Origin of the sequence: Enterobacter sp. DC1 (assembly GCF_000568075.1) — a bacterium.
GTDB classification, from domain to species: Bacteria; Pseudomonadota; Gammaproteobacteria; order Enterobacterales; family Enterobacteriaceae; genus Enterobacter; species Enterobacter asburiae.
In genome coordinates this window covers 1-229679 of sequence record NZ_AZUA01000007.1, presented here as the reverse complement: position 1 = coordinate 229679, position 229679 = coordinate 1, and the positions used below count along the sequence as shown (strand labels likewise).

Annotated in this window: 218 protein-coding genes, 6 tRNA genes and 1 other annotated feature (1 of these 225 running past the window's edge); of the genes, 118 read left to right on the top strand and 106 right to left on the bottom strand. The window is 56.0% G+C overall.

The window, feature by feature from the left end:
- The 18 genes from mnmG to phoU all read left to right on the top strand — a co-directional run.
- Positions 1-1258 carry the 3' portion of a tRNA uridine-5-carboxymethylaminomethyl(34) synthesis enzyme MnmG gene (mnmG, locus tag P346_RS03750; RefSeq protein WP_032662089.1) on the top strand. Its footprint begins 632 nt before the window's first position, so 1258 of the gene's 1890 nt are visible here — the last part of the coding sequence; the start codon falls outside the window, past its left edge; it ends in the stop codon at positions 1256-1258.
- A 107-nt stretch (positions 1259-1365) separates the two neighbouring features.
- Entirely contained in the window at positions 1366-1989 is a 624-nt protein-coding gene (rsmG, locus tag P346_RS03755) for a 16S rRNA (guanine(527)-N(7))-methyltransferase RsmG (RefSeq protein WP_023309787.1), read from the top strand.
- A 616-nt stretch (positions 1990-2605) separates the two neighbouring features.
- Complete coding sequence (atpI, locus tag P346_RS03760) at positions 2606-2986, top strand: F0F1 ATP synthase subunit I (protein WP_008500194.1); 381 nt, start codon at positions 2606-2608, stop codon at positions 2984-2986.
- Between the two features lie 8 nt (positions 2987-2994).
- Positions 2995-3810 (top strand): F0F1 ATP synthase subunit A, encoded by an 816-nt coding sequence (gene atpB / locus P346_RS03765; RefSeq protein ID WP_023309789.1) that lies wholly within the window; start codon positions 2995-2997, stop codon positions 3808-3810.
- Positions 3811-3859: 49 nt separating this feature from the next.
- The gene (gene atpE, locus P346_RS03770; RefSeq protein WP_000429386.1) at positions 3860-4099 is read left to right on the top strand and encodes a F0F1 ATP synthase subunit C; all 240 of its coding nucleotides are present in this window, start codon (positions 3860-3862) and stop codon (positions 4097-4099) included.
- 48 nt (positions 4100-4147) lie between these two features.
- On the top strand, positions 4148-4618 hold the full coding sequence (gene atpF, locus P346_RS03775) for a F0F1 ATP synthase subunit B (protein WP_014072436.1): 471 nt from the start codon (positions 4148-4150) through the stop codon (positions 4616-4618).
- A gap of 14 nt (positions 4619-4632) precedes the next feature.
- On the top strand, positions 4633-5166 hold the full coding sequence (atpH, locus tag P346_RS03780) for a F0F1 ATP synthase subunit delta (protein ID WP_023309790.1): 534 nt from the start codon (positions 4633-4635) through the stop codon (positions 5164-5166).
- A gap of 12 nt (positions 5167-5178) precedes the next feature.
- Positions 5179-6720, top strand: coding sequence for a F0F1 ATP synthase subunit alpha (gene atpA, locus P346_RS03785; RefSeq protein WP_006808751.1), 1542 nt, complete (start codon positions 5179-5181; stop codon positions 6718-6720).
- A 51-nt stretch (positions 6721-6771) separates the two neighbouring features.
- Positions 6772-7635: a F0F1 ATP synthase subunit gamma gene (gene atpG / locus P346_RS03790; RefSeq protein ID WP_032662088.1), complete on the top strand. Its 864-nt coding sequence runs from the start codon at positions 6772-6774 to the stop codon at positions 7633-7635.
- A 31-nt stretch (positions 7636-7666) separates the two neighbouring features.
- A complete protein-coding gene (gene atpD, locus P346_RS03795; RefSeq protein ID WP_006177559.1) occupies positions 7667-9049 on the top strand; it encodes a F0F1 ATP synthase subunit beta in 1383 nt (460 codons plus the stop codon).
- Between the two features lie 20 nt (positions 9050-9069).
- Positions 9070-9489, top strand: a complete 420-nt coding sequence (locus P346_RS03800; protein WP_006177560.1) for a F0F1 ATP synthase subunit epsilon — start codon at positions 9070-9072, stop codon at positions 9487-9489.
- A gap of 138 nt (positions 9490-9627) precedes the next feature.
- A complete protein-coding gene (gene glmU / locus P346_RS03805) occupies positions 9628-10998 on the top strand; it encodes a bifunctional UDP-N-acetylglucosamine diphosphorylase/glucosamine-1-phosphate N-acetyltransferase GlmU (RefSeq protein WP_032662087.1) in 1371 nt (456 codons plus the stop codon).
- A 225-nt stretch (positions 10999-11223) separates the two neighbouring features.
- A complete protein-coding gene (glmS, locus tag P346_RS03810; RefSeq protein WP_032662086.1) occupies positions 11224-13053 on the top strand; it encodes a glutamine--fructose-6-phosphate transaminase (isomerizing) in 1830 nt (609 codons plus the stop codon).
- A 321-nt stretch (positions 13054-13374) separates the two neighbouring features.
- The gene (gene pstS / locus P346_RS03815; protein ID WP_008500186.1) at positions 13375-14415 is read left to right on the top strand and encodes a phosphate ABC transporter substrate-binding protein PstS; all 1041 of its coding nucleotides are present in this window, start codon (positions 13375-13377) and stop codon (positions 14413-14415) included.
- 128 nt (positions 14416-14543) lie between these two features.
- On the top strand, positions 14544-15503 hold the full coding sequence (gene pstC / locus P346_RS03820) for a phosphate ABC transporter permease PstC (RefSeq protein WP_023309793.1): 960 nt from the start codon (positions 14544-14546) through the stop codon (positions 15501-15503).
- The gene (gene pstA / locus P346_RS03825) at positions 15503-16393 is read left to right on the top strand and encodes a phosphate ABC transporter permease PstA (RefSeq protein WP_023309794.1); all 891 of its coding nucleotides are present in this window, start codon (positions 15503-15505) and stop codon (positions 16391-16393) included. The genes pstC and pstA overlap by 1 nt, the downstream gene beginning before the upstream one ends.
- Before the next feature lie 47 nt (positions 16394-16440).
- Positions 16441-17214, top strand: a complete 774-nt coding sequence (gene pstB / locus P346_RS03830; RefSeq protein WP_010426574.1) for a phosphate ABC transporter ATP-binding protein PstB — start codon at positions 16441-16443, stop codon at positions 17212-17214.
- Between the two features lie 26 nt (positions 17215-17240).
- The gene (gene phoU / locus P346_RS03835) at positions 17241-17966 is read left to right on the top strand and encodes a phosphate signaling complex protein PhoU (RefSeq protein ID WP_008500182.1); all 726 of its coding nucleotides are present in this window, start codon (positions 17241-17243) and stop codon (positions 17964-17966) included.
- Positions 17967-18060: 94 nt separating this feature from the next.
- Here phoU and yieH read toward each other — a convergent pair whose 3' ends face one another.
- On the bottom strand, positions 18061-18726 hold the full coding sequence (gene yieH, locus P346_RS03840; RefSeq protein ID WP_032662084.1) for a 6-phosphogluconate phosphatase: 666 nt from the start codon (positions 18724-18726) through the stop codon (positions 18061-18063).
- 165 nt (positions 18727-18891) lie between these two features.
- Between yieH and adeP the strand changes: the two genes are divergently transcribed.
- Positions 18892-20229, top strand: coding sequence for an adenine permease AdeP (gene adeP, locus P346_RS03845; protein WP_147429993.1), 1338 nt, complete (start codon positions 18892-18894; stop codon positions 20227-20229).
- Positions 20230-20320: 91 nt separating this feature from the next.
- Here the strand turns inward: adeP and P346_RS03850 are convergent, their stop codons facing one another.
- The 4 genes from P346_RS03850 to P346_RS03865 all read right to left on the bottom strand — a co-directional run bounded on the left by P346_RS03850 (position 20321) and on the right by P346_RS03865 (position 23908).
- The gene (locus P346_RS03850; RefSeq protein WP_023309798.1) at positions 20321-20887 is read right to left on the bottom strand and encodes an NADPH-dependent FMN reductase; all 567 of its coding nucleotides are present in this window, start codon (positions 20885-20887) and stop codon (positions 20321-20323) included.
- 36 nt (positions 20888-20923) lie between these two features.
- A complete protein-coding gene (locus tag P346_RS03855) occupies positions 20924-21670 on the bottom strand; it encodes a 4'-phosphopantetheinyl transferase family protein (RefSeq protein ID WP_032662080.1) in 747 nt (248 codons plus the stop codon).
- 122 nt (positions 21671-21792) lie between these two features.
- A complete protein-coding gene (gene yidZ, locus P346_RS03860; RefSeq protein ID WP_032662078.1) occupies positions 21793-22764 on the bottom strand; it encodes an HTH-type transcriptional regulator YidZ in 972 nt (323 codons plus the stop codon).
- Complete coding sequence (locus P346_RS03865) at positions 22733-23908, bottom strand: MFS transporter (protein ID WP_032662076.1); 1176 nt, start codon at positions 23906-23908, stop codon at positions 22733-22735. Before P346_RS03865 ends, yidZ begins: the two co-directional genes overlap by 32 nt.
- 210 nt (positions 23909-24118) lie before the next feature.
- Here P346_RS03865 and P346_RS03870 point away from each other — a divergent pair, with 210 nt between their 5' ends.
- Together P346_RS03870 and P346_RS0121945 are read left to right on the top strand one after the other, a co-directional pair.
- Positions 24119-25246, top strand: coding sequence for a type II toxin-antitoxin system RnlA family toxin (locus P346_RS03870; protein ID WP_032662074.1), 1128 nt, complete (start codon positions 24119-24121; stop codon positions 25244-25246).
- Positions 25233-25577, top strand: a complete 345-nt coding sequence (locus P346_RS0121945; protein ID WP_032662072.1) for a type II toxin-antitoxin system RnlB family antitoxin — start codon at positions 25233-25235, stop codon at positions 25575-25577. Before P346_RS03870 ends, P346_RS0121945 begins: the two co-directional genes overlap by 14 nt.
- A gap of 38 nt (positions 25578-25615) precedes the next feature.
- Here the strand turns inward: P346_RS0121945 and mnmE are convergent, their stop codons facing one another.
- The 5 genes from mnmE to rpmH all read right to left on the bottom strand — a co-directional run bounded on the left by mnmE (position 25616) and on the right by rpmH (position 29436).
- Positions 25616-26980, bottom strand: a complete 1365-nt coding sequence (gene mnmE, locus P346_RS03875) for a tRNA uridine-5-carboxymethylaminomethyl(34) synthesis GTPase MnmE (protein WP_032662070.1) — start codon at positions 26978-26980, stop codon at positions 25616-25618.
- 72 nt (positions 26981-27052) lie between these two features.
- The gene (yidC, locus tag P346_RS03880; RefSeq protein WP_032662068.1) at positions 27053-28696 is read right to left on the bottom strand and encodes a membrane protein insertase YidC; all 1644 of its coding nucleotides are present in this window, start codon (positions 28694-28696) and stop codon (positions 27053-27055) included.
- Positions 28697-28698: 2 nt separating this feature from the next.
- The gene (gene yidD / locus P346_RS22760; protein ID WP_001307474.1) at positions 28699-28956 is read right to left on the bottom strand and encodes a membrane protein insertion efficiency factor YidD; all 258 of its coding nucleotides are present in this window, start codon (positions 28954-28956) and stop codon (positions 28699-28701) included.
- Positions 28920-29279: a ribonuclease P protein component gene (gene rnpA / locus P346_RS03885; RefSeq protein WP_032640303.1), complete on the bottom strand. Its 360-nt coding sequence runs from the start codon at positions 29277-29279 to the stop codon at positions 28920-28922. The genes yidD and rnpA overlap by 37 nt, the downstream gene beginning before the upstream one ends.
- Before the next feature lie 16 nt (positions 29280-29295).
- Complete coding sequence (rpmH, locus tag P346_RS0121940) at positions 29296-29436, bottom strand: 50S ribosomal protein L34 (protein ID WP_000831330.1); 141 nt, start codon at positions 29434-29436, stop codon at positions 29296-29298.
- 724 nt (positions 29437-30160) lie between these two features.
- Here rpmH and dnaA point away from each other — a divergent pair.
- Genes dnaA through gyrB form a run of 4 tightly spaced genes read left to right on the top strand, consistent with a single transcriptional unit; the run spans position 30161 to position 36173 of the window.
- The gene (dnaA, locus tag P346_RS03890) at positions 30161-31555 is read left to right on the top strand and encodes a chromosomal replication initiator protein DnaA (protein WP_010426558.1); all 1395 of its coding nucleotides are present in this window, start codon (positions 30161-30163) and stop codon (positions 31553-31555) included.
- A 4-nt stretch (positions 31556-31559) separates the two neighbouring features.
- Positions 31560-32660 carry a DNA polymerase III subunit beta gene (gene dnaN / locus P346_RS03895; protein ID WP_029741444.1) on the top strand — a complete coding sequence of 367 codons (1101 nt, stop codon included), beginning with the start codon at positions 31560-31562 and terminating at the stop codon, positions 32658-32660.
- Positions 32660-33733 carry a DNA replication/repair protein RecF gene (recF, locus tag P346_RS03900; protein WP_023309805.1) on the top strand — a complete coding sequence of 358 codons (1074 nt, stop codon included), beginning with the start codon at positions 32660-32662 and terminating at the stop codon, positions 33731-33733. Before dnaN ends, recF begins: the two co-directional genes overlap by 1 nt.
- A 28-nt stretch (positions 33734-33761) precedes the next feature.
- Positions 33762-36173: a DNA topoisomerase (ATP-hydrolyzing) subunit B gene (gene gyrB / locus P346_RS03905; protein ID WP_032662066.1), complete on the top strand. Its 2412-nt coding sequence runs from the start codon at positions 33762-33764 to the stop codon at positions 36171-36173.
- 34 nt (positions 36174-36207) lie between these two features.
- Here gyrB and P346_RS03910 read toward each other — a convergent pair whose 3' ends face one another.
- Entirely contained in the window at positions 36208-37143 is a 936-nt protein-coding gene (locus P346_RS03910) for a LysR family transcriptional regulator (RefSeq protein ID WP_032662063.1), read from the bottom strand.
- A 110-nt stretch (positions 37144-37253) separates the two neighbouring features.
- Here P346_RS03910 and P346_RS03915 point away from each other — a divergent pair, with 110 nt between their 5' ends.
- The 3 genes from P346_RS03915 (at position 37254) to P346_RS03925 (ending at position 40487) form a co-directional block, all read left to right on the top strand.
- Entirely contained in the window at positions 37254-38279 is a 1026-nt protein-coding gene (locus P346_RS03915) for a zinc-dependent alcohol dehydrogenase family protein (RefSeq protein WP_032662061.1), read from the top strand.
- Between the two features lie 115 nt (positions 38280-38394).
- Positions 38395-39207, top strand: coding sequence for a sugar-phosphatase (yidA, locus tag P346_RS03920; protein ID WP_032662059.1), 813 nt, complete (start codon positions 38395-38397; stop codon positions 39205-39207).
- A gap of 50 nt (positions 39208-39257) precedes the next feature.
- Entirely contained in the window at positions 39258-40487 is a 1230-nt protein-coding gene (locus P346_RS03925) for a DUF3748 domain-containing protein (RefSeq protein WP_032662058.1), read from the top strand.
- Here P346_RS03925 and P346_RS03930 read toward each other — a convergent pair.
- The gene (locus P346_RS03930) at positions 40484-40816 is read right to left on the bottom strand and encodes a YceK/YidQ family lipoprotein (protein WP_032662055.1); all 333 of its coding nucleotides are present in this window, start codon (positions 40814-40816) and stop codon (positions 40484-40486) included. The genes P346_RS03925 and P346_RS03930 overlap by 4 nt on opposite strands.
- A gap of 248 nt (positions 40817-41064) precedes the next feature.
- Positions 41065-41136 (top strand) — a sequence feature (ROSE (Repression Of Heat Shock gene Expression) occurs in the 5'-region of heat shock genes and acts as an RNA thermometer to modulate expression.).
- On the opposite strand from P346_RS03930, the gene ibpA reads away from it, so the two are divergent.
- The 3 genes from ibpA to P346_RS03945 all read left to right on the top strand — a co-directional run bounded on the left by ibpA (position 41130) and on the right by P346_RS03945 (position 43928).
- Positions 41130-41540, top strand: a complete 411-nt coding sequence (ibpA, locus tag P346_RS03935; RefSeq protein ID WP_008500162.1) for a small heat shock chaperone IbpA — start codon at positions 41130-41132, stop codon at positions 41538-41540. It overlaps the preceding feature by 7 nt.
- 132 nt (positions 41541-41672) lie before the next feature.
- Positions 41673-42101, top strand: coding sequence for a small heat shock chaperone IbpB (gene ibpB, locus P346_RS03940; RefSeq protein WP_032662053.1), 429 nt, complete (start codon positions 41673-41675; stop codon positions 42099-42101).
- A gap of 165 nt (positions 42102-42266) precedes the next feature.
- A complete protein-coding gene (locus P346_RS03945) occupies positions 42267-43928 on the top strand; it encodes a putative transporter (protein WP_032662051.1) in 1662 nt (553 codons plus the stop codon).
- Here the strand turns inward: P346_RS03945 and P346_RS03950 are convergent.
- Complete coding sequence (locus P346_RS03950) at positions 43896-44642, bottom strand: GntR family transcriptional regulator (protein ID WP_024907387.1); 747 nt, start codon at positions 44640-44642, stop codon at positions 43896-43898. The two genes, P346_RS03945 and P346_RS03950, sit on opposite strands and share 33 nt — an antisense overlap.
- Positions 44643-44863: 221 nt before the next feature.
- On the opposite strand from P346_RS03950, the gene P346_RS03955 reads away from it, so the two are divergent.
- From P346_RS03955 to P346_RS03970, 4 genes are all read left to right on the top strand, one after another.
- The gene (locus P346_RS03955; RefSeq protein ID WP_032662049.1) at positions 44864-46486 is read left to right on the top strand and encodes an alpha-glucoside-specific PTS transporter subunit IIBC; all 1623 of its coding nucleotides are present in this window, start codon (positions 44864-44866) and stop codon (positions 46484-46486) included.
- Positions 46483-47805, top strand: a complete 1323-nt coding sequence (locus tag P346_RS03960) for a 6-phospho-alpha-glucosidase (protein ID WP_032662047.1) — start codon at positions 46483-46485, stop codon at positions 47803-47805. Before P346_RS03955 ends, P346_RS03960 begins: the two co-directional genes overlap by 4 nt.
- Before the next feature lie 92 nt (positions 47806-47897).
- Positions 47898-48245 (top strand): YidH family protein, encoded by a 348-nt coding sequence (locus tag P346_RS03965; RefSeq protein WP_032662045.1) that lies wholly within the window; start codon positions 47898-47900, stop codon positions 48243-48245.
- Positions 48235-48582 carry a DUF202 domain-containing protein gene (locus P346_RS03970; protein WP_032662043.1) on the top strand — a complete coding sequence of 116 codons (348 nt, stop codon included), beginning with the start codon at positions 48235-48237 and terminating at the stop codon, positions 48580-48582. Before P346_RS03965 ends, P346_RS03970 begins: the two co-directional genes overlap by 11 nt.
- Before the next feature lie 81 nt (positions 48583-48663).
- Here the strand turns inward: P346_RS03970 and dsdA are convergent, their stop codons facing one another.
- Complete coding sequence (gene dsdA / locus P346_RS03975) at positions 48664-49950, bottom strand: D-serine ammonia-lyase (protein ID WP_032662041.1); 1287 nt, start codon at positions 49948-49950, stop codon at positions 48664-48666.
- Positions 49951-49967: 17 nt separating this feature from the next.
- A complete protein-coding gene (gene dsdX, locus P346_RS03980) occupies positions 49968-51305 on the bottom strand; it encodes a D-serine transporter DsdX (protein WP_032662040.1) in 1338 nt (445 codons plus the stop codon).
- A 204-nt stretch (positions 51306-51509) separates the two neighbouring features.
- Between dsdX and dsdC the strand changes: the two genes are divergently transcribed.
- Together dsdC and P346_RS03990 are read left to right on the top strand one after the other, a co-directional pair.
- Positions 51510-52436 carry a DNA-binding transcriptional regulator DsdC gene (gene dsdC / locus P346_RS03985; protein WP_032662038.1) on the top strand — a complete coding sequence of 309 codons (927 nt, stop codon included), beginning with the start codon at positions 51510-51512 and terminating at the stop codon, positions 52434-52436.
- Between the two features lie 84 nt (positions 52437-52520).
- Positions 52521-53609 carry a cellulase family glycosylhydrolase gene (locus tag P346_RS03990; RefSeq protein ID WP_023309826.1) on the top strand — a complete coding sequence of 363 codons (1089 nt, stop codon included), beginning with the start codon at positions 52521-52523 and terminating at the stop codon, positions 53607-53609.
- On the opposite strand, the gene emrD is transcribed toward P346_RS03990, so the two are convergent.
- The 4 genes from emrD to tisB all read right to left on the bottom strand — a co-directional run bounded on the left by emrD (position 53512) and on the right by tisB (position 56368).
- Positions 53512-54696 (bottom strand): multidrug efflux MFS transporter EmrD, encoded by a 1185-nt coding sequence (gene emrD, locus P346_RS03995; RefSeq protein WP_032662106.1) that lies wholly within the window; start codon positions 54694-54696, stop codon positions 53512-53514. The genes P346_RS03990 and emrD overlap by 98 nt on opposite strands.
- Positions 54697-54871: 175 nt before the next feature.
- Positions 54872-55705, bottom strand: coding sequence for an EamA family transporter (locus P346_RS04000; RefSeq protein WP_032662036.1), 834 nt, complete (start codon positions 55703-55705; stop codon positions 54872-54874).
- Positions 55706-55767: 62 nt separating this feature from the next.
- Positions 55768-56214, bottom strand: a complete 447-nt coding sequence (locus P346_RS04005) for a GNAT family N-acetyltransferase (RefSeq protein WP_032662033.1) — start codon at positions 56212-56214, stop codon at positions 55768-55770.
- 64 nt (positions 56215-56278) lie between these two features.
- The gene (gene tisB, locus P346_RS22750) at positions 56279-56368 is read right to left on the bottom strand and encodes a type I toxin-antitoxin system toxin TisB (protein WP_023309830.1); all 90 of its coding nucleotides are present in this window, start codon (positions 56366-56368) and stop codon (positions 56279-56281) included.
- A 486-nt stretch (positions 56369-56854) separates the two neighbouring features.
- On the opposite strand from tisB, the gene P346_RS04010 reads away from it, so the two are divergent.
- The 10 genes from P346_RS04010 (at position 56855) to P346_RS04050 (ending at position 65728) form a co-directional block, all read left to right on the top strand.
- Positions 56855-57169, top strand: coding sequence for a type II toxin-antitoxin system HigB family toxin (locus P346_RS04010; RefSeq protein WP_032662028.1), 315 nt, complete (start codon positions 56855-56857; stop codon positions 57167-57169).
- Positions 57166-57585: a helix-turn-helix domain-containing protein gene (locus P346_RS04015; protein ID WP_152537873.1), complete on the top strand. Its 420-nt coding sequence runs from the start codon at positions 57166-57168 to the stop codon at positions 57583-57585. The genes P346_RS04010 and P346_RS04015 overlap by 4 nt, the downstream gene beginning before the upstream one ends.
- A gap of 147 nt (positions 57586-57732) precedes the next feature.
- Positions 57733-57831, top strand: coding sequence for an ilvB operon leader peptide IvbL (ivbL, locus tag P346_RS23345; RefSeq protein WP_057979964.1), 99 nt, complete (start codon positions 57733-57735; stop codon positions 57829-57831).
- Positions 57832-58060: 229 nt separating this feature from the next.
- Positions 58061-59749 carry an acetolactate synthase large subunit gene (gene ilvB, locus P346_RS04020; protein ID WP_032662026.1) on the top strand — a complete coding sequence of 563 codons (1689 nt, stop codon included), beginning with the start codon at positions 58061-58063 and terminating at the stop codon, positions 59747-59749.
- 3 nt (positions 59750-59752) lie between these two features.
- Complete coding sequence (ilvN, locus tag P346_RS04025) at positions 59753-60040, top strand: acetolactate synthase small subunit (RefSeq protein WP_032662024.1); 288 nt, start codon at positions 59753-59755, stop codon at positions 60038-60040.
- 125 nt (positions 60041-60165) lie between these two features.
- Positions 60166-60759: a transcriptional regulator UhpA gene (gene uhpA, locus P346_RS04030; protein WP_022646555.1), complete on the top strand. Its 594-nt coding sequence runs from the start codon at positions 60166-60168 to the stop codon at positions 60757-60759.
- Positions 60756-62261 (top strand): signal transduction histidine-protein kinase/phosphatase UhpB, encoded by a 1506-nt coding sequence (gene uhpB, locus P346_RS04035; protein WP_032662022.1) that lies wholly within the window; start codon positions 60756-60758, stop codon positions 62259-62261. The genes uhpA and uhpB overlap by 4 nt, the downstream gene beginning before the upstream one ends.
- A complete protein-coding gene (locus P346_RS04040; protein ID WP_032662020.1) occupies positions 62254-63573 on the top strand; it encodes an MFS transporter in 1320 nt (439 codons plus the stop codon). Before uhpB ends, P346_RS04040 begins: the two co-directional genes overlap by 8 nt.
- 132 nt (positions 63574-63705) lie before the next feature.
- The gene (gene uhpT, locus P346_RS04045; RefSeq protein ID WP_023333957.1) at positions 63706-65097 is read left to right on the top strand and encodes a hexose-6-phosphate:phosphate antiporter; all 1392 of its coding nucleotides are present in this window, start codon (positions 63706-63708) and stop codon (positions 65095-65097) included.
- A 178-nt stretch (positions 65098-65275) separates the two neighbouring features.
- The gene (locus P346_RS04050; protein ID WP_032662018.1) at positions 65276-65728 is read left to right on the top strand and encodes a DUF1198 domain-containing protein; all 453 of its coding nucleotides are present in this window, start codon (positions 65276-65278) and stop codon (positions 65726-65728) included.
- Here the strand turns inward: P346_RS04050 and P346_RS04055 are convergent.
- Entirely contained in the window at positions 65725-66645 is a 921-nt protein-coding gene (locus P346_RS04055) for a LysR family transcriptional regulator (protein ID WP_032662016.1), read from the bottom strand. The genes P346_RS04050 and P346_RS04055 overlap by 4 nt on opposite strands.
- Positions 66646-66981: 336 nt before the next feature.
- On the opposite strand from P346_RS04055, the gene P346_RS04060 reads away from it, so the two are divergent.
- On the top strand, positions 66982-68202 hold the full coding sequence (locus tag P346_RS04060; protein ID WP_032662014.1) for an MFS transporter: 1221 nt from the start codon (positions 66982-66984) through the stop codon (positions 68200-68202).
- A gap of 92 nt (positions 68203-68294) precedes the next feature.
- On the opposite strand, the gene P346_RS04065 is transcribed toward P346_RS04060, so the two are convergent.
- Positions 68295-69293 (bottom strand): aldo/keto reductase, encoded by a 999-nt coding sequence (locus P346_RS04065; RefSeq protein WP_032662011.1) that lies wholly within the window; start codon positions 69291-69293, stop codon positions 68295-68297.
- A 207-nt stretch (positions 69294-69500) separates the two neighbouring features.
- Here P346_RS04065 and nepI point away from each other — a divergent pair, with 207 nt between their 5' ends.
- Positions 69501-70691 (top strand): purine ribonucleoside efflux pump NepI, encoded by a 1191-nt coding sequence (gene nepI, locus P346_RS04070; protein ID WP_032662009.1) that lies wholly within the window; start codon positions 69501-69503, stop codon positions 70689-70691.
- Between the two features lie 112 nt (positions 70692-70803).
- Here the strand turns inward: nepI and P346_RS04075 are convergent, their stop codons facing one another.
- The 6 genes from P346_RS04075 to P346_RS04100 form a co-directional block, all read right to left on the bottom strand.
- Positions 70804-71709, bottom strand: coding sequence for a DMT family transporter (locus P346_RS04075; protein WP_029741863.1), 906 nt, complete (start codon positions 71707-71709; stop codon positions 70804-70806).
- A gap of 134 nt (positions 71710-71843) precedes the next feature.
- The gene (locus P346_RS04080) at positions 71844-73223 is read right to left on the bottom strand and encodes a carbohydrate porin (protein ID WP_032662007.1); all 1380 of its coding nucleotides are present in this window, start codon (positions 73221-73223) and stop codon (positions 71844-71846) included.
- 136 nt (positions 73224-73359) lie between these two features.
- Entirely contained in the window at positions 73360-73662 is a 303-nt protein-coding gene (locus P346_RS04085) for a PTS lactose/cellobiose transporter subunit IIA (protein ID WP_029741865.1), read from the bottom strand.
- Between the two features lie 5 nt (positions 73663-73667).
- Complete coding sequence (locus P346_RS04090) at positions 73668-75044, bottom strand: glycoside hydrolase family 1 protein (protein ID WP_032662005.1); 1377 nt, start codon at positions 75042-75044, stop codon at positions 73668-73670.
- 17 nt (positions 75045-75061) lie between these two features.
- Complete coding sequence (locus tag P346_RS04095) at positions 75062-76387, bottom strand: PTS sugar transporter subunit IIC (protein WP_032662003.1); 1326 nt, start codon at positions 76385-76387, stop codon at positions 75062-75064.
- A gap of 11 nt (positions 76388-76398) precedes the next feature.
- Positions 76399-76713 (bottom strand): PTS sugar transporter subunit IIB, encoded by a 315-nt coding sequence (locus P346_RS04100; protein ID WP_010426508.1) that lies wholly within the window; start codon positions 76711-76713, stop codon positions 76399-76401.
- A gap of 293 nt (positions 76714-77006) precedes the next feature.
- On the opposite strand from P346_RS04100, the gene P346_RS04105 reads away from it, so the two are divergent.
- Complete coding sequence (locus P346_RS04105) at positions 77007-77957, top strand: LacI family DNA-binding transcriptional regulator (RefSeq protein ID WP_032662002.1); 951 nt, start codon at positions 77007-77009, stop codon at positions 77955-77957.
- Between the two features lie 49 nt (positions 77958-78006).
- Here P346_RS04105 and P346_RS04110 read toward each other — a convergent pair whose 3' ends face one another.
- From P346_RS04110 to P346_RS04130, 5 genes are all read right to left on the bottom strand, one after another.
- The gene (locus P346_RS04110; RefSeq protein ID WP_332908266.1) at positions 78007-78402 is read right to left on the bottom strand and encodes a YicS family protein; all 396 of its coding nucleotides are present in this window, start codon (positions 78400-78402) and stop codon (positions 78007-78009) included.
- 21 nt (positions 78403-78423) lie between these two features.
- The gene (locus P346_RS04115; RefSeq protein ID WP_032661997.1) at positions 78424-79788 is read right to left on the bottom strand and encodes an efflux transporter outer membrane subunit; all 1365 of its coding nucleotides are present in this window, start codon (positions 79786-79788) and stop codon (positions 78424-78426) included.
- The gene (locus P346_RS04120) at positions 79788-82898 is read right to left on the bottom strand and encodes an efflux RND transporter permease subunit (protein WP_032661995.1); all 3111 of its coding nucleotides are present in this window, start codon (positions 82896-82898) and stop codon (positions 79788-79790) included. Before P346_RS04120 ends, P346_RS04115 begins: the two co-directional genes overlap by 1 nt.
- Entirely contained in the window at positions 82898-84019 is a 1122-nt protein-coding gene (locus P346_RS04125; protein WP_032661993.1) for an efflux RND transporter periplasmic adaptor subunit, read from the bottom strand. The genes P346_RS04120 and P346_RS04125 overlap by 1 nt, the downstream gene beginning before the upstream one ends.
- A 148-nt stretch (positions 84020-84167) precedes the next feature.
- Positions 84168-84737 carry a TetR/AcrR family transcriptional regulator gene (locus tag P346_RS04130; RefSeq protein ID WP_032661991.1) on the bottom strand — a complete coding sequence of 190 codons (570 nt, stop codon included), beginning with the start codon at positions 84735-84737 and terminating at the stop codon, positions 84168-84170.
- 186 nt (positions 84738-84923) lie between these two features.
- Here P346_RS04130 and P346_RS04135 point away from each other — a divergent pair, with 186 nt between their 5' ends.
- The gene (locus tag P346_RS04135) at positions 84924-85343 is read left to right on the top strand and encodes a GNAT family N-acetyltransferase (RefSeq protein WP_032661989.1); all 420 of its coding nucleotides are present in this window, start codon (positions 84924-84926) and stop codon (positions 85341-85343) included.
- Here P346_RS04135 and P346_RS04140 read toward each other — a convergent pair.
- The gene (locus P346_RS04140; protein WP_032661988.1) at positions 85340-85987 is read right to left on the bottom strand and encodes a TetR/AcrR family transcriptional regulator; all 648 of its coding nucleotides are present in this window, start codon (positions 85985-85987) and stop codon (positions 85340-85342) included. The genes P346_RS04135 and P346_RS04140 overlap by 4 nt on opposite strands.
- A gap of 78 nt (positions 85988-86065) precedes the next feature.
- Between P346_RS04140 and P346_RS04145 the strand changes: the two genes are divergently transcribed.
- The 7 genes from P346_RS04145 (at position 86066) to P346_RS04170 (ending at position 91873) form a co-directional block, all read left to right on the top strand.
- Positions 86066-87565: an MDR family MFS transporter gene (locus tag P346_RS04145; RefSeq protein ID WP_032661987.1), complete on the top strand. Its 1500-nt coding sequence runs from the start codon at positions 86066-86068 to the stop codon at positions 87563-87565.
- Between the two features lie 186 nt (positions 87566-87751).
- The gene (gene nlpA / locus P346_RS04150) at positions 87752-88552 is read left to right on the top strand and encodes a lipoprotein NlpA (RefSeq protein ID WP_008500128.1); all 801 of its coding nucleotides are present in this window, start codon (positions 87752-87754) and stop codon (positions 88550-88552) included.
- A gap of 122 nt (positions 88553-88674) precedes the next feature.
- Positions 88675-89454 (top strand): MBL fold metallo-hydrolase, encoded by a 780-nt coding sequence (locus P346_RS04155; protein WP_032661986.1) that lies wholly within the window; start codon positions 88675-88677, stop codon positions 89452-89454.
- Between the two features lie 26 nt (positions 89455-89480).
- Positions 89481-90434: a GlxA family transcriptional regulator gene (locus P346_RS04160; protein WP_032661985.1), complete on the top strand. Its 954-nt coding sequence runs from the start codon at positions 89481-89483 to the stop codon at positions 90432-90434.
- A 113-nt stretch (positions 90435-90547) separates the two neighbouring features.
- A complete protein-coding gene (locus P346_RS04165; RefSeq protein WP_032661984.1) occupies positions 90548-90796 on the top strand; it encodes a hypothetical protein in 249 nt (82 codons plus the stop codon).
- Between the two features lie 300 nt (positions 90797-91096).
- A complete protein-coding gene (locus P346_RS0121930; RefSeq protein ID WP_032661983.1) occupies positions 91097-91552 on the top strand; it encodes a hypothetical protein in 456 nt (151 codons plus the stop codon).
- 75 nt (positions 91553-91627) lie between these two features.
- Entirely contained in the window at positions 91628-91873 is a 246-nt protein-coding gene (locus tag P346_RS04170) for a hypothetical protein (protein WP_032661982.1), read from the top strand.
- Positions 91874-91913: 40 nt separating this feature from the next.
- Here P346_RS04170 and P346_RS04175 read toward each other — a convergent pair whose 3' ends face one another.
- The 4 genes from P346_RS04175 to P346_RS04190 all read right to left on the bottom strand — a co-directional run bounded on the left by P346_RS04175 (position 91914) and on the right by P346_RS04190 (position 95444).
- Positions 91914-93002, bottom strand: a complete 1089-nt coding sequence (locus P346_RS04175; protein ID WP_032661981.1) for an AAA family ATPase — start codon at positions 93000-93002, stop codon at positions 91914-91916.
- 145 nt (positions 93003-93147) lie between these two features.
- On the bottom strand, positions 93148-94107 hold the full coding sequence (locus tag P346_RS04180; protein WP_023333995.1) for a YbgA family protein: 960 nt from the start codon (positions 94105-94107) through the stop codon (positions 93148-93150).
- Between the two features lie 101 nt (positions 94108-94208).
- Entirely contained in the window at positions 94209-94619 is a 411-nt protein-coding gene (uraH, locus tag P346_RS04185; RefSeq protein WP_032661980.1) for a hydroxyisourate hydrolase, read from the bottom strand.
- Between the two features lie 99 nt (positions 94620-94718).
- Positions 94719-95444, bottom strand: coding sequence for a MerR family transcriptional regulator (locus P346_RS04190; RefSeq protein ID WP_032661978.1), 726 nt, complete (start codon positions 95442-95444; stop codon positions 94719-94721).
- A gap of 117 nt (positions 95445-95561) precedes the next feature.
- Here P346_RS04190 and P346_RS04195 point away from each other — a divergent pair, with 117 nt between their 5' ends.
- Positions 95562-96086, top strand: a complete 525-nt coding sequence (locus P346_RS04195) for a lipocalin family protein (protein ID WP_032661976.1) — start codon at positions 95562-95564, stop codon at positions 96084-96086.
- Between the two features lie 3 nt (positions 96087-96089).
- Here the strand turns inward: P346_RS04195 and P346_RS04200 are convergent, their stop codons facing one another.
- From P346_RS04200 to P346_RS04225, 6 genes are read right to left on the bottom strand one after another with little or no spacing between them, the layout of a single operon-like run.
- Entirely contained in the window at positions 96090-97100 is a 1011-nt protein-coding gene (locus tag P346_RS04200) for a fimbrial protein (protein ID WP_032662104.1), read from the bottom strand.
- A complete protein-coding gene (locus P346_RS04205) occupies positions 97100-97618 on the bottom strand; it encodes a fimbrial protein (RefSeq protein WP_032661974.1) in 519 nt (172 codons plus the stop codon). Before P346_RS04205 ends, P346_RS04200 begins: the two co-directional genes overlap by 1 nt.
- Positions 97609-100134, bottom strand: coding sequence for a fimbria/pilus outer membrane usher protein (locus P346_RS04210; RefSeq protein ID WP_032661972.1), 2526 nt, complete (start codon positions 100132-100134; stop codon positions 97609-97611). The genes P346_RS04205 and P346_RS04210 overlap by 10 nt, the downstream gene beginning before the upstream one ends.
- 24 nt (positions 100135-100158) lie before the next feature.
- Positions 100159-100836 (bottom strand): fimbrial biogenesis chaperone, encoded by a 678-nt coding sequence (locus P346_RS04215; protein ID WP_032661971.1) that lies wholly within the window; start codon positions 100834-100836, stop codon positions 100159-100161.
- A 52-nt stretch (positions 100837-100888) separates the two neighbouring features.
- Positions 100889-101473, bottom strand: coding sequence for a fimbrial protein (locus P346_RS04220; protein WP_032661969.1), 585 nt, complete (start codon positions 101471-101473; stop codon positions 100889-100891).
- A 53-nt stretch (positions 101474-101526) separates the two neighbouring features.
- Positions 101527-102129, bottom strand: a complete 603-nt coding sequence (locus tag P346_RS04225; RefSeq protein WP_032661968.1) for a helix-turn-helix transcriptional regulator — start codon at positions 102127-102129, stop codon at positions 101527-101529.
- 706 nt (positions 102130-102835) lie between these two features.
- Here P346_RS04225 and P346_RS0121925 point away from each other — a divergent pair.
- The 5 genes from P346_RS0121925 to P346_RS04245 all read left to right on the top strand — a co-directional run bounded on the left by P346_RS0121925 (position 102836) and on the right by P346_RS04245 (position 106858).
- Positions 102836-103597: a winged helix-turn-helix domain-containing protein gene (locus tag P346_RS0121925; RefSeq protein ID WP_032661966.1), complete on the top strand. Its 762-nt coding sequence runs from the start codon at positions 102836-102838 to the stop codon at positions 103595-103597.
- A 1-nt stretch (position 103598) separates the two neighbouring features.
- Positions 103599-104078, top strand: a complete 480-nt coding sequence (locus P346_RS04230; RefSeq protein WP_032661964.1) for a hypothetical protein — start codon at positions 103599-103601, stop codon at positions 104076-104078.
- Between the two features lie 189 nt (positions 104079-104267).
- Positions 104268-105206: a GlxA family transcriptional regulator gene (locus P346_RS04235; RefSeq protein ID WP_084492170.1), complete on the top strand. Its 939-nt coding sequence runs from the start codon at positions 104268-104270 to the stop codon at positions 105204-105206.
- 85 nt (positions 105207-105291) lie between these two features.
- Positions 105292-106290 carry a class I SAM-dependent methyltransferase gene (locus tag P346_RS04240; RefSeq protein ID WP_032661962.1) on the top strand — a complete coding sequence of 333 codons (999 nt, stop codon included), beginning with the start codon at positions 105292-105294 and terminating at the stop codon, positions 106288-106290.
- A gap of 127 nt (positions 106291-106417) precedes the next feature.
- Positions 106418-106858 (top strand): acetyltransferase, encoded by a 441-nt coding sequence (locus tag P346_RS04245; RefSeq protein WP_032661959.1) that lies wholly within the window; start codon positions 106418-106420, stop codon positions 106856-106858.
- A 22-nt stretch (positions 106859-106880) separates the two neighbouring features.
- On the opposite strand, the gene P346_RS04250 is transcribed toward P346_RS04245, so the two are convergent.
- The gene (locus tag P346_RS04250) at positions 106881-107180 is read right to left on the bottom strand and encodes a helix-turn-helix domain-containing protein (RefSeq protein WP_032661956.1); all 300 of its coding nucleotides are present in this window, start codon (positions 107178-107180) and stop codon (positions 106881-106883) included.
- Positions 107177-107527: a type II toxin-antitoxin system RelE/ParE family toxin gene (locus P346_RS04255; RefSeq protein ID WP_032662102.1), complete on the bottom strand. Its 351-nt coding sequence runs from the start codon at positions 107525-107527 to the stop codon at positions 107177-107179. The genes P346_RS04250 and P346_RS04255 overlap by 4 nt, the downstream gene beginning before the upstream one ends.
- Before the next feature lie 296 nt (positions 107528-107823).
- Between P346_RS04255 and P346_RS0121920 the strand changes: the two genes are divergently transcribed.
- Positions 107824-108006, top strand: a complete 183-nt coding sequence (locus P346_RS0121920) for a YlcI/YnfO family protein (RefSeq protein WP_032662101.1) — start codon at positions 107824-107826, stop codon at positions 108004-108006.
- 472 nt (positions 108007-108478) lie between these two features.
- On the opposite strand, the gene P346_RS04260 is transcribed toward P346_RS0121920, so the two are convergent.
- Positions 108479-108573, bottom strand: a tRNA-Sec gene (locus tag P346_RS04260).
- 287 nt (positions 108574-108860) lie between these two features.
- On the opposite strand from P346_RS04260, the gene P346_RS04265 reads away from it, so the two are divergent.
- Positions 108861-110252, top strand: coding sequence for a glycoside-pentoside-hexuronide family transporter (locus P346_RS04265; protein ID WP_032661953.1), 1392 nt, complete (start codon positions 108861-108863; stop codon positions 110250-110252).
- A gap of 12 nt (positions 110253-110264) precedes the next feature.
- On the top strand, positions 110265-112583 hold the full coding sequence (yicI, locus tag P346_RS04270) for an alpha-xylosidase (protein WP_032661951.1): 2319 nt from the start codon (positions 110265-110267) through the stop codon (positions 112581-112583).
- 157 nt (positions 112584-112740) lie between these two features.
- Here yicI and P346_RS04275 read toward each other — a convergent pair whose 3' ends face one another.
- Together P346_RS04275 and xanP are read right to left on the bottom strand one after the other, a co-directional pair.
- Positions 112741-114429, bottom strand: coding sequence for an AsmA family protein (locus P346_RS04275; protein WP_032661949.1), 1689 nt, complete (start codon positions 114427-114429; stop codon positions 112741-112743).
- A 119-nt stretch (positions 114430-114548) separates the two neighbouring features.
- Positions 114549-115940, bottom strand: coding sequence for a xanthine/proton symporter XanP (xanP, locus tag P346_RS04280; protein ID WP_014881972.1), 1392 nt, complete (start codon positions 115938-115940; stop codon positions 114549-114551).
- Between the two features lie 226 nt (positions 115941-116166).
- Here xanP and gltS point away from each other — a divergent pair, with 226 nt between their 5' ends.
- Entirely contained in the window at positions 116167-117369 is a 1203-nt protein-coding gene (gene gltS / locus P346_RS04285; protein ID WP_032661946.1) for a sodium/glutamate symporter, read from the top strand.
- Positions 117370-117371: 2 nt separating this feature from the next.
- Here the strand turns inward: gltS and recG are convergent, their stop codons facing one another.
- From recG to gmk, 5 genes are read right to left on the bottom strand one after another with little or no spacing between them, the layout of a single operon-like run.
- Positions 117372-119453, bottom strand: a complete 2082-nt coding sequence (recG, locus tag P346_RS04290; RefSeq protein WP_032661943.1) for an ATP-dependent DNA helicase RecG — start codon at positions 119451-119453, stop codon at positions 117372-117374.
- A 3-nt stretch (positions 119454-119456) separates the two neighbouring features.
- The gene (gene trmH / locus P346_RS04295; RefSeq protein ID WP_032661941.1) at positions 119457-120146 is read right to left on the bottom strand and encodes a tRNA (guanosine(18)-2'-O)-methyltransferase TrmH; all 690 of its coding nucleotides are present in this window, start codon (positions 120144-120146) and stop codon (positions 119457-119459) included.
- A gap of 4 nt (positions 120147-120150) precedes the next feature.
- Positions 120151-122265: a bifunctional GTP diphosphokinase/guanosine-3',5'-bis pyrophosphate 3'-pyrophosphohydrolase gene (gene spoT, locus P346_RS04300; protein WP_023309883.1), complete on the bottom strand. Its 2115-nt coding sequence runs from the start codon at positions 122263-122265 to the stop codon at positions 120151-120153.
- Between the two features lie 19 nt (positions 122266-122284).
- A complete protein-coding gene (gene rpoZ, locus P346_RS04305; RefSeq protein ID WP_000135058.1) occupies positions 122285-122560 on the bottom strand; it encodes a DNA-directed RNA polymerase subunit omega in 276 nt (91 codons plus the stop codon).
- A gap of 54 nt (positions 122561-122614) precedes the next feature.
- Positions 122615-123238 (bottom strand): guanylate kinase, encoded by a 624-nt coding sequence (gene gmk / locus P346_RS04310; RefSeq protein ID WP_008502674.1) that lies wholly within the window; start codon positions 123236-123238, stop codon positions 122615-122617.
- A gap of 251 nt (positions 123239-123489) precedes the next feature.
- Between gmk and ligB the strand changes: the two genes are divergently transcribed.
- Positions 123490-125160: an NAD-dependent DNA ligase LigB gene (gene ligB / locus P346_RS04315; protein ID WP_032661938.1), complete on the top strand. Its 1671-nt coding sequence runs from the start codon at positions 123490-123492 to the stop codon at positions 125158-125160.
- Positions 125161-125162: 2 nt separating this feature from the next.
- Here the strand turns inward: ligB and P346_RS04320 are convergent, their stop codons facing one another.
- On the bottom strand, positions 125163-125780 hold the full coding sequence (locus P346_RS04320; protein ID WP_023334014.1) for a trimeric intracellular cation channel family protein: 618 nt from the start codon (positions 125778-125780) through the stop codon (positions 125163-125165).
- A gap of 204 nt (positions 125781-125984) precedes the next feature.
- Positions 125985-126848 (bottom strand): YicC/YloC family endoribonuclease, encoded by an 864-nt coding sequence (locus P346_RS04325; protein ID WP_023309886.1) that lies wholly within the window; start codon positions 126846-126848, stop codon positions 125985-125987.
- A 125-nt stretch (positions 126849-126973) separates the two neighbouring features.
- On the opposite strand from P346_RS04325, the gene rph reads away from it, so the two are divergent.
- On the top strand, positions 126974-127690 hold the full coding sequence (gene rph, locus P346_RS04330) for a ribonuclease PH (RefSeq protein WP_010426431.1): 717 nt from the start codon (positions 126974-126976) through the stop codon (positions 127688-127690).
- A 67-nt stretch (positions 127691-127757) separates the two neighbouring features.
- Positions 127758-128399, top strand: a complete 642-nt coding sequence (pyrE, locus tag P346_RS04335) for an orotate phosphoribosyltransferase (protein ID WP_010426430.1) — start codon at positions 127758-127760, stop codon at positions 128397-128399.
- Between the two features lie 40 nt (positions 128400-128439).
- On the opposite strand, the gene slmA is transcribed toward pyrE, so the two are convergent.
- From slmA to coaBC, 3 genes are all read right to left on the bottom strand, one after another.
- Positions 128440-129036 carry a nucleoid occlusion factor SlmA gene (gene slmA, locus P346_RS04340; RefSeq protein ID WP_024906630.1) on the bottom strand — a complete coding sequence of 199 codons (597 nt, stop codon included), beginning with the start codon at positions 129034-129036 and terminating at the stop codon, positions 128440-128442.
- A gap of 120 nt (positions 129037-129156) precedes the next feature.
- Positions 129157-129615 carry a dUTP diphosphatase gene (dut, locus tag P346_RS04345; RefSeq protein WP_008502691.1) on the bottom strand — a complete coding sequence of 153 codons (459 nt, stop codon included), beginning with the start codon at positions 129613-129615 and terminating at the stop codon, positions 129157-129159.
- Positions 129593-130804: a bifunctional phosphopantothenoylcysteine decarboxylase/phosphopantothenate--cysteine ligase CoaBC gene (gene coaBC / locus P346_RS04350; protein WP_087823747.1), complete on the bottom strand. Its 1212-nt coding sequence runs from the start codon at positions 130802-130804 to the stop codon at positions 129593-129595. Before coaBC ends, dut begins: the two co-directional genes overlap by 23 nt.
- Before the next feature lie 172 nt (positions 130805-130976).
- Between coaBC and radC the strand changes: the two genes are divergently transcribed.
- The 4 genes from radC (at position 130977) to mutM (ending at position 133172) form a co-directional block, all read left to right on the top strand.
- Positions 130977-131645, top strand: a complete 669-nt coding sequence (gene radC, locus P346_RS04355; protein WP_032661934.1) for a RadC family protein — start codon at positions 130977-130979, stop codon at positions 131643-131645.
- A 218-nt stretch (positions 131646-131863) separates the two neighbouring features.
- The gene (gene rpmB / locus P346_RS04360) at positions 131864-132100 is read left to right on the top strand and encodes a 50S ribosomal protein L28 (RefSeq protein WP_002436699.1); all 237 of its coding nucleotides are present in this window, start codon (positions 131864-131866) and stop codon (positions 132098-132100) included.
- Positions 132101-132122: 22 nt separating this feature from the next.
- Complete coding sequence (gene rpmG / locus P346_RS04365; protein ID WP_003024094.1) at positions 132123-132290, top strand: 50S ribosomal protein L33; 168 nt, start codon at positions 132123-132125, stop codon at positions 132288-132290.
- Between the two features lie 72 nt (positions 132291-132362).
- Complete coding sequence (mutM, locus tag P346_RS04370) at positions 132363-133172, top strand: bifunctional DNA-formamidopyrimidine glycosylase/DNA-(apurinic or apyrimidinic site) lyase (protein ID WP_032661933.1); 810 nt, start codon at positions 132363-132365, stop codon at positions 133170-133172.
- A gap of 2 nt (positions 133173-133174) precedes the next feature.
- Here the strand turns inward: mutM and coaD are convergent, their stop codons facing one another.
- From coaD to rfaQ, 7 genes are all read right to left on the bottom strand, one after another.
- The gene (gene coaD / locus P346_RS04375; RefSeq protein ID WP_032661930.1) at positions 133175-133654 is read right to left on the bottom strand and encodes a pantetheine-phosphate adenylyltransferase; all 480 of its coding nucleotides are present in this window, start codon (positions 133652-133654) and stop codon (positions 133175-133177) included.
- 3 nt (positions 133655-133657) lie between these two features.
- Entirely contained in the window at positions 133658-134428 is a 771-nt protein-coding gene (locus P346_RS04380) for a glycosyltransferase family 2 protein (RefSeq protein WP_032661926.1), read from the bottom strand.
- Complete coding sequence (gene waaA / locus P346_RS04385; protein ID WP_032661923.1) at positions 134428-135702, bottom strand: lipid IV(A) 3-deoxy-D-manno-octulosonic acid transferase; 1275 nt, start codon at positions 135700-135702, stop codon at positions 134428-134430. Before waaA ends, P346_RS04380 begins: the two co-directional genes overlap by 1 nt.
- A gap of 66 nt (positions 135703-135768) precedes the next feature.
- On the bottom strand, positions 135769-136758 hold the full coding sequence (locus P346_RS04390) for a glycosyltransferase (RefSeq protein ID WP_032661919.1): 990 nt from the start codon (positions 136756-136758) through the stop codon (positions 135769-135771).
- Positions 136759-136769: 11 nt separating this feature from the next.
- The gene (locus P346_RS04395) at positions 136770-137870 is read right to left on the bottom strand and encodes a glycosyltransferase (protein WP_032661916.1); all 1101 of its coding nucleotides are present in this window, start codon (positions 137868-137870) and stop codon (positions 136770-136772) included.
- Positions 137871-137872: 2 nt separating this feature from the next.
- Positions 137873-139000 (bottom strand): glycosyltransferase family 4 protein, encoded by a 1128-nt coding sequence (locus P346_RS04400; protein WP_032661913.1) that lies wholly within the window; start codon positions 138998-139000, stop codon positions 137873-137875.
- Positions 138997-140067: a putative lipopolysaccharide heptosyltransferase III gene (gene rfaQ, locus P346_RS04405; protein ID WP_084492169.1), complete on the bottom strand. Its 1071-nt coding sequence runs from the start codon at positions 140065-140067 to the stop codon at positions 138997-138999. Before rfaQ ends, P346_RS04400 begins: the two co-directional genes overlap by 4 nt.
- Positions 140068-140217: 150 nt before the next feature.
- On the opposite strand from rfaQ, the gene P346_RS04410 reads away from it, so the two are divergent.
- Positions 140218-141174 (top strand): polysaccharide deacetylase family protein, encoded by a 957-nt coding sequence (locus tag P346_RS04410; protein WP_032661911.1) that lies wholly within the window; start codon positions 140218-140220, stop codon positions 141172-141174.
- Positions 141175-141198: 24 nt separating this feature from the next.
- On the opposite strand, the gene P346_RS04415 is transcribed toward P346_RS04410, so the two are convergent.
- Genes P346_RS04415 through rfaD form a run of 6 tightly spaced genes read right to left on the bottom strand, consistent with a single transcriptional unit; the run spans position 141199 to position 147387 of the window.
- Positions 141199-142413: an O-antigen ligase family protein gene (locus P346_RS04415; RefSeq protein ID WP_032661908.1), complete on the bottom strand. Its 1215-nt coding sequence runs from the start codon at positions 142411-142413 to the stop codon at positions 141199-141201.
- Complete coding sequence (locus P346_RS04420; RefSeq protein ID WP_032661905.1) at positions 142401-143309, bottom strand: glycosyltransferase family 2 protein; 909 nt, start codon at positions 143307-143309, stop codon at positions 142401-142403. Before P346_RS04420 ends, P346_RS04415 begins: the two co-directional genes overlap by 13 nt.
- Positions 143310-143314: 5 nt before the next feature.
- Entirely contained in the window at positions 143315-144415 is a 1101-nt protein-coding gene (locus P346_RS04425) for a glycosyltransferase family 9 protein (protein WP_032661902.1), read from the bottom strand.
- 3 nt (positions 144416-144418) lie between these two features.
- The gene (gene rfaC / locus P346_RS04430; RefSeq protein WP_032661899.1) at positions 144419-145402 is read right to left on the bottom strand and encodes a lipopolysaccharide heptosyltransferase RfaC; all 984 of its coding nucleotides are present in this window, start codon (positions 145400-145402) and stop codon (positions 144419-144421) included.
- A gap of 3 nt (positions 145403-145405) precedes the next feature.
- Complete coding sequence (gene rfaF / locus P346_RS04435; protein WP_032661897.1) at positions 145406-146452, bottom strand: ADP-heptose--LPS heptosyltransferase RfaF; 1047 nt, start codon at positions 146450-146452, stop codon at positions 145406-145408.
- Between the two features lie 2 nt (positions 146453-146454).
- The gene (gene rfaD, locus P346_RS04440; RefSeq protein ID WP_032661895.1) at positions 146455-147387 is read right to left on the bottom strand and encodes an ADP-glyceromanno-heptose 6-epimerase; all 933 of its coding nucleotides are present in this window, start codon (positions 147385-147387) and stop codon (positions 146455-146457) included.
- 215 nt (positions 147388-147602) lie between these two features.
- On the opposite strand from rfaD, the gene kbl reads away from it, so the two are divergent.
- A complete protein-coding gene (gene kbl, locus P346_RS04445) occupies positions 147603-148799 on the top strand; it encodes a glycine C-acetyltransferase (protein ID WP_032661893.1) in 1197 nt (398 codons plus the stop codon).
- A gap of 9 nt (positions 148800-148808) precedes the next feature.
- Positions 148809-149837, top strand: coding sequence for an L-threonine 3-dehydrogenase (gene tdh, locus P346_RS04450; RefSeq protein WP_023309906.1), 1029 nt, complete (start codon positions 148809-148811; stop codon positions 149835-149837).
- A gap of 27 nt (positions 149838-149864) precedes the next feature.
- Here tdh and P346_RS04455 read toward each other — a convergent pair whose 3' ends face one another.
- Positions 149865-150779 carry a hypothetical protein gene (locus tag P346_RS04455; protein WP_032661890.1) on the bottom strand — a complete coding sequence of 305 codons (915 nt, stop codon included), beginning with the start codon at positions 150777-150779 and terminating at the stop codon, positions 149865-149867.
- Positions 150780-150794: 15 nt separating this feature from the next.
- Positions 150795-152000 (bottom strand): glycosyltransferase, encoded by a 1206-nt coding sequence (locus P346_RS04460; protein ID WP_032661887.1) that lies wholly within the window; start codon positions 151998-152000, stop codon positions 150795-150797.
- A gap of 205 nt (positions 152001-152205) precedes the next feature.
- Between P346_RS04460 and P346_RS04465 the strand changes: the two genes are divergently transcribed.
- Complete coding sequence (locus P346_RS04465; RefSeq protein ID WP_032661885.1) at positions 152206-153006, top strand: glycosyltransferase family 2 protein; 801 nt, start codon at positions 152206-152208, stop codon at positions 153004-153006.
- A 3-nt stretch (positions 153007-153009) separates the two neighbouring features.
- On the opposite strand, the gene P346_RS04470 is transcribed toward P346_RS04465, so the two are convergent.
- Genes P346_RS04470 through gpmM form a run of 3 tightly spaced genes read right to left on the bottom strand, consistent with a single transcriptional unit; the run spans position 153010 to position 156783 of the window.
- Positions 153010-153942 (bottom strand): divergent polysaccharide deacetylase family protein, encoded by a 933-nt coding sequence (locus P346_RS04470; protein WP_032661881.1) that lies wholly within the window; start codon positions 153940-153942, stop codon positions 153010-153012.
- Positions 153943-153945: 3 nt separating this feature from the next.
- A complete protein-coding gene (envC, locus tag P346_RS04475) occupies positions 153946-155205 on the bottom strand; it encodes a murein hydrolase activator EnvC (RefSeq protein ID WP_229231479.1) in 1260 nt (419 codons plus the stop codon).
- Between the two features lie 33 nt (positions 155206-155238).
- Positions 155239-156783 carry a 2,3-bisphosphoglycerate-independent phosphoglycerate mutase gene (gpmM, locus tag P346_RS04480; protein ID WP_032661879.1) on the bottom strand — a complete coding sequence of 515 codons (1545 nt, stop codon included), beginning with the start codon at positions 156781-156783 and terminating at the stop codon, positions 155239-155241.
- A gap of 247 nt (positions 156784-157030) precedes the next feature.
- Here gpmM and P346_RS04485 point away from each other — a divergent pair, with 247 nt between their 5' ends.
- From P346_RS04485 to cysE, 5 genes are all read left to right on the top strand, one after another.
- Entirely contained in the window at positions 157031-157462 is a 432-nt protein-coding gene (locus P346_RS04485) for a rhodanese-like domain-containing protein (RefSeq protein ID WP_023309913.1), read from the top strand.
- Between the two features lie 11 nt (positions 157463-157473).
- Positions 157474-157725 (top strand): glutaredoxin 3, encoded by a 252-nt coding sequence (gene grxC / locus P346_RS04490; protein WP_023309914.1) that lies wholly within the window; start codon positions 157474-157476, stop codon positions 157723-157725.
- 32 nt (positions 157726-157757) lie between these two features.
- Positions 157758-158225: a protein-export chaperone SecB gene (gene secB, locus P346_RS04495; protein WP_003860835.1), complete on the top strand. Its 468-nt coding sequence runs from the start codon at positions 157758-157760 to the stop codon at positions 158223-158225.
- Positions 158225-159244 (top strand): NAD(P)H-dependent glycerol-3-phosphate dehydrogenase, encoded by a 1020-nt coding sequence (gpsA, locus tag P346_RS04500; protein WP_032661876.1) that lies wholly within the window; start codon positions 158225-158227, stop codon positions 159242-159244. The genes secB and gpsA overlap by 1 nt, the downstream gene beginning before the upstream one ends.
- 74 nt (positions 159245-159318) lie before the next feature.
- The gene (cysE, locus tag P346_RS04505) at positions 159319-160140 is read left to right on the top strand and encodes a serine O-acetyltransferase (protein WP_008502718.1); all 822 of its coding nucleotides are present in this window, start codon (positions 159319-159321) and stop codon (positions 160138-160140) included.
- Between the two features lie 32 nt (positions 160141-160172).
- Here cysE and trmL read toward each other — a convergent pair whose 3' ends face one another.
- The 9 genes from trmL to P346_RS04550 form a co-directional block, all read right to left on the bottom strand.
- Positions 160173-160643 carry a tRNA (uridine(34)/cytosine(34)/5-carboxymethylaminomethyluridine(34)-2'-O)-methyltransferase TrmL gene (gene trmL / locus P346_RS04510; protein WP_023334040.1) on the bottom strand — a complete coding sequence of 157 codons (471 nt, stop codon included), beginning with the start codon at positions 160641-160643 and terminating at the stop codon, positions 160173-160175.
- 45 nt (positions 160644-160688) lie between these two features.
- A complete protein-coding gene (locus P346_RS04515; protein ID WP_032661874.1) occupies positions 160689-162029 on the bottom strand; it encodes an MFS transporter in 1341 nt (446 codons plus the stop codon).
- A 181-nt stretch (positions 162030-162210) separates the two neighbouring features.
- Complete coding sequence (lldD, locus tag P346_RS04520; protein ID WP_029740822.1) at positions 162211-163398, bottom strand: quinone-dependent L-lactate dehydrogenase; 1188 nt, start codon at positions 163396-163398, stop codon at positions 162211-162213.
- On the bottom strand, positions 163395-164168 hold the full coding sequence (lldR, locus tag P346_RS04525) for a transcriptional regulator LldR (RefSeq protein ID WP_032661871.1): 774 nt from the start codon (positions 164166-164168) through the stop codon (positions 163395-163397). Before lldR ends, lldD begins: the two co-directional genes overlap by 4 nt.
- A complete protein-coding gene (gene lldP, locus P346_RS04530; RefSeq protein WP_032650757.1) occupies positions 164165-165820 on the bottom strand; it encodes an L-lactate permease in 1656 nt (551 codons plus the stop codon). Before lldP ends, lldR begins: the two co-directional genes overlap by 4 nt.
- Before the next feature lie 336 nt (positions 165821-166156).
- Entirely contained in the window at positions 166157-166519 is a 363-nt protein-coding gene (locus P346_RS04535) for a YibL family ribosome-associated protein (protein ID WP_010436679.1), read from the bottom strand.
- Between the two features lie 58 nt (positions 166520-166577).
- On the bottom strand, positions 166578-167168 hold the full coding sequence (gene mtlR, locus P346_RS04540; protein ID WP_032661869.1) for a mannitol operon repressor MtlR: 591 nt from the start codon (positions 167166-167168) through the stop codon (positions 166578-166580).
- Complete coding sequence (gene mtlD, locus P346_RS04545) at positions 167165-168313, bottom strand: mannitol-1-phosphate 5-dehydrogenase (protein ID WP_023309921.1); 1149 nt, start codon at positions 168311-168313, stop codon at positions 167165-167167. The genes mtlR and mtlD overlap by 4 nt, the downstream gene beginning before the upstream one ends.
- A gap of 98 nt (positions 168314-168411) precedes the next feature.
- Positions 168412-170319 carry a PTS mannitol transporter subunit IICBA gene (locus P346_RS04550; RefSeq protein ID WP_032661868.1) on the bottom strand — a complete coding sequence of 636 codons (1908 nt, stop codon included), beginning with the start codon at positions 170317-170319 and terminating at the stop codon, positions 168412-168414.
- A 657-nt stretch (positions 170320-170976) separates the two neighbouring features.
- Here P346_RS04550 and P346_RS04555 point away from each other — a divergent pair.
- From P346_RS04555 to aldB, 6 genes are all read left to right on the top strand, one after another.
- Complete coding sequence (locus P346_RS04555; RefSeq protein WP_024906600.1) at positions 170977-171333, top strand: DUF3302 domain-containing protein; 357 nt, start codon at positions 170977-170979, stop codon at positions 171331-171333.
- Between the two features lie 2 nt (positions 171334-171335).
- Positions 171336-172472, top strand: a complete 1137-nt coding sequence (locus P346_RS04560) for an HlyD family secretion protein (protein ID WP_032661866.1) — start codon at positions 171336-171338, stop codon at positions 172470-172472.
- Positions 172473-172562: 90 nt separating this feature from the next.
- The gene (locus tag P346_RS04565) at positions 172563-173171 is read left to right on the top strand and encodes a glutathione S-transferase (protein WP_032661863.1); all 609 of its coding nucleotides are present in this window, start codon (positions 172563-172565) and stop codon (positions 173169-173171) included.
- Positions 173172-173274: 103 nt separating this feature from the next.
- Positions 173275-174660, top strand: coding sequence for an L-seryl-tRNA(Sec) selenium transferase (selA, locus tag P346_RS04570; RefSeq protein ID WP_032661861.1), 1386 nt, complete (start codon positions 173275-173277; stop codon positions 174658-174660).
- Positions 174657-176504, top strand: coding sequence for a selenocysteine-specific translation elongation factor (selB, locus tag P346_RS04575; RefSeq protein ID WP_032661858.1), 1848 nt, complete (start codon positions 174657-174659; stop codon positions 176502-176504). Before selA ends, selB begins: the two co-directional genes overlap by 4 nt.
- Positions 176505-176590: 86 nt before the next feature.
- On the top strand, positions 176591-178129 hold the full coding sequence (gene aldB, locus P346_RS04580; protein ID WP_023309928.1) for an aldehyde dehydrogenase AldB: 1539 nt from the start codon (positions 176591-176593) through the stop codon (positions 178127-178129).
- On the opposite strand, the gene P346_RS04585 is transcribed toward aldB, so the two are convergent.
- Positions 178126-179091, bottom strand: a complete 966-nt coding sequence (locus P346_RS04585; RefSeq protein WP_071789378.1) for a LysR family transcriptional regulator — start codon at positions 179089-179091, stop codon at positions 178126-178128. The genes aldB and P346_RS04585 overlap by 4 nt on opposite strands.
- A 117-nt stretch (positions 179092-179208) precedes the next feature.
- Between P346_RS04585 and P346_RS04590 the strand changes: the two genes are divergently transcribed.
- Positions 179209-179949, top strand: coding sequence for a MipA/OmpV family protein (locus P346_RS04590; protein ID WP_032661854.1), 741 nt, complete (start codon positions 179209-179211; stop codon positions 179947-179949).
- A 383-nt stretch (positions 179950-180332) separates the two neighbouring features.
- Complete coding sequence (locus tag P346_RS04595) at positions 180333-180788, top strand: 4Fe-4S dicluster domain-containing protein (protein WP_032661851.1); 456 nt, start codon at positions 180333-180335, stop codon at positions 180786-180788.
- On the opposite strand, the gene P346_RS04600 is transcribed toward P346_RS04595, so the two are convergent.
- The 5 genes from P346_RS04600 to P346_RS04610 all read right to left on the bottom strand — a co-directional run bounded on the left by P346_RS04600 (position 180772) and on the right by P346_RS04610 (position 187661).
- Positions 180772-182490: a ShlB/FhaC/HecB family hemolysin secretion/activation protein gene (locus P346_RS04600; RefSeq protein ID WP_032661849.1), complete on the bottom strand. Its 1719-nt coding sequence runs from the start codon at positions 182488-182490 to the stop codon at positions 180772-180774. The two genes, P346_RS04595 and P346_RS04600, sit on opposite strands and share 17 nt — an antisense overlap.
- A 90-nt stretch (positions 182491-182580) precedes the next feature.
- The gene (locus tag P346_RS0121915) at positions 182581-183456 is read right to left on the bottom strand and encodes a collagen-like triple helix repeat-containing protein (protein ID WP_238555297.1); all 876 of its coding nucleotides are present in this window, start codon (positions 183454-183456) and stop codon (positions 182581-182583) included.
- On the bottom strand, positions 183453-183731 hold the full coding sequence (locus P346_RS23010; RefSeq protein WP_050597647.1) for a hypothetical protein: 279 nt from the start codon (positions 183729-183731) through the stop codon (positions 183453-183455). The genes P346_RS0121915 and P346_RS23010 overlap by 4 nt, the downstream gene beginning before the upstream one ends.
- Before the next feature lie 403 nt (positions 183732-184134).
- Positions 184135-185391, bottom strand: a complete 1257-nt coding sequence (gene avtA / locus P346_RS04605; protein ID WP_032661844.1) for a valine--pyruvate transaminase — start codon at positions 185389-185391, stop codon at positions 184135-184137.
- 239 nt (positions 185392-185630) lie between these two features.
- The gene (locus P346_RS04610) at positions 185631-187661 is read right to left on the bottom strand and encodes an alpha-amylase (protein WP_032661841.1); all 2031 of its coding nucleotides are present in this window, start codon (positions 187659-187661) and stop codon (positions 185631-185633) included.
- Between the two features lie 314 nt (positions 187662-187975).
- On the opposite strand from P346_RS04610, the gene P346_RS0121910 reads away from it, so the two are divergent.
- The gene (locus tag P346_RS0121910) at positions 187976-188800 is read left to right on the top strand and encodes a protein bax (RefSeq protein WP_032661838.1); all 825 of its coding nucleotides are present in this window, start codon (positions 187976-187978) and stop codon (positions 188798-188800) included.
- Between the two features lie 39 nt (positions 188801-188839).
- Here the strand turns inward: P346_RS0121910 and xylR are convergent, their stop codons facing one another.
- From xylR to xylF, 4 genes are all read right to left on the bottom strand, one after another.
- On the bottom strand, positions 188840-190018 hold the full coding sequence (xylR, locus tag P346_RS04615; RefSeq protein ID WP_032661836.1) for a D-xylose utilization transcriptional activator XylR: 1179 nt from the start codon (positions 190016-190018) through the stop codon (positions 188840-188842).
- Between the two features lie 33 nt (positions 190019-190051).
- A complete protein-coding gene (gene xylH / locus P346_RS04620; protein WP_032661833.1) occupies positions 190052-191233 on the bottom strand; it encodes a xylose ABC transporter permease XylH in 1182 nt (393 codons plus the stop codon).
- Entirely contained in the window at positions 191211-192752 is a 1542-nt protein-coding gene (locus P346_RS04625) for a xylose ABC transporter ATP-binding protein (RefSeq protein ID WP_032661830.1), read from the bottom strand. Before P346_RS04625 ends, xylH begins: the two co-directional genes overlap by 23 nt.
- Positions 192753-192824: 72 nt before the next feature.
- Positions 192825-193817 carry a D-xylose ABC transporter substrate-binding protein gene (gene xylF, locus P346_RS04630; RefSeq protein ID WP_032661828.1) on the bottom strand — a complete coding sequence of 331 codons (993 nt, stop codon included), beginning with the start codon at positions 193815-193817 and terminating at the stop codon, positions 192825-192827.
- A gap of 371 nt (positions 193818-194188) precedes the next feature.
- On the opposite strand from xylF, the gene xylA reads away from it, so the two are divergent.
- The 4 genes from xylA to P346_RS04650 all read left to right on the top strand — a co-directional run bounded on the left by xylA (position 194189) and on the right by P346_RS04650 (position 198601).
- Positions 194189-195511, top strand: a complete 1323-nt coding sequence (xylA, locus tag P346_RS04635) for a xylose isomerase (RefSeq protein WP_109845864.1) — start codon at positions 194189-194191, stop codon at positions 195509-195511.
- Positions 195512-195583: 72 nt separating this feature from the next.
- Positions 195584-197038 carry a xylulokinase gene (gene xylB / locus P346_RS04640; protein ID WP_032661825.1) on the top strand — a complete coding sequence of 485 codons (1455 nt, stop codon included), beginning with the start codon at positions 195584-195586 and terminating at the stop codon, positions 197036-197038.
- A gap of 103 nt (positions 197039-197141) precedes the next feature.
- On the top strand, positions 197142-197681 hold the full coding sequence (locus tag P346_RS04645) for an isochorismatase family protein (RefSeq protein ID WP_032661824.1): 540 nt from the start codon (positions 197142-197144) through the stop codon (positions 197679-197681).
- On the top strand, positions 197681-198601 hold the full coding sequence (locus P346_RS04650) for a GlxA family transcriptional regulator (protein ID WP_032661821.1): 921 nt from the start codon (positions 197681-197683) through the stop codon (positions 198599-198601). Before P346_RS04645 ends, P346_RS04650 begins: the two co-directional genes overlap by 1 nt.
- Here the strand turns inward: P346_RS04650 and P346_RS04655 are convergent.
- Positions 198594-199589, bottom strand: coding sequence for an acyltransferase (locus tag P346_RS04655; protein WP_032661819.1), 996 nt, complete (start codon positions 199587-199589; stop codon positions 198594-198596). The two genes, P346_RS04650 and P346_RS04655, sit on opposite strands and share 8 nt — an antisense overlap.
- A gap of 183 nt (positions 199590-199772) precedes the next feature.
- On the opposite strand from P346_RS04655, the gene P346_RS04660 reads away from it, so the two are divergent.
- The 4 genes from P346_RS04660 to P346_RS04675 all read left to right on the top strand — a co-directional run bounded on the left by P346_RS04660 (position 199773) and on the right by P346_RS04675 (position 205424).
- On the top strand, positions 199773-200078 hold the full coding sequence (locus tag P346_RS04660; RefSeq protein WP_032661816.1) for a YsaB family lipoprotein: 306 nt from the start codon (positions 199773-199775) through the stop codon (positions 200076-200078).
- A 160-nt stretch (positions 200079-200238) separates the two neighbouring features.
- Complete coding sequence (glyQ, locus tag P346_RS04665; protein ID WP_003860141.1) at positions 200239-201150, top strand: glycine--tRNA ligase subunit alpha; 912 nt, start codon at positions 200239-200241, stop codon at positions 201148-201150.
- A 9-nt stretch (positions 201151-201159) separates the two neighbouring features.
- A complete protein-coding gene (glyS, locus tag P346_RS04670) occupies positions 201160-203229 on the top strand; it encodes a glycine--tRNA ligase subunit beta (RefSeq protein ID WP_032661814.1) in 2070 nt (689 codons plus the stop codon).
- Between the two features lie 575 nt (positions 203230-203804).
- On the top strand, positions 203805-205424 hold the full coding sequence (locus tag P346_RS04675) for an ABC-F family ATP-binding cassette domain-containing protein (protein ID WP_032661811.1): 1620 nt from the start codon (positions 203805-203807) through the stop codon (positions 205422-205424).
- 38 nt (positions 205425-205462) lie between these two features.
- Here the strand turns inward: P346_RS04675 and P346_RS04680 are convergent, their stop codons facing one another.
- Positions 205463-205750, bottom strand: coding sequence for an HTH-type transcriptional regulator (locus P346_RS04680; RefSeq protein ID WP_023309948.1), 288 nt, complete (start codon positions 205748-205750; stop codon positions 205463-205465).
- Between the two features lie 331 nt (positions 205751-206081).
- Between P346_RS04680 and P346_RS04685 the strand changes: the two genes are divergently transcribed.
- Positions 206082-206792: a DUF3053 domain-containing protein gene (locus P346_RS04685; protein WP_023309949.1), complete on the top strand. Its 711-nt coding sequence runs from the start codon at positions 206082-206084 to the stop codon at positions 206790-206792.
- Positions 206793-207039: 247 nt separating this feature from the next.
- Entirely contained in the window at positions 207040-207252 is a 213-nt protein-coding gene (gene cspE / locus P346_RS04690) for a transcription antiterminator/RNA stability regulator CspE (protein ID WP_003860775.1), read from the top strand.
- A gap of 58 nt (positions 207253-207310) precedes the next feature.
- On the opposite strand, the gene ghrB is transcribed toward cspE, so the two are convergent.
- From ghrB to P346_RS04720, 6 genes are all read right to left on the bottom strand, one after another.
- Complete coding sequence (gene ghrB, locus P346_RS04695) at positions 207311-208285, bottom strand: glyoxylate/hydroxypyruvate reductase GhrB (protein ID WP_032661806.1); 975 nt, start codon at positions 208283-208285, stop codon at positions 207311-207313.
- A 26-nt stretch (positions 208286-208311) separates the two neighbouring features.
- The gene (locus P346_RS04700; RefSeq protein ID WP_032661804.1) at positions 208312-209592 is read right to left on the bottom strand and encodes an MFS transporter; all 1281 of its coding nucleotides are present in this window, start codon (positions 209590-209592) and stop codon (positions 208312-208314) included.
- A gap of 94 nt (positions 209593-209686) precedes the next feature.
- Positions 209687-210625, bottom strand: coding sequence for a sugar kinase (locus tag P346_RS04705; protein ID WP_032661801.1), 939 nt, complete (start codon positions 210623-210625; stop codon positions 209687-209689).
- Between the two features lie 3 nt (positions 210626-210628).
- Entirely contained in the window at positions 210629-211378 is a 750-nt protein-coding gene (locus P346_RS04710) for a sugar phosphate isomerase/epimerase family protein (protein ID WP_032661798.1), read from the bottom strand.
- Positions 211379-211481: 103 nt separating this feature from the next.
- Positions 211482-212498: a LacI family DNA-binding transcriptional regulator gene (locus P346_RS04715; RefSeq protein ID WP_023309954.1), complete on the bottom strand. Its 1017-nt coding sequence runs from the start codon at positions 212496-212498 to the stop codon at positions 211482-211484.
- A 129-nt stretch (positions 212499-212627) separates the two neighbouring features.
- Positions 212628-213290 carry an OmpA family lipoprotein gene (locus P346_RS04720; RefSeq protein WP_032661795.1) on the bottom strand — a complete coding sequence of 221 codons (663 nt, stop codon included), beginning with the start codon at positions 213288-213290 and terminating at the stop codon, positions 212628-212630.
- A 211-nt stretch (positions 213291-213501) separates the two neighbouring features.
- On the opposite strand from P346_RS04720, the gene P346_RS04725 reads away from it, so the two are divergent.
- Positions 213502-215781 (top strand): molybdopterin guanine dinucleotide-containing S/N-oxide reductase, encoded by a 2280-nt coding sequence (locus P346_RS04725; protein ID WP_050597648.1) that lies wholly within the window; start codon positions 213502-213504, stop codon positions 215779-215781.
- Here P346_RS04725 and P346_RS04730 read toward each other — a convergent pair.
- Positions 215744-216190 carry an N-acetyltransferase gene (locus tag P346_RS04730; protein WP_032661790.1) on the bottom strand — a complete coding sequence of 149 codons (447 nt, stop codon included), beginning with the start codon at positions 216188-216190 and terminating at the stop codon, positions 215744-215746. The genes P346_RS04725 and P346_RS04730 overlap by 38 nt on opposite strands.
- The gene (tag, locus tag P346_RS04735) at positions 216168-216749 is read right to left on the bottom strand and encodes a DNA-3-methyladenine glycosylase I (RefSeq protein WP_029741572.1); all 582 of its coding nucleotides are present in this window, start codon (positions 216747-216749) and stop codon (positions 216168-216170) included. The genes P346_RS04730 and tag overlap by 23 nt, the downstream gene beginning before the upstream one ends.
- 153 nt (positions 216750-216902) lie before the next feature.
- On the opposite strand from tag, the gene P346_RS0121900 reads away from it, so the two are divergent.
- The 9 genes from P346_RS0121900 (at position 216903) to dppF (ending at position 227469) form a co-directional block, all read left to right on the top strand.
- Entirely contained in the window at positions 216903-217601 is a 699-nt protein-coding gene (locus tag P346_RS0121900; RefSeq protein ID WP_032661787.1) for an autotransporter domain-containing protein, read from the top strand.
- A 238-nt stretch (positions 217602-217839) separates the two neighbouring features.
- Complete coding sequence (locus tag P346_RS04740) at positions 217840-219042, top strand: L-lactate MFS transporter (protein WP_032661784.1); 1203 nt, start codon at positions 217840-217842, stop codon at positions 219040-219042.
- A 239-nt stretch (positions 219043-219281) separates the two neighbouring features.
- Complete coding sequence (gene eptB, locus P346_RS04745; protein ID WP_032661783.1) at positions 219282-220976, top strand: kdo(2)-lipid A phosphoethanolamine 7''-transferase; 1695 nt, start codon at positions 219282-219284, stop codon at positions 220974-220976.
- 91 nt (positions 220977-221067) lie between these two features.
- Positions 221068-221144: transfer RNA gene (locus P346_RS04750), tRNA-Pro, on the top strand.
- Positions 221145-221764: 620 nt separating this feature from the next.
- On the top strand, positions 221765-223372 hold the full coding sequence (gene dppA, locus P346_RS04755; protein ID WP_032661780.1) for a dipeptide ABC transporter periplasmic-binding protein DppA: 1608 nt from the start codon (positions 221765-221767) through the stop codon (positions 223370-223372).
- A gap of 161 nt (positions 223373-223533) precedes the next feature.
- Positions 223534-224553 carry a dipeptide ABC transporter permease DppB gene (gene dppB / locus P346_RS04760; RefSeq protein ID WP_023334097.1) on the top strand — a complete coding sequence of 340 codons (1020 nt, stop codon included), beginning with the start codon at positions 223534-223536 and terminating at the stop codon, positions 224551-224553.
- A gap of 9 nt (positions 224554-224562) precedes the next feature.
- On the top strand, positions 224563-225465 hold the full coding sequence (dppC, locus tag P346_RS04765) for a dipeptide ABC transporter permease DppC (protein ID WP_029742039.1): 903 nt from the start codon (positions 224563-224565) through the stop codon (positions 225463-225465).
- A gap of 10 nt (positions 225466-225475) precedes the next feature.
- Complete coding sequence (gene dppD, locus P346_RS04770; RefSeq protein WP_008502772.1) at positions 225476-226459, top strand: dipeptide ABC transporter ATP-binding protein; 984 nt, start codon at positions 225476-225478, stop codon at positions 226457-226459.
- The gene (gene dppF, locus P346_RS04775; RefSeq protein ID WP_023309965.1) at positions 226456-227469 is read left to right on the top strand and encodes a dipeptide ABC transporter ATP-binding subunit DppF; all 1014 of its coding nucleotides are present in this window, start codon (positions 226456-226458) and stop codon (positions 227467-227469) included. The genes dppD and dppF overlap by 4 nt, the downstream gene beginning before the upstream one ends.
- 44 nt (positions 227470-227513) lie before the next feature.
- Here the strand turns inward: dppF and coaA are convergent, their stop codons facing one another.
- Positions 227514-228464 (bottom strand): type I pantothenate kinase, encoded by a 951-nt coding sequence (gene coaA / locus P346_RS04780; RefSeq protein WP_032661777.1) that lies wholly within the window; start codon positions 228462-228464, stop codon positions 227514-227516.
- Between the two features lie 317 nt (positions 228465-228781).
- Here coaA and P346_RS04785 point away from each other — a divergent pair.
- From P346_RS04785 to P346_RS0121895, 5 genes are all read left to right on the top strand, one after another.
- Positions 228782-228857, top strand: a tRNA-Thr gene (locus P346_RS04785).
- 8 nt (positions 228858-228865) lie between these two features.
- Positions 228866-228950: transfer RNA gene (locus P346_RS04790), tRNA-Tyr, on the top strand.
- Between the two features lie 117 nt (positions 228951-229067).
- A tRNA-Gly gene (locus tag P346_RS04795) sits at positions 229068-229142 on the top strand.
- Between the two features lie 6 nt (positions 229143-229148).
- Positions 229149-229224 (top strand) — tRNA-Thr (locus tag P346_RS04800).
- Positions 229225-229342: 118 nt separating this feature from the next.
- Positions 229343-229679, top strand: a 337-nt coding sequence (locus P346_RS0121895; RefSeq protein WP_019725119.1) for a GTP-binding protein, incomplete at its 3' end; no start/stop codon positions are given.

The following is a 229679-nucleotide window of genomic DNA, read 5'->3' as shown; positions in this document are numbered from 1 at the left end:
TTTCAGCGTGCTGGCGCAACAGCACGGTGATAATCCGATGCCGGTATTCTCGTTCATGGGCAATGCGGCTCAGCATCCGCAGCAGGTACCGTGCTACATCACGCATACCAACGAGAAAACCCATGACGTGATCCGCAATAACCTCGATCGCAGCCCCATGTATGCCGGCGTGATCGAAGGGATCGGCCCACGCTACTGCCCGTCGATCGAAGACAAAGTGATGCGCTTCGCCGATCGTAACCAGCACCAGATCTTCCTGGAGCCGGAAGGGCTGACCTCAAACGAAATTTACCCGAACGGCATCTCCACCAGCCTGCCGTTCGATGTGCAGATGCAAATTGTTCGCTCAATGCAGGGGATGGAGAATGCGAAAATCGTTCGCCCTGGCTACGCTATTGAGTACGATTTCTTCGATCCGCGCGACCTGAAGCCAACCCTGGAAAGCAAATTCATCCACGGTCTGTTCTTCGCGGGTCAGATTAACGGCACCACCGGCTACGAAGAAGCGGCTGCACAGGGCCTGCTTGCCGGTCTGAACGCCGCGCGCTTCTCTGCTGAGAAAGAGGGCTGGGCGCCAGGCCGTTCTCAGGCGTATCTGGGCGTGCTGGTTGACGATCTCTGCACGCTGGGTACCAAAGAGCCGTACCGTATGTTTACCTCTCGCGCGGAATATCGCCTGATGCTGCGTGAAGATAACGCCGACCTGCGTCTGACCGAAATGGGCCGCGAGCTGGGTCTGGTGGATGACGAACGCTGGGCGCGCTTTAACGAGAAGCTGGAGCACATTGAACAGGAACGCCAGCGCCTGAAAACCACCTGGGTCAATCCGCAGGCGGAAACCGCTGCCGAAGTAAACGCTCACTTAACAGCGCCGCTGTCGCGTGAAGCCAGCGGGGAAGATCTGCTGCGCCGTCCTGAAGTCACCTACGAGAACCTGGTCAAACTGACCGCGTTCGCGCCGGGCCTGGAAGACGCTGAAGCGGCAGAGCAGGTTGAGATCCAGGTGAAGTACGAAGGTTACATCGCGCGTCAGCAGGATGAGATCGAAAAACAGCAGCGTAACGAAAACACGCTGCTGCCGGAAATGCTGGACTACCGCCAGGTGACGGGCCTTTCCAACGAAGTGATCGCTAAGCTGAACGATCACAAACCGGTATCGATCGGCCAGGCATCCCGTATCTCGGGTGTTACCCCAGCGGCGATTTCAATCCTGCTGGTCTGGCTGAAAAAGCAGGGCATGCTGCGCCGCAGCGCGTAATTGACATTGCTTTTGGCGGGTGGCGCTTCGCTTACCCGCCCTACTTATTCGTAGGCCCGGTAAGCGGCAGCGCCACCGGGCGAAAAATCTCTAAACAGGTATTCACCGTGCTCAACAAACTCTCTCGTCTGCTGGATCAGGCAGGTATTTCGCTCACCGATCACCAGAAAAATCAGCTGGTGGCCTATGTCGATATGCTGAACAAATGGAACAAAGCGTACAACCTGACCTCAGTACGTGACCCCAACGAGATGCTGGTACGCCATATTCTCGATAGCATCGTGGTTGCCCCGTGGCTGAAAGGTGAGCGTTTTATCGACGTGGGGACGGGACCTGGTTTACCGGGCGTTCCGCTGTCGATAGTTCGCCCTGAGAGCCACTTCACGCTGCTGGACAGCCTTGGCAAGCGCGTGCGCTTTTTACGTCAGGTACAGCATGAGCTGAAGCTTGAAAACATCACGCCTGTGCAGAGCAGGGTAGAGGAGTTCCCGGCAGAGCCGCCGTTTGACGGTGTTATCAGCCGCGCGTTTGCTTCGCTCAATGACATGGTGAGCTGGTGTAAGCACTTGCCTGCAGAGAATGGCCGCTTTTATGCGCTGAAAGGGCAGTTGCCAGGCGATGAGATTGAACAGCTCCCGGACGGTTTTGCTGTTGAATCCATCGAGAAATTACACATTCCTCAGCTCGATGGGGAGCGTCATCTGGTGATAATTAAGCCAAACAATTTTTAAAAAATTAATAAAAAATGTGGAATTCGTGCTGTTCTTATCATGTTAAAAAACAGCACAACTACCGGGGTTTTATCGGGGAGCTTTTAACCTCTGCTTCACTAAGGTTTTTCTTCTGGTTAACCTGGCCACTTTTATTCACCCAGAAGATAGTCATCTGTGAAAATATAAGTCTGCTAAAAGTGGAAGGCAGTAACCAGAACGCAATGTTAATTGTTTATTAAGAATGTCAATAAAACGTTTTTATTGTGTACTGGGCTGTTTTGAAAATAGTTACGACGTTTTGCTTTTAATTTCATAAAGATAAATTTATGCGATTTGCGCCTTTGATAAATACAACCTTATCGCAAATGTGTGTTTTGTGATCTCGTGCACGCTTTATCGCCAACGTTTTCGCGCTGTTTGCAGTTTTGGTCGAAGGTTGACGCTTTCAGCGAAAGTTAAAAAATAGCGGTGGGGAAAAATATTTAAACATTTATTCACCTTTTCGCTACTTAATGTTTGAAATCACGGGTGCGCACCGTATAATTTGACCGCTTTTTGATGCTTGACTCTGAGCCTTAAAGGACGTTTTATACGACACGCGGCATACCTCGAAGGGAGCAGGAGTAAAAACGTGATGTCTGTGTCGCTCTTGAGTAGAAACGTTGCTCGTAAGCTTCTGTTCATTCAGTTTCTGGCTGTGATAGCAAGTGGACTGCTGTTTAGCCTCAAAGACCCCTTCTGGGGCATCTCCGCCGTGTGCGGGGGTTTGGCGGTTGTGCTGCCAAACGTGTTGTTTATGATTTTTGCCTGGCGTCATCAGGCGCATACACCCGCCAAAGGCCGCGTGGCCTGGTCCTTCGCCCTCGGCGAAGTGTGTAAGGTGTTGCTGACCTTTGCTCTACTGGTGATGGCGCTGGCGGTTTTGAAAGTGGTCTTCATGCCGCTGATAGCAACGTGGGTTTTGGTGCTGGTGGTACAAGTTCTGGCTCCAGCTGTAATCAATAACAAAGGGTAAAAGGCATCATGGCTTCAGAAAATATGACGCCGCAGGATTACATAGGTCACCATCTGAATAACCTTCAGCTGGACCTGCGTACATTCTCGCTGGTGGATCCACATAACCCCCCGGCCACCTTCTGGACGATCAACATCGACTCCATGTTCTTCTCGGTGGTTTTGGGTCTTCTGTTCCTGGCCATGTTCCGCGGTGTTGCTAAACGAGCGACCAGCGGTGTACCAGGGAAATTCCAGACCTTCATCGAAATGATCATCGGCTTCGTCCATGGCAGCGTCAAAGACATGTACCATGGCAAGAGCAAGCTGATTGCTCCGCTGGCCCTGACCGTGTTCGTTTGGGTCTTCCTGATGAACCTGATGGACCTGCTGCCAATCGATCTGCTGCCGTTTATCGGCGAGCACATCTTCGGCCTGCCAGCGCTGCGTGTTGTACCGTCTGCGGACGTGAACATCACCCTGTCGATGGCGCTGGGCGTGTTTATCCTGATTCTTTTCTACAGCATCAAAATGAAAGGCGTAAGCGGCTTTGTGAAAGAGCTTACCTTGCAGCCGTTCAACCACTGGGCGTTTATTCCGGTCAACCTGATCCTGGAAGGCGTTAGCCTGCTGTCCAAACCTGTTTCACTGGGTCTGCGACTGTTCGGCAACATGTATGCGGGTGAGCTGATTTTCATTCTGATCGCGGGTCTTCTGCCGTGGTGGTCACAGTGGATTCTGAATGTGCCATGGGCCATTTTCCACATCCTGATCATTACGCTGCAAGCCTTTATCTTCATGGTTCTGACGATCGTCTATCTGTCGATGGCGTCTGAAGAGCACTGATTTTTTACCAACACTACTACGTTTTAATTGAAACAAACTGGAGACTGTCATGGAAAACCTGAATATGGATCTGCTGTACATGGCTGCCGCTGTGATGATGGGTCTGGCGGCTATCGGTGCTGCGATCGGTATCGGCATCCTCGGGGGCAAATTCCTGGAAGGCGCAGCGCGTCAACCTGATCTGATTCCTCTGCTGCGTACTCAGTTCTTTATCGTTATGGGTCTGGTGGATGCTATCCCAATGATCGCTGTAGGTCTGGGTCTGTACGTGATGTTTGCTGTCGCGTAGTAGTAGTTTTAAAACCCTAAGCCACAGAAATTAAAGAGGTATTGTGCTGTGAACATGAACGCAACAATCCTCGGCCAGGCCATCGCGTTTATTCTCTTTGTCTGGTTCTGCATGAAGTATGTATGGCCGCCTTTAATGGCTGCCATCGAAAAACGTCAGAAAGAAATTGCTGACGGTCTGGCTTCCGCAGAACGCGCTAAGAAAGATTTGGACCTTGCACAGGCCAACGCGACAGACCAGCTGAAAAAAGCGAAAGCTGAAGCTCAGGTAATCATTGAACAGGCTAACAAACGCCGTTCTCAGATCCTGGACGAAGCCAAAGCTGAAGCAGAACAGGAACGTACTAAGATCGTGACACAGGCTCAGGCAGAAATTGATGCTGAGCGTAAACGTGCTCGTGAAGAACTGCGTAAGCAGGTTGCGATTCTGGCTGTTGCTGGCGCCGAGAAGATCATCGAACGTTCCGTGGATGAAGCTGCTAACAGCGACATCGTGGACAAACTTGTCGCTGAACTGTAAGGAGGGAGGGGCTGATGTCTGAATTTGTTACGGTAGCTCGCCCCTACGCCAAAGCAGCTTTTGACTTTGCTGTCGAACACCAAAATGTCGATCGCTGGCAGGATATGCTGGCGTTTGCCGCTGAGGTGACGAAAAACGAACAAATGGCTGAGTTGCTTTCCGGTGCGTTAGCACCTGAAACTCTCGCCGCGTCGTTTATCGCCGTGTGCGGAGAGCAACTGGATGCCAACGGCCAGAACCTGATTAAGGTGATGGCAGAAAATGGTCGTCTCCGTGTGCTCCCGGATGTTCTCGAGCAGTTTGAGCACTTACGTGCCCTTAGTGAAGCAACCGCTGAAGTCGAAGTGACTTCTGCGACTGAACTGAGTAATGAACAGCTTGCGAAAATCACCGCCGCGATGGAAAAACGTCTGTCACGCAAAGTTAAGCTGAATTGCAAAATCGATAAGTCTGTAATGGCAGGCGTAATCATCCGTTCGGGTGATATGGTCATTGATGGCAGCGTACGCGGCCGTCTTGAACGCCTTGCAGACGTCTTGCAGTCTTAAGGGGACTGGAGCATGCAACTGAATTCCACCGAAATCAGCGAACTGATCAAGCAGCGCATTGCTCAGTTCAGTGTTGTGAGTGAAGCTCACAACGAAGGTACTATTGTTTCTGTAAGTGACGGTGTTATCCGCATCCACGGCCTGGCCGATTGTATGCAGGGTGAGATGATTTCCCTGCCGGGTAACCGTTACGCTATCGCACTGAACCTGGAGCGCGACTCCGTAGGTGCAGTTGTGATGGGTCCATACGCTGACCTCGCCGAAGGCATGAAGGTTAAGTGTACTGGCCGTATTCTGGAAGTGCCGGTTGGCCGTGGCCTGCTGGGTCGCGTTGTTAACACCCTGGGTGCGCCAATCGACGGTAAAGGTCCGGTTGAGCACGATGGCTTCTCTCCAATCGAAGTTATCGCACCAGGCGTTATCGATCGTCAGTCCGTAGATCAGCCTGTTCAGACAGGTTATAAGTCCGTTGATGCCATGATCCCAATCGGTCGTGGTCAGCGTGAACTGATCATCGGTGACCGTCAGACCGGTAAAACCGCGATGGCTATCGACGCCATCATCAACCAGCGTGACTCCGGTATCAAATGTGTGTACGTGGCCATCGGCCAGAAAGCGTCCACCATTTCTAACGTGGTTCGTAAACTGGAAGAGCACGGCGCGCTGTCTAACACCATCGTTGTGGTAGCAACCGCGTCTGAATCCGCTGCACTGCAATACCTGGCGCCATACGCCGGTTGCGCAATGGGCGAATACTTCCGTGACCGCGGTGAAGATGCGCTGATCGTATACGATGACCTGTCTAAACAGGCTGTTGCTTATCGTCAGGTTTCCCTGCTGCTCCGTCGTCCACCTGGACGTGAAGCGTTCCCTGGCGACGTATTCTACCTCCACTCTCGTCTGCTGGAGCGTGCTTCCCGCGTTAACGCGGAATACGTCGAGAACTTCACCAAAGGTGAAGTGAAGGGTAAAACGGGCTCTCTGACCGCTCTGCCGATCATTGAAACCCAGGCGGGTGACGTTTCTGCGTTCGTTCCGACCAACGTAATCTCCATTACCGATGGTCAGATCTTCCTGGAAACCAACCTGTTTAACTCCGGTATTCGTCCGGCGGTTAACCCGGGTATCTCCGTATCCCGTGTTGGTGGTGCTGCTCAGACCAAGATCATCAAGAAACTGTCCGGTGGTATCCGTACCGCGCTGGCACAGTATCGTGAACTGGCTGCGTTCTCTCAGTTCGCATCCGATCTGGACGAAGCAACTCGTAAACAGCTGAGCCACGGTCAGAAAGTGACCGAGCTGCTGAAGCAGAAACAGTACGCACCAATGTCTGTTGCTCAGCAGGGCCTGGTACTGTTCGCGGCTGAACGCGGTTACCTCGAAGATGTGGAACTGGCGAAAATCGGTAGCTTCGAAGCCGCTCTGCTGGCTTACGTCGACCGTGATCACGCTCCGCTGATGCAAGAGATCAACCAGACCGGTGGCTATAACGACGAAATCGAAGGCAAGCTGAAAGCTATCCTCGATTCCTTCAAAGCAACCCAATCCTGGTAATCGTCCGGCGGCTTGTCTCAGGACAAGCCGCCTGGCATTGAGGAGAAGCTCATGGCCGGCGCAAAAGAGATACGTAGTAAGATCGCAAGCGTCCAGAACACGCAAAAGATCACTAAAGCGATGGAGATGGTCGCCGCTTCCAAAATGCGTAAATCGCAGGATCGCATGGCGGCCAGCCGTCCTTATGCAGAAACCATGCGCAAAGTGATTGGTCACCTTGCAAACGGTAATCTGGAATATAAGCACCCTTACCTGGAAGAACGCGACGTTAAGCGCGTGGGCTACCTGGTGGTGTCGACCGACCGTGGTCTGTGTGGCGGCTTGAACATTAACCTGTTCAAAAAACTGCTGGCGGATATGAAAGCATGGTCTGAAAAAGGCGTTCAGTGCGATATCGCAATGATCGGCTCTAAAGGCGTCTCTTTCTTTAACTCCGTTGGTGCCAACATTGTCGCTCAGGTGACCGGTATGGGTGATAACCCGTCCCTGTCCGAACTGATCGGCCCGGTTAAAGTGATGTTGCAGGCCTATGATGAAGGCCGTCTGGACAGACTGTACGTTGTCAGCAACAAATTCATTAACACCATGTCTCAGGTTCCAACGCTCACTCAGATGCTGCCGTTACCGGCATCAGAAGATGACGAGCTGAAGCAAAAAGCCTGGGATTACCTGTATGAACCCGATCCGAAACCGCTGCTGGATACCCTGCTGCGTCGTTACGTTGAATCTCAGGTTTATCAGGGCGTTGTAGAAAACCTGGCCAGCGAGCAGGCCGCACGAATGGTGGCGATGAAAGCCGCGACCGATAATGGCGGCAGCCTGATTAAAGAGCTGCAGTTGGTTTACAACAAAGCTCGTCAGGCCAGCATTACTCAGGAACTCACCGAGATCGTCTCGGGGGCCGCCGCGGTTTAACCAGGTTTACGAATTACGTAGAGGATTCAAGATGGCTACTGGAAAGATTGTCCAGGTAATCGGCGCCGTGGTGGACGTCGAGTTCCCTCAGGACGCCGTACCACGCGTGTACGACGCGCTTGAGGTACAGAATGGTAACGAGAGCCTGGTGCTGGAAGTTCAGCAGCAGCTCGGCGGCGGTATCGTGCGTACCATCGCGATGGGTTCTTCCGACGGTCTGCGTCGTGGTCTGGAAGTCAAAGACCTTGAGCACCCGATCGAAGTCCCGGTAGGTAAAGCAACACTGGGTCGTATCATGAACGTATTGGGTCAGCCAATCGACATGAAAGGCGACATCGGTGAAGAAGAGCGTTGGGCTATCCACCGCGCGGCACCTTCCTACGAAGAGCTGTCCAGCTCTCAGGAACTGCTGGAAACCGGTATCAAAGTTATCGACCTGATGTGTCCGTTCGCGAAGGGCGGTAAAGTCGGTCTGTTCGGTGGTGCGGGTGTTGGTAAAACTGTAAACATGATGGAGCTGATCCGTAACATCGCGATCGAGCACTCCGGTTACTCCGTGTTTGCGGGCGTAGGTGAACGTACTCGTGAGGGTAACGACTTCTACCACGAAATGACCGACTCCAACGTTCTGGACAAAGTTTCCCTGGTTTACGGCCAGATGAACGAGCCACCAGGAAACCGTCTGCGCGTTGCGCTGACCGGTCTGACTATGGCTGAGAAGTTCCGTGACGAAGGCCGTGACGTTCTGCTGTTCGTTGATAACATCTATCGTTACACCCTGGCCGGTACGGAAGTATCTGCACTGCTGGGTCGTATGCCTTCAGCGGTAGGTTATCAGCCTACGCTGGCGGAAGAGATGGGTGTTCTTCAGGAACGTATCACCTCTACCAAAACCGGTTCTATCACCTCCGTTCAGGCGGTATACGTACCTGCGGATGACTTGACTGACCCATCTCCAGCAACCACCTTTGCGCACTTAGATGCAACCGTGGTACTGAGCCGTCAGATCGCGTCTCTGGGTATCTACCCGGCCGTTGACCCGCTGGACTCCACCAGCCGTCAGCTGGATCCACTGGTTGTGGGTCAGGAACACTACGACACCGCGCGTGGCGTACAGTCCCTGCTGCAGCGTTACCAGGAACTGAAAGACATCATCGCCATCCTGGGTATGGATGAACTGTCTGAAGAAGACAAACTGGTGGTAGCACGTGCGCGTAAGATCCAGCGCTTCCTGTCCCAGCCGTTCTTCGTTGCGGAAGTATTCACCGGTTCTCCGGGTAAATACGTTTCCCTGAAAGACACCATCCGTGGCTTTAAAGGCATCATGGAAGGCGAATACGATCACCTGCCGGAGCAGGCGTTCTACATGGTTGGTTCCATCGACGAAGCCGTGGAAAAAGCCAAAAAACTTTAACGCCTTAATCGGAGGGTGATATGGCAATGACTTACCACCTGGACGTCGTCAGCGCAGAGCAACAAATGTTCTCTGGTCTGGTCGAGAAAATCCAGGTAACGGGTAGTGAAGGTGAACTGGGTATTTTCCCGGGTCACGCACCGCTGCTCACCGCCATTAAGCCTGGTATGATCCGCATCGTTAAACAGTTCGGTCACGAAGAGTTTATCTATCTGTCCGGCGGCATTCTTGAAGTGCAGCCTGGCAGTGTGACCGTTCTGGCCGATACCGCTATCCGTGGACAGGATCTCGACGAAGCGCGAGCCCTGGAATCGAAGCGTAAGGCTGAAGAGCACATTAGCAGCTCTCATGGTGACGTGGATTACGCTCAGGCGTCTGCGGAGCTGGCCAAAGCGATCGCGAAACTGCGCGTTATCGAGTTGACCAAAAAAGCGATGTAACACCGGCTTGAAAAGCACAAAAGCCAGTCTGGATACCAGGCTGGCTTTTTTTTTCGGCCTTAATTCATGATGAAAAAGATGTAGAATTTTAAGCATCAAACGTTTTTACTTCACACTCAAACTACCGTCAGGATGCGTATGTCAAACAGTGCGATGAGCGTGGTGATCCTTGCCGCTGGCAAAGGGACCCGCATGTATTCCGATCTGCCTAAGGTGCTCCACACGCTTGCAGGAAAGCCAATGGTGCAGCATGTCATTGATGCAGCGAACGAGCTGGGTGCCGGTCAGGTCCACCTGGTCTACGGCCACGGCGGCGATCTGCTTAAAAAGAAGCTGAGCGATGACAAGCTCAACTGGGTGCTTCAGGCCGAACAGCTGGGCACAGGCCATGCGATGCAGCAGGCAGCGCCTTTCTTTGCAGATGACGAAGACATTTTGATGCTCTACGGCGATGTCCCGCTGATCTCCGTTGAAACCCTGACTCGCCTGCGTGAAGCCAAACCGCAGGGCGGCATCGGTTTGTTGACCGTCGTGCTGGACGATCCAACCGGTTATGGCCGCATCACCCGTGAAAACGGCAACGTCACGGGTATTGTTGAGCATAAAGATGCCAGCGACGAACAGCGCCAGATTCAGGAGATCAACACCGGTATCCTGATTGCCAACGGCGCGGATATGAAGCGCTGGCTGTCCAGACTCGACAACAACAACGCGCAGGGTGAATACTACATCACCGACATCATTGCGATGGCGTACCACGAAGGGCGTGAAATTGCCGCCGTTCATCCGGCGCGCATCAGCGAAACGGACGGCGTGAACAACCGCCTGCAGCTTTCCCGTCTTGAGCGTATTTATCAGTCCGAGCAGGCCGAAAAACTGCTGCTGGCGGGCGTTATGCTGCGTGATCCGGCGCGTTTCGATCTGCGTGGTTCGTTATCTCACGGTCGTGACGTTGAAATTGATACAAACGTTATCATCGAAGGTCACGTCACGCTGGGCAATCGCGTCAAAATTGGCGCCGGCTGCGTGATTAAAAACAGCGTCATCGGTGACGACTGCGAAATCAGCCCGTACAGCGTGGTGGAAGATGCCCGTCTGGATGCCGCCTGTACCATCGGCCCGTTTGCGCGTCTGCGCCCGGGCGCTGAGCTGCTGGAAGGCGCTCACGTGGGTAACTTCGTGGAAATGAAAAAAGCGCGTCTGGGTAAAGGCTCGAAAGCCGGTCATCTGACCTACCTGGGCGACGCGGAAATTGGCAATAACGTGAATATTGGTGCAGGGACTATTACCTGTAACTATGACGGCGCGAATAAGTTTAAAACCATCATCGGTGACGACGTGTTCGTTGGCTCCGATACGCAGCTGGTGGCGCCTGTTACCGTGGGTAACGGGGTGACCATTGCCGCCGGAACAACCGTTACGCGCGATGTGGCCGAGAACGAGCTGGTGTTAAGCCGCGTTCCGCAGGTCAGCAAGCAGGGCTGGAAACGCCCGGTGAAGAAAAAGTAACAACAAGGCGGGTGGCGCTACGCTTACCCGCCCTACGATTGAGTAGGCCTGATAAGGCGTAGCCGTCATCAGGCAAACCCGGGAGAGGAGATAAATATATATCTCCCCCCACAAGCAGTACCCATAAAAATAACCCCACTCTCTACAAGGCTCGGGGTGCCCGGAAAGGGCAAATACAGGTCAGCGACAACGCAGGCATAATGCCTAAATTCGGAATCTAAAATTATGTGTGGAATTGTTGGCGCAGTTGCGCAGCGTGATATTGCTGAAATCCTTCTCGAAGGTTTACGTCGTCTGGAATACCGTGGTTACGACTCTGCCGGTCTGGCTGTTGTCGATGCAGAAGGTCATATGACCCGTCTGCGTCGTCTCGGTAAAGTGCAGATGCTGGCCCAGGCCGCGGAAGAACATCCGCTGCACGGTGGGACCGGTATTGCGCACACCCGCTGGGCGACGCACGGCGAACCGTCTGAAGGTAACGCGCACCCGCATGTGTCTGAACACATCGTGGTCGTGCACAACGGCATTATCGAAAACCACGAACCGCTGCGCGAAGAACTGAAAGCGCGCGGCTACACCTTCGTCTCTGAAACTGACACCGAAGTGATTGCTCACCTGGTGCACTGGGAGCTGGAGCAGGGCGGCACGCTGCGTGATGCGGTGCTGCGTGCTATCCCTCAGCTGCGCGGTGCGTACGGTACGGTAATCATGGATTCCCGCGACCCGTCCACGCTGCTGGCCGCGCGTTCCGGCAGCCCGATGGTTATCGGTCTGGGCATGGGCGAAAACTTCATCGCTTCTGACCAGCTGGCGCTCCTGCCGGTTACCCGTCGCTTTATCTTCCTCGAAGAGGGTGATATCGCGGAAGTGACCCGTCGCAGCGTGACCGTCTTCGATACCAAAGGCGAGCAGGTGAAACGTCAGGAAATTGAATCGAATCTGCAGTACGACGCGGGCGACAAAGGCGCTTACCGTCACTACATGCAGAAAGAGATTTACGAGCAGCCAAACGCCATCAAAAACACGCTGACCGGGCGCATCAGCCACGGTGAAGTGGATCTGAGCGAGCTGGGCGCAAACGCGAACGAACTGCTCGGCAAGGTCGAGCATATTCAGATCGTGGCCTGCGGCACCTCCTACAACTCCGGTATGGTCTCTCGCTACTGGTTTGAATCCCTGGCGGGCGTGCCGTGCGATGTGGAAATCGCGTCTGAATTCCGCTATCGCAAATCCGCGGTGCGTCGTAACAGCCTGATGATCACCCTTTCCCAGTCTGGTGAAACGGCGGATACGCTGGCAGCGCTGCGTCTCTCTAAAGAGCTGGGTTACCTGGGCTCGCTGGCCATCTGTAACGTTCCTGGCTCATCGCTGGTGCGTGAGTCCGATCTGGCGCTGATGACCAAAGCGGGCACCGAAATCGGTGTGGCCTCCACCAAAGCGTTTACCACTCAGCTGACCGTTCTGCTGATGCTGGTGGCGAAGCTGGCGCGTCTGAAAGGCGACGATGCTTCCGTTGAGCACGACATCGTTCACGGCCTGCAGGCGCTGCCTAGCCGTATTGAGCAGATGCTGTCTCAGGACAAACGCATTGAAGCGCTGGCGGAAGATTTCTCTGACAAACATCACGCCCTGTTCCTGGGTCGTGGCGATCAGTATCCGATTGCGCTGGAAGGCGCGCTGAAGCTGAAAGAGATCTCCTACATTCACGCTGAAGCCTATGCGGCAGGCGAGCTGAAACACGGCCCGCTGGCGCTGATTGACGCGGATATGCCGGTCATCGTTGTGGCACCAAACAACGAACTGCTGGAAAAACTGAAGTCTAACATCGAAGAAGTGCGCGCCCGCGGTGGTGTTCTGTACGTCTTCGCCGACAAAGATGCCGGTTTTGTCAGCAACGACAACATGCACATCATTGAGATGCCGCATGTGGAAGAGGTTATCGCACCAATCTTCTACACCGTTCCGCTGCAGCTGCTGGCCTATCACGTGGCGCTGATCAAAGGCACCGACGTTGACCAGCCGCGTAACCTGGCGAAATCGGTTACCGTAGAATAATCCCTTCAGGCTCCACCTTCGGGTGGAGCTTTTTTATCCTGCCCGGCTTGTTTTTAATCAATCCTTTCTCGTTTTTAATAATGACAATTTGTCATCTTCAGCTACTTTTTTCAGTGTCACATAAAGAAAATATTTCTGAAAACGTCTTGTCATAAAAACGGCTAACTCGATGAAAATTAAACTTTCTTTTGCTGGTTTTTAAGTGAAATTTACGTTGTCATAAAACTGTCATAATTCGTACATTTATCTGTCACCTGTTTGTCCTATTTTGCTCATCGTAGCCACTAAACAACGATTTACGAAAATCTTGCAGGAGACATTATGAAAGTTATGCGTACCACTGTCGCAACTGTTGTCGCCGCGACCTTATCTCTGAGCGCGTTCTCTGTATTTGCAGAAGCAAGCCTGACTGGCGCTGGTGCAACCTTCCCTGCGCCGGTGTATGCCAAATGGGCAGATACCTACCAGAAAGAAACCGGTAATAAGGTTAACTATCAGGGTATCGGCTCCTCCGGTGGCGTTAAACAAATTACCGCGAACACTGTTGATTTCGGCGCATCAGACGCTCCGCTGTCTGATGACAAACTGGCTCAGGAAGGCCTGTTCCAGTTCCCTACCGTGATCGGTGGTGTGGTTCTGGCCATCAACCTGCCGGGCGTGAAGTCGGGTGAGCTGGTGCTGGACGGCAAAACGCTGGGTGACATCTACCTGGGCAAAATCAAAAAATGGGATGACGAAGCGATCGCTAAACTCAACCCAGGGCTGAAGCTGCCTTCTCAGAACATCGCCGTGGTTCGCCGCGCGGATGGTTCCGGTACCTCTTTCGTGTTCACCAGCTACCTGGCAAAAGTGAACGAAGAGTGGAAATCTAAAGTCGGCTCCGGCTCTACCGTTAACTGGCCAACCGGTCTGGGCGGTAAAGGTAACGACGGTATTGCCGCGTTCGTACAGCGTCTGCCTGGCTCAATTGGTTACGTAGAGTATGCGTACGCCAAGCAGAACAACCTGTCCTACACCAAACTGGTTTCAGCCGACGGCAAACCGGTTAGCCCGACCGAAGAGAACTTTGCTAACGCGGCGAAAGGCGCTGACTGGAGCAAATCCTTCGCGCAGGATCTGACTAACCAGAAAGGCGAAGGTGCGTGGCCAATCACCTCTACCACCTTCATCCTGGTTCACAAAGAGCAGAAAAAACCTGAGCAGGGCGCCGAAGTGCTGAAGTTCTTCGACTGGGCGTACAAAAACGGCGGCAAACAGGCTAACGCCCTGGATTACGCTACCCTGCCGGACAACGTGGTTGAGCAGATTCGCGCTGCATGGAAAACCAACGTGAAAGACAGCAGCGGTAAAGCGCTGTACTAACAGGATATATTTAACGAAGATGGCGGGTGGCGCTGCGCTTACCCGCCCTACGGTTTAAGCTGTAGGCCCGGTAAGCGTCAGCGCCACCGGGCATATTCGTAAAAACGTCTCAAACAGAAGAGTAATTTATGGCTGCAACCAAGCCTGCATTTAACCCTCCGGGTAAAAAAGGTGACATGATTTTCAGCGCGCTGGTTAAACTGGCTGCGCTGATTGTGCTATTGCTGCTGGGCGGCATTATCGTGTCTCTGATTTTCTCCTCATGGCCGAGCATCCAGAAATTCGGTTTTTCCTTCCTGTGGACCAAAGAGTGGGACGCGCCGAACGACATCTACGGTGCCCTGGTGCCGATTTACGGCACGCTGGTGACCTCGTTCATCGCCCTGCTGATTGCGGTTCCGGTGAGCTTTGGTATTGCCCTGTTCCTGACGGAGCTGGCGCCGGGCTGGCTGCGACGTCCGCTGGGTATTGCCATCGAACTGCTGGCGGCCATTCCGAGTATCGTTTACGGCATGTGGGGCCTGTTCATCTTTGCTCCGCTGTTCGCCACATACTTCCAGGAACCGGTCGGTAACGTTCTTTCTGCCATTCCGTTTGTGGGTGCCCTGTTCTCTGGCCCGGCTTTCGGTATCGGCATTCTGGCGGCAGGTGTGATCCTCGCCATCATGATTATTCCGTACATTGCGGCGGTTATGCGCGATGTCTTCGAACAAACACCGGTGATGATGAAAGAGTCGGCCTACGGCATCGGCTGTACTACCTGGGAAGTTATCTGGCGCATTGTCCTTCCGTTCACCAAAAATGGGGTGATCGGGGGCGTAATGCTGGGCTTAGGTCGTGCGCTGGGTGAAACCATGGCGGTCACCTTTATCATCGGTAACACCTACCAGCTCGACAGCGCGTCGCTCTACATGCCGGGTAACAGTATTACCTCGGCGCTGGCGAATGAATTTGCGGAAGCGGAATCGGGGCTGCACGTGGCGGCGCTAATGGAGCTGGGTCTGATTCTGTTCGTTATCACCTTCATTGTTCTGGCGATTTCCAAGCTGATGATTATGCGCCTCGCTAAAAATGAGGGAGCACGCTAATGGCCACTCTCGAAATGCAAGCTACCGCTGAACTGGCGGAATCCCGCCGTAAAATGCAGGCCAGACGCCGCATGAAAAACCGTATTGCCCTGTCGCTCTCTATGGCGACGATGGCATTCGGCCTGTTCTGGCTGGTCTGGATCCTCTTCTCGACGGTCGTTCGCGGGATTGACGGGATGTCACTGTCGCTGTTCACCGAAATGACGCCGCCGCCGAACACGGCGGGTGGTGGCCTGGCGAACGCCCTGGCGGGCAGCGGCCTGCTAATCCTCTGGGCGACGGTCTTCGGCACGCCGCTGGGCATCATGGCGGGCATCTACCTGGCAGAATACGGTCGTAAATCCTGGCTGGCGGAAGTGATTCGGTTCATCAACGACATTCTGCTGTCTGCACCTTCTATCGTCGTGGGTCTGTTTGTTTACACCGTGGTGGTGGCGCAGATGGAACACTTCTCCGGCTGGGCGGGTGTGATTGCACTGGCGCTGCTGCAGGTGCCGATTGTTATTCGTACTACCGAGAACATGCTGAAACTGGTGCCGGACAGCCTGCGCGAAGCGGCTTATGCACTGGGTACGCCGAAATGGAAGATGATCTCTGCGATTACGCTGAAGGCGTCCGTCTCCGGGATTATGACCGGTATCCTGCTGGCAGTTGCGCGTATCGCGGGTGAAACGGCGCCGCTGCTGTTTACGTCCCTCTCCAACCAGTTCTGGAGCACGGACATGATGCAGCCGATCGCCAACCTGCCGGTGACGATCTTTAAATTTGCGATGAGCCCATTCGCGGAATGGCAGCAGCTGGCCTGGGCCGGAGTGCTGATCATTACCCTTTGCGTACTGTTGCTGAACATTCTGGCGCGCGTCATTTTCGCGAAGAAGAAACACGGTTAATTTTTTACGGCGCGGCAGCTCGCGGCGCCGAATGAGGAAATGAGTCAATGAGTATGGTTGATACTGCCCCGGGTAAGATTCAGGTTCGTGATTTGAACTTCTACTACGGCAAATTCCATGCCCTGAAGAACATCAACCTGGATATCGCAAAGAACCAGGTCACGGCATTTATCGGTCCGTCCGGCTGTGGAAAATCCACGCTGCTGCGTACCTTTAACAAAATGTATTCGCTCTATCCGGAGCAGCGCGCTGAAGGTGAAATCATCCTGGACGGCGAAAACATTCTGACCCAGGCTCAGGATATCGCCCTGCTGCGCGCCAAAGTGGGGATGGTGTTCCAGAAACCAACGCCGTTCCCGATGTCCATTTATGACAACATCGCCTTTGGCGTTCGTCTGTTCGAAAAGCTCTCCCGTGCCGATATGGACGAGCGCGTGCAGTGGGCTTTGACCAAGGCCGCATTATGGAACGAAACCAAAGATAAGTTGCACCAGAGCGGTTACTCTCTCTCCGGTGGCCAGCAGCAGCGTCTGTGCATTGCGCGCGGTATTGCTATTCGCCCGGAAGTGTTGCTGCTGGATGAGCCGTGTTCAGCGCTGGACCCGATCTCAACCGGCCGTATTGAAGAGCTGATCACCGAGCTGAAGCAGGATTACACCGTGGTTATCGTGACCCATAACATGCAGCAGGCTGCACGTTGTTCCGATCACACGGCGTTTATGTACTTGGGCGAGTTGATTGAGTTCAGCGATACGGACGCGCTGTTCACCAGGCCCGCGAAGAAACAAACCGAAGATTATATTACTGGCCGCTACGGTTGATTTGCCTTAGTGCATGTGGAGAAACCATGGACAACCTCAATCTTAATAAACACATTTCAGGCCAGTTCAACGCAGAGCTGGAAAGCATCCGCACGCAGGTGATGACCATGGGTGGCATGGTTGAGCAGCAGCTTTCTGATGCGATTACGGCAATGCACAACCAGGACAGCGAGCTGGCGAAGCGCGTCATTGAAGGCGACAAAAACGTCAACATGATGGAAGTCGCTATCGACGAAGCCTGCGTGCGCATTATCGCGAAACGTCAGCCGACGGCGAGCGACCTGCGTCTGGTAATGGCGATCATCAAGACCATCGCCGAGCTGGAGCGTATTGGTGACGTTGCGGATAAAATCTGCCGCACCGCGCTGGAGAAGTTCTCTCAGCAGCACCAGCCGCTGCTGGTGAGCCTGGAGTCGCTGGGCCGCCACACCGTGCAGATGCTGCACGACGTGCTGGATGCATTTGCGCGTATGGATCTGGACGAAGCGGTGCGTATCTACCGTGAAGACAAGAAGGTCGACCAGGAGTATGAAGGCATCGTGCGTCAGCTGATGACCTATATGATGGAAGATTCACGTACGATCCCAAGCGTACTGACTGCCCTGTTCTGCGCGCGCTCCATCGAGCGTATCGGCGACCGCTGCCAGAACATTTGCGAATATATTTTCTATTTCGTGAAAGGTCAGGACTTCCGTCACGTGGGCGGCGACGAGCTGGACAAGCTGCTGGCGGGTAAAGATCCGAAAGAATGATTTTTACCCTCACCCTAACCCTCTCCCACAGGGAGAGGGGACAATTCGGTTTTCTCCCTCTCCCCTGGGGAGAGGGGCGGGGTGAGGGGAAAACTCAGCGAGTAATATTCCACCCGCGTGCCTTCCACAATTCAGGCAACTGCGCCAGATCGGTAAAGGTCGTCACGTTCGGATGATCGATCGGCTTGTTGTGCGGATCGGCGCAGAAGTAAAATACCTCCATCCCCGCATCAATCCCCGACTGCGCGCCCGCAGACGAGTCATCCACCAGAATGCAGTTCTCTACGTTAACGTTCATCGCTTTTGCCGCATGGAACATCAGCGCCGGGTCTGGCTTCCAGCGCTGGATATCGTAGCCGCTGAACAGTTTTTCCGGGAAATGGTGCAACATCTCAAGCTTGCCCAGCGAGTGCTGCATTTTGCTGACCGGGCCGTTAGAGACGACGCAGACCGGCACCGTCATCGCATCCAGCAACGCGTTAGCCCCGGAGATAACCTCCAGCTCGGAGTCGAACAGGCGTGCGACCTCGGCGCGGTACACCGGTTCCAGATCTGCTTTCGCCAGATCCACACCGTGTTCCTGGTTAATGATGTCGATGATCTCGTAGAGCTTCACGCCCTTAAAGCGTTTAAACACCTCTTCGAGTTCCAGCGTAATGCCAAATTTCTGGAACATAGTGACATACGCGCGGGAACAAATGACCTCACTGTCGACCAGCGTACCGTCGCAGTCGAAAAATACCGCTTCAATTCCGGACATGCCTTTCCCTTTTAACAAGTTTAACGTTTACGTACGGCAGTTTAACGAGACGCAATCGTTGCCGTATAAGCAAAATCAATGAAAAAAGTATCTCATAACCGCCACTATTGTCGCATTTTGGTATAGGATAGCGACGAATTTTCCCTCCTTGTTCGGAAATTGATGATGAGTCAACAACACACTACCCAGACATCTGGTCAGGGTCTGCTTGAGCGCGTTTTCAAACTGCGCGAGCACGGCACAACGGCACGCACCGAAGTGATCGCTGGTTTCACCACCTTCCTGACGATGGTCTATATCGTTTTTGTGAACCCTCAAATTCTGGGCGTTGCTGGCATGGATACCAGCGCCGTCTTTGTAACTACCTGCCTGATTGCGGCCCTTGGCAGCATTCTGATGGGTGTGTTCGCTAACCTGCCTGTTGCGCTGGCACCGGCGATGGGCCTGAATGCGTTCTTCGCGTTCGTGGTCGTTCAGGCGATGGGGCTGCCGTGGCAGGTTGGCATGGGCGCCATCTTCTGGGGCGCGGTTGGCCTGCTGCTGCTGACCATTTTCCGCGTGCGTTACTGGATGATTGCAAACATTCCCGTGAGCCTGCGCGTGGGCATCACCAGCGGTATTGGTCTGTTCATCGGTATGATGGGGCTGAAAAACGCCGGCGTTATCGTCGCTAACCCGGATACGCTGGTGAGCATCGGTCACCTGACCTCTCATAACGTTTTGTTGGGCGTGCTGGGCTTCTTTATCATCGCGATCCTGGCTTCCCGCAATATTCACGCGGCGGTGCTGGTGTCTATCGTTGTCACCACCCTGCTGGGCTGGATGCTGGGCGACGTTCACTATAACGGTATCGTCTCCGCGCCGCCGAGCGTCTCTACCGTGATTGGTCACGTCGATCTGGCGGGCTCCCTGAACCTGGGCCTGGCGGGCGTGATTTTCTCCTTCATGCTGGTCAACCTGTTTGACTCCTCCGGCACGCTGATTGGCGTGACCGACAAAGCGGGTCTGGCGGATGAAAAAGGCAAATTCCCGCGCATGAAGCAGGCGCTGTTTGTGGACAGCGTCTCCTCTGTGACCGGTGCTTTTATCGGAACCTCGTCCGTTACCGCGTACATTGAATCTTCTTCCGGCGTGTCCGTGGGCGGCCGTACCGGCCTGACGGCGGTGGTCGTGGGTATTCTGTTCCTGCTGGTGATCTTCCTCTCTCCGCTGGCGGGTATGGTTCCACCGTATGCGGCAGCCGGCGCGCTGATCTATGTGGGTGTGCTGATGACCTCCAGCCTGTCACGCGTGAAGTGGGATGATTTAACCGAAGCGGTGCCGGCGTTTATTACCGCCGTGATGATGCCTTTCAGCTTCTCGATTACCGAAGGTATCGCGCTGGGCTTTATCTCTTACTGCGTAATGAAGATCGGTACCGGACGCTTCCGCGACCTCAGCCCATGCGTGATTGTTGTGGCGCTGCTGTTTGTGCTGAAGATTGTGTTTATTGACGCGCACTAAGGTGCGGTTTGTGGTGTCAGGTGGCGCTTCGCTTACCTGACCTACTGACGAGTGTAGGCCCGGTAAGCGCTAGCGCCACCGGGCTTTTTTATCAGGCTTTAACCCGCTTAATATAATCCCCAAACGCCGTCAGCTGGCCAGACAGATGATCGCGCGTGCTCTGATCCACCACTTCACCCGTTTGCGGGTCGACTTTGTTCTGAATCACACCGCCCATAAATTCCGGCTTGTTCATGACCATCGCATCCAGGAACACCAGGATCTGGCGCAGATGATACTGGCAGCGCGCGCCGCCAATGGCGCCCATTGAGCTGGTCTGGATCAGCACCGGTTTGCCTGCCAGCGGCTGCTCAGGTAAGCGGGACAGCCAGTCGATGGCATTCTTCAGACCACCCGGAACCGAATAGTTATACTCCGGCGTGACGATGACCACGCCGTCGGCCTGGCGGATCTGCTCTGCCAGCGCCTCAACGCTCTGCGGGAACCCCTCTTCCTGCTGGACATCCGCATCATACAGCGGAATATCGCCAATAGACGGCAGGGCGCTAATTTCCATTCCTGCCGGTGCCAGCTGTGGCAGCGTGCGGGCAACCATCCCGTTAAATGAACCTTTGCGCAGGCTTCCCAGTAACGTAACTACTTTCAACGTATCAGACATGATTACTCCTGTTTCATCATGATGACCCTGATTGGATCAGCTAAGGGTGAATGCTTTTTCTGCCGGTAAACTGGTTAAACGCATCAGGCGTGCGGCGGGCTCGTTGGCGCGCTCGGGCACATCAGGAAGGCTACGCCATCCCTGTTGACTGTCAAATTCCCAGATTTTCATGCGTTCGATGGCGGGGGTAACCGCAATGGACCAAATGAGCACATCCTCTGCGTCGCTGAGCGCCTCTACCAGCGTGGCCTGAGTGGCACGAAGACGTCCGGAGCCTGGCAGCAGCTGCAGCAGGCTGGCGTCGTCTGAGGCGCATCCACAGAGCTTGCGGATGCTCTGGCGCAAGGTAATGAGCTGGGCTCTGGCTTCGACAGGATCGTTCTGGTTGCGTACCCACAGCTTCTCATTGCTGGAGAGCGGATAGTCTTCATGCGCATTACCGCCATGGAAGCTGCGCGTCGCGCGCTGTAGTTCCATGTCGAGCCCACAATCCCCTTCGGTGGTCAGCGCGACGCCAATGATATTGCCCGCGTAGGCAATCGAAAAACGAGGGAGATCCGGGTCGGCAAAGACCGGGCGGCCTTCGGGTTGGGTAATGATGTCCGGCAGCTCGCTGGTGCCGTACAGCATAAACATCAGTTCTGCGAGAAGCGCCCTGGACGCTAAAAACCGCGTTCTGCGGTGCTCCGGGAGAGTGAGTGCTTCACTGTGACAGGATGAAGAAATTCTTGCCGATACGAGACGTCCTTCCGTAAGTATCCCTCTTGCAAAGTGCGTAGCCATTTTTCGCTCCTTGATAATGGTCGTAATCGGTTAAACGGTTACATGATTATCGCTTAACTTGACTCCTGTTTTAATCAGTAAATGGGAGTAAGAGAAGCCTTAGGACCGAACTTTACATTTTCTTAGGCAAAAATTGGATCGCTGGCACCGTAGAGCGCCTTGATGGTCTCCCGCAGCCAGAGGATTTTCGGATTATGGCTGTTCCGTTTATGCCAGATCAGCGTGAAGGGAACGGTAAGCTTTTCAGCCTGCGCTTCGTCGATGGGAATGGGCAGCGCGATCAGCTTCCGCTGGTGGAGTTCATTGTAGTGATGACAATAGTACGGAGCCGTGGCGATATAGTTGTGACCGGGCTGCGCCGCCATAAACATCGACTGCTCAAAGCCCGGCACGCACATGGCAATGTTTCTTTCCCGACCCATCTCCTTTAGCACTTCGTCCAGTGCCCAGGTGTCGCTGCGTTCCCAGAAGATGCTGATGTGCGGATAGCGCAGGAAGGTTTCGAGGTTCCATTCATCCTGAAGCGCGGGGTGATCCTCACGCAGATACACGCACGGACGGTCGCTGAACAGGATCTCGTAGTCGATAAACCACGGCAACAGCTTCAGCAGCTCGCGGGAGCGCGGATGCGTTTCTCGGCCGGTAAAGCCAAGGTCTACCTCTCCACGCGTTATGGCATCCAGCGAATCGTAATCCCAGTGACGCATCTTCACCGTCGCCTGCGGATAGCGCTGGTTCACCTGCTCCAGCAGGGCGTTAAAGCGGATCAGCATCAGCGGCGTTTCGGCGGCCAGCACGAACGTTAGCCCGCCCGGCGAATCATGGTGAAATTTATCAAGGATCTGGTTGCCGATTTGCATCCAGTCAGCCAAATCCTGCTCGAGGCTTACCGTCAGCGGGGTCGGCAGCAACCCCAACGGCGTTTTGACAAACAGCGGGTCGTCAAACCAGTCGCGCAGCTTGGCCAGCGATTTACTCACCGCCGACGGCGTCACGTTCATCCGCTTCGCCGCTTTGGTGACGCTGCGCTCCTGCAGCAAAAGCTGCAGGCACAGCAACAGGTTAAGATCGAGACTGCTGATGGGCTTCTTCATAATGCGCCGCGGGCTGGATGACCATAAGTAAGGTGATGCACAGTATGCTACAGCCAATCAGAACCCCGATCAGCATATTCAGCGCGTTAAGCCCGATGACCGCTGCCAGCCAAATCCAAAGCGACGAGCCGCAGACCTGCGCAATTCCCAGCACCGAGCTTGCCACGCCTGCCCGCAGCGAGAAGGGGCCAAGTGCCTGACTCATCGCCACGCCAAAGCCAACCGAGAACCCGGCGCAAATGAGGGTAATACCCGCCAGCATTACCGCATGTGAGCTGGCGGTTGCCAGGATCGCGCCAGCCGTGAGGAATAAAACCTGTGAGGTCAGCATCAACGCACGCTGGCTGAAAACATTTAGCGCAAACGGGGTAGAGAACGAGACCGCCATACTGACCATGGCGGTTAATGCCATCACCGTTGAATACTCACCCCGATCGAAGCCCATGGTCTCCATCAGTAAAACCGGGGAAACGTTTACATAGGTCAGGATCACCGCCACGCTTAACGTGGTCACGGCCAGACGACTGAGGAAAAAGCGGTTAAGCAGCTTCTCGGCTGGGTGAATCGTTGGGGTATGACCGGTATTCTGCGAGCCCGGGTGGGTCTCTTTCAGCACGGCGATGGACAGGATAAACACCAGCGCACCCATCGCCGCCATGGTCCAGAACAGGCTCTGCCACGGGAATTTCAGCATGATCAGATATCCCACGACCGGGGCCAGCACCGGGATGATGCAGGTAATACCGTTCAGCATCGACAGCACCTTAGCGCGGCGCTGGGCGCTGAGAGTATCGCGTAAAATGGCAAAAGCGACGACGTAGCAGCCACCGGCTCCAATGCCCTGGATAAATCGTCCGGACAGGAACACGGTGCTGCTTTGCGCCTGTGAACAGAGCAGAGAGGCCAGGGCAAAAATGATGGCGCCTGTTATCGCGACGGGCTGACGGCCTGCTTTATCCGCGATCTTACCGGCAAAGACCATCGACGACGCCATCCCCGCGAGATAGGCCGAAAACGCGATGTGCAGCTGCGCCTCGCTGGCGCCCAGATCGCGGGCGATGTGCGGCAATCCCACCAGATACATATCAATACCAGACGGATAAAGCAGAACTAATGCGAAACTACAAAACAGAAAACGCGCCATAAACCCCCCATAGATGCAGGCATGCAGGATAGGGGGTGAAAAGGGATTAGGCGAGTTGCCATTTGGACAATGGTGATTTCCTGGGAGGAAACATTATAAGTGATACATTTTTTAGAAAAGTTGCGATCTTGATTCCGACAAAGAATCAGTCTTTTTAATTATCCTTATCAACTTGTTGAATTTACGCTGTACTTAAAAGGAATCACTCAGATGCCGTATAAATCTTTACCCTTAGCTCAGGAAATGATTGGTGGGTATGTCGCTGAATTTATTGATGCTAATGATCTTAGACTGGATGAACATATAGAATTTGAAAGTGGAAACGGATGTACTATCCAACGCTATACATTCGGTAGAGCATCTGTTCCAAGTGCTTTAATTGATTTTATCTGTAATGGTGATGGAACAACTACTATCCATTATAAAACTGGTAAAAACCACGAACTAGGATTGTTATTAGCTGAATTTGTCAAAAGTAAAATTAATCCTAACGAGTTCGAATCAATAGAAATGACACTTCAAGACTTGCGCGAAACGGATGTTGAGCCTCTGTTTGTTGCTTTGCGTGGTGATAGCTACCCTGACGGGGAAAAAATGTTTAGCTGTGGCATTGAACAAGATAATTCCACACTAATCCAATTAAGAATTAGTAGCTTACGCCATAAAGACAATCTAGTTTTAAAATTTTACAGAACAACTCATAAACTGCAAATTCAGGGGAAGCCTCTTTTTACCTATAAGCGTCTTAGCTTCCATCTAATTGATATTCTTGATTTATGGGGGATAGAGAAAATATTAAACCGAAGAGATGAAACAAAGCAAGAGATGGTATCGGTTCCTGTAGCTGGGCATTTTTTGAAGGAACATTATCCCCATACGTTTCAAAAAGCGCCAGAACCTATTAAAAAACTAATGCTTAGTGGCCTATGTGTTTCTTTGGCCTCTCCTAAAATGGTTGATTATTCGATGCTTTTGTATCCAGATCTGCGAGCATTGGAAGGTGCGCTACATGATTGTCTCAGCGCATTTGGACTCTATTCTTCAAATTTTACTGATGCTGGTGATTCGAGGTTGGGGGTAATGTATAAACGAAAAGCAGATGAAACGTTCTCTCTTGCAAGCCAGCATGTGGCTATAATTCAATCAAAAGAGTTGGTCGAGGCACTTGAAGAAGGTTATAATCATTACTCAGGTAAGCGCCACCCTCTGTTTCATATGAATGAACAACTCATCTTCAGCTACTGCATTTCAGATCTCGGTACTGCACTAACTTTAATCACTGATACTAAGAAATGCATTGAAAAACTCTATCAGTTTAGGCCCCATGACTCACATTGAAGTACTCAGTTATGATTTGGCAATAGTTACAGAATTGCCACATAAACCCATTACAAATCAGTTCAATAACGTGGCTGAGGAGTTGGTACGTCTGAACTTCTCTGGTAAGGTGCTCTTTGATTTAGCAATATCAAAAGGTCTTCGGAACAGATTTTTTGAAGCTTTTTTTGATGGTCGGACACTTGTGAGAACCAGTATTCATCCTAAGGAAAATGAAGAGATTCCTTTCGATGTGATTTCCCATCAAAAGGTTTTTTTTAGAAAAAACAATGGACTGCTTAAAGTGTCTGTTTTAAGCAGTCTTGAGATCCATGATTTACTTGATTATTAAGTTACACACAAGCGGCGTAAAGCTACTTGTGTGTACTTTTACTTCCCGATACAGAAGCTCGAGAAGATCCTTCCCAGCAGATCGTCCGACGTAAACTCCCCGGTGATCTCGCTCAGATTCTGCTGCGCCAGACGCAGCTCTTCCGCCAGCAGCTCGCCCGCCCACGCGCCGATCAGCTGCGCTTTACCCTGAACAAGGTGGTTTGCCGCCTCTTCCAGCGCCTGAAGGTGACGACGACGCGCAAGGAAGCCGCCTTCCATGCTGGTGTCAAAGCCCATGCTCTGCTTGAGATGGTTGCGCAGGTCGTCAACGCCTTCACCGGTACGCGCCGACAGGCGAATTAGTGAGTGACCGTTCACATCGCTGATGCCCAGCGTTTCGCCGGTGACGTCCGCTTTGTTGCGTACCACGGTGATGGGCAGTTTCGCCGGCAGACGGGCGATAAAGTCTGGCCAGATGTCCGCCGGGTCAACGGCGTCGGTCGTGGTGCCGTCCACCATAAACAGCACGCGGTCGGCCTGCTCAATCTCCTGCCAGGCGCGTTCGATACCGATGCGCTCTACTTCGTCGCTGGCATCGCGCAGGCCCGCTGTGTCGATAATATGCAGCGGCATCCCGTCGATGTGGATATGCTCGCGCAGCACGTCGCGGGTGGTGCCGGCAATGTCGGTGACGATCGCCGCTTCACGGCCCGCCAGGGCGTTCAGCAGGCTCGATTTCCCGGCGTTAGGACGTCCGGCAATCACCACCTTCATTCCTTCACGCAGCAGGCTGCCCTGACGCGCTTCGGCGCGAACGGCGTCGAGATCGTTCATCACCTGGTTGAGCTGCGCTTCGATTTTACCGTCAGAGAGGAAGTCGATTTCTTCGTCCGGGAAGTCGATAGCCGCTTCGACGTAGATACGCAGGTGAGTAAGTGCTTCCACAAGGTGATTTACGCGGGCGGAGAATGCCCCCTGCAGCGAGTTCAGGGCGGAGCGGGCCGCCTGTTCAGAACTGGCGTCGATCAGGTCTGCAATCGCTTCTGCCTGCGCCAGGTCGAGCTTGTCGTTGAGGAAAGCACGCTCGGAGAACTCGCCCGGCTTCGCAATTCGCAGGCCAGGCAGGGTCAGAATACGTTTTAACAGCAGGTCGAGGATAACCGGGCCGCCGTGGCCCTGCAGCTCCAGCACGTCTTCGCCGGTGAAGGAGTTCGGGCCGGGGAACCACAGCGCAATGCCCTGGTCCAGCGGCGTGCCGTCGGTATCTTTAAACGGCAGGTAATCAGCGTAGCGCGGCTTTGGCAGTTTACCCAGCACCGCTTCGGCCACCTCGCGCGCCTTCAGGCCGGAGATGCGCAGAATGCCTACACCACCGCGTCCCGGTGGGGTTGCCTGGGCGACGATAGTGTCGTTATGGCTCATGGTTGGTCTCGTTCAATACAAATAAAAAAGGCGGTCAATCGACCGCCCTTATTTTAGCGTTAACTTACCGAATCAGGACTTTTTCTTTTCGCGGCTATGCAGGCCACGTTTTTCCAGACCACGGTAAATCAGCTGCTGCTGGATGATGGTCACCAGGTTGCTGACGATATAGTACAGCACCAGACCTGACGGGAACCACAGGAAGAACACGGTGAAGATGACCGGCATAAAGGTCATGATCTTCTGCTGCATCGGGTCGGTCACGGTGGTCGGCGACATCTTCTGGATGAAGAACATCGTCACGCCCATCAGGATCGGCAGGATGTAGTACGGGTCCTGTGCGGACAGGTCATGGATCCACAGGGCGAACGGCGCGTGGCGCAGCTCAACGGAACCCATCAGCATGTAGTACAGCGCAAGGAAGATTGGCATCTGAATCAGCAGCGGGAAGCAACCACCCAGTGGGTTTACTTTCTCTGCTTTATACAGGGCCATCATTTCCTGGCTCTGACGCTGTTTGTCATCGCCCAGACGCTCACGCATCGCCGCAATCTTAGGCTGCAGCATACGCATCTTCGCCATGGAGGTGTACTGCGCTTTAGTCAGCGGGTACATGATGCCACGAACGATGAAGGTGATAACGATGATGGAGAAGCCCCAGTTACCCAGGAAGCTGTGAATGAACTTCAGCAGCTTAAACAGCGGCTGAGAGATGAACCACAACCAGCCGTAATCGACGGTCAGATCCAGGTGCGGCGCAACAGCGGCCATTTTGTCCTGAATTTCCGGGCCGACCCACAGGGTGCTTGCCATCTTACCGGTTTGACCCGGCTGAACCAGAACCGGCTGAGATTTGTAGCCGATGGCTGCAAGACCGTTACCCAGGTTCGCGGTATAGAAGTTGTTGGTACCGTCGTTATTTGGCACCCACGCAGTGGCGAAATACTGCTGCAGCATTGCCACCCAACCGCCTTTAGCGCTGACGTTCAGGTTTTCGTTATCGGCAATGGTGTCGAATTTGTATTTCTCATACTTCGCGTCTGGCGTGGAGTACGCCGCGCCACGGAAGGTATGCAGCGCAAAGTTGCTGCTTCCGGTGTCACGGTGAGACGGCAGATTGATGGACTGCTTCAGCTGGCCAAAGGTCGACAGCTCCAGCGGTTTCGCACTGGCGTTCTGTACGCTGTAGCCCACATTCACCGCATATTCACCGCGTTTCAGGGTGAAGGTTTTAGTGAAGGTGTTGCCTGCGGCGTCAGTGTACGTCATCGGGATCGAGAGTTCGTTCTGACCATCAGCCAGTACAAAGGTGTCGCTCTCGACGGTATACAGTGGACGCGCACCGTTAGCCGGGTTATCCGGGCCATCACGACCGGTCAGGCCGCTCTGCGCCTGGTAGATAAACTCAGGCGTGGTTTCCAGTAACTGGAACGGTTCGTTAGACTTCAGCTCTTTCGGGTAGGTCAACAGCAGCGCCTGCTCAACATCACCACCACGGGTGTTGATTGTCAGCTCAAGCACATCGGTCTTAACCGTAATCTGTTTCCCCTGGCCACTGGCCGGTACGCCCTGGTCGGCGGCGCTACCCGCTGCGGTGGTCGTAGTCTGCGTGGTCTGCTGCTGGGGTTGAGGATTTTTATCCTGCTCCCATGCCTGCCAGATCATGAAAGACACGAACAACAAAGCGATGATAAGAAGATTGCGTTGCGAATCCATCGTTAGTGTTCTCTGGTATCAAAGGGTCCTGGAGGGACGGGGTCGTCTCCACCGGGGTGTAAAGGGTGGCATTTTAATACGCGTTTCACCGTCAACCAACTGCCTTTTATCACTCCAAACCTGCGCAATGCCTCAATTCCGTAGCTTGAGCATGTTGGTGTGAAACGGCAGTGCGGCCCGAGTAGAGGACTAATCAGGCGTTGATAGACCCGAATGAGGGCTATCAGGACCCGTGAGCCAGGCGACAGTGGCGGCGCCATAATTTTTCCAACGCTTCCGAGAGAGCACGGTTATCGAGGTCGGCAACCCCTTTTTTAGCCACCACCACGAAATCCATTGAAGGCAGTTCGTGCTGACGTAAACGGAAGCTTTCACGCGTCAGACGTTTAATCCGATTGCGTTCATGCGCACGCTTAACATTTTTCTTGGCGACTGTGAGACCGATGCGGGGATGCCCCAGCGAATTTTGGCGGCCGAGGATGGTGATTTGCGGCGTGCCAGCCCGTAGTGGCTGCTGGAAGACGAAAGTGAAATGAGCGGGAGTTAACAAACGTAACTCCCTGGGAAATGCTAGCTTAACCACTCAGGGGTTAGCTTTATTACTTGGAAACGGTCAGACGAGCGCGGCCTTTAGCACGACGACGTGCCAGAACCTGACGACCATTTTTAGTAGCCATACGAGCACGGAAGCCGTGAGAACGGTTGCGCTTCAGTACAGACGGTTGAAAAGTGCGTTTCATGGCGATTTCTACCTAAACTTGAATAAATTCACTGACTTTTGCGTATACCCGAACGAGTTTCGAACGACTAACGCCTCAGCGTGGGTGATTAAAGAGGCCGGATTGTAATAATTGTACACTCCGGAGTCAATTCTCTTTCCTTATTTCCCGCGTATTTCCGCACGTTTTCGCGTGGAAAATGAGCAACGGACGACGCAGGAAGATGAGCATCACGCGCCGGGTCGAGGATTATACGGCCTCGCCAGCAAAGCGCAAGGATCGTCCCGGATCTTCGTTAGATCATTTAAGCAATAAATTGTCTGTGCTCATTAATTTTTCCAATATGCGGACTAAATCGTGGGGTACTGGCGCCAGGATCGTTTACACTTATCCGGTTCCGGATCTTCCTGTGGATAAATCGGGAAGAATCTGTGAGAAACAGAAGATCTCTGGCTCAGTTTAGGCTATGATCCGCGGTCCCGATCGGGATCCAGCGATCCTGGCCGGGTATGACACAAAATCGTTCACGCTGTATCAAGGCGGCAAAGGAGCGAGTCCCCTGGAGCGTACACAAGTACGTGACTGGGGCGAGCGAGTGCAGCCAACGCAGAGACGGCTTGAACGATGAAGTGTACAACCGCAGATAGCGGTTCGCACATCACCCTTTTGCACAGGGTCATGTCGATGTGCGCCAACAATCATGAATATTCAATAGTTTTCTTTTATTGTTCGAGTGGAGTCCGCCGTGTCACTTTCGCTTTGGCAGCAGTGTCTTGCCCGATTGCAGGATGAGTTACCAGCCACAGAATTCAGTATGTGGATCCGCCCGTTGCAGGCGGAACTGAGCGATAACACGCTGGCTTTGTATGCGCCAAACCGTTTTGTGCTCGATTGGGTAAGGGACAAGTACCTTAATAACATCAATGGACTGCTGAACGATTTCTGCGGGTCAGATGCCCCGCAGCTGCGCTTTGAAGTGGGCACAAAGCCGGTCACCCAAACCGTTCGTGAAACCGTGAACGTAGCAGCGCCTGCTCAGGCCGCTCCTGCTCCGGCCCCTCGCGTCGCACCCGCTCGTCAGGGCTGGGATAACGTCCCTGCGCCCGCTGAGCCAACCTACCGCTCTAACGTTAACGTGAAACACACGTTCGATAACTTCGTTGAAGGTAAATCGAACCAGCTGGCGCGCGCGGCGGCTCGTCAGGTTGCTGATAATCCCGGTGGGGCCTACAACCCGCTGTTCCTTTATGGCGGCACGGGCCTGGGTAAAACGCACCTGCTGCATGCGGTGGGCAACGGCATTATGGCGCGCAAGCCCAATGCCAAAGTGGTGTATATGCACTCCGAGCGCTTCGTTCAGGACATGGTAAAAGCCCTGCAAAACAATGCGATCGAAGAGTTTAAACGCTACTATCGTTCCGTTGACGCGCTGCTCATCGATGACATCCAGTTCTTTGCCAATAAAGAACGATCGCAGGAAGAGTTTTTCCACACCTTCAATGCCCTGCTGGAAGGCAATCAGCAGATCATTTTGACCTCGGATCGTTACCCAAAAGAGATCAACGGCGTTGAAGATCGTCTGAAATCCCGCTTCGGCTGGGGCCTGACCGTGGCGATCGAGCCACCGGAGCTGGAAACCCGCGTCGCGATCCTGATGAAGAAAGCCGATGAAAACGACATTCGCCTGCCGGGCGAAGTGGCGTTCTTCATTGCCAAGCGTCTGCGCTCCAACGTGCGCGAGCTGGAAGGGGCACTGAACCGCGTTATCGCCAATGCCAACTTCACCGGTCGTGCGATCACCATCGATTTTGTGCGTGAAGCGCTGCGCGATTTGCTGGCATTGCAGGAAAAACTGGTCACTATCGACAATATTCAAAAGACGGTGGCTGAGTACTACAAGATCAAAGTGGCAGATTTACTGTCTAAACGTCGTTCCCGCTCGGTGGCGCGTCCGCGTCAGATGGCGATGGCGCTGGCAAAGGAGTTAACCAACCACAGTCTGCCGGAAATCGGGGATGCGTTTGGTGGCCGTGACCATACGACCGTGCTGCACGCTTGTCGCAAGATTGAGCAGTTACGCGAAGAAAGCCACGACATAAAAGAAGATTTTTCCAATCTAATCAGAACATTATCATCGTGACGCTATGAAATTTACCGTTGAACGTGAACATTTATTAAAACCGCTGCAACAGGTGAGTGGCCCATTAGGTGGCCGCCCAACGCTGCCTATTCTCGGAAACCTGCTGCTTCAGGTCGCGGACGGTACGCTGTCGCTGACCGGTACAGATCTGGAAATGGAAATGATCGCGCGCGTTACGCTGACGCAGCCGCACGACGCGGGCGCGACCACGGTTCCGGCACGTAAATTCTTTGATATCTGCCGCGGGCTGCCGGAAGGCGCTGAAATCGCCGTGCAGCTGGAAGGCGACCGTATGCTGGTGCGCTCTGGCCGCAGCCGTTTCTCGCTCTCCACGCTGCCTGCTGCGGACTTCCCGAACCTGGACGACTGGCAGAGCGAAGTTGAATTCACCCTGCCGCAGGCGACGATGAAGCGTCTGATTGAAGCCACGCAGTTCTCCATGGCGCATCAGGACGTCCGTTACTACTTAAACGGCATGCTGTTCGAAACCGAAGGTGAAGAGCTGCGTACCGTGGCTACCGACGGCCACCGTCTGGCGGTTTGTTCTATGCCGATTGGCAACGCGCTGCCAAACCATTCGGTGATCGTGCCGCGTAAAGGGGTGATTGAGCTAATGCGTATGCTCGACGGTGGCGACACGCCGCTGCGCGTGCAGATCGGCAGCAACAACATCCGCGCACACGTGGGTGATTTTGTCTTCACGTCTAAGCTGGTTGATGGTCGTTTCCCGGATTATCGCCGCGTATTGCCGAAGAATCCGGACAAAACGCTGGAAGCGGGCTGCGATAGCCTCAAGCAGGCGTTTGCCCGTGCCGCGATCCTCTCTAACGAGAAATTCCGCGGCGTGCGCCTGTACGTGAGTGAAAACCAGATCAAAATCACCGCTAACAACCCGGAGCAGGAAGAGGCAGAAGAAATTCTGGACGTCACCTACGCCGGAACCGAGATGGAAATCGGCTTTAACGTCAGCTACGTGCTGGATGTGCTGAATGCACTGAAATGCGAGAACGTGCGCATTCTGCTGACCGACTCCGTTTCAAGCGTACAGATTGAAGATGCGGCCAGCCAAAGCGCGGCTTATGTTGTCATGCCAATGAGACTGTAATGTCGCTCACCCGTCTGTTGATCCGCGACTTTCGCAATATCGAAAGCGCGGATCTCGCTTTATCCCCCGGCTTTAACTTCCTGGTTGGCGCAAACGGCAGCGGCAAAACCAGCGTGCTTGAGGCCATCTATACGCTCGGCCACGGTCGGGCGTTTCGCAGTTTGCAGATTGGTCGCGTCATTCGCCACGAGCAGGAATCCTTTGTTCTGCACGGGCGTTTGCAGGGGGCGGAGCGCGAAACCGCCATCGGCCTGACCAAAGACAAGCAGGGCGACAGTAAGGTGCGCATCGACGGCACCGACGGCCATAAAGTGGCGGAGCTGGCGCTGCTGATGCCAATGCAGCTGATTACGCCGGAGGGGTTTACTTTACTCAACGGCGGCCCTAAATACAGAAGAGCATTCCTCGACTGGGGATGCTTTCACAACGAAGCCGGTTTCTTTAACGCCTGGAGCAACCTGAAGCGTCTGCTCAAGCAGCGTAACGCTGCTCTGCGCCAGGTTACCCGTTACGCCCAGCTGCGTCCGTGGGACATGGAGTTAATCCCTCTCGCGGAACAAATCAGCAACTGGCGTGCCGAATACAGCGCAGGTATCGCCGAAGACATGGCCGACACCTGCAAACAGTTTTTACCCGAGTTCTCTCTCACCTTCTCCTTCCAGCGAGGCTGGGAGAAAGAGACGGATTATGCTGAGGTGTTAGAGAGAAGCTTCGAGCGTGACCGCATGTTGACCTACACAGCGCACGGCCCGCACAAGGCGGATTTCCGCATTCGTGCCGACGGTGCGCCGGTGGAAGATACGCTGTCGCGCGGGCAGCTCAAGCTCCTGATGTGTGCGCTGCGCCTGGCACAGGGAGAGTTTCTCACCCGCGAGAGCGGAAGACGCTGCCTGTACCTGATAGATGATTTTGCCTCGGAACTCGACGACGCGCGGCGCGGGCTGCTTGCCAGCCGCTTAAAAGCCACGCAGTCGCAGGTTTTCGTCAGCGCCATTAGCGCTGAACACGTTATAGACATGTCGGACGAAAATTCGAAGATGTTTACCGTGGAAAAGGGTAAAATAACGGATTAACCCAAGTTGAAATGAGCGAGAAACGTTGATGTCGAATTCTTATGACTCCTCCAGTATCAAAGTCCTGAAAGGGCTGGATGCGGTGCGTAAGCGCCCGGGTATGTATATCGGCGACACGGATGACGGCACCGGTCTGCACCACATGGTATTCGAGGTGGTAGATAACGCTATCGACGAAGCGCTCGCGGGTCACTGTAAAGACATCGTGGTCACCATCCATGCGGACAACTCCGTCTCCGTCACCGATGATGGTCGTGGCATCCCAACCGGTATTCACCCGGAAGAGGGGGTCTCTGCCGCGGAAGTGATCATGACCGTGCTGCACGCAGGCGGTAAGTTCGACGATAACTCCTATAAAGTTTCCGGCGGCCTGCACGGCGTAGGCGTCTCCGTGGTTAACGCCCTGTCGCAGAAGCTGGAGCTGGTTATCCAGCGCGAAGGCAAAATCCACCGTCAGCTCTATACGCACGGCGTGCCGCAGGCACCGCTGGCCGTCACTGGCGATACCGACAAAACCGGTACCATGGTGCGTTTCTGGCCGAGCCATGAAACCTTCACCAACGTCACCGAATTCGAGTACGACATCCTGGCGAAACGCCTGCGTGAACTGTCGTTCCTGAACTCCGGCGTCTCTATCCGCCTTAAAGACAAGCGTGACGGTAAAGAAGACCACTTCCATTACGAAGGTGGTATCAAAGCGTTCGTTGAGTATCTGAACAAGAACAAAACGCCAATTCACCAGAATATCTTCTACTTCTCCACCGAAAAAGACGGTATCGGCGTGGAAGTGGCGCTGCAGTGGAACGACGGTTTCCAGGAAAACATCTACTGCTTCACCAACAACATTCCACAGCGTGACGGCGGTACGCACCTTGCAGGCTTCCGTGCGGCAATGACCCGTACCCTGAACGCCTACATGGACAAAGAAGGCTACAGCAAGAAAGCGAAAGTCAGCGCCACCGGTGATGACGCCCGTGAAGGCCTGATTGCCGTTGTCTCCGTGAAGGTGCCGGATCCGAAGTTCTCCTCACAGACCAAAGACAAGCTGGTCTCTTCCGAGGTGAAATCGGCGGTTGAACAGCAGATGAACGAACTGCTGAGCGAATACCTGCTGGAAAACCCGTCCGATGCGAAAATCGTGGTGGGTAAAATTATCGATGCGGCGCGTGCCCGTGAAGCGGCGCGTAAAGCCCGTGAAATGACCCGTCGTAAAGGCGCGCTGGACTTAGCAGGCCTGCCGGGCAAACTGGCTGACTGCCAGGAACGCGACCCGGCGCTGTCTGAACTGTACCTCGTGGAAGGGGACTCCGCGGGCGGTTCTGCGAAGCAGGGCCGTAACCGTAAGAACCAGGCTATCCTGCCGCTGAAGGGTAAAATCCTCAACGTTGAGAAAGCGCGCTTCGACAAGATGCTCTCTTCTCAGGAAGTGGCGACCCTCATCACCGCACTGGGCTGCGGCATCGGCCGTGATGAGTACAACCCGGACAAACTGCGCTATCACAGCATCATCATCATGACCGATGCGGACGTCGACGGCTCGCACATTCGTACGCTGCTGTTGACCTTCTTCTATCGTCAGATGCCTGAAATCGTTGAGCGTGGCCACGTCTACATTGCACAGCCGCCGCTGTACAAAGTGAAGAAAGGCAAGCAGGAACAGTACATTAAAGACGACGAAGCGATGGATCAGTACCAAATCGCGATCGCCCTTGATGGCGCGACCCTGCATGCGAACTCGCACGCCCCTGCACTGGCCGGTGAGCCGCTGGAGCGTCTGGTGTCCGAGTTCAACGCGACTCAGAAAATGATCACGCGTATGGAACGCCGCTATCCGAAAACGCTGCTGAAGGAGCTGGTTTATCAGCCAACCCTGACCGAAGCCGATCTGAGCGACGAGCAGACCGTGACCCGCTGGGTGAACGCCCTGGTGACCGATCTCAACGAGAAAGAGCAGCACGGCAGCATGTGGAAATGCGATATCCAGCAGAACGCCGATAAGCAGTTCGAGCCTATTATTCGCGTGCGTACCCACGGCGTTGACACCGACTATCCGCTTGAGCACGAGTTTGTTACCGGTCCGGAATACCGCCGTATCTGCACGCTCGGCGAGACGCTGCGCGGCCTGATCGAAGACGATGCGTTCATCGAACGTGGCGAACGTCGTCAGCCGGTAGCCAGCTTCGAGCAGGCGCTGGACTGGCTGGTGAAAGAGTCTCGTCGTGGCCTCGCTATCCAGCGTTATAAAGGTCTGGGCGAAATGAACCCGGACCAGCTGTGGGAAACCACCATGGATCCGGAAAGCCGCCGCATGCTGCGCGTCACCGTTAAAGACGCGATTGCTGCGGACCAGCTGTTCACGACCCTGATGGGCGATGCGGTTGAACCACGTCGTGCCTTCATCGAAGAGAACGCCCTGAAAGCGGCAAATATCGATATTTAATCGTCGTTATGCCGCACGATAACTGGCCGCGCTTTTAGCGCGGCTTTTTTATGGGCGCAGGCATATCCAGCGACATCACAGACGGTAAACGGCTCGCCAGCGTATCTATCGCTATTCTTACCCTCAGCGGCAGATGCGGCGTCTGCTGCCACACGGCATGAACGTTGAAATGCACATCCGGTGCCTGCTTCAGGAGCGGGACGAGTTTACCCTGGTGAATATCTTTGACGACCATCCAGCAGGGCAGCCATGCAATGCCGTGTCCGGCCAGCGCAGCGTCGCAGATCGCCTGCAAATCATCCATATTGAGCGACGATCGGGGTGTAAAGGTGTGCGACGTTCCTTCGTTATCCATCAGCTGCCAGGACAACACTCTGCCTGCGCTCAAATAGTTGATGGCCGTATGCTGGGATAAATCATTAACGCTTTGTGGCTGGCCTTTCTTCAGCAGATACTCCGGCGCGGCGCACAGCACCATGCGGTGTTCACCCAGCTTTCTGGCGACCAGCACGCTGCTGTCCTGAAGCGTGCCGTTACGCACCGCCATATCAAACCCTTCCTCGACCAGATCCACCACGCGGTCGCTGAATGACATTTCCAGCTCAAGCCCGGGGTGTTCCTGAGCCAGCGCTATCAGCAGCGGGGCGACGCACTGGCGACCAAACAGCACCGGCATGGCAACGCGCAGGCGGCCACTGACCTGCTGTTTCCCCGTTTCAAGCAGCGATTCCGCACCCCGAATCTCCTCCAGCGCGCGCAGACAGCGTTCATAAAAAAGGGCTCCGTTATCGGTCAGACTCTGGCTGCGGGTGGTGCGCTGAAAAAGACGTACCCCCAGTCGTTGTTCAAGGCGAGCGATGCTTTTTCCGACCGCCGAGCGTGACAAATGCAGACGAATAGCGGCCTGCGCAAAACTTCCCGCCTCAACGGCGGCTACAAAAACAGGAATATCCTTCAGCGTATCGGTCATGGATTGTATCTATTATGGCGTCAATAAAGAGAAAACTTATCGCCACTGGCGACCTTTAGTCAACGGTAGACTGTCAGGACTAAAGCTCATCTGATGGCAGGAGAAATAAAATGACAGAAACAATGCAACGCTGGTCCATGGACGCCCTCGGGCGCGAGAACCTCAAGCTGACTCAGGCGCCCGTCCCACAGCCCGGCCCGGGTGAAGTGCGCGTAAGGGTAAATGCCGTTGCGCTTAACTATCGCGATAAAATGGTTGTTGAAGGCACAATGCCGATCCCGCTTTCCTTCCCGTTTACCCCGGCGTCTGACATGGCGGGCGTGGTGGACAGTATTGGTGAAGGCGTTACGCGCTTCAAACCCGGCGCGCGCGTCATCTCAACCTTCTTCCCCGAGTGGATCGACGGTAAACCGCAGGCGGACGCGCGCAATCTGCCCTATAAAACGTCCGGCGGATACTTCCAGGGCATGCTGGCCGAGTATGTGATTGTGAAGGAAGACGCGCTGGTGGCCTCCCCGGAGACTCTGAATGACGCCGAGGCCAGCACGCTGCCCTGCGCAGGGCTCACCGCCTGGTTTGCGCTGGTGGAGCGCGGTCAGCTGCGCGCCGGGCAATGGGTGCTGGTGCAGGGCACGGGCGGCGTGGCGATATTCGCTCTGCAAATTGCAAAAGCGCACGGCGCTGAGGTGTTTGTCACCTCGGGGAGCGATGAGAAACTGGCGCTGGCCAAAACGCTGGGGGCCAGCCACGGAATCAACCGGCTGAAAGGCGACTGGGCTGAAAATACGCTGGCGCTCACGCAGGATCGCGGTATCGACCATATTATCGAAACCGTCGGTGGAGAGAACCTGAAGCATTCCCTGCGCGCCGTTGCCGTTCACGGACGTATCTCCGTTATTGGCGTGCTGGCCGGGACGGAGATTACCCTCTCTGCTGGCGAACTGCTGCTGAAATCCCCCGTCATTCAGGGGATTGGCGTGGGGCATCGCCGGGCGCTGGAAGATTTTGTCCGCGCAGTTGACGTCACGGGGCTGAAGCCGGTGATCGAGCATCGCTACCGTTTTAACGAGCTTGAACAGGCCTTTGAACATCTGGATCGTGGCGCGTTCGGTAAAATTGTGCTCACCCGCGAGTAAGCCTTTGTTCCCCGGAATAAACGTAAAAGGGGCATTCCTGTTGCGCAATATAGCTCTATTTTTGTGTGCTTAATCGCGTTAGCATGAGGCAGCACTCATTTATTCCGGGGAACTCATGGCTATCAAACTCATTGCAATCGACATGGACGGCACGTTGCTGCTGCCAGATCACACCATCTCTCCAGCCGTTAAAAACGCGATCGCCGCGGCGCGCGCAAAGGGCGTGAATGTGGTCCTGACCACGGGGCGTCCGTATGCGGGCGTACACAGCTACCTGAAAGAGCTGCACATGAATCAGCCTGGCGACTACTGCATCACCTATAACGGCGCGCTGGTGCAGAAAGCCGCGGACGGCAGTACGGTTGCGCAAACCGCGCTGAGCTACGATGACTATCTGTTCCTGGAAAAACTGTCCCGTGAAGTGGGTTCCCACTTCCACGCGCTCGATCGCAATACGCTCTATACCGCCAACCGCGATATCAGCTACTACACGGTACATGAATCCTACGTTGCGACCATTCCGCTGGTGTTCTGTGAAGCGGAGAAAATGGACCCGGCGACGCAGTTCCTGAAAGTGATGATGATCGACGAGCCAGAGATCCTGGATAAAGCGATTGCGCGCATTCCGGCAGAGGTAAAAGAGAAGTACACCGTGCTGAAAAGTGCGCCGTACTTCCTCGAAATCCTCGATAAACGCGTCAATAAAGGCACCGGTGTCAAATCACTGGCCGATGCGCTGGGCATTAAACAGGAAGAGATCATGGCGCTGGGCGACCAGGAAAATGACATCGCGATGATCGAATTCGCCGGTATGGGCGTGGCGATGGATAACGCGATCCCATCGGTGAAAGAAGTGGCTAATTTTGTGACCAAATCCAACCTCGAAGACGGCGTGGCTTATGCCATTGAGAAGTTTGTGCTGAACTAAAAACCCGCTTGCGATACCCTGATGCGATAACTGTGCATCAGGGTATCCTCATGAAACAAATCACCTTCGCCTCCCGTAACCACCAGCTGACCAACATCAATACCTGGACGCCGGACAGCCAGTGGCTGGTCTACGACGTGCGCCCGTCCGGTGCGTCGTTCACCGGTGAAACCATCGAGCGGGTCAATGTCGCTACGGGTGAGGTAGAGGTGGTTTATCGCGCCACTGACGGCGCGCACGTCGGCGTGGTGACCGTTCATCCTGCAGAAGAGAAATATGTCTTTATCCACGGCCCGAAAAACCCGGATGCAGGCTGGCACTACGATTTTCATCATCGTCAGGGAGTGGTTGCGCAAAACGGTCAGGTGAGCAACCTGGACGCGATGGATATCACAGCGCCTTACACCGCAGGCGCGCTGCGCGGTGGCAGCCACGTCCATGTCTTTAGCCCGAACGGGCAGCTCGTCAGCTTTACCTACAACGACCATGTTCTGCACGAACGCGATCCTAAACTTGATTTACGCAACGTCGGCGTGGCTGCGCCTTACGGCCCGGTGAACCCGCAGGGGAACCATCCCCGTGAATATTCGGGAACATTCTGGAGCGTGCTGGTTAGCCGCACGACGCCTGGCCCGCGGCCGTGCAGCGATGAAATCAACCGCGCTTACGAAGAGGGCTGGGTGGGCAACGACAGGCTGGCGTTTATCGGTGACACCCTCTCTGCGCAGGGCCAAAAAGTACCCGAACTGTTTATCGTCGACCTGCCGGAAGACGAGCAGGGCTGGAAGCGTGCGGGCGATGCGCCGCTACAGGGCACGACAGAGACCCTGCCAGCGCCGCCTGCCGGGGTGATGCAGCGTCGTCTGACCTTTACGCATCAGAGGGCATATCCAGGCCTGGTGAACGTGCCGCGCCACTGGGTTCGCTGCAACCCGCAGGGGACACAGATTGCATTTCTGATGCGGGATGATAACGGCATTGTGCAGCTGTGGCTGATCTCTCCTGAGGGCGGCGAGCCGCGCCAGTTGACGCGTACCGGGAGCGATATTCAGTCTGCATTTAACTGGCATCCTTCCGGCGATCGTCTGGGGTTTGTGCTCGAAAATCGGATCGCCTGCTGCGACGCGCAGACCGGAGAGGTGACGTTTTTGACGTCCGATCACGGCAACCCGCCGTCTGCTGATGCGGTCGTGTTTTCCCCGGACGGGCGCGTTATTGCGTGGATGGAAGAGACAGCCGGTTTCCGTCAGCTTTGGGTAACGGAAACCGCGCAGTACTAGCGTGGAGGCATGTCAGCGGGCGGGATGACGGCGTTTGTCGCCAGATTCTCCTGCTCGCTTTTCTCTACCCGCGAGCGTACGGAGTTGTCCTTACGAAACATATCCCACGGCAGCAGAAGCGTATCCGCCACGGCCGTAAACGGCATATCCAGGATAACCAGGGATTTGGTGCCCCAGTTTGTATCGTCATCGGAGATCATCGCCGCGCTGGCGCGCGTCCCCGGATATGTTCCTTCTTTACCGCCGGTGTGAGACATCACGCTCGAACACCCGCAAAGTAAAACTACCCCGCTGAACGTCGTCAGCTTTATCAGAACATTTTTCATCATCACTCAGTCATCGTTAATGGCACTGCATTGACCTGCAACTCAGGGTTATAGCGAGCCTTATCCAAAATGGATAGCCCTATAACCCCGCACTGTGGCAGCCATCGCAATTTAACCCTTTGTGCTGTTGTCCCAGTCTAAGCGAGATGCAGGAAAGTGCAAAAAAAAGTGCAGCTGTCGTTCTTGAAAAGCCCGATAGCAGACCCATTTTAAGAATGTGGCCCGATAACGAACTCGCCTGATGGGTGTTCGGGGGCGCAAAGGCCTGTCCATGGTGGAAGGCTACAATTTCTCGCTGATTTCAGGAGTTTTATTTATGCGTAACTTCGATCTTTCTCCGCTATACCGTTCTGCAATTGGTTTTGACCGCCTGTTTAACCATTTAGAAAATAACCAAAGCCAGAGCAACGGCTACCCTCCATACAATGTTGAGCTGGTTGACGAAAACCACTACCGCATCGCCATTGCCGTCGCTGGTTTTGCAGAAAACGAACTGGAGATCACCGCTCAGGACAACCTGCTGGTGGTGAAAGGTTCCCATACGGCCGAGCAGAAAGAACGTACCTACCTTTATCAGGGCATCGCCGAGCGCAACTTTGAACGCAAGTTCCAGTTAGCCGAGAACATTCACGTTAAAGGCGCGAACCTGGTCAACGGCCTGCTGTTTATCGAACTGGAACGTGTGATTCCGGAAGAGAAAAAACCGCGCCGTATCGAAATTAACTAATTACGCGGGTCGCGTGAGCGGCCCACCCGGACTTGCTTGCCGTAACGGGAGCATATGCGAATCCATCAGGATTTGCAGGAACAACTGCGCACAAAAACTGTGCCGAACTCGCTTCTCAGAAGGAGATTTAGTATGCGTAACTATGATTTATCCCCCCTGCTGCGTCAGTGGATTGGTTTTGACAAACTGGCCAACGCCCTGCAAAGCACCACCGAGCAACAGACGTTTCCGCCGTACAACATCGAAAAAAGCGACGATAACCACTATCGCATCACCCTTGCGCTGGCCGGTTTCCGCCAGGACGATCTGGACATCCAGCTTGAAGGCACGCGCCTGACCGTGAAAGGTACGCCGGAAAAACAAGAGACCGAGACCAAATGGCTGCATCAGGGGCTGGTTAATCAGCCGTTTAGCCTGAGCTTTACCCTGGCAGACCATATGGAGGTGTCCGGCGCAACGTTTACCAACGGGCTGCTGCATATTGACCTGATCCGCAACGTGCCGGAAGCCATCGCGCCGCAGCGTATCGCCATTAGCGAGCGGCCGGCGTTAAATAGTTAATAGTGTGCGGGCTGATGCCCTCACCCCGTCCCTCCCCCACAGGGAGAGGGTGAAAAGATAAAGCCCTGCCCCGGCAGGGCTTTTTTGTGCGCCATCGCCCATACAACTGCCCCCGGCTCTGAGAGAATCCTTAGCATAACTAAGGTTATGATAAGGAAGTGGGTCATGAGTGATATCGCGTTAACCGTCAGCGTGTTGGCCCTGGTCGCTGTTGTTGGCCTGTGGATAGGTAATATCAAAATCCGTGGCGTCGGGTTTGGGATAGGCGGGGTACTGTTTGGCGGCATTTTTGTCGGGCACTTCGCCGACAAGCTCGGGCTGGTCCTCAGCGCCGAAATGCTCCACTTTACTCAGGAGTTCGGCCTGATCCTCTTCGTTTATACCATCGGTATTCAGGTGGGGCCGGGCTTTTTCGCCTCACTTCGGGTTTCCGGATTGCGGCTCAACCTGTTTGCCCTCGGCATTGTGGTAATGGGCGGGCTGGTCACCGCAATTCTGCACAAAATCTTCGATATCCCGCTGCCCGTGGTGCTGGGGATTTTCTCCGGGGCGGTCACCAACACGCCCGCGCTCGGTGCCGGGCAGCAAATCCTGCGCGATTTGGGTATCGAACCCGGCATTGTCGACCAGATGGGGATGAGCTACGCCATGGCCTATCCGTTTGGGATTTGCGGCATTCTGCTCTCCATGTGGCTGGTACGCGTCCTGTTTCGCATTAACGTCGACAAAGAGGCGAAGGACCACGAAACCACGCTCACCAACGGCCATATGCCGATCAAAACCATCAACATTCGGGTCGATAACCCCAACCTGAACAATATGGCGATTCAGGACGTGCCGATCCTGAACAGCGCCAATATCATCTGCTCCCGCCTTAAGCGTGACGATATGCTGATGGTTCCCGCGCCCGGCACCGTCATTCAGCAGGGCGATCTGCTGCACCTGGTCGGCCAGCCCGGAGATTTAAACAACGCGCGGCTGGTGATTGGCCAGGAAGTGGATACCTCGCTCTCAACCCGCGGCACCGATATGCGCGTGGAACGCGTTGTGGTGACTAACGAGCACGTTCTGGGCAAAAAAATACGCGATCTGCAGGTAAAAGAGCGCTATGACGTGGTGATCTCTCGCCTTAACCGTGCAGGCGTCGAGTTGGTCGCCAGCCCGGAAGCCAGCCTGCAGTTCGGGGATATCCTCAACCTGGTCGGGCGCCCGTCGTCCATCGACGCCGTGGCGGATATGGTGGGTAACGCCCAGCAAAAGCTGCAGCAGGTGCAGATGCTGCCAGTGTTTATCGGTATCGGGCTTGGCGTGCTGCTCGGTTCTATTCCTGTGTACGTGCCGGGCTTCCCGGTGGCGCTCAAGCTGGGCCTGGCGGGCGGGCCGCTGATTATGGCGCTGATCCTCGGGCGTATCGGCTGTATCGGGAAGCTCTACTGGTTTATGCCGCCGAGCGCCAACCTGGCGCTGCGCGAGCTGGGTATCGTGCTGTTCCTGGCGGTGGTCGGCCTGAAATCCGGCGGGGATTTTGTCGATACCCTGGTCAAGGGCGAAGGGATGAGTTGGGTCGGTTACGGCATCTTTATCACGGCGATCCCGCTGCTGACGGTGGGAATACTGGCGCGGATGTTCGCCAAAATGAACTACCTGACGCTGTGCGGGATGCTGGCGGGCTCCATGACCGATCCGCCAGCGCTGGCCTTTGCCAACAACCTGCACGCCACCAGCGGGGCGGCCGCGCTCTCCTATGCTACCGTCTATCCGCTGGTGATGTTCCTGCGCATCATCACCCCGCAGCTACTGGCGGTGCTGTTCTGGGGGATGAGCTAGCAGATCGTCCGGGTGGATGCGCCGCAGATGGTAGTCCACCTGGTAATCGCTGGTATTTCGGAACATCACGGAATAATTGAGGAACTCGCCGCTGTCGCTGTAGGAGAGAGACGTAATTCGCAGCAGCGGCGTCTGTTCCGGCAGGTTCATATAACCGGCCAGCGTTTTATCTGCCAGCACCGGCGTCAGGCTCTCGTAGTTGCCGCTGATGGTGATCCCGCACTCCTTCTCGATGTAATCAAACTTAGACCCCTCAAGATGCGCCAGCGACAGATTGCGGAACAGCTTCACCGGCATAAAGCTGTCCTCCAGCATCAGCGGCTTCCCGTCCACGTAGCGCACCCGTCGGGAAAAGTAGATCCGCTCATCCACCTGAATCCGCAGCTGGCTGGCAATGGCGGGCGGGGCGGGCATTACTTCAAACTGTAAGACCTTGCTCTGCACCTCTTTTCCCTGCTGACGCAGCACCTCGACCAGCCCGGTCAGGTTGGTGGTTTCGTGGTGAACGTCTTTGCGTGAGACAAAGGTTCCGCTGCCGTGCCGCCGCTCAACCAGCCCCCAGCTCACCAGCAGATCCAGCGCCTTGCGAATGGTCATTCGCGCCACGCCGAACTCCTGCGCCAGCGCTTTTTCGCCGGGCAGCGGGCTGCCGATGTTGTAGTCCGACGAATTCAGCCGCAGCCGTAACCTGTCGGCGATTGATTTGTAGATCACCAGTAGACCTCTCTGCCCTTACCAGGACGTGGATTGCGTCCTGGCATGTCCATATTTACCGCAAAAAGTAGACCTGATTGGTCAAAATAAAACCATGAATGCGATCACGAATCGCAGCGGCACGCCATGTTCGCGCATCAGTAAGTTCTTATGCTCACCTCAGGCCAGCAAAAAACCATAAAGGCCTCTACCCCTACAGGTTGTTTCATGAGGATTTAAAAATGCTCAGTCAAATACAACGTTTTGGCGGTGCCATGTTTACCCCGGTGTTGCTGTTTCCGTTCGCCGGGATTGTGGTGGGAATCGCCATCATGCTTCGCAACCCGCTGTTTGTCGGCGAAGCCTTAACGGCCCCCGATCATCTTTTCGCGCAGATCGTTCACATCATTGAAGAGGGCGGCTGGGCGGTGTTTCGCAATATGCCGCTGATTTTTGCCGTCGGTCTGCCGATTGGCCTGGCGAAACAGGCGCAGGGCCGCGCCTGTCTGGCGGTGCTGATTAGCTTCCTGACCTGGAACTACTTCATTAACGCGATGGGGATGACCTGGGGCCACTTCTTTGGCGTCGACTTCTCCGCCGAACCGACGGCCGGTAGCGGGCTGGCGATGATTGCCGGGATCAAAACGCTCGATACCAGCATCATCGGGGCCATCGTGATTTCAGGCATCGTCACCGGCATCCACAACCGCTACTTCGACAAGCCGCTGCCGGTCTTTCTGGGGATTTTCCAGGGCAGCTCGTTTGTCGTTATCCTCGCGTTCTTCGTCATGATCCCCTGCGCCTGGCTGACGCTGCTGGGCTGGCCAAAAGTGCAGATGGGCATTGAGTCCCTGCAGGCGTTCCTGCGCTCCGCCGGTGCGCTGGGCGTGTGGGTGTATACCTTCCTGGAACGCATTCTGATCCCAACCGGATTGCACCACTTCGTCTACGGTCCGTTCATCTTCGGCCCGGCGGCGGTGGAGGGCGGGATTCAGGTCTACTGGGCGCAGCACCTGCAGGAATTCAGCCAGAGCACCCTGCCGCTGAAAACCCTCTTCCCGGAAGGCGGATTCGCGCTGCACGGCAACTCAAAAGTGTTTGGCTCGGTCGGGATTGCGTTCGCTATCTGGTACACCGCGTCGCCGGAAAACCGCGTCAAGGTTGCGGGCCTGCTGGTCCCGGCCACGCTCACCGCCGTGCTGGTGGGCATTACTGAACCCCTCGAATTCACCTTCCTGTTTATCTCGCCGCTGCTGTTTGCCGTGCACGCGGTGCTGGCGGCGACTATGGCAACGGTGATGTACGCCTTCGGCGTGGTCGGGAACATGGGCGGCGGGCTGCTGGACCAGTTCCTGCCGCAAAACTGGATCCCGATGTTCCATAACCACGCCTCGACGGTATTCACCCAGATTGGCATCGGCATCTGCTTCACCGGGATTTACTTCGTGGTCTTCAAAACGCTGATCGAACGTCTGAACCTGAAAACCCCCGGCCGGGAAGAGAGCGAAATCAAGCTCTACAGCAAGGCCGACTATAAAGCGGCGCGGGGGCAAACCACCGCCCCGGCAGCGGCCAGCCAGCAGGTTGGGCAGGCTGCCGGGTTCCTGCAGGCGCTCGGCGGCGCGGCCAACATCGAAAGCATCAACAACTGCGCCACCCGCTTGCGCATTGCGCTGGTGGATATGGCGAAAACCCAAAGCGATGACGTCTTCAAAGCCCTCGGCGCCCACGGCGTGGTGCGACGCGGCAACGGCATTCAGGTGATTGTCGGCCTGCACGTTCCTCAGGTGCGCGACCAGCTGGAATCGCTGATGAAAACTCCTTTAACAAATGAACAAACCACCCTGACAGAGGCTATATCATGAAAAAATTCTCAGTTGTCATTGCAGGCGGCGGCAGCACCTTTACGCCTGGCATCGTCCTGATGCTGTTAGCCAACCGTGACCGTTTCCCGCTGCGCGCCCTGAAGTTCTATGACAACGACGGCGCGCGTCAGGAGACCATCGCCGAAGCGTGCAAAATCATCCTTATGGAACAAGCCCCGGAGATTGAATTCAGCTACACCACCGATCCTAAAGCGGCGTTTACCGATGTGGATTTTGTGATGGCGCATATCCGCGTGGGCAAATACCCGATGCGTGAAAAAGATGAAAAAATCCCGCTGCGCCACGGCGTGCTGGGCCAGGAAACCTGCGGCCCGGGCGGGATTTCCTACGGCATGCGCTCTATCGGCGGCGTGCTGGAGCTGGTGGATTATATGGAGCAGTACTCCCCGAACGCGTGGATGCTGAACTACTCCAACCCGGCGGCGATTGTCGCGGAAGCCACGCGCCGCCTGCGTCCGAACGCCAAAATCCTCAACATCTGCGATATGCCGATCGGCATTGAAGGGCGCATGGCGCAGATTGTCGGCCTGAAGGACCGCAAAGAGATGCGCGTGCGCTACTACGGCCTGAACCACTTCGGCTGGTGGACGTCGATTGAAGATCTGAACGGCAACGATCTGATGCCGAAACTGCGCGAATACGTGGCGAAAAAGGGCTATGTTCCGCCTTCAGAAGATGCGCATACCGAAGCGAGCTGGAACGATACCTTTGCCAAAGCAAAAGACGTGCAGGCGCTGGATCCGGACACCATGCCGAACACCTACCTGAAGTATTACCTGTTCCCGGACTACGTGGTCGCGCACTCCAATCCGGAACGTACCCGCGCCAATGAAGTGATGGATCACCGTGAGAAGCACGTGTTCAGCGCCTGCCGGGCGATTATCGAAGCCGGTCACTCCGCCGCCGGTGAGCTGGAAATCGACGAACATGCGTCGTACATCGTCGATCTGGCTACGGCCATTGCCTTCAACACCCAGGAGCGGATGCTGCTGATTGTGCCAAACAACGGGGCCATCCATAACTTTGATGCCGACGCGATGGTGGAGATCCCGTGCCTGGTGGGCCATAACGGGCCGGAGCCGCTTACGGTGGGCGATATTCCGCACTTCCAGAAAGGGCTGATGAGCCAGCAGGTGGCGGTAGAAAAACTGGTGGTGGATGCCTGGGAGCAGCGCTCGTATCAGAAACTCTGGCAGGCGATCACCCTGTCGAAAACCGTGCCGAGCGCGTCCGTCGCGAAAGCGATTCTGGATGACCTGATCGAGGCCAATAAGGACTACTGGCCAGAGCTGCACTAATCGTCCTGACCGGCATCGCCCGATGCCGGTCTCCTTGTCCTTGTCGATTTACGCTATGCTGAAGCCTGCCCGAAGCACGACAAGGAACCCTCATGAAAATTTCCCGCCTCGGCGAAGCGCCGGACTACCGCTTCTCTCTGGCTAATGAACGCACTTTTTTAGCGTGGATCCGCACCGCGCTGGGCTTTCTTGCCGCAGGGGTGGGTCTCGATCAGCTCGCGCCCGATTTCGCCACTCCGCTGATTCGCGAAGTGCTGGCACTGCTGCTGTGCCTGTTCGCGGGCGTGCTGGCGATTTACGGCTATCTGCGCTGGCTGCGCAATGAGAAGGCGATGCGTCTGAAGCAGGATCTGCCCTACACGCGTGGGTTACTCATCATCAGCACGATTCTGCTGGCGGTGGCGGGCGTGGTGATGGTGCTGGTGTTCTATGGCGGATAGCCGCAAAGCGCGACGCGAAGCGGACCCCGGCCTGCAGCCTGAGCGGACGTCACTCGCCTGGCTGCGCACGCTGCTGGGGTATGGCGCGCTGATTGCCCTGGCGATTAAGCACAACTGGCACCGCACGGGGGTGCCATTCTGGGTTTCGCTGGTTGTGCTGGCGCTGGTGGCCATCATTTTATGGCGCTATACCCGCAGCCGTAACCTGATGGACGTGGCGCAGAATGATTTTGTCCAGCCGAAAGCGGTGCGGGATAAGTTCCTGATCGCGCTGGCTGTGCTGTCTCTGTCTTTACTCTTTGCAGTTACTCACATTCAGCAAATTGTGAGCCTGTAAGCCCGGTGGCGGCTACGCCTTACCGGGCCTACAGCTGCCGCGAACGTAGGCCGGGTAAGGCGTAGCCGCCACCCGGCATAATTACTTCCCTTTCGCCAGATACTTCGCCATCTCGTCTTCCGGCACCATCCCGCCGCCGGTCGCCCACACCAGGTGGGTAACGTTGGCATCTGAAGGCACGCGCAGCGGCCCGGCCATGCCCGCCAGCGCCGACGGTTCCAGGCGGATCCCTTCCTCCTGCGCCAGCCAGCCGAGCATGTCGTACATGCTCTGATCGGAGAGCGTATAGAACCCGTCAAGCAGGCGCTCCATCGCGCGGCCCACGAAGCCGGAGGCGCGTCCTACCGCCAGACCGTCCGCCGCCGTGACGTTATCAATGCCCAGGTCCTGCACCGCGATCTCATCGTGCAGGCCGGTGTAGACGCCCAGCAGCATGCACGGGGAGTGCGTTGGCTCCGCGAAGAAGCAGTGGACGTTATCGCCAAAGGCCAGCTTCAGGCCAAACGCTACGCCGCCGGGGCCGCCGCCGACGCCGCACGGCAGGTAGACGTACAGAGGATGGTCCGCATCCACCACGCGGCCCTGTTCGGCAAACTGCGCCTTCAGGCGCTCGCCTGCAACGGCATAGCCCAGGAATAAGGTGCGGGAATTTTCATCGTCAATGAAGAAACAGTTCGGATCGCTTTCCGCCGCTTTTCGTCCCTGCTCCACCGCCACGCCGTAATCCTGCTCATATTCCACGACGATGACGCCGTGGCTGCGCAGTTTAGCTTTCTTCCACTCGCGGGCGTCGGCGGACATATGTACCGTCACCTTAAAGCCGATGCGTGCGCTCATAATGCCGATGGACATCCCGAGGTTGCCGGTTGAGCCTACCGCAATGCTGTACTGGCTGAAGAAGTCCTTAAAGCGCGGCTCCAGCAGAATGCTGTAGTCGTCTTCAATACTCAGCAACCCGGCTTCCAGCGCCAGTTTTTCCGCATGGGTCAGCACCTCATAGATGCCGCCGCGCGCTTTAATCGAGCCGGAAATCGGCAGATGGCTGTCTTTTTTAAGCAGCAGCGTGCCGGGAATGGCCTTGCCGGACTCTTTCTCCAGCCGCTTTTGCATCGCCGGAATGGCGACCAGTTCGGATTCGATAATCCCGCCCGTTGCCGCCGTTTCCGGGAAGGCTTTCGCCAGATACGGCGCGAAGCGGTTGAGGCGAGCGTGCGCGTCGTCCACGTCGGCTTTGGTCAACCCGACGTACGGCAACCCTTCGGCAAGCGTGGTGGTACGCGGGTTAAGCCAGGTGGTTTCTTTCAGGGCAATCAGATCCTCAACCAGAGGAAACTGTGCGGTTAAAGTAGTGATAGTTGCGTTTTCCATAATACGTCTCTTCGCGCTCAGATAATGAAGGAAAGCAGGAATGTGCCGCCAAGTGCAAGCACCGAGGCGATAAACGTCGCCGTCGTATAGTATTTGAAGGTCTCATTCAGGGTCGCGCCGCAGTATTGCTTCACCAGCCAGAAGAGGGAATCGGTCACGATCGTGCAGCCAATGGCGCCGGAACCGATGGCAATGGTGATGATCTCCGGGCTCACGTTTGGGTAGAGCGGCAGCATCGGCGCGACGATCGCCGTGGCACCCATCATCGCTACCGTTGCCGAGCCCACTGCGGCGTGCAGCACCAGCGCCACCAGCCAGGCCAGCAGAATCGGGTGCATGTGCAGGTTCGAGAGAATATGCGCCAGCGAGTCCGCCAGTCCGCTGGTTTTCAGGATGGCGTTAAACGCGCCGCCCGCGCCGATAATCAGCAAAATGTTGGCGATAGAGCCGAAGCCGTGCTCGGTGTGCGTCAGCATTGTACCCATGCCCATATGCTGGCGGATCCCCAGCAGGTAGTAGGCGACAAACACGGCGATAAACATGGCGGTGATCGGGTTGCCGATAAACTCCAGCAGCGTATACAGCGTGCCTTCTTTTGCCATATTCAGCTCGGCGATGGTTTTCACCAGCATCAGGGCAATCGGCAGCAGCACCGTGAACAGCGTGGCGCCCAGCGACGGCAGGGTGTGCTCTTCCCGCACCTTCAGGTCTGAAAATTCCGCCGGAACCGGTTTAAACGGCAGACGGTTGCCGAGCAGTTTCAGGAACAGCGGGCCGCCGACCAGCGAGGCCATCAGGCCCACCATCAAACCGTAGACAATGACCGTTCCGACGTCCGCGCCTAATTTATTGGTCACAAACAGCGCGGCCGGATGCGGAGGCACCACGCAGTGCACCGCCATCAGCGCGGTACAGAGCGGAATGGCCAGCTTGAGCAGCGACGTGTGGGTCTTTTTGGCGATGGAAAACGCCAGCGGGATGAGCAGTACCACGCCCACTTCCACGAACAGCGTGATCCCGCAGATAAGGCCCACCAGCACCATAATCACGTCCGCCGACAGCCAGCGGCAGCGCTGCAACGCGATTCCGATGCGCTCTGCCGCGCCGGAGACTTCCATCATCTTGCCGAGAATGGTGCCCAGACCAATCACCGCCGCCAGGAAGCCCAGCGTACCGCCAATTCCGCTCTCGATGGCGTTCACCATATCCAGCGGGCTCATCCCCATCATCGCGCCGACGAAAAAGCTCGCCAGCAGCAGCGCGAGGAACGGGTGAAACTTCAGCTTAACGATGGTTAAAACAATCAACACAATGCTGACCAGCAGCGTTGCCACAACCCAGACCTGAGATCCCATATCTCACCTCACCCTTATGTCATCTGTGGGTATTGGACGAAAAAACGGCGTGGGCTGACAAACGATATAAATTAGCGTTCAGGTGAGCCAGATTGGATCAACTGAGTGACTATGCTCTAAAAAGCGCACTTAATTCTTATTAGGTTCACATAAATTCACCCTTGAGCGGTATGCTGAGCGCATAAACCCCGCGTGAGAATTGTGATGACCGATGCAAATGAAGCCAGAAACCGGCTGTTAAACGGCTGGCAGCTGTCGAAAATGTACACCTTTGAAGTGGCCGCCCGGCATGAGTCCTTCGCCCTGGCGGCGGAGGAGCTGTCGCTCAGCCCCAGCGCGGTGAGCCACCGCATCAATCTGCTGGAAGAGGAGCTGGGTATTCAGCTGTTTGTCCGCTCGCACCGTAAAGTTGAGCTGACGCAGGAGGGAAAGCGCGTTTACTGGACGCTGAAATCGTCCCTCGATACCCTCAATCAGGAGATCCTGGATATCAAAAACCAGGCGCTCACCGGCACGCTGACGGTCTACTCCCGGCCGTCGATCGCCCAGTGCTGGCTGGTGCCCATGTTGGGGGACTTTACCCGCCGCTATCCGTCGATTTCACTCACCATTCTGACCGGCAATGATTATGTCAATATGCAGCGAACGGGCGTCGATCTGGCGCTCTATTTCGACGATACGCCGCCAAACCACCTTTCTCATCACTTCCTGATGGACGAAGAGATTTTGCCCGTCTGCTCGCCGCAGTATGCCCGCGAGCATGAACTGCTGAAAAATCCCGATAACCTCAGCCACTGCACGCTGCTGCACGACCGTCAGGCCTGGAGCAACGATTCCGGTACGGATGAGTGGCTGAGCTGGGCGCAACACTTTGCGGTGAATATGCCGCCATCGTCGGGCATTGGTTTCGATCGTTCCGATTTAGCGATTATTGCGGCCATCAACCACGTCGGCGTCGCGATGGGCAGAAAGCGGCTGGTGCAGAAACGGCTTGAGCGGGGCGATCTTATCGCCCCGTTTGGTGAAAAGACCCTGAAATGCCATCAGCACTACTATATCTCGACGCTTTCTGGCCGGCAGTGGCCGAAAATAGACGCCTTTATCGGCTGGCTGAGAGAGCTGGCAGGTTGAAGAATTATTACGCTTTCGCTCTACACCAAATGTGAAAAAGCGTGCTAAATACAGGTAATGCTTTCGATTTATCCAGGGTAAACCGTGTTAAAGCCTTTTATTGCCTGTGCATTACTGATCTCTTCCGGCTGGGCGATTGCCGCTGAGCCGCCGCTGACGGCTGCCCGTTATGCGCAGCAGCTCGGCGTCGGGATGGATGTGGACTGGGCGCGCACCGAGCGCGGCATACGCGAATTCGACCCGCTGGTGGTACGCGATTTTCGTGCAAAAGGCATTACCCACGTGCGCATTCGCGTCGCCGATGAGCCGACGGAAGCGCGGCTTATCCATCTGCGCAAGCTGGTAGAAGCCTGCGAACAGTATGGCGTGATCCCGATAATCGCTTATCAGGCTGATGAGTATAAAAACGACCCGAAAGCCGATAACGAGAAAGAGACGATTAACTGGTGGATTGCCGTGGCGCACTATTTCGGTCAGAGCTACCCTCTGCTGGGCTTTGATCTTATTTATGAGCCCGCCGACAAGCTTAACCACAACCTCGCGTCGCTAAACCGCGTGTATGAAAAAACCATTAAAGCGATCCACGACATGGACCCGCAGCGCATGATCTTTGTTGCGCCACGCCTGCGCGCCGCGCCGGAGGATTTATCCAGCCTGAAGCTGCCTGCGCACAGCCAAAACTACCTGCTGGCGGAGTGGCATATTTTCCCGTGGGGGCCGCTGAAAAATAGCGGTAAATACCCGTGGACATCCGGCACGGCGGCGGAGAAAGCGGCTATCCATAATCGCATCAATACCGCGCTGCGCTGGCAGCAAAAAACCGGGCACGTTAGCTGGGTCGGGGGCTGGGGCGTGGGAGAGTCAAACCACCTCACGCCAACCGCTTCGCAAATGGCGTTCTCCACCTTTATGGCCTGCGAGCTGCAAAAGGCGAAAATCCCGTATGCGCTGAATGCGGATTTCCAGTTTTACGACGGGGAAGAGGGGGCCTGGCGGCCCGCGCCGGAGCCGTTGTTGCAGGCGATGATTGCGCCCGTCTGTGAAAAGCCCGGCGAGAAGCCGGGCCATCATGCGGTTAAACCGGCTGCTCGTGATGCGGAACACGCGACGCCAGCGGCAGCCAGCACAGTAAAATCAGCAGCCCCATCAGCGTCATCAGCAGGCCCAAACTAGCCTGCCCGGTCTGCGGCATCATCGCCGAGAGCCAGGCCAGCGCGCCGGAGCCGATATTCTGCAAACCGCCCACCAGCGCGCCAGCCGTGCCAGCGAGGAACGGGAACGGCTCCATCGCGCCGCTGGTCGCCAGCGGGAACAGCATCCCCGCGCCGAAGAAGAACAGCGCTGCCGGGATGAGCAGCGTCCAGACCGACATCACGTCAAACAGTCCCGGGATCCACATCATCAGACCCGCCAGCAGACAGCTGATCACCGACTGCCACATCAGGGTGGAGAAGCGTTTGTTCGGGCGTCCGGCAAACCACGCGCCGAAGAACGCCGCCGGGATCGGCAGAATAAACAGAATACTCACCACCATGCTGCTCAGACCCAGCCCCGCGCCCAGCAGCACGCCGGAGCAGGCTTCAAACACCGCAATGCCCGCCAGGCCGCCGATCAGCATCAGCAGATAGCAGGTAAACGAGCCGTTACCGAACAGCGTTTTATAGCTGGTAATGAGCTTCGTGCGCGGCGCGTCCTGCGGGCGCGTTTCCGGCATCCAGCGCGCCATGCTAAAGGTGACGATGATGCACAGCACCAGCAGGAAGGCGTAGCAGGCGCGCCAGGACCACATCGTGTCCAGCAGGCCGCCAATCAGCGGGGCGAGAAGCGGGCTGACCAGAATACCCATGTTCAACAGGCTGTTGGCATGACGGAGCTGGGTGCCCTGATACATATCGCGCGGTAAGGTACGCGCCATCACCCCGCCGACGCCGGTCCCGACGCCCTGCAGGGCGCTGGCGGCAATCAGTACGGTCAGGCTGTGCGTGGTAATAGCAATCACCGTCGCCACCATGAAAATGCTCATGCCCACCAGGATCACCGGGCGACGCCCGACGCGGTCGGACAGCGGGCCGTAGAAGAGCTGCGAAACGCCATAGGTCAGCAGGTAGGCTGCCATTACGCTCTGCACTGCGCCCTCGCGGACGTTCAATTCCTTTGCCATGTCGGCAATCGCCGGAATGTAGATGGTTTGCGCCATCTGACCGACGGCCACCAGTAACACCAGCATCAACAATAAGTTAACGTTCCTTTGTTTTTTCATGTCGCTGAATACTTTTGCCAAAAGAGAAAAATGAAGAATAAGTGACTGCGCATTCCCATAAATGCGCGAGGAATCTACCACAGAGAGATGACAATTTAAGCATTGTCGTAGTGAATGAAAAAACCGGGAAAGGCAGGATTTGTAAACAAGATCGGCAACTAATGTTGCCAGTGATTTACGCCATGCGCAGCAGAATGGCGCCGCCGGCAATACCCAGCGCCGCCGCGATGCGCAGGCCCGCAACCTTCTCTTTTAAAAGGACAAACGCGATCAGCGCCCCAAAGAGTATGGAGGTTTCACGCAGCGCCGCGACCACCGCCAGCGGTGCCTGCGTCATTGCCCAAAGCGCCAGACCGTAAGAGCCCATGGTGCCAACGCCGCCGAGTAACCCCTTTTTCCAGTGCAGGCGCAGATAGCCGGACGCCTCGCGCCGACGCACCACCATCGCCCAACTCAACAGGCAGAAGCCGTTCATAAGGAAGGTCCACAGCGTATAGCCCAGCGCGGTGTCCGACAGACGCACGCCGGTGCCGTCCACCAGCGTATACCCGGCAATAAAGCAGGCGTTCAGCAGCGCCAGCCCGATCCCTTTGCGTGACTGTATGCGGCCATGCATCGCCATAGCCAGAATCGACAGGCAAATTACTCCGATACCGGACCATGCGAGCCAGGAGAGACGATCGCCGAGCGCCAGCACGCCGATCAGCGCCACCAGCAGCGGGGCGGTGCCGCGCATCAGCGGATAGGTCTGGCTCATATCGGAAACCTGATAGGTCTTCGCTACCAGCACGGTGTACACCACCTGTAAGGCGCAGGAGACGATCAAAAACGGCCAGCTTGCAGCAGAAGGCTGTGGGGAAAACGGCAGTAAGACCAGAGCGATAACCGTGGCGGATCCGCTGACGCTTATGGCGGAATAGAGCTTGTCCGTTCCGGCCTTAACGATGGCGTTCCAGCTGGCATGCAGCAGCGCGGCGAAGAGCAAAATGCAAAAAACGGTGATGGTCATAGCGTATCGGGTGGTGAATTGTCACTCAACTGTAACATTCACACCCTGATGCTGCCAGCAGGCTACACGGCACAAAAAAGGCGGTGCGTCACCCGCGGTTCGTCCGAGACCAGCGTAAAACCCGCCTGGCGATAGAAGCCGTACGCGCTCTCCGGCGCGTGGGTATTCAGGAAATCAAACCAGATGCTGGCATCGGCCATCACCACGGTTAAAAGCTGTTTGCCAATCCCCAGCCCGCGGCACTTATCGCTGACGTAAAGATGGCGAATGCGTCCGGCGCGCGGCTGCTGGCTGAACGGATCGCGGTTGAGGCCGCACACGCCGACCAGCCTGCCGTTGAGAAACGCACCCAGCAGCTTTTCACCCGGCGCGTTAAATCGGTTCTCACCACGCTGCCAGTTCTCTTCCAGCCTGCGCAGCATGTTGAAATTCAGTGCGATACTTTCAGCCTTCAGGGCGATATACCCCGGTTCATCCGGTGTGACAGGCTCAATTAACAGACGCGACATAGCATTCCCTCGTTATTAAAGAGGGGCGGTTGCCCGCCCCTCTCAGGTGCGACTTGAACCTGAATTACCGAAGGAATTTCAGGACAGCATCAAGCAGTTGCAGTACTGCAACAATGAGTTTGAGGATAAGTATCACCATATCCACTACGCTCATACGCGTCTCCTTTTGGTTAAAAGGAGCACGATGCTGGCGTACCTTTCCGCCGCCTGTTGCCAGCACCTGGATTGACGTAACACAGTGTGCTCACTTCAGGGGTTAAGGCACTGACGGCACCACCCGTTTCAGCCAGGACTTCGTTGCGCCGGTAAAACTGCGGCCCCCTCGCTCACTGCGAACACCCTCAGTATAGATAAATACTGTATGCATGAACAGTATTTTTTGGACAAAATCAGGAAGGCGATCCATACTCAAAAACGTCAAAATCCGTGCCGGAATTGCGCGTTCGTCTTCGATCGCGTATACTTTTTGCGTTGACGTAACACAGTGTGTTCTGCGGCGACCAACCGCAAAACCCTGATAAAAACCTCGCTTAGGCGGGGTTTTTTGTTTTCTGATCTGCCCATAAAAACAGGCCTGTTGACTTATTGGCAATGGATGTCATCATTGCCATAATGGCAACGGACGCGGCAGGCATGCAGTATGCACTTAATTTCTATGAAAGCTATTTTGGATGCGGTAACCCAGTTTCCGCAGCATAAGGAAGAACTCCTTTTTTTGGGTCGTACCATCGAAAAGAGCCATTGCCCGACACCTGCTGCGCTGAAAAAACTGTTTCCGACGCTGGATAACTTTAAGTATCTGGATAAGCATTATGTTATTGATATTGCAAACAACAATCTTAGAGTAGTGGCTCTCATATTCTTTGAAAGCCAAAAGTTTTATGTGCGCCATGTTTTTACTCATAAGGAATATGACCGTTTTACGGAGAAACATCGCACTAAGGGGAAGAAATGATGATCGTCGCTGATGCAATGAAAGCTACGCATGCCCTTGTTGCGGCCGTTCCTTTACTGGGTGAACAGCCGAGCGAGAAAGATTATAAGGATGCGCTTGAGCTGGTTGAGTATCTCCTTATGAACGAGCCCGATAGCCCCTTGCTGGATATTGTGTGCGCCAGGATTAGCCGTTACGAAGCCAGTCGGCCAGAGATAGTCGCATTACGCAAGGAGATGGAGTCCGTTCCCGTCGGTATTGCGGTTTTAAGAACCTTGATGGATCAGTACAACCTGACGATATCGGATTTTCAGGATGAAATTGGGAGTAAATCAATGGTTTCACGGGTTCTGAATGGTCAGAGACAGCTTACTCTGAACCATATTAAAAAGCTGGCTGCGAGGTTTGGGGTTTCACCTGCGCTGTTTATTGAGTGAGTAAAAACTGACTTTTTGAGTGTCATTACTCAACAAACGAAACGTGATCCCTGACGCATTTTTGCGCAGATGAAAATATTTCCATTGTCACGCCCGAAAACCTGTGTTTGTATAAATTCCATCAATGATTCCAAACACAGGTCCCCAATGACTTCATCCATCTTCACTTCGACCCTACTAAAAACTGCGCAACCAGCCGCAGTGGTCGTCGTGCGTGTGGTGGTGGTCGTCGGCAATGCGCCGTAGGGACTGGATCAACACACGAATCCAAAACCCCGCCGGCGCAAACCGGGCGGGGTTTTTCGTTTAGGACCCCTCCCGGATACGCTAAGTAGTTCGGGTTGCAGGAAGGCGGCAAGTGAGCGAATCCCCGGGAGCGTACACAGGTACGTGACTGGGGTGAGTGAACGCAGCCAACGCATCTGCAACCTGAAATACGACGCGTAACGTCGGCCCAGAAGAAAAGGACTGGAGCATGGCAATTTCGGGCACAACATCCACCAGAACGCGTTTTACCGGCGCGCAGCTGATCGTTCATTTGCTGGAACGGCAGGGCATCACCACAGTTGCAGGTATCCCGGGCGGCACGGTGCTGCCGCTGTACGATGCGTTAAGCCAAAGCACGCAGATCCGCCACGTGCTGGCGCGCCACGAGCAGGGGGCAGGCTTTATTGCTCAGGGCATGGCGCGTACGCAGGGCAAACCGGCGGTCTGTATGGCCTGCAGCGGTCCGGGCGCAACCAACCTGGTGACCGCCATCGCCGACGCGCGTCTCGACTCCATTCCGCTGATCTGCATTACCGGCCAGGTACCGTCCTCGATGATCGGCACCGATGCGTTCCAGGAAGTGGACACCTACGGCATCTCTATCCCCATCACCAAACATAACTATTTAGTTCGCGATATCAGCGAGCTGCCTCAGGTTATCAGCGATGCGTTCCGCATTGCACAGTCCGGCCGCCCGGGCCCGGTGTGGATAGACATTCCTAAGGATGTCCAGACCGCAGAGATCGAGATAGACGTTCTGCCGGAGCCGGGCGAGCGAGCCCCAGCGCCGGAATTCAGCGCTGAGAGCGTGCGCGATGCCGCCGCCATGATTAACGCCGCCAAACGCCCGGTGCTCTATCTGGGCGGCGGAGCGATTAACGCCGCGGATGAAATCCGTCAGTTTGCGGAAAAAGCCAACCTGCCGACCACCATGACCCTGATGGCGTTGGGCATGCTGCCTAAAGCGCACCCATTGTCATTAGGTATGCTGGGCATGCACGGCGCGCGCAGCACCAACTACATCCTGCAAGAGGCGGATTTGCTGATTGTTATGGGCGCGCGTTTTGATGACCGGGCGATTGGCAAAACCGAGCAGTTCTGCCCGAACGCCAAAATCATTCACGTGGATATCGACCGCGCCGAGCTGGGTAAAATCAAGCAGCCGCACGTGGCGATTCAGGGCGACGTGGCCGAGGTGCTGGCGCAGCTGATCCCGCAGACGGACGCAGCCGAGCGCGCCGACTGGCGCCAGCTGGTGGCCGATCTGCAGCGCGAGTTCCCGGGCGCCATCCCAACCGAAGGCGACCCGCTGAGCCACTACGGGCTGATCAACGCCGTGGCCGCCTGCGTGGACGACAGCGCGATTATCACCACCGACGTCGGCCAGCATCAGATGTGGACCGCCCAGGCTTATCCGCTGAACCGACCGCGCCAGTGGCTGACCTCCGGCGGTCTGGGAACCATGGGCTTTGGCCTGCCCGCAGCCGTGGGTGCGGCACTCGCCAACCCGGACCGCAAGGTCATCTGCTTCTCCGGCGACGGCAGCCTGATGATGAACATTCAGGAAATGGCGACCGCGGCCGAAAACCAGTTAGACGTGAAAATCATCCTGATGAACAACGAGGCGCTGGGTCTGGTGCACCAGCAGCAGAGCCTGTTCTACAAGCAGGGCGTGTTTGCGGCGACCTATCCGGGGATGATTAACTTTATGCAGATCGCCGCCGGTTTTGGCCTGCACACCTGCGATCTGAACGCCGAAGAGGATGCCCACGCGGCGCTGCAGGCGGCGATTTCTCGCCCCGGCCCGGCGCTGATCCACGTGCGTATCGACCCTGAACAAAAAGTGTATCCGATGGTGCCGCCGGGAGCGGCAAATACTGAGATGGTGGGAGAATAAGCCATGCAGAAACAACATGATAACGTCCTTCTGGAACTCACCGTCCGCAACCACCCTGGCGTCATGACCCACGTCTGCGGGCTCTTTGCCCGCCGGGCGTTCAACGTGGAAGGCATTCTTTGTCTGCCGATTCAGGGCAGCGAGCACAGCCGCATCTGGCTGCTGGTCAACGACGATCAGCGTCTGGAGCAGATGATGGCGCAGATCGACAAGCTGGAAGACGTGACTAAAGTGGCGCGCAACCAGTCCGATCCCACCATGTTTAACAAAATTGCGGTGTTTTTCGAGTAAATCACTTAAGGTAAGAGGCTTTTGCCGGATGGCGCTGTGCTTATCCGGCCTACAAGGACTTTACACGTAGGCCGTATAAGGCGTTCACGCCGCCATCCGGCGTGTTCACGCATCAGGATCAACCCATGACCACCATCGCTCTCATCGACGACCACCTTATCGTCCGCTCCGGCTTTGCCCAGCTTCTGAACCTCGAACCGGATTTCCAGGTCGTGGCCGAGTTTGGCTCCGGTCGCGAGGCGCTGGCGGGCCTGCCGGGGCGCGGAGTACAGGTCTGTATCTGCGACATCTCGATGCCGGATCTCTCCGGGCTGGAGCTGTTAAGCCAGCTGCCGAAAGGGATGGCGACGATTATGCTGTCGGTCCACGACAGCCCGGCGCTGGTCGAGCAGGCGCTCAATGCGGGCGCGCGCGGCTTCCTCTCCAAGCGCTGTAGCCCCGACGAACTGATCGCCGCGGTGCGCACCGTCTCCACCGGCGGCTGCTATTTAACGCCGGATATCGCCATCAAGCTGGCGGCCGGACGTCAGGATCCGCTCACCAGACGCGAGCGCCAGGTTGCGGAAAAACTCGCGCAGGGAATGTCGGTAAAAGAGATTGCCGCCGAGCTGGATCTTTCCCCGAAAACCGTACACGTTCACCGCGCCAATCTGATGGAAAAACTTAACGTCAGCAACGACGTCGAGCTGGCGCGCCGCATGTTCGACAGCTGGCAATGAGTCCCGTCTTTTCGCGGCTGATCGCCGTTGTCGCCAGCTTTTTTATCTTCTCCGCCGCCTGGTTTTGCCTGTGGAGCATCAGCCTGCACCTGGTGGAACGCCCCGAGCTGGCGGTGCTGCTGTTCCCCTTCGGGCTGCGTCTGGGGTTAATGCTCCAGTGTCCGCGCGGCTACTGGCCGGTTTTACTCGGCGCAGAGTGGCTGATGCTGGTCTGGCTGGCGCAGGAAGTTGCCCTCGCGCACCTGCCTTTATTGATGACCGGAAGCCTGCTCACGCTTCTCCCGGTTGCGCTGATTTCCCGCTACCGCCACCAGCGCGACTGGCGCACGCTGCTGCGTCAGGGGGCGGCGCTGATTGCCGCCGCGCTGCTGCAGTCGCTTCCGTGGATTGGCGAGAAGGAGATGCTCAACGCCCTGCTGCTGACCCTGACCGGCGGTCTGACGCTGGCCCCAACCTGCCTCGTGATCTGGCACTACCTCACCAGCACCGTCTGGCAGCCGCTCGGCCCGGCGCTGGTTTCCCAACCGGTGAACTGGCGCGCCCGGCACCTCATCTGGTATTTGCTGCTGTTTGTGGTGAGCCTGTGGCTCCAGCTTGGCCTTCCCGCCGAGCTTTCACGCTTCACGCCGTTTTGCCTGGCGCTTCCAATCATCGCCCTGGCCTGGCACTACGGCTGGCAGGGGGCGCTGATAGCGACGCTGATGAACGCCATCGCGCTGATTGCCAGCCAGACCTGGCACGATCATCCGGTGGATCTGCTGCTTTCCCTGCTGGCCCAGAGCCTGACCGGGCTGCTGCTCGGCGCGGGTATTCAGCGCCTGCGCGAGCTGAACCAGTCCCTGCAAACCGAGCTGGCGCGCAACCGCCGTCTGGCGGAGCGTCTGCTGGAGACGGAAGAGAGCGTGCGGCAGGAGGTTGCCCGCGAGCTGCACGACGATATCGGCCAGACCATTACCGCCATCCGCACCCAGGCAGGCATTGTCCAGCGCCTGGCGGCGGAAAACGCGAGCGTGAAGCAGGGCGGGGCGCATATCGAACAGCTTTCGCTGGGTGTCTATGACTCCGTTCGCCGCCTGTTAGGACGGCTGCGCCCGCGCCAGCTTGACGACCTGTCGCTTGAGCAGGCGGTGCGTTCCCTGATGCGCGAGATGGAGCTGGAAAGTCGCGGCATTGTCAGCCATCTCGACTGGCGTATTAATGAAGCCACCCTGAGCGAAGGCCAGCGCGTGACGCTGTTCCGCGTCTGTCAGGAAGGGCTGAACAACATCGTCAAGCACGCCAGCGCCAGCGCGGTTACCATCCAGGGCTGGCAGCAGGACGACAGCCTGAAGCTGATAATTGAAGACGACGGCTGCGGCCTGCCGCCGGGCTCCGGCCAGCAGGGCTTTGGCCTGGCGGGCATGCGCGAACGCGTGAAGGCGCTGGGCGGCACGCTGAACCTCTCCTGCACCCACGGGACGCGCGTCAGCGTCAGCCTGCCGCTACGGAGTTACCATGTTTAAAACCCCTGCCAGCGCCGCGCCGATTGGCGATAAAGCGGAAATTGACGCCCGCTACCGCTACTGGCGTCGCCATATCCTGATTACCATCTGGCTCGGCTACGCGCTATTCTACTTCACCCGCAAAAGCTTCAACGCCGCCGCGCCGGAAATCCTCGCCAGCGGCGTGATGACGCGCACCGATATCGGCCTGCTGGCGACGCTGTTTTACATCACCTACGGCCTGTCGAAGTTCTTCTCCGGCATCGTCAGCGACCGCTCCAACGCGCGCTATTTCATGGGCGTTGGGCTGATTGCGACCGGGGTAGTGAATATCCTGTTTGGCTTCTCGACGTCGCTGTGGGCCTTTGCCCTGCTGTGGGCGCTGAACGCCTTTTTCCAGGGCTGGGGCGCGCCGGTCTGCGCTCGTCTGCTGACCGCCTGGTACTCGCGCAACGAGCGCGGCGGCTGGTGGGCAATCTGGAACACCGCGCATAACGTCGGCGGGGCGCTGATCCCGATGGTGGTGGGCGCGGCGGCGCTGCACTACGGCTGGCGCGCGGGGATGATGATTGCCGGTGGCCTCGCGATTGTCGCCGGGCTTTTCCTCTGCTGGCGCCTGCGCGACAGGCCGCAAACCGTCGGCCTGCCGCCGGTGGGCGACTGGCGGCACGACGAGATGGAGATTGCCCAGCAGCAGGAGGGCGCGGGGCTAACCCGAAGGGAGATCCTCACCAAATACGTGCTGAAAAACCCGTACATCTGGTTGCTGTCGCTCTGCTACGTGCTGGTCTATGTGGTGCGCGCGGCCATCAACGACTGGGGCAACCTGTACATGTCCGAGACGCTCGGCGTGGATCTGGTGACCGCCAACTCGGCGGTGACCATGTTCGAGCTGGGCGGGTTTATCGGCGCGCTGGTGGCGGGCTGGGGATCGGACAAGCTGTTCAACGGCAACCGCGGGCCGATGAACCTGATTTTTGCCGCCGGAATTTTGCTCTCCGTCGGCTCGCTGTGGCTGATGCCGTTCGCCAGCTACGTAATGCAGGCGGCGTGCTTCTTTACCATCGGCTTCTTCGTGTTTGGCCCGCAGATGCTGATCGGCATGGCGGCGGCGGAGTGTTCCCACAAAGAGGCGGCGGGCGCGGCGACGGGCTTTGTCGGGCTGTTTGCCTACCTCGGCGCATCGCTCTCCGGCTGGCCGCTGGCGCGGGTGATCGACGTCTGGCACTGGAGCGGTTTCTTCGCGGTGATCGCTATCGCGGCGGGGATTTCCGCCCTGCTGCTGCTGCCGTTTTTGAAAGCGCAGGCGCCGCGCGAGGTGAGCGAAGCGTGATGCGCCTCACCTTTTCGCCCCGAGTGGCGCAAAACTAGGAAATTTTCCCGGTTTTACCTGGACGCTGTCTCAGGCATCTCTCCCGGCTGATTTTTACAATGCTGCAAAAATCAGCTCAGGAGTAACTCAGTCATGCTGGCCTTCTTAAATCAGGTGCGCAAGCCGACCCTGGATCTGCCGCTCGACGTGCGGCGCAAGATGTGGTTCAAACCGTTCATGCAGTCCTATCTGGTGGTCTTCATCGGCTACCTGACCATGTACCTGATCCGCAAAAACTTTAACATCGCGCAGAACGACATGATCTCAACCTACGGGCTGAGCATGACGCAGCTGGGGATGATTGGCCTGGGCTTCTCCATCACCTACGGCGTGGGTAAAACCGTCGTTTCCTACTACGCGGACGGCAAAAATACCAAGCAGTTCCTGCCGTTTATGCTGATCCTCTCCGCCATCTGTATGCTCGGCTTCAGCGCCAGCATGGGCGCGGGCTCCGTCAGCCTGTTCATGATGATCGCCTTCTACGCCCTGAGCGGCTTCTTCCAGAGTACCGGCGGGTCGTGCAGCTACTCCACCATCACCAAATGGACCCCGCGCCGCAAGCGTGGTTCGTACCTCGGCATGTGGAACATCTCCCACAACCTCGGCGGGGCGGGTGCGGCAGGCGTGGCGCTGTTTGGCGCAAACTACCTGTTCGACGGCCACGTAATCGGGATGTTTATCTTCCCGTCGATTATCGCCCTGATTGTCGGCTTTATCGGCCTGCGCTACGGCAGCGACTCCCCGGAATCTTACGGCCTCGGCAAAGCCGAAGAGCTGTTCGGCGAGGAGATCAGCGAAGAGGACAAAGAGACCGAAGAAAACGAGATGTCCAAATGGCAGATCTTTGTTGAGTACGTGCTGAAAAACAAAGTGATCTGGCTGCTGTGCTTCTCAAACATCTTCCTCTACGTGGTGCGTATCGGCATCGACCAGTGGTCGACCGTTTATGCTTTCCAGGAGCTGAAGCTCTCTAAAGAAGTGGCGATTCAGGGCTTCACCCTGTTCGAAGTGGGCGCGCTGGTCGGCACGCTGCTGTGGGGCTGGCTCTCGGATCTCGCCAACGGCCGTCGCGCGCTGGTGGCCTGCGTCGCGCTGGCGCTGATTATCGCCACGCTCGGCGTCTACCAGCACGCCAGCAACCAGTACGTTTACCTGGCGTCCCTGTTCGCGCTCGGCTTCCTGGTATTTGGTCCGCAACTGCTGATCGGCGTGGCGGCAGTCGGCTTCGTACCGAAAAAAGCGATCGGCGCCGCCGATGGCATTAAAGGCACCTTCGCGTACCTGATCGGCGACAGCTTCGCCAAGCTGGGTCTGGGAATGATCGCCGACGGCACGCCAATTTTCGGCCTCACCGGCTGGGCGGGCACCTTCGCGGCGCTGGATGCGGCAGCAATCGGCTGTATCGTCCTGATGGCGATGGTAGCGGTGCTGGAAGAACGTAAGATTCGCCGTGAGAATCGTGCGCAGAAATTAAAAACAGCCTGAGTGTGCAGGTAACTTCTTTGCCCGGTGTGTGATGCCGGGCTTTTTTATATTGATCCCGACGGCGTTAACGCCTCCTCTCCCAATTCATCAACATCTTTTCAGTACACTATTATGGTGCCGCCTGCTGTCGAGGCGCTGCGTTTCCCGCTATGATGAGCGGCTAGTCTAAGGAGAACGCATGGTCTGGATAATGCTGGCAACGCTTGCCGTGGTGTTTGTGGTGGGATTTCGCGTCCTGACCTCAGATTCCCGCCGCGCCATCAAACGATTAAGCGAACGGCTGGGGATCACCCCGATGCCGGTTGAGTCGATGATCGACCAGTTCGGAAAGACGCCCGGGAATGAGTTTATCCACTACCTTGAGCGGCCGGACGAGGCGCATCTGCAAAACGCCGCGCAGGTGCTGCTCATCTGGCAGGTCTGCATCGTCGACGGCAGCGAAGAGAACCTGCACGTCTGGCACCGCATGCTGCGTAAAGCCCGCCTTGCCGCACCGATTACCGATGCGCAAATTCGTCTGGCGCTCGGCTTCATGCGCGAGATGGAGCCCGATCCGCAGGAGCTTAACGCTTTCCAGCTGCGCTACAACCAGCTCTTCCTGCCGGAAGAGGGTGTGTTTTACCTGCATTAAGCCGTTTTTCCGCACAGGATATTTTGAGCGTTAAGAATCTCTTCTCTGTTTTCATTGAGGCGGGTGGCGGCATAGATATCTATGTTTAACCTTTTTGCCTCCGCGTCCGTGAGTTCACGGTAGCAAAGACCTTCCTGATTAAAGGTGCATTTCGACTGAGGCAGCAGCGCAAATCCTTTCCCTCTTGCGATACGGCTTAGCATCACAAGGGTATCATCCGGCTCTTTTATCCGCTTCAGCGGCGTTTTCAGCGTCTCAAAGTAGCTTTCGCTTTTGTCGTAAAATGACGGGTTGGCACTTCTGGAAAACCAGAAAATGGGAAGATCGCTAATGTCCTCCAGCGCGACTTTCTCTTTCAGACTGGCAGGATGTAAAGAGGGCATTGCGATGAGCAACGGTTCCTGGCAGACCCAGCGGTATTGAACAATGTCTTCATGACCCGTTCCTTTTTCACCGGTCAGCACCAGATCCAGCATATTTTTAGACAGGCTTTGCAGCAGTTGGGCTGACGTCAGGTCCGGCGTTTCGACATCATCTTCCGCGTTCATTTTTTGAAGCTGGGTGTTCACGGGGTCTATGTATTCAAAATTAAGCGTCCGCGTGAGTCCGATACGCAGGTTCGTTTCAGAAGAGTGCGGGTCTTCTTTTAAATCGCTGATGTCTTTGAGTATTTTTTCAGCCTGAACCACCAGCGCACGGCCTGCTTCAGTGAGGCTAACGTCATGCGTGCTGCGGCTGAACAACTGACGTTTCAGAACCGCTTCAAGGCATTTTATCTGACGCGTCAATGGCGGTTGAGTCATGCGTAGACGTTCGGCAGCCTTTCGGAAATTCAGTTCATGTGCGACAGCGAGAAAGCATTGTAATTGTTTGATACTGGGCAGGTTATTGCTGATTAAATGTTCTGCTGTGGCCATACGTCAGTCCTGAATGCGAAAAGGTATTTAGTCTTTTTTCATTTTCGATATTACACGCTAACGCTATGAAGAAAAACCTAATTTAATAGTAATACAAAAAGTATATTACAAATTTAATAATTCCACTTATGCGCTGAGTTGATAAATTAATTTCTGTTTTTCTTATTTTTATTAAAAGGATATCTCTGTTCTAAAGTATTCCGAGGAAACTATATACGGTTCTCAGAAATATCATCGTTGGCCCGAAGATATTGAGTATCCCGTTTGCGGGTAACAACATTCAACATTTATGCAATTCGTAAAAAATCTACTGATTATTATATTGAGGTGGCGATTATGGCTGTAGAACGTTTTCCGCAAAAAATGACCTTAAAGTCATGGCTTGCTTTATTTATTCTGGCTATTTCAACGTTTACGATTGTTACCACTGAACTGGCGCCAGTAGGATTATTAACGCCCATTGCTGATGGGCTACAGTCATCGGAGTCCGCGGTGGGCATGACCGTGTCTCTTTATGCCTGGGTGGGGGCGTTAAGTGCACTGTTTGCTTCAGTTTTTTTAGGGAATGTGTCCAGGAAGCGGCTTTTACTCGTGCTCACCATGGTGCTTCTGATCTCCAATGTTATGGCCGCAACGGTAACGAGCTACAATATGCTGCTTAGCGCTCGCGTCCTGGGTGCACTTGCGCATGGAGCATTCTGGGCGATGATCGGCACGACGGCGGTAGCCATCGTACCTGTCAGATATATTGGGGCGGCGACGTCAATCGTATTTGGAGGCGTTTCCGCAGCAAGCGTTTTTGGCGTGCCGGTATCTAACTATATTGGTATTCACTTCGGCTGGCGGCAGGCATTTTGGATGATGGCCGCGCTGAGCGTAATTGCCTTTGCGGGCATTAGCGTTCTTATTCCCCACATTACCAGTAAAAGTGCGCTTGGACTGGATGCGTTAAAGAGCGTGTTGAAATCGTCTACCTTATGGAAAATATATTTAGCAACCATGCTGGCTGTGACGGCCCATTTTTCCGCCTTTACCTATATTGAACCCTGGCTACATACGCAGAGTTTACTGCCAAACGCCTTTATTCCTGCTGTGCTTTTTGTTTACGGTATTTCGGGTCTGGCCGGTAATCTCCTGACCGGCGTGTTGATTGATAAGTATCTTAAGTTGATGGTCTCTATATCTGTACTATTGATATGTGCCGTGCTGTTCATCCTGGGCCTGTCAGGATCATCGCTATCTGCTGGGCTGATATTCACCGGCATGATTATCTGGGGTGTGGCCGTGTCAGGAATATTTGTCGGCTTCCAGACGTGGATTTTACGTATGGCAGAGGATAAAACCTTCCCAGCCTCTGCGATCTACGTGTCATTTTTCAATACTGCCATTGGTATCGGCGCATCAGCCGGTGCCTGGATGGTTTCATCATTTTCACTGCCGCTCCTGTATATCGTCGCTGCCACGGCCATCGGCCTTTCCGTTCTGCTTGTCGTGTTTATCCCTGCCACGTTGACCGCAAAACAATCCCGGATGGAGAAATCGTATGAGTCCAGTTAACGCCCGCTTATAGCATGGATGAAAAATAATCATTGCCGACAACGGATAAAAAAACCGGTGAAGCCCGGTTTTTTTATTTTCACGATGAGGTATCAGGCATTCACGCCTTTCATACCCTCTGCAGAATAGCGATCGCCTTTAATCTCTATCCGGCGATGCAGGCTGTTCAATAATTCAATGTCACTCTTCTCAAGCACAATATCGGCAGCGCGCGCGTTCTCGGCCAGATAGCCGGTGTGCTTAGTGCCCGGGATAGGAACCAGTCGTTCGTATTGCGCTAACAGCCAGGCAAGGGCAATCTGACCTGCGGTACAGCCGTATTTCGCCGCCAGCGGGTGGATGACATCGAGCAGCTGGCGATTATGATCGAGGCTGGACTGCACAAAGCGCTCGTTATTTTTACGGAAATCACCCTCTGCAAATTCGCTATTGTTCAGGTATTTTCCCGTCAGGAAGCCTCTGCCAGGAGGCGAGTAGGGCACCAGACCAATGCCTAACTCTTTCACGACCGGCAGAATGCTTTCCTCGATATCGCGTGTCCACAAAGAATATTCCGTTTGCAGCGCGGTGACCGGATGTACTGCATGGGCCCGTTGCAGCGTTGACGCCGACACTTCGCAAAGGCCGATGTGGTTAATTTTGCCCTCTTTAACCAGGGCGCGCAGACAATCCATACTCTCTTCGACCGGGGTGGCGTTACTCAGTCTGTGTAGATAAAAGAGGTCGATTCGCTCCACGCCAAGCCGTTTGAGGGACTCATTACAGCAGCGGATGATATAGTCAGGCGTATTGTTGATGGTGCGGGCATAAGACTCGTCAGGCGAGCGATCGATGCCGCATTTCGTGGCTATTTTGAACTGCTCGCGAGTGCTTTTATCCAGCCCGGCAAGAAAATGACCGATTAGTCTTTCATTATGACCACGGCCATATAAATTTGCGGTATCAATAAACGTCACGTTCAGATCGATGAGGCTATGCAATACCTGCAGCGAGGCGTTGTCATCAGTCTTGCCATAAAATTCACTCAGACCCATGGCACCATAGCCGACGGCACTGACGGTAAGATTTTGAGATAAAAAACGTGTTTTCATAGTTTCTCCTTTTCAGACGCTATGATTGTTTCACCTCAAATGTGGATACTGAATTTTCATTTTCGTTATGCTGAAAAGGTATCAGTCGACGACGCTCTCCCTCCAGGCTCAATAAAAACGACAAAAGTTGTCAAATCGTTAAATCCGTCACACTTTTGATGATAAACTGCGCGACTTTTCCGCACGTTTTTATCTTCAGGTGACGCCATGACAGAACATATCCAGCCCACGACCAGACCGCAGACCAAAGAGGTTTCACGCCCCAACTGGTCGGCCGTTTTCGCCGTGGCGTTCTGCGTCGCCTGCCTGATTACCGTAGAGTTTCTGCCGGTGAGCCTGCTGACGCCGATGGCGCAGGATCTGGGCATTTCCGAAGGCGTGGCGGGGCAGTCCGTTACCGTCACCGCGTTTGTGGCGATGTTCGCCAGCCTGTTTATCACCCAGGTGATTGGCACCATCGACCGCCGCAAGGTGGTCATCCTTTTCAGCGTGCTGCTGACGCTCTCCTGCCTGCTGGTCTCCTTCGCGGAAAGCTTCACCCTGCTGCTGCTCGGTCGCGCCTGTCTTGGGCTGGGACTCGGCGGCTTCTGGGCGATGTCGGCCTCGCTCACCATGCGCCTGGTGCCCGCGCGGACGGTGCCAAAAGCGCTTTCCGTTATCTTCGGTGCGGTCTCTATCGCGCTGGTGATTGCCGCGCCGCTCGGCAGCTTCCTCGGCGGGATTATCGGCTGGCGTAACGTCTTCAACGCGGCGGCGGTGATGGGCCTGCTCTGCATCATTTGGGTGTGGAAAGCGCTGCCGTCGCTGCCGGGCGAAGCGGCGCACCACAAACAGAACATGTTCGCGCTGCTGAAGCGCCCCGGCGTGCTGGCGGGGATGACCGCTATCTTTATGTCCTTTGCCGGGCAGTTTGCCTTCTTTACCTATATCCGCCCGGTGTTTATGACCATGGCAGGCTTTGACGTCGACGGCCTGACGCTGGTGCTGCTGAGCTTCGGTATCGCGAGTTTTGTCGGCACCTCGCTGTCTTCGCAGTTCCTGAAACGCTCCCTGAAGGTGGCGCTGGCGGGTGCGCCGCTGGTGCTTGCGGCGAGCGCGGCGGTGCTGGTGCTGTGGGGCGGCGATAAGTGGGTGGCCTCTGCCATCGCGATTATCTGGGGCTTTGCCTTTGCGCTGGTGCCGGTGGGCTGGTCGACGTGGATCACCCGCTCGCTTGCCGATCAGGCGGAAAAAGCCGGGTCGATTCAGGTGGCGGTGATCCAGCTGGCGAATACCTGCGGCGCGGCCATTGGCGGCGTGGCGCTCGACCATCTGGGGCTGACGTCACCGCTGGTGATCTCCGGTACGCTGATGCTGCTGACGGCGCTGCTGGTGGCGGGGAAGGTGAAGGCGAAGTAGTAAATTTTCCCCCTCACCCTAACCCTCTCCCCATCGGGGAGAGGGGACTGTTCGGTGCTGTCTTTTCACCCTCGCCCCTTTGGGGAGAGGGCCGGGGTGAGGGGACATCAGGCTACGCCGATGTCTGAACCCGTCTTCTCGAATCCATCGAAATCAACACCACCGACGACACAATCAGCAGCGTCCCCAGCCAGTCCGGCAGGGTGAACGCCACGCCCAGCAAAATCACCGACAGCAGCGCACTGCTCAGCGGCTCGGCGCAGCTCAGAATGCTCGCCTTCGGCCCGCCGATCATCTGCGCGCCTTTCAGATACAGGCTGAACGTCAGCGCCGTGCCAATCACCACCAGGTAGAAAAACGCCAGCAGCAGGCTGCCGTCAATCACAAACGTGGTTCCGCGTCCGGCGTAGAACGGCGTCAGCATTAGCCCGGCGATCAACATGCTCCAGCCGACAATCGGCAGCGTGCCGTAGCGGGCGATCAGCGTTGACGGATACGTCGTGTAAAACGCGGCGGCAAACGCCGATGCGATGCCGAAGAACAGCGCGGCAGGCGAGATGGAGAGCGAGGTTGGGTCGCCGTGGGTGACCAGCAGGAAGGTGCCGACAAGCGACGTCATGATGGCCGACAGCACAAACACGCCGGGGCGCTTTTTCCGCGCCAGGGCGAACCACGCCACAATGATGGTCGGCGACAGAAACTGCAGCACGGTAGCGGTCGCCGCGTTGGATTTTTCAATCGTCAGCAGGAAGGTGAGCTGCACGGTGAGCGCGCCGACCAGCGAGAAAATCAGCAGGCTGAGGGCGTCTTTGCGATGCTTGATGACCGAGAAAATCTTGTCGCCGTGAACGAAGGAAAGCGTCAGCAGGATCACGCCGGTAAACAGCAGGCGAACCATGGTCAGGTAAGGCGAAGAAATGTGGCTTTTCTCCATGATGTACTGCGCGCAAACGCCTGAACTGCCCCATAAAACGGCGGCGATCAGGACGTTTAGCATCCCTTTACGTGTGGAACCCATGTTCTCCCCTGCGATGTTGGTTTTTTTGTAGCATAACATGGGATCTTGCCGGGTGGCGCTGCGCTTACCCGGCCTACAAGGTTTTGTAGGCCCGTGCAAGCGCAGCGCCGCCGGGCGAAACAAACGTCGCTGTACTAGAACCACGCCTCCCACATCGCGCCGACGTTGAAGTCGTCGAGGGTTTCGTCTATGGTACCGTTCACGCGCGCGGTGCGCTCGTTATCTACCTTGCCGCCGGTCACGTAGAAGCGCAGCATTGGACGGAACTCCGGCCCCATGGCGATAGACATGTTCTGCGACAGGGTCAGCTTCCAGCCCTTATTGTCGCCGCCGTTGTCATAATCAACGTGCTGCCAGCCCGCTTCCAGCCAGGTGGAGTGAACGTCGTTCCACCAGTGCATCGGGCGCACGATGGCGTTGTAGTTCTTACGGTTGTCGGTCTTATCGCGGCTGTTGTCGTAGTCGTGGAAGGCGAGGATGTACTCCACCTGCGTCGCCTGGGTGAATTTGTACAGTCCTTCGAAGCTGGCGTAGACCGTGGTCAGATCCTCGGTTTTGTTGAACACGCTGTTGTCCGCGTTATCGGAGTAGCGGGCGATCACCTTGTTCACGCCGCTGTCGTTGGTGTGGCTCAGCACCACGCCGCCCTGCCAGGCGTTCAGACGTTCGTCGCTCTCCACCGCCTTGGAGTCAAACCCGTAGTTGGCGTACAGTTCCACGTCGATCGGGCCGAGCTTCATGCCGTGGATTTTTGAGGTCGCGGCGTAGTTGCCTTTGTCGCCCGTGCCGGAACCGCCGGTACAGGTGATGCGCGACGGGTTGGCTTCATCTTCCATCACTTCCGGGCTACAGGATTCCACCGCCGCCACGGCGGCCACGTCGAACTGCACGCCGCTGATGTCGAAGTTCTTCACCCCGGCGCCCTGGCCGTCGTGGTTCATCCAGAAGTAGTCGTTGATGCCCTGCTGCGGACGCTGGTGGAAGTCACGACCGGCCCAGAAATAGGCGTTCGGGTTGGAGGCCATAATGTTGGTCACCCCCGCGTAGGCTTTTTTCAGGTTAACTTCGTCGCCCCAGTGGTCGATCATCACGTTGATGTCCCAGATGGCGCCGTTTTCACCCTTGAAGGCCTTGGATAGCTGGAATTCCCCGCCGTTGCCTTCGTTACCCAGACGACCAATGGCGGACGCGCCGTTGTAGGAGCCGTCCACCGCCACGTATTTCTGATCGGCGGCCTGGAAGTGCGCGCCGTAGCGGGCGTAGCCGGTAAATTTAATCCCGAACGGGATCGCCATATCCGGGGATTGCGCCGCGCTTTGCGGCTCGGTGACCACGTCCGCTTTTTTCGCGACCGCCGCATCCATTTTGGCCTGACGCTCGGCCAGGGCTTTATCCACCGCTTTCGCCACAATGGCGTCGATTTGCTCCTGCGTGAATTCCTGCGCGAGCACGGAAATTGGGCAAAGCGCGGCGATAACCGCCATGGTTAATGGAAGTTTTTTAATCGTATTCATGGTTATCTCAATATAGTTTAATTTTATTCAGACAATAACCATCCCGCTCCGATCTGACAGAGTATGTCGCTATCATCAGAACAAGTGGATCTCTATTTAGGGTACAGAGGTATTACAGGAATTATTTCGCCATAGACTATCTCTGATATAAATGAATAATTTCTTCGGATAGTTCACGCGCTAATAAGGAATTCATTAAATGATCCTGCGCGTGCACCATAATTAACGTCATCGGCTGGCGGCCTTCGCCCGCATCCTGCTCGATCAGTTTGGTCTGCATCTTGTGCGCCTGGCGCGCGTAGCCGTCGGCTTCGCGCAGCAGGCTTTTGGCTTCGTCAATGTTGCCCTGGCGCGCCGCGTGCAGCGCTTCAAAGCACAGGCTGCGGGACTGTCCGGCATTGACGATAATTTCCATTACGGCTTCTTCTAATGCGATCATCATCATTACTCTTTATCAAAACTATTATTTAACGCGGTGGCGGCAAACCACTCTCCGCTTTTCTTAATGGTGCGTTTTTGCGTCTCTAAATCGAGCTGAATAAATCCGTAGCGATTTTTATACGCGTTGCACCACGACCAGTTATCAATAAACGTCCACATATGGTAACCGAGACAATTGCACCCTTCGCTAATACCCTTATGCAGCCAGGCTAAATGTTCGGAAATAAACTCGATGCGGTACCGATCGTTAATCTGGCCGTTTTCAATAAAGCGCTGCTCGTTTTCGACGCCCATGCCGTTTTCAGAAATAAAGCAGCGAGGGTTGCCGTAATTGTCGCGCAGGTTGACCAGAATATCGTAAATACCCGGCTCGTAGATTTCCCAGCCGCGGTACGGGTTCATCTTGCGGCCCGGCATCTCATAGCTATCAAAGAACCACTCCGGCATAAACGGCGCCTGCGGATTCACCGCGCTGTCGCGACACTTCACGCGACGCGGCTGATAGTAGTTCACGCCGAGCAGGTCGATTTTCCCTTCCGCAATCAGGAAACCGTCTTCCGGTTTACAGGCGGGTAATTGATCGCAGGATTTCAGCAGCGCGACCAGGTCCGCCGGGTATTCCCCTCGCAGGACCGGGTCAAGGAAGCTGCGGTTAAACATCAGGTCCGCGATGTGCGCCGCCTTCACGTCCGCCGGGTTCTGCGAGCGCGGGTACGACGGCGTCAGGTTCAGCACGATGCCAATCTCCCCGGCGTAATGCCCGGCGCGGTAAGCCTGCACCGCCTTCGCGTGGGCCAGCACGGTGTGATACGCCACGGTGGCCGCCCGGCGGAAATCCACCACGTTGGGGTAGTGGAAGTCGTACAGATAACCGCCTTCCACCGGCACGATCGGCTCGTTGAAGGTAAACCAGTGCAGCACGCGATCGCCGAACAGCTCGAAGCAAATCTGCGCATAGCGGGCGTAGGCCTCCACCACGTCGCGGTTTTCCCAGCCGCCGATTTCCTGCATGGCCATCGGCATGTCGAAGTGGAACAGGGTGATAAACGGCGTGATGCCCTGTTCATTCAGCTCATCAATGACCTGATTGTAAAAATCGACAGCTTCCGGGTTCACTTCACCGATACCGTCGGGGATCAGGCGCGCCCAGCTAATCGAGGTACGAAAGCTGTTGTGGTTCAGCTGCTTTAACAGCTGAATATCCGTTTTCCAGTGCTGATAGAACGTGGAGGTCTGCTGTGGCCCCACGCCGTTGTGAAAACGGTTTGGCTCGCGGGCAAACCAGTAATCCCACGTGGTTTCCCCCTCCCTTGCCCCTTCCGTCTGGAGAGCGGAGCTTGCGCTGCCCCACCAGAAATTATCGGGAAATGTGTATTTCATGACTCTTCCTCTTTGACTTAATTGCTGGCGGTCTCGGCGGCACCGACGGTTGCCTGAGCCTTCTGCTCTTCGTTTTTGATGAGCGTACGCTCATAGGCGCGCAGGAACGGCAGGTACATCAGCGCGGACATCACCATACAGACCAGGCACATCACCACCGGGCTCAGCGCCCAGTTTGCCGCCCATGAGGCGCCAATCGGTGCAGGGGTGGTCCACGGGGTCAACGACACTACCTGTGCCAGCCAGCCGAGTTTGGTTGCACCGTATGCCAGGCAGGCGTTGACCAGCGGAACGAACACGAACGGGATAAACAGCATCGGGTTCATGATGATCGGCGCGCCGAACAGAATCGGTTCGTTGATGTTAAAGAAGCTTGGCACCACGCCCATTTTGCCGATGGTACGCAGGTGGGTAACGCGGCTGCGCAGCAGCAGGAACGCCAGCGGCAGGGTGGAGCCTACGCCGCCAATCAGCAGGTAGTGATCCCAGAAGCCCTGCAGGTAAACGTGCGGCAGCGCCGCGCCGGCCGCCAGCGCCGCCTGATTTGCCGAGAGGTTCGCCATCCAGAACGGGTTCATGATGCCGGTGACAATCAGCGAGCCGTGAATACCGGCGAACCAGAAGATCTGGCACAACAGCACGGAGAGCAGAATGGCGGGCAGGGAGTCAGAGGCGGACACCAGCGGCTCCAGCAGGTGCATGATCGCCTGCGGGATGATCATTCCGGTCTGCGCTTCGATGAACAGGTTCAGCGGGTGCAGCGTGCCGATCACCACCATCACCGGGATCAGGATCTCGAACGAGCGCGCCACGCCGGTGGGCACTTCCTTCGGCAGGCGAATGGTCACGTTGTTCTGCTTCAGCCACGCATAGACGCGGGTGGAGTAGATGGCGGTAATCAGCGCGGTGAAGATGCCCTGCCCGGAGAGATACTGGGTCGAGATTTTGCCATCGGCATACGGCGCGGCGACCAGCAGGAAGGCCATAAAGGCCAGCAGGCCGGACATCACCGGATCGAGGTTAAACTGACGCCCCAGGCTCGCCCCAATCCCCACCGAGATGAAGAAGGTCATCACGCCCATGCTGAGGTTAAACGGCAGCATCAGCTGTTCGCGGTAGGTCTGTGAGAAATCCAGCCAGCCGCGGGCGAAGCTGTTGGTGGTATCCGCCGAGAACGGCGGGAAGATGAACACCAGCATAAACGAGCCGATGATCATAAACGGCAGCGCGGCGGTAAAGCCGTCGCGGATGGCAATCACATACTTTTGCTGACCCAGCTTCGCGGCCAGCGGGGTAATTGACTGCTCAATTACCGCGACCATGGATTGATATAACGAACTCATGTGAATACCTTTTAGTGTGCCGCTTCGATGAGCGACAGAGCATAGTCCAGTACCTTATCGCCACGCTGCATGCCGTAGTCCATCATGTCGATGGGCTGCACCGGAATGCCTTGCGTCGCCGCCTTGTCTGAGAGCGTCTTTAACATGTATTTCACTTGCGGTCCGAGAAGGACAACCTGGTATTGCGGAAACTGCGTATCAAATTCGGAAACACCGTACGCATCAATCTTCACCGGCAAACCACGTTCTTTCGCGACATCGACCATTTTGCTGACCAGCAGGCTGGTGGACATCCCGGCAGAGCAGCACAGCATAATCTTGAACATCGACAACCATCCTCTAAATGTAAAAAGTTATTGCGAGGATGATTGGACATTATACGGAAACCGGTTTCCATTCATAAAAGACAGAAGTGTGATACCCATCAAGATCCCTTACTTATGAGGCTAATTAACCGGATGCGCATCACATAATTTGGCTGTTTTGACATCATTTTGAGTGGAAACGGAAAATCGGTTTCCATGCAAAACGGAAACGGATATACTCCGTTCTGGCTATAATGTGAGCCGAAGCGGTCATGGAATTTGCAGGCGCGAGGTAAGCCTGTCAGGGGAAAGAGATGTCGACAATCAATGATGTATCACGTCTTGCCGGGGTGTCTAAAGCCACGGTATCGCGAGTGTTGAGCGGGTCGCGTGGCGTAAAGGAAGCCAGCCGTCAGGCCGTACTGAAAGCGGTGGATGAGCTGAACTACCGGCCTAACGTGATTGCCCAGTCGCTGCTGAGCCAGTCGACGGGCTGTATCGGCGTCATTTGCGCGCAGGAAAACATTAACCAGACCACCGGTTATCTGTACGCGCTGGAAAAACAGCTCAGCCAGCATCAAAAACATCTCCTGCTGCGCTTTGCGCACAGCAAAGCGGAAGTGATGCACGCCCTTGAAGAACTCTCCTGCGGCCTGTGTGACGACATCCTGGTGATTGGCGCCCGTTTCCCGCTGGGCGTGGATATGGACAACGTCATTCTGGTGGACTGCATGGAGTCTGATAATTCCAACAGCATCCAGTTCGATCACGCCTTTGCCGCCGAAACCGCCTGTAACTACCTCACCAGCCAGGGGCGTCGCCAGATTGCGCTGATCCACCCGCACGGCAGCGGTTTTGCCGACCAGGTCCTGCTCGGCTACAAGCATGCGCTGGAGAAAAATTTCCTGCCCTTTAACCGCAGCCTGGTCTTTATGGACGCGACCTCCTCGTCCGTTGCGCTGCAGGAGCTGCTTAACAACGCCAGCACCCTGAATTTCAACGCGCTGCTGGTGGCGGACGAACAGGAAGCCCAGCGGGTGATCCCGCAGCTGCAGGCGTTCAATAAATCCGTGCCGGACGACATTATGGTCTTCAGCCTTGCCGGGTCGCTGCATCTGCCGGGCATTCCGGTGATCCCGGCGATTGAATATTCCATGGACGCGATGGCGGCGCGCATTGTGAGCTGGCTGACGGAGAAAACGCAGATGCTGGGGTCGTACGTGCTGCGTGGGGATCTCATCATTCCTGACGTACGCAAGCGTTAAACGTGTGTGTAGGCCGGGTAAGGCGCAGCCGCCACCCGGCAAGCAGCATTCAATAATCTTCCAGACAATCCACCTGACCCACCGCCGCCCAGTAGGCGTCCAGGTTGTCGCGCTTCACGGCGGTAATGGCATTTTTGATCAGCAGCTGATTGGCCTCGGACGACAAAATCATCTCCTGCCAGGCCTTATCGCTCTGCTTTTTCTGTGGCGTACAGGTTTTCTTAATATCTTTCAGGACCTGCTGCTTTATTTGCGCCTCTTTCGCCGGATCCTCCTTTTCCTGAGCATGGACAAACGCGGCGAAGAGCAGACAAACCAGCAGGCAGACCAGGTGCGCAGCTTTCATCGAAACCCCCTTTAAGAGACACATGCTTCCCATGAAATATATCGTTACATTCAGTGTAGCGATTCCAGCCGAAAGTATGATTTTCTCTTTTCTGCGCATGAGAATCGCCCACCGATAAGGTTACTGTATCCCCCCTCCCAGCGACTGCCACAGCGTGATGCGGTTCTCCAGGTCGGTTTGCTGCAGCGCTATCAGCGATTCCTGCGCCGACCACAGCGACCGCTGCGCGGTCAGTACCGTCAGATAATCCCCTGCGCCCGCCTTATAGCTGCGCGTTGCCACGTCCAGCGTTTTTTGCTCCGCCGCCACGTATTCGCGCTGGGCGTCGAGCTGCTCGCTCAGGGTTTCACGTCGCGCCAGCGCGTCGGCCACGTCCTTAAACGCGCTCTGGATGGTTTTCTCATAGGTGGCGATCAGTCCCTTCTTCTCCGCTTCCGCGTAGCGCAGCTGTGCCAGGTTGTTCCCGCCGCTGAACAGCGGCAGGGTGATGGACGGCGCGAACGACCAGACCTTCATCCCGTGGCTGAACAGGGAGGAGAGCGAATCGCTGCCGACGCCCGCGCTGGCGGTGAGCGAAATCGTCGGGAAAAAGTTGGCGCGCGCCGCGCCGATGTTGGCGTTGGCGCTCAGCAGGTTATGCTCGGCCTCCTGAATATCCGGGCGGCGCAGCAGCGCGCTGGAGCTGACGCCCGCCGGGATCAGCGTGATGGCGTTGTCGCTCAGGCTCTCCAGCGTGCCGGGCAGCAGGTTGTCCGGTACCGTATCGCCCGCCAGCAGATTGAGGGCATTTTTATCCTGCATCACCAGCGTCCGGTAGCTCGCCACGCTGGCGCGCGCCTGCTGGTAAACCGCCATTGCCGAGCTGACGTCCGTCGCCGCCGCCACGCCCACTTCCTGCTGGCGCTTCACAATCTTCAGCGAGCTGGCCGCGCTCTCCATCGTGGATTCCGCCAGCGCCAGGTTGCTGTTATCCGCCGCCAGCGTCACCCAGGCCGTGGTCAGCTCGCTAACCATCGTCAGGCGCGTGTTCTGCGCGGTGAACTCGCTGGCAAGCCAGGTTTCACGCGCGGCGCGGGAGAGGCTCTGGTTGCGGCCAAACAGATCCAGCTCGAAGCTGGAGACCGCGCCGTTGGCTTCGTCGCTTGTCGCGACGCCGCTTGCCAGCGTGCGGCTGCGGGTGTGGCTCAGCTCGGCATCCACCGTTGGAAACAGGGACGAGCGCGTTTCACCGTACTGGGCGCGGGCGGCGTCGATATCCGCAATTGCTTTTTTCACGTCGCGGTTGCTGTTAAGCGCCATCGTCACCACGCTTTTCAGCCGCGCGTCGTTCATCACCTGCTGCCACTGGCTCACCACGGCGGTGGCTTCGCCGTGCGCGCCGGGTAAGGTTGCCGGGACGGGGGCGTCCGGGCGTTGATACGTTGGGTCTAACGACACACAGCCTGCGCTCAGCAGAGCTAACGCTAAAACAGATACACGAAACATTATGACCTCCGGTTCGCGTGTTTACCGGAGAACAGTCGTTTCACCAGTACAAAGAATAAGGGGACGAAGAAGATCGCCAGCAGCGTCGCGGCCAGCGTTCCGCCGATAATGCCGGTACCGATCGCCACGCGGCTGTTGGCACCTGCACCGGTTGCCACGGCCAGCGGCGTGACGCCTGCGATAAACGCCAGCGAGGTCATGACGATCGGACGCAGGCGCGTCTGGGCGGCACGCAGCGCGGCGCGCGTCAGGGAGTAACCTTCCGCGACTTTGGCTTCGGCAAACTCGACAATCAGGATGGCGTTCTTCGACGACAGGCCGATGGTGGTGAGCAGCGCCACCTGGAAATAGACGTCGTTGTTCAGGCCGCGCAGGGAGGCGGCGACGGCCGCGCCCAGCACGCCAAGCGGGATCACCAGAATGACCGAAATCGGCACCGACCAGCTCTCATACAGCGCCGCCAGGCACAGGAATACGACGAGGATGGAGAGGGCATACAGGCTCATCGCCTGACCGCTCGCCAGTTTTTCCTGCAGCGACAAACCGCTCCACGCCCAGGTGCTGCCGGACGGCAGATTATTCGCCAGCTGCTCCATTTTGCTCATCGCCGTGCCGGAGCTTGCGCCGCTGGCGTTTTCGCCCTGAATCTCATACGCCGCCGAGCCGTTGTAGCGCACCAGGCTTTCCGGGCCGTACTCCCAGCGTGTTGTGGCGAAGGCGGAGAACGGGGTCATGGTGCTGTCGCTGCCGCGCACATACCATTTGTTGAGATCCGAAGGTACGGCGCGATAGTCGCTGTCGCCCTGGATGTAGACCTTTTTCACGCGGCCGCGATCGATAAAATCGTTCACGTAGGTCCCGCCCCAGGCGCTGGAGAGGGTATCGGTAACGTCGCTCAGGGACAGCCCCAGCGACACGGCCTTGTTGTTATCGATATCCACCTGAAGCTGCGGCATCTGCGGCAGATCGTTGGCGCGCACGGCGTGCAGCGAGCTGTCCTGGTTGGCTTCACCAATCAGCTGGTTACGCAGCTTCAGCAGCGCGTCGCGGTCGGTGCCGCCGCTGGCCATCAGCTCAAAGGTAAAGCCGTTGCTCTGGCCCAGGCCGTCCACCGCAGGCGGCGTCATGGCAAAGATGGTTGCATCGCGGATGGTGCTTAGCTCCTGCGTGGCGCGCAGGGCGATGGCCTGAGCGGTATTCTCATCGCCTTTACGCTCTGACCAGTTTTTCAGGGAGACAAACGCCATCCCGGCGTTTTGGCCGCTGCCGCTGAAGCTGAAGCCTTCAATGGTGAAGATAACGTTGGTGTTGGCTTTCTCTTTCGTGAGGAACCACTCGCGCACCTGGCGGCTGACTTCGGCGGTACGCACCGTCGTCGCGCCGGCTGGCAGGGTGTACTGCACCATGATTTCGCCCTGATCTTCCGTCGGCAGGAAGCTGCCCGGCAGCTTAAGCATGGCGAAGCCCATCGCGCCACAGAGCAGGGCGTAGATGACCAGCATGCCGCCGGAGCGGCGCAGAGCGCGCAGGACCTTGTTCTGATAGCTGCGCTCGGTCCTGCTGTAGAAGCGGTTAAACGCGCCGAAGAAGCCCTTTTTGTGCGGCGTCGTGTGGCTCAGAATCGAGCCGCACAGCGCGGGCGTCAGGGTCAACGCCACCACCACGGAGAGGAACATCGCCGAAATGATGGTGACCGAGAACTGGCGGTAAATCACCCCGGTGGAGCCGCCGAAGAAGGCCATCGGCAGGAATACCGCAGAGAGCACCAGCGCAATGGCGACCAGCGCGCCGGAGATTTCGCCCATCGATTTTTCAGTGGCTTCCCGGGCGGGCAGCCCCTCGTCGCGCATAATACGCTCGACGTTTTCCACCACCACGATGGCGTCATCCACCAGGAGCCCGATCGCCAGCACCATCGCAAACAGCGTCAGGGTGTTGATGGAATAGCCGAACAGCGCCAGCACGCCGAAGGTACCCAGCAGAACGACAGGCACCGCCAGCGCGGGGATCAGCGTCGCGCGGATGTTTTGCAGGAACAGGTACATCACCACCACCACGAGGATAATGGCTTCGAACAGGGTCTGAATCACGTCCTCAACGGAGATCTTGATGAACTCGGTGCTGTCTTTCGGGTAGGCCACGTCGTAGCCTTCCGGCATCGACTTTTTGAACTCGGCGATTTTATCTTTTACCGCCGTCGCAGTGTTGAGCGCGTTTGCGCCCGGTGAGAGCATGACCGCCATACCCGCCGCCGGGTGTCCGTTGAGCTTCGCGGTGGCGGTGTAATCTTCACTGCCCATCTCCACTCGGGCAACGTCGCTGATGCGCACGACCGCGCCATTGGACTGGCTCTTCACGATGATGTTTTTGAACTGATCGACCGTCTGCAGGCGCGACTGGGCGCGGACGGTGGCGGTCAGCTGCTGGGCGTTCGACGAGGGCAGCGCGCCGATTTTACCGGCGGAGACCTGCACGTTCTGGGCTTCAATCGCGCTCTGCACGTCGGACGGCATCAGCGAGTAGGACGCCAGCTTCCCCGGATCGAGCCAGATGCGCATCGCGTATTCCGCACCGAACACCTGCAGGCTGCCAACGCCCTCCACGCGCGCCAGCGGGTCCTGCATATTGCTCACCAGCCAGTCGGCGATATCCGAGCTGCTGGCGGCGTCGGTTTTGTCGTACACGCCCATGATCAGCAGGAAGTTGCTCTGCGATTTCTCGACGGTAATGCCGGACTGCTGCACCTCGGTCGGCAGGCGCGATTCCGCCTGTTGGACCTTGTTCTGCACCTGCACCTGGGCGGTGTCCGGATCGGTTCCCTGCTCGAAGGTGACGTTGATGCTTACCGACCCGTCCGAGCTGCTGGTGGAGGTAAAGTAGAGCAGGTTGTCCAGCCCGGTGAGCTGCTGTTCGATCACCTGCGTTACGCTGTTTTCCAGCGTCTGCGCGGAGGCGCCGGTGTAGGTAGCGGAGATTTTGATCGACGGCGGGGCGACGTCCGGGTACTGCGCCACCGGCAGCGTGCGGATCGCCAGCATCCCGGCGAGCATGATAAGAATGGCGATAACCCAGGCAAAGACCGGGCGACGCACGAAGAAACGGGAAAACATCAGGCGTTTCCTCCACTGGCTTTCATCTCTTCGGCCTTCACTTCCTGCCCGACGGTCACTTTGTCGGTGCCTTCCACAATCAGCTTATCGCCCGCCTTCAGGCCGCTCAGCACCAGCCATTTGTCGCCGTAGGTGTCGCCCGTCTCCAGCTGACGCTGCTCGACTTTGTTGCTGGCATTGACCACCAGCGCGGTGGCGGTGCCTTTGGCGTCGCGGGTGATGCCCTGCTGCGGGGCGAGGATCGCGTCGTTCATGACGCCTTCATCTACCCTGGCGCGAACGAACATGCCCGGCAGGAGCTGATGCTGCGGGTTCGGGAAGACGGCGCGCAGCGTAACCGAGCCGGTTGATTCATCCACCGCCACTTCGGTTAACGCCAGACGGCCTTTCTCGCTGTAGGTGCTGCCGTCTTCGAGGATTAACGACACGCTTAGCGTATCGCTATTGGTGGCGAGGGTTTGCCTGCGTAAACGCAGCAGATCGGCGCTGGAACGCGTGAGATCGACGTACATGCTGTCCAGTCCGCGAACGGTGGCGAGCGCGGTATCCTGCTGGGCGGTCACCAGCGCGCCGGGCGTGACGGAGGAGATGCCGATGCGTCCGGCAATCGGCGCGGTGACGGTGGTCCAGTTGAGGTTAATACGCGCGCTCTCCTGCGCGGCCTTCTTTGACTCAACGCTGGCCTTGTCCTGCGCGCAGGTGGACTTCGCGTCCTCTGCGTCCTGACGCGACACGCCGTCGTCTTTCACCAGCTGCGCATAGCGCTGGGCCTTCTGGCAGTCGGCCGCTACCAGCGCCTGGGCCTGCTTCAGCGCCGCGGCGGCTTCATCGTAGGCGGCGCGGTAGCTGGAAGGGTCAATTTGATACAGCGCCTGCCCGGCTTTAACGGTATCGCCTTCGGTGAACAGCCGCTTCTGAATAATGCCGCCCACCTGCGGGCGTACTTCGGCGCTCATGGCGGCGGTGGTGCGGCCCGTCAGCTCGCTGACGACGGACACCGGCTGGCTCATGAGGGTGACAATCCCCACATCCGGAAGAGGACGCTGGGGAGCAGATGTTTGCGCATTGTCGCACCCCGTCAGGAGGAGTAATGCCGCAATGGAGGTTGTTATGGTTTTCATAATCTTTTTCCAGGGTGAACGATGCCTGCCCTGTTAATCGCTTAACAGGGAGGAGGGCTATTTAAAGGCACAGCGATACCGCATCTCTGGCTGAGCCAGAAATGTAAAAAAGGGGAATTACTTATTCCCGCTAATTATTCATATGCGATTACTTCGCAGAGAAAAGCATATTTAAAATATCCTGATAAAGAGGTTCTAATTGTTCTGACGGCACTTTTAACGGCGTGAGTCGTCGGTAAATCGTCCCTTCGATCATCACGGCGGTAATCTCCACGCAGCAGCGAATATGCTCGTCGCTCAGGTGGGGAAACTGCTTTTTCAGGTGCTCACAGGCGTTGGCGAACATGCGCGATTCGGCTTCGATCAGCATCGCCGCGACCTGCGGATTGCGCGTGGCCTCGGCGGACATTTCCAGCATCAGGGCATCGTCATCTTCGTTGAGGGTCTGTCGCCAGGCGAGCGCCTGCGGCATCCCTTCCACCAGGGTTTTACCCTGCATCTCCTCAATGCGTGAGTCGATGATGCGGCGGATCATCTCTTCGATAATCGCGTCTTTGTTGCTGAAATAACGGTAAATTTGCCCGACGCTGAGCTTCGCCTCGCTGGCAATCTGCGACATGCTGGCGGCGTGGAATCCGCTGGCGCGAAAGCAGCGGCGCGCGGCGATGATGATTTCGTCCTGACGTTGTTTTTGTCGTTCTTCCAGCTTTGCGCTCATCGTCGGCTACCGTGTAAAAGTGAGAATGATCGTTCTCAGTATACGTTTTAGGTGCGTATTGGAAAGGCTTTTTTTATTTACATATTGAATGAATATTTCCAGGGTTAAACAATGGAGGAAATAAGGAGTTTTTATGAAGGTGAAGCTGTGAGATATTCAGATTGCGCTGAAAATAAGGAGAACAATATGCAGTTGAGCATCACTGAAAAAGTTACGCCAGAAGAAAAAGAAGAGTTATTAACGGGGCTCCGATCGTATAACGGGCAGTTTTTAGATCTGGCGACCTTCAGCGGGGATATTGGCGTTTACGTTCGGGACGAAAAAGGCATTATGCTCGGCGGGCTAATTGGGGTGCGTAAAGGCGACTGGCTGAATATTGATTTTCTGTGGGTCAGCGAGACCGTGCGCGGATCCGGCGTCGGCAGCCAGCTCATCAGAACGGCCGAAGAGGAAGCCCGACGCAAAGGCTGCAGGCACGCGCTGGTCGATACCGCCAGCTTCCAGGCGCGCCCGTTCTATGAAAAACAGGGGTTCCAGCTGCAGATGTCTTTACAGGATTATCCGTATGAGGGCATGCAGCGGCACTATCTGGCGAAAGCGCTTTAACCGCCGATCCCGGTGCCGATCACGGCAAGCGCATGACGGACAATGATTTCCGGCGAGAGGGATTTTAGCCTCTCGTCGTTGCGCATGCGTGAGAACGGCACCAGCACCAGGCTCAGCAAGGTCGTAAACAGCAGCTCCGGTGCCAGCGCCTGATTCAGCTTCCCTTCCTGCTGCCAGCCTTTGATGGTGGCAAGCGTCGCCTGATACTTCTCGTCACCAAACCGCGCCTGAAGATGGGTGCGCAGTACCGGCATTTCGCCAATCACCTCCTGCATCCACAGCGGCGCAAACCAGTGATGCTGTTCTGCCAGTTCGGCCAGCACCTTAACCATTTCCGTCAGGGCGTTCACCGGCGAATCCCGGTTATCGGCGAAAATCGTCCCGATCCTCTCGCGTAACGGCAGAAAACGCTCCTCAATCATCGCATCCAGCAGCTGCTCTCTGGAGTTGAAGTAATAGTGCAGCATCGCGGGCGTGACGCCCGCCTCTTTGGCAATGGCGTTGAGTGAGGTGTTGGCGATCCCCTGACGGGAAAAGAGGTTCAGGGCGATATCCAGCAGCTGTTCGCGGCTGGCGGTGACGCGTTTACCTCCGCGAGGGCGGCCGGGGCGGCGCGGTTCAGAATTGTCTTTTAATGCTGGCATGACCACGGTGCCTCTTGATCTTATTCATCACTTCCACAAATATTAATTATGTTATTAATTAATTTCAAGCGATCTCTTATGGAATCCGACGTCATGACCCCAACCGTGCAAAAAGCGCCGTCGATTAAGCTGCTGTTCAGCGCGCTGTTGCTGGTGATGCTGCTTTCGGCGCTGGATCAGACCATTGTCTCTACCGCGCTGCCGACCATCGTCGGCGAACTTGGGGGGCTGGATAAGCTCTCCTGGGTGGTAACGGCCTATATTCTCAGCTCCACCATCGTGGTACCGCTGTACGGCAAGTTCGGCGATCTGTTTGGGCGTAAAATCGTCCTGCAAATCGCGATTGTATTGTTCCTCGTGGGCTCCGCGCTGTGCGGGCTGGCGCAAAACATGACCCAACTGGTGCTGATGCGCGCCCTGCAGGGGCTGGGCGGCGGCGGCCTGATGGTCATCAGCATGGCCGCCGTCGCAGACGTGATCCCGCCAGCCGATCGCGGGCGCTATCAGGGGCTGTTTGGCGGGGTATTCGGGCTGGCGACGGTCATTGGGCCGCTGATCGGCGGGTTTATCGTCCAGCACGTCTCCTGGCGCTGGATTTTCTACATCAACCTGCCGCTGGGGCTGTTTGCCCTGCTGGTGATTGGTGCGGTGTTCCACGGTAGCGCGCGGCGCAGCAAGCATGAGATTGACTATCTGGGGGCGATTTACCTCAGTATGGCGCTGCTGTGCATCATCCTGTTTACCACCGAAGGCGGCACCGTTCGCCAGTGGAGCGACCCGCAGCTGTGGTGCATTTTGGCCTTTGGCCTGACGGGCATTGCCGGGTTTATCTATGAGGAGCGGCTGGCGTGGGAGCCGATCATCCCGCTGTCGCTCTTCCGCGACCGCAGCTTCCTGCTCTGCAGCCTGATTGGCTTTATCATTGGCATGTCGCTGTTCGGCTCGGTGACCTTCCTGCCGCTGTACCTGCAGGTCGTGAAAGACGCCACGCCAACGCAGGCCGGCCTGCAGCTCATCCCGCTGATGGGCGGGCTGCTGCTGACCTCCATTATCAGCGGGCGGATCATTAGCCGCACCGGGAAATACCGTCTGTTCCCGATCCTCGGCACGCTGCTCGGTGTGGTGGGGATGTTTTTACTGACCCGCATTTCTATCTCGTCTCCGACCTGGCAGCTGTACCTGTTCACCAGCGTGCTGGGCATGGGCCTGGGCCTGGTGATGCAGGTGCTGGTGCTGGCGGTGCAAAACAGCGTGTCGGCGGATCAATACGGCGTAGCCACCTCTGGCGTCACGCTCTTCCGTTCTATTGGCGGGGCCATTGGCGTCGCGCTGTTTGGCGCGGTGTTCACGAACGTTCTGCAGTCAGGGCTGGTCGACAGGCTGCCTGAAGGGGCGGAACTGCCGCGCGAGCTGAACCCGACCGCCATTCATCATCTGCCAGACGCCCTGAGGCTGGACTATCTCGATGCGTTTGGCTCGGCCATTCACGCGGTGTTCCTGCTGGCGGCGGGGATTATGGTGCTGGCGTTTGCGCTGTCGTGGTTTTTACGGGAAGCGCCGCTGCGTCGGCAGGCGTGACTCCATCGCCCGGTGGCGCTTTGCTTACCGGGCCTACAACACCTCCGCGCGTAGGTCGGGTAAGCGCGGCGCCACCCGGCAAAACCCGCATATAACTTATCCTTCTTATTGATTCTTTTTCGGTTTTTATTTCACCGCCTCGTTGTCGATATAGTCACTACAACATTTAGCAAAAGGAACTGTCTTGTGAAACGTCGATTGGGTGCTCTGGTACTTGCTGGCCTGCTGCTGGCAGGGTGCGATCAAAGTGGCAGCGATGCCAAACACATTAAAGTGGGCGTCATCAACGGCGCTGAACAGGACGTGGCGGAAGTCGCCAAAAAGGTGGCAAAAGAGAAATATGGCCTGGACGTGGAGCTGGTCGGCTTCAGCGGCTCGCTGTTGCCCAACGATGCCACAAACCAGGGGGAACTGGATGCCAACGTCTTCCAGCATCGCCCGTTCCTCGCTGAGGATAACAAGGCGCATGGCTATAAGCTGGTGGCCGTGGCGAACACCTTTGTTTTTCCGATGGCCGGCTATTCCCGCAAAATCAAATCCGTCTCTGACCTGAAGGACGGGGCGACCATTGCCATTCCAAACGACCCGACCAACCTTGGCCGCGCGCTGTTGCTGCTGCAAAAGGAGAAGCTCATTACCCTGAAGCCGGACACCGGGCTGCTGCCGACGGCGCTGGATATTACCGCCAACCCTAAACAGCTGAAAATTATGGAGCTGGAAGGGGCACAGCTGCCGCGCGTGCTGGACGACCCGAAAGTGGATGTCGCCATCATCAGCACTACCTATATTCAGCAAACCGGGCTGTCGCCCGTGCATGACAGCGTCTTTATTGAAGACAAAAACTCGCCGTACGTGAACATTGTGGTGACGCGCGAAGACAACAAGGACGCGGAGAATGTGAAGGAATTTATCCAGTCGTATCAGTCGCCTGAAGTGGCAAAAGCGGCGGAGACGATCTTTAACGGCGGGGCGGTGCCGGGCTGGTAAACGTTTTGACGGAAAACGGGTTGCTTAAATTGGCCCGATTCCATCGGTAATCGCCCTTTAGCCCACAGCGCCAATAGTGACGGCTGGCTATCCTCCTTATCACACCAACCGGAGGATAGCCCATGAACATTACCCATATTCGCAACGCCACCCAGATGATTTCCTACGCCGGAAAACGTCTTTTAATCGACCCGATGCTGGCCCCGAAGGGGGCTTATCCGGGCTTTCCCGGCACGGCGCATGCCGAACGCCGTAACCCGACGGTCGAACTCCCCGTTGACGTCAACACGCTGCTGGACGCCGACGCGGTGATCGTCACCCATACCCATGACGATCACTGGGATCGCGCCGCGGCGGAGCTGATCGCCAAAGACAAACCGATCTATGTGCAAAACGATCGTGACGCCGCGCTGCTGCGCAGCCAGGGGTTTAGCAACCTGACGGTTATGACCGACGCGACCTTCTTCGGTGATATTCAGATTACGAAAACCCAGGGCGGGCAGCACGGCACCGATCGCGCTTACGCCGTGCCGGAGCTGGCGGAGCGGCTGGGCGAGGCCTGCGGCGTGGTGCTGCGTCATCCCGATGAGAAGACGCTTTATCTTGCCGGGGATACCGTCTGGCGTGACGAAGTGGCGGCCGACCTGCAAAAGCACCAGCCGGACGTGGTGGTGCTGAACGCTGGCTATGCCCACGTTATTGGTTTTGGACCCATTATTATGGGGCAGGAGGATGTGCTCAACGTTCATTTCCTGCTGCCGCAGGCCAGCATTGTGGCGATCCATATGGAGGCGATTAACCACTGCCTGTTGACCCGCAGCGCGCTGCGTGAGTACGTTGAAGCCAATCAGGTGAGTGACGCAGTGAGCATTCCCCAGGATGGCGAAACCGTTATATTCTGAGCGCGTTAAAGGGAAAGGAGAGACAGATGTCGCTAATCAACGTCGCGATTGTCGCGGTTGACGGGTTCAGCCCGTTCCACTACTCCGTTCCATGCATTCTGTTTGGCGATTCTGTCTCCGGCGAAAAGCGCTTTAACGTAACGATCTGCGCCGAAACGCCGGGGTTCCTCACCTCAAAAGACGGATTCGCCCTCAACGCCACGCAGGATTACACCGCCATTGGCCAGGCCGATATTGTCGTCGTTCCCTACTGGCAGCACGTCCTTGAACGACCGCCTCAGACGCTGCTCGACAGCCTGGTGCAGGCGAGAGACAACGGCGCGGAAATCGTCGGGCTGTGTCTGGGGTCGTTTGTGCTGGCCTATGCGGGGCTCCTCGACGGCAAACGTGCGGCCACTCACTGGGAGTTCGAACATCAGTTTCAGTCGCTTTTCCCGCACGTTCAGCTGGATATTAATGCCCTTTACGTGGATGACGGCAATATCATCACCTCTGCCGGAACCGCGGCGGCGCTGGACTGCTGCCTGTATATCATTCGCCAGCGTTTTGGCAGCGTGGTCGCCAACCAGATTGCCCGTCGGATGATTGTTCCGCCCCACCGCGAGGGCGGTCAGGCGCAGTTCATCGCCCAGCCGGTACCTAAAGATACCCGGGACGGACGCATTAACTGCCTGATCGACTATCTTCAGCAGCACATCACCGAACCGCATAGCCTGGACTCGCTGACAGAGGTGGTTTCGATGAGCCGCCGCACCCTGACCCGGCATTTTATTAAAGCCACGGGGATGAGCGTCGCCGACTGGCTTACCGCCGAACGCCTGCGGCGCAGCCAGATCCTGCTTGAGGCCGGAAATATGCCGATTGAACGCGTGGCCGAGCTGGTGGGGTTTAATTCCGCCGTCACCTGGCGACAGCAGTTTAAGGCGCGTTTTGGGGTCAGTCCGGCGGAGTGGCGAAAGACGTTTCGTCTGCAGAACTAGCGTGAAGGTTCTGTAATAACGACAGGTTAAGAAATTTGAGCATTCAGGAACCTACAGTAGCTACTGGTTACAGTTCTTCACCGGTTTGCCGCATACAGACAGAGGAAAAAATAATGATTACTACAAGGGTAAAATTATTCTTGTTACTGGCCGCTGTTTGGATAGCAGGAATATTTGCCACGCTTTTATTTGGACGTTTGTTGATTGCCCTGGTCAGCTTCTTTTTCATCGGACAATTTGATTTTCCAATGAGCGATCTAGTTGAAGCTACTACCCTTGCCATTAGTGGGGGGCTCCTCATTGGAGGACTACAGTGCATTATGGCGAAAGAAAAGAACCGAACCGAAGACCCGCCTCGGTAAGTTGGCTATGAAGAGATTGAGCTACCCCAGCCTCTCCACTCTCGGTTGCAGACAACAACACCGGTGATGCGATGAATGATGCCAACCAGACGATAGCGTGAGCAAGTGCATCTTCGGGCCTGCTGTTCTAATGGTACTAAGCAGAGGCGAGGAGCCTGATACAGAAGAGCACATAGCGGAAGAAGAAAATGTGTGGCGTGCTAAATCTCAACCAAACAAACCTGATGCCGATAATATACTTACTTACCTGTCGAAGAACGGATAGGTATATTGAATGAGGCGGCAAAAAGGGCTCATGAAATGATTTATGTATTATTAGGAATTGCACTTTTCGCTTTTACAGCTGGAACGGCCGTTTTTTTTCGCTTTAGCAAATTGATGGGAAGAAGCGTCCAGTCACCTTTTACCCCGATGTTTTTCTTTGATGCGCTCTTTTTTGGGCTGGGCAGTAAGCGAGACATGAATATCGCAGCTTGTTCATTTATAGTCTTTTTACTAAGCGTATGGGGATTAACTTATTTAAAATTAAGCGCACATTTTTGGGGGAGTCGAGAAAGCTATTTTGGTCTCGTGATCGCCGGGATTTTCTTTCTAATTATGCACTGTCGCTATTGCGCAAAAAATGTCGTTATCAAAAATGATGGGCTTGCACCCATGAGAGAATTGACCAGTATCAGGTTGTCCAGCCTCACTAGCCCCTTTTTATGGTTAAGTCGGGTCGGGTATCTGGGTTTTTTTATCGGAATGATACGTTGAAGCGAAATGTGGAAAAAGAGAGAGCCTCAATCTCGACGTACTGCCAAACGAAATATCAATATCACGAAAGCGATTATGGTAGTTATAGAAATGATGATTAATCCTCGATTAAAACTTTTCCTGTTACTGGTATTACTCTGGATGTCAGGCCTCTTTATCACTATGGCTGCAGGCCGTCTGCTAATTGCAGCGGCCTCGTATCTCTTCCTTAATGATTTTGATTTCAAGTGGAGCGACTTGATTACTGCGCTCAAAATCTCTGTAGGCGCAGGGTTCATCATTGGAGGGGGGCAGTCCCTGCAGGTGAAAGAGAAAAAATGAAAATTACATTTTTTTGGGCTTCAAAGGAAGAGAATGCGGCTTACCCCAGCCTCTCCACCCGCGTCTCCCCCTCAATCATTGACAGCTGATACAGCGAAAACGACCTCTGCTTCTCAATCAACTTCGCCAGCTCCGGCGAGTGGCTGGTGAGCCAGATCTGCGAGTAGCGGCTGGCCTCGGCGATTAAGCTCGCCAGCGCTGGCAGCATCTGTGGGTGCAGGCTGTTTTCCGGTTCGTTCAACGCGATAAACGCCGGTGGGCGCGGGCTTAACAGCGCTACCGCCAGGCACAGAAAGCGCAGGGTGCCGTCGGAGAACTCCGCCGGTTCCAGCGGCCTGCTAAGACCTTCGCGCTGCATCATCATGCGAAAACGTCCGCCGGTGTTGTCGCTGTAAAACACGCAGCCGGGGAAGGCCTGGTCGAGGATGCGCATCAGCAGCAGCTCGTCGCCAATCTCCACGATGGTCTGAAACGCGGCCGCCAGGTTGGCACCATCGCTGGCCAGCACCGGGGAGCGGAAGCCGACCTGCGGAGCCCGCATCGCCGAGCCGGACGCGACGGAAAACTCATGATAAAAGCGCCAGTTACGCAGGGACTCGCGCATCTGCGACACTTCCGGATAAAGATGCGGTTCGCCGAGCTGTCCGAACACCGATTCATTCTCGTACAGCGTGCCGCTGTGGGTCACTTTCTCGTGATGCACGTTGTTCAGAAACACCGCCTGATTCTTACGCTTCATCAGCTGTGACGAAGGCCGACGGTGCTGGCCGCTCAGCCAGATGGACTCCTCTTTGATAACCGGGTCGAGCTGAAACTGCGAGGGATAGGGCAGCTTCTCCACAAACCCGACCTGCAGCTCGTATTCGTAGGTCTCTGTTTCCACCGCCAGATTCATCCGCCGCAGCTGGTCGCTGCGGGTTTTACCTGCCCAGAACACCTTCAAAATGCCGCCCTCGTTTGCCAGCGCCTGGGAAAATTGCCCCTGGGCGGCGCTGTGCATCAGGTGTATCGCCTTGTAGATATTGGATTTCCCGGTGCCGTTCGGCCCGAAGACAATGTTGAGCTGCTCCAGCTCCAGCGACATGTCGCGGATGGATCGGTAGTTTTGAATATGCAGGGTGTTGATCACAGGCAGGCCCCTTTTGCAGAATAAGCCTGTATATAATCACAGTCTTTGAGATGAAATGCAAAAAAGAGACGACAGTGAGGATGTCGTCTAAACGGGGTACTGCTTTGGGCCTCTACGGGTCAATGGGGCCTTCGCATTTTTATGATCACTTGACTGCCAGACGCAGACCCAAATCATCAGGATAGGGATCAAAGTAGTTTTGCGTCATCAGATACCGGTCGGGGTATTCGGCCAGGTAGTGCTTCAGCAGCGTGATCGGGGCGAGAATAGGCAACTGTCCGTTGCGATAGTGCAGGATCACGTCGCGCAGCTCGCCGCGCTGGCGGGTGTTCAGCTGGTTACGGAAATACCCCTGGATATGCATCAGCACGTTGGTGTGGTTCTTCCGCGATGCGGGTTTTTTCAGGATGGTCATCAGTTTTTCCCGGTACGCCACGAAAAAGGCGTCCAGGTCTTCCCACTCGTGCAGCGAGGCAACGAACGGGCCGATTTCACGGTAGCCCGCCTGATGGTGCGCCAGCAGCTGCAATTTATAGCGGCTGTGGAAATCCAGCAGCCCACGGCGCGTCAGACCTTTAGCGCGCAGCGTGTTTAGCTCGTGCAGGGCAAATACCCGCTCGATGAAGTTTTCCCGCAGCACCGGGTCGTGCAGCCGACCGTCTTCCTCGACGGGCAGCCACGGGTAGGTTTCAAGAAGGGCGGCGGTGAACAGCCCGACGCCCTCCTTGCGGCCCCGGTTGCCGTTTTCATCGTACAGCCGCACGCGTTCCAGGCCGCAGCTTGGGGATTTTGCACAGACGATAAATCCCGACAGATCGCCGATTTTTGGCAGATAGTCCGCCGTGAAGTCGGCCATTTTCTGTGTGAGGTCATCGTGAGGCGGCTTGCTGAAACGGAGCTGCGTTTCGCCGCTGTCCGTCAGCGTCAGGCGTATGGCCGGGCGAGGCGTCGGCAGACCGATAGCCATTTCCGGGCAGACGGGCCTGAAATTCACCCACTGGGCCAGCTCATCCATGACGAAGCCCATACGCTTGTGTCCGCCGTCAAAGCGAACGGCGGATCCGGTCAAACATCCGCTAATACCGAGTACAGGTTTCGTTGTCATGGTGTAGTCCTCCCGTTCATATAATTAAAACTTACACAACATGACTAATTTGTCCAAGTATTCGCGGAACTATTTTTTTATTCCTTTAGAATCAAGGCGTATTAACTGCCCTTGTAGGTCGAGTAACCGTACTGGCTCAGCAGAAGTGGGATGTGCAGCTTCTCGTTGGTGCGGGTCACGGTAAACAGCACCGGGATCTCCGGGAAGAAGGAGTCCAGCTTTTTGCCGTGGAAGTACTCTGCGGTTTTGAAGGTCACTTTATACACGCCAGGCTGCATGTCCTGATCCTGCGGATAGAGCGATTTGATACGGCCGTCGTGGTCGGTTTTGCCGCTGGCAATCGGGGACCATTTGTCCTGCTGCTGCTTCTCCAGCGTAACGGTCACGTCTGATGGCGGCATCCCGGTTTGCTGGTCGAGAATGTGGACGCTCAGCGTGCCGGCAGGGGCGCTAAAGGCGGCAGGGGCAAAGGCCATCGAGGCCAGGATCAGCAGAGGGGCAGTTTTTTTCATGGTGTTTTCCTGTTGAGTTATTCGTCACAGGAAAACGTTAGCATCTGCGGCGCGGGAAAATATTCAACTTTTCGTGAAGATTTCCGCAGGAGAAAATTATCAGAGGATAATCACTTCAAGCGATACCTGCTGCTGCCACTGCTCCACCTGTTTTTTCCGCCCGGCGGTGAGTTTGCCGCTGGTGACCAGAAGCCATTTGCGCTCCGGGAAAATTTCCGGTGCCAGCGCGTCAGGCGGAACCGGCAGGATGTCGATTCGGTGGCCCTGCCCGGTGCGCGTTAAGGCTTCGAGCCAGATCTCGCACGGGTCGTTCAGGTGCCAGCCGCTGAGCAAAATATTATCGCCCGGCGCTTTTTTATCGCCTTCGAGGCAAAACGAGGTGTAGGCGATGATGATGCCGTCGAGGATCGCGCGCAGGGTCATGGCGGCGGCGACGTTTGCCGAAACCTGGCTGCGCAGCGGGCGCAGCACGTTCGCGACCAGCTCCGGCCTTGGGTATTCTCGTCCGGCGTCGTAAATCATCTGGCGCAGGGACTCGACCTTGCCGTCCTGCAGGCGTTGCAGCATGTTCTGCTGCAGGGTTTGCCAGTTGTTGGTCCGACCCGGCATCGGGCGTTCCAGCAGCGGTTTGACCTGGCCGATCGGGACGCCTTTTTTGACCCAGTCGAGAATTTTTAGCGCCTGCTGGACGTCCTCGTCGCTGTACTGGCGGTGGCCGCCTTCCGTGCGCTGTGGCTTGAGTAAACCATAGCGACGCTGCCACGCCCGCAGGGTGGTGGCGGTGATGCCGCTGAGTCTGGCGAATTCGCCGATGGAGTAAGCCATGTCCGTGTCCAGAGTGGAGGAATACTCTCAATATACTACGAATTTTCCCGAACGGGATGAAGCGCCGAAACGGTGCACTACACTTAACGTCCAACCGTGCAAATGAAAGGAATTCTCATGAAGCTATGGCCTGTTGTGACCGGTGTTGCCATTGCGCTGACGCTGGTCGCCTGTAAATCCCCCACGCCGCCGAAGGGCGTGCAGCCGATTTCTGGTTTTGACGCCAGCCGCTATCTCGGAAAATGGTACGAGGTCGCCCGTCTGGAAAACCGCTTTGAACGCGGGCTGGAGCAGGTAACCGCCACCTACGGCAAACGCAGCGACGGCGGCATCAGCGTGCTCAACCGGGGCTACGATCCGGTGAAGAACAAGTGGAACGAGAGCGAGGGGAAAGCGTACTTTACCGGCGAGCCAACCACCGCCGCGCTGAAGGTGTCCTTCTTCGGCCCGTTCTACGGCGGCTATAACGTGATCAGGCTGGACGATAAGTACCAGTACGCCCTGGTCAGCGGCCCGAACTGCGATTACCTGTGGATCCTGTCGCGCACGCCAACCATTCCGGATGCGGTGAAGCAGGATTACCTGAACACCGCGCGCAGTCTGGGCTTCCGGGTTGACCAGCTGGTGTGGGTGAAGCAGTAGGCCCTACTGGTAGGAAAACGTAATGCTGGCCAGCGCGTTGGCCGAGCCGGGGACCAGTTCGCCGGTTCGGATGTACTGCGCCTGGAACGGTAACGTGAGCGTCTGCGCCGCCGTGGTGCTCTGGATTAAGAACTGGCCGGTCGCACCCGCGGCCGAGCTGTCCGGCCCCATCGTCAGCGGCCCGCTGCCGTTGTAGAAAAACTGCACCCCAACACCGGACGCCGTGGAGTCTCCGGTCAGGGTTACCACCGACGAGGTGTTCGACGGCGTGGTCTGATCGGTCATCACGGCGTGAACCGCCACGTTCGCGTCGCAGGTCAGGCCGACGGTAAACGTTCCCGATGGCGACGTGCTTCCCACCGAGGGCAGAGTGCGAATATCAATGGTGCCCAGCGCCACGCTGGCGTTTTTGCTGCCGACCGTACATCCGCTGGCGGTCACCGTGATGGTGGTCGGGCTGATGATGACCTGCGCCGTTTTCGTCTCGTTGTTATAGGCGGTTAATACCGCGGCGTTGATGGTCGGGATGTTATAGACGCCGGATTTCAGGGCGGCACCGGTTTTAATAAAGGTGACCTTTGCAGACCATCCCAGATCTTGGGCATACCCACTGGTGCCCTCTGCCGGGTAGCTTTGCGTGATACCGGTTTGCAGGGGAATATATTGCGTACTCTTAAAATCCTTCAGCCCGATGATATACCCCACGCCCGGCACGCCGGTTTCAAAAATGGTGTAGTTTGCGCCGTCGACGGTGACCGTCGCACCGCTTGAGATGGCGCTGCTGCTGGGCTGCAGCGTCCCTTTGGTGCAGGTAAAAATAAGCCCGCACCAGAACACCTGCTGCACGCTGGCGGTGGCGCTCCAGGTCGAGCCAATAATGCTGCCCGGCACCACGGAATCCGCTGGCCCGCTGTAGGTCATTGGCTGAGGGGAGAGCGTAATGTCCGATTTCCAGTCCAGCGCCTGCACGCTGGCGCAGAAAAGTAATCCGCCGAGAAGAAACGCTAAACGCATCATAGATACTCCGTTGTCCAGGTGGCGAGAGCTGACACCTCGCCGGCGCTTACCGGCGTAGAGGTGGCAACCAGCTGCGCGTAGAAGGTCATCTGTACGCTGTCATCCCCCGCGGTTCCGTATGCGGTGGTCTTTGTATTCAGGGGAATGAGTACGCTCTCTTTATCGAGGATCTGCACCGCCACGCCGGTAGCGCCACCGTCGGCAATCTTCAACAGCTGCGGGTTGGCATCATCCGGCGTACCGCTGAAGCGAATTTTTACGCCAGCAAAGGTTGGCCCGCACGCTTCAAGCCTGAGCGTGAAGGGCGTTTTGATATTGCTGACGGCCCCGGCACGGCTGAACTGTTTAATACCAATGGTGCCCAGCGGCACGTTTTGCTCCCCGGAGTCCTGCGCCACCACGCAGGTATTGCCGATCAAATTGCCGGTGACGGAAACCAGCACGTCGTAGCCGCGAACGGGGAGCGTGAAAACCAGCAGCAGCGCAAGGCAGCCGATCCTAATCGTTACTGACATACCACCTCCTGAGAATAGAGACCGGTGCGGGCGCTATAGTGCTGCTTGTTTAAGGCATAGGTAATGGCGCAGCGCTGGCGGCTGCCGCGACCCCACACGGCGTTCAGCGTGCCCTTCTCTGACAAACCGGAGAGATACAGGCTGCCGCCATCGCCGACGATGCCGCTGGTTTTGTCATCATCGAGCGAGACCAGCGTGCCGAAGGGGAGCACGTCGCTGCCGTGACGCACGATAAACATCGCTTTTGCCCCCTGGTGCGTGGTGAAGGTGGCGCGAACCAGGGCCCCGTCGGTAGGCGTTTTGTTGGCGATGGCGTTTTCCAGCTCCACGTCGTTGCCGGCGGTCGTTACGTCCAGCGCGACCTGGTTAACGCGGTACGGCGTGGCGTACGGGATCACCGCATAGCCACGGCTGTCCGTTTTGATGCCCTTATGGTTAAGCACGGCGACGCTGCTGGCCCCCGGGGCTTTTACCAGAATGTTGGTATTTCCGAGCGGCTGGCTCAGCGTCAGGCCATCTTCATGCACTACCGCACCTCCGCTGATGCCGTAGCTGAGGTTGCGGGAGTCGCTGGCGTAGCTGTAGCCCAGGTTGTAGTCTCCCCACGCGCCTTCGTACTGCAGGGTGGCATCGCCGCCGTAGTGCTGCTGGGCGCTGTAGCGCTGGTTGACGCTATAGAACAGGTTTTCCTGGCCCGGCAGGTAGCCGCTCACGCCCGTGCTGGCGGTTGTACCGGTGGAGTCTGCATGGGTCGTGGTAAAGCGCGCGCGGGTCGACAGCGCCGGGTTGCCCAGCGGGACTGAAATCGACATCGACAGGATGTTATCTTTCTTGTCGTCATACAGGCTTGAGCTTCGCTGAACGCTGACGCCAAGCGACACGTTGCGAAACGTGGCGTTCCACGCAAACTGCAGGCTTTGCGTGGTATTTGACGTGTTCCAGTATGTCTGCTGATCCCACGACAGTGACAGCGAGCCGTATTGTCCCATCGGCTGCGACAGCAGCAGCTGGTTTTTTGCCTTGCGCGACATGCGCAGGTTGTACACGGTGTCGTATTGGGTGGTGACGGTGCCATCGTCTTCCACCGTCTGCTTTGGCGATCCGCCCGACATGCCTTTGTACGTGGTGTCGCTGAGGGTATAAAACCCTTTCGTGGAGTAGCGCAGCGAGAAGAAGTTCACCCGCGTGCCAATGTCGTTCAGCAGCTTGCTGTAGCGCAGGCGCACCGAATCACCGCTGTAGTGCCGATCGTCCGCCAGCTGGCTGCGGGCGTGGGTCAGGTCGATGGAGTAGGCGCCAAAGCGGCCGAGGTTCTGCCCAAACCCGAAGGCCAGGCCGTTATAGCGATCGGCAAACTGCGCTCCACCGTAAAACGTCAGGCCGTATCGCCAGCCGTAGAACAGCTCGCCCTGCGCGAAAGAGGGCGCATCCTGATTGCCCGTCGGACGGTATTTCCCGGCGCCCAGGGCATATTTCACCTGTCCGTTACGCACCAGGTTCGGCACGCTGGCAAAGGGGAGCGTGTATTGCGTTTTGCTGCCGTCATTCTCCTGAATGGTGACCGCCAGATCGCCGCCCGAGGAGGTCGGGTAGAGATCTTTCAGCACAAACGCCCCCGGTGGAACGGAGGTTTGATAGATGATGTTGCCGTTCTGGCGAACCGTGACCGTGGCGTTGCTGCGCGCGATGCCGCGAACTTCAGGCGCATAGCCGCTGAGGCTGGCGGGCAGCATGTTGTCATCGGTTTTCAGGGCGATACCGCGCAGGCCCACGGAGTCGAACACCTGCGCCGAGGTATACGTTTCCCCGGCATACACCTGCGCGCGCAGGGCGTGAATATCGCGCTGCAGCCAGGTCTGCACATGGGTGAGCTCATTGCTGTCTTTGGTCCACGTGGTGAAATCACGCAGCCGCCACGCGCCGAGGTTGACGCCGCTGTTGAGGCTTGCAAACAGCTGTTGTTCCCGCGTGCGCGTCTCGCCGCGATACTCATTGTTCGAGCCATTGACCACGTAATTGAGCCACGCGGCAGGAATGCCCGCCTCCCAGCTTTCCGGGCTGACGTACCCGCGCGGCAAATTGCGCATCGCACTTTGCGGTACGGTGAAGCTCAGGGTGAGCGTCTTCTGGTCCAGATCAAACTGCGCATCCGCTAACGCCTTCGTTAAGAAGATGCAGCGCTGCGCCAGCGGCAGGCCGCCGCCCTTCGCCTGATGGCTATCGATGCCCAGCGCGTCGAATTGTTCAGGCGTGAGGCAGGGCAGCGCTTCACCCGTGCTGTCTTCAGCAAGGCGGAACGTGACGTTACCCGTGAACGCATAATTCGTATTGATATACACGTTGAGGTTGTAATCACCCGGCGGCAACGCGCTCCCGGCGTTGACCCAGGCGAGATCGGCGCTGTTTGCGCTCTCGCCGTTGAGGAACGCGGGGTTAAATTGCAGCTCGCTTTCAGCAGCCACGGCTTGCCGAATCACCAGGGAGATCACCGTGGCGCACAGGATTTTTATTTTCACGTGGTCACGCCTTACTGTTTTTTATTATTGGGATAACGACGCGCGGGTGGCGGGGGTCCATGCCCCGTAATCGTTAATGGTCTGATAGCTCATGCTGCCCGCATGGCTGAAGGTTTCCGCCAGCGTCACGCTGCCTTTCGGGGGCACCATCACCGGCTGCACCGGCATACCGTCAATTTTCACGTTGATGGTGGTGAGGTAGTACGGCGTGGGGTTGCTGAGCGTGACTTTTCCGGCGCGGTAGGCTCCGGCCAGTTTTTTCCACGCCTCTCCCGGGCTCTCGCTGAGACCTTCCGGGCGATAAAAGACCTTGATGCGGTTAGCCGACGCAAACTGCAGCGTATTCCCGGAGCCGCTTTTAGCCTGCTGGGGGATGGCTTTGACCGTCATCCAGTAGAGCGTCTCCCGATCCTCTGGCAGGGCTTTGCCGTTAAACATGATTTTCACCGCGCTTTCGCTGGCCGGTTTCATGACGTACAGCGGCGGCGTGATCGCGAAGTCGTTGGTGCGTTCGCCTTTCTCATTCTCCATCCATGACTGGATGAGGAACGTAGCGTCGGGATGGGTGTTTCTCACCTGCATCATGGCCTGGCTGGTGGCGCTGGAGTAGACCATTCGCGTTGCGCCCAGCCCCACGCCGCCGGCATAGACGGCGGAGGAACATAACGCACCCGCCAGGCAAATCCATGTGTTTACGCGCATAGCGTTTCTCCTGAAAGCTAAGACAGGCCCGGCCGCAGACCGGGCCTGAAGATTACGAATAGGTCACGGTGTAGGTTGCGACGGCGCTGGCATCACCCGCGGTGGCGCCGCCCTTCGGCGAGTAATATTTCGCGCTGAAGTTCAGGGTGTTGGCGCCCTTACGCAGAGGGATGGCCGCAGCAGGTTCACCCAGGTTCACCACGTTGCCCTGCTCGTCATAAAGGCGAATAGCCACGTTTTGCGCAGAGTTGGCGCTGCCGTTTGCCCCGACGGACAGGCTATTAACATCGGAAGTATCCGGCGTGCCGGTGAAGGTGACGGCCACGGTTGTGGCGGCAATCGGGTTCTCGTCCGTAGAGGCGGAGGTATCGGCGATTTCGCAATCTTCCAGGGTGATGGCAAACGCTTTTGCCGTGCTGGCAACGCTGCCTGCCGTCTTCAGCGTTGCGGTACGCACTTCACCCATATCCACGTCAATGTTGGCGCTTCCTGCGCTGATGGCGCAGGCGGAGGTCACCACTTTGCCGCTAAAGTTCACCGTGCCGCCGCTGGTGCCGGCAGCCAGGGCCGTGCCCGCTGGCAGTAATGCCGCAATAGCGATCGCGAGCAGCGTTTTATTATTGAATTGAGCTTTCATTGTCCTGATTCCATTATGGTGTTATGTCGAGATTTGCTCTGAAAGCAGCAGGTCTAACTGGTTAAAAAGACCAGCAAATCTGTCTTGTTCCTGAGCCCGAGTTTTCTTATCGCTGAGCTTTTTAACGCGCTGACACGACGGTAAGAAAGCTGCTCTGTTTCGGCGATGTAACGCATATCCAGACCCTTTCGCAGTTCCTTCAATACCCTCCATTCACCCGGCGTCAGCGATAACGCCGTGGGTTTTTTTATTGGGCGATAACGGCTATCGACCATTTTTAATACGCTGGCACGCCAGTGATAAAGTGGGTCCTGCAGCGAGAGATAGGCGTCTATTTCACCGCGTATCCACAGCCAGGAATTTGCCGGTGCGGAATACATGCAAATAAGTACGTCGGGGTAAAGGACTTTCATCTTCCTGATATATTTCAGGCAGTCATATCCCGCGTGATATTTCTCCATGCCGGATAAAAAAATCACGTCCACCGGTGCGGCCGCGAGTATCGTTTCGACCTCCGCATAATTATCGACTGATGCTGTAATCTGCATAGCCGGGACAATATTTTTTAATAACGCGGCGATCCCCTGGCGCGCAAAGTGATCTCCACCCAGTAGCGCGATATTTAAATGACGTGTGTTGTTGAGCTTATTCGCCATGTCATTCCCTCGATTTATAATTGTAATGAGACTCGTCTGTCTGGCAGAACGATGCCTGTATTTTCGAAGCAATTAAGCATTGCACGGTGTGAGCCCACTATACTCAGGGCGTAAAAGAGGTAACCTGAATTAATCTTAATTTGTTTTAAGTACGGTTTAGGTGTAGCGTCAATTTCTCCTCGCTGAACCGGCTTTTGCTTATCTGCCTGTAAATAATCATACCGGTAGTTTTTATTGAAAAGTTAGCTTTAATAAATGTTTTGTAAGGAAATAGTCTGGTGACGTCATGCGACGCGGGTTGTTACTGACGGTGGCTAACAGTTTCGCACCGAAATTGTTAATTAAGACGACGGCTTTCGAATTGGTCGTAATTTCGAAACCCGCTGGCAGAGCGCGTCCTCTCTGCATTTTATTAAAAAAACAAATTAAGCACGCTGAATAATTCAGACAACGGTGGCTAAAGCGTTCAACGGGCGCCTTTGTCGAGTTTTGTCAGTGTCAAGATGGCTCTAAATGGCGGTTAAGAAAACTTCAGGCCGGTCAGATAAAGAGAAAGGAAAAATAAGATTTTTCGCCAGGCGCCAGGATATACAGTTGCGCATTAATCCGTCACATTAATCCTTACACAGGCGAGGGATACGCAGGTTAACCGTGAAGGGAATCTACTGGAGCAACAGGCGTTGACCGGAGGTATTTAGCCCATTCTATGCATAAGCATTACATTATTAATGGCCTGGTAGAGTTTCATCCAGCGGCCAGCACATTACGCGATCTCAACAATCCTGACCGGGTGGTGGTATTAAATTCCCCGGCGGGGCGCTGTTTGTTGTTATTAATTGAGAGAGTCGGAAGTATTGTGACTCAACAGGAGTGCATGGATATTGTCTGGCAGCGCCGGGGGATGCTGGTTTCGCCTAATACCTACTACCAGAATATTTCTATTCTGCGTAAGGGGCTGAAGAAGGTGGGGTTTGAAACCGATCCGATTGTCACTATCCCGCGGATTGGGCTGACGCTCGCAAGCGATACGCAAATCACCGTTAAAGAGACGCAGCCGCAGGCTGAAGAGGAAGAACGTGCTGCTCCGGATGTCTGCGAAGAGACTGTCGCCCCGACGGTATCGACGCGCCGCTTCTGGCTGCCGGGCGCGCTGGTGCTATTGCTGATGCTGGCTGGCGTGAGCGTTATCAGCCATAACCTGCTGCATGACAGCTATTTCGTCGACGGGTACCGCTTCGCGATGAAGATGGGCGAATGCCAGCTCTATTTTTCTCGCGATATTGAAACGCAGCGCGACCGGGATAAAGCCCTGGCCTATGCCGCCCCGTTTAAGGACCAGTGCGCGAACTATCCCTGGGTGTACGTCAGCGGCTACATCCTGCTGCCTCGCGCATCGGTTATTCGCTGTGACAGGCCGATGACGGAACCCAACCGCTGTATGTCCGATTATTTTATAGAGGATCGCTAGTATGGTTCGCTACCGTCAAACGCTTGTTGCGCTCTGCCTGTGCCTGCTGATGGGGGCTGTCGTGGCGGCGTATTACCTCTGGCATCGCCATTACATCCAGCCCTTTTCCTGCCAGGCGAACTTTATTCAGCATCACCGTGATGAAACGCTCTCTCTGTGGCTGAATTACACCGTGGAGGGCAGCAGCGGAATACTCAGCATGAATGGCCGGTTGAAAAGCGATCCTACGAAAACCCTGAATCGCAAAGTTTTCTTTCAGATTGAGCGCAAAGACAGCGTCTATAATCTGACGTCCATACGCAATATGAAATTTCCGGACGACAACATCAGCGACAGCTGGCTGGAGAAGTACGAGCCCTTATTTTTTATCTATCCAAATAAGAATATTTATATGCGTATTAAGAAACAGCAGAATGAGAATTATTTATTTATTCTGGGAACGCTGCCGACCTATGTGTGCCACACGTCAAAAAACGGATAGCGACAGGAAGAAGTGTTTTTAAGTTTTTGCGACCATCATTTATGCTTGATTTAACAGCCAGGACCTATCTTAGGAAAATATAACAGCAACAATAATGTTGCGGTAATGTAATTATTCTTCGGCAAGTTAATGAAAAATATAATTGATGATAGCGTCAGAATGACGCCTGCACGGAATAAATCCCTGCATATGGGTTTAATCCTGTGGCCCCATTTCTCGCTTTTAGCATATTCAGGATTGATAGAGGCGTTACGTATTGCATCCAGCGTCCAGAAGCGCAGCCAGAAAATACGCTTTAAACTCAGCCTGATAAGCACTTATCCCGACTTACCGGTAGTGAGCAGCTCAGGGCTCAGCGTGCGGCCCGAGGCCGCCCATGCGCCGCCCGGCGACTTTGACTACATTGCGGCGATCGGCGGAGGTCTGGAGCATCTTCATCAGGGACACCGTGGCGACAGAGCGTTTCTCACGGATGCTCATCACAACAACGTTCCTCTGATCGGTATTGGTACCGGCAGCTTTATTCTGGCGGAGGAAGGCTTACTGAACGAGCGTCGCGCCTCGATTCATCCTCATCACCATGACGTTTTCACGCAGCGGTTTCCGCAGGTTTATGCTGAGCAAGGCCTCGATTTTATCGACGAAGGCGATGTGCTGACCTGCCCGGGCGGGATCTCAACGCTCACCCTGATAACGGCGCTTATCCGCGCCCACGGGGGAGACGACATTGCGGCCACCACCTCCCGGCGGCTGTCCCTTCCTCCGCATGACGCCGCCACGCCGCGGCCCGCGAATATCGCTATGATCCCTGATTCACGACTGCGCAGGGCGGTGACGATCGTCGAACAGTATCTGACTCACCCGCTGAACGCCGCCAGGCTCGCGCAGGACGTTAAGCTGAGCGAACGCCAGCTTAACCGCCTGTTTCACGCCGAGTTTGGCAAAACGGCGCGGGAATTTATTCGCAGCGCCAGGCTGCGCTATGCCTGCTGGCTGCTGAAAAACTCTCAGCAAAGCGTGACGGATATTGCGCGGCGGATGCGGTTCAGCGACTGCGCCCACTTTATTCGTCATTTTCAGACCGAGTACGGCTGCACGCCGGGGGTATGGCGCACGTCGCAGAACTGATGCACCTATTTCGTGCTTTCTTCGTAGGGTATTACTGGCTCGCCTGGATAGACTTCCGTTAAAAGCCTAACGGAGGGAAGACGACATGAACTGGCAGCCTTTTCGCGGCGATGCACCGGAAAATATGACGATTTTCAGCGCGTCATTTCCCGACGTCAGCGACCAGTGGCCGATGAAAGACGACGCTGCCCGTGAGATCGCCTCCCTTGACCGCGCCCTGAAAGCCGAGCCCGCGCTCCGGCCTCCGAGAGTGGAATACGACGAAGGGGGGCAGGCCGTGCTTGTCCCGCAGAACCGCTATTCCGAACAGGCCTTCCGCAACCGCCCGGCGCTCACCGCCTGGCGCACCCGGCTGGTGCCCTCCGCGCTGGCGCTGTTTGTGGTGCAAAACCCGCTGGAAGATCGCCTGCCCGACGGCACGAAAATGGACAGCGACAGCCGCCAGTGGTTTATCCACGCTAACGATGCGATTGGCGTGCGCTCCCGAGCCAGGGTACTGGCCGCGCTGGTGGATAAGTACATTCATAATGAAAGCGAGAACAACTGGGTCAGCCTCGCGAGCGGTGCCGCCATCCCGGTGCTGGAGGCGCTGCGCGAGGCAAAGCTCGACGGTCAGCGGGTGTATCTCACGCTGGTGGACAAAGACCCGGTGGCGCTCAGCTGGGCCGAAACCATGGCGGCGCAGGAAGGGATTGTGGTGGGCGAACAGCTGACGCTGCTCAAGCGCAACCTGCTCCATACGCTGGTGCGTAACGAGGACCTGCTGCTGGAGCTGGGCGAACATCAGTCCGAACTGGTCGACGCGCTGGGGATCTTCGAATACTTCAACGATACCGATGCGGTGATTTTTCTCCAGCGTGCCCTGCGGCTGGTCAAGCCCGGCGGCGCGGTGATTGTGTCGAACATGCTGACCAGCAGCCCGCAAATTGACTTTGTGCTGCGCGGTATCGGCTGGGAGGATATTTACCCGAGGTCGTTACAGCAGCTGCAGGATATCCACCTCGCGGCCGGCGTGCCGGTGGAAAACGTCACCGTGGTAGTGCCGAAGGATGGAGTGTATGCGGTGATGGAGATTAGGGTTTAGCGCGAGCTGTGTGGGGGGGCAAACCGCACAATCGGTGCCCTCTCCCTGAGGGAGAGGGCTAGGGTGAGGGGGAACAGGGCGCACTGAGTTACTTGAATTAACGTTCTAAACCGCACATGATCCCCCCATGAAAATAGAAACCGCACTCCCCACACATTTCGAGCGTCTGGTCGCGATCTGGGAATCCTCCGTCCGCGCCACCCACCACTTTTTACAAGAAAGCGATATTGCGGCGCTGCGCCCGCTATTGCTCAACGCGTATCTGCCAAACCTCAAGGTCGTAATCGCTCGCGATGACGCAGGCGTTATTCACGGCTTTTTAGGCGTGGATGAAAATCGCATTGAAATGCTGTTTGTTGACGACGCGAGCCGCGGGAAGGGCGTCGGGAAATTGCTGCTGCAACACGCCATCGCAGCGTTCGGCGCGAACGAAGTGGACGTGAATGAGCAAAATCCGCAGGGCGTCGCGTTTTATCGCCATATGGGGTTTGAGCAGGTCGGACGCTCGGAACTGGACGGGCAGGGGAATCCGTTTCCGCTGCTGCATATGCGGTTGGGTGAATGCTAACTTAACGCAAATATCACGCTTGTTAGATATGAAATGCAACGCGTTTTCCTGTGGGAAGTTCAACGTCGATACAGAGTTTCCCACCCATTGCTTCGATGTAGCGCTTAAGCGTGGCAATTTTTAGTTCATTTCCACGTTGCTCAAGCTGCGTTACTGCGGGTTGGCTCACCCCCATCAGATCGGCAACATTTTTTTGCGAAAGCCTCAGCTCTTCACGTAAAAGTTGCAGACCCGTCTCGAGGATCATTTCATCTGCCATCTCTTTAATACGTTGTTGGCTTTCCGGTGAACGTGACGCAATCACTTCATTTAAGGTTTTCACTTGGTTGCCTCCAGGCTTGTCAGATGAAAGGAAAATTCGGCATCTGCGATGCGAATCATTTTTTCATAAAAGGCTTTGTCATTACTCTTATCGCCCGCGCAAAGCACAATGGCTTGACGGATAGGATCAAATGCGAAGAAAGCACGTATCGGACGACCAGCATATTGAATACGTAATTCCTTCATATGGTTATACCGTGAGCCTTTAACCGTATCTGCATAGGGGCGAGGAAGACGTGGCCCATAGTTTTGCAGATTTAACAGGTCTGCCAGTACCTTATCCTGTAATCCTTCTTCCTGCTCAAGCAGCCATTGCTCGAATACCTTTCCGAACAGAACCGTCCACATGCTTTCGTCCATGATAAGCTGTAGCTTATAAATAGAATATAAGCTGTAGTGAATAAATGCAATGGCTGTCATCGACAGCCAGGTTGTTAGTGGCAAGAGTATGACAAAGAAGGGAAATCAAACGGATCGCGCAATTAAAAAATTGCGAGGCGCTTTCCAGCGTATTTTCTATTCATGCTGGCTAGTGAACTATCCGGGATAACCTGTTAGTTGAATGTTAATCAACTTTGCGACCAGAAAATTTTTTCATGAGATACCCATTAATAGTTCGAACATATTTACCTTACAGATCGGCCATGGCTGCCGGAGATTGGATTAAGTCTCAAGAAAAAGAAACCAATTTTGACCGCACAAAGAGCACGATGAAGAACATCCGGTTCGAGGATGAGCTTTTGGAAAAGATTGAGAAGGCTGCGGGTAAGGGAAATTTTAGTAAGTGGGTGAAAGAGGCTTGTAGGCTTAGGCTTTTGAGTGAGTAGTCATCAAAGCTTTATAGGTAGTGTTAACGATAAAATAGATGATAAGTTCGGAATATATGTTCCAAACTTATCATTGATGATGATTTTATAATTATCATTTATATACTTAAAATGTATTAGTCGATTTTAACCGAATCTGCTTTTAAATTTTTGCGAACTGATTCGTCGTTGCATTTTTCCGTTACAATTGGGACATAAATGTTTTTTCTTCCCTTCAGTTTCCCATGTGTAGTATTTCTTCTTAAAGGGATTATGGCAGATATCACACTGTCTGGGCTTCAATATAGCACCAATAATGACCATTAAAATTACAGAACCTATAATCCATTCCATCTTCCCTTGGTGAAAATTTTGAAATGGGGGAGAGAATAACACTCAATATTTAAATGAATAAGTGATCATGTTTACATAAGGTGACTGGAATGGGGGAACTATTTATTAATGTAGTTTTTTATTAAAGCGGATGGCATTTTGGCGGAAGATCACAGGAGTCGAACCTGCCCGGGAACGCTGGCGTCCCCAACTGGATTTGAAGTCCAGCCACCTCACCGGAGATGACGATCTTCCGCGCCTCGATTGCTACATGGAGGCGGGGCGCATTATAGCTACTTTCAGGCATTTACCACATACCCCGACACACTTTTTTCACCTCTCTTTTGACCTGTACACCCCTGTTTCAGTTAATTCCTAAGAAAATCCTCATGTTAGCCCCTCGGGCGTACAACATTTACCGCGATCACAAAAAACAAGAAACGTAATCTGCTAACCAGAAAACGCAATACCCGCTCCTGAAACAATGGTTTAAAACTTTGTAACCGGTCTCAGCGCCCCCTACAGCGTGAAGGATAAAAAAGATGAGCGAAGTATTGTCAGTTAAAGAGAAGATTGGCTACGGCATGGGAGATGCCGCCAGCCACATCATTTTTGATAACGTCATGTTGTACATGATGTTTTTCTACACCGATATTTTCGGCATTCCCGCCGGGTTTGTCGGCACCATGTTCCTGCTGGCGCGCGCGCTGGATGCAATCTCCGACCCGTGCATGGGGCTGATTGCCGACCGCACCCGCAGCCGCTGGGGCAAGTTCCGTCCGTGGATTTTGTTTGGTGCCATCCCGTTCGGCATCGTCTGCGTGCTGGCCTACACCACGCCGGACCTCAGCCTCAACGGCAAAATGGTTTACGCCGCCGTTACCTACACCCTGCTGACCCTGCTCTATACCGTGGTGAACATCCCGTACTGCGCGCTCGGCGGCGTGATAACCAACGACCCGACGCAGCGTATCTCCCTTCAGTCCTGGCGCTTTGTGCTGGCGACCGCAGGCGGCATGCTCTCCACGGTGCTGATGATGCCGCTGGTGAAGCTGATTGGCGGCGACGATAAGGCGTTCGGCTTCCAGGGCGGGATCGCCGTGCTGTCGGTGGTCGCGTTCCTGATGCTGGCATTCTGCTTCTTCACCACCAAAGAGCGCATTCAGGTGCCGCCGAGCACCACCTCCATGCGGGAAGACCTGCGCGACATCTGGCACAACGACCAGTGGCGCATCGTCGGCGTGCTCACCATCCTCAACATCCTCGCCGTCTGCGTGCGCGGCGGGGCGATGATGTACTACTGCACCTGGATCATGGGCTCGCCGGAGGTGTTCGTCGCGTTCCTCACCACCTACTGCGTTGGCAACCTGATCGGCTCCGCGCTGGCGAAACCGCTCACCGACTGGAAGTGCAAGGTCAGCATCTTCTGGTGGACCAACGCCGCGCTGGCGGTGGTCAGCGTGGCGATGTTCTTCGTCCCGATGCACGCCACGGTGCTGATGTTCGCCTTTATCTTCGTCATCGGCGTGCTGCACCAGCTGGTGACGCCGATTCAGTGGGTGATGATGTCCGATACCGTCGACTACGGCGAATGGACCAACGGCAAGCGCCTGACCGGCATCAGCTTTGCGGGAACGCTGTTCGTGCTGAAGCTCGGCCTGGCGCTGGGCGGGGCGATGATCGGCTGGATGCTGGCAGGCGGCGGCTACGACGCGGCAGCCAAAACTCAGAACAGCGCGACCATCAGCATCATTATCGGCCTGTTTACCCTGGCCCCGGCGGTCTGCTACGTGCTGAGCGCCATCATCGCTAAACGCTACTACACGCTGAAAACCCCTTTCCTGACCAAAATCATGGGCGAGCTGGCGCAGGGCGCGCGCCGCAATCAGCAGGAGTTTGAAAACCTGCCGGTCAGCAAAGAATTACAGAACTAAGAGGACGAGAGCATGAAAATCAGTGATGGAAACTGGCTTATTCAACCGGGCCTGAACGTGACGTATCCGGTGCAGGTGTTCGACGTGGAGCAGCAGGGCAACGACCTGGTGGTGTTTGTTGCGCCGCGCGACGTGCGCGAACGCACCTGGCAGCTCGACACGTTGATGTTCACGGTGCGCCTGTTTGCCCCGCAGGAAGGGATTGTCGGGGTGCGCATCGAGCACTTCCAGGGCGCGCTGAATAACGGCCCGCACTATCCGCTGAACGTTCTGAAAGACGTGAAGGTAGAGATTGAAAACAACGCCGAGTTTGCCGAGCTGAAAAGCGGCAGCGTCAGCGTGCGCGTCACCAAAGGCGAGTTCTGGGCGCTGGATTTCCTGCGCAACGGCCTGCGCATTACCGGCAGCCAGCTGAAAAACAACGGCTACGTGCAGGACAGCAATGCCGACCGCAATTACGTGTTCGAACGTCTGGATCTGGGCGTGGGGGAAACGGTCTACGGACTGGGCGAGCGCTTTACCGCGCTGGTGCGCAACGGGCAGACGGTCGAAACCTGGAACCGCGACGGCGGCACCAGCACCGAGCAGTCCTACAAAAACATCCCGTTCTACCTGACCAACCGCGGCTACGGCGTGCTGGTGAATCATCCGGAAAACGTCTCGTTTGAAGTCGGCTCCGAGAAGGTCTCCAAAGTACAGTTCAGCGTGGAAGGGGAATATCTCGAGTACTTCGTGATCGACGGCCCGACGCCGAAAGAGGTGCTGAACCGCTATACGCAGTTCACCGGGCGTCCGGCGCTGCCGCCTGCGTGGTCGTTCGGCCTGTGGCTCACCACCTCGTTCACCACTAACTACGACGAAGCGACGGTAAACAGCTTTATCGACGGCATGGCCGAGCGCGACCTGCCGCTGCACGTGTTCCACTTCGACTGCTTCTGGATGAAGGCCTTCCAGTGGTGCGATTTCGAGTGGGACCCGGTGACCTTCCCGGATCCGGAAGGGATGATCCGCCGCCTGAAAGAGAAAGGGCTGAAGGTCTGCGTGTGGATTAACCCATACATTGGCCAGAAATCCCCGATCTTCCGGGAGCTGAAAGAGAAGGGTTACCTGCTCAGGCGCCCGGACGGCTCCCTGTGGCAGTGGGACAAATGGCAGCCGGGGCTGGCGATCTATGACTTCACCAACCCGGAAGCGTGCCGGTGGTATGCCGACAAGCTGAAAGGCCTGGTGGAGATCGGCGTCGACTGCTTTAAGACCGACTTCGGCGAGCGTATCCCGACCGACGTGCAGTGGTTCGACGGGTCCGATCCGCAGAAGATGCACAACCACTACGCCTACATCTATAACGAGCTGGTGTGGAACGTGCTGAAAGAGACGGTGGGGGAGGAAGAGGCGGTGCTGTTTGCCCGTTCGGCGTCCGTGGGTGCGCAGCAGTTCCCGGTGCACTGGGGCGGCGACTGCTACGCCAACTATGAATCCATGGCCGAAAGCCTGCGCGGCGGGCTGTCGATTGGCCTGTCCGGCTTCGGGTTCTGGAGCCACGATATCGGCGGGTTCGAAAACACCGCTCCGGCGCACGTCTACAAACGCTGGTGTGCGTTCGGGCTGTTCTCCAGCCACAGCCGCCTGCACGGCAGCAAATCCTACCGCGTGCCGTGGGCGTACGATGACGAGTCCTGCGACGTGGTGCGCCACTTCACCCAACTGAAGTGTCAACTGATGCCGTATCTGTATCGCCAGGCGGCGCTGGCGCGCGAGTTCGGCACGCCGATGCTGCGGGCGATGATGCTGGAGTTCCCGGACGATCCGGCGTGCGATTATCTTGACCGCCAGTACATGCTGGGGGATGCGGTGATGGTTGCGCCGGTGTTCTCCGAGGCGGGCGACGTGCAGTTCTACCTGCCGGAAGGACGATGGACGCACCTGTGGCACAACGACGAAATTCAGGGCAGCCGCTGGCATAAGCAGCAGCACGATTTCATGAGCCTGCCGGTCTACGTGCGCGATAACACCCTGCTGGCGCTGGGCAGCAACAACCAGAAGCCGGACTACGCGTGGAATGAGGGGACGGCCTTCCAGCTGTTTAACCTGGACGACGGCGCAACGGCGGTGAGCGAAGTGCCTGCGGCGGACGGCTCCGTGGCGTTTACGCTAAAAGCGTCACGTCGGGGCGACATCATGACCTTTACCGGCGCGGGAGACGCGCAAAACTGGTCGGTGTGCTTGCGCAACGTGCAGAAGGTGAGCGGCGTGAAGGGCGGTTCACACGCGGGCAGCGAGTGGGGTGTGGTGGTGAAAGCGGAGGGGGATGAGGTGGTGGTTCACTTCTGAGCCGTAAAAATGCCCGGTGGCGCTTCGCTTACCGGGCCTACGATAATTATGCGGTCTGATGCCCTCACCCTGACCCTCTCCCACAGGGAGAGGGAACAAACATCAAAAACGGCAACAGGGTTGCCGTTTTGCATTTACTTTGCGCCACCCGGCTTGTTTATTGCACCGGTGTTGAAACCACACCGCCCGTCATCGTCTGCTGCACCTGCTGTTTATCCATATTCACCGCGTTCAGCTTGCCGCTCACCGTCGGCTTAAGCGGGGCATTCGCCTGCACGCTGCCGCTGGCGGTGAGCTGAATATTGCCGTCGCCCGTAATCGGCAGCGCAGGCCAGCCCCACTGCTGCAGCACGTTGAGCGGCACGCCGCGACCGTTCAGGCTCACCGTGGTCTGCCGCTGTGGCAGCTGTGAAACCGTCGCCGTGGCTTCCAGAATGCCTTTCTCGGTAAACGCGCTCAGGTCGGTAATGTTCACCGTGGCGGCGTTCGCATTCAGCGCCAGCGACGGACGGCGCACGTCCACGCGGTTAAAGGTCGCCGCCGCGCCGTTCAGGGTTGCGCTGCCGCCCCAGACGCCCCACTGGCGATCTTTCACCAGCTGCAGGTTTGCGCCATAGCCGTCCAGAGAGGTGATCTGCCACGGGAAGGCGGGATCGATGTCGATCACCAGGTTGCGGCTCAGGCCGAATTTTTGCAGCGTGACGCTGTTCAGCCATTCCGGCAGAGGCTCCATCCAAAGCGTTTTCCAGTTTTCAGGCAGGGTATACTCCAGCCCGGCAATGGCAACATCGTCCAGCACCAGCGCTTTACCGTCGCGCAGCCAGTTACCGGAGGTGCGCACCATGCCGCCTTCCCACCGGGAGGTGAACTGACGCAGCGCCATGCCCTGCGGGGAAAACTCCGCATTCAGGATCGGGTCGAAAAGATGCAGCGAGCCGTAGATAAACTCGCTGGCGTTCATGGACAGGCGGCCTTCCTGGCTCTGCCAGTCGCCTTTGCTTAACGTCAGGTTGCGCAGGCTTAAATCGAGATCGGTTACCGCCCAGTCCGGGCCCTGAAGCCGGGCGTCGGTCACGTCCAGACGACCAATCTGCAGAGAGGGGATGGTGGCCAGCGGCGCGAAGAACGCCATCAGCGTTTTATCGCTCTGCAGGCGGATCTCATTCAGGCGCATCGTGTCGATAATCCAGCTCCCATCGGCGTTGCGCAGGGCGGAGCCGGTGAGTGAGCCGCGGGCCATGTCGGCGCCAATCGTTTTCAGCACCACTTCCTTACCGTTAAGCTGGCCCTCGATCAGCACGTTGGTGGCCGGTACGCCGTTCAGGGTCAACGAGCCTGCGCTCATCTGGATCTGCGCATTGTTCCCCAGCACGTTGCCCGCTTCCGGCTGCCACGGGCTGACGCCGCCAGTAACCTTCTGCGCGCTCAGGTCCCATTCGGTATTCGGGCTGTTAAACGCCATATTGTTCAGCTGCAGGCGATCCGCCTGGAACGGCAGCGGTGCCGTCTGGGGCGAGAGATTCAGCGTGCCGTCGAACAGGGTGATGGTGTCCATATGCAGCGGATCGGTTATCTGGCGGCTGCTCAGGCCTATATCGACTTTTTTGGCTACCAGCGTGGCGGGTTTACCGTCCCGACCGAAGGTGACGTTTTCCAGAATGATGTGGGAAGGCGACGAAAAGCGGTGATTCATCTTGTCGAAACTGAGTTCGTAGTCGGTATTCACCGTCACCCAGCTGCTGACCTGAGACGCACCCCAGCGGGTCTGGAGCAGAATGTAGAACGCCAGCAGCACAATGAGCAGGGCTACCAGAAGATAGATGAGGAGCTTTCCAATAAATTTCATGGTCTTCCATCCCGCAAAACGCACATAAGGGAGTTATGCACGATTTATGCGCAATCCTCAAGGCGGGAATGGTGTAATTAGATGTCACGGCAGGCATTAACTGCCTGCCGTGAGAGAAATCAATTTTTCTCAGGCGGGAAAACGAGGTTCAGAACGATAGCGGTGATACCGCCCGCGGCGATGCCGGAAGAGAGCAGGTTTTTCACCCAGTCAGGCGCAAACTGCAGGATCAGCGGCTGCTGGGATACACCCAGACCGACGGCCAGCGACAGGGCGATAATCATGATCGCGCGGCGGTTCAGAGGCTCGCGGGAAACGATACGCACGCCGGAGGCCGCGATAGTCCCGAACATCACCAGCGTTGCGCCGCCCAGCACCGGCTCAGGGATGTGCTGCACAAAGCCGCTTACCGCCGGGAACAGGCCGAGGACGATCAGCATCAGCGCCACCACAAAACCGACGTAGCGGCTGGCCACGCCGGTCAGCTGGATCACGCCGTTGTTCTGACCGAAGCAGGAGTTCGGGAAGGTGTTGAATACCGCAGAGACAAACGAGTTCAGGCCGTTCGCCAGCACGCCGCCTTTCAGGCGCTTCATGTACAGCGGGCCGGACACCGGCTGCTCGGAGACGTCGGAGGTGGCGGTGATATCACCGATGGTCTCCAGAGAGGTGATCATAAAGACCAGCATCAGCGGCAGGAGCAGGCCCCAGTCAATGCCCAGTCCGTAGTACAGCGGCGTAGGAACGGTGATCAGCGCGCTGTTGGTCGGCGCGGTGTTTTCCGGCAGCATGCCCAGCGCCCACGCCAGCAGGTAACCCGCCGCCATGGCGATCACCAGCGAGGCGACGCGCAGGTAAGGGTTACGCTGACGGTTAAGAAGAATAATGATCGCCAGCACGACACCCGCCAGCAGCAGGTTTTTCGGCGCGCCGAAGGTGTGATCGCTCATTGCGGCATAGCCGCCACCGATGGAGGTGAGGCCCACCTGGATCAGCGACAGGCCGATAATCATCACGACGACGCCGGAGACCAGCGGGGTGATGACGCGGCGAGCCAGATGCAGAACGCGGGAGATCACCATCTCCGTACAGCTGGCCAGCATCAGGGTGCCGAACAGCGCCGCCATCATAGTCGGAACATCCGCACCGCCGGTTTTCAGCGCCGTACCGCCCATTATCAGCGGTGCCACGAAGTTAAAGCTGGTGCCCTGAATCGACAATAATCCCGACCCTACCGGACCCCACGCTTTAATTTGAATAATCGAGGCCACGCCGGAGGCGAAGAGAGACATGCTGATAATGTGCTGCGTGTCCTGCGCCGGTAAGCCGAGCGCCTGGCAAATCAGCAGCGCCGGGGTGATCACCGCAACAAACATCGCCAGAAGATGCTGGCAGGCGGCGAAAAGCGTTTGCGGCAGCGGCGGGCGGTCTTCAAGGCGGTAAATCAGTTCGCTATTTTGCTTCTGCGCAATCGGTTGCGCATCAGGCGACTCTATGGTGTTAACGGACATCGGCGGCAATCCCACGGTGGAAAAGCGGGCATTTTATCTGACCACCTGGTAAAAGCAAACGATTGCCAGCAAAAAAAGGGAAGAAAATCTGCTGCTGTGAGCAGGTTTTCTACAACGCATCGGGAAAAAAAATTACACTTTTTCGCGCCGGGAGCTCATGAAGAGCGCAAACCGGCCCAGGATAACGCCGCGTGTGTATGGAACACGCGCATAACAGGAGCCTTTTATGATTCATCTAGATACGTTGTCGACCCTTGTTGCCGCAACGCTGGTTCTTCTGCTTGGTCGCAAGCTGGTACATAGCGTTTCCCTTCTGAAGAAATACACCATTCCTGAACCCGTCGCCGGTGGCCTGCTGGTGGCGCTGGCCCTGCTGATACTGAAAAAAAGCATGGGCTGGGAAATCGATTTTGATATGTCCCTGAAAGACCCGCTGATGCTGGCCTTCTTTGCCACTATCGGCCTGAACGCCAACCTGGCGAGCCTGCGCTCGGGCGGTAAGGTGCTCGGCGTATTCCTGATTGTGGTGGTGGGACTGCTGCTGATGCAAAACGCCATTGGCATCGGCATGGCAACGCTGCTGGGGCTGGATCCGCTGATGGGTCTGCTGGCGGGGTCGATTACCCTTTCGGGCGGTCACGGAACCGGGGCAGCGTGGAGCAAGCTGTTCATCGAGCGCTACGGGTTTGAAAACGCGACGGAAGTGGCGATGGCCTGTGCGACCTTTGGCCTGGTGCTGGGTGGCCTGATTGGCGGCCCGGTGGCGCGGTATCTGGTGAAGCACTCCACCACGCCGAACGGCAGGCCTGACGATGAGCTGGTGCCGACCGCTTTCGAAAAGCCGGACGTCGGACGCAGCATCACCTCGCTGGTGCTAATTGAAACTATCGCGATGATAGCCATCTGCCTGACCGTGGGCAAAGTGGTTGCGCAATGGCTGGCGGGTTCAGCGTTTGAACTGCCGACGTTTGTCTGCGTACTGTTTATCGGGGTGATCCTGAGCAACGGTCTGGCGCTGATGGGCTTCTACCGCGTGTTTGAACGGGCGGTATCGGTGCTCGGCAACGTCTGCCTGTCGCTGTTCCTGGCGATGGCGCTGATGAGCCTCAAGCTGTGGGAGCTGGCCTCGCTGGCGCTGCCGATGGTGGCGATACTGGCGGTGCAGACGCTGTTTATGGCGCTGTACGCCATGTTCGTGACCTGGCGCATGATGGGCAAAAACTACGATGCGGCGGTGCTGGCGGCGGGTCACTGCGGGTTTGGTCTGGGGGCCACTCCAACGGCTATCGCCAATATGCAGGCGATCACCGAACGGTTCGGGCCATCGCACATGGCGTTTCTGGTGGTCCCGATGGTTGGCGCCTTCTTCATTGATATCGTCAACGCGCTGGTGATCAAGCTGTACCTGATGCTGCCGATGTTTGCCTGAGATCAGGCGTTGGAATACCGCTCGGTTTCCGGCATCCAGCGCTCAATTAACGCTGCCGCCTGTTCGGGGTAGCGTTCATGAATATGGCGGGCGAGGCGCTGAACCTCGGGGATCATGGCCTGATCGCGCAGCAAGTCCGCTACTTTGAATTCTGCGTTACCCGTCTGACGCGTGCCCAGCAGTTCGCCCGGGCCGCGGATCTCCAGGTCTTTTTGCGCAATCACAAAACCGTCGTTGCTGTCGCGCAGCACCTGCAACCGCATCTGGGCGGTTTTTGAGAGCGGGGCTTTGTAGAGCAGTACGCAGTGGGAAGCCACCGCGCCGCGGCCGACGCGACCGCGCAGCTGGTGGAGCTGGGCAAGGCCGAGACGCTCCGGGTTTTCGATGATCATCAGGCTGGAATTAGGGACGTCCACGCCGACTTCGATCACCGTGGTGGCGATCAGCAAATGCAAATCACCCTGTTTGAACGACTGCATCACCGCCTGTTTTTCGGCGGGCTTCATGCGTCCGTGAACCAGACCCACGTTCAGCTCCGGCAGCGCCAGCTTAAGCTCTTCCCACGTTGCTTCGGCAGCCTGCGCTTCCAGCAGTTCCGATTCTTCAATCAGCGTACAAACCCAGTAGGCCTGACGCCCTTCCTGGGTGCAGGCGTTGCGCACGCGGTCGATGATATCGCTGCGGCGCGTGTCGGGAATGGCGACCGTGGTGACCGGCGTACGCCCCGGCGGCAGTTCGTCGATGGTGGAGGTATCCAGATCGGCGTACGCGGTCATCGCCAGGGTGCGCGGGATCGGCGTGGCGGTCATGATCAGCTGATGCGGGTGGAAGCCCTGCTGCAGGCCTTTCTCCCATAACGCCAGACGCTGATGCACGCCGAAGCGGTGCTGCTCGTCGATAATCACCAGCGCAAGACCGTTAAACTGCACCTGCTCCTGGAAGATGGCGTGCGTGCCGACAATCATCTGCACCTGCCCGCTGGCAATAGCCTCCTGTTGCGCAAGGCGAGCTTTGCCTTTTTGCTTCCCGGCAAGCCAGCCCACTTCTATCCCGAGTGGCGCAAACCAGGCGCGGAAATTGTTGGCGTGCTGTTCAGCCAGCAGCTCGGTCGGCGCCATCAGCGCCACCTGTTTACCGTTAGCAATCGCGCGCAGGGCCGCCAGGGCGGCAACCAGCGTTTTACCGGAGCCCACGTCGCCCTGAACCAGGCGCATCATCGGCACGTCGAGCGCCATATCGCGTTCAATCTCGGCGGTGACGCGCGCCTGCGCGCCGGTGGGTTTAAACGGCAGAGAGGCCAGCAGCTTATCTTTGAGCTCATCACGCGGGCTTAAGGGCTGGGCGTGGAAACGCTGCGCGCCCGCGCGAAGCGCCAGCATGCTCAGGTTATGTGCCAGTAATTCCTCAAGGATAAGACGCTGTTGGGCGGGGTGTTTGCCGCTTTCTAAATCGCTGAGCTGCAGCGTTGGCGGCGGGCGGTGCAGGGTGCGCAGCGCCTCGGGCAGGCTCATCATGCCCTGCGCCAGCTCGGGCGGCAGCAGCTCGGTAATGGCGCAGGTATCCAGCAGCTCCAGCGCCTGATCGGTGAGCTTACGCAGCGTCGCCTGCTTGATGCCTTCGGTCGTTGGGTAAACCGGGGTGAGCGTCTCCTGCATTTCCGGCGTGCTGAGATCGCCCTGCACGCGGTACTCCGGGTGGATCATCTCTGCGCCGTACTTCCCGCGTTTGGCCTCGCCATAGGCCAGCACCCTGCGGCCCGTCGCCAGGCTGTTTTTCATCGCCGCGCTGAAGTTGAAAAAACGCATGGTGAGAATGCCGGTACCGTCGCTGATCTGGCAGGTCATCATCCGGCGTCCGCCGAAGGTGATGTTGCAGTTCAGGACTTCGCCTTCAACGGTGGCGTAAATGGCGGGAAGGAGATCGCCAATCTTGTAGAGCTGGGTACGGTCTTCATAACGCAGGGGGAGGTGAAGCAGGAGATCCTGCACGGTGTGCAGGCCAATTTTTGCCAGCTTATTGCTTTGCGCCGCGCCCACGCCCGTCAGGCTGTTAAGCGGGATGGCATCCAGCAGGCGGCCTTTCATCGCTTACCCGGCGTACTGCATGGTGGCCCACCACTCGGCATCGGCTACAATTTCGCCCTGCGCGTTGACGTGGGGGTAAGGCAATTTTTTCTGCTTCGCAACGCGAGCCAGCACAGGATAACCACCTTCAAACAGCAGGCGCTGCTGCTCATCTTCCGGCAGCATGCTGTTGCTGCGCTCGTACATCCCGGCGTTCTGACGCTGACGCTGCGCTTCATACAGAATAAGCGCGGACGCCACGGAGACGTTCAACGACTGCACCATGCCGATCATCGGAATGATGATGTCCCGATCCGCCAGAACCAGCGCTTCCTGGGTGATCCCGGTTTTCTCCTGACCCATCAAAATGCAGGTTGGGCGGGTGTAGTCGATCTCGCGGAAATCTACGGCTTTAGCGGACAGGTTAGTGGCAAGGATCTGCATCCCGCGCCCTTTCAGGTGCGATACGGCTTCGCCAATGGTGTGATGATTTTTGACAGACACCCAGCTGTTGCTGCCTGCCGCCGCCGAGACCGTATTGCGCATACGGCCGTCCGGCCAGACGGCGTGCACTTCATGCACACCGACGGCATCTGCGGTACGAACGATAGCAGAGACGTTATGAGGCTTATGCACCTGCTCCATGCAGACCGTCAGGTCAGGCTGACGCCTGGCGAGCATTTCGCAGATACGTGCATAACGTTGTGAATTCATAAACCTAGTTTCGGTTTCGGGTGACTTTAATCACGTCCGGCATGACGCGGATCTTGCGCATAATATTCGCCAGATGCACGCGGTCGCGGGCGGTCAGACGAATAAAGGCGCTGTACACGCGGCCATCTTTTTCTTCCGTGTTCAGGCTTTGAATATTGGAAGAGGCCGTGTTGATCGCTGCCGTCAGATTAGCCAGGGCACCCTGGTGGTTGAACATATCCACCTTAATTTCGGTGATAAATTCCTGCGCGGTCTCTTTATCCCACTCGACCGCCATAAACTTCTCGGCTTCTTTCTGGTAGCCGCGAATGTTACGACAGGACTCGTGGTGGATAACCAGCCCTTTACCCGGGCTGACGTGCGCAATAATCGGGTCGCCAGGAATTGGACGACAGCATTTTGCGAAGGTGATCAGCACGCCATCCGCGCCTTTAATCGGCAGGTGTCCGTGGCTTTGCGTTGTTGCCGGCACCGCTGTCGTGTCGCCTTGCTGCAGGTTCTTCGCCACCACCACGCTCATGGCGTTGCCGAGGCCAATCTCTGCCAGCAGGTCGTCAAGCGACGCGAGCTTCATGCGCTCCAGCTCACGCTGGACGTTCTCCTGCGGAATTTCAGCCAGCTTACGGCTGCCGCCCAACGCGTGGTTGAGCAGACGACGCCCCAGGCTGACCGAATCATCACGCTTGAGGTTTTTCAGCAGTTGGCGAATTTTGGCGCGCGCCTTGGAGCTCACGACAAAGTTCAGCCAGGCCGCGTTCGGACGTGCGCCCGGCGCGGTAATGATTTCTACCGTCTGGCCGCTGGAGAGCGGCTGAGACAGCGGATAAGGCTGTCTGTCGACGCGCGCGCCGACGCAGGCATGACCGATGTCGGTATGCACGGCGTAGGCGAAGTCGACCGGCGTTGCGCCCGCAGGCAGTTCGACAATGCGACCTTCTGGGGTGAAAACGTAAATCTCATCCGGGAAGAGATCGGATTTAACGCTCTCGATAAATTCAAACGAGCTACCCGCACTCTGCTGAAGCTCCAGCAGGCTCTGCATCCAGCGCTGGGCGCGGATTTGTGCGGTCGTGCTGCTTTCGCCACCGTGCTCTTTATACGCCCAGTGTGCGGCAACACCCATCTCTGCCATCTGGTCCATGTCTTCGGTGCGAATTTGCACCTCAACAGGAACGCCGTGTGGCCCGATCATCGAGGTGTGCAAAGATTGATAGCCGTTCGCTTTTGGAATGGCGATGTAGTCTTTCATACGCCCCGGACGCGGTTTGTAGAGGCTGTGCATCTGCCCCAGCACGCGATAGCAGGTGTCCGAGTCGTGGACAATGACGCGAAAGGCGTAGATATCCATGATCGAGTGAAAACGCTGCTCTTTGAGCACCATTTTGCAGTAGATGGAGTACAAATGTTTCTCGCGACCGCTGACGCGGCACGGGATCCCCGCTTCCTGTAAGCGCCCTTCAATTTCAGAGAGGATCTTTTGAATCATCTCTTTACGGTTACCGCGTGCGGCTTTCACCACCTCTTTAATCACGCGATAGCGGTTCGGGTACAACGCTTCAAAACCCAGCTCTTCCAGCTCGGTTTTAATGTGATGAATACCTAAACGGTGCGCCAGCGGGCTGTAGATTTCGAGAGTTTCACGGGCAATGCGGCGACGTTTATCCGGGCGAAGTGAGCCCAGCGTGCGCATGTTGTGGGTACGGTCAGCGAGTTTGATGAGAATGACGCGGATATCCTGCACCATCGCCATAATCATCTTGCGGAAGTTTTCGGCTTGCGCCTCTTTCTTGTCGCGGAAATTCAGCTTATCAAGCTTAGAGACCCCTTCCACCAGTTCGGCAACGCTTTTGCCAAACAGCTGTTCCATGTCCTGGTAAGTGGCAGGGGTATCTTCGATCACGTCATGCAGCAGAGCGGCCATCAGCGTTTCGTAGTCGAGTTTCATCTCGGCCAGAATACAGGCCACCGCTACCGGGTGCGTGATATAGGGTTCACCGCTTGAACGTGTCTGGCCCTCGTGAGCGTCACGTGCAACGAGATACGCCTGCTGAAGACGCTTAATCTGGTCTTCAGGCAGGTAGGTTTGAATCAGTTGATTCAGGCTTTCAAACAGATACAAGGGCGACCCGCAGGTTTAATTAACGACGACCTTCAGCAATAGCGGTTACGGCCTGCAGTTCTGCGGCTTCCTGCTCTTGCTGCTCCTGGCGCTCACGCACGTCGAGGATCTGGTTGTTGATCAGACCTTCTTCGATTTCGCGAAGTGCAATAACGGTGGTTTTATCGTTTTCTTCCGGTACCAGCGGATCTTTACCGCCTACCTGCATCTGACGAGCGCGACGCGCGGCGACCAGCACCAGGTCAAAACGGTTACCAATTTTCTCTACAGCGTCCTGAACAGTTACGCGTGCCATACTTAAAATGCTCCACAGGTGAAGAAATGACTGGGCATGATACTGAAAGTGGGTTCAGTCTGCCAACAGTTTGGTGATTAATGCGTCATGTCGCTGCTTCTGGCGGCTCATACGCAGACGTTCTGCACGAAGAATGGTTTTGAGATCGCTCAATGCGGCATCAAAATCATCATTCACAATAAGGTAATCATATTCCGCGTAATGGCTCATTTCTGCAACAGCCTGTTCCATACGCTTTGCGATGACTTCTTCGCTGTCCTGACCGCGGCCACGCAGGCGGCGATCCAGCTCATCTTTCGATGGCGGTAAAATAAATATACTGCGCGAGTCAGGCATTTTCTTGCGAATTTGCTGTGCGCCCTGCCAGTCGATATCCAGGAACACATTCACGCCCGTGGCCAGAACCTGCTCAATGGTTTCACGCGAGGTACCGTAGTAATTACCAAATACTTCAGCGTGTTCAAGAAACGCGTCTCTGCCGATCATCGCTCTGAATTCGTCGTGATCCACGAAGAAATAGTGTTCACCGTGCACTTCACCCGGACGCGGCTGGCGCGTGGTGTGAGAAACAGAAACCTGTGTGTCGTACAACGGTTGGGTTTTTAACAGTGCCTGAATAAGGCTGGATTTACCCGCGCCACTAGGGGCAGAAACAATATAAAGCGTGCCTTGAGCCATGAGAGTCTTTTGTATGTGTTAACGAAGAAGTCCTACATACGGGCTTATTATACACGTCACCGCCGTGTGACGTAGCCTTTGTCACACTTTTTCCCCTGGATTATTGAATTTTGCGTGCCGTTTTCAGGTTTTATCTGTGGTTTTCAGCAACCAAAAGAAACACCGGATAGCGTCTCGCATTGTGAAACGTTGCCGTTAGCGTTGTTTCTGGCATCCGGGTATACCTCCTGAAATTCAAAGGAGGGGTAGCGATGTGGCGATGGATAAGCGGGTTAATGCTGTTGTGGTGTGGCTATGGCGCGGCGGTGTGTCCGGTGTGGTCGCAGGCAAAAGCAGAAAAAGAGATGGCGTCGTTAAGCGCGCAAATCAAACGCTGGGATGAAGCCTACTGGAAGCAGGGCGTGAGCGAGATCAACGACGAGGTTTACGACCAGCTTCACGGGCGGTTAACGCAGTGGCAGCGCTGTTTTGGCAGCGAGCCTTCAGAAGAGAAACTCCCCACGCTGACGGGGAGCGTAAAACATCCTGTTGCCCACACGGGTGTGCATAAGGTGGCCAGCAAAGAGGAGCTGAGGCAGTGGATGCGTGTCCGACAGCATCTGTGGCTGCAGCCCAAAGTTGACGGTGTGGCGGTAACGCTGGTCTATCGCAACGGAAAGTTAACTCAGGCTATCAGCCGCGGTGATGGCCTCAAAGGGGAAGACTGGACCGGGAAGGTACGTTTAATCCCGTCTGTTCCGCAAACTCTCACCGGCGCGCTGGCGAATAGCGTCTTGCAGGGCGAGCTTTACTGGTTATGCGACAACCACATTCAGAGCCAGTTGGGCGGAATGAACGCTCGCGCAAAGGTGGCGGGGGCGATGATGCGGCAAAAGGATAACTCGCTATTGAGCAAGATCGGTGTATTCATCTGGGCCTGGCCGGACGGACCGAAAGATATGCATACCTCTTTAGCTGAACTGTCTCAGGCCGGTTTTCCGCTGTCGGCACGGTACACGCTACCCGCCGAGTCTGTCGATGCCGTCGAGAAACAGCGCGCGGCCTGGCACGTGACCGCATTACCCTTTGCCACGGATGGCATTGTGGTGCGTTCGGAGGATGAACCCGCGGGCGAAGAGTGGTTACCGGGAGAAGGCAGCTGGGTCGTCGCTTGGAAATATCCTCCCGCAGCCCAGGTCGCTGAGGTGAGAGATATTCATTTTTCCGTAGGGAGAACGGGTAAAATTTCCGTTGTAGCAGCGCTGGAGCCCGTGCAACTGGATGATAAACAGGTGCAGCGGGTGAGTCTGGGCTCGGTTGAGCGCTGGCAGAATCTGGATATTGCTCCAGGGGATCAGATACAGGTCAGCCTGGCCGGGCAGGGCATCCCCCGGTTTGATAAGGTGCTCTGGCGCGGGACGGACAGACATAAACCAGAGCCACCGGCCTCACGCTATCATGCTCTTAGCTGTTTCTATGCTTCGCCGGAGTGTATGGAGCAGTTCTTTGCCAGGCTGACCTGGCTCAGTTCAAAGCAGGTATTTGATATTGAAGGAGTAGGTGAGTCAGGCTGGCGGACCCTCTGGCAGGCGCATCATTTTGAACATCTCTTTTCATGGCTGTTATTAACGCAGGCGCAGCTGCAGGCTACACCGGGGTTTTCCTCAGCACGCGGGCTGGCGCTCTGGCACCGATTTAATCTGGTGCGCGAGAAACCGTTTATCCGCTGGCTCTTGGCATTGGGTGTGCCAATGACGCAGGCTTCGCTGAAGGCGATGGGAGACATATCGTGGCAGGAGATGAGCGGGCGCAACGCCAAGGACTGGCAGGCTCTGCCGGGAACGGGCGAGGAGAAGGCAAGGCAAATCGTTAACTGGATGCACGCGCCTCAGATTGATGTGCTGGCGAAATGGCTCGCAGAACAGCACATCAACGGGTTCTGAAGCTAGTGGGCGCTGTGTTTGTAATGAAAAACAGGCAGCCCGAGCTTCAGACGCAGCGCCAGCATGCGGGCCGTAAAGCCAAACAGCAGCGTCGAGATGACCACCACGTCATGGTTCGAAACGTAATGCTGCAGGGCGATATAGAGCACCGCTGCCGCAAAGGAGATGCCGGCATACAGCTCTTTTTGAAAGACCAGGGGGATGCGTTTGCAGAACATATCTCGCAGCACACCGCCGAATACGCCCGTGACCACGGCGGCGATGGTGGCGATAACCGGTCCTTCCCCCATATCGAGCGCGATTTGCGCACCGATGATCGAAAAGACGATCAGCCCCAGCGCATCAAGCACCAGGAACAGGCGGCGAAGATGGGGCATAACGGGCGCCACGATGGTGGTTAACACGGCAGCCGTCGCCACGATAATCACGTATTCAGGGTGTTTAACCCAGCCGAGCGGGTAATGACCAAGCAGGATATCGCGCACGGAACCGCCGCCCAGCGCGGTCGCGGTAGCAATAATGATTACGCCGAAGGTGTCCATACGGCGACGTCCGGCGGCAAGTGCGCCGGTCATGGCTTCTGCGGTGATGCCAATGAGATAAAGGATGTGAAGCAGCATATACCCTCCGGTGTGAACGCGGGGAGGTTAGCGATTTGTGCGCAAGATCACGATTGAGATTTTCTAAGGCGAGTTAGTTTGCCCTATAAATTTTTATCAATTTCTATAGAGAAAGCTTGATGAAAGGCGGTAAACCGACAAAACTGGCGTTAAGATGGATTAGAAATAGTAATGGGTGGTGCGGTCGGCACCACCCGAAAGGCATTACTCGATATTCTGAATCTGCTCGCGCATCTGCTCAATCAGCACTTTCAGCTCAATCGCTGAATTCGTCACTTCTGCATTGATCGACTTAGACGCCAGAGTGTTCGACTCGCGGTTGAACTCCTGCATCATAAAGTCCAGACGGCGGCCCACCGCTTCTTTCTTCTTCAGAATGTTATAGGTTTCTTTAACGTGCGCTTCCAGACGGTCCAGCTCTTCAGCGACATCAATACGCTGCGCCATCAGCACCAGCTCTTGTTCCAGACGGGTGTTTTCCAGCTGAACTTCCGCTTCTTCCAGTTTGGCGACAAGGCGCTCGCGCTGCCATTGCAGAACTTCTGGCATATGGGTGCGGACTTTGGCAACTTCGGTGCTCACGCCTTCAAGGCGCTGCTCAATCATCGCTTTCAGCGCCTGACCTTCGGTTTCGCGGGCAACGATAAAGTCGTCCAGCGTGCCGTCGAGGGCTGCCAGGATTTCAGCGGCAATGGCATCCAGATCCTGCTCACCGGCCGCCATGACGCCAGGCCAGCGCAGAATATCAACCGGGTTGATTTCGCCTTCATCGCTCTGCATTTTGACCCAGTTCGCTGCATTCACGAGCTGTTTCGCCAGTTTTTCGTTGAGGATGAGCTCGCCCTGTGCGCTGGCATCGGGCTCAAAGCGCAGGTTACATTCCACTTTCCCGCGCGTCAGACGCGTACGGATACGTTCACGTACGACAGGCTCAAGGCTGCGGAACTGCTCCGGCATACGGAAATACGTTTCCAGGTAACGCTGGTTTACCGAGCGCATTTCCCATGTGGCGCTGCCCCAGCTACCCTTGATTTCACGCCGGGCGTAGGCGGTCATACTGCGGATCATAGACATTCCCGTTTTTAAAGGAGAGATGGGGGGATTATAGCTTTCGGGGGCTTCTCAGGATAGGAATAAGCGTCCTTTATCCGTATAATGCGCAGCCACATTCGTTTCAAGCCGGAGAATCCATCATGCGTCCATCAGGTCGTAGCGCCAACCAGGTGCGTCCCGTCACCCTGACCCGTAACTATACAAAACACGCTGAAGGCTCCGTGCTGGTTGAGTTTGGTGACACTAAAGTGCTGTGCACCGCCTCCATCGAAGAAGGCGTTCCGCGCTTCCTGAAAGGTCAGGGCCAGGGCTGGATCACCGCAGAATACGGCATGCTGCCGCGTGCGACCCATACCCGTAATGCCCGTGAAGCGGCAAAGGGTAAGCAGGGCGGTCGTACCATGGAGATTCAGCGTCTGATCGCGCGTGCGCTGCGCGCCGCCGTTGATCTGAAAATCCTCGGCGAATTCACCATCACTCTCGATTGCGACGTTATTCAGGCAGACGGCGGTACGCGTACCGCGTCCATTACCGGTGCCTGCGTAGCGCTGGCCGATGCCCTGAACAAGCTGGTTGCGGCCGGTAAGCTGAAAACCAACCCAATGAAAGGCATGGTTGCGGCGGTTTCTGTGGGTATCGTTAACGGCGAAGCGCTTTGCGATCTGGAATACGTTGAAGATTCCGCAGCCGAAACCGACATGAACGTGGTGATGACCGAAGACGGTCGCATCATTGAGGTGCAGGGCACGGCGGAAGGTGAGCCGTTCACCCACGAAGAACTTCTCTCCCTGCTGGCGTTGGCCCGAGGGGGAATCGAATCCATTGTAACGACGCAGAAAGCGGCGTTAGAAAATTGATTTTAAAGGCGACCAATGAGTCGCCTTTTTTTTGCCTGTAAGACAGAAAAACCAAAGGAGCAAATCCATGAAATCGTATCAGCGCCAGTTTATTGAGTTTGCGCTTAACAAGCAGGTACTTAAGTTTGGCGAATTTACGCTGAAATCCGGGCGTAAGAGTCCCTATTTCTTCAACGCCGGGCTGTTTAATACCGGGCGCGATCTGGCACTGTTAGGCCGTTTCTATGCCGAAGCGCTGGTGGATTCCGGGATTGATTTTGACCTGCTGTTTGGCCCGGCCTATAAAGGCATTCCGATTGCGACAACTACCGCAGTGGCGCTGGCGGAACACCATGACCGCGACGTGCCGTACTGCTTTAACCGCAAAGAAGCCAAAACCCATGGTGAAGGCGGGAATCTGGTCGGCAGCGCGCTGCAGGGCCGCGTCATGCTGGTCGATGACGTGATCACCGCGGGTACGGCGATCCGTGAATCGATGGAGATTATTCAGGCCAACGGTGCGACGCTTGCTGGTGTGCTGATTTCTCTGGATCGTCAGGAGCGTGGTCGCGGTGAAATTTCCGCTATTCAGGAAGTCGAACGCGATTACAGCTGCAAAGTGACGTCGATTATCACCCTGAAAGACCTGATTGCGTATCTGGAAGAGAAGCCTGAGATGGCGGACCATCTGGCGGCGGTACGTGCGTACCGGGAAGAGTTCGGGGTGTAATTAAATTGCCCGGTGGCGCTACGCTTACCGGGCTTACGGATTACTGCAATTGAGCAGCCACTAACGGCCAGCGGGCGTCAAAATCGTCCGTTGGACAGTATTTGAATTCGCTACGCACAAAGCGGGAGAGCATCCCTTCACAAAACGCCAGGATCTGACTTGCCAGCAGCGTTTCATCAATGCTGTAACCTTCGCCTTCACGCATTTTCTTTTCGCGCAGTACCTGGCGCAGCTGCGCTTCAATACGTTCGAAAAGCTGGTTAATGCGGCCCTGCAGTCTGTCCTGTTCAAACATCAGCGCGTGGCCTGTGAGAATACGGGTTAAGCCCGGATTGCGTTCACCGAAGCCCAGGATTAACAGCACAATCAGACGCAGACGCGCGGTGGTGTCTTTTTCGTCTTTCAGAATCAGGTTGATGCGCGTAATCAGGCTGTCTTCAATAAACTCGATCAGGCTGTCGAACATCCGGGTCTTGCTCGGGAAATGACGGTACAGCGCCGCCTCAGACACGCCTACAGAGGCGGCCAGTTTAGCGGTGGTGATGCGTTGACTGCCATCGCTGGATTCAAGCATCAGAGCCAGAGATTGAAGTATTTCTTCGCGACGATTCCTTTTCGCGGTTTGTTTTTCTGCCATGTTACAAAATACCCCTGAAAATAAGCACTTGCCAGGCTGGCATCCACACAGCGACCGCAAACGGGCGTTTGCGGTTTGTTATTGCATTATAACGCTGTGAGATACGTATCTTTCGGGCCGTTATTTGCGCCCGGAATGGCCGAAGCCGCCTTCGCCACGGTCGGTGGCGTCAAAGTCTGCCACCAGGTTAAATTCTGCCTGTACCACCGGTACAAAGACCATCTGGGCGATACGCTCGCCCGGTTCAATGGTGAAGCTGTCCTGACCGCGGTTCCAGACGGAGACCATCAGCTGACCCTGGTAGTCGGAGTCGATCAGGCCCACCAGGTTACCCAGCACAACGCCGTGCTTATGGCCCAGACCAGAACGCGGCAGGATCACCGCTGCCAGAGACGGGTCAGCAATGTGAATCGCCAGGCCAGTTGGAACCAGGGTAGTGGCACCCGGAGCCAGTTCTACGGCGTCATCGAGACAGGCGCGCAGGTCAAGACCGGCAGAACCGGAGGTGGCATAGGTTGGCAGCGGGAATTGCTCGCCAACACGCGGGTCCAGAATCTTAACGTCGATTTTTTTCATCATAACGGGTAACGATCTCGTCCAGTAATTGTTGGCCCAGGAGTTCCTTGCGCTCAAGCGGTAAGACTTTATCTCCATCCTGCCAGAAAAGGTGCAGTGCGTTGCTGTCGCTGTTAAATCCTTGTGTGGCCAGCGATACGTCGTTCGCGCAAATCAAATCGAGGTTTTTGCGGGTACGTTTTTGCCGGGCATATTCTTCCACATTATTCGTTTCTGCGGCAAACCCAACAACGTATGGACGATGGCTTTTTAGTGCGGCGACGCCGGCAACAATGTCCGGGTTTTTCACCATTTTTAGTGTTAATTCATCGCCTTGCTTTTTAATTTTAGCCTCGGCGATCGTCTCTGCACGATAGTCTGCAACGGCCGCACAGCCGATAAAAATCTGCTGGCTTTGCGCATGTGCCTGCACGGCGGCTTCCATCTCCAGCGCGGTAGTCACGTCAATTCGCTTCACAAACGCAGGGGTAGGTAGCGATACCGGGCCGCTCACCAGCGTGACGTTCGCGCCACGCCTTGCGGCGGCGGCGGCAATCGCGAAGCCCATTTTGCCGGAGCTGTGGTTGGTGATGTAGCGCACCGGATCCAGCGGCTCGCGCGTGGGGCCCGCGGTAATCATGATGTTGAGATGTTGCAGATCGTTGACAGGCGAAAAATGGGCTGCGGCCATATCAACAATCGTCAGCGGATCAAGCATGCGACCCGGGCCAACGTCGCCGCAGGCCTGGCTGCCGCTGTCCGGACCCCAGATAAGCAGGCCGCGTGAGGCCAGCGTCTCCAGATTATGCTGGGTGGCCGCGTTACGGTACATCTGCTGGTTCATGGCAGGAACGACGGCAACTGGAGCTGGCGTGGCCAGACAAATAGTGGAGACCAGATCGTTTGCCATACCGGCCGCCACCCGAGCGATTAAATCAGCCGTGGCGGGGGCGAGGATAACCAGGTCTGCCCATTTACCCAGCTCAATATGGCCCATCGCGGCTTCGGCGGCCGGATCGAGCAGGCTGTCAGATACCGGGTATCCTGAAACGGCCTGCAGGCTCAGGGGAGTGATAAAGGCTTTACCGCCTTCGGTTATCGCGACCCGCACGTCAGCTCCGCGCTCGCGCAGACGACGCACCAGCTCCGGCGCTTTATAAGCAGCAATGCCGCCGCTCACGCCAAGAACGATTTTTTTACCGGCCAGGCTCATCATGATTCTTTCCTGTTGGGGTTCACCAGAGAGCGGGCATTTTATCACAATCCCCAAAGCGGAGTGATTTTGTACTTCGTCCACTTTGCGAGGCGCTACGCAAGAACGCAATGTGGTCGTCGAGCGACGGATTGGCCTGTGGCAGCATGAGGTTAAAAAGGGGAGAAAGAGCATGGAAGAAGAGGATGAGGAGCTGCTGCCGCGCGAAAAACTGCTGCGCTATGGCGTCACTCTGTTAAAAGACGATGAACTGCTGGCGCTCTTTTTACGCACCGGAACGCCCGGAAAAACGGTATTTACGCTGGCAAAAGAGCTAATAGCACATTTCGGTTCGCTGTACGGTTTATTGACCGCCGATCTGTCGCAGTTTAAGCACGTTGAGGGAATTGGCGTGGCGAAATATGCCCAGCTGAGGGGCATTGCTGAACTTGCCCGCCGTTTTTACAATGTCCGTATGGAGAAGGAAGATCCGATCCTGACGCCCGCGATGACGCGCGAATTCCTGCAAAGCCAGTTAACCGATATTGAACGCGAGATCTTTATGGTGATCTTCGTCGATAACAGGAATCGGGTGCTGAAACATAGCTGTCTCTTTGCGGGCACGTTGAGCCACGTTGAGGTGCATCCGCGTGAAATTGTGCGGGAAGCGATAAAAGTGAATGCAGCGGGCGTGATCCTCGCGCATAATCACCCCTCTGGCTGTGCAGAACCGAGCAGAGCGGACAAAGAAATCACCGAACGCATTATCAAATGCTGTCAATTCATGGACATTCGTGTGCTGGACCATCTGATAATTGGCCGCGGTGAGTACATTTCTTTCGCAGAACATGGCTGGATTTAGGCTATTTCTCGCGATCCATCGGGATCTTTGTCTGTTCGGGACTTGAGCACACCGCCGAGTCAGCGTATACTACGCCACCTTTGAGAATCTCGGGTTTGGCATTTGGGCCTGGCAATCGAGAGTTCACTTAGAACTATGCGATGACCGGGCTGTAAAGCCTGACGAGGCGCCGATACCCCATACGAAGCTCGAGCTAATTTGATTTTTGGAGAATAGACATGTCCCGAGTCTGCCAAGTTACTGGCAAGCGTCCGGTGACCGGTAACAACCGTTCCCACGCACTGAACGCGACTAAACGCCGTTTCCTGCCGAACCTGCACTCTCACCGTTTCTGGGTTGAGAGCGAGAAGCGTTTTGTCACCCTGCGCGTATCTGCTAAAGGTATGCGTGTAATCGATAAGAAAGGCATCGATACAGTTCTGTCCGAACTGCGTGCCCGTGGCGAAAAGTACTAAGTACTTAAAGAGGAAATAAATCATGGCTAAAGGTATTCGCGAGAAAATCAAGCTGGTTTCTTCTGCTGGTACAGGTCACTTCTACACCACCACGAAGAACAAACGTACTAAGCCGGAAAAACTGGAACTGAAAAAATTCGATCCAGTTGTACGCCAGCACGTACTGTACAAAGAAGCTAAAATCAAATAATTTTAGTCTCCTTGTATCGAAAAACCCCGCAACTGCGGGGTTTTTTGCATTCTGTATCTCAACGGAGGAACCATGCCTGAATTACCTGAGGTAGAAACCAGCCGTCGCGGCATTGAGCCCCATCTGGTCGGCGCGACGATTCTTCACGCGGTGGTCCGCAATGGACGTCTGCGCTGGCCGGTGTCCGATGAGATCCATGCCCTGAGCGATAAACCCGTCCTTAGCGTACAGCGCCGCGCTAAGTACCTGCTGCTGGAGCTGCCCGACGGCTGGATTATTATCCACCTGGGAATGTCCGGGAGCCTGCGCATTCTTACCGAAGAACTGCCTGCGGAAAAGCACGACCACGTCGATCTGGTGATGAGCAACGGCAAAGTGCTCCGTTACACCGACCCACGGCGCTTTGGCGCGTGGCTGTGGACGAAGGAGCTGGAAGGGCATAACGTGCTGGCGCATCTGGGCCCGGAGCCGCTCTCAGACGCGTTTAACGCGGAATATCTCAAGGCGAAGTGTGCGAAGAAGAAAAGCCCGATTAAGCCCTGGCTGATGGATAATAAGCTGGTGGTCGGCGTGGGGAATATCTACGCCAGCGAATCCCTGTTTGCGGCCGGGATCCATCCCGATCGGCTGGCCTCTTCGCTGTCTGCGCAGGAGTGCGAGCTGCTGGTCAGGGTGATTAAGGCGGTACTGCTGCGCTCTATTGAGCAGGGCGGGACAACGTTGAAGGACTTCCTGCAGAGTGACGGCAAGCCGGGCTATTTTGCCCAGGAGCTGCAGGTATATGGCCGTAAAGGCGAACCGTGCAGAGTCTGCGGCACGCCCGTTATTGCCACGAAGCACGCCCAGCGCGCCACGTTCTACTGCCGTGAGTGCCAGAAATAGGGTTACTTTAGCTTTTCCATCAATGCCTGATGGACGTTAGTCGGCAGGAAATGGGTGACGTCGCCGTGATGACGCGCCACCTCTTTTACCAGCGTGGAAGAGATAAACGACCACTCTTTGGAGGGCATCAGGAACACGCTCTCCAGCTCCGGCATCAGGTGGCGGTTCATGTGCGCCAGCTGCATCTCATACTCGAAGTCTGCCACCGCGCGTAAACCACGGATAAGAATGTTTGCCTGCTGGGCGCGGGCGAAGTTAGCCATCAGGTCGCTAAACCCGACCACCTCAACATTCGGCAGGTGCGAAATGGCATCGGTGGCGAGCTTTACGCGCTCGTTGAGGTCAAACATCGGCTTTTTGCTGGGGCTGGCGGCAATGGCCAGGATCACCTTGTCGAACATGCACGCCGCACGGGTGATGATATCAAGATGACCGTTGGTGATCGGATCGAAGGTACCCGGATAAATCGCTTTTGTGCTCATGGCTCACGTTTTCTCTGAGTAGCCGCGGCAGAGCGCCCACAGCTCGGTGTATTTGTTGAAAGTATACTGGGCATTCACTACCGCGAGTAACCAGCCCTGCTTGCCGTCCAGGACGCCACCACGCAGCAGCAGCGTTTTCAGGAACGCGCCCAGCGTGTGGGTGAAGATACCCGTTAATGAGGCCTTCTTGCCGCGCTGGTGACGCTCCTGCGCCCATGCGGTGGCATAGTTGAGCTGTTTACGCTGGAAGCTCGCGAAATCACGGCAGGTCAGGTGCAGCAAATCGCCCGTCAGGGGGATGACCTGAGCGCTATCGCAGCTCAGGGATTCATGTACCAGATTGTCGTTGTACTGATACCGCTCGCGCTCGTAGAGGCGCATCACGCGGTCAGGATACCAGCCGCTGTGGCGCATAAAACGGCCAAGGAAGTAGTTGCGGCGGGCAATGCTGTAAACGGCGCCAGGCTGGGGCGAGGAAAGCACTGCCTGAATGGCCTGCTGAAGCTCAGGCGTGATGCGTTCGTCGGTGTCGAGCATCAGGACATAATCACCTGTAGCATACCCCTGCGCGCGCTGGCGCTGGATGCCATAGCCTTGCCAGTCAGCGTCGACAAAGACTTTTGCGCCCGCCGCCCGGGCAACGTCCACCGTGTTATCCGTACTTCCGGAGTCAAGAATGACTATCTCGTCAGCCCAGGCAACCGACGCCAGGCAATCCGGAAGCAGATCGGCGGCGTTTTTGGCGATCATCACGACCGACAGACGCGTTGACATCAGTGGCTCCGCTGGGGCAGATAAGGTTGCAGAAGCTGCAGCAGACGGGTCAGTGCGCCCTGGTTCTGGTGCAGCACTTCGACGGCATGACGCCCGTACCACAGGCGATAATCTTCGTCAGTCAGAAGGGTCGATACCTCTTTAACCACCGAATCCGCATCGGTCACGGTAATTAAACCATCGGCCTGCTGTAATTTCGCGCAGATATCTTTGAAGTTAAACGTGTGCGGCCCCATCAGCACCGGAATGGCGTGGGCTGCCGGCTCCAGCGGGTTATGACCGCCGCGCTCGACCAGGCTGCCACCGACAAACGCGAGGTCAGCGATTCCGTACAGCAACATCAGTTCTCCCATCGTATCGCCAATCACCACCTGGGTGCTGCCGGAAGGGATTTCTCCGCTGCTGCGCAGCGTGAAGCTGAAGCCGCCTTTCTGCACCATTTCACGGGCATCTTTAAAACGCTCCGGATGGCGAGGCACGAGGATCAGCAGTAAATCAGGGAATTTTTCCAGCAGCTTGCGGTGAGCCTGCAGGATGATCTCTTCTTCGCCATCATGGGTACTGGTCGCAATCCAGACCTGACGACGCGGGGCCCACTGGCGACGCAGTGTGATCGCACGGGCGGCGAGCTCAGGGGTAACGGAAATATCAAATTTCAGGCTGCCCGTTACCGCAAGCTGGTTGCGTTTCAGGCCCAGCGCGATAAAGCGCGCCGCGTCCTCTTCGTTCTGTGCGGCAATCAGCGTGATTTTGCTGAGCAGGCGGCGCATAAATTTACCCAGCTTGCCGTAGCCTTTCGCCGAGCGCTCTGACAGGCGCGCGTTGGCAATGACCAGCGGGATTTTACGGGCATGCAGAGCGGAAATCATGTTTGGCCACAGTTCTGTTTCCATCACGATCACCAGCTTCGGGCGCACGGTGTTGAGGAAACGATTCATGGCGCAGGGTAAATCGTAAGGCAGATAGACGTGCTGCACGTCTTTACCGAAAGCGGATAACGCGCGCTCCGAGCCGGTTGGCGTCATCGTCGTGACGGTGATTGGCAGCGAAGGGTAGCGGTGACGCAGGGCGCGAACCAGCGGGATCGCCGCCAGCGTTTCACCGACAGAAACGGAATGCAGCAAAATACCGTCCGGTACGACTTTATTGCGGCAGAAGCCATAGCGTTCAGCCCAGCGTTTACGATACGCAGGCGCTTTCCGGCTACGAAGCAACAGTCTCAGCCACACCAGTGGCTGAATGATGTAGAGCAGAGCGGTATACAACAATTCCAAGCGATTATCCGTTTTTTTAGTTTCGGCGGGCAAATTCTAAGCATTTAGGCCAGGTAAAGCTATCTCTTATGCCAGATACCGTTTCAAACGGAAATAACGTCGACCCAGCCGCCAGCGCAGACGCGGACTTTTTGCACTTTTCCAGATGAGTTTCCAGATGCCTGTTTCGAAGAACTCTTTAATAATCATTGATTTCTTCTTCTCATCCTTCATGTTGTCGAAGGTGTGAATAATGCCCAGGCCCTCTTTGGCAATTTGCCAGTGGCAGGCAGGGATCCCTTTCACTTTGTCCGGGTAACGCTGATTGATGGCGTCGAGCATCTGCAGGATTTTCATGTAGTGACGCGCGGAGCGAATCAGCGTGTCGTCATTGTCCGGCATATGGGACACCGATGCAGAGTGAATGTAGTAGTCGTAATAACGTTCACTGGTGTACTGAACCCGCTCTGCCGCAAGCAGCACTTCGGTGGTCCACGGAATATCCTGATGGCGCAGGCCGGGTTCGAAATGGAAACTGTGTTTACGGATAAAGTCGTGGCGATAGATGTTCAACCAGGTGACGTGAAGGAATTTACGAGAGTCCAGCGCCATTTTTAACCACGCAGGGCCAGCCATGACCCCTGTCGAAGCCAGTTTGTCTTCCGGGAAGATCGGGCGTGAGGGTTTCTTGTTATTCTCCCAGACGTAGTTCCCGTTACAGGTGGCGACATCCAGATCCTGCGTGACGGCCATATCCAGCAGGCGCTGGTACATGCCGGGTTTAAAGACATCATCAATATCCGGGAAAGAGAGATATTGACCCGTCGCAACGGCCAGACCGGTGTTACGCGCGATGGATACGCCCTGGTTTTGCTGTTCTATAACCTGCATCTGCGGCAGTTTTTCTCGCCATTTTTCGACGATCTCCATCGAGCGGTCAGTAGAGCCGTCATTGACAATGATGACTTCCATGCTGTCGATGCGTTGATTGACAAGGCAGGTAAAGAACTGATCCAGGAAAGCTTCACCGTTATAAACGGCAACCACCACGCTTAACAATGGGGCTGAATTTTGCATAAGAAACCTGATTATTTTTGATTGTCGACCAAAGCAATATATTGCTGGCAAATGGCATTGATACCGAACGACGCGATGGTCGCATCGCCAACGACCGGCGGGGCGGTATAAATATCCACCAGCGTTTTTGCCAGTGACGCGTCATTTAACTCTGCCAGCCCGCGCGCTAAGGCGCCGGTGAGGATTTCGGCAGGGCCTCCGGGGCAATTTGTACTGACCGGTGGCGTCTGGCAGATAATGGCTTCGACCAGCACATTACCAAAACCTTCGCAGTCAGAACTTAACACTAAAAGGCGTGCCCCTTTAATCCAGGGATAGGGATTGGAATCGAACGGGCGGAAAACCGTTTTGTTTTCAATACCCAGCTCGGCTGCAACGTGCTTGAGTTTTTGAATTTGCGCTTCGGATCCATTGCCCATCATGACCAGCGTGGTGTCAATTTTACTCAGCGCGAACGCACGTAAGAGTCGGTCGTGGCGTTTGTGCTCATGGAAGCGGCCAACATGAATAATGTAATCCTTTCCCTGCATTTCGAAGGGCGCATCCGCCAGACGCTGAATTTCAGGAATATCGAAAGGATTATGGATAACCGCTTTGCGTCGAAGATTGAGTGCCAGCGTCTCGGAAAGATCTTTCAACACGGCGCCTGAGACGGCGACAACGTTGCGGTTTTCGTAGGTATGACGAATTTTAAGATGTTTAAACCAGCGCGAAAGTCCGCTGCGATGGCGAAGATAGGAAAACGAGAACATGCCGTGCACGCAGAACCAGACTTTGTCACGTTCCAGCGCGCGGCAGTGCGCCACAATGCGGTCTGTCTTGTGCAGGTGAGAGAACACCACATCAAATTTGCCGCTGCGCTCAGCGCGTTCAATCGCCTGATCCAGCAGTTGGGCGCGGCGTGGGATCTCCGTCAGCTTTCGCCACGGTTTTTTACATGTGTCCTGAACAACCTGATAATCGATGCCTTCCGGGATGGCGTAGTCGCACACTTTCCGCAGAGAGAATAGAGAGACCTGATGCCCCATTTCTATTAACCCGCGGGAGAGTGTAAGAACCGTTTTTTCGGCTCCTCCACCGGGTAAACCATCAATAATCATTAGGATGCGCATTTTTAATCCAGTAATTTTTGATAAAGCGTAATAAGCTGACTTGATAGTTTTTCTGGAGTGGCGTCTTTTACACGTTCACGTGCCGCCCGTCCCATATTGTTATTTTTTTCCAGTGAAGGGATGGCGGCTACCGCTTCCTTCAATGTACTGATATCAAGTGCGTCACAATAAAATCCATTCTGGCCTTGTTGAATAAACTCTGCACCACCGCAACTCTCTGAAGTAATGACGGGCAAGCCGCAGGCCATTGCTTCAAGAATGACGTTAGGAAAGGGATCATACAGCGTTGGCAACAGTAAACCATCGGATAGCTGATAAAAAGGCAGAGTTTCTTTTTGCATCCCCAGGAAACGGATTTGCCCCTCGCAGCCTAACGAACGGGCGAGGTCGCGATAACGACGTTCTGCTTTATCTTGCCCAACCACAATCAGCCAGGCTGATGTTCCAGCGATAGCGCGTATGGCGCTGGCCAACCCTTTTCGTTCAAACCCTGAGCCTACAAAACAGAACACAACGGCATCGGCTGGCAAACCAAATTGTTGGCGCAAAATCGCACGCTGTGCTTCCTGGGCCGGAACGAAGCGGCTGGAATCAATAGAATTATAAATCACATGGATTTTATTTGCGTCAATATCAAAGTCTTCAACGATTTCGCGTTTGATCATCTCCGCATTGCAGATTACGGCTTTTAACTCAGGCGCCTGATACATTTCCCGTTCCGCACGCATCACGTAGCGGTGATAGCGGTCATACATCAGCATTTGCGCACGCCAGGCAGGTAAAATGCGCGCGCGCTGCAGCAGCCAGCGACGATGCACCCCATCACCCGCGCGATAGATATCACACCCCGGGATGCGCTCATGGCTTTGAACAATATCAAACTGCTGTTGCTGCCACAGCGCGCGCGCGGCCTGTGCAAATCCGAGCTCACGACTGATGCGACCCCATTTTTGAGGGTTGCAAATGTGAATATGCCAGTCGTCTTGCTTCTCTCCCTGCCACTCACGCGTTATGACGTTGAGCTCAAGGTTCTGATTGCTCAGCGCGGTGAGGGCGCGCGAAACGAAGCGTTCCGCTCCGCCATCAGGGCGATATTTTTGGCGAACAATGGCCAGACGATGGTTTTTCATGACAGATATCTCCTTGCGGCGGAGACGACAGCATCAACGGGAATGGCGTCGAGATAACGTTCTTTCGTTTTGGTATCAATGCCATCCGGATCGGGTAGCGGGCCGTAATCGCCGGCCCAGATCACTTCGCCTTTAACCTGCCACGGTGACCAGAAGGTCAGTTTTGATGGACCAAACAATGCCACGCAGGGCGTTTGCAGCGCGGCGGCCATATGCATTGGAACGGAGTCAACGCCAATAAAAAGACACGCATGATCGATGAGTGAGGCCAGCTGGCGCAACGTTAGCTGGCCCGCCAGAGAGACGACTCCCGTCTTCGGCGAGGCAGCGAGAATACGATCGATCATCGCCAGCTCTTTTTTATCCGGCCCCGCGGTGAGCACAACCGTATGACCATCCTGCTGCAGTGCAGTAATGGTTTGCGCCATTTTGTCTTCGCTCCAGCATTTAAAGAACCAGCGGGACGTCGGCTGGATCACGATATAGCGCTCGCCCACACCTGTTTGCGTTAGTCTTTGACGGGCATGATTCCAGTCTTCTGCGGCGTAGGCCATGGTGACGGCAGGCTGCGGCGCGACAGGTAATGGCGTCAAAATGGAGAGATTCTGTTCGACCGTATGCAGGGATTTGTGGCCGTCGACAGAGACCAGATCGGTGTGACAAAAACGCCAGAATGCACTTTTGCGTTTGTTAAACGCGAATCCGAGGCGAACGGGTGCACCGGTGAAGCGGGTGACGATTGCGCTACGCCATTGATCGGCAAGGTTAATGACCAGATGATAATGCTGATTCCTTAATGCACGCAGCAGCTGCCACTCTTTTTGAAGATGCTTCAGCGTGCCCAGCTGCTTCCATTTACGATCGATTCCAAAAATTGTACCGATCGCCGGATGTGCGGCGAGCATATCGCGCGTTTCTTCATACAGCAGGACATCAATCTGCGCCTGCGGCCATTTTTGACGTAACGAATCAATGACTGGAGTGGTCAACAACATGTCGCCATGATGGCGGAGTTTGATAAGTAAAATGCGCAAATCAGGCGTGTCAGGTAAGTTATTCATCATCATCTTATTGGCGTTGTACTGATGGCAATTCTAATAGACCTGATAGCGACTTGCACTCTTTCTCCATAATCTCAGTAATTTCCCATGAAGGGTTTACTCACGCTTTGGAGAGTGCGTAACATAGCGCTAACTTTCCTGTCTTGCGGACTCATTATGAACAAACCAGCGTTTATCATCACAATTGATACTGAGGGCGATAATCTCTGGCAAAATCACCGCGTCATTAAAACGGAAAATGCGCGTTATCTGGCGCGTTTCCAGGCGCTTTGTGAGCGTTTCGGCTTTAAGCCCGTGTGGCTGACCAACTACGAGATGGCGATCGAGCCCGTTTTCATCGAATTCGCCAGGGACGTAATCGCCCGCGGTCAGGGGGAGGTGGGAATGCATCTTCACGCATGGAATAGCCCGCCGGAACACGATCTCACGGGAGATGACTGGCGCTGGCAGCCTTATCTGATTGAATTTTCCGATGAGGTGATGCGCGAGAAAGTGCTGTTTATGACCCGACTGCTGGAAGAGTCTTTCCAGACCAAAATGTTAAGCCACCGTGCCGGACGTTGGGCATTTGACAGTCGCTACGCAAAATTGCTCGTTGAACTGGGCTACCAGGTTGATTGCTCCGTGACGCCACGCGTGAACTGGCGCAACGCGAAGGGCGCTCCGCAGGGTAATGGCGGAACGGATTATCAGCATTTCCCCGACCACGCCTATTTCATGGATTTAGACAATATTTCCCGGGCGGGCAATAGCCCATTACTTGAAGTGCCGATGAGCATTCAGTATAAACACCCGGCCTGGTTGAACACGATCAAACAGGGTTACGACAGGCTTCGCGGTAAATACCGCTCACCCTCCGTCAACTGGCTAAGACCGTCCGGTGGGAATGCGGCGCAAATGATTCAGGTTGCACAGCAATGCCTGTCTCAGGGAAATGAGTACGTGGAGTTTATGCTTCATTCGTCGGAATTTATGCCTGGCGGAAGCCCCACGTTTAAAGATGAGGCGGCGATCGAAGGGCTGTATCAGGATTTAGAAACGCTCTTTAGCTGGTTGTCCGATAAGACGGTGGGGTTGACGCTGGCGGAGTTTTATCAATACAAGAAAAAATAATGCCCGCGACGCGGGCATTATCACTTATTGTCGTTGTCTGGTTTGCGAGAAAGGTGTACTCAGCGCAAACACGGTGACAAAGAAGATTAAGGCTTCTGAACTCAACAGTATGACGTCAGTCAGGCCATAGAGTAATAAAAGGAGCATGGTCGTCAACAGCAGGCCATTTCTGTTTTTAAGCGCGTAAGCGATCATCGATATATAGAAAAAGAATAATATCGCCAGGCCGGGGATCCCCTGCAGAGAGTATTTTTCAATAAACTCATTATGTAGATGTACTTTTAAATAGCCGAGTGCAGTGATTAAACTAGGATGTCCCTCATTAATATAACGCTGTGTCCAGTTATAACGATTTTCCAGTGATTGTCCGAGCGGATGCTTAAGCCCATTCTGAATGCCCACGTTCCACATGGTAAAACGCGAGCCAAGGGAGGTACCGTCAACGCCACTTTGATATTTCTCAACTTCAACTTGTGCTTGCGTTATCTTGGGGGAAATTAACGGCTTGTAGCTTACGATAGCAATACCCGCCACAATACATAAGAATATTAGTGTCGATTTAAGATGAATTCTTCTGAAGTGGTAGAGTGTCAGTACTATCGCCAGAAGCAAATACAAACCCATTGCGGCACGTGTGCCTGTCAGCAGTATGATATACCAGGAGATTAAAATAGTGAGGCCAGCGATAAAATACAGCTTAGTATTTTTCTGAAGAAAAAGACTATATATGAAAGCCAGTGATAAGACTGAGTAAACATATGCCGACACGGTCGCACGATTAATGGCCATCTCAATACGTGTCATACCCTGTGATGCCTGCCATAAACCATAGGCAGTGGCTAGTACGAACCCGACGCCTGCAAAATATAAGAACAGCTTCTGAAATGAATATTTATTGACGTAAAATTTAAAACGGTCAAGGTAGAGGACGAGGGCACTCGCTAAAATTAACTTCTTACTTGCGCCAAGATAATCGCTGTAAGCGTTAAGACCTTCACTATGATACTCATACACCATGTACCAAATAAGGTTAGTAACTCCTATCAGCAAAATCGGGAACGCGATAGAAAATGGGCGTAATGTAATTTTTTTATATTCGCACGCTAAGCCAATAATGCTGGCATAAATTGCAATATAGAAAAACTCTCGCTGCTTACCTGAACTCAGCAGTGCCAGCGCAAGCGAAATAAGGCTCAAAATCAGCGTAAGCTGGTAAAGCCGCAGTTTTACTTTTTCCATAATGCCTCAATGACCCTTTTTTTGTAGCTGAAACGTACATCTCTGGAGAAGAAAAAAGAGAAAGAATAAAGTTCTTTTACCCGCGGCATAACCAGGTTGAGTTGCATCTCGGTCAGATGTTGCCGGTGGTTACTGTAGATATCAAACCAATGACAATTAATAAGATGTTTGAATAATATTGGGAATGCTTTTTCCATTTGTAAAGTACATTCAATAAGCGCTGCGATTTTACTGGCATCGAGTCGGCTCGACAAACTATCGTTACGTTTGATGTAATAATAGTGTCCCTGACGCTGATAGACTATCTTACTCGCTTGCATCAGCATGCCGGGAAATACGGCGAAATCTTCATAGCAAACCATCGAAGGGATCGGGTTATTTACATACAATTCCCGATGAATAAATTGCCCGATGAGATGTGCCTGAAAATCTTTGTGCTGCAGGAATCGCTTTATTGCCTCATATTGCGACAAAGCAACCGGAGAGAACCCTTGCCAGTCGGCTGTAATTTTTTTTGTGTCGCGAATTTCCAGCAGGCGCGTCAGGAGCATATCAGGGCGCTCTGTTTTGAGAAAAGCCACGGCGTCCCTGATGCTGCCCGGTTTCAATTGGTCATCGCTATCCAGCATGGTGATGTATTCACCTGAGGCCAGCGAGAGGGCACTGTTCCGAACATGACCTACGTTACGGTACTCAACGTATCGGGATTGCGCATTTGGAAGCTTTGGTAACCACGTTTCAATAATATCCTGAGTGGCATCATTGGAACTGTCATTAAAGATAATGACTTCTACATCATCACCTGCATTCTCAATCGCGTTTTGCAGACTTTCCAGCGTGGCGCGAAGGGTGTTTTCGGCGTTGTGTGCGGCAATAAGGATGCTGAGAAAAGCCATAGTAATCAGTTTCCCTGAGCATCAAAGGAAGAATTTGCTGTTGGCAGCCCGCAAATGAAATGTTTGAGTTCGTCCAGCGATTCGTCTGTTACCGCGAAGAGTTCTTCCCGGCTCTGTGAGAAGTAATATCGGGTTTCAAAAACATACGAGCATATATTGGCATCGTTGCCAATCAGCAACACGTTGCCAAGCGGACGCTGCTCGTAGTGGCAGCACGGCCCGAACAGTAAGATGACCGGCACGCCCACCGCATCGGCGATGTAGACATTCCCCGAGTCTGACGCGATGTAGCAATCCATTTTAGAAATGGCCCACGGCAGCTCTTCAAGCGAGATTTTGCCAATCAGATTAATGAAATTTGGCAGTTCACCATAAGCGCGGGTGATATCATCCATCCACGATTGTTCATTCGGGGCGCCAAATACATAAAATTCGCAGGGCAGGTCGGCGAGACGATCGGCAATTTGCTTCCAGATGACAGGCGGAACGGTTTTCGCTTTATTACCGGCGGCTACGCTGATGCCAATGCGGATCACGCCGGGTTTATCGAGGATTGCCGGATAGGTCGCCGGTTTGAAAAGTGGCTTTGTGGCGTGCTTTGGCGAGTCTTTCCAGGTTAAGGTGCGATCGGCCAGTTTGAGATAGTTCGTGACCGACAGCGTCTTTCTGCCGTGTTCAACAGTGCCGTCTGCCGTTGCATAGAAAATACCGTGATACCATCTGCGCGTGTAAGTGCTTAAAGACTGTTTGTTTTTAGCGTTACACACGGAGGCGAAAAAGAGGTTCACGCTGTTGGGTTGCAGCAGATAGACATTGTCATAGCGGTTCATGATCCGGCAGGCAAAGACCAGCTTTCGCCACAGGTTACGCTTATGCTGCTCGATAAAAAAAATCTTATCGATCGTCTCATCATGCTTTGCCAGCGCACCCACGCTACGACTGATGAGCACGTCGCTTTTTTGCAGGTATGCCAGAAGGGGCGTTGCATTAACAAAATCGCCGATTTTTGCTGTCTGAATGACCAGGTTTTTACCTGTCTCTTTGCGGAACAGCTTCCGGATAAGCTTCACCGGAAAGAGTAAAATCAGCAGAAATACGTAACTCATGCGTTAGATATCCCTGTTGGAAAGCCAACGGCTGCCCTGTAAAAATGAAAAAATAGCATCTGCGCTGATATCCTTCGTTTGCTGGGTCGGGCTGACCATCTGATGCTGGTTTTTGCCGTAACCCCCGATCAATCCAGGATCGGTCGGACCAAAAATCGTAATATTCGGACGATCCAGCGCCGCGGTTAAATGGCTTAAACCTGTATCAACGGAAACAACAGCATTCGCTCCCGCCAGCTGCGCTGCAACCTGCGCCAGCGTGAGTTTCGGCAATACCTCAACGTGCGAAAAGCCTGCTGCCAGACGCTCTGCACGCTGCCGCTCATGTTCAGCGCCCCAGGGCAGTTTAATATGGATGCCGGTGGGTTGCATTAGTTCAATCAGGCTTCGCCAGTGCGATTCCGGCCAGTGTTTATCGTCGCGCGTTGTGGCATGCAGGAAGACAAGATAAGGCTGAGCACAGGGATCTGTATTGCGCAAAAAGTGCTGCGCAATGGCGTAGTCGCCCTGGGTTTCCGGTTTCGCGTAGCCCAGGCTTTTTGCAAACAGCTCGCGGGTACGTTCGACGGCGTGCTGTTGCTTTGCGATGTGGTGGCGACGATTATAGAACAGGCTTGCCAGCGGTTCGCGGGCGGTGTGCCAGTCCATGCCGTGCTTTACGCCGTGTGCCAGACGCGTGACCAGCGCGGCGCTTTTCACCAGCCCCTGGGCGTCGATAATCGCGTCGTAACGCTGTGCCTGCACTGCCTCGCGGAAGGCTTTGCGTTCGGCTTTAATCGGCGCGGAGAACCACGCTTTGCGCCAGCGGCGAATCGCCACCGGGATCACGCAGTCAACCGCTTCATGCCAGGTGGGGATCTGCGCGAAGCCTTCTTCCACTACCCAGTCAAAACGAATGCCGGGAACGGCCCGCATGGCGTCCGTCAGTGACGGGAGCGTATGCAGAACATCGCCCATCGAAGAAGTTTTAACGATCAGTACCCGCATTCGTTATCCTTCTTCGCTCAACAGCAGTTCGTTAAGCTCTTCGAGAACGCGCTCTGGCGTAATGTCGATCAGGCTCTGATGATAGCCTTCTGCGGCATCGCCCTTGCGAACTTTATGGTAGCCGGTGATCAGGCGGATGACGCGCGCTTTGTGAGAAAGCGGGGGCGTGAAGTCCGGGCTGCTTGGGCCATACAGCGCGACCAGCGGGCGGTTGAGCGCGGCAGCGACGTGCATCAGGCCCGAATCGTTGCTGACCACGGCCTTACAGGCGGCAATCAGAATAACCGCCTGTTCAAGCTGCGTTTCTCCCGCCAGGTTGCGGCACCAGGCCTGCTGTTCATTACTGAGCGTCGCGAGAATTTCGTTGCCTGCCTCGTGGTCCTTTGCCGAACCGAACAGGACAATCTGGTAGCCTTCGTCAATCAGCTGTTTCGCCAGTTCCGCATAGTGATAGTGCGGCCAGCGTTTTGCCGGGCCGAACTCGGCGCCGGGGCAGAAGCCAATCATCGGGCGTTCAGACGAAAGACCAAACGCGTTACAGGTCTGGGATTTTTCACCGTCGTTAACCTGAAGCTGTGGCCAGAGCAGCGGCTGCGGCAGATCTTTCGCACTGCGCATCACGCCTTTGTCGTAGGCCAGCGCCACATAGCGCTCCACCATCAGCGGCCAGGCCTCTTTATCCAGCACCCGCGCATCGTTCAGCAGACCGTAGCGCATTTCACCGCGCCAGCCGGTGCGATGTGGAATACCCGCAAAAAAGGGCACCAGGGCGGATTTAAAGGAGTTTGGCAGGACATACGCCCGATCGTAGCGCTTCTCGCGCAGGCTATGGCCGAGCTTGCGGCGTTCGCCAATTTCCAGCGCCCCGTGGCCAAGCGGCATCGGGATCGCCTCGTTCACTTCCGGCATACGCGACAACAGCGGACGGCACCACGCGGGTGCCATCACGTCGATTATCGCCTGGGGATAACGCGCCTTGAGCGTGCGATAGAGACTTTGCGACATCATCATGTCGCCCACCCATGACGGGCCGATCACCAGAATCTTCATACTTACGCGTCGCGGTTCAGCCAGGCCATATATTCCGTTACGCCTTCGGCAACGGTCTTGAACGGCTTGTCGTAGCCTGCGGCGCGCAGGTTGGTCAGATCGGCCTGGGTGAACGCCTGATAACGGCCTTTCAGCTTGTCAGGGAACGGAATGTACTCGATGCTGCCTTTTTTGTGGTACGCCAGCGTTGCGTCAGCCACCGCCTGGAAGGACTCCGCGCGGCCCGTACCCAGGTTGAAGATGCCAGATACGCCGTTTTCCCAGAACCACAGGTTCACTGCGGCAACGTCGCCCACGTAAACGAAGTCGCGCTTAAAGCCGTCGCTGCCTTCGAACAGTTTCGGGCTTTCGCCGTTGTTCAGCTGGGTGTTCAGGTGGAACGCCACGCTCGCCATGCTGCCTTTGTGGCCTTCGCGCGGTCCGTAGACGTTGAAGTAGCGGAAGCCGACGATCTGCGAGTTTGCTTCTGGCAGAACCTGACGCACGTATTCGTCGAACAGGAATTTTGAATAACCGTAGACGTTCAGCGGCTGCTCGTACTTGCGGGACTCGATAAAGTCAGAGGTGCGGCCGCCGTAGGTTGCCGCGGAGGAGGCGTACAGGAACGGAATTTCACGCTCCAGGCAGTAGTGCAGGATCTCTTTTGAGTACTGATAGTTATTGTCCATCATGTACTTACCGTCCCACTCGGTGGTGGAAGAACACGCACCTTCGTGGAAGATGGCTTCGATCTCGCCGAACTCTTCACCTGCCATAATCTGGATAAGGAAGTCTTCTTTATCCATGTAGTCAGCGATGTTCAGATCCACCAGGTTGACGAACTTGGTGCCGTCTTTCAGGTTGTCAACCACCAGGATGTCGGTGATGCCTTTGTCATTGAGAGCCTTAACAATATTGCTGCCGATAAAGCCCGCGCCGCCGGTAACGATGATCATAACTGTAACCTTTGAAGTGTGGAGCCCGGGGACAATCCCGGACGCTAATGTCTCTATCATATCATTAGTATGGCTGCCCTTCAGCCATTCACCTTCACAGCGCAGGGGTACGCGTGATTTATGCTGCAAAAACGACAAGAGATGACGTGTCATCTCGTCATGAACTATAGGTTTGGGTAATATGTCCCGAAATTTGCCGAGTCTGGAGAATTGCAATGCGTGGTGATTTTTACAAACAGTTAAACAGCGACCTCGACACCGCACGTGCGGAAGGGTTGTTCAAGGAAGAGCGTATTATCACGTCTGCCCAGCAGGCGGACATCACCGTTGCCGACGGCAGCCATGTGATCAACTTTTGTGCGAACAACTACTTAGGTCTTGCGAATCACCCTGAGCTGATTGCCGCTGCAAAAAACGGCATGGACACCCACGGTTTCGGCATGGCCTCCGTACGCTTTATCTGCGGTACGCAGGACAGCCACAAGCAGCTTGAGCAAAAGCTGGCGAGCTTCCTCGGAATGGAAGACGCGATTCTGTACTCCTCCTGCTTTGATGCCAACGGCGGTCTGTTTGAGACCCTGCTTGGCGCAGAAGATGCGATTATCTCCGACGCCCTGAACCACGCCTCCATCATCGACGGCGTACGCCTGTGCAAAGCGAAGCGTTTCCGCTACGCCAACAACGACATGGTTGAGCTGGAAGCGCGCCTGAAAGAGGCTCGTGAAGCGGGCGCTCGCCACGTGCTGATCGCCACCGACGGCGTGTTCTCCATGGACGGCGTGATCGCCAACCTGAAGGGCGTGTGCGACCTGGCGGATAAATACGATGCGCTGGTGATGGTCGATGACTCTCACGCGGTCGGTTTTGTCGGCGAAAACGGCCGCGGTTCCCACGAATACTGTGACGTGATGGGCCGCGTGGACATCATCACCGGTACGCTGGGCAAAGCGCTCGGCGGCGCGTCCGGCGGCTATACCGCCGCGCGTAAAGAGGTGGTTGAGTGGCTGCGCCAGCGCTCCCGTCCGTATCTGTTCTCCAACTCCCTGGCGCCGGCCATTGTTTCTGCGTCTATCAAAGTGCTGGAGATGGTGGAGTCCGGCGCTGAGCTGCGCGACCGCCTGTGGTCCAACGCCCGTCTGTTCCGTGAAAAAATGAGCGCCGCAGGCTTCACCCTGGCAGGTGCTGACCACGCGATCATTCCGGTGATGCTGGGCGATGCGGTCGTTGCGCAGCAATTTGCCCGCGAGCTGCAGAAAGAAGGGATTTACGTCACCGGGTTCTTCTTCCCGGTGGTGCCAAAAGGTCAGGCGCGTATCCGCACCCAGATGTCTGCGGCGCATACGCCTGAACAAATTGAACGTGCGGTGGAAGCCTTCACCCGCATCGGCAAACAGCTGGGCGTAATTGCCTGAGGACGTGTGATGAAAGCGTTATCCAAACTGAAAGCGGAAGAAGGGATTTGGATGACCGACGTGCCGGAGCCGGAAGTCGGTCATAACGATCTGCTGATCAAAATTCGTAAAACCGCCATCTGCGGTACTGACGTTCACATCTACAACTGGGACCAGTGGTCGCAGAAAACCATTCCGGTACCGATGGTTGTCGGTCACGAATATGTCGGCGAAGTGGTGGGTATCGGCCAGGAAGTAAAAGGCTTCCAGATTGGTGACCGCGTCTCCGGTGAAGGCCATATTACCTGCGGTCACTGCCGTAACTGCCGCGGCGGGCGTACGCACCTGTGCCGTAATACCATTGGCGTGGGCGTAAACCGTCCGGGCTGCTTCGCGGAATACCTGGTGATCCCGGCGTTTAACGCGTTCAAAATCCCGGACAATATCTCTGACGATCTGGCCTCCATCTTCGACCCGTTCGGCAACGCGGTGCACACGGCGCTCTCCTTCGACCTGGTCGGTGAAGACGTGCTGGTCTCCGGCGCGGGCCCTATCGGCATTATGGCGGCTGCCGTGGCGAAGCACGTGGGCGCGCGCAACGTTGTGATCACCGACGTGAACGAATACCGTCTGTCGCTGGCGCGCAAAATGGGCGTCACCCGCGCGGTGGATGTCTCGAAAGAGAGCCTGACCGACGTGATGGAAGAGCTGGGCATGACCGAAGGCTTTGACGTGGGTCTGGAGATGTCCGGTGCGCCACCGGCATTCCGCACCATGCTCGACACCATGAACCACGGTGGCCGTATCGCGATGCTGGGGATCCCGCCGTCAGATATGTCTATCGACTGGAACAAGGTCATCTTCAAAGGGCTGTTCATCAAGGGCATCTATGGCCGCGAGATGTTCGAGACCTGGTACAAGATGGCGGCGCTGATCCAGTCCGGTCTGGATCTGTCCCCGATTATTACTCACCGTTTCTCCATCGATGAGTTCCAGCAGGGCTTCGACGCGATGCGTTCCGGCCAGTCAGGGAAAGTGATCCTGAGCTGGGATAAGTAATCAAAAAGGGGCCTGAGGCCCCTTTTTTCATTGATTCTTTTTCTCTTCGTCCGTCAGGTAACGCACCTTGCGGGTGTAGTCCTGACCTTTGAACAGCAGTTTGTTATCCGGCGATTCAAGATACTTCTGCCATTCGGAGAGAGGGAAACCGCCGTGCGCGCCAATCACCTCTTTCGGCACAACGGCTTCCTGACCGCCGATCTTCTTGGAGACCGGCCAGTTCATCCAGTCGCCCAGGTTAACCGTTTTTAGATCCAGCATGTCCAGCAGCGCGGCGAGCGGCAGCTGATCGGTCGGCGGCTGCGTGTCGTCCATCAGCTCCCAGGTATCCTGGAACAGCGTCAGCCACAGCGGGCAGATGCGGCGCCAGGTCTTTTTAGTTGCCGCAAGAAACGCGCCGTTAACGTGATCGACCAGATACGGGCGCACCGTCTCTTTGTAATATGCCGGCACTTTCTCCGCTGGCGCACCGTCCAGCTTGGCAATCATTTTGCCTTGGCGGAAGCTGGAGTAGATGTGCATGTCGGCCATGTTGATCTCTGGCATTTTCAGCAAGTTGAGATCGGAATCGATCATCAATACGCCTTCACCGCGCGCCTGCAGCGGGGCGTTAAGCTTCACCAGACGGCTGAGATAGATTTGCTTATAGCGGTAACCTTCCTCACGAACCGGCAGGTTAAGCGTCACTACGCGTGTTTTCGGCGGCAGCACCCCAAAGGCGGATTCAGGCTGATCGCTGACGATGACGATTTCGCTCACCCCGGTGGCATAGCGTTCCGCGAAGGTGGCAGAGAGTAATGCTTCTTCGACGAAATCCGCGCCGGTACACGGAATCACAATAGAATCCACCGCAGCAAGCGCGCCCGTCACGGGCAGAGAGCTGTAAGGAATATTGTGTCGCCCGGTGATATGACGATAGCGAGCATTAAGAAATTTAAACATAGTTATCTCGTTTGGTTAGTGCGCGCCAAACACGGCTTCAACACCGCTGACATAGTTTTCGATGGCATAGGTATGACAGACGTTCTGGTATGCAGCCGCAGCCAGTCGAGCCCGCAACTCCGCGTCTGCCCAGATATTGTCCAGATGCTGTGCAAGTTGTGAAACATCGCTCCAGGGGAAGAGCAGCCCTGTCGAATCATGGTCAATCAATTCCGCTGTGCCGGTCACCTGAGAGCCAATAACGGGGATATTGAGAAGCATCGCTTCCAGCACCACGCGCGGCAGCCCTTCGCTTTTTGAAGCCAGAATAAAGGCGTCAAACGTAGCGAGGTAATCAAATGGGGTATTCTGAAAACCGGTGAAGATGACGTGGTTTTCAATTCCCAGCGTTCGGGCCTGTTCTGTTAAAGCGCGACGCTCGGCACCTTCGCCGACCAGCACCATTTTCCATTTCGCCTGGGGATGCTTCTGGCTGAACTGTGCCAGCGCCTCCAGCGTGTGGTGGTTGGCTTTGCGAGGGATTAACGACCCGATACTGCCGAACACAAACGTGTCGTCATCAATGTTCAGGCGCTGGCGCATCGCGCGTCGGTCAGGTAAAGGCTGGTGGATGTCGATGGCATTATTGACCGTCGTACACAGTTCGGGCCGGACGCCATGCTGAAGCAACACGCGTTCAACGCCGTGCGAGACCGCGATGATTTTTGTGGCATGGGCATTCACCAGCTTTACCAGCGGCGGGGTCAAAACAGGCTCAATGCGGCAGTGCTGGATCAACCGCGCCTGCAGCTTTGCCGCCGCGAGATAGCCTTCCTCATTTGAGCCCGGCTGGTTATTCATATAGAGCGTATCGAAACCGCCCTGCGTGAAAAGGGTTTCAATTTTGCTGACGTTAGGCCTGATGCGCCACATGATATCCACGTGACGCGTCAATGCCTTGCGGGCGCCGCGTGAGAAAAACAGCAGGCTACGTCCCGCTTCCTTCAGCAATTTGGCCCAGAGCGGCTGCGGACGTTGAGGGATCACGATGAGCGGGATCCCGATACCGTTGAGCACCTGGCCAATCGTCTCACCTTCAGCACGACTATAATCACTGTAAAAACAACAGGTAATATCGAATTTATCGCGATTAATTCGCTTCAGGAGCTCAAGCATACTGTTGGTGCCTCCCCCCCATTCTTTACCCGTATCCAGGAGGAGAATTTTACTTTTGTGCGGCATGTCTGAATCCGTGTGCTACCCTTCATCTGACTGCATTATAAAGAATCTGCTGAAATAAAATAGATTTTTCTATTTTATGGCGCTTCAGGATTAGACAAAATTTCAAGCGTGCTTATTTGGAAAGTGTGATTCTGGACTTTAATCGTCTCTACTCATTTATATAGTATTCATAATATTAATTTAGGCTGCTATTGAGAGTGGGAAAATGTTTAAAATAACGGTCTGCTTATTAACGTTTAATTCTGAAAGATTATTGCACGATGTTATTCCGCCCCTTTTGAAAATAGCGGATGAGGTCGTTGTCGTTGATTCAGGCAGTACGGACAAAACACGATATATTTGTGAAAGTTTTGGACTGCTACCTGTCTATAAAAAATTTGGCTGGCATGGCGAGCAGATGAACTATGCCATATCCTTAGCCAGCCATGACTGGGTCCTGTGCATCGACAGCGACGAAATTCTTGACCAGGAAACGGTTAATGCCGTTTTAACGTTAAAAGCAGGCGATGAGCCAGACCCCGGAATGGCATGGCGAATATGCCGCCACTGGTTTGTTCTGGGTGAAGAGGTCCGGACGATTTATCCTGTTTCATCACCCGATTATCCTGTGCGTCTTTTTAACCGTAAACAGTCCCGATTTAATAACCGACCGGTAGACGATCAGGTCGAAGGCTTTCTCTGTTGTGAACGTATTCCGGGCTATGTAAAACATGATACGTTTCCCACGCTGCATGAGCTTTTTAACAAATTAAATTGTTATACAACCCGTCTGGTTCAACATCAAAAAATACGGCCCTCTATCGGGCGCGGCGTAATCAGCGCCATCGGGGCTTTTTTCAAATGGTATCTGTTTAGCGGCGCCTGGCGTAAGGGCAAAGTAGGGGTGGCGACGGGGCTGTACGCCACAGCCTATAGCTTTTTGAAGTATTTCAAATCCTGGTATCAATTTCAGGAAAAAAAAGAGCCCGTTGCCAACGAGCAGACGGACTCTCAGATTGCGAAATAAGCGTCAGGCTTTCTTACCCCATCCCTGCCACTGCTGCTGGACGTATTTCACCAGCGTGCTGTTGCTGATGCTGTCTCCGATGACGGAGAAGAAGCGGGTCGCATAGACCGGTTCAAGCGGTTGCTTAGGTACACAGCGCTTCACGCCTCGGAACGGATTACGCGGCGCTGTCGGGACGGGCTGCGCAGAATTCGGTGTGGAGGTATCCACCTGCGGCTCGTTCAGCAGATCGCTCGGACGCACCAGCGTGATATCGGCAGGCAAGGTCGGCAGCATCTGCTGCAGGACGCGAACGGTAGACGGGTGCGGGTGACCGATGGCGATGGCTGAGCCATTGCGGCGGGCCAGCTGTACCGCGCGATTAAACTGCATGCGGATATCGGCTTCGTTCTGGGTATCGTCCAGGAACACCTTACGCTTAATCACCTTTACACCCGTTCCCTGAGCGGCACGCATCGCCTGGCTGTTGCCGATGGTCATGCTGTCGAGGAAGTAGAGGTTGTAGCGTTCCAGCGCCTGCATCACTTTGAGCATCCCGTACAGGCTTGATGTCATCGCGCTGCCCATATGGTTGTTCAGCCCTACGGCATACGGCACTTTGTTGTAGGCGTCGCGGATGATGCGCTCGATCTCCTCGCTGCTCATATCCGGGCGCAGGGTATCTTTTTCCAGCGGCTGCTTGCTGAGCGGTGCCATGGGCAGGTGAATCAGCACCTGATGACCGCTGTTATGGGCTTTGGTCGCCATTTCGCGCGCGTGGGGGGCATTCGGAAGGACGGCGACAGAGATGGCCGACGGCATCGTCAGCACCTGATTTTCATAGTGTGGACGATAACCGAAGTCATCAATCACGATAGCGAGTTTACCTGCATATACCGGTGCAGCCAGCGCCAGCGCGCTGACGACGGAGAAAACCATTCGACGAAATTGAAGCAAAACTTATCTTCCCAACCACGGCTGTGGATTGACCGCCTGACCCTGGCGACGAATTTCGAAATAGAGTGACGGGCGGCCCTGACCGCCACTGCTGCCCACAAGGGCGATGGGTTGGCCAGCGCGCACCTGCGTGCCGACGCTGACCAGCGCGCTCTGGTTGTAGCCGTAAAGGCTCATGTCACCTTTACCGTGTTCGACCACCACCACCAGTCCGTAACCCTGCAGCCAGTCGGCCAGAATTACGCGGCCATCGGCGATGGCTTTTACTTCGCTACCTTCAGACGCACCGATAACGATCCCTTTCCAACGTAGCTCACCCTGCAGCTGTTCGCCATAGCGATGCAGAATTGAACCGCGAACGGGCCAGAAAGCCTGACCGCGAGGAGAGCCCAAACCGCCGGTACGCGACATCAGGGAACGTTCGCTCTCGCTTGGCTTGTAGGTAGTGCCTTTGCGGGACGCTTCCTGCTGCTTATCGCGAACGGCCTGCGCCTCGCGAGCCTCTTTTTCGGCGCGCGCTTTCGCCGCCGCTTCCGCACGGGCGATGCTGTTACGCAGTTTTGATTCGTTGGCGCGCATTTCGCTGAGCTGGCTCTGACCTTCCTGAATGGAGGATTCAAGGCCGGAAAGGGTTTTCTTACGCTCGTTGCGCGCCTGCTCAAGCTTCGCCTGCTGGGCCTGCTGATCGTAGAGCAGAGTTTGCTGCTGGCTCTGCTTCTCTTCCAGCTCGGCTTTTTGCGTGGAGACCTCTTCGCGCGTCTGCTTCAGCTGCGCGATCGTCTCCTGACGCGCCTGGTTGAGATAGCCAAAATAGGCCTGCAGGCGCTGGCCGCGCTGGCTCTCTTCGCCGCTGAGGATCAGCTGGAGTCCCGTATGTTCACCCTGGCGGAATGCTGCATCAAGCTGTGCGGCAAGATTGCGCTCCTGCGCATCACGCTGGCGCTCAAGTTTGGCAATCGACGCGTTCATCTCGTCGATCTGTTTATTCAACTGGGCGAGGGTATTTTGCGTTTCTCGGAGTTTACGCGTGGCGGCGGAGATCGCCTCTTCCTGCTGCTTAAGCTGGGCGAGGAGGGCGGAGCGCTGCTGCTGCTGCTGGCGTACCGCACGCTCTTTGGCGGCGATATCGGCCTGAATGGATTTCAGCTGGTCGCGGTCATCCGCGTGGGCGGATGCGGCGCACAGCAATACGCCAGCGCTGAGTGCGCTGGCGTAAAACAGAGGTCTGACTGATAACCTAAGCGGCTTCACGACCCATGTGATTGAAAAAATCGCCTTTCCCCTCATGGGGAGCGATTATTCCACGATGAACAGCGGCTTACCAGTCATCTCTTCAGGGATCGGCATACCCATCAGCGACAGCATGGTTGGCGCGATGTCAGAAAGCTTGCCGCCTTCCACTGCTTTCAGTGATTTATCACCCACATAAATCAGCGGAACAGGCAGGTTGGTATGGGCCGTGTGCGCCTGGCCGGTCGCCGGGTCGCGCATCTGTTCAGCGTTACCGTGGTCAGCGGTGATCAGCAGCTGGCCGCCAACGGATTCAACCGCTTTTGTTACCTGCTCAACACAGTTGTCCAGCGCTTCAACCGCTTTCACTGCCGCTTCCATCACCCCGGTATGCCCCACCATGTCGCCGTTCGGGTAGTTACAGATGATGGTGTCGTACTTACCGCTCTCGATGGCCGCAACCAGTTTTTCAGTCAATTCTGCAGAGCTCATCTCTGGCTGCAGATCGTAGGTGGCCACTTTCGGGGAGTTGATCAGAATGCGGTCTTCGCCTTTGAACGGCTCTTCAACGCCGCCGTTAAAGAAGAAGGTCACGTGTGCATATTTTTCAGTTTCGGAAATACGCAGCTGCGTTTTGTCGTTCTTCGCCATCCACTCGCCGAAGGTGTTTGCCAGCGATGCTGGTGGATACGCGCAAGGCGCTTTGATGTCTGCCGCGTATTCAGTCAGCTGGATGAAATCGAGGTTTACCACTTTCTTGCGGGCAAAACCGTCGAAGTCGCTGTTGACGAACGCGCGGGTGATTTCACGCGCGCGGTCAGCGCGGAAGTTCATGAAGATCAGCGCGTCACCATCTTCCATGGCGGCGTCGGCCTGGCCTTCAGCGCGGATCACGGATGCTTTCACGAATTCGTCATTTTCATCACGTGCATAGGCCGCTTCCAGAGCTTCAACGGCGGTCGCGAACTGGAATTCACCTTTTGCCAGGGTCATCAGGTCATAGGCCTGTTCAACGCGATCCCAGCGGTTGTCGCGGTCCATGGCATAGTAACGACCAATGATGGACGCTACGCGACCTTTACCCAGCGCGGCGAATTTCTCTTCGAAGGCTTGCAGAGAGCCTTTTGCGCTGCGTGGTGGCGTATCGCGACCGTCCAGGAAGGCGTGCAGATAGATTTTTTCCGCACCGCGCTCGGCGGCCAGTTCAACCATCGCCATGATGTGATCTTCGTGGCTGTGAACGCCGCCCGCAGAGAGCAGGCCCATGATGTGTACGGCCTTGCCCGCGGCAACGGCTTTATCGACCGCGCCAGACAGCGTTGGGTTGGAGAAGAAGGTGCGTTCTTTGATTTCAACGTCCAGACGCGTCAGATCCTGATACACAATACGCCCGGCGCCGAGGTTTACATGACCGACTTCGGAGTTGCCCATCTGGCGGTCCGGCAGGCCTACTTCCAGGCCAGACGCGTCAATCAGCGTATGCGGACGTTTCGCCCACAGGGCATCCATGACCGGGGTTTTGGCGTTGAAAATAGCGTTATCCTGGCTATCTTCACGGTAGCCATAGCCATCCAGAATCACCAGTACCATAGGTTTTTTAGAAACCGACATTGCGACAACCTCATGCTCAAGAGTCAAAGTTTGCGTAATTTTACTACAGCTGAATCGATCAAATAGCCGCAGAAGATCAAAGAAAGCGCAGGGGCAAGATGTTCACCAGACCATTTTGAGGCATTTTTTTAGGTGGCATGCCGCAGAAAATGGATTAGGTTATGGTCGCTGGCTGTATTTGCCAGAACGCACAGGTATACTCCTGTCCTGGTTTTTTTTATCACTTAGTCGGGAGTAGTTACCCTCCATGCAAGAAATTATGCAATTCGTTAGCCGCCATCCGGTTCTGAGCATCGCGTGGATTGGCCTGCTGGCTGCTGTGCTGTTCACCACATTTAAGAGCCTGACGTCTAAAATTAAGGTTATCACCCGTGGTGAAGCGACGCGTCTGATCAACAAAGAAGATGCTGTCGTGGTCGATCTGCGTCAGCGTGACGATTTCCGTAAAGGTCACATTGCGGGCGCAATCAACCTGCTGCCAGCTGAAATCAAAGCGAACAACGTCGGTGAGCTTGAGAAACACAAAGCTCAGCCGATTATCGTTGTCGATGCGACCGGCATGCAGGCACAGGAATCTGCCAGCGCGCTTCATAAAGCAGGCTTCGAAAACGTAACGGTGCTGAAAGAAGGTATTTCCGGCTGGAGCGGGGAAAATCTTCCTTTGGTACGCGGCAAATAAGGAGTTCAGTCATGGCCAATATTGAGATCTATACCAAAGCGACGTGCCCGTTCTGTCATCGTGCGAAAGCGCTGCTGAACAGCAAAGGCGTCACGTTCCAGGAACTGCCGATTGACGGTGACGCGATTAAACGCGAAGAGATGATCAAACGTAGTGGTCGTACGACGGTTCCGCAGATTTTTATTGATGCGCAGCACATTGGCGGCTGTGATGACTTGTATGCGCTCGACGCCCGTGGTGGACTCGATCCGCTGCTGAGCTAAGAGACTTTAGGACAATTAAAAAGGGTATTTCCATGTCAGAACAAAACAACACCGAAATGACTTTCCAGATCCAGCGTATCTACACCAAGGACGTCTCTTTCGAAGCGCCAAATGCGCCACATGTTTTCCAGAAAGACTGGCAGCCAGAGGTTAAACTTGATCTGGATACCGCATCTACCCAACTGGCAGATGACGTGTATGAAGTCGTGCTGCGTGTGACCGTTACCGCGTCTCTGGGCGAAGAAACTGCATTCCTGTGTGAAGTACAGCAGGGCGGCATCTTCTCTATCGGCGGTATCGAAGGCAACCAGATGGCGCATTGCCTGGGTGCGTACTGCCCGAACATTCTGTTCCCGTATGCGCGTGAATGCATCACCAGCCTGGTTTCCCGCGGTACATTCCCGCAACTGAACCTTGCGCCAGTTAACTTTGATGCGCTGTTCATGAACTATCTGCAGCAGCAAGCTGGCGAAGGTGCTGAACAACATCAGGATGCCTGATGAGCACTGTTAATGCGTCAATGACTGTGATCGGTGCCGGCTCATACGGCACCGCTCTTGCCATCACGCTGGCAAGAAATGGTCACGAAGTGGTTCTCTGGGGCCACGACCCAAAACATATCGCCACGCTGCAGCGCGACCGTTGCAACGTCGCGTTTCTTCCGGACGTTCCGTTCCCTGACTCCCTGCACCTTGAAAGCGACCTTGCGACCGCGCTGGCGGCCAGCCGCAACATTCTGATTGTGGTTCCGAGCCATGTATTTGGCGACGTGCTCCGTCAGATTAAGCCGCTGATGCGCCCGGATGCGCGCATTGTCTGGGCGACAAAAGGACTGGAAGCCGAAACCGGACGCCTGCTGCAGGACGTTGCCCGCGAAGCGCTGGGTGATGAGATCCCGCTGGCGGTCATCTCCGGCCCGACCTTTGCCAAAGAGCTGGCCGCTGGCCTGCCGACGGCGATTTCGTTGGCCTCCACCGATCAGGCCTTCTCCGACGATCTTCAACAGCTGCTGCACTGCGGCAAGAGCTTCCGCGTCTACAGCAACCCCGATTTTATCGGCGTGCAGCTGGGCGGTGCGGTGAAGAACGTGATTGCGATTGGTGCCGGGATGTCAGACGGCATTGGTTTTGGTGCCAATGCGCGTACGGCGCTGATCACCCGAGGACTGACCGAAATGTCCCGCCTGGGCGAAGCGCTGGGTGCCGATCCGGCCACCTTTATGGGGATGGCTGGCCTGGGCGACCTGGTGCTGACCTGTACCGACAACCAGTCGCGTAACCGCCGCTTTGGCATGATGCTCGGACAGGGCAGCGATGTTAAAGGCGCGCAGGAGAAGATTGGTCAGGTGGTTGAAGGCTACCGCAATACCAAAGAAGTCCGCGAGTTGGCGCACCGTTTCGGTGTCGAAATGCCAATAACCGAGGAAATTTATCAGGTATTGTATTGCGGAAAAAATGCGCGCGAGGCAGCATTGACCTTATTAGGTCGTGCGCGCAAGGACGAGCGCCGCAGTAGCTAGTCGGAACCGTTGTCACCTGAATGACCCAGCCAGCGCAGAACTGGCTGGTCATTAACTATCGTCTGGAGTAAGCAATGCCGTGTGAAGAACTGGATATCGTCTGGAACAATATTAAAGCCGAAGCCCGGGCGCTGGCCGACTGCGAGCCTATGCTGGCCAGTTTCTACCACGCGACGCTACTCAAGCACGAAAATCTCGGCAGCGCGCTGAGCTATATGCTCGCCAACAAGCTGGCGTCCTCGATCATGCCTGCTATCGCCATTCGTGAAGTGGTGGAAGAGGCTTACGCTGCAGACCCGGAAATGATCGCCTCTGCCGCCTGCGATATCCAGGCCGTGCGCACGCGTGACCCGGCGGTCGATAAATATTCTACGCCGCTGCTGTACCTGAAAGGCTTCCACGCCCTGCAGGCTTACCGCATCGGCCACTGGCTGTGGAATGAAGGCCGCCGCGCGCTGGCGATCTTTCTGCAAAACCAGGTTTCCGTGACGTTTCAGGTCGATATTCACCCGGCGGCAAAGATTGGCCGCGGAATCATGCTCGACCACGCCACCGGGATTGTCGTCGGGGAAACGGCGGTGATTGAAGATGACGTCTCGATCCTGCAGTCGGTTACCCTGGGCGGTACCGGTAAAACCAGCGGCGATCGCCATCCGAAAATTCGTGAAGGGGTGATGATTGGCGCGGGTGCCAAAATCCTCGGCAATATCGAAGTCGGGCGCGGCGCGAAGATCGGCGCAGGCTCCGTGGTGCTCCAGCCCGTGCCACCGCATACCACCGCCGCTGGCGTACCGGCGCGCATCGTCGGTAAACCAGACAGCGATAAGCCGTCCATGGACATGGATCAGCACTTCAACGGCATTCACCATACCTTCGAGTATGGTGACGGCATCTGAGATTTTGCCCGGTGGCGCTGCGCTTACCGGGCCTACCTTAATATGGCGCCCTGGTAACCCAGCTGGCGCCAGGCTTCATAAACCACCACCGACACCGCGTTCGACAGGTTCATGCTGCGGCTGTCCGGCATCATCGGAATACGGATTTTCTGCTCGGCGGGCAGGGCATCCAGGATCGTGGCCGGCAGGCCGCGGGTTTCCGGGCCAAACATCAGATAGTCACCTGCCTGATAGCTCACGGCGCTATGCGCTGGCGTGCCTTTGGTCGTCAGGGCGAACATGCGCTGCGGCTTTTCGGCTTCCAGAAATGCGGCGTAATCGTGATGGCGAACGACGGCGGTAAATTCATGATAATCCAGCCCTGCGCGACGCAGACGTTTGTCGTCCCACGTAAAGCCCATCGGCTCAATGATATGCAGACGAAAACCGGTGTTCGCACACAGGCGGATGATATTGCCGGTATTCGGCGGAATTTCTGGTTCGAATAAAACGATGTTAAGCATGCTGCCCCCTTAATTGCGGGGGCAGAATATCAGAAAAGAGAGGAACTACGCGACGCCGGGTTCCTGCGAGCGGCTGTACAGCATTTTGTAGACGGTTGCCGCCGCGGCCACCAGAGCGGGCACGCTGAGGATCATTAAAATACTGTCTGCCTGCCACTGCATAGAAAGAAGCTGGGCGCTGGTCATAGTTCCCGCCACGCCGCCAAAGCGGCCGATCCCCTGCATCCAGGCGATGCCCGTCGCGCGGCACTCGGTAGGGTAAAAGGTGGCGGCCAGGGTTTGCATGCCCGATTGCGCGCCGTTCATGGCGATCCCCATCAGGAAAATCAGCCCGCCAAACAGGGCGATATGGTTATGCTCAATGCCAAGCAAAAGAATAAGGCCCATTGTCAGCACGAAACCACACGCGACCACTTTATGCGCTTCCCAGCGGTCCATCATCCAGCCCGCGAGCAGAATGCCTGCGGTGCCGCCGAAGGTGAACAGCGAGGTGAGCCAGGCGGATTCCGCCAGGGCATAACCCATCCCCTGCATTAGCGTTGGCATCCAGCTCAGCAGGACATAGTAAATGACCAGGCCCATAAAATAGGTCACCCACAGCATCAGGGTGCCGGGCAGCCAGGGCATGGAAAATAGCTGCGACACGCTCCCTTTTTTAGAGGCGACTTTCTCCTCCGCGAGGAAAAAGCCCGTGACGCTATCCAGCGTGCTGCGGGCGAACCGGCTGGCGATACGGCGGACCTGCATGACGTCCTTCCCGCGCTGCACCAGAAACTTCACGGACTCCGGTAAAAACAGCGCCAGCAGCAGCGTTAAAACCAGCGGCGCAATCGCCCCGGTCAGCAGCACGCTTCGCCAGCCGTGGTGGGGGATAAGCCAGGAAGAGATCGCGCCGCCGCCCGCCGCACCCAAAGGGAAGCCGCAGTACATGGTATTAATCGCCATGGCGCGACAGCGCTGGGGGGCAAACTCGGAGATCAGCGTGATGGCGTTAGGCATTGCGGCGCCGAGGCCCAGGCCCGTCAGAAAGCGCCACAGCGTGAGCGTATTCAGACTTTGCGCCCAGGCCGTTCCCAGGCTCGCAAGGCCGAAGAACAGGCACGAAAAGACCAGCACCCGCTTGCGCCCCATCCGGTCAGATACCGGACCGGCAATCAGCGCGCCCAGCGACAGCCCCAGCAGCGCAGCGCTCAGCACCGGCCCCAGATCCTGTTTGTGTATCCCCCATTCTGCCGACAGCGTAGGCGCGATGTAACCCATCGCTGCCGTATCAAAACCATCGATCGCCAGAACCAGAAAGCCCAGCACAATGAGCAGCCAGTGAAACCCTGAAAAGGGACTCTCATCGATCACCTGCTGAATATCCACCTTACCTGAATACGCCATACGCTCTACTCCGATCTGATGTTGTTTTTGTGTTCTTGTATTTGCTTGTCTATACAATTGCGGACGGCGGGTGGATGTCAAATTTTCTTATCTAATATGTTATCTGGATGTTATTTTTGGCGTAAAAAAGCGCCCGAGGGGGAAATCGGGCGCGTGAGAAAGAGGGGTTAACCGGAGAAGGTCAGGCCGCGTTTCCCTGAGCCAGGGGAGCCAGCGCCGCCGGTAATTTGCTTAACTCCTGCACCAGGGAATCTTTACTGATTTCGCTAATCGTTCTTGCACCTGTCAGCGTCATCGCCACCTTCATCTCTTTTTCGATCAGGTTGAGCAGATTCGCCACGCCTGCCTGGCCCGCCGTCGCCAGCGCATATAGATACGCACGGCCCAGCAGCACGCTGTCGGCGCCCAGCGCAATCATGCGCACCACGTCCAGCCCGTTGCGGATGCCGCTGTCGGCCAGGATGGCGATATCGCCTTTCACCGCATCGGCGATGGCCGGCAGGGCGCGTGCGGAAGAGAGTACCCCGTCAAGCTGGCGTCCGCCGTGGTTAGAGACCACAATCCCGTCTGCGCCAAAGCGTACCGCGTCGCGGGCATCTTCCGGATCGAGGATCCCTTTGATCACCATCGGGCCGTCCCAGAACTCGCGGATCCACTCCAGGTCCTTCCACGAGATCGACGGATCGAAGTTGTTCGCCAGCCAGCCGATGTAATCCTCCAGCCCGGTCGGTTTACCGAGGTAAGCCGAAATATTGCCCAGGTCGTGCGGACGACCGTTCAGGCCGACATCCCACGCCCACTGCGGGTGGGTCACGGCCTGCCAGTAACGACGGAGCGCAGCGTTCGGGCCGCTCATGCCGGAGTGGGCATCACGATAGCGCGCGCCGGGGGTCGGCATATCGACGGTAAAGACCAGCGTGGAGCAGCCCGCCGCTTTGGCGCGCTCGAGCGCGTTGCGCATAAAGCCGCGATCGCGCAGGACGTACAGCTGGAACCACATCGGGCGTTTGATGGTCGGGGCGACCTCTTCAATCGGGCAGACGGACACGGTGGAAAGGGTAAACGGAATGCCTTTGGCATCCGCCGCAGCGGCGGCCTGCACTTCGCCACGGCGGGCATACATCCCGCATAAGCCTACAGGCGCGAGCGCCACGGGCATGGAGAGCGTTTCGTTGAACAGCTTCGTCTCCAGGCTCAGGTCAGACATATTCTTCAGCACGCGCTGGCGCAGAGCCACCTCCGACAGATCTTCCACGTTGCGGCGCAGGGTGTATTCGGCATACGCCCCGCCGTCGATGTAGTGGAACAGGAAAGGGGGCAAAATGCGCTGCGCCGCGGCGCGATAGTCACTGGCTGCTGAAATAATCATGCTTTGTTCTCCCTGGAAATATCACTGTCGCCAGGCAGACGGGTAATACGCGCCTGTCGGGCCTGGTCTTCATCGAATCGTTTAATGGTGGTGTGCACGAAGCCGAGATGCGCCATCATCGCTTTGCGTGCGGCCTCGGCATCACCGGCCAGAATGGCCTTGAGCACCGCCTCGTGCTGTTCGGTCAGTTGGGCAAACACCGGCGGAACCAGATACATCCGCTGGCGGCTCTGTTTAACGGAGGATTGCAGCAGGTCGAAGAACCCGCGCATGGTCTGCAGCAGCACCACGTTGTGCGACGCCTCGGCAATCGCCAGGTGAAAACGCACGTCCGCCTGGGAGGCGATATCCGGGTCGCTGCTCTGCGTGGCCTCAAAGCAGGCGATGAGTTTCTCTTTGTCGGCGTCGGTTGCCCGCATGGCCGCGTGCCAGGCGGTACTGGTTTCGATGGCGTGACGCGCTTCAAGGATGTCGAAGCTGTAGTCCGGGTCGTTCTCCATCAGCGTCTTCAGCGGCTGAACGATGTTTTGCTCGGACCAGTCGTCATGCTGCCAGCGCACAAAGGTGCCGCCGCCGCGACGGCTCAGCAGCACCCCTTGGCTGACCAGCGTCGCCAGCGCCTCGCGCAGTGAATTGCGCGACACGCCAAGCTGGGCGGCGAGCTGGCGTTCGGCGGGCAGCTTCATGCCCGCTTCCAGCTGTTGTTCTTCAATCAGCGCCCGCACGCGAGAGGCAATCTCGTCGGACAGGCGTCTGGGCATCACTATCATGGGATCATCCAGGTTAAGACATAGGCCTGCAGGGTGGTGATCACCCCCACCATGCAGGTGAATATCAGGCTGTGTTTCACGGTAAAGCGGAACAGATCCGACTCTTTACCGACCAGTCCCACCGCCGCACAGGCAATGGCGATGGATTGTGGAGAGATCATTTTCCCGGTCACGCCGCCTGTGGTATTCGCGGCCACCAGCAGGACGTCCGACACGCCAATCTGCTGGGCTGCCGTTGCCTGCAGCGCGGCAAACAGGGCGTTTGACGAGGTATCGGAACCGGTCAGGAACACCCCCAGCCAGCCGAGGAACGGCGAGAAGAAGGTGAAGGCGTGGCTGGTATGGGCCAGCGCCAGCGCCAGCGTTGATGACAGGCCGGAGTAGTTCGAGATAAACGCGAACGCCAGCACCATGCCGATGGAGTAAATCGGCAGCATCAGCTCTTTAATTGTCGCCGCAAAGGTCTGCACCGCGGCCGCAGGCTTCATGCGCAGCCACACCACGGAAAGGATAGCGGCAAACAGGATGGCGGTACCGGTGGCGGAGAACCAGTCGAATTTATAGACCGCGGCATACGGCGTGGCGGCGTGCACCACCGGCGGCATACGGGCGACCATCTTGTCGAGGAACGGTACGGAAATATTAATCACCATGTCGTACAGCGCCCCACCCGGCGCGAACAGGGCTTTAAACGGCGGGATGCTCCACAGGGTGACCGTTGCGGTCAGGAACAGGAACGGCGACCAGGCGCGGATCACCTGTCCTGCCGTATAGCCCGTGCGGGCCAGGGTTTGATCAACCTGCGAGGCGCCCATGTCGGCGAAGCGGAAAATGCGTACCGGCTGCCAGCGTTTCAGGAACAGCGTCAGGCAGACCAGCGACACCAGCGAAGAGATGATGTCCGGCAGCTCCGGGCCGAGGAAGTTCGAGCTGAGGTACTGGGCAATGGCGAACGAACCGCCCGCCACCATCACCGCAGGCCAGGTCTCCTTCACGCCGCGCCAGCCGTCCATAATCGCCATGATCCAGAACAGGACGATAATGGTCAGGAAGGGCAGCTGACGGCCGACCATCTGGCCGATCTCGAAGCTGTCCAGCCCGGTAACCTGTCCGGCTACCAGAATCGGAATACCCATCGCGCCAAACGCCACCGGCGCGGTGTTCACAATCAGGCACAGGCCCGCAGCATACAGCGGGTTAAAGCCCAGACCCACCAGCAGCGCGGCGGTGATCGCCACCGGTGCGCCAAAGCCTGCTGCACCTTCCAGAAATGCCCCGAAGGAGAAGCCGACAATCAGCATCTGCAGGCGCTGGTCCGGAGTGATGGAGAGAATCGACGAGCGGATAATGTCGAACTGCCCGGTTTTCACCGAGATTTTATAGACAAAGACCGCCGCGATGATGATCCACGCAATCGGCCACAGACCGTAGAAGAAACCGTAGACGACGGAGGCCAGCGCGCGATCGACCGGCATTTTATAGAAGAACAGCGCCACCATCAGGGCGATAGCAACGGTATACGTCGCGGCGAGGTAGCCCTTCAGCTTGAGCTTAATCAGCGCAAAGAAGAAGAACAGGATCGGAAGCGATGCGATCAGGCTCGACAGCCAGATATTACCGGCCGGGTCGTAGTTTTGTTGCCAGAGGCTCATGCAGGTCTCCTGGGGACCAGACAGCCTGCGCTGCGGGTGAGTCTCCGCTCAACTCTGCGTCACAGGTTGTGTAAAATTGGTCCTGCCAATGTTGTGTTGTAGGGTTAATGACAATGAATGGTTAACCAGATGTTATGAGCTGGCAATGACTTTGTGAGCGGAAATAATGGAATTGTGAACCGGGGAAGAAAGAAAAGGGGAATTGGTTGGGCCAATTTGAAGCGGGGTGGGGCCTGATGCCCTCACCCCGGCCCTCTCCCACAGGGAGAGGGAGAAAACAGCACCGTACAGTCCCCTCGCCCCTTAAGGGAGAGGGTTAGGGTGAGGGGAAAAGTATCAGAACGCGGTCTTACAAAAGCCCGTCATCTCTTTAAGGCCCATTTCGCGGCCAAGCTCGGTCATCGGGTGTACCACCACCAGACCACGGACGCTTTTCTTCAGCTTGCCCATGTCGGCCTGTTCTTTTTTGGTGATCGCACGGCGGTGCGGCATGTTCATCAGCTTCTGCGCTTCTTTGCTCAGCTTCTGGCCCTTCACTTCGCGCAGACGCTCGATTTCTGTTTCCAGCGTGGCGGCTTCTTTTTCCAGCTCGGCGTACTTCTCGGCGGAATCGACCAGCGACAGGCCAGCCATCTGGTGGCGGATCAGATCCAGGCGGTCGCTCAGGCGTTTAATTTCGTTCTTTTCGACTTCTTTCATGACAAATAACTCTGAATACGGGGAATTTACAGGGAAGGATACACCAATGTGAGCAGGCTTACTTCTGAAACGCTTTTTTTAAGCTGATTCGGGAAATCAGCTCAGTCAGGGAGAGCACCATGGTGGAACGGACAACCTGTTGATAACGCAGCTTTTGCATCGCGTAGAGCTCAGGATCGCTGTTGTCAAAATGGGGTGCAGGGGGCAGCGCGGTGACGCAGTGCAGCTCGCCGAAGGGCCCCAGGATCTCATCATCGGTAAAGGTGTACTCATTACCGTCATGATTGAGTTCTTCGCGCAGCGCCATTAACAGCTCCGCATCTTCATACTCTTGTCGGTTGAGCACGCCAAGACCATAAATCAGCTTCAGACGCACGGATAAATCGCCCAGCGGTCCGTCTCCGTCCAGTAACGGTTCTACAGCATATTTTACCGCGTAGTCGTCTTTGCGAAACACCTGAAGCACCAGGATATTCACCGCCTCGGTTAACAGCTCGACGGCGGCAATCAGGAAACTTCGTACGGTTTTGCCAGCATTCAGACGCTCAAGCACACGATTTTCAAAGGCCTGGGTTTGTTCCATTATTGCCTGCATATCTGACAATCTATTATCTGGGCGCAGGTTAACCTGCGCCGCACTGTGCATCATTTGGTTGCGTTGTATGCGTTAACCGCCTCCACAACCACGTCGCTGTTGGCGTCCAGACCGGAAATCTGCGCCAGCGCAGCCTGCGCGCCTTTGTCATCAATCAGCTGAGCCAGTTCCTGCGCCTGCGGGTCCTGCTCGCTGCGGTAGTGCATCGCGGCGGCAATCCCTTTCACCAGGTTGGCGTGCGGCAGGCCGTATTCCAGCGTGCCCAGCAGCGGCTTAATCAGGCGGTCGCCCGCGCTCAGTTTGCGCAGAGGCTGACGGCCCACGCGCTCAACGTCATCTTTCAGATACGGGTTTTCAAAGCGACCGAGGATTTTCTGGATGTATGCTGCGTGTTTATCAGCATCAAAACCGTAGCGTTTGATCAGCACCGCGCCGCTCTCTTCCATTGCCCCTTTTACCACCGCGCGGATCTTCTCATCGAGGATCGCGTCACGAATGGTCTGATGACCGGCCAATTTTCCGAGGTACGCGGTTATAGCATGCCCGGTGTTCAGCGTGAAGAGTTTGCGTTCGACAAATGCCATCAGGTTATCGGTTAATTCCATTCCCGGAATGGTCGGCAGGGCGCCTTTAAACTGGGTTTTATCAACGATCCACTCGCTGAAGGTTTCCACGGTCACTTCCAGCGGATCGTTAGTGGCGGATTCAGACGGCGGAACGATGCGGTCCACAGCGGAATCCACAAACCCGACGTGCGCTTCAACCCAGGCTTTGTCTTCGTCTGCTACAGCGTTAAGCACGTGGCCTTTCAGCTGCGTGGTGCCGCGCACCATGTTTTCACAGGCGATGATGTTCAGCGGGGTGTCGATGCCCTGCGCTTTACGTTTTGCCAGGCCTTTCGCGACCGCAGGAGCAATGCGCTCAAGGACAACCGGGCCTACCGCCGTGGTCACCAGATCGACGCTGGCGATCAGGTCGATAACGTCTTCACCGATGCTGCTGACCGCGTTGACGCCGGAGACGGTTTCAACCTGCTCGTTTTCACCGACTACATGGACCTGATAGCTATGACGCGCATTCAGGGCATCCAGGACCACCTGATTCACATCGGCGAATGTCAGCGTAATGCCCGCGTCTGCCAGCAGTTTACCGATAAAACCACGACCGATATTACCTGCGCCAAAATGTAATGCTTTCATAGTGTTAACCTTCATCAATGTTTTTACCCGAGAGGGCTGGGGTGAGGAACGTTTCCCCTCACCCTAGCCCTCTCCCCGGAGGGGAGAGGGAAGAGAACTTATTTGTTCAGCAGAGCCAGCACTTCTTCCACGCTGGTGGTGCTCGCCAGACGCTCAATGACAGACTCATCATCCAGCGCGTTGGTCAGGCTGGTAATCACCTGAATGTGCTCGTTGTTGCGAGCGGCGATACCAATCACCAGACGGGCGATGTCGTCTTCTTCCTCACCGAAGCGCACGCCCTGCGGATACTGACAGAATACGACGCCGGTTTTCAGGACGCGATCTTTCGCTTCAACCGTACCGTGCGGCACCGCGATGGATTCGCCCAGGTAGGTTGGCGTCAATTTTTCGCGTTCCAGCATCGCGTCAACGTATTCAGGCTGAACGTAGCCGCCTTTCACCAGCTGCTCGCCGGCAAAGCGAATCGCTTCTTCTTTGGTTGCTGCTGTGCGACCGAGGAAGATGTTTTCCGCACCCAGTTTGAACAGGTGGGCGTTGCTCTCGTCAAAGCTGTCCTGCAGGCTTGAGCGCACTTTCACTTCGTTGTCTTCGTGACGCTGCGCCGCAACCAGACGTTCGGTCAGGCTGGTGTACAGGCCGCTGTCGAGGAAGTTGGTCAGCGAAATGTGCTGTGCCTGCGGCACCTGACGCATGGCGCGTTCGGTCAGGTCGCGGTGCGTGATGACCAGGTCAACGTCCGGCGGCAGGCTGTTAATGGCGCTGTTGGTGACGGAGATGTTGGTCAGGCCCGCATCCTGTACTTTCTTACGCAGCACGCCTGCACCCATTGCGCTGGAACCCATACCGGCGTCGCAGGCAACGATGATTTTACGCACGTGGCTCAGGTCGTTAGAGACATCGCCCGCGGTCAGTGGAGTTGCGCCTTTGGATTCGGCTTTCATGTCGTGCATACGACGGGTCGCCGCTTCAATATCGTCGTCTTCTTTCACTTTGCTGGTTTTCAGCAGGATAGAAGAGACCACGAAGGAGACCGCCATGGCCGCACAGATGGCCGCGATGTTCGCGAAGTACGCCCCTTTTGGCGTCATCGCCAGTACCGCCAGGATAGAACCCGGAGAGGCCGGAGACACCAGACCGCCACCCAGCACGCTCAGGGTGAACACGCCGGTCATACCGCCAAGGATAACGGCCAGGATCAGACGTGGGTTCATCAGCACGTACGGGAAGTAAATTTCGTGGATACCGCCCAGGAAGTGAATGATTGCCGCACCGCCAGCAGACTGCTTAGCGCTGCCGCGACCAAAGAACATGTACGCCAGCAGAACGCCCATACCCGGACCCGGGTTAGCTTCAATCAGGAAGAAGATAGACTTGCCGAGATCGTGAGACTGCTGAATACCCAGCGGCGAGAAGATGCCGTGGTTGATGGCGTTGTTCAGGAACAGGATTTTCGCCGGTTCTACGAAGATAGACGCCAGCGGCAGCATATCGTGCGCAACCATGAAGTTAACGCCTGCCGCCAGAATTTTGGACAGCACTTCAACCGCAGGGCCAATGCCGAGGAACGCCAGAATCGCGAGGATCATCCCGATGATGCCCGCAGAGAAGTTGTTCACCAGCATTTCGAAGCCGGATTTGATCTTACCATCAACCCAGACATCGAATTTCTTAATCGCCCAGCCGCCCAGAGGACCGGCAATCATTGCACCGAGGAACATCGGCATATCTGCACCGACGATAACACCCATGGTCGTGATAGCACCCACTACGCCACCACGGTCACCGCCCACCAGACGACCACCGGTGAAACCGATGAGCAGCGGCAGGAGATAGGTAATCATTGGGCCAACAAGTTTCGCCAGCGTTTCGTTAGGCAACCACCCTGTCGGAATGAACAATGCAGTGATGATACCCCACGCGATAAACGCGCCGATATTTGGCATCACCATGTTGCTGAGGAAACGACCAAAGCTTTGAACTTTGATCTTGAAATCGGATGACATAAAACACCCCTTCTTCTGTTTACGCTTGGGCTTGCGGCCCGAGGTTTATTGTTAATGAGGCGGCAGAGGTAGCCGGGCCCTGTTCTGATGCTGTGAAATCTGGCACTGAATCGTTCAACTGTCCAGACAGCGAAAATTTGTGTGACACGCGTCACGTAAATGTAGGGGGTGTGGATATCAATGAGGTGATATGAATCACAAAACGGATGGGCAAAAAAAATACGATGGCGAAAAATAAAGCAAAAACCACCCCTTTCTGTGATGGTGTTCACGTTTTGGTTTTGTGTGTTTGTTTCCGGATTGTGACTGATTTCACAAAATATTTTTATGCAGATTTCTCCGGCTGCGATCGGCGGCAAACTCTGCATGGCGATTCGGTGCCAGGATGACTTAGCGTGACACGTTAAGCTAAAAAACCACTTTTGATGTGTGGTATGGCAAAAAGTTAAAACGTGGATTACGCTCATATTGTAAGGTTAAGTATATTATTATTCAGGATATATTTTGACACGCTTATAAACTTGCATGGAGATATTATAAAAACCGATACTCCCCGGCTCTGAAATAGTAAGCACAACCCCCGTGCTTATAAAAATTAATTAGGTTGCATACCATTATATTAATTTAATGAGTTGACGTTGTTTAAGTGAGGAGAATATGTTTCTCAACTATTTTGCGCTGGGCGTATTGATTTTTGTATTTCTGGTTCTCTTTTACGGAATCATCGCCATCCATGACATCCCTTATAATATGGCCAAAAAGCGTAACCATCCCCATGCCGATGCGATTCATACGGCAGGCTGGATTAGCCTTTTTACGCTCCATGCCATCTGGCCGTTCCTGTGGATCTGGGCCACGCTGTACCGTGAAGATCGCGGCTGGGGTATGCAGAACCATATCACAAAGCCTGATGAGGTTCCGGGCATGGATGCGCTGGCCAAACGCGTGGCGGAACTCGAACAAAAGCTGGCCGCGGTAAAGCCTGCTGCTGATAAGAACACGCTGGAGCGCTAATCATGGATCTGTTAATTATTTTGACCTATGTGGCATTTGCCTGGGTGATTTTTAAAATATTCCGTATTCCGGTAAACCAGTGGACGCTTGCCACCGCGACATTAGGCGGGGTGTTTATTGTTGCCGGTCTTATTCTGTTAATGAATTATAACCACCCGTATACGTTTACGGCGCAAAAAGCGGTTATTTCTATTCCGATTACGCCGCAGGTTACCGGGGTGGTCAGTGAAGTGACCGATAAAAATAACCAGCTTATTAAAAAAGGCGAAGTGTTATTTAAACTTGATCCAGGCCGCTACCAGGCGCGCGTCGACAGACTCCAGGCTGACCTGGTGACCGCGACGCACAATATCGACAATCTGAAAGCGCAGCTGGTGGAGGCCGTCGCCAATACGACGCGCGTCTCCGCAGAGCGCGACCGCCTGTATAAAGATTATCAGCGCTACCTGAAAGGCAGCCAGGCGAAGGTGAATCCGTTCTCTGAAAGCGATATCGACAACGCGCGGCAGAACTATCTCGCGCAGGATGCGCTGGTAAAAGGCTCCGTTGCTGAACAGACCCAGATTCAAAGCCAGTTGGACAGCATGGTGAACGGCGAGCAGTCGCAGATTGCCTCCTTACGCGCTCAGCTCGCCGAAGCCAAATACAACCTGGATCAGACCGTGGTACGTGCGCCAAGCGATGGTTACGTCACCCAGGTGCTGATCCGTCCGGGGACGTACGCCGCCGCGCTGCCGCTGCGTCCGGTGATGGTCTTTATTCCTGAACAGAAGCGTCTGATCGTGGCCCAGTTCCGTCAGAACTCGCTGCTGCGTCTGAAGCCGGGTGATCAGGCGGAAGTGGTGTTTAACGCGCTGCCGGGCCAGGTGTTCTCCGGGAAGCTCACCGCGATCCTGCCGGTGGTGCCGGGGGGAACCTATCAGGCGCAGGGTGCGCTGCAGTCGCTGACGGTCGTGCCCGGAACGGATGGCGTATTGGGCACTATCGAACTGGATCCGAATGCGGAAGTCGAAGCGCTGCCAGACGGTATCTATGCCCAGGTGGCGGTCTACTCGGACCATTTCGCCCACGTCTCGGTGATGCGTAAGGTGCTGCTCCGTATGACTAGCTGGATGCACTACCTCTACCTCGATCACTAATCCTTCCAGGGCAGGAATGCGACTCGCATACCTGCCCTTTTTTCATCGCTTGATCCATACTGACCTTTTTCCGGCATCAAGGATCAGGCAATGAAACTCATCGGTAGCTATACCAGTCCCTTCGTGCGAAAAATCTCGATTCTCCTGCTGGAGAAAGGGATTGAATTTGAATTCATCAATGAACAGCCCTACAACGCGGAAAACGGCGTCGCGCAGTACAACCCGCTGGGGAAAGTCCCGGCGCTGGTGACGGACGAGGGCGAATACTGGTTCGATTCCCCGATTATTGCGGAGTATATCGAGCTGCTGGGCGTTGCCCCGGCAATGCTGCCAGCTGACCCAAAAGCGGCGCTGGCAGTGAAGCAAATCGAAGCCCTGGCCGATGGCATTATGGATGCGGCATTAACCTCCGTGCGTGAACAGGCAAGGCCCGCCGCCCAGCAGTCGGAAACGGAACTGTTACGCCAGCGGGAAAAAATCAGCCGCAGCCTGGACAGGTGCGAGCAGCTTATCCAGGAGGGAAAGATTCAAACCGACAGCCTGAACCTGGCAACCATCGCCATTGCCTGCGCCATCGGCTATCTCAACTTCCGCCGGGTTTCCCCTGGCTGGTGCGTCGACCGTCCGCTGCTGGTGAAACTGGCAGACACGCTTTTTAGCCGCGAGAGCTTTGCCCGGACAGAACCGCCAAAGGCTTGACGCGGGTTATAACACTTCGGCGTCGGAGGCGGTACAATCCCTCCACATGTTAACTCCCTCTCCCGTCGGGAGGGGGGAAGATATTTACTCGCCAGGCGCTTTCATGACTACTCATCATTCGCTGTACAGCCAGATCCCCGCTACCGACCGTCTCCTTCGCGAGCCCCGCATTCATGCTGCCGTTGAGCGTTTTGGCCATACCGCGACGGTGGAGATGCTACGCCTGCTTCAGGACGAAGCCCGAAGCGCTATTCAGTCAGAAAACGCCTTGCCCGACTGGTGCGCGGCGTGGGAGCAGGAAGTAGAGCACCGGCTGGATGAGAAAGCGCAAAGCGCGTTACGCCCGGTGATTAACCTGACCGGCACCGTGCTGCATACCAACCTGGGACGCGCGCAGCAGGCGGAAGAGGCGGTTGCTGCGGTTGTGCAAGCCATGCGGGCGCCCGTGACGCTGGAGTACGATCTGGACGGTGCCGGACGCGGGCATCGTGACCGGGCGCTGGCGGACCTGCTGTGCCAGCTGACCGGCGCGGAAGATGCCTGCATTGTGAATAACAACGCCGCAGCGGTGTTGTTGATGCTTGCTGCCACCGCCAGCGGCAAAGAGGTGGTGGTTTCCCGCGGCGAGCTGGTTGAGATTGGCGGGGCGTTTCGCATTCCGGACGTGATGCGCCAGGCGGGCTGCACGCTACATGAAGTGGGCACCACCAACCGCACACATGCGAAAGATTATCGCGCGGCGGTGAATGAAAATACCGCCCTGATGATGAAGGTTCACACCAGCAATTATCATATTGAAGGCTTCACCAAAACGGTTGAAGAGCGCGAGCTGGCGGCGATTGGCCGCGAACTGAATATTCCGGTGATTGCCGATCTCGGCAGCGGCTCGCTGGTGGATCTGAGCCAGTACGGGCTGCCGAAAGAGCCGATGCCGCAGGAGATGATTGCGGCGGGCGTCAGCCTGGTCAGCTTTTCCGGCGACAAGCTGCTGGGCGGGCCGCAGGCCGGGATTATCGTCGGCAAGCGCGAGCTGATTGCGAAGCTGCAGCAGCATCCGCTCAAGCGCGCCCTGCGAGCCGATAAAATGACGCTTGCCGCGCTGGAGGCGACGCTGCGGCTCTATCTCCATCCGGAGAAACTGGCCGACCGCCTGCCCACGCTGCGTCTGTTAACCCGCGATGCCGCCTCGATTCGCGCCCAGGCCGAATTACTGCTGCCGCGCATTGCCCCGCACTACCCCGATTTTGACGTTCGCATTGAACCCTGCCAGTCGCAGATTGGCAGCGGTTCGCTGCCGGTGGACAGGCTGCCGAGTGAAGCGCTCACGTTCACCCCGCGTGACGGGCGCGGTAGCCACCTTGAAGCCCTGTCGTCGCGCTGGCGTGGCCTGCCCGCGCCGGTTATCGGGCGGATTTACGATGGCCGAATGTGGCTGGATCTGCGCTGCCTTGAAGATGAAGAGCGATTTCTGGAGATGTTGTTGAAATGATTATTGCCACCGCCGGTCATGTCGACCACGGAAAAACCACGTTGCTGCAGGCGATTACCGGCATAAACGCCGACCGCCTGCCGGAAGAGAAAAAGCGCGGCATGACCATCGATCTGGGCTATGCCTACTGGCCCCAGCCTGATGGTCGCGTGCTGGGTTTTATTGATGTTCCGGGGCATGAAAAGTTTCTGTCCAACATGCTGGCGGGCGTGGGGGGTATCGATCATGCCCTGCTGGTGGTGGCCTGCGATGATGGCGTCATGGCGCAAACCCGTGAGCACCTGGCGATCCTGCAGCTGACCGGCAACCCGCAGCTGACCGTGGCGCTGACCAAAGCCGATCGCGTGGATGACGCACGCGTCAGCGAGGTGCGCGAAACGGTACAGGCGACCTTGCAGGAGTATGGTTTTGCCGATGCACCCCTTTTTGTCACCGTGGCGACAGAAGGGCGCGGTATCGATGAACTTCGCCACCACTTACAGCAGCTTTCGTCGCGTGACCACGCCAGCCATCACCGCTTCCGTCTGGCGATTGACCGGGCCTTTACCGTCAAAGGCGCGGGGCTGGTGGTGACCGGGACGGCGCTGAGCGGTGAAGTGAACGTAGGTGATACGCTCTGGCTGACGGGCGTTAACAAACCGATGCGCGTGCGCGGCTTACATGCGCAAAACCAGCCCGCAGAGCGCGCTCATGCCGGGCAGCGGATCGCGCTGAACATTGCCGGGGATGCGGAAAAAGAGCAGCTTAACCGCGGCGACTGGCTGCTGGCCGATGCTCCACCAGAACCGTCTGAACGCGTCATTGTCTCTCTGCAGACAAACGTGCCCCTGACCCAATGGCAGCCGCTGCATATTCACCATGCGGCGAGCCATATCACCGGGCGCGTGTCGCTGCTGGAAGACGACCTTGCCGAACTGGTATTCGATTCTCCGCTCTGGCTTGCAGACAACGATCGTCTGGTACTGCGTGATATTTCCGCGAGGGAAACGCTGGCCGGGGCACGGGTCGTCGCGCTGAATCCACCGCGACGCGGCAAGCGTAAACCTGAATATCTGCAGTGGCTGGCAGCGCTGGCGCAGGCCAGCGATGATAGCGCCGCGCTGCGGGTGCATCTCGATCGCGGTGCGGTGAGCCTGAGTGATTTTGCATGGGCACGCCAGCTGAGCGGGGAAGGCTTACACCAGCTCACCCAGCAGCCGGGCTTTATTCAGGCTGGGAATAGCCTGCTTAATGCCCCGGTTGCGGCACGCTGGCAGCGTAAGATACTGAACACGCTGGCGACGTACCATGAACAGCATCAGGACGAGCCTGGCCCGGGACGTGAGCGTCTGCGGCGCATGGCGCTGCCGATGGAAGACGATGCGCTGGTGCTGCTGCTGATTGAAAACATGCGCGAAAGCGGGGCGATCAAAAGCCACCACGGCTGGCTGCATCTGCCGGATCACAAGGCCGGGTTCACCGCAGAGCAAGAGGCAGTATGGCAAAAAGTGGCCTCGCTGTTTGGCGATGAGCCGTGGTGGGTTCGCGATTTGGCCCGCGAAACGAGCACTGACGAGCAGGTGATGCGTCAGGTATTGCGCCATGCGGCGCAGCAGGGGCTGATAGTCGCGATCGTGAAAGATCGTTATTACCGTAACGATCGTATTGTGGCGTTTGCCAACCTGATCCGCGAGCTGGATCAGGAGCGGGGCTCTACCTGCGCGGCCGATTTCCGCGACCGGCTGAACGTGGGCCGCAAGCTGGCGATTCAGATCCTGGAGTATTTCAACCGCATCGGCTTTACCCGCCGTCGCGGTAACGATCATTTATTGCGAGATTCGTTATTATTTCCTGAAACTCCGTGACCCCCGTCGTAAACGCCGTTACCGGTTGGCGAGAAAATCGCCAGCCGGAACTACCCTTGTTGTACACCAACAGCAAGGAGACGGTCATGACAAACAATCCTCCCTCATCGCGTATCCAGCCCGGCGAGTATGGTTTTCCCCTCAAGCTGAAGCCTCGTTATGACAACTTTATTGGCGGCGACTGGGTAGCTCCCGTCGACGGCGAATACTATTCCAACCTGACCCCCGTTACCGGCCAGCCGCTGTGCGAGATAGCCAGCTCCGGCAAACGCGATATCGATCTGGCGCTGGATGCGGCGCACAAAGCGAAAGATAAATGGGGCCATACCTCCGTTCAGGACCGCGCGGCTATTTTGTTCAAAATCGCTGACCGGATGGAGCAGAATCTGGAGCTGCTGGCGACGGCGGAAACCTGGGATAACGGCAAGCCGATCCGGGAAACGATGGCGGCAGACGTGCCGCTGGCCATCGACCACTTCCGCTATTTTGCCTCCTGCATTCGCGCTCAGGAGGGCGGAATAAGCGAGGTAGACAGCGACACCGTGGCGTATCACTTCCACGAGCCGCTGGGCGTCGTCGGGCAAATTATTCCGTGGAACTTCCCGCTGCTGATGGCGAGCTGGAAAATGGCGCCCGCGCTGGCGGCCGGGAACTGCATTGTGCTTAAACCGGCGCGTCTGACCCCGCTCTCGGTGCTGCTGCTGATGGAAATCGTTGGCGACCTTCTGCCGCCGGGCGTGATTAACGTGGTCAACGGCGCGGGCGGTGAGATAGGGGAATATCTGGCTACCTCAAAACGGATCGCTAAAGTGGCGTTTACCGGGTCGACGGAAGTGGGCCAGCAGATTATGCAGTACGCCACGCAGAACATCATTCCCGTGACCCTGGAGCTGGGCGGGAAGTCCCCGAACATCTTCTTCGCGGACGTGATGGAGGAAGAGGATGCCTTTTTCGATAAAGCCCTGGAAGGGTTTGCGCTGTTTGCGTTTAACCAGGGCGAAGTCTGCACCTGCCCAAGCCGCGCGCTGGTGCAGGAGTCCATCTATGAGCGCTTTATGGAGCGGGCCATTCGCCGCGTCGAGTCTATCCGCAGCGGTAACCCGCTCGATAACGTCACGCAGATGGGGGCGCAGGTCTCGCACGGACAGCTGGAAACCATCCTCAACTACATCGATATCGGCAAGAAAGAGGGGGCGGATATTCTGACCGGCGGTCGCCGTAAGGTGCTTGGCGGGGATCTGCAGGAAGGATATTACCTTGAGCCAACGATCCTGTTCGGTCAGAACAACATGCGCGTCTTCCAGGAGGAAATTTTCGGACCGGTACTGGCCGTGACCACCTTCAAAACGATGGAGGAGGCGCTGGAGATTGCCAACGACACGCCGTATGGCCTGGGAGCCGGCGTCTGGAGCCGCAACGGTAATCTGGCCTATAAAATGGGCAGAGGCATCCAGGCCGGGCGCGTATGGACCAACTGCTACCACGCCTATCCTGCGCACGCGGCATTTGGCGGTTATAAGCAATCGGGTATCGGGCGCGAAACCCACAAGATGATGCTGGAACATTATCAGCAGACGAAATGTTTGCTGGTCAGCTACTCCGATAAACCACTGGGGCTATTCTAATCGCCCAGTTCAGGCCGTCCATGGGCGGCCTGAGCAATTTGCTGGCGCAGGCAGTTCAGAACGCCGTCCAGAACGTATTGCACGCGCCAGGGCTGGTATTCGCGTTTGCGGAAGATGGCCGTCAGATCGAGCCACCACTCTTCCTGATGTGGGAAGCAGGGGACCAGCATCCCTCGCGTTAATTCTTTTTTCAGACTCTCTTTTGGCGCAAAAACAATCCCAAGATTATTTCTTGCCAGCTCCAGGGCCGTCTGCGTATTGTCGCAAATATAATTACCGGTCACCCGGTAGTCATGCACGCTATCACTGCCGTGCACGCGGAAACGCCAGATATTTGCATCATCGACCAGCATGGAGTCAATGAGAATACAGGAATGATTAATTAAATCTTCGGGTCCCTTTAAGGGATGCTTATTTAAATACTCAACGGTTGCAAATGCCGTAACGGAATATTTTGTTAACACGCTGGCAACCAGACTTTCGTCTTTCGGTTGCGCATAGGTAATTAAAATGTCGCAGTCATCCGGAAAGGAAACGCCTTCTGAAAATTCATTCCGGTCGAGGTTGTAGGTTTTCAGGGAGATGCGGATGTCACCGATATCTTCTATCTGATGGATCACGTGGCGCGCGAGATAGGTTACGATACCTGTAGGGGCATAGATCGTGACCTTTCCGCGCTTCTCATGCTTATAATCAGCAATAAAATTAACGAGTTGACTGTTTCTGTCCAGGGTGGCATTAACGTAAGGGAGTAACGCTTCACCAAACTGGGTCAGGGCCAGCTGGCGCGTGGTGCGCTCAAAAACCTTGAGTCCAACCCGCGTTTCAAAATCAGACAGATATTTACTGACGTTGGCCTGCGCCATGCCCAGCAGGGCGGCGGCATCGCCAATGCTGTGGGTTGCTGCGATGACGGATATAATTTTTAATTCGCGTGGTTTTAGCTGTAATTTATTCATCATGCGCACCCATCTATATGATTTTATATATAATATTATATAAACCGCAGCGTTGCATTGGCAAATTTGTAACCATTATTATGCGCCTCGCTTGTTTGGCATTTTAATGGATTACATGTAATGACTATTAAATACAATTTACTCATCGCTGCCACGTTATTTGCAACATCCTCAGCAATGGCCGGTGACTTTTCACTAGGAGCGGGGGCTGTATTTAATGAGTCTCCTTACAAAGGCTATAACGAAAATACTACCGCAGTACCGTTAATTAGCTACGAAGGCGATCGTTTTTATGTTCGCCAGACCACGGGCGGATGGATCCTGTGGAAAGACGCAAAAAATGAACTCAGCCTGACCGCATCGTGGATGCCGCTGCATTTCGATCCAGATGACAACGACGACCATCAGATGAAACAGCTTGATGAGCGTAAAGCCTCTGCCTTCCTCGGCGGCGCGTACTACCGCCACGAAAGCTGGGGTTCTCTGAAAGTGGCGGTCTCCGGTGATGCCACGGATGAAAGCGGCGGCGTGATCGGCGAGGTCTCTTACTTCCGTCCAATCAGGATGGAACGCCTGACCCTGACGCCCTCTGTCGGTATTTTCTATAGCGACGAAAGCTATAACGACTACTACTACGGCGTATCCGGCAGCGAGTCTCGCCGCTCAGGTCTGGATGAATACACCGCCGGAGACAGCTGGACGCCATACGTTGGCCTGGCGGCCAAATATCAATTAACCCAGAAGCTGTATCTCAACGCCAGCGCGGTCTACACCGTATTGCCTGACGACGTGAAGAACAGCCCGATGATCGACCGCGACGACAGCTTTGCGCTGATGACCGGCCTGACCTGGCGTTTCTGATGCAGTAAAGCCGGGTGGCGGCTTCGCCTTACCCGGCCTACATGGACTGCCATCGCAGTTTTACGTAGGCCCGAGCATGCGAAGCGCCGCCGGGCATATTTGAGAGTACCAACCTCCCTTTTTCCCTTCCCGTCATGACTTCCTCATTAATATTCCTGATACGCTAATGCGATCTGCGCCATCAATAAAGGTGTGCAACATGTGTATCATTCTTAAAGAAAATCAAACCGGGCACTCTCGCCCGTATTTGGCGACGGGCGGGAATTAAGCACGGATATCAGGAGTCGTTATGTTTTTTCCTGCTTACATTCATTCTGATTCCGACGGTAGCACCAGCGGCTATCTCAAAAGAACGGGTTTTTAACGTGCGCGAGGCGCAACAGATGAACCGATTTATCGTGGCGGATGCGGAAAAATGCATTGGGTGCCGCACCTGCGAAGTGGCCTGCGCGGTGTCGCATCAGGACGCCGTCTCCGCTCATGCCTTTACGCCCCGCCTTCGGGTGGTTAAGGGGGGCGCCTACACAACGGCAGTGGGTTGCCATCAGTGCGAGGATGCGCCGTGTGCTAACGTCTGTCCAACCCATGCCATCAGCCGTACGGCGGAAGCCTGGCTCGTTGAGCAGACGCGCTGCATTGGGTGCAAAAGCTGTGTGGTGGCGTGTCCGTTTGGGGCGATGCAGGTGCGTCTGGAGGGAAATAAGCCGCAGGCGCTGAAATGTGATTTATGTGTGCATCGCGAAGGCGGACCGGCCTGCGTGGAGGCCTGTCCAACCCACGCGTTGCGCTGCGTTGATCCTGCCAGGATTCGGGCTGAAAAGCTTACTGCATTTTATTGAAATTCCACGTGAACGTCAGACTGTAGCGCCAGTCCCTGTTGCGACTGTCTGTCGGAACATCCCCGACGGGTCTTGCCGCCTCAACCGTGACGCTATAGTGGCGCGTATCGCCTATCATCACCCCGGTAGCAACTGACCCGAGCCGCTGATGAGGTAAACCGGACGTGTTAAACCAGGTTTGCGCGGTATCGGCCAGGATATAGGGTTGGATGGTGGCAAGCCAGGTGCTCTCTTTCCGCATCTTGATATAGCGCAGTTCTACCTGCCCGCCGTAGCCGTAATCACCGCTTGCTTCACTGTCCTGGTATCCACGGCCAAAGCGCTGGGCACCGAAGCTAACGCGTTCGGGCTCTGGCAACGTGTTATTTGACCAGTCTCCCTCCCAGGATGTTGATAGCCGCCATTTATCGGCAAACAGCCAGGCTGCGTCCAGATAGCTTTTTGTGAGTGTAAAATTGATATCGGGTTTAGGGGCTGAGACGATATCCGCACCCATTGCATCAATACCCTGACGGACGTTGAGCCGGCCGCTGATGCTGGCGGTTGTGAATTGATGCGCACCGTTGATACCCACTTCCAGTGCAGGATAGCGCGCGTGTTGGTTGACGGAGTCCAGACTATAGGTTTTGCCCTGCAGTCTGGCCTGTAGAGCATAATCATCCTGGCGGTCGGTATAATCAAAACCGCCGGTAAGATTAATTTGTGATTTTTGCGTTAGCAGCAATGGATAGCCAAACGTCACGCCGCCGTTGTATTGCGTGGTTTTTTGCTTCGAATCGACCTGAATATTATTGGGCAAAGAGAGCAGGGGGGAAAAATCTCGCGGATCTTCACGGTAATAGCTGCCTTTAAGCTGCATCGTCAGCCCTTCATCGTTTAAAAACTGCTGCCAGTTCAGGCCGACATAGTTTTTTCGCGTGTTGCTATCTAACGGCACAAGCGTGGCCACGCCCAGCTGATCGCCATAGCTTGTCAGGTTGCTGAGCGTTCCGTTCAGCATCATTAAATCTTGCCCTTTACGGGTGTCGATCGTGGAGGCGATATTCCAGCTCCGCTCCTGATTACCGGTTATCTGCATCGCCGCCGCGCCATAGATATTGGTTGGCAGCTGCGCGTTAGCCGTGACCGGAACGTTAGGGGTACGGGTCATCAGCTGGCTATAGCGATCGAACGTATCCTGAGACAGCGGTTTTTCCGCCATGATTTTTTCTGACAATCGTTTAAGACGCTCGGCGATGTGAGGGTTATTACTGGTGATGTCACTGTGAGCGACATACCCTTCAACCAGAACAATTTTAATATTTCCCTGCTGGAAATTATCATCCGGCAGCCAGGCATAGGAGAGCGGAAAACCGTCGGCCTTATAGCGCGCCGTAATATCGTTTACCAGCCCCGTGAGCGTTTTTAGCGGCACGGTTTTTCCGGCGTACGGCCTGAAGGGTTTAAGTAATTCCTGCAAGGGATAACGCGTACCGCCAATAAACTGAATGTGATGAATGGTAATGGGCGTTTCAGGCGTCAGCGTTGACTGCGGTTTTTCTATTTTGACTTTCGGCTGTGGGACGGTCTCAGGCTGTTCTGGGGCAACGTTACGAGAAACTTGCGCCGGGTTATCAGGGTTAATAATAGAGGGCAGTGTATCGGCGCGGGCCATGCTCAGCACAACCAGCCCCGTCAGCGAAAAAAGGAAATGGTTTTTCATCGCGCTATCCCTGTTCGTCATTCCCGGTTAGGGGGAGTGTCGCTGTACAACGCGCCCCTGAATCAGGGGCGCAGAAAGGCAATAACCGTTTTACTGTTTTGGCGTCAGCAGACCGGTGGTTAACGTGTTGAGGCCGTTGACCGGGTTAGTTGTCGACGTATTTTGACCTGATGTTGTTGCTGCGTTGGCCGTAACGCCAGCAGTCAGGGTATTGAGGGTCGTATTGACCGTTGCACCCAGGCTGTTGTTCGTGGCCGCCACATTTGCGTTGGCTGTGAGAGAGCCCGATCCTCCTCCGGTTGTCGAAGAGGCGGGTTTCACCAGCGTGCCGCTATCCGTAACCGTCTGACCGACGTTCTGGACGACCTGACCCGCGCCGTTAAGCCCGCTATTACTGTTGCTGACGTTGGTTCCCACGGCGCTCACGGTGTTACCCACCTGGGTCAGCAGACCGTTGACCGGTGTGCCGAGACCCGTCGTGGTGCCCACGCTTTGCGTGACGCCCTGTACTCCGCCCAGCGTCTTGTTGGCAACGGTTGTGGTATCGGTTGTTACCTGCGTTATCGCAGGGCTACTTACCGTGTTGGTCAAACCTGTGCCGGTGTTACTGACCAGTTGCCCGGTACTGTTTACCACGCTGCCCGTCAGGCCGGTTACGCCGCTGATCGGTGTGCCTGAAGTAGAACTCGCCAGGCCCGTGCCTACCGTTGAAACGGTATTGCCCAGGGAGGTTACCGACGTGGTTACGCCTTTAACCGTTGTCCCCACACCGTTCGCGTTGCCCGGATCGCCAACGCCGTTAGTGACGCCTGTCCCCACGGTGGAAACGGCGCTGCCAACACCGCTGACGGTGGTTGAAACGGTTGACGTTACGGGATTATTCGTTGGAAGCTGGCTTCCAAGGCCATCCACCGTAGAGCCTACGCTGGTTACTGTTTTACCGGCATCGCCCAGCACAGTATTCACACCTGCAGTGGTTGTGCCGCCACTGCCCGTGTTGCCCGTTCCGGTTCCTCCGCTGCCGTTACCTCCGGTCCCCGTTCCTGAGCCAGAACCAGAGCCAGAGCCAGAGCCTGTTCCGGAGCCAGAACCAGATCCAGAACCAGAGCCTGTCCCTGAACCTGAGCCAGATCCGTTACTACCTGAACCACCATTGTTAGCCGTTGTGCCACTTCCATCACCCGAGCCGGTATTACTTCCGGTTGCAGGGTTATTTTTGGCTGTTGAGTGAGATCCGCCACCGCTTCCACTGCAGGCAGAAAGAGAGAACGCGAGCAGTACCGCAGCAGCAATTACGCTGATGCGACTAGCATTATTAGGTAGCATAAAAATACTCCACGCAATAGAACGCCGAGCGGCGTATTAGTGAGTATATGCAGTATTTTAAAAATGCACACAGACTCGCTTCGAGGATATTTTATTGCCAGCGCTGTTGGTTTTAAATCATATATAACAATGAGTTAATTAAGATGTCATTTAACGCTTACTTAATTATTTTTAAATTGCTACAGTGCCATTAAAACAACAGGAATTATCCTAAATAATGTCTTTGAATAATAGGGAATTAAACCTGAAGGATATATCCTTTATAAAATATATAGATCACGGAAAAATTAAGGCTCTTCATCCGAAGAGCCTTAATATTTAACAATTGCCTTCGCGCCAGGCTTTTTCAATTTCTTCGGCGAGAATTTTAACACCCGCTTCGATTTTTTCCGGATCGGGCACGTAGTTCATGCGCATGCACTGGTGCGTATGCGGCCACGGCTTATCCAGCCCCGGGAAGAAATAATCGCCCGGTACCATCAGCACGCCGCGCTTTTTCAGGCGCTGGTAGAGCAGTTCGGTGGTGATAGGCAAATCCTTAAACCACAGCCACAGGAAAATCGCCCCTTCAGGCTTGTGGATCAGGCAGCGTTCTTCCGGCAAGTAGCGGCGAAGTATCGCAATCGTCTCCTGTACGCGCTGGTAATAGAATGGCTTGATCACGTCATTTGACAGACGCAGCAGGTCGTTGCGCTTAATCATTTCGCACATCATCGCCGGGCCAATACCCCCAGGTGAAAGGCTGATAATGCCGTTCATATTGGTAATGGCGGTGATGATTTTCTCGTTAGCGATGATGATGCCGCAGCGGCTGCCCGGCAGACCCAGCTTAGAGAGGCTCATGCACAGGACAATGTTCGGGTTCCACAGCGGACGTGCTTCGCTGAAGATAATGCCCGGGAACGGCACGCCGTAGGCGTTATCGATCACCAGCGGAATGCCGTGCTGATTCGCGAGCGCATCCAGCTTCATCAGTTCGTCGTCGGTGATCACGTTGCCCGTTGGGTTAGTCGGGCGCGATACGCAGATCATGCCCGTCTCTTCACCAATATGCAGGTGTTCAAAATCGACGTGATATTTGAACTGGCCTTCCGGCAGCAGCTCAATGTTCGGGCGTGCGGAGACGAACAGATCCTCTTCCAGGCCGGAATCAGCGTAGCCGATATACTCCGGTGCCAGCGGGAATAGCACTTTTTTGGTGGTGCCGTCGGCGCGACGCCCTGCGAACAGGTTAAACAAGTAGAAAAACGCGCTCTGGCTGCCGTTTGTCAGTGCAATATTCTGTGGTTCGATATCCCAACCCAGCTCGTCACGCAGCATTTCGGCGAGGAGTGCCAGCAGTTCGGTTTTACCCTGTGGGCCGTCGTAATTGCAAAGCGCATCGGTTGCTTTGCCGCTTTCCAGCATCTGAGCGAGCAGCGTCTGGAAATAGGTATTTATCTCCGGGATTTGAGCCGGGTTTCCGCCGCCGAGCATGATTGCGCCCGGTGTGCGCAGCCCGTCGTTGAGGTCCTCCATCAGGCGAGTAATGCCTGAATGGCGGGTAAATTTGTCGCCGAAAAGTGAAAACGTCATAGCAGGTGATCTGTCGAGCTTATTTTGAAAGTGGGTAACCATAACGCTAGCACCGTGCTGGTGCAAATCGGGCGATGTGGTCGGATTTGTTGTTTTGTATGGCGGAGTTGGATTTATGTAGTGAATAGTTCTGGTGGGTTTTCCCTCACCCCGGCCTTCTCCCAAAGGGGAGAGAGGGAAAAGACGGCGCGTGCGGTTCCCTCTCCCCTGCGGGGAGAGGGTTAGGGTGAGGGGGAGAATTATTGATTACCTGCCCATACCACCATCACCTTATCGCCCTTGTGCTCGCGCACGAAGCCATATCCCTCTTTCAGCGACAATGTGGTTTGCTTGCCTTCACCGATCGCCGGATGGCGGGCGCGGAACTGGCCCAGCGTTTGCCAGTGGGCGATGGTTAGGGCCTGCTTGCCCGTGACGTCCTGCCAGTTCATATCCGAACGGGTGCCCTGTAATGGGTCAGAACCTGTCGGCCCGAATGGACGCTCGGATTCATCCCCGTAATAGATTTGTACGCTGCCCGGTGCTAACAGAAGCAGCTCCGCAGCTCGCTGGCCCCCTTCGCGGAACAGACGCGTATCGTGTGATGAGAGATAGCTCAGCACGTTGAAGCTTTGCAGCTTTTCCGCCATCTGCTGCCAGGTGAGATCCATATCGGCCAGGCAATCCACCGCTTTTGCCGCCTGCTCCTGATAATCAAAGTTGATCATCGCATCAAAACCGTGGCGGTAATAATCACTTTGCATCACCCCGTGGCCCCAGGATTCCCCGGTCATCCAGAACGGTGCGTTGTCGAGCTTTTTATCCGGGTTTGCCCCTTTCCAGGCGGCCAGCGCCTGGCTTGCCTGGTCTTTCAGCTGTTGCCAGGCCGCAAGCTCAACGTGTTTCGCCGTATCCACCCGGAAACCGTCAATGCCGTAGTCACGTACCCACTGGCTCAGCCAGTGGGTCAGATAATCGCGCGGGGTATATCCCGGGATGGCCTTCGCGTGGGTGTCGGGCTTGTGTTGGTAAAAGTTAGGCAATCCGGAAGGCGTCGTGGATTCCGTTTTCAAATCCGGCAGAAATGCCAGCGACATGGTCAAATCGTCGAAGCCAGGGTTGTCATAATCGCCGATGTCCGTGCGGATCCACTTTTTGCCCCACCATTTCTCCCATGCGGCTTTGTCGCTAAAGTTGATGTAGTCGTTAAAGCTGTGCCAGCTTTGGCCCGCGCCCGGCTTCCAGTCCGTCCAGCGTTCTCCCAGCGTCTTTTTCAGCTCATCACCCTGCAGGTACAGGGCACCAAACTGAAATTCCTGCATGTCTGCCAGCGTGGCATAGCCAACGTGGTTCATGACGATATCGAACAGAACGCGGATCCCGCGCTTGTGCGCTTCGTCGACAAGATGGCGTAAATCATCTTCGGTGCCCATGTTGGCGTCGAGCTTTGTCCAGTCCTGGGTGTAGTAGCCGTGATAGGCGTAGTGAGGGAAATCTCCTTTGGTGCCACCGCCTACCCAGCCGTGGATCTGCTCAAGCGGGGAGCTTATCCAGAGCGCGTTCACTCCCAGCTGCTGTAAATAATCGAGCTTGCCGGCGAGTCCCTTGAGGTCGCCTCCGTGGAAGGTGCCAATCTCCTGCATGCCGTCTTTATGGCGACCGTAGCTGTTGTCGTTGCCAGGGTCACCATTCACATAACGGTCGGTCAGCACAAAATAGACGGTGGCGTTTTGCCAGCTAAACGGTGCAGGCTTGTCGGTTTCCGCGCGCTCAAGCAGCAGCAGGCCGTTACTGTTGGCGGCTGGCTGCAGGGTGATTTTTCCATTCTGCACCGTCGCCGTCTGTTTACTGTAGTAGTCGCGCACCACGGAGCCTTCCGGGAAGGTACTGCTGACGTCCAGCGTCAGCGGTTTGCCGTCCCACTTCGGACACTGGCGGATGACGTTTACAACCGGCTGTTCTGCGGTACTCTGAATCGTCAGCATCAGGGTGGGCGTGCCGGAGCGGGTATCAATCCGCATCTGGTAGTCACCGTCGCGGAAAAGGCGCCACTGCGGAGGCGTGTCGTCACAGGGCTTGAGCGACAGCATCTCATTGAGTTTTATCGCATCCGCAGGCTGCCAGCACGACTTGTCAAAACTCAGCGTCAGAGGACGCGTACCCTTCGCAAGCTTTGCCTGGCTGGTGAAGACCCCGGTGCCTTCGGCGCTAAATGCGCTAAATCCCGGTGATGACCAGTCGGCATGCGCCAGTGCGGGTAACATCAGAAAGGCTAATGCGGTACGTTTCATTCCTTTTTCCTGTCGCGGCATTTTTGACCAGTGTGCCATCAGGCGGGGGGCAAAAACTCATCCCCTGTCGCTTTCTGCCAGGAGGATGCGTGAGGATGAGTGATCTCGCGCAAAATTAGGCAGTTATCTGCGATAGCGCACACAGTTTCTGCGGAATGATTTTTTTATGAGCAAGTTTCAGGTGACATAGTTTCGGAATTGGACTATTTCTATACGTGCTCTTGAAGTCTATTTTTGATATGATTTGAGATTCCGCTCTCAAATTTGTGAAAAAAATAAGGTGTTGGGATGATTACATCCGACCAGGAGACCTAATGATATCGACTCCCATTCGACGATATGGGGCTGCGATACTCATGTTACTCACCACGGCATTTTCGGGTGAGGTGCTTGCGAAGACGCACACGGATACAACGAGTAAGAAAGCCCACGTAATAAAGACGACAAGTAGTAAGGTTAGCAGTAAACAAGAGTATTCTCGCAATAGTGCAAAGAGTAGTTCACTTCCTGATTTGCGAAAATACCCTTCCGGAACACCAAGGAAAAAAGCGTTTCTCCGGACGGTAATGCCTTACATCACGAGTCAAAATGCCGCGATTACTGCGGATCGTAACTGGCTGATTTCCAAACAGTACGATAGCCGCTGGTCGCCGTCAGAGCGCGCTCGTCTGAAAGATATCACGAAGCGCTACAAGCTGAGCTGGAACGGTAACACGCGTCGTGTGCCGTGGAATGCTCTCCTTGAGCGTGTGGATATCATCCCTGGCAGCATGGTTGCGACCATGGCTGCTGCCGAAAGCGGCTGGGGTACTTCTAAGCTTGCACGTAGCAACAACAACCTTTTCGGCATGAAGTGTGTGAAAGGTCGTTGTAACAATGCACCTGGCAAGGTGAAAGGCTATTCGCAGTTTGAATCTGTGAAAGATTCCGTGAGCGCCTATGTGGTGAATCTGAACACGCACCCGGCCTACTCATCGTTCCGTAAATCACGCGCTCAGCTGCGTAAAGCGGACCAGGAAGTGACGGCCAGTACGATGATCCACAAGCTGAAAGGTTATTCGACAAAGGGACAGAGCTATAACAACTATCTGTTCGCCATGTACCAGGATAACCAGCGCTTAATCGCCGCCCATATGTAATCTCAAAAAAACGCCTTCCACTGGAAGGCGTTTTCTTTTCTATATCAGCACCTCGCTGTGGCGATCCCGATACTCTTTCGGCGTGGTGTCATACTCTTTGCGGAACACCGAATAGAAATATTGCAGAGACGGGTAACCGCACATCTGCGAGATTTCGTTGATCGACAGCGACGTGGAAATGAGCAGGCTGCGTGCTTTCTCCAGCTTTTCAGCATGGATGACGGCATGAATGGTTTCGCCCACCTCTTCTTTAAAACGCTTCTCCAGATTCGAGCGCGAAATACCCACCGAATCCAGCACCTGATCGACCTTAATCCCTTTGCAGGCGTGGTTGCGAATATAGTGCATGGCCTGAATGACGGCCGGGTCGCTTAAGGAGCGATAATCGGTTGAGCGACGTTCCACGACGCGGACAGGAGGCACGAGCAAGCGCTGAAGCGGCAAAGATTCTTTATCCAGCAGACGATGCAGCAGCTTCGCCGCCTGATAGCCCATCTGACGCGTGCCCTGAGCAACGGAGGAGAGCGCAACGCGAGACAGATAGCGGGTCAGTTCTTCATTATCAATGCCAATCACGCACAGCTTTTCGGGCACCGGAATGTGTAAGTGTTCGCAGACCTGCAGCACGTGCCGCGCGCGGGCGTCCGTCACGGCAATAATACCGGTTTGCGGTGGCAGCGTTTGCAGCCAGTCCGCCAGGCGGTTTTGCGCGTGCTGCCAGTTTTCCGGCGCGGTCTCCAGCCCCTGGTACACCACGCCGCGATACTTTTCCTTCGCGACCAGCTGGCAAAACGCGTGTTCACGCTCAACGGCCCAGCGCTTGCCGCTGGTGGACGGTAACCCATAAAACGCGAAGCGATGGACGCCTTTCTCTTTTAAATGAAGAAAGGCAGCCTCGACCAGGGCATGGTTATCGGTGGCAATATAGTGGACCGGCGGATAGTGTTCGGGCGAATGGTAGGAGCCGCCGACGCCCACAATCGGGACGTCGACGTCGGTCAGCAGCTGCTCGATGACGGGATCGTCATAGTCCGCGATGACGCCATCGCCCAGCCAGTCTTTGATGTTCTCCAGACGGGTGCGAAAATCTTCTTCAACAAAAATATCCCATTCGGATTGCGACGCCTGCAAATATTCACCAACGCCTTCCACCACCTGACGGTCGTAGGCCTTATTGGCATTGAATAACAACGTAATGCGGTGACGCTTTTCAAACATGGCTCACTTCCCAATTAAGTCACAATACGGTTATCAGGTCCGTCGCTTGGTGGCCGAGTCCATCCAGACTGCCAGTAAAAGAATGGCCCCCTTGACGATATACTGCCAAAACGTCGGGACGTCCATCATACTCATCCCGTTATCCAACGACGCCATGATAAATGCCCCCATGACCGCGCCCGCCACGCTACCGATACCCCCTGCGAGGCTGGTGCCGCCAATGACGCAGGCGGCGATAGCATCCAGCTCGGCGATGTTACCGGCGGAGGGCGAGCCGGCGCCCAGACGCGAGCTGAGGATCAGTCCGGCGATAGCGACCATCAGGCCGTTAATGGCGAAAACCGCCAGCTTGGTACGTTCGACATTGATACCTGAGAGGCGGGCAGCTTCAAGGTTGCCGCCAATGGCATAAATACGGCGGCCAAACGCGGTGCGCGTCGCCATAAACATACCGGCCAGCAGTAAAAGCGCCAGCAGCAGGACGGGTGTCGGGACACCGCGATAGTCGTTTAAAAGCCAGATGGCGCCCAGCACAATGACCGCCGTGAGCGCCTGACGCCCCACTACCGAGGTTGACGCCGGAGAAGCCAGACCCAGCGCCTGACGACGCATGCGTCCACGCCACTGCCACGCGACAAACCCCAGCAACCCAATCACACCGAGGGTAAAGCCCACGCTATCTGAGAGGTAACTCTGGCCAATCTGCGACATGGCTGCACTGGTCGGGGAGACGGTGGTACCGTTAGTGATGCCGATTAAGATCCCGCGAAAGGCCAGCATCCCTGCCAGGGTGACAATGAACGATGGCACCTTACGGTAGGCAACCCACCAGCCGTTCCAGGCACCCAGAACCAGACCCAGCACCAGCGTGACCGCCACGGTCAGCGGCAGCGGCCAGCCGAGCCAGACGTCGAAAATCGCCGCCACGCCGCCGAGTAGGCCCATCATCGAACCGACCGACAGATCGATCTCCGCGGAGATAATCACGAACACCATGCCCACGGCCAGAATGCCGGTGATGGCGGTCTGGCGGAGCAGGTTGGAGACGTTACGCGCGCTTAAGTACGAGCCATCGGTCATCCAGGTAAAGAACAGCATGATGATGATAATGGCCGCGATCATCACGAAAACCTGCAGGTTAAGCGCTTTTAGCCCCGCGAACGCACCGGGCGTCGGAACAGCGACTTTGATATCAGACGGATTGCTTTTCGACATGACGTTCGCTCCTTAAAGCGGCTTCCATCACCTGCTCCTGCGTCAGGTTCTGGTTAATCAGGTTGGCTTTCAGTTTTCCCTCGTGCATGACCAGCACGCGGTCGCTCAGGCCGAGCACTTCGGGTAACTCAGACGAAATGACAATGACGGCAATCCCTTGCTGTACAAGCTGATTAATCAGTTTGTAGATTTCGTACTTGGCACCGATATCGATCCCGCGCGTGGGCTCATCAAGGATTAATATGCGTGGATTGAGAAGCAGGCAGCGCGCCAGAATCGCCTTCTGCTGGTTTCCTCCACTCAGACGGCCAATCGCCAGTTCCGGCGAGGAGGTTTTGACCTTCAGCCGGGCAAGCGACTGGAGGATGCACTGCTGCTCGGCGGCATCGTCCAGGCTGCTCAGCGCGCCGGAGAATCGATCGAGTGCCGCAAGCGTAATGTTTTTACCCACCGCCATCACCGGTACGATGCCGTCTTTCTTACGATCTTCCGGCACCATGGCAATGCCGTGGGCAATCGCCTGCTGGCAGTTGTCGATTTTCACCGGCTGGCCGTCGATATAAACCGTGCCCTCCCAGCGCCCCGGCCACACGCCAAACAGGCACTGTACGGCTTCGGTGCGCCCGGCACCGACGAGGCCAGCAATCCCAAGAATTTCACCGCTGTGAAGGGAAAACGAGACGTTATTGACGCGCTTGATGTGGCGGTTAACGGGGTGCCACGCGGTCAGGTTTTCCACGCGCAGCACTTCACCGCCCTTAGCGTGGGGCTCATTCGGGTAGAGCGCCGTCAGCTCGCGGCCCACCATCATGGTGATGATGTCATCTTCGCTCATGCCCGCGGCTTCACGCGTGCCGATGTGCTGCCCGTCGCGGATCACGCAGATGGTGTCCGAAATGGCTTTGACCTCGTTCAGCTTGTGCGAAATGTAGATACAGGCGATGCCGTGGTTTTGCAGGTCGCGGATGATGTTGAGCAGAACCGCGGTTTCCTGTTCGGTGAGCGAGGCCGTGGGCTCATCAAGGATCAGCAGCCTGACCTGTTTATTAAGCGCTTTCGCAATTTCGACCAGCTGCTGTTGCCCAAGGCCCAGATCCCCCACGCGGGTATCCGGTGAAATGTTGAGGCTTACCTGCGCCAGCAGCTTTTCGCAGCGGAGCGTCATGGTGTCGTAATCCAGCACGCCGCGGTGGGAAATTTCGGCCCCGAGGAAGATGTTCTCCAGCACGGTGAGATGCTTCACCAGCGCCAGCTCCTGGTGAATGATGGCGATGCCTTTGCGTTCGGTATCGCGGATGTGTGTCGCCTGGATAACTTCACCGGCAAAGACGATTTCGCCTTCGTAGCTGCCGTGTGGGTAGATCCCGCACAGCACTTTCATCAGCGTCGACTTGCCCGAACCGTTCTCACCGCACAGCGAAACCACTTCGCCGGGATTCAACCGGAGGCTGACGTTGTCGACGGCTTTCACCGTGCCGAAGCGCTTGGTGATGCTTTTCATTTCAAGTAAATAAGGCATAACCGCTCCACATAACCCGAGGGAAGAACAGTACAACGTGATGCGCCCCCGCCGAGCAGGGGCCGCGCCGGATTACAGTTCGCTCTTCTTGTGGAAACCGTCTTTAACCACGGTGGCGTCAATGTTCTCTTTGTTGACTTCAATCGGTGTGAGCAGGCGCGCCGGAACGTCTTTCAGGCCGTTATTCAGCGTTGCGTCTGCTTTAGGTTGTTTGCCATTGCCCAGCTCCACGGCGATTTCCGCCGCCGTATTGGCCAGCTGGGTAATCGGTTTGTAGACCGTCATGGTTTGGGTGCCTGCGATAATGCGTTTTACGCCAGCGAGATCGGCATCCTGTCCTGAAATGGCGACTTTTCCGGCCAGCCCCTGTGCGCTCAGGGCCTGGATAGCACCACCTGCAGTGGCATCGTTGGAGGCCACAACCGCGTCAATTTTGTTATTGTTGGCCGTCAGCGCGTTTTCCATAATTTTCAGCGCGTTTTCTGGCAGCCAGCCGTCGGCCCACTGATCGCCAACCACTTTAATTTTCCCGTTGTCGATGTACGGCTTAAGGACTTTCATTTGCCCTTCGCGGAACAGTTTGGCGTTGTTATCTACCGGAGAGCCGCCCATCAGGAAATAATTGCCCTGAGGCACTTTGTCGATCAGGCTTTGCGCCTGTAATTCCCCGACTTTTTCATTGTCGAATGAAATATAATAATCAATATCCGCATTATTAATCATGCGGTCATAGGCCAGGACTTTTATGCCTTCCTGTTTGGCTTCTTTCACCACGTTACTTAATACCTGGCCGTTATAGGGGATAATGACCAGAACATCGACGCCACGGTTGATCATATTCTCGATCTGCGACATTTGTGTTTCTTCATTGCCGTTAGCCGACTGAACAAACACGCTGGCGCCGAGGGATTCTGCTTTCTTAACAAAAATATCGCGATCTTTTTGCCAACGCTCCAGGCGCAGGTCGTCAATCGCCATGCCAATTTTGACCTCTTTGGCATGTCCTGCAAAGCTTGTAAGGAGGAGCGTAGTGCAGAGCGTTAGAGTCAGGTTCTTTATCTTCATAATTATAAGGCCTTTTTGTAGGGGTATGTGTTGCTGAGATAAAAGAAACATTCACTACTGAGACGCAGCAAATTTTTAACGCGGAAAGGCGGGCTGGCAATTACAGATTTTTATCTTCTCATTATGATATTTGGTTTATTTCTGAATTTATGACCGCGATCGGATTTTAAAATACGTAACGTCTTAATTACATTTGATTCTGGAATACGCGCCGAAAAATAGTTTGTCTGCGCATTATTTTGCGAGCCAGCGCACAGTTGTGCATTCTCTCAATAGCAGTGTGAAATAACGTAATTGAGCAACCCAAAATGTCTATTCACTATTACTCCTGTATCAACGACTCGCCGCATACCCTGATTATGGAGCTCAATATGCAAGCTTATTTCGACCAACTCGATCGCGTTCGTTACGAAGGCCCGAAAACGACCAATCCTTTAGCATTTCGTCACTACAACCCGGATGAGCTGGTGCTGGGTAAGCGCATGGAAGATCATCTGCGCTTTGCCGCCTGTTACTGGCATACCTTCTGCTGGAACGGCGCCGATATGTTCGGCGTGGGTTCCTTTGACCGTCCGTGGCAGCAGCCGGGTGAGGCCATCGAGCTGGCGAAACGCAAAGCCGATGTCGCATTTGAGTTCTTCCACAAGCTAAACGTGCCGTACTACTGCTTCCATGACGTGGACGTGTCGCCGGAAGGCGCGTCGCTGAAAGAGTACCTGAACAACTTCGCGCAGATGGTGGATGTACTGGCGGCGAAACAGCAGCAAAGTGGCGTGAAGCTGCTCTGGGGCACGGCAAACTGCTTCACCAACCCTCGCTACGGCGCGGGCGCGGCAACCAATCCGGATCCGGAAGTGTTTAGCTGGGCAGCCACGCAGGTGGTGACGGCAATGAACGCCACGCATCAGCTGGGCGGTGAAAACTATGTCCTGTGGGGGGGGCGTGAAGGCTATGAAACCCTGCTCAACACCGACCTGCGCCAGGAGCGCGAACAAATTGGCCGCTTTATGCAGATGGTTGTCGACCATAAGCACAAAATCGGCTTCCGCGGCACGCTGCTGATCGAGCCGAAACCGCAGGAACCAACCAAGCACCAGTACGACTACGACGTGGCGACGGTGTATGGCTTCCTGAAGCAGTTCGGTCTGGAAAAAGAGATTAAAGTGAACATTGAGGCCAACCACGCCACGCTGGCGGGCCACTCTTTCCATCACGAGATCGCGTCTGCCATTGCGCTGGGTATCTTCGGCTCTGTCGATGCAAACCGCGGCGATGCACAGCTGGGCTGGGACACCGACCAGTTCCCGAACAGCGTGGAAGAGAATGCGCTGGTGATGTACGAGATCGTCAAGGCGGGCGGCTTCACCACCGGTGGCCTGAACTTTGACGCCAAGGTGCGTCGTCAGAGCACCGACAAATACGATCTGTTCTACGGCCACATTGGCGCGATGGACACCATGGCGCTGGCGCTGAAAGTGGCGGCTCGAATGATTGAAGACGGCGAGCTGGATAAACGCGTAGCGAAGCGTTACAGCGGCTGGAACAGTGAGCTGGGCCAGCAAATTTTGAAAGGGCAGTTATCGCTGGCGGAAATCGCGAAGTACGCTGAACAACATCAGCTGGCGCCGCAGCATCAGAGCGGGCACCAGGAACTGCTGGAAAACCTCGTAAACCACTATCTGTTTGATAAGTGATTGAGCTGAAGAAGCACGTAGGCCCGGTAAGCGTTAGCGCCACCGGGCATTTCTGTTAAAGGAGTCACCGTAATGTATATCGGGATCGATCTTGGCACATCGGGTGTGAAAGCCATCCTGTTGAGCGAGCAGGGCGACGTGTTAGCAACGCAGACGGAAACGCTGCAGGTTTCACGTCCGCATCCGCTGTGGTCGGAACAGGATCCGGAGCAGTGGTGGCAGGCGACGGATCGCGCAATCAAAGCCTTAGGTGAGCAGCACAGCCTTCGTGACGTGAAAGCGCTGGGGATTGCCGGACAAATGCACGGCGCTACGCTGCTCGATAGCCAGCATCGCGTGCTGCGTCCTGCGATCCTCTGGAACGATGGCCGCTGCGCGGAAGAGTGCGCGCTTCTTGAGGCGCGCGTACCTGCCTCCCGCGAGATTACCGGCAACCTGATGATGCCCGGCTTTACTGCGCCTAAATTACTGTGGGTGCAGCGCCACGAACCGGAGATTTTCCGTCAGGTGGCGAAAGTCCTGCTGCCGAAAGACTATCTGCGTTTTCGCATGACGGGCGATTTCGCCAGCGACATGTCCGATGCCGCCGGCACGATGTGGCTCGACGTGGCGAAGCGCGACTGGAGCGAGGCGATGCTGGATGCCTGCCATCTGACCCGGGAACATATGCCCGCGCTGTACGAAGGCTGTGAGGTGACGGGCGCGCTGCTGCCAGCCGTTGCTGAGCGCTGGAATATGCCTGCCGTACCGGTGGTGGCCGGGGGCGGCGATAACGCGGCGGGCGCTGTCGGCGTTGGCATGGTTGAGGCGGGCCAGGCGATGCTGTCGCTGGGAACGTCCGGCGTCTATTTTGCCGTCAGCGACGGGTATCGCAGTAATCCAGAAAGCGCCGTGCACAGTTTCTGTCATGCCCTTCCCGGGAAATGGCATTTGATGTCGGTAATGCTCAGCGCAGCATCCTGCCTGGACTGGGCGGCAAAACTCACCGGCATGGCCGACGTTCCGGCGCTCATTTCTGCGGCGCAGCAGGCAGATGACGCTGCGGGTACCGTCTGGTTTTTACCGTATCTTTCCGGCGAGCGTACGCCGCACAACAACCCGGAAGCGAAAGGGGTGTTCTTTGGCTTAACCCATCAACATGGCCCGGCAGAGCTGGCGCGTGCGGTTCTGGAAGGCGTCGGCTATGCGCTGGCCGACGGGATGGACGTGGTGCACGACTGCGGGCTGAAACCGACGAGCGTCACCCTGATTGGCGGCGGTGCGCGAAGCCCTTACTGGCGTCAGATGCTGTCGGATATCAGCGGGTTGCAGCTGGATTTCCGCACCGGAGGGGATGTCGGGCCCGCGCTCGGTGCCGCGCGTCTGGCGCAGATAGCCATTCATCCGGAACAGCCGCTTTCGCAGCTGTTGCCGCAGCTTACGCTTGAACAGGCGCATTTCCCTGACGCGGCTCGCCATGCGCGCTACGCGGAAAGGCGCGACGTGTTCCGCAAAATCTACCAGCAGCTGCTGCCGCTGATGTCGTAAATACGCTTGTCCGGGAGAGGCATGAGGATGTCCTTTTTTGGTCTGTGCGTGCCTTCATTTCCTTGCCAGTATGGTGTCACACCCACTGGCGAGGAGATCCATCATGTCACGCACTGCATTAATCAACATCGATACTCAGCAGTCATTCCTTCACCGCAGTTACTGGCAGGAGGACGAAATTCCTGCCTTTCAGCAGGCGATGCTGGGGCTGATTGAAGGCTGCCAGGCGGGCAATATTCCGGTCGTTGATATTTTTCACGTGGATGAAGATGGTCCTTTCACTCTGGAAAGCGGCTATGTCAAACCGATGGCCTTTTTACGTCATCAGCCGGATGTGGTTTTCCATAAACACGTCCATAATGCCTTCACGGATACCGGGCTTGACCGCTGGCTGCGCGAGCGCGATATCAACAGTGTGATTATCTGCGGCATTCGCACTGAACAGTGCTGCGAAACCACCGCTCGGGTGGCATCCGATCTGGGTTATGCTGTGACCTTTGTCAGTGAGGCAACGCTGACGTTTCCCATGACGTACAAGGGCATTACCCTTAGCGCAGCGGAAATTCGCCATCGTACCGAGACGGTACTGTCCGGGCGTTTTGCCGAGATTAAAACGGTAGCGGAGACGCTGGAGTCCCTTTAATGAGCATCGACGTCTGGTTCGTGATGTTGCCCGGGGTGCTGTCATTAGACATGACCGGCCCGGCGGAGACCTTTGTGCTGGCTGGCGACGCGTTTCGTCTGCATTACATTGGCCCGCAGCCGGAGGTTCCGACGTCGATAGGCCTGACGATGAGCGGCATCCAGCCGCTGCCGGAAAGCCTGCCTCGGGGCAGCCTGCTGGTGCTGCCGGGGGTGAGCGACTCCCGCTTTCAGTTCTCAACGCCACAGGCGCAGCAGATCCAGCACTGGCTGATGCGCCTGCAGCCGCAGATCCAGCGCCAGGAGATCGCCGTGATGTGCGTCTGTTCAGGGGCTTTACTGGCGGCGAAATCGGGCCTGCTGACCAACCGACAGTGCACGACCCATCATGATGTTATTAGCCGTTTACGTACCGCTGCCCCCACGGCGACGATTAAAGAAAACCGCATCTTTGTGCAGGATGAGAATATCTGGACCAGCGCGGGGATTACGTCGGGCATCGATCTGGCGCTGCACATGATTAACCGCCTGTGCGGCCCCGAAAAGGCGCTGACCGTGGCGCGTGAGATGGTGGTCTGGTTCCGCCGTTCCGGTGACGATCCCCAGCTATCTCCTTGGCTACGCTACCGGAATCATCTTCATCCGGCGATTCATCGGGCGCAGGATGCTCTCACCGCCGAGCCGCAAAAAACGTGGAGCTTGCCTGACATTGCCGCACTGGCGCACGTCAGCCCGCGTCATCTCACCCGGCTTTTCCAGTCACATTTAGGCATTAGCGTTCGCGATTATCTTGAGCAGCTGCGTCTGGCAGTGGCGGAGCAGTGGCTATTGCAGGGGCGCGGCGTGGAGCAGGCTTCACTGGCGGCAGGGTTTTCCTCCCCGCGCCAGTATCATCGCGCCCGGCAGCGAAGCATTAGCTGACGAAGCGGCGAGCGTCTATTTTTTGCAGCAGCATCGACAGCAGCAGGCTGATCGCCAGCGTGGCGGCAAAAATCCAGACGATATCCAGCACCGGCCAGCTTTTTAGCTCAACGCCTCTCGTGCGCAGCGCGTGGATCACCAGCGCGTGAAAACCGTAAATTCCGAGAGAGTGCCGCGAGATAAGACTCAGCACGGGCAGGGGACGCGCGTTCAGGGTGTTTTTGGCGAGCGTGAGCAGCGAAACGGCACAGATAAAGACCATCGGCCCGCAATAGAGATACCAGGTATCGGCAAAATTGCCGCGCCACTGCAGCTCGTGCAGCGTTCCGCGTGAAATCACCGCCACGCCAGCGATAAACAGCGCTCCGCAGAGCCAGTTCAGACCGCGTTTTTGCGTGTCCATCATCCCGATGGCGCGCCCCAGCATGCCGTAAAGCACGTAGTAAAAAGTATCGCCGTTGATATAGAGATTGATCGGCAACCACTCAAATCCGTCGATTTTGTGTGAGAGCGTATTCGGGTTGGCGACAATGCCGATAACCACCATCAGGGCCAGCAGCATTTTACCGCTGACGTTTTTTACCTGAATGAGCGGGGAGACCAGATAGATAACGATAATGGCGAAGAAGAACCACAGGTGGTAAAACACCGGTTTTTGCAGCACGTATTTCAGCGATAGCCCGGCGTTAATGGAGGTGAACAGCGTGATATAGAGCAGGGCTACGGCGCTGTAGAACCCCAGGCAGGCCGCGATGCGGATGAAGTGCCGCGGCTGCGCGCTGCGTTCGCCAAAAAAGAGAAAGCCGGAAATCATAAAGAACAGCGGCACGCTGACGCGTGACGCAGAGTTGAGAATATTGGCGATATCCCAGTTAACGGGGCTGATGCTGTGGGCATTTGTGACGTACCAGGTCGTCGTGTGGATCATGACCACCATCAGACACGCTATTCCTCGCAGGTTATCAATCCAGTTAATTTTTGACTGCATCAGTTCCTCGTATTCCCTGTAAATTGAGTGTGACTGCCATTGTCCAAAAGTCTTCGCTTGGAAAATTCTGAGTTTTATTCAGCAGGCTTGTAGGGAAGCCGCGAGATTCGCAGAATGCCGGACCTTAATCTATAAAAGCTTTGATACTAAAAATAACAGCCACTGACCAGGGCGGTAATAAAAATGATGATGAAGCGTGTGGCGTCACTCTTTCTGCTGTTCATCCTGGCGGGATGCAGCGCGCCGCAAGAAGCACCTGTGCAAAAAGCGCAGCAGGGTAAAATGAGCCCGGAACGTTCACTGGATATGGAAGCGCTCTGTAAAGATCGGGCCGCTCGCCGCTATAACTCTGACGTACAGAAAATTGATGTCACCGGGTTTGAGCGTTTTCAGGGAAGCTACGAGCTGCGGGGCCATACGTCGCGCAAAGAGGGCTTTGTCTGCTCGTTTGATGCGGACGGTCAGTTTTTACACCTCTCCATGCGCTAGCCTGCTCGCATAATCAACAGCCAGACGCCGCCAGCGTTCTGGCCGCAAGGCTTATTTCCCAATTTTCCCTAAACAACCCCGTTTCGTACTGTATATCTTGCAGCCAGCGGGTATACTGGTCCCTTCCATTTAAAACCACACGTATCCAGCACGAAATACTATGCAAAAGTTTGATACCAAGACCTTCCAGGGCCTGATCCTGACCTTACAGGATTACTGGGCTCGTCAGGGCTGTACCATTGTTCAACCTTTGGACATGGAAGTCGGCGCCGGCACTTCACACCCGATGACCAGCCTGCGCGCGTTGGGGCCAGAGCCAATGGCGACCGCGTATGTGCAGCCTTCTCGTCGTCCGACCGATGGTCGTTACGGTGAAAACCCGAACCGTCTGCAGCATTACTATCAGTTCCAGGTGGTGATTAAGCCATCACCAGACAACATTCAGGAACTGTACCTCGGGTCGCTGAAAGAGCTGGGTATGGACCCAACCATCCACGACATTCGCTTCGTGGAAGATAACTGGGAAAACCCAACGCTGGGTGCCTGGGGTCTGGGTTGGGAAGTGTGGCTGAACGGCATGGAAGTGACCCAGTTCACTTACTTCCAGCAGGTGGGTGGTCTGGAATGTAAGCCGATCACCGGTGAAATCACCTACGGTCTGGAACGTCTGGCGATGTACATTCAGGGCGTAGACAGCGTTTACGACCTGGTCTGGAGCGACGGCCCGCTGGGTAAAACCACCTACGGCGACGTGTTCCATCAGAACGAAGTGGAGCAATCCACCTATAACTTCGAATACGCGGACGTGGACTTCCTGTTCACCTGCTTCGAGCAGTACGAGAAAGAAGCGCAGCAGCTGCTGGCGCTGGAGACTCCGCTGCCGCTGCCTGCTTACGAGCGTATTCTGAAGGCCGCCCACAGCTTCAACCTGCTGGACGCCCGCAAAGCCATCTCCGTGACTGAACGTCAGCGCTACATTCTGCGTATTCGTACCCTGACCAAAGCCGTTGCAGAAGCTTACTACGCGTCCCGTGAAGCCCTTGGCTTCCCGATGTGCAACCGAAACAAATAAGAGGCGGCCATGTCTGAGAAAACTTTCCTGGTGGAAATCGGCACCGAAGAGCTGCCACCAAAAGCCCTGCGCAGCCTGGCTGAATCTTTCGCTGCGAACGTGACCGCCGAGCTGGATAACGCTGGCCTGGCACACGGTAAAATTGAGTGGTTTGCCGCACCTCGCCGTCTGGCGCTGAAAGTGGCAAATCTGGCGGCGTCTCAGCCGGATCGTGAAGTCGAAAAACGTGGCCCGGCGATTGCCCAGGCGTTTGACGCGGAAGGCAAGCCGAGCAAAGCGGCTGAAGGCTGGGCGCGCGGCTGCGGCATCACCGTTGATCAGGCCGAGCGTCTGACCACGGATAAAGGCGAGTGGCTGCTGTACCGTGCGCACGTGAAAGGCGAAAGCGCGGAAGCGCTGCTGCCGGACATGATTGCCACCTCTCTGGCGAAGCTGCCGATTCCTAAGCTGATGCGCTGGGGCGCGTCTGACGTTCACTTCGTGCGTCCGGTGCACACCGTGACCCTGCTGCTGGGCGATACCGTTATCCCGGCAACCATTCTGGGCGTGGCGTCCGATCGCGTGATCCGCGGCCACCGCTTTATGGGCGAGCCAGAGTTCACCATCGACAATGCTGACCAGTACCCGCAGATCCTGCTGGAGCGCGGTAAAGTTATTGCCGACTACGAACAGCGTAAAGCCAAAATCAAAGCGGACGCCGAAGAAGCGGCGCGCCAGATTGGCGGTAACGCCGACCTGAGCGAAAGCCTGCTGGAAGAAGTGACCTCTCTGGTTGAATGGCCGGTTGTGCTGACCGCGAAGTTCGAAGAGAAATTCCTGGCCGTTCCGGCTGAAGCGCTGGTGTACACCATGAAAGGTGACCAGAAGTACTTCCCGGTTTACGCCAACGACGGCAAGCTGCTGCCAAACTTCATCTTCGTGGCGAACATCGAATCAAAAGATCCGATCCAGATTATCTCCGGTAACGAGAAAGTCGTTCGTCCGCGTCTGGCGGATGCAGAGTTCTTCTTCAACACCGACCGTAAAAAGCGTCTGGAAGATAACCTGCCGCGCCTGCAAACCGTGCTGTTCCAGCAGCAGCTGGGCACGCTGCGCGACAAGACCGACCGCATTGCGGAGCTGTCCGGCTGGATCGCCCGCGAAATCGGTGCAGATGTGAACCACGCGACGCGTGCTGGCCTGCTGTCCAAGTGCGACCTGATGACCAACATGGTGTTCGAATTTACCGACACCCAGGGCGTGATGGGCATGCACTACGCGCGTCACGATGGCGAAGCGGAAGACGTGGCCGTGGCCCTGAACGAGCAGTATCAGCCGCGCTTTGCGGGTGACGAACTGCCGTCCAACCCGGTTGCCTGCGCCGTGGCGATTGCCGATAAGATGGACACCCTGGCGGGTATCTTCGGTATCGGTCAGCATCCGAAAGGCGACAAAGACCCGTTTGCGCTGCGTCGTGCTGCGCTGGGCGTGCTGCGTATCATCGTTGAGAAGAACCTGAACCTCGATCTGCAGACCCTGACCGAAGAAGCGGTGCGTCTGTACGGCGACAAGCTGACCAACGCGAACGTTGTGGATGACGTGATCGACTTTATGCTCGGTCGTTTCCGCGCGTGGTATCAGGACGAAGGCTACACCGTTGACACCATTCAGGCGGTGCTGGCGCGTCGTCCGACCCGTCCGGCTGATTTCGATGCGCGTATGAAGGCGGTTTCCCACTTCCGTACGCTGGAAGCGGCATCTGCCCTGGCCGCAGCCAACAAGCGTGTATCCAACATTCTGGCGAAATCCGACGAGACGCTGAACGAGCGCGTGAACGCCGCGACCCTTAAAGAGCCGGAAGAGATCGCTCTGGCGATGCAGGTTGTGGTGCTGCGCGACAAGCTCGAGCCGTACTTCGCGGAAGGTCGCTACCAGGAAGCGCTGGTGGAGCTGGCCGAGCTGCGTGACGTTATCGACGCCTTCTTCGAGAAAGTGATGGTGAACGTAGAAGATAAAGAGCTGCGTATTAACCGTCTCTCCATGCTCGAGAAACTGCGCGAGCTGTTCCTGCGCGTAGCGGATATTTCGCTGCTGCAGTAATGTGCCCGTTGTTACAAATGCTAAAAACCCGCTTCGGCGGGTTTTTAAATTGATGACAGGCCCTGTCATAAGCATTTGAGCCGTCTTTCTTGCCTGGTGGCGCTGCGCTTACCCGGCCTACATTGTGTGACGATATCAATGGGGTTGCACGATTTATTGTAGGCCCGTGCAAGCGTAGCGCCGCCGGGCGAAACTCACAAAATGCACGTTGTCAGCAGTCTTAAAACCCGCTTCGGCGGGTTTTTTTATGGAGCTTTTGTAGGCCGGATAAGCGCAGCGCCATCCGGCAGGTTTAGCCGTATGCTCCCCCTCACCCCAGCCCTCTCCCTCAAGGGAGAGGGGGCCGTCTGTGCAGGCAATATTTGGTGGGGATCCCTTAGCCCAAAGGGAGAGAGAGTACAAATCGTCCAAAATTTAACCTTGAAATGGTCAACACATTACCGCTATCCTTATCGCGTTAATTTACTAGCGCTGGAGCGCCCCCCAAAAATGAACAAACACGACTGATGAATTTCGATCCTTGCTAAACGCCACCGCGTCGGCAGGGGATGTTTTGATTTCATTCAGGAGTGCTTATGGCTCATTTTGCGCAGTCCCCTTCTTTTATTTTGCATCAGGTCACCTGTCAGTTTCCGACGGGCGATACCCTTTTTGGTCCGCTGAATCTCACGCTGGAACCCTCCCTGTGCGCGCTGGTTGGCCGCAACGGCAGCGGTAAAACGCGTCTGCTGCGTCTGCTTGCGGGGCTGGACGAACCGGCTTCCGGTCATATCGAACGCTTTGGCTCGCATGCCTGGGTGGCGCAGCAGCACGTCATTTTGCCGCAGACGACGCTTGCTGAACTGCTCGGGTATGACGCGATTTTTTCGGCGCGTAAGCGCATCGACAGCGGCGATTACCAGCCTGACGATCTGGAGCTGCTCGACGGTCACTGGGATGTTGCCGAGCGCCTGAGCGAGGCGTTTATCAATGCGCAGCTCCCACCCTTTGACCCGGATAAACCCGCCGGTGAACTCAGCGGCGGCGAGCGCATTCGCGCCCTGCTGTGCGGGACGTTTACGGCTGAGGCGGATTTCATGCTGCTTGACGAACCTACTAACCATCTGGATCGACATGGCCGGGCGTGGTTCTACGACCAGCTCAGTCGTTTTCAGGGCGGCGTGCTGGTGGCCTCTCATGACCGCGAACTTCTGGAGCAGGTGCCGCGTATCCTCGAGCTGAGCGCCTCGGGTCTGCGCAGCTACGGCGGGAATTATGCGGATTATCAAACCCAGCGCGATGCCGAACAGCAGGCGGCCCGCGCGGCGCTGGAACATGCTGCAACCGAGCGCAAACGCACTCGGGTACGCATGCAAAAAGAGCATGATGACAGCCAGCGGCGTTCGGCAAAGACATTGCGCACCGTCGATACCCTGAATATCGCGTCGTTCGAGCGGGTCAAATATAAAGGCGCGGCAAAGGAGCGGATCGGCTCCTGGAAAAAACAGCACAGCGAGCAAAATGAAGCCCTGAACGCCGCGGTAAATAAGGCGCGTGAACGCGTTGAGGAAGATAACCCGGTAATGTTCACCCTGCCGGGGAGCCAGATCCCGGAGGGGAAGCAGGTGCTGGTGCTGGAGGATCTGGTGCTGCCGCATGTGCCTGTTCCTCCGCTCAACTTGCGGATGGACGGACCGATGCGCGTGGCGTTAAAGGGACCGAACGGCTGCGGCAAATCGACGCTGTTAAAAACCCTCCTCGGCGAGATTGCCCCCCGTTCGGGTACCTGTAAGGTTTCAGTCAGCTGCGCTTATCTCGACCAGCATCTGTCCCGGCTCGATCTTTCGCAGTCGGTCATGACGCATCTCAACCTGAGTCATACGCCTCTGGAAGAGGGGGTATTGCGAACCCGTCTGGCCCAGCTTCAACTGGGTGCCGACAAAGTTACGCTCCCGCTGGCGGAGCTCAGCGGCGGCGAGCGTCTTAAGGCCGCCCTGGCCTGCGTGCTGTGGCGCGCGGAGGCCACGCAGCTTCTGCTGCTTGATGAACCGACCAACCATCTGGATCTGGCCTCGGTCCAGGCCATTGAAGCGGCGCTGGCCAGTTTCCCCGGGGCTCTGCTGGTGGTATCACACGATGAGGCTTTTCTAAGAGGCTTAACGTTAACGCATGAATGGGTTTGGGAAGAGGCGGGCTGGCGTTGCGAGAGCCTTTAAACACAAGCCCCCGCAGAGGCGGGGGCATTCAATCTTCACTACGCTATCTGTTTGCTAAGTGCAGGGTTGGCCTGAATCAGGCGCATCAGCCTTAGCTCGGTTGGGGTGGGTTTCTCACGTTTTGACTCCCACTCCTGCACCATAGCCACGCTGACACCCATCGCTCTGGCGAATTCTTCGGTTTTAAGTCCTGTCCCTTTGCGCAATTGCTCATATTCTGTAAAGGGATTGGATTTTTGTTGCAGGCTAATCGTCTGCGGTACATCTTTAAAAATGATCTGTTCCAGACTGCTCAGCAGTTCAAACTCAGGATCTTTATATTCCATTGAGGACTCCTCTTAAATCTCACATCGTGATCAAGAACATCAGAGAGCCAGTTAAGAATAGTCCCTAATACGAACCCAGGATCGTCACGGGTGTGATTAATCGTGCGATAACGATCGCTTTACCCGATTCAGCGATATGGATAGTTATGCTAATTACCTGATTACTCATATGTCGGCTTCGGCAGGTATTTTTTTGTAAATGATAAGAAATAAATCGGCAATAGCCGTTTTGCATGAAAAGAGTATCTTGCAAGGCTGACCTGGACTATCCTTGTCAGCGTCGGGCACGCGTGTGCCGGTGTGCGCTTTTTTGGGTGAAAGGAGTAATAAAATGGCGACAGGAAAGTCCTGCTCTCGCTGGTTTGCGCCTATTGCGGCGTTGTTGATGGTTGTTAGCCTGAGTGGGTGTTTTGATAAAGAAGGCGATCAGCGCAAAGCGTTTATCGATTTTCTACAGAATACAGTGATGCGCAGCGGCGAGCGGTTGCCGACGCTGACTGCGGATCAGAAAAAACAGTTTGGCCCCTTCGTGTCCGATTACGCCATTCTTTATGGTTATTCACAGCAGGTGAGCCAGGCGATGGATTCCGGAATTCGTCCCGTGGTGGATAGCGTGAACGCCATCCGCGTTCCGCAGGATTATATGACGCAGCGTGAACCGCTTCGCCAGTCCAACGGTGCGCTTGGCGTGCTGAGCCAGCAGTTGCAGAATGCGAAAATGCAGGCTGACGCGTCACGTTCTGCGCTGAAGCAGGGCGACGATCTCAAACCGGTCTTCGACAAAGTGTATGAGAAAGTGGTGACGAAACCGTCTGAAGCGCTGCAACCGCTGATTCCGGCCGCGCAAATCTTCACGCAGCAGCTGGTTCAGGTGGGCGACTTTATTGCCCAGCAGGATACTCAGGTGAGCTTTGTTGCCAACGGCATTCAGTTCCCGACCTCGCAGCAGGCAAGCCAGTATAATACGCTGATTGGGCCGCTGGCCTCCCAGCATCAGGCCTTTAGCCAGGCCTGGAGTGCCGCAGTCACGGCCACAGAATAAACCGTAAAAACCCCGCCTCTGGCGGGGTTTTTTTATGCTTATCGAAAATAACGCTTGTCATTCTTCTACCACATCGGTATAACTATCCCCGTCGGTTTGTTACACAGACCTAAAGCAGTTTAGTAAAGCAGTCCAGATTGTTATCCATAGATACCCTTCGTTGTGACCCTTCCTTCATCGCTTAAAAATCTGTAACGCAATCCATCAAGCCGGAAGGCACAATATATTTGTTAATAAGGTAATTTCTATGTCTGCTAAAATGACTGGTCTGGTAAAATGGTTCAACGCTGATAAAGGTTTCGGCTTCATCACTCCTGACGATGGCTCAAAAGACGTGTTCGTACACTTCTCTGCTATCCAGAACGATGGCTACAAATCTCTGGATGAAGGTCAGAAAGTTTCCTTCACCATCGAAAGCGGCGCTAAAGGCCCAGCAGCTGGTAACGTTGTAAGCCTGTAAGCTTCCAACCCAGTAGCACAAAATTCAAAAACCCGCCTTCTGGCGGGTTTTTTCGTTTCTATCGTTGCACCTGCGGGTTCACACAGTTTATCTCCACCTTTCCGCTTAAGGCGGCGATGAGATTATCGACCGCAGTGGCCGCCATGTTGTAGCGCGTCTCATGGGTGGCTGAGCCGATGTGGGGCAGGGCGACGACGTTTGGCATTGCCAGCAGTGGGGAATCCACCGGCAGCGGCTCCTGTTCAAACACGTCCAGACCTGCGGCATGGATCTCACCGTTCTGCAGAGCTTCAATCAGCGCCTTCTCATCCACTACCGGGCCGCGACCCGCGTTGATGAAAATGGCTGACTGCTTCATTTTCTTAAACGCCTCTTTGCCAATCAGATGACGCGTTTCGTCCGTCAGCGGCAGAACCAGGCAGACAAAATCGGCTTCCTGCAGCAGAGTATCCAGCTCGCAGTAGCGGGCGTTGAAGCGTTCTTCGGCTTCACCGTGATGGCGACGTGCGTTATACAGAATCGGCATGTTAAAACCAAAATGCGCGCGCTGCGCCAGTGCCAGCCCGATACGCCCCATGCCAACAATGCCCAGCGTTTTGCCGTGAACGTCCACGCCGAACCAGTCCGGACCAATGCTTTTTGTCCACTCGCCCGCTTTGACGCGCCCGGCGACTTCCACCACGCGACGCGCAGTGGTGAGTACCAGCGCCATCAGCGTGTCGGCCACGGTTTCCGTCAGGGCATGTGGCGTATGCATCAGCAGGATCTTGCGGGCATTAAGGGCGTCCACATCGAAGTTGTCGTAACCCACGGAAACGGTAGAGGTAGCACGAAGCTTCGGCATTTTCTCCAGCAGAGCGACATCCACTTTCTCGCTTGAACCCAGCAGGCCTTCAGCGCTGGCGAACGCTTCGGCGTGCTGCGCCACGGTTTCCGGGCTCAGGTTATTCACCTGCGTGACGGTGAAGTGTTCTTCAAGGCGTTTCTGCAGATCTTCCGGCAGTGCTTTGTACAAAATGACGGACGGCTTCATGCTAATCTCCGTTGATTTTTAAGGATTCAGGCGTGGCGTGCGCCGACAGGGTGTTGTTGATTATTAGCAGGCTTAACAATCAGAGTAAGCCACACGGAGGCAAAAAGCGCCACCCCCATAAAGATGTACGATGCGGACGGGCTGCCGGTGGCACCGTTCAGGTAGCCGACGAACCAGGAGCCGCAGAACGACCCCAGCGCACCCATACTGTTAATTAGCGCCATCGCGCCACCCGCGACGTTACGCGGCAGCATTTCCGGGATGATGGCAAAGAACGGACCATACGGGGCATACATGGCGGCACCGGCGACCACCAGCAGGGTATAAGAGGCCCAGAAGTGATTTGCACCCATGGCCCACGAGCCGATAAAGGCAAAAGCAGCGATCAGCAGCAGCGGCCAGACAAACAATTTTCGGTTCTGCAGCTTGTCCGACGCCCAGGAGACGACGATCATGGCGATGGTCGCGGCCAGATACGGTACGGAAGAGAGCCAGCCCACTTCTACCATGCCGAGGTTCTCGCCGCCGCTGCGGATAATCGACGGCAGCCACAGCACAAAGCCATACACGCCGATGCTCCAGGTAAAGTACTGCGCGCAGAGCAGGATCACGTTGCGCGAGCGGAAGGCTTCACCGTAGTTGCGAACCGCCTTCAGGCCTTGCTGTTCTTTATCCAGCTGCGCCTGCAGCGCCGCTTTTTCGTCTTCGGAAAGCCATTTCGCCTGGGCAGGTTTATCCTTCACCAGCACCCACCAGCAGAATGCCCAGATCACTGCCGGCACCCCTTCGATGATAAACATTTCGCGCCAGCCGAAGGACTGGATCAGGTAGCCAGACACCACCGACATCCACAGTACCGTCACCGGGTTACCGAGGATCAGGAAGGTATTCGCGCGCGAGCGTTCAGATTTGGTAAACCAGTTGCTGATGTAGATCAGCATCGCCGGCATGACCGCCGCCTCAACGACGCCGAGGATAAAGCGAATGGCGGCCAGGGCAGGAATATTGTTCACCACGCCGGTCAGTGACGCGCAGGCGCCCCACAGGATCAGACAGACGAAGATCAGCTTACGCACGCTGCGTCGTTCCGCATAAATCGCGCCGGGGATCTGGAAGAAGAAATAGCCCAGGAAGAAAAGGGCACCCAGCAGGGAGGAGATACCTTTGGTGATGCCGAGGTCCTCTGTGATCCCCGCCGCGGACGCGAAGCTGAAGTTGGCACGGTCAAGGTACGCCAGGCTGTACGTGATAAACACGATTGGCATGATGTACCACCAGCGTTTTACTGCATTGGTCGAACTGTTCATAGGCTTGCCTCTGTTGTTGAGGTTGTTACCGCCGTTGTCTGTAGGGTACACGGTGGCTTAATTATTTGGGCCCTCTCCCTGTGGGAGTGGGTATTTAAACGCCGAGCTCTGCTCGCGTTGGTAGTCCTTCGCTGTCGCCCTGCACCTGAATGGCCAGCGAGCCAATCTTGTTGCCCCGCGCGACGGCCTGCTGCAGCGTTTTGCCTTCCAGCAGGGCGCTAATTACGCCCACGGCAAAACCGTCGCCCGCGCCGACGGTGTCGACAACGTTCTCAACCTTCACCGCCGCGACCGCGCCCTGTTGGCCGTCGGCCGTCTTAAACCATGCGCCATCGGCGCCGGTCTTCAGCACCACCGCTTTTACCCCTTTATTCAGGTAGAAATCGGCAATGCCTTCCGGCGTGCTTTCGCCGGTCAGGATCATCCCTTCTTTCAGGCCCGGCAGAACCCAGTCCGCTCTGAACGCCAGGCGGTTGAGCTTCTCGACCATTTCCGCTTCGCTTTTCCACAGCACCGGGCGCAGGTTCGGATCGAAAGAGATCGTTTTTCCCTGGGCTTTCAGCGTGGCTGCCGCGTGATCCAGCAGTTCATACGAGCTGGCGGACAGCGCTGCCGCCACGCCGCTCAGGTGCAGGTGGCGCGCGGAGGCGAAATAGTCGGTGTGGTAATCCGCTACAGAGAGGTGGCTTGCGGCCGATCCTTTACGGAAATACTCCACGATGGGATCGGTTCCATTTTCGACCTTAGATTTAAGCTGAAAGCCGGTAGGGAAGCGTCCATCGAGGGTGACGCCTGCGGCATCAATTCCCTCTTTTTTCAGCGAGCCGAGAACGAAATGGCCAAAGCTGTCGTCCCCCACGCGGCTGACCCAGCCGACGTTAAGGCCGAGACGCGCCAGGCCGGTTGCGACGTTCAGCTCTGCGCCCGCCACGCGTTTGATAAAGTGCTCTACCGCGCTCAGCTCACCCGTTTCAGTGGCGACAAACATCGCCATGGCTTCGCCAATCGTGATGACATCCAGCGTCTTGTGCATGGTTTACTCCTCGCGCAGCAGGTTGACGTAATGGCGGGTAACGGCGGTTAAATCCGTCCCTTCCAGCGGGAACTCGATACCGCGCGGGGCATCGGCAGGCAGCTGGCCGAGCAGATCCAGCCAGCGCGCATCGGCGTGATCCGGCGCCACGGCGCGGAAGTTATCTTTATGCGGCACGGCGGCTTTCACGTGGATATAGCTCACCGCAGGGGCCAGATGACGCGCGGCCTCTTCAGGCGAATCGCCAACCCACAGCCAGTTGCCCATATCGAAGGTCAGCGTGACGGGTAAGGCCATTTCCCGACAGGCGGCCTGGAAGCGCTGCATGGGCGCGAGCTGTCCGCAGTCGGTCTGATCGTTCTCCACGACCAGCGCCATGCCGCTTGCGTTCAGCAGGGTACGCAGGCCGTCGAGAGGCTGCGCGTCGCGGAAATGGCCCAGGGAAACCTTCAGCCACAGGGCGTTCAGGGTGCTGGCCTCTGAGAGATAACGGGTCAGGTCCGGGTTGAGGGTGCCGTCAGGCAAAAACAGGGCGGCGGGGGCGGAATAGCACGCCAGCAGGCCGAGCAGCTCAATGGATTCTCCCAGCGCAGGCAGCGCCAGCAGCTCTTCGCTGTTGAACAATTCCCGGCGGATCTCCACGCCGTCTGCCCCTGCGCCTGCAATGACGGGAAGCATTGCCCGCTGACCGCCCGCCTGTCGCACCTGTTCCGCACCGTACGCGGCGGTGACCACCATAATTTTCCTGCCCATCTTCGGACTCCATCGCAACATATCAATACTATTACGCTAGATGGAACCGGTTCCAAAGAAAAGGTCAGGATGTCGAATTTATGATCGGTATCACAAGGGAAAATTAACGCGCCGTGGAGCCGCGAACGATCAGCTCGCCGGAGAAGACCTGCTCGCGAACGGCATCGCTGGTGCCTTCAATGCGACGAACTACTTGTTCAACAGCAGCATAGCCAATTTGCCAGGTAGGTTGTTTGAGGGTAGTAATGCCGACGCCCGCCAGCTCCGCCCACTCCAGTTCATCAAACCCCAGCAGACCGATATCGCTGCCCCAGTGCAGGCCAATGCGCTTGAGCGAGCGGGCGACCTGAAGCGTAAGCGCCCCGTTGGCGGAGATAACGGCTTTGCGCATACCGCGATGGCGCGTGTGGAACTGGCGCAGGGTGTTATCGAGCTGGTCAGCTTCGTGAAGCGGCGTTTCGGCATTTTCGGCGATCACGCCGGGATATCGCTCCAGCGTGGTGCGAAATGCGCTCAGGCGCTCGCGACGGGTATTGACCATCCCTAACGGTTCACTCAGAAACAGAATGGCCTCGAAGCCCTGTTCGATCAGATGTTCGGTGGCGGTAGTGGCTGCCTGGGTGTTATCCAGACCGACCACATCGCAGGCAAATTCCGGGATTTTACGGTCGATGAGGACCATAGGCAGAGAGGACTGCTGCAGGCGGTTTAACCCCTCTTCCCGCATGCCCACCGCGTTCACCACAATCCCTTCGACCTGATAGCTGCGCAGCAGATCGAGGTAATGCAGCTCCTGGTCGACTTCGTTGTTGGTATTACAGACCAGCGGCGTGAAACCCTTCTCGCGACAGGCGGCTTCAATACCGCTGAGCACGTTAACGGAATAGGGGTTGGTGATATCGGCGATGATAAGCCCGATAAGGCGGGTGCGGCCGCGTTTGAGCCCCCGCGCCATGAGGCTGGGACGGTAGTCGAGATCGGCAATGGCCTGTTCAATACGCGCCAGCAATGCGTCGGACAGCAGGTGTTTCTCGCCGTTAAGATAGCGCGAAATGCTGGTTTTACCGGTTTTGGCGGCTTTCGCCACGTCGCTGATGGTGGCCCGGGCTGGTTTGCTCATCGCTGATTTCCCTGAATTTAGTGAGAATACCTTAGCGGGAAAATCAACGATGGCAAGTGGTTCATGCCGGGGTGTGCGGCTTGATGCCCTCACCCCGGCCCTCTCCCACGGGGAGAGGGGGAAATGCAATTACTGAATTGGGCTTAACGTAATCTCAACGCGGCGGTTCTGCGCTTTGCCTTCCGCCGTGCTGTTGCTGGCGATAGGGTTGGCAGGGCCCATACCGCTGGTGCGGATGCGGTTGGCTTCAACGCCCTGGGTAATCAGCGAGCTGGCCACGGCGTCGGCGCGCTGCTGGGACAGACGCATGTTCAGATCCTGGCTGCCGGTGCTGTCGGTGTAGCCCATCACGTTCACGGCGGTCTTGTTGTACTCTTTCAGCACCATCGCCACGCCGGTCAGGGTGTTCGCGCCCGCCGATTTCAGCGTCGCGCTGCTGCTGTCGAAGGTCACGTTGTTCGGCATGTTCAGGATGATGTTATCGCCGCTGCGCGTAACGCTCACGCCGGTACCCTTCATTTTGTCGCGCAGCTTCGCTTCCTGCACGTCCATGTAATAGCCTACGCCGCCGCCCAGTGCCGCACCCGCCGCTGCACCAATTAGCGCACCTTTACCGCGGTCTTTCTTGGAGGAGGAGAGCGCCCCAACGCCTGCGCCGACCAGCGAGCCGATACCCGCGCCAATGCCGGATTTACCCGCTTCACGCTCACCGGTGTAAGGGTTAGTTGTGCAGCCAGAAACAGCCAGTGCACCGCTCACCAGAGCGGCAATAACGAGTACGCGTTTTTTCATCTTCTTTCCTTAATCCTTTTTATTCTTTGCCACGGCGAGCGTGGCAGTTGATTATGACGTCCAGATACGGAGAAAATTCCGGGTATAACTCTGAAATTTGTGACAAACCATAAACTGCCTCAGAAAGAAGGCCGTAAACCTGCACGCAACCAGGAGCGCACGCTTGAGCACCTCAACGAAAACCATTCTGACCGCCGCCCACTGGGGGCCGATGCTGGTCGAAACCGATGGCGAAAATGTTCTGTCGTCCCGCGGGGCACTGCCAACCCAACATCCCAACTCGTTACAGACCGTCGTTCGCGATCAGGTGCATAGCAAAACGCGCGTGCGCTGGCCGATGGTGCGTAAAGGTTTTCTGGCCTCGCCGGATAAGCCACAGGGGATCCGCGGTCAGGATGAGTTTATTCGCGTGAGCTGGGATGACGCGCTGGCGCTGATCCACGCCCAGCACAGGCGCATTCGCGACAGCTACGGTCCGTCGTCCATTTTCGCCGGGTCGTACGGCTGGCGTTCTAACGGCGTGCTGCACAAGGCCTCGACGCTGCTGCAGCGTTACATGAGCCTGGCGGGAGGCTATACAGGCCATCTCGGGGATTACTCCACCGGCGCGGCGCAGGCGATCATGCCGTACGTCGTGGGGGGGAACGAAGTGTACCAGCAGCAGACCAGCTGGCCGCTTGTGCTGGCGCACACCGACGTGGTGGTGCTCTGGAGCGCTAACCCCCTCAACACGCTGAAAATTGCCTGGAATGCCAGCGACGAGCAGGGCATTGGGTATTTCGACGCGCTGCGCAAAAGCGGCAAGCGCATCATCTGCATTGACCCAATGCGCTCAGAAACTATGGATTTCTTCGGCGACGGCGCCGAGTGGATCGCCCCGCATATGGGCACCGACGTGGCGATGATGCTGGGTATCGCCCATACGCTGGTCGAAAACGGCTGGCACGACGTCGAATTCCTGACGCGCTGTACCACCGGCTTCGATAAATTCGCCGACTACCTGACGGGCCAATCCGATGGGGTAGCGAAAACGGCAGAGTGGGCGGCAGATATTTGCGGCGTTCAAGCGCAGAAAATCCGCGAACTGGCGGCGTTGTTCCATGAAAACACCACCATGTTAATGTCCGGCTGGGGGATGCAGCGTCAGCAGTTTGGCGAGCAAAAACACTGGATGCTGGTAACGCTTGCCGCAATGCTTGGGCAGATCGGTACGCCGGGCGGGGGTTTTGGTCTCTCCTATCACTTTGCGAACGGCGGCAACCCGACGCGTAAAGCGGCGGTGCTGGCGTCTCTGCAAGGCTCGGTGCAGGGCGGCGTGGATGCCGTGGATAAAATCCCGGTGGCGCGGATTGTTGAAGCCCTGGAAAACCCCGGCGGTTTCTATCAGCACAACGGTATGGACCGCCACTTCCCGGACATTAAATTTGTCTGGTGGGCGGGCGGGTCGAACTTCACGCACCATCAGGATACCAATCGCCTGATCCGCGCCTGGCAAAAGCCGGAGCTGGTGGTGATTTCCGAGTGCTTCTGGACCGGCTCGGCTAAGCATGCAGATATCGTGCTGCCGGTGACCACCTCGTTTGAGCGTAACGATCTCACCATGACCGGCGACTACAGCAACCAGCATATGGTTCCGATGAAGCGCGTTGTCGCCCCGCGCGATGAGGCGCGTGATGATTTTGACGTGTTTGCTGAACTGAGCGAGCTGTGGGAAGCGGGCGGTCGCGAGCGTTTTACCGAAGGGAAAAGCGATCTGCAATGGCTGGAAACCTTCTACCAGATTGCCGGCCAGCGCGGCGCGGCACAGGGCGTGACGCTTCCGCCATTTGCTGAATTCTGGGAAGCGAACCAGATCGTCGAAATGCCGGAGAGCGAACAGAACGCGAAGTTTGTCCGTTTTGCCGATTTCCGCCGCGACCCGGAGAGCCACCCGCTGAAAACCGAGAGTGGAAAGATCGTGATCCACAGCGAGCGTATCGCCAGCTTTGGCTATGCCGACTGCCCGCCACACCCTATGTGGCTCGAGCCGGACGAGTGGCACGGCAACGCCCAGCCGGAACAGCTGCAGGTGTTGTCTGCGCATCCCGCGCACCGTCTGCACAGCCAGCTTAACTATACCTCCCTGCGCGAGCAGTATGCGGTCGCCGGGCGAGAGCCGATCACGCTGAATACCCTCGATGCGAAAGCCCGGGGGATCGCGGACGGCGACGTGGTGCGCGTCTGGAACTCGCGCGGGCAGGTGCTGGCAGGGGCGGTGGTGAGCGACGGGATTAAACCGGGCGTGATCTGCATTCATCAGGGCGCCTGGCCCGACCTTGAGCCCGCCGAGGGAGGGATCTGTAAAAACGGGGCGGTTAACGTGCTGACTAAAGATCTCCCCAGCTCGAAGCTGGGGAATGGCTGCGCAGGGAACACGGCGCTGGCCTGGGTAGAGAAATATCAGGGACCCGAGCTTACCTTAACGGCGTTTGATCCGCCTGCCAGCTCATGATCCACGTCGGGTGCTGGGTATCATCCTGCCAGGCGCTGTCCTCAATGCGAAAGCCCTGAGCATGGTAGAAATTCACCGCCCGCACATTTTTCTGATACACCTCCAGGGTTAAATGCGGGAAGCGCTGTTGAACATGGTTCAGCAGCGCGCGCCCGATACCTTTCCCGATGCATGACGGTGCGACAAACAGCGCGCCGACAAACTGAGACTGCATCACGCTGATAAATCCGTATGGCTCGCCATCCTGTTCCCAGACCCAGGTTTCCGCCGACGGCAGGTAAACGTCCCGCACCATGGCCTCGTTCTCTTTCCAGTAACCCGGCTCGATAAACGGATGCGCTTCCGTGGTGCTTTCAAGCCACAGGCTCAGAAGCGGCGCGGTATTCTCACTTTGCCATTTGCGGATCATGATGGCCTCCCGGATGACAGAAGCAGCCGGTAACGTGGTCGTTGACCAGGCCACAGGCCTGCATAAAGGCGTAGCAGATGGTGGAGCCGACAAACTTAAAGCCGCGTTTTTTCAGGGCCTTCGAGAGGGCATCCGAGGCCGGGGTTGAGGCCGGGATTTCCGCGAGCGTGGCGGCCCGGGTGACCTGCGGATCGTTGTTCACAAACGTCCAGACAAAATCTGAAAACGATTCGCCGTTTTGTTCCATCGCCAGGTAAGCGCGTGCGTTACCGATGATGGCCTGGATCTTACCGCGATGGCGGATGATGCCGGCGTCCTGCACCAGCCGTTCCACATCCTCATCAGTCATGGCGGCGACGGCGACAGGATCGAACTGGTGGAAGGCGTTACGGTAGTTTTCGCGTTTCTTCAGTACCGTAATCCATGACAACCCCGCCTGCTGGCCCTCCAGGCAGATCATCTCAAAGAGTTTTTTGCCATCCGTTTCCGGCACGCCCCATTCCCGATCGTGATAGTCGATATAAAGCTGATCCTGGCTCACCCAACCGCAACGTTCCATCCGTCATCTCCCTTATTGATACTGATTTTGCAAAAATTTCGTTCTGACTGGCTTGACGTGTTTACTATAAAGACAATAGTTAATACAGGGCTATAAGCTCTTCCTGAATAACGACAAATATCGCCGAATTCGGCTCTCTCTGGGGTCGCGTTGATGATGATAAAAAAAATCAGTGGTCGCCATGCTGCTTCTGGCCTGGTGGGAATTTCAGCCTGCCTGTTCTTTTGTAATACAGCGTCTGCCTGGCAACAGGAATATATCGTTTCAGACGCCCAAAATAATACGGCGGAACGCTATACATGGGACGCGGATCACCAACCGCGTTATGAGGATATTCTTGCTGAGCGTATTCAGTCTTCGCAAAACGCGCCGGGTCTTGCCCTGAATATACCGTCTGGCAGCGCGACGGAGGGGGCGATGAGCGTGGGCTGGAATTTTCCGGTTTCAGCGCGTGTCACCACCGGTCCGGTAGTGGCGTGGCGTTACGACGGCACGGCTCCCATGATGATCAACGAGTTTGGTGATAGCGCGTCGACGCAGGCACTCACCGACCCGCTCTGGCATGCCAGCATCAGCACGCTGGGGTGGCGCGTGAATACCCAGTACGGCGATCTCCGTCCCTGGGCGCAGATCAGCTATAACCAGCAGTTTGGTGAAAACCAGTGGAAATCGCAGTTTGGCATGCCGCAAACGCCAGCTCCTGCCCAAAACGGTAGCTGGATGGACGTCACCGTGGGAACGGATATTCCTTTTAATACTCACGTCGCGGCCTATGCGTCGCTGGCTCAGGGGGAGCACACCACCACCGGTGAGGAGTTTTTATACACCCTCGGCGTTAGCGCAAATTTCTAGAGTTGTTACTTTTTTAAACGTTACGATAACATCTCGAATACAACAACCACGGGCTTTACAGCGATAGCAGGTACTAACACGCCGTCGCTTTATTCCCGGGCCAGGCCATTCATTCCCGATTCCAGGCATTTCATTCCGTTCCGCCTGCATTTCATGCCGTTTTCCCCCAGGCGTATTAAGGTTTTGTTTATCGTTGTCCTCAGCGAACTTCCTTAATTTCTCTTGCAGGACAACTGCCATGAACACATCAACTTATAACCGCACGCGCTGGCTTACGCTCTTTGGCACCATCGTCACCCAGTTTGCGCTGGGGTCGGTCTATACCTGGAGCCTGTTTAACAGCGCGCTTTCCGACAAACTCGGCGCGCCGGTCAGCCAGGTCGCGTTCTCCTTTGGTCTGCTGAGCCTGGGTCTGGCGATTTCGTCTTCCGTCGCGGGCAAGCTGCAGGAGCGTTTTGGCGTGAAGCGTGTGACCATGGCGTCCGGCATTCTGCTGGGTCTGGGCTTTTTCCTGACGGCGCATTCCAGCAACCTGATGATGCTGTGGCTGAGCGCCGGCGTGCTGGTGGGTCTGGCCGATGGCGCAGGTTACCTGCTGACCCTGTCGAACTGCGTGAAGTGGTTCCCGGAGCGTAAAGGCTTAATCTCCGCGTTCGCCATCGGCTCCTATGGCCTGGGCAGCCTCGGGTTCAAATTTATCGACTCCCATCTGCTGGCGTCCGTTGGCCTCGAAAACACCTTTATGATCTGGGGCGCTATCGTGCTGGTGATGATTCTGTTCGGCGCCACGCTGATGGCCGATGCGCCGCAGCAGGAGGTCAAATCCGTTAACGGCGTAGTGGAGAACGACTTCACCCTCGCGCAGTCCATGCGTAAGCCGCAGTACTGGATGCTGGCGGTGATGTTCCTGACGGCCTGCATGAGCGGACTGTATGTCATCGGTGTGGCGAAGGATATCGCGCAGGGGATGGTGAAGCTGGATGCGGCTACGGCGGCGAATGCGGTGACGGTCATCTCCATAGCCAACCTCTCCGGTCGTCTGGTGCTCGGCATTCTGTCCGACAAAATTGCCCGCATCCGTGTGATTACGATTGGGCAGGTGGTTTCGCTGGTCGGCATGGCGGCGCTGCTGTTCGCTCCGCTGAATGAAGCCACCTTCTTTGCGGCGATTGCCTGCGTGGCCTTTAACTTCGGCGGCACTATTACCGTCTTCCCCTCACTGGTGAGCGAGTTCTTTGGCCTGAACAATCTGGCGAAAAACTACGGCGTTATCTATCTTGGCTTCGGGATCGGCAGTATCTGCGGCTCGCTGATTGCCTCCCTGTTCGGCGGGTTCTACGTGACCTTCTGTGTGATATTTGCCCTGCTGATTATCTCGCTGGCGCTCTCGACCACGATTCGCCAGCCGCAGCGCGAAGTATTCAAAGAAGCGCACGCGTAAGCTCTATGAAAGAGGCCCCTGTGGCCTCTTTTTACTTTATGCGAGACGCTTTCCGTCTCGATATTTTGTAAAAATTTACACCGATCACACTCTCTGCTGCCACTTTTCTCTCCCGCTGTGGTCTACTTATCGCGCTTGTAGACGTTTCTAATAACGCTTCCTTACGCATTTACTTACTCTGTCCGCTTTCTCTTTGAGATTCGTCGGGTTTTTATACCCCTTCCCCCAGGGTTGTTTGCATGAAATACATTAGGTCTCTTACCCAGCAAAGATTGTGTCTGATGCTGGCTGTCTATATCGGATTATTTCTGAATGGCGCGGTACTGTTCAGAAGAGTGGAAGGTTATTTTGAAAACCTTACCGTAAGTAATAGTATTTTTGCCGCAATTGAAGTATTCGGCTCCGTCCTCGCCACCTTCTTCCTCTTACGCCTGCTTTCCCTTTTTGGCCGACGTACCTGGCAAATTTTGGCCTCTCTGGTGGTGATTATTTCCGCCGCCGCAAGTTATTACATGACCTTTATGAACGTGGTCATTGGGTACGGTATTGTTGCCTCGGTGATGACCACGGATATCGATCTCTCGAAAGAGGTGGTAGGGAAAGGCTTTATCGTCTGGACGGTTTTAACCTGTCTGATACCGTTGTTCTTTATCTGGAACAATACGTGCCGCTATACGCTGCTACGCCAGCTGCGCACGCGTGGACAGCGGATCCGCAATATCGTGGTTGTCCTGCTGGCAGGCTTGCTGGTATGGGCGCCTATTCGCCTGATGGAAACGCAGCAAAAACGCGTCGAAAAAGCGACGGGCGTGGATATGCCAAGCTACGGCGGCGTGGTGGCAAACTCCTATTTGCCGTCTAACTGGCTCTCAGCATTAGGTCTGTATGCCTGGGCGCAGGCAGATGAATCCAGTGATGTGAAGTCTCTGATCAATCCACTGAAAAAATTTACCTACCAGCCGCCAGCCGACGGGATTGATGATACGTACGTCGTCTTTGTCATCGGTGAAACGACGCGCTGGGATCATATGGGCATTCTCGGCTATAACCGGGACACCACGCCAAAGCTGGCGCAGGAAAAGAACCTGGTGGCCTACCGTGGCTACTCCTGCGATACCGCAACCAAGCTCTCGCTGCGCTGTATGTTTGTGCGTGAAGGCGGTGCAAGCGATAACCCGCAGCGCACGCTGAAAGAGCAGAACGTGTTTGCCGTGCTGAAGCAGCTTGGGTTTAGCTCTGACCTGTTTGCTATGCAAAGTGAGATGTGGTTCTACACCAACACGCTGGCAGATAACATTGCGTACCGTGAGCAGATTGGCGCCGAGCCGCGTAACCGCGGTAAAAACGTCGACGACATGCTGCTGCTGGAAGAGATGTCGCAGTCCCTCAAGAACCATCCGCAGGGCAAGCATCTGGTTATTCTGCATACCAAAGGGTCGCATTACAGCTATTACCAGCGCTACACGCGTGATTTCGCGAAGTGGCAGCCTGAGTGCGTGGGCATTAATAAAGACTGCAGCAAGCAGGAGCTGATCAACGCCTACGACAACTCGGTGCTGTACGTGGATACCTTCCTGAGCCGGGTCATTGACCAGCTGCGCGATAAAAAAGCGATTGTGATTTATGCAGCAGACCACGGTGAATCCATCAACGAGAAAGAGCACCTGCACGGCACGCCGCGCAAGCTGGCACCGCCGGAGCAGTTCCGCGTGCCGATGATCATGTGGATGTCGGATAAGTATCTTGAAAATCCGGAGAAGGCGAAGATGTTTGCTCAGCTGAAGAAAGAGGCGGAGATGAAGGTGCCGCGTCGCCACGTTGAGCTGTACGACACCATTATGGGTTGTCTCGGCTATACCTCACCGAACGGTGGGATTAACGAAAACAACAACTGGTGTAAACTCCCTGATAACAGCGTAAAAGCCGCGCAGTAGCTGCTCTGGCGAGAATATCGCCAGTTGAATGGCTTTTTGAAAATAAGGGATTGACGGGGGCGCACCTCAGCAGTAAGATGCGCTCCGCATTCGGCGAGTAGCGCAGCTTGGTAGCGCAACTGGTTTGGGACCAGTGGGTCGGAGGTTCGAATCCTCTCTCGCCGACCACATTCTGAAAAGGGCTAACCGCAAGGTTAGCCCTTTTTGCATTATGATCTTATCCCGTCAGAGTATCCAAAACGCCCCTTAGGCCTGCTTCTTCCTGCCTGTTAACGATTTTGTGACATAATCCATTGTATTTTTTTATATATAGATTGATCTTTTTTCGCGTTGCTTATGGATAACCTCAGCATTTTTCGCTGTGCGTTTTAACGTTCGCGGTATTTAGTGCTCAGATAATCACCATTCTGCAAGAAAATTTACCCATTCTGAATAAAAGTTAATCACTGATTGTTGCGAAATATGAAGAGAGTTGTGCTGCAAGATAGCGAGTAGCATAAATTTCCCTGCTGAAAACGGGCATGCATAGTTTTTTTAATCTTTGTTTGCGGTTTCTCACACTCAGCGTAAATCCCCGTCACCTGTATTGACGTTTTCACATTCTGTTGACAGATTGTAGGGCATGAGGGGCATTTCAGGGACGATCTGCGCTGCAACTCAAACGCTCTTCTGAAAGGATTCTCCATCCCTTTAAAGCCTTCGGGCATCACCGACCGGACCGGGTAAAAAATAAATAAAGGTCTGGCGGCGTAACACAACAAAGCAAAACATCACATTGGAGCAGAATAATGAGTATTTCCTTGAAGAAGTCAGGGATGCTGAAGCTTGGTCTGAGCCTGGTGGCTATGACCGTGGCAGCAAGCGTACAGGCAAAAACCCTGGTTTACTGTTCTGAAGGCTCGCCGGAAGGCTTTAACCCACAGCTCTTTACCTCTGGTACGACTTACGACGCAAGCTCTGTACCGATCTATAACCGTCTGGTTGAATTCAAAACCGGTACCACGGAAGTGATTCCGGGTCTGGCCGAGAAGTGGGACGTCAGCGAAGACGGTAAAACCTATACCTTCCACCTGCGCCAGGGCGTGAAGTGGCAGGACAGCAAAGAATTCAAACCAACGCGCGACTTTAACGCCGACGACGTTGTGTTCTCCTTCGACCGTCAGAAAAACGCTCAGAACCCGTACCACAAAGTGTCTGGCGGCAGCTATGAATACTTCGAAGGGATGGGTCTGCCTGACCTGATTGCTGAAGTGAAAAAAGTGGACGATAAAACGGTTCAGTTCGTGCTGACGCGTCCGGAAGCGCCATTCCTGGCTGACCTGGCCATGGACTTCGCCTCAATTCTGTCCAAAGAGTATGCGGACAACATGCTGAAAGCCGGTACGCCGGAAAAAGTTGACCTGAACCCAATCGGTACCGGTCCATTCCAGCTGCTGCAGTACCAGAAAGACTCCCGCATCCTGTACAAAGCCTTTGAAGGCTTCTGGGGTACCAAGCCGAAGATCGACCGTCTGGTCTTCTCCATCACGCCTGATGCGTCAGTGCGTTATGCAAAACTGCAGAAAAACGAATGTCAGGTTATGCCGTACCCGAACCCGGCTGATATCGCCCGCATGAAGCAGGACAAGAACATCAACCTGCTGGAGCAGGCTGGCCTGAACGTGGGCTATCTCTCCTTCAACACCGAGAAGAAACCGTTTGATGACGTGAAAGTGCGTCAGGCGTTGACCTACGCGGTGAACAAAGAAGCGATTATCAAGGCGGTTTACCAGGGCGCAGGCGTTGCTGCCAAAAACCTGATCCCACCAACCATGTGGGGCTATAACGACGACGTTAAAGACTACACCTACGATCCTGAGAAAGCGAAAGCGCTGCTGAAAGAAGCGGGCCAGGATAAAGGCTTTACCGTTGAGCTGTGGGCGATGCCGGTACAGCGTCCGTACAACCCGAACGCACGCCGTATGGCGGAAATGGTTCAGGCTGACTGGGCTAAGGTTGGCGTTCAGGCCAAGATTGTGACCTACGAGTGGGGCGAGTACCTGAAGCGCGCCAAAGCGGGTGAGCACCAGGCGGTAATGATGGGCTGGACCGGCGACAACGGGGATCCGGACAACTTCTTCGCCACCCTGTTCAGCTGCGCGGCGGCGAAAGACGGTTCTAACTACTCTCGCTGGTGCTATAAGCCGTTTGAAGACCTGATCCAGCCGGCGCGTGCGACCGACGATCACAACAAACGTATTGAACTGTACAAGCAGGCTCAGGTTGTAATGCACGATCAGGCTCCGGCGCTGATTGTTGCTCACTCCACCGTGTACGAGCCAGTGCGTAAAGAAGTGAAGGGCTACGTGGTTGATCCACTGGGCAAACACCACTTCGAAAACGTATCTGTTGAATAATAAGTAGGGTGTTCTCCCTCTCCCTGTGGGAGAGGGCAGGGGTGAGGGTCGTGCATGCATCCCCTCACCCTAACCCTCTCCCACAGGGAGAGGGAATTTACATTTGTGAGCAATACAGACGTCACGCCACTGGTCGTGCGTCATCAGAGAGAATCCGGGTTATGTTGCAGTTCATCCTCCGACGTCTGGGACTTGTTATCCCCACGTTTATCGGTATCACCCTTCTCACTTTTGCCTTCGTCCATATGATCCCCGGCGACCCGGTAATGATTATGGCGGGCGAGCGTGGTATTTCCCCTGAGCGCCATGCACAGCTGCTGGCGGAACTCGGTCTCGATAAGCCGATGTGGCAGCAGTATCTCCACTATATCTGGGGCGTATTGCACGGTGATTTAGGGATTTCGCTGAAAAGCCGTCTTCCGGTGTGGGACGAGTTCGTGCCGCGCTTTAAAGCGACGCTGGAGCTTGGCGTCTGCGCCATGATTTTCGCCACTGCGGTGGGTATTCCTGTCGGGGTACTGGCTGCCGTCAAGCGTGGCTCTATTTTTGACCATACCGCCGTGGGCCTGGCGCTGACCGGCTACTCCATGCCTATCTTCTGGTGGGGCATGATGCTGATCATGCTGGTATCGGTGCAGCTTAACCTGACACCGGTCTCCGGGCGCGTCAGTGATATGGTCTTCCTGGATGATAGCAACCCGCTCACCGGCTTTATGCTGATTGATACGGCTATCTGGGGCGAAGAGGGCAACTTCATTGATGCCGTGGCGCACATGATCCTGCCTGCCATGGTGCTGGGCACCATTCCTCTGGCGGTGATCGTGCGAATGACCCGTTCATCGATGCTGGAAGTGCTGGGTGAGGATTATATCCGCACCGCGCGCGCCAAGGGCCTGACGCGTATGCGCGTCATCATCGTCCATGCGCTGCGTAATGCCATGCTGCCGGTGGTGACCGTTATAGGTCTCCAGGTGGGGACGTTGCTGGCGGGGGCGATCCTGACCGAAACCATCTTCTCCTGGCCGGGCCTTGGACGCTGGCTGATTGACGCGCTGCAACGCCGTGACTATCCGGTTGTGCAGGGCGGTGTACTGCTGGTCGCGACGATGATTATCCTCGTCAACCTGCTGGTCGATTTGCTGTACGGCGTGGTGAACCCGCGTATTCGTCATAAGAAGTAAGGGACCATCATGTCACAAGTCACTCAAAATAAAGTGGTCGCTGCACCGGTTCCGATGACGCCGCTGCAGGAATTCTGGCACTACTTCAAGCGCAATAAAGGCGCGGTGGTAGGGCTGGTGTATGTCGTAATCATGATCCTGATTGCGGTGTTTGCGAACTTCCTCGCACCGTATAACCCGGCGGACCAGTTCCGCGATGCGCTGCTCGCGCCGCCTGCGTGGCAGGACGGCGGTAGCCTGACGCACCTGCTGGGTACCGATGACGTGGGCCGCGACGTGCTGTCGCGTCTGATGTACGGCGCGCGCCTGTCGCTGCTGGTCGGCTGTCTCGTTGTTGTGCTGTCGCTGATCATGGGCGTTGTACTCGGCCTGGTTGCCGGTTACTTCGGCGGTATCGTTGATAACATCATCATGCGTATCGTCGACATCATGCTGGCGCTGCCAAGCCTGCTGCTGGCGCTGGTGCTGGTGGCGATCTTCGGCCCGTCGATTGGGAACGCCGCGCTGGCGTTGACCTTCGTGGCGCTCCCTCACTACGTACGTTTAACCCGTGCGGCGGTGCTGGTGGAAGTGAACCGCGATTACGTCACCGCTTCTCGCGTGGCGGGTGCCGGTGCGATGCGCCAGATGTTCGTTAATATCTTCCCTAACTGCCTTGCGCCGCTGATTGTTCAGGCGTCGCTCGGTTTCTCTAACGCCATTCTTGATATGGCCGCTCTTGGCTTCCTGGGCATGGGTGCGCAGCCGCCAACACCGGAGTGGGGCACCATGCTCTCCGACGTGTTGCAGTTCGCACAAAGCGCCTGGTGGGTTGTCACCTTCCCGGGTCTGGCAATCCTGCTGACGGTGCTGGCATTTAACCTGATGGGTGATGGTCTGCGTGATGCGCTTGATCCCAAACTGAAGCAGTAAGAGGCACGAGATGGCGTTATTAAATGTAGATAAATTATCGGTGCACTTCGGCGACGAAGGCACCCCGTTTCGCGCCGTGGACCGCATCAGCTACAGCGTAAATCAGGGCGAAGTGGTTGGCATTGTCGGGGAGTCCGGTTCCGGTAAGTCAGTGAGCTCGCTGGCGATCATGGGGCTGATTGATTACCCGGGCCGCGTGATGGCGGAAAACCTGCAGTTCAACGGTCAGGACCTGAAGCGCATTTCTGAAAAACAGCGCCGCCAGCTGGTGGGCGCCGAAGTGGCGATGATTTTCCAGGATCCCATGACCAGCCTGAACCCTTGCTACACCGTTGGTTTCCAGATTATGGAAGCGATTAAGGTGCATCAGGGCGGGAATAAGAAAACCCGTCGTCAGCGGGCGATCGACCTGCTGAACCAGGTGGGTATCCCTGACCCGGCATCGCGCCTGGACGTTTATCCGCACCAGCTCTCCGGTGGGATGAGCCAGCGCGTGATGATCGCGATGGCGATTGCCTGTCGACCAAAACTGCTGATCGCGGATGAACCGACGACGGCGCTGGATGTGACCATTCAGGCGCAAATCATCGAACTGCTGCTGGAGCTGCAGCAGAAAGAGAATATGGCGCTGGTGCTGATTACGCACGATCTGGCGCTGGTGGCCGAAGCCGCGCACAAAATCATCGTGATGTATGCCGGTCAGGTGGTCGAGACCGGAAATTCACACGATATTTTCCGCGCGCCGCGTCACCCGTATACCCAGGCGCTTTTACGCGCGCTGCCGGAGTTTGCCCAGGACAAAGCGCGTCTGGCGTCGCTGCCGGGTGTGGTACCGGGTAAATATGACCGTCCGCAGGGCTGTCTGCTCAATCCGCGCTGTCCGTATGCGACGGACAAATGCCGGGCAGAAGAGCCTGAGCTGAACCAGCTTGCTGACGGCCGTCAGTCGAAATGCCACTACCCACTCGATGATGCCGGGAGGCCAACACTATGAGTACGCAACAGGCCACCACGCAACAACCGCTGTTGCAGGCCATCGACCTGAAAAAATACTACCCGGTAAAGAAGGGGCTGTTTGCCCCTGAACGCCTGGTGAAAGCGCTGGACGGCGTCTCTTTTAACCTCGAACGCGGTAAAACGCTGGCGGTGGTAGGGGAGTCAGGCTGCGGCAAATCCACGCTGGGCCGTCTGCTGACGATGATTGAAGTGCCGACCGGCGGGGAACTCTACTATCAGGGGCAGGATCTGCTCAAGCACGATCCGCAGGCGCAGAAGCTGCGCCGCCAGAAAATCCAGATTGTGTTCCAGAACCCTTATGGTTCTTTGAACCCGCGTAAAAAAGTCGGGCAGATTCTGGAAGAGCCGCTGCTGATCAACAGTAATCTGAGCAAAGAGCAGCGCCGTGAAAAAGCGCTGGCGATGATGGCGAAGGTCGGCCTCAAAACCGAGCATTACGATCGCTATCCGCACATGTTCTCCGGCGGCCAGCGTCAGCGTATTGCGATCGCCCGCGGGCTGATGCTCGATCCGGACGTGGTGATTGCCGATGAGCCGGTCTCCGCGCTCGACGTATCCGTGCGTGCGCAGGTGCTGAACCTGATGATGGATCTCCAGCAGGAGCTGGGGCTCTCTTACGTGTTTATCTCCCACGACCTGTCGGTGGTGGAGCATATTGCCGATGAAGTGATGGTGATGTACCTGGGGCGCTGCGTGGAGAAGGGGACTAAAGACCAGATCTTTAATAACCCTCGTCACCCATATACCCAGGCGCTGCTGTCTGCGACGCCGCGTCTGAACCCGGACGATCGTCGTGAGCGTATTAAGCTGACGGGTGAACTGCCAAGTCCGCTGAATCCACCTCCGGGATGCGCATTCAACGCCCGCTGCAGTCGCCGCTTTGGCCCGTGCACCCAGCTCCAGCCGCAGCTGAAGGATTATGGCGGCCAGCTGGTTGCCTGCTTCGCGGTCGATCAGGATGAAAATGGCGAGAAGCCACAGGCATAATAAAAAAAACCGGCGCTAAGCCGGTTTTTTTTATGTCTGCGTTGTTATTTCCGCAGGCGAATCTGGTCGACGGCGTGCTTCTCGCTCTTGGTGAGGATCAGGCTCGCGCGCTCGCGCGTCGGCAGGATATTCTCTTTGAGGTTGACGTAGTTGATCTCGTTCCACAGCCCCGTGGCCACGCTGATCGCTTCTTCTTCAGAAAGCTGAGCATAGTGGTGGAAATAGGAATCCGGGTCAGTGAACGCCCCTTCGCGGAACTTCAGGAAGCGGTTGATGTACCAGTTTTGCAGCAGGTCTTCCGGCGCATCGACATAAATAGAGAAATCGACGAAATCCGAGACGAATACGTGATGCGGGTCGTGAGGATAGTCCATCCCGCTCTGCAGCACGTTCAGGCCTTCCAGAATCAGAATGTCCGGCTGGACCACGGTTTTATCCCCACCCGGGATGCGATCGTAGATCAGGTGCGAATAGACTGGCGCGGTGACGTGCGGCACGCCGGATTTCAGGTCAGAGACAAATTTCACCAGACGGTGCATATCATAAGAGAGCGGGAAGCCCTTCTTCTTCATTAGCCCACGTTCTTTTAACACCTCGTTCGGGTGCAGGAAGCCGTCGGTAGTAATCAGCTCCACGCTGCGGTGTTCAGGCCAGCGGCTCAACAGCGCCTGCAGGACGCGCGCGGTGGTACTTTTACCCACGGCCACGCTGCCTGCGATACTAATGATATAAGGAATGCGTTGACCGTTCGTCCCGAGAAACTGCTCCAGCACGGCCTGACGACGCAGGTTCGAGCTGATATAGAAGTTAAGCAAGCGAGAGAGGGGGAGATAAATTTCTGCCACCTCTTCCAGGGACAGATCTTCGTTTATCCCTTTTAACCGTGCGATTTCACCTTCCGTCAGCGTCATAGGGACGGAATCACGCAGGGCAGCCCACTGGCTGCGGTTAAAGTGAAGATAAGGCGTCATTAACGTTTGCTCTTTTTTGCTCATAAGCATGCTTCAGTGAGCCAGCATCACACTGCCGGATCATGGCTCATCACACAGTTAATTTTGGACAATGGGCAGGAGGTTAACACCAGATGACGGGAATAATAAGAAAAAAGATGGAAAGCGCTGCGTAACGCGGAAGCCGTCACGCTACGGTGAATACGGTGCAAATCACGCTGATATGTTGAATATTTGACCTTAAATGACTACTTTTACAGCGTCCGATACGCTCTTCGCATAAAATGTGAGCGAAAGAACGTTTTATGCAAATTTTTAGTTGCATGACCGCGCAGGTATCCATAGAATGCGCGCTACTTGATGCCGACTTAGCTCAGTAGGTAGAGCAACTGACTTGTAATCAGTAGGTCACCAGTTCGATTCCGGTAGTCGGCACCATCAAGTCCGGTGGGGTTCCCGAGCGGCCAAAGGGAGCAGACTGTAAATCTGCCGTCACAGACTTCGAAGGTTCGAATCCTTCCCCCACCACCACTTTCTGGCAGCGTAAATGCCGCCGGAGCTGGTTGGAAAAATTAGCCAGCTCAAACTGAAAAAGAGAGAAATCTCTTTTTTTGTTACAGAAAGAACTGGGTAGCCGAGTTTCAGGATGCGGGCATCGTATAATGGCTATTACCTCAGCCTTCCAAGCTGATGATGCGGGTTCGATTCCCGCTGCCCGCTCCAATACGTGCTGATATGGCTCAGTTGGTAGAGCGCACCCTTGGTAAGGGTGAGGTCCCCAGTTCGACTCTGGGTATCAGCACCACTTCACTTCTCCTTCCCGTTTCTCTCTGTTTCAATTTTACTGTATTCAACAATTCAGGCATTTCGCCTGGTTGATGTGGTGATATCACCGATTTATCCGTGTCTTAGAGGGACAATCGATGTCTAAAGAAAAGTTTGAACGTACAAAACCGCACGTTAACGTCGGTACTATCGGCCACGTTGACCATGGTAAAACAACGCTGACCGCTGCAATCACTACCGTTCTGGCAAAAACCTACGGTGGTTCTGCTCGCGCATTCGACCAGATCGATAACGCACCAGAAGAAAAAGCTCGTGGTATCACCATCAACACCTCTCACGTTGAGTACGACACCCCGACTCGCCACTACGCACACGTAGACTGCCCAGGCCACGCCGACTATGTTAAAAACATGATCACCGGTGCTGCGCAGATGGACGGCGCGATCCTGGTTGTTGCTGCGACTGACGGCCCAA

Bases quoted from the DNA above. Each gene is read 5' to 3' on its own strand.
- rfaD (WP_032661895.1), bottom strand. From the start codon at position 147,387: ATGATCATCGTTACCGGCGGCGCGGGCTTTATCGGCAGCAATATTGTT.
- dnaN (WP_029741444.1), top strand. From the start codon at position 31,560: ATGAAATTTACCGTTGAACGTGAACATTTATTAAAACCGCTGCAACAG.
- dppA (WP_032661780.1), top strand. From the start codon at position 221,765: ATGAGTATTTCCTTGAAGAAGTCAGGGATGCTGAAGCTTGGTCTGAGC.
- gltS (WP_032661946.1), top strand. From the start codon at position 116,167: ATGATTCATCTAGATACGTTGTCGACCCTTGTTGCCGCAACGCTGGTT.
- P346_RS04700 (WP_032661804.1), bottom strand. From the start codon at position 209,592: ATGAACAGTTCGACCAATGCAGTAAAACGCTGGTGGTACATCATGCCA.
- P346_RS04160 (WP_032661985.1), top strand. From the start codon at position 89,481: ATGTCGCTAATCAACGTCGCGATTGTCGCGGTTGACGGGTTCAGCCCG.
- nepI (WP_032662009.1), top strand. From the start codon at position 69,501: ATGACAGAACATATCCAGCCCACGACCAGACCGCAGACCAAAGAGGTT.
- P346_RS04240 (WP_032661962.1), top strand. From the start codon at position 105,292: ATGAACTGGCAGCCTTTTCGCGGCGATGCACCGGAAAATATGACGATT.
- tisB (WP_023309830.1), bottom strand. From the start codon at position 56,368: ATGAGCGTAGTGGATATGGTGATACTTATCCTCAAACTCATTGTTGCA.
- dsdA (WP_032662041.1), bottom strand. From the start codon at position 49,950: ATGGAAAACGCAACTATCACTACTTTAACCGCACAGTTTCCTCTGGTT.
- P346_RS04425 (WP_032661902.1), bottom strand. From the start codon at position 144,415: ATGAGTTACGTATTTCTGCTGATTTTACTCTTTCCGGTGAAGCTTATC.
- gmk (WP_008502674.1), bottom strand. From the start codon at position 123,238: ATGGCTCAAGGCACGCTTTATATTGTTTCTGCCCCTAGTGGCGCGGGT.
- P346_RS04705 (WP_032661801.1), bottom strand. From the start codon at position 210,625: ATGCACAAGACGCTGGATGTCATCACGATTGGCGAAGCCATGGCGATG.
- P346_RS04075 (WP_029741863.1), bottom strand. From the start codon at position 71,709: ATGGGTTCCACACGTAAAGGGATGCTAAACGTCCTGATCGCCGCCGTT.
- xylH (WP_032661833.1), bottom strand. From the start codon at position 191,233: ATGTCGAAAAGCAATCCGTCTGATATCAAAGTCGCTGTTCCGACGCCC.
- P346_RS04680 (WP_023309948.1), bottom strand. From the start codon at position 205,750: ATGGAATATAAAGATCCTGAGTTTGAACTGCTGAGCAGTCTGGAACAG.
- P346_RS04205 (WP_032661974.1), bottom strand. From the start codon at position 97,618: ATGTCAGTAACGATTAGGATCGGCTGCCTTGCGCTGCTGCTGGTTTTC.
- adeP (WP_147429993.1), top strand. From the start codon at position 18,892: ATGAGTCAACAACACACTACCCAGACATCTGGTCAGGGTCTGCTTGAG.
- P346_RS04725 (WP_050597648.1), top strand. From the start codon at position 213,502: ATGCTGGTCGAAACCGATGGCGAAAATGTTCTGTCGTCCCGCGGGGCA.
- P346_RS04245 (WP_032661959.1), top strand. From the start codon at position 106,418: ATGAAAATAGAAACCGCACTCCCCACACATTTCGAGCGTCTGGTCGCG.
- coaBC (WP_087823747.1), bottom strand. From the start codon at position 130,804: ATGAGCCTGGCCGGTAAAAAAATCGTTCTTGGCGTGAGCGGCGGCATT.
- P346_RS04685 (WP_023309949.1), top strand. From the start codon at position 206,082: ATGGCGACAGGAAAGTCCTGCTCTCGCTGGTTTGCGCCTATTGCGGCG.
- P346_RS04645 (WP_032661824.1), top strand. From the start codon at position 197,142: ATGTCACGCACTGCATTAATCAACATCGATACTCAGCAGTCATTCCTT.
- P346_RS04085 (WP_029741865.1), bottom strand. From the start codon at position 73,662: ATGATCGCATTAGAAGAAGCCGTAATGGAAATTATCGTCAATGCCGGA.
- P346_RS04190 (WP_032661978.1), bottom strand. From the start codon at position 95,444: ATGGCTTACTCCATCGGCGAATTCGCCAGACTCAGCGGCATCACCGCC.
- P346_RS04040 (WP_032662020.1), top strand. From the start codon at position 62,254: ATGTTTAAAACCCCTGCCAGCGCCGCGCCGATTGGCGATAAAGCGGAA.
- P346_RS04560 (WP_032661866.1), top strand. From the start codon at position 171,336: ATGGATCTGTTAATTATTTTGACCTATGTGGCATTTGCCTGGGTGATT.
- avtA (WP_032661844.1), bottom strand. From the start codon at position 185,391: ATGACGTTTTCACTTTTCGGCGACAAATTTACCCGCCATTCAGGCATT.
- P346_RS0121920 (WP_032662101.1), top strand. From the start codon at position 107,824: ATGGCTGCCGGAGATTGGATTAAGTCTCAAGAAAAAGAAACCAATTTT.
- gpmM (WP_032661879.1), bottom strand. From the start codon at position 156,783: ATGTCGGTTTCTAAAAAACCTATGGTACTGGTGATTCTGGATGGCTAT.
- yieH (WP_032662084.1), bottom strand. From the start codon at position 18,726: ATGTCCGGAATTGAAGCGGTATTTTTCGACTGCGACGGTACGCTGGTC.
- tag (WP_029741572.1), bottom strand. From the start codon at position 216,749: ATGGAACGTTGCGGTTGGGTGAGCCAGGATCAGCTTTATATCGACTAT.
- yidC (WP_032662068.1), bottom strand. From the start codon at position 28,696: ATGGATTCGCAACGCAATCTTCTTATCATCGCTTTGTTGTTCGTGTCT.
- P346_RS04180 (WP_023333995.1), bottom strand. From the start codon at position 94,107: ATGACAACGAAACCTGTACTCGGTATTAGCGGATGTTTGACCGGATCC.
- P346_RS04585 (WP_071789378.1), bottom strand. From the start codon at position 179,091: ATGATGAATAAATTACAGCTAAAACCACGCGAATTAAAAATTATATCC.
- slmA (WP_024906630.1), bottom strand. From the start codon at position 129,036: ATGGCAGAAAAACAAACCGCGAAAAGGAATCGTCGCGAAGAAATACTT.
- P346_RS04395 (WP_032661916.1), bottom strand. From the start codon at position 137,870: ATGCGCATCCTAATGATTATTGATGGTTTACCCGGTGGAGGAGCCGAA.
- P346_RS04720 (WP_032661795.1), bottom strand. From the start codon at position 213,290: ATGAAAAAACGCGTACTCGTTATTGCCGCTCTGGTGAGCGGTGCACTG.
- dppC (WP_029742039.1), top strand. From the start codon at position 224,563: ATGTCACAAGTCACTCAAAATAAAGTGGTCGCTGCACCGGTTCCGATG.
- yidA (WP_032662059.1), top strand. From the start codon at position 38,395: ATGGCTATCAAACTCATTGCAATCGACATGGACGGCACGTTGCTGCTG.
- ligB (WP_032661938.1), top strand. From the start codon at position 123,490: ATGTGGCGATGGATAAGCGGGTTAATGCTGTTGTGGTGTGGCTATGGC.
- P346_RS04105 (WP_032662002.1), top strand. From the start codon at position 77,007: ATGTCGACAATCAATGATGTATCACGTCTTGCCGGGGTGTCTAAAGCC.
- trmH (WP_032661941.1), bottom strand. From the start codon at position 120,146: ATGAATTCACAACGTTATGCACGTATCTGCGAAATGCTCGCCAGGCGT.
- P346_RS04090 (WP_032662005.1), bottom strand. From the start codon at position 75,044: ATGAAATACACATTTCCCGATAATTTCTGGTGGGGCAGCGCAAGCTCC.
- yidD (WP_001307474.1), bottom strand. From the start codon at position 28,956: ATGGCGCCGCCACTGTCGCCTGGCTCACGGGTCCTGATAGCCCTCATT.
- uhpA (WP_022646555.1), top strand. From the start codon at position 60,166: ATGACCACCATCGCTCTCATCGACGACCACCTTATCGTCCGCTCCGGC.
- P346_RS04000 (WP_032662036.1), bottom strand. From the start codon at position 55,705: ATGACCATCACCGTTTTTTGCATTTTGCTCTTCGCCGCGCTGCTGCAT.
- rfaF (WP_032661897.1), bottom strand. From the start codon at position 146,452: ATGAAGATTCTGGTGATCGGCCCGTCATGGGTGGGCGACATGATGATG.
- P346_RS04060 (WP_032662014.1), top strand. From the start codon at position 66,982: ATGGCTGTAGAACGTTTTCCGCAAAAAATGACCTTAAAGTCATGGCTT.
- atpB (WP_023309789.1), top strand. From the start codon at position 2,995: ATGGCTTCAGAAAATATGACGCCGCAGGATTACATAGGTCACCATCTG.
- P346_RS03870 (WP_032662074.1), top strand. From the start codon at position 24,119: ATGCCGTATAAATCTTTACCCTTAGCTCAGGAAATGATTGGTGGGTAT.
- P346_RS04465 (WP_032661885.1), top strand. From the start codon at position 152,206: ATGTTTAAAATAACGGTCTGCTTATTAACGTTTAATTCTGAAAGATTA.
- P346_RS04065 (WP_032662011.1), bottom strand. From the start codon at position 69,293: ATGAAAACACGTTTTTTATCTCAAAATCTTACCGTCAGTGCCGTCGGC.
- pyrE (WP_010426430.1), top strand. From the start codon at position 127,758: ATGAAATCGTATCAGCGCCAGTTTATTGAGTTTGCGCTTAACAAGCAG.
- P346_RS03930 (WP_032662055.1), bottom strand. From the start codon at position 40,816: ATGATGAAAAATGTTCTGATAAAGCTGACGACGTTCAGCGGGGTAGTT.
- P346_RS04015 (WP_152537873.1), top strand. From the start codon at position 57,166: ATGATGATCGTCGCTGATGCAATGAAAGCTACGCATGCCCTTGTTGCG.
- P346_RS04420 (WP_032661905.1), bottom strand. From the start codon at position 143,309: ATGGCTTTTCTCAGCATCCTTATTGCCGCACACAACGCCGAAAACACC.
- P346_RS04715 (WP_023309954.1), bottom strand. From the start codon at position 212,498: ATGAGCAAACCAGCCCGGGCCACCATCAGCGACGTGGCGAAAGCCGCC.
- P346_RS04255 (WP_032662102.1), bottom strand. From the start codon at position 107,527: ATGTGGACGGTTCTGTTCGGAAAGGTATTCGAGCAATGGCTGCTTGAG.
- selB (WP_032661858.1), top strand. From the start codon at position 174,657: ATGATTATTGCCACCGCCGGTCATGTCGACCACGGAAAAACCACGTTG.
- P346_RS04655 (WP_032661819.1), bottom strand. From the start codon at position 199,589: ATGCAGTCAAAAATTAACTGGATTGATAACCTGCGAGGAATAGCGTGT.
- atpA (WP_006808751.1), top strand. From the start codon at position 5,179: ATGCAACTGAATTCCACCGAAATCAGCGAACTGATCAAGCAGCGCATT.
- secB (WP_003860835.1), top strand. From the start codon at position 157,758: ATGTCAGAACAAAACAACACCGAAATGACTTTCCAGATCCAGCGTATC.
- P346_RS03965 (WP_032662045.1), top strand. From the start codon at position 47,898: ATGAAAATTTCCCGCCTCGGCGAAGCGCCGGACTACCGCTTCTCTCTG.
- P346_RS04600 (WP_032661849.1), bottom strand. From the start codon at position 182,490: ATGAAAAACCATTTCCTTTTTTCGCTGACGGGGCTGGTTGTGCTGAGC.
- P346_RS04390 (WP_032661919.1), bottom strand. From the start codon at position 136,758: ATGCAAAATTCAGCCCCATTGTTAAGCGTGGTGGTTGCCGTTTATAAC.
- lldR (WP_032661871.1), bottom strand. From the start codon at position 164,168: ATGATAGTGATGCCCAGACGCCTGTCCGACGAGATTGCCTCTCGCGTG.
- aldB (WP_023309928.1), top strand. From the start codon at position 176,591: ATGACAAACAATCCTCCCTCATCGCGTATCCAGCCCGGCGAGTATGGT.
- P346_RS03960 (WP_032662047.1), top strand. From the start codon at position 46,483: ATGAAAAAATTCTCAGTTGTCATTGCAGGCGGCGGCAGCACCTTTACG.
- dppF (WP_023309965.1), top strand. From the start codon at position 226,456: ATGAGTACGCAACAGGCCACCACGCAACAACCGCTGTTGCAGGCCATC.
- ghrB (WP_032661806.1), bottom strand. From the start codon at position 208,285: ATGAAGCCGTCCGTCATTTTGTACAAAGCACTGCCGGAAGATCTGCAG.
- P346_RS04550 (WP_032661868.1), bottom strand. From the start codon at position 170,319: ATGTCATCCGATTTCAAGATCAAAGTTCAAAGCTTTGGTCGTTTCCTC.
- yidZ (WP_032662078.1), bottom strand. From the start codon at position 22,764: ATGAAGAAGCCCATCAGCAGTCTCGATCTTAACCTGTTGCTGTGCCTG.
- P346_RS03850 (WP_023309798.1), bottom strand. From the start codon at position 20,887: ATGTCTGATACGTTGAAAGTAGTTACGTTACTGGGAAGCCTGCGCAAA.
- uhpB (WP_032662022.1), top strand. From the start codon at position 60,756: ATGAGTCCCGTCTTTTCGCGGCTGATCGCCGTTGTCGCCAGCTTTTTT.
- dsdX (WP_032662040.1), bottom strand. From the start codon at position 51,305: ATGGGATCTCAGGTCTGGGTTGTGGCAACGCTGCTGGTCAGCATTGTG.
- glmU (WP_032662087.1), top strand. From the start codon at position 9,628: ATGTCAAACAGTGCGATGAGCGTGGTGATCCTTGCCGCTGGCAAAGGG.
- pstA (WP_023309794.1), top strand. From the start codon at position 15,503: ATGGCCACTCTCGAAATGCAAGCTACCGCTGAACTGGCGGAATCCCGC.
- phoU (WP_008500182.1), top strand. From the start codon at position 17,241: ATGGACAACCTCAATCTTAATAAACACATTTCAGGCCAGTTCAACGCA.
- P346_RS04415 (WP_032661908.1), bottom strand. From the start codon at position 142,413: ATGGAAAAAGTAAAACTGCGGCTTTACCAGCTTACGCTGATTTTGAGC.
- P346_RS04325 (WP_023309886.1), bottom strand. From the start codon at position 126,848: ATGATCCGCAGTATGACCGCCTACGCCCGGCGTGAAATCAAGGGTAGC.
- P346_RS04275 (WP_032661949.1), bottom strand. From the start codon at position 114,429: ATGAAATTTATTGGAAAGCTCCTCATCTATCTTCTGGTAGCCCTGCTC.
- emrD (WP_032662106.1), bottom strand. From the start codon at position 54,696: ATGAAAAAACAAAGGAACGTTAACTTATTGTTGATGCTGGTGTTACTG.
- P346_RS04730 (WP_032661790.1), bottom strand. From the start codon at position 216,190: ATGATCCGCAAATGGCAAAGTGAGAATACCGCGCCGCTTCTGAGCCTG.
- P346_RS04650 (WP_032661821.1), top strand. From the start codon at position 197,681: ATGAGCATCGACGTCTGGTTCGTGATGTTGCCCGGGGTGCTGTCATTA.
- selA (WP_032661861.1), top strand. From the start codon at position 173,275: ATGACTACTCATCATTCGCTGTACAGCCAGATCCCCGCTACCGACCGT.
- P346_RS04610 (WP_032661841.1), bottom strand. From the start codon at position 187,661: ATGAAACGTACCGCATTAGCCTTTCTGATGTTACCCGCACTGGCGCAT.
- ibpB (WP_032662053.1), top strand. From the start codon at position 41,673: ATGCGTAACTATGATTTATCCCCCCTGCTGCGTCAGTGGATTGGTTTT.
- rpmH (WP_000831330.1), bottom strand. From the start codon at position 29,436: ATGAAACGCACTTTTCAACCGTCTGTACTGAAGCGCAACCGTTCTCAC.
- P346_RS04125 (WP_032661993.1), bottom strand. From the start codon at position 84,019: ATGAAAACCATAACAACCTCCATTGCGGCATTACTCCTCCTGACGGGG.
- P346_RS03945 (WP_032662051.1), top strand. From the start codon at position 42,267: ATGAGTGATATCGCGTTAACCGTCAGCGTGTTGGCCCTGGTCGCTGTT.
- P346_RS04660 (WP_032661816.1), top strand. From the start codon at position 199,773: ATGATGATGAAGCGTGTGGCGTCACTCTTTCTGCTGTTCATCCTGGCG.
- recF (WP_023309805.1), top strand. From the start codon at position 32,660: ATGTCGCTCACCCGTCTGTTGATCCGCGACTTTCGCAATATCGAAAGC.
- xylA (WP_109845864.1), top strand. From the start codon at position 194,189: ATGCAAGCTTATTTCGACCAACTCGATCGCGTTCGTTACGAAGGCCCG.
- P346_RS04320 (WP_023334014.1), bottom strand. From the start codon at position 125,780: ATGCTGCTTCACATCCTTTATCTCATTGGCATCACCGCAGAAGCCATG.
- P346_RS04200 (WP_032662104.1), bottom strand. From the start codon at position 97,100: ATGCGTTTAGCGTTTCTTCTCGGCGGATTACTTTTCTGCGCCAGCGTG.
- P346_RS04740 (WP_032661784.1), top strand. From the start codon at position 217,840: ATGAACACATCAACTTATAACCGCACGCGCTGGCTTACGCTCTTTGGC.
- P346_RS04515 (WP_032661874.1), bottom strand. From the start codon at position 162,029: ATGGCGTATTCAGGTAAGGTGGATATTCAGCAGGTGATCGATGAGAGT.
- P346_RS03910 (WP_032662063.1), bottom strand. From the start codon at position 37,143: ATGACCGATACGCTGAAGGATATTCCTGTTTTTGTAGCCGCCGTTGAG.
- P346_RS03955 (WP_032662049.1), top strand. From the start codon at position 44,864: ATGCTCAGTCAAATACAACGTTTTGGCGGTGCCATGTTTACCCCGGTG.
- lldD (WP_029740822.1), bottom strand. From the start codon at position 163,398: ATGATTATTTCAGCAGCCAGTGACTATCGCGCCGCGGCGCAGCGCATT.
- P346_RS04225 (WP_032661968.1), bottom strand. From the start codon at position 102,129: ATGGCGAATAAGCTCAACAACACACGTCATTTAAATATCGCGCTACTG.
- pstB (WP_010426574.1), top strand. From the start codon at position 16,441: ATGAGTATGGTTGATACTGCCCCGGGTAAGATTCAGGTTCGTGATTTG.
- P346_RS0121900 (WP_032661787.1), top strand. From the start codon at position 216,903: ATGATGATAAAAAAAATCAGTGGTCGCCATGCTGCTTCTGGCCTGGTG.
- xanP (WP_014881972.1), bottom strand. From the start codon at position 115,940: ATGTCCGTTAACACCATAGAGTCGCCTGATGCGCAACCGATTGCGCAG.
- P346_RS04050 (WP_032662018.1), top strand. From the start codon at position 65,276: ATGGTCTGGATAATGCTGGCAACGCTTGCCGTGGTGTTTGTGGTGGGA.
- P346_RS04485 (WP_023309913.1), top strand. From the start codon at position 157,031: ATGCAAGAAATTATGCAATTCGTTAGCCGCCATCCGGTTCTGAGCATC.
- P346_RS04140 (WP_032661988.1), bottom strand. From the start codon at position 85,987: ATGCCAGCATTAAAAGACAATTCTGAACCGCGCCGCCCCGGCCGCCCT.
- pstS (WP_008500186.1), top strand. From the start codon at position 13,375: ATGAAAGTTATGCGTACCACTGTCGCAACTGTTGTCGCCGCGACCTTA.
- atpE (WP_000429386.1), top strand. From the start codon at position 3,860: ATGGAAAACCTGAATATGGATCTGCTGTACATGGCTGCCGCTGTGATG.
- eptB (WP_032661783.1), top strand. From the start codon at position 219,282: ATGAAATACATTAGGTCTCTTACCCAGCAAAGATTGTGTCTGATGCTG.
- P346_RS04100 (WP_010426508.1), bottom strand. From the start codon at position 76,713: ATGTTCAAGATTATGCTGTGCTGCTCTGCCGGGATGTCCACCAGCCTG.
- P346_RS04265 (WP_032661953.1), top strand. From the start codon at position 108,861: ATGAGCGAAGTATTGTCAGTTAAAGAGAAGATTGGCTACGGCATGGGA.
- grxC (WP_023309914.1), top strand. From the start codon at position 157,474: ATGGCCAATATTGAGATCTATACCAAAGCGACGTGCCCGTTCTGTCAT.
- dsdC (WP_032662038.1), top strand. From the start codon at position 51,510: ATGACCGATGCAAATGAAGCCAGAAACCGGCTGTTAAACGGCTGGCAG.
- P346_RS04460 (WP_032661887.1), bottom strand. From the start codon at position 152,000: ATGCCGCACAAAAGTAAAATTCTCCTCCTGGATACGGGTAAAGAATGG.
- dppB (WP_023334097.1), top strand. From the start codon at position 223,534: ATGTTGCAGTTCATCCTCCGACGTCTGGGACTTGTTATCCCCACGTTT.
- P346_RS04220 (WP_032661969.1), bottom strand. From the start codon at position 101,473: ATGAAAGCTCAATTCAATAATAAAACGCTGCTCGCGATCGCTATTGCG.
- P346_RS04235 (WP_084492170.1), top strand. From the start codon at position 104,268: ATGGGTTTAATCCTGTGGCCCCATTTCTCGCTTTTAGCATATTCAGGA.
- P346_RS0121925 (WP_032661966.1), top strand. From the start codon at position 102,836: ATGCATAAGCATTACATTATTAATGGCCTGGTAGAGTTTCATCCAGCG.
- P346_RS03855 (WP_032662080.1), bottom strand. From the start codon at position 21,670: ATGGCTACGCACTTTGCAAGAGGGATACTTACGGAAGGACGTCTCGTA.
- glmS (WP_032662086.1), top strand. From the start codon at position 11,224: ATGTGTGGAATTGTTGGCGCAGTTGCGCAGCGTGATATTGCTGAAATC.
- P346_RS04380 (WP_032661926.1), bottom strand. From the start codon at position 134,428: ATGTCAACGCGTCTGTCGGTCGTGATGATCGCCAAAAACGCCGCCGAT.
- P346_RS04710 (WP_032661798.1), bottom strand. From the start codon at position 211,378: ATGGGCAGGAAAATTATGGTGGTCACCGCCGCGTACGGTGCGGAACAG.
- P346_RS04535 (WP_010436679.1), bottom strand. From the start codon at position 166,519: ATGAAAGAAGTCGAAAAGAACGAAATTAAACGCCTGAGCGACCGCCTG.
- mtlR (WP_032661869.1), bottom strand. From the start codon at position 167,168: ATGATGCACAGTGCGGCGCAGGTTAACCTGCGCCCAGATAATAGATTG.
- P346_RS04055 (WP_032662016.1), bottom strand. From the start codon at position 66,645: ATGGCCACAGCAGAACATTTAATCAGCAATAACCTGCCCAGTATCAAA.
- P346_RS04410 (WP_032661911.1), top strand. From the start codon at position 140,218: ATGAACAAACCAGCGTTTATCATCACAATTGATACTGAGGGCGATAAT.
- uhpT (WP_023333957.1), top strand. From the start codon at position 63,706: ATGCTGGCCTTCTTAAATCAGGTGCGCAAGCCGACCCTGGATCTGCCG.
- P346_RS03865 (WP_032662076.1), bottom strand. From the start codon at position 23,908: ATGGCGCGTTTTCTGTTTTGTAGTTTCGCATTAGTTCTGCTTTATCCG.
- atpH (WP_023309790.1), top strand. From the start codon at position 4,633: ATGTCTGAATTTGTTACGGTAGCTCGCCCCTACGCCAAAGCAGCTTTT.
- dppD (WP_008502772.1), top strand. From the start codon at position 225,476: ATGGCGTTATTAAATGTAGATAAATTATCGGTGCACTTCGGCGACGAA.
- P346_RS04145 (WP_032661987.1), top strand. From the start codon at position 86,066: ATGGAATCCGACGTCATGACCCCAACCGTGCAAAAAGCGCCGTCGATT.
- atpI (WP_008500194.1), top strand. From the start codon at position 2,606: ATGTCTGTGTCGCTCTTGAGTAGAAACGTTGCTCGTAAGCTTCTGTTC.
- trmL (WP_023334040.1), bottom strand. From the start codon at position 160,643: ATGCTTAACATCGTTTTATTCGAACCAGAAATTCCGCCGAATACCGGC.
- xylB (WP_032661825.1), top strand. From the start codon at position 195,584: ATGTATATCGGGATCGATCTTGGCACATCGGGTGTGAAAGCCATCCTG.
- ivbL (WP_057979964.1), top strand. From the start codon at position 57,733: ATGACTTCATCCATCTTCACTTCGACCCTACTAAAAACTGCGCAACCA.
- rpmG (WP_003024094.1), top strand. From the start codon at position 132,123: ATGGCTAAAGGTATTCGCGAGAAAATCAAGCTGGTTTCTTCTGCTGGT.
- P346_RS04400 (WP_032661913.1), bottom strand. From the start codon at position 139,000: ATGAAAAACCATCGTCTGGCCATTGTTCGCCAAAAATATCGCCCTGAT.
- P346_RS0121910 (WP_032661838.1), top strand. From the start codon at position 187,976: ATGATATCGACTCCCATTCGACGATATGGGGCTGCGATACTCATGTTA.
- P346_RS0121930 (WP_032661983.1), top strand. From the start codon at position 91,097: ATGATTTATGTATTATTAGGAATTGCACTTTTCGCTTTTACAGCTGGA.
- P346_RS04195 (WP_032661976.1), top strand. From the start codon at position 95,562: ATGAAGCTATGGCCTGTTGTGACCGGTGTTGCCATTGCGCTGACGCTG.
- radC (WP_032661934.1), top strand. From the start codon at position 130,977: ATGGAAGAAGAGGATGAGGAGCTGCTGCCGCGCGAAAAACTGCTGCGC.
- coaA (WP_032661777.1), bottom strand. From the start codon at position 228,464: ATGAGCAAAAAAGAGCAAACGTTAATGACGCCTTATCTTCACTTTAAC.
- rpoZ (WP_000135058.1), bottom strand. From the start codon at position 122,560: ATGGCACGCGTAACTGTTCAGGACGCTGTAGAGAAAATTGGTAACCGT.
- P346_RS04625 (WP_032661830.1), bottom strand. From the start codon at position 192,752: ATGCCTTATTTACTTGAAATGAAAAGCATCACCAAGCGCTTCGGCACG.
- P346_RS04110 (WP_332908266.1), bottom strand. From the start codon at position 78,402: ATGCGCAGAAAAGAGAAAATCATACTTTCGGCTGGAATCGCTACACTG.
- P346_RS04555 (WP_024906600.1), top strand. From the start codon at position 170,977: ATGTTTCTCAACTATTTTGCGCTGGGCGTATTGATTTTTGTATTTCTG.
- gyrB (WP_032662066.1), top strand. From the start codon at position 33,762: ATGTCGAATTCTTATGACTCCTCCAGTATCAAAGTCCTGAAAGGGCTG.
- ibpA (WP_008500162.1), top strand. From the start codon at position 41,130: ATGCGTAACTTCGATCTTTCTCCGCTATACCGTTCTGCAATTGGTTTT.
- P346_RS04095 (WP_032662003.1), bottom strand. From the start codon at position 76,387: ATGAGTTCGTTATATCAATCCATGGTCGCGGTAATTGAGCAGTCAATT.
- ilvN (WP_032662024.1), top strand. From the start codon at position 59,753: ATGCAGAAACAACATGATAACGTCCTTCTGGAACTCACCGTCCGCAAC.
- xylF (WP_032661828.1), bottom strand. From the start codon at position 193,817: ATGAAGATAAAGAACCTGACTCTAACGCTCTGCACTACGCTCCTCCTT.
- recG (WP_032661943.1), bottom strand. From the start codon at position 119,453: ATGAAAGGCCGCCTGCTGGATGCCATCCCGCTTAACAGCCTGACGGGC.
- gpsA (WP_032661876.1), top strand. From the start codon at position 158,225: ATGAGCACTGTTAATGCGTCAATGACTGTGATCGGTGCCGGCTCATAC.
- P346_RS04005 (WP_032662033.1), bottom strand. From the start codon at position 56,214: ATGTCGCGTCTGTTAATTGAGCCTGTCACACCGGATGAACCGGGGTAT.
- rfaQ (WP_084492169.1), bottom strand. From the start codon at position 140,067: ATGATGATGAATAACTTACCTGACACGCCTGATTTGCGCATTTTACTT.
- coaD (WP_032661930.1), bottom strand. From the start codon at position 133,654: ATGAGCACAAAAGCGATTTATCCGGGTACCTTCGATCCGATCACCAAC.
- ilvB (WP_032662026.1), top strand. From the start codon at position 58,061: ATGGCAATTTCGGGCACAACATCCACCAGAACGCGTTTTACCGGCGCG.
- mutM (WP_032661933.1), top strand. From the start codon at position 132,363: ATGCCTGAATTACCTGAGGTAGAAACCAGCCGTCGCGGCATTGAGCCC.
- kbl (WP_032661893.1), top strand. From the start codon at position 147,603: ATGCGTGGTGATTTTTACAAACAGTTAAACAGCGACCTCGACACCGCA.
- P346_RS04455 (WP_032661890.1), bottom strand. From the start codon at position 150,779: ATGTTTAAATTTCTTAATGCTCGCTATCGTCATATCACCGGGCGACAC.
- P346_RS04155 (WP_032661986.1), top strand. From the start codon at position 88,675: ATGAACATTACCCATATTCGCAACGCCACCCAGATGATTTCCTACGCC.
- P346_RS03915 (WP_032662061.1), top strand. From the start codon at position 37,254: ATGACAGAAACAATGCAACGCTGGTCCATGGACGCCCTCGGGCGCGAG.
- rfaC (WP_032661899.1), bottom strand. From the start codon at position 145,402: ATGCGGGTACTGATCGTTAAAACTTCTTCGATGGGCGATGTTCTGCAT.
- P346_RS04675 (WP_032661811.1), top strand. From the start codon at position 203,805: ATGGCTCATTTTGCGCAGTCCCCTTCTTTTATTTTGCATCAGGTCACC.
- P346_RS03970 (WP_032662043.1), top strand. From the start codon at position 48,235: ATGGCGGATAGCCGCAAAGCGCGACGCGAAGCGGACCCCGGCCTGCAG.
- atpD (WP_006177559.1), top strand. From the start codon at position 7,667: ATGGCTACTGGAAAGATTGTCCAGGTAATCGGCGCCGTGGTGGACGTC.
- P346_RS04130 (WP_032661991.1), bottom strand. From the start codon at position 84,737: ATGAGCGCAAAGCTGGAAGAACGACAAAAACAACGTCAGGACGAAATC.
- P346_RS04215 (WP_032661971.1), bottom strand. From the start codon at position 100,836: ATGCGCGTAAACACATGGATTTGCCTGGCGGGTGCGTTATGTTCCTCC.
- uraH (WP_032661980.1), bottom strand. From the start codon at position 94,619: ATGAAAAAAACTGCCCCTCTGCTGATCCTGGCCTCGATGGCCTTTGCC.
- dut (WP_008502691.1), bottom strand. From the start codon at position 129,615: ATGATGAAAAAAATCGACGTTAAGATTCTGGACCCGCGTGTTGGCGAG.
- glyQ (WP_003860141.1), top strand. From the start codon at position 200,239: ATGCAAAAGTTTGATACCAAGACCTTCCAGGGCCTGATCCTGACCTTA.
- rph (WP_010426431.1), top strand. From the start codon at position 126,974: ATGCGTCCATCAGGTCGTAGCGCCAACCAGGTGCGTCCCGTCACCCTG.
- P346_RS04135 (WP_032661989.1), top strand. From the start codon at position 84,924: ATGCAGTTGAGCATCACTGAAAAAGTTACGCCAGAAGAAAAAGAAGAG.
- pstC (WP_023309793.1), top strand. From the start codon at position 14,544: ATGGCTGCAACCAAGCCTGCATTTAACCCTCCGGGTAAAAAAGGTGAC.
- tdh (WP_023309906.1), top strand. From the start codon at position 148,809: ATGAAAGCGTTATCCAAACTGAAAGCGGAAGAAGGGATTTGGATGACC.
- P346_RS0121945 (WP_032662072.1), top strand. From the start codon at position 25,233: ATGACTCACATTGAAGTACTCAGTTATGATTTGGCAATAGTTACAGAA.
- P346_RS04080 (WP_032662007.1), bottom strand. From the start codon at position 73,223: ATGAATACGATTAAAAAACTTCCATTAACCATGGCGGTTATCGCCGCG.
- lldP (WP_032650757.1), bottom strand. From the start codon at position 165,820: ATGAGCCTCTGGCAACAAAACTACGACCCGGCCGGTAATATCTGGCTG.
- P346_RS03925 (WP_032662058.1), top strand. From the start codon at position 39,258: ATGAAACAAATCACCTTCGCCTCCCGTAACCACCAGCTGACCAACATC.
- P346_RS04230 (WP_032661964.1), top strand. From the start codon at position 103,599: ATGGTTCGCTACCGTCAAACGCTTGTTGCGCTCTGCCTGTGCCTGCTG.
- P346_RS04565 (WP_032661863.1), top strand. From the start codon at position 172,563: ATGAAACTCATCGGTAGCTATACCAGTCCCTTCGTGCGAAAAATCTCG.
- P346_RS04590 (WP_032661854.1), top strand. From the start codon at position 179,209: ATGACTATTAAATACAATTTACTCATCGCTGCCACGTTATTTGCAACA.
- atpG (WP_032662088.1), top strand. From the start codon at position 6,772: ATGGCCGGCGCAAAAGAGATACGTAGTAAGATCGCAAGCGTCCAGAAC.
- P346_RS04170 (WP_032661982.1), top strand. From the start codon at position 91,628: ATGGTAGTTATAGAAATGATGATTAATCCTCGATTAAAACTTTTCCTG.
- glyS (WP_032661814.1), top strand. From the start codon at position 201,160: ATGTCTGAGAAAACTTTCCTGGTGGAAATCGGCACCGAAGAGCTGCCA.
- xylR (WP_032661836.1), bottom strand. From the start codon at position 190,018: ATGTTTGAAAAGCGTCACCGCATTACGTTGTTATTCAATGCCAATAAG.
- P346_RS04010 (WP_032662028.1), top strand. From the start codon at position 56,855: ATGCACTTAATTTCTATGAAAGCTATTTTGGATGCGGTAACCCAGTTT.
- P346_RS04165 (WP_032661984.1), top strand. From the start codon at position 90,548: ATGATTACTACAAGGGTAAAATTATTCTTGTTACTGGCCGCTGTTTGG.
- rpmB (WP_002436699.1), top strand. From the start codon at position 131,864: ATGTCCCGAGTCTGCCAAGTTACTGGCAAGCGTCCGGTGACCGGTAAC.
- P346_RS03800 (WP_006177560.1), top strand. From the start codon at position 9,070: ATGGCAATGACTTACCACCTGGACGTCGTCAGCGCAGAGCAACAAATG.
- P346_RS04120 (WP_032661995.1), bottom strand. From the start codon at position 82,898: ATGTTTTCCCGTTTCTTCGTGCGTCGCCCGGTCTTTGCCTGGGTTATC.
- P346_RS04115 (WP_032661997.1), bottom strand. From the start codon at position 79,788: ATGTTTCGTGTATCTGTTTTAGCGTTAGCTCTGCTGAGCGCAGGCTGT.
- cysE (WP_008502718.1), top strand. From the start codon at position 159,319: ATGCCGTGTGAAGAACTGGATATCGTCTGGAACAATATTAAAGCCGAA.
- P346_RS04595 (WP_032661851.1), top strand. From the start codon at position 180,333: ATGAACCGATTTATCGTGGCGGATGCGGAAAAATGCATTGGGTGCCGC.
- yicI (WP_032661951.1), top strand. From the start codon at position 110,265: ATGAAAATCAGTGATGGAAACTGGCTTATTCAACCGGGCCTGAACGTG.
- mtlD (WP_023309921.1), bottom strand. From the start codon at position 168,313: ATGAAAGCATTACATTTTGGCGCAGGTAATATCGGTCGTGGTTTTATC.
- mnmE (WP_032662070.1), bottom strand. From the start codon at position 26,980: ATGAGCCATAACGACACTATCGTCGCCCAGGCAACCCCACCGGGACGC.
- cspE (WP_003860775.1), top strand. From the start codon at position 207,040: ATGTCTGCTAAAATGACTGGTCTGGTAAAATGGTTCAACGCTGATAAA.